Genomic DNA, 230686 nt, shown 5'->3' on the forward strand with positions numbered 1-230686 from the left:
GCGATGACATGCTTTACTCGGTCGCGTTTACCTTTTTCGGTTCCCGCGCGCGCGCCAGCATGGGCGTGGGCATCGGCTGCATCCAGGGTCCGCACGGCGCGGAAGGCTTGCGCCGCGTGCGCGAGGCAACGCGCGACCTGCATGGCATGCGCCCCAAGGCCCTGATGGTGCGCCTGGTGCGCCAGTTGGGACATGAACATGGCTGCCGCACCATGGTGCTTGTAGGCAACGCCAACCGCGCCGTGCATCACGCCGCAAAAAAGAGCCGTCTGTTCGCCGACTACAATTCCCTTTGGCAAGAACTGGGCGCCCAGGCACGCCAGGATGGCGACTTCGAATTGCCATGCGAAAATCTGCCCTTGCCTGCCCTGGAAGAAATTCCTTCAAAGAAACGTTCGGAAGCCCGCAAGCGCCACGAACTGACATTGGCCATGATCAGCAGCCTGCGTAGCGGTCTCGACGCCCATCGCAGCCCCGTGCAGGTCGCCACGGCAGGCGCTGCCGCAGCTGCCAACCAGGTGGGGCTATCGGCCGATCTCGACGACGACTACGCTTCCGCTGCCGCCTGAACGTCCCCGGCCACCGCACGGCGCCCGCCCTCGCGTCGTTGCTCGCCGTCACTTCCGCATCGCCGTTCCTGTCGCACGCGCTTCAACCCGTGCGCGGCACAATCCTGTTACGCTAGCGTTATCGGCATGCACTGCGGTGCGCCGGTTTCCCCAACGCTTACTAGGAGGCATTCATGCGCGTAGACATCTACCGCCGGGCCGAGCACGACGGCATTTTTTCCTATCTCGCCGTGCCGGAAGGAAAGCTCATTCCGGAAGAAGTGACCAATACCGACTGGCAACTGGAAGTACGCGCCAGCGAAGTGGCCGACGATGCCCAGGTCTTGCCCGACTACCATATCGAACAGCCGCACCAGCAAATCGCTGCCAAGGGTTATGCGATCACGGGCCTGAAAGACATGTAAACGAAAAAAGCCAAACCTGCATGCCTGCGGTTTGGCTTTGCTGTACGCGCCGGGCAGTGCCGGTCAGTATTCGACCGCCACCTCTTGCGCGCCCAGCATTTGCTCCAGCGCCATCTGCAATTCATCCGATGGCGCCACTTTCCACTCGTCGCCAAACTGCAGCACGCAGCTGACGCCTTGCGGGCTGACCTTGGCTGCGATCGGCAAGCCATCCACAGCCCGGTGCGGCATGATCACGTCGCTGATGCGTTTCATGTCCAGCGTCGTGGGCAAAGTCAAACCTAGCTGGCGGCCATACTGCACGCGCGCGGCGATGATGTCGAAGGCGCTCTCGGCCGTGATACGCAAGCCGCCCGAAAAACGGTCTTCCGACACCTTGCCCACGACGGCAAGGAATTCATCTTCCTTGAAGATTTTCCGGTTGGAATCGAACAATTCGCCGTACACCGTCACCTCGACGGTACCGCTCTTGTCGTCCAGGGTGACGATGAGGATCTTGCCGCGCTGCGTCATCTGCGTGCGCAAGCCCGTGATGACGCCGGCCATCATGCGCGGCTCGCGCGACGGTGACAGTTCGGACAATTTCGTGCGTGCAAAACGGCGCGCCTCGGGCGCATACGAATCGAACAGGTGGCCGGACAGGTAAAAGCCCAGCGCGATCTTTTCTTCCGTCAGACGCTGTTTATCGCTCCACACGGGCACCTTGACGTACTCGGGCGGCGCCACCATGTCGCTGTCGTCGCCGCCGAACAGGCTCACCTGGTTCGCCGCCTTGGCGGCCTGGTCGGCGCACTCCATGGCGAAGGCCACGGATGCGAGCAGGATGGCGCGGTCGACCTTCAGGCAATCGAAGGCGCCGCTGCGGATCAGCGACTCGATGGTGCGGCGGTTGATTTGCTTTTTATCAACACGCTTGCAGAAATCGAACAGGCTCGTGAAAGGTCCACCGGCCTCGCGCGCGGCGATGATGGCTTCGATGGCGTTCTGGCCCGAGCCCTTCACGGCACCCAGGCCGTAACGGATCTGCGTGACTTTCTTACCGCTCACGGACGGCGCCGCGCCGCTCGGCATGAAGCGGTAATCGGATTCGTTGATGTCTGGCGGCAACAAGGTCAGCTTGCAGATTTCCAGCGAGTCTTCCACCAGAATCTTGATCTTGTCCGTGTCGTCCATGGCCAGCGACAAGTTGGCGGCCATGAAGGCGGCCGTGTGGTGCGCCTTTAAATACGCCGTGTGGTACGACAGCAGGGCGTAAGCGGCGGCGTGCGATTTGTTGAAACCGTAGCCGGCGAACTTTTCCATCAAGTCGAAGATCTCGTCGGCCTTTCCGCCGTCAAGCCATCTTTCGCCGCACCGGCGCGGAAGATCTCGCGGTGCTCGGCCATCTCTTCGGCCTTCTTTTTACCCATGGCGCGGCGCAGCATGTCGGCGCCGCCCAGCGAGTAGCCGCCGACGATCTGCGCCATCTGCATCACCTGCTCCTGATACACCATGATGCCGTAGGTTTCGGACAGAATCGATTCCGTGCGCGGATCGGGATAATCGAAGCGTTCGCCGTGCTTGCGCTTGCAGAAATCGGGAATCAGGTCCATCGGGCCCGGACGGTACAGCGCCACCAGCGCGATAATGTCTTCGAAACGGTCGGGACGCGCATCTTTCAGCATGCCCTGCATGCCGCGCGACTCCAGCTGGAACACGGCCACGGTCTTGGCCTTGGTCAGCAAGTCGTACGACGGCTTGTCGTTCAGCGGCAATGTTGCCAGATCGAAATTAGCTTGCGCGGGATCAAGCTGCTTGATGTAGCGCACGGCGCGGTCGAGAATGGTGAGGGTCGTCAGACCCAAAAAGTCGAACTTCACCAGGCCGACGGCTTCCACGTCATCCTTGTCGTATTGCGACACGACGCCCGAATCGCCGCCCTGCGTGTACAGCGGACAAAAATCCGTCAGCTTGCCCGGGGCGATCAGCACGCCACCCGCGTGCATGCCGATATTGCGCGTGATGCCTTCGACCTGCTGCGCCAGGTCCAGCAGCTGCTTGACCTCTTCCTCGTTTTCCAGGCGTTCCTTGAGCAGCGGTTCTTCCTCGATGGCATCGGCGATCGACACGGGCTTACCGGGCTTGAACGGGATCAGCTTCGAGATGCCGTCGCAGAAGTTGTAGCCGAAGTCCATCACGCGGCCCACGTCGCGGATTGCGCCCTTGGCCGCCATGGTACCGAAAGTGGCGATCTGCGAGACGGCCTCCTTGCCGTACAAATCCTTGACGTGCTGGATGACGCGGTCGCGCCCTTCCTGGCAAAAGTCAATATCGAAGTCGGGCATCGAGACGCGTTCAGGATTCAAAAAGCGCTCGAACAGCAGGTTGTACTGCAATGGATCGAGGTCGGTAATGAGCAGCGAATACGCGACCAGCGAACCGGCGCCCGAACCGCGGCCCGGGCCGACGGGCACGCCGTTTTCCTTGGCCCACTGGATAAACTCGGCCACGATCAAGAAGTAGCCGGGGAACTTCATGTTGCAAATCGTGTCCGTCTCGAATTTCAAACGCGATTCATAGCGCGGGCGCTCCTTTTCGCGGCGCTCGGGATCCGGATACAGCTGCAATAGCCGTTTTTCCAGGCCCGCCTGCGATTCGGCGACGAGGAACTGGTCGATCGTCATGCCGTCCGGCGTGGGGAAGTTTGGCAGTTGCGGCTTGCCCAGGGTCAAGGTCAGGTTGCAGCGCTTGGCGATTTCCACGGAATTGGCCAGCGCGGCCGGCAAGTCGGCAAACAATTCCGCCATGTCGGCCTGCGACAGGAAGCGCTGGCTGTCATTGAAGCGCTTTACCCGCTTGGCGTTGGCCAGCATTTCGCCTTCGGCGATACAGGTGCGGGCTTCGTGGGCAATAAATTCTTCAGGGGAAATAAATTGCACGGGATGCGTGGCCACCACGGGCAAGCCCAGCTTGGCCGCCAGGGCCACCGCATGGCGCACCTGCGCTTCCTGGTTGGCCTGGCCGCCGCGCTGGATTTCGATATAGAAATGTCCAGGGAAAATCTCGGCCCAGCGCTGCGCATTGCGCTCGGCCAGGGCCAGGTTGCCATTCTCGATGGCGATGCCGACGTCGCCGAAATGCGCGCCGGACAACACGATCAAGCCATTCGCCGCGCTCTCGCCCGGGTACAGGTCGTAGGTATTCGTCGCCAGCGCCTGCAGCCACTCGATGCGCAGTTCGGCGCGCCCCTTGTACTGGTTCGTCAGCCATGCCGTCGACAGCAGTTCGCACAGCTGCAGATAGCCCATGCGGTTCTTCGCCAGCAACAGCAGGCGCGACGGTTTTTCGCGGTTGTCGTCATTCGTGATCCACACGTCGACGCCGACGATGGGCTTGATGCCCTTGCCGCGCGCTTCCTTGTAGAACTTGACCATGCCAAACAGGTTCGACAGATCGGTGACGGCCAGCGCCACCTGCTTGTCCTTCGCCGCCGCCTTGACCACGTCGTCGATGCGCACCAGGCCGTCGACGATCGAATACTCCGAGTGCACGCGCAAGTGGACAAATGCGGGCCCTTGCGGGGCTTGCGGTGAACCTGCCGGAGCGCCGGCCTCTTGCATTACCATTTCCATCCTGTGTACCGTTTCGTGCAAAATTCAATGGGGTCTATTCTACCGCGTCGCGCGTACGGACCGGGTATCCTGCCTGGCCTGTCGGGCTTATAATATCGGCTGTTCAGTCTAAGCCGATCGCCATCATGCAAGCCATCACCCCAGCAACACCCGCCGTTTCCGCCACCGTCTGCCCGCCGGCCGCCACGTTTGTCAATATCGCCGCGTATAAATTCATTACGCTGGCCGATACGGAAGCCATGCGTCCCTTGTACCAGGAGCAATGCCTGGCGCTGGGACTGAAGGGCACGATCCTGCTGACACCGGAGGGTATCAACATGTTCCTGTCGGGCACGCGCGAGCATATCGACAGCTTCCTCGCCTGGGTGCGCAGCGACGACCGTCTGGCCGATCTGGAATGGAAGGAAAGCTTGTCGAACGAGCAATCGCACAAGCGCATGCTGGTCAAGCTGAAAAAAGAAATCATCACCATGCGCATGCCGCTGATCAAGCCGGAACTGGGCCGCGCCCCGTCCGTCGACGCGCATACGCTCAAGCGCTGGCTCGATGCCGGCGTCGATGACGCGGGTAAACCGGTGGTCATGATGGAAACGCGCAACGCCTTTGAAGTGGACGTGGGCACGTTCAACAACACGCTCGATTACCGTATTGACAAGTTTACGGAATTCCCGGCCGTGGCCGCCGCCCACAAGGACGAACTGGAAGGCAAGACCGTCGTCACCTTCTGCACGGGCGGCATCCGCTGCGAAAAGGCCGCCATCCACATGAAGGAAATCGGCTACAACAGCGTGTACCAGCTCGACGGCGGCATTTTGAAATATTTCGAGGAAGTGGGCGGCGAGCACTACACGGGCGACTGCTTCGTCTTCGACTACCGCACGGCCCTGAACCCGAAACTGGAACCGACGGAAACCGTGCAATGTTTTGTGTGCCGCGCCGTCGTCACGCCGCGCCAGCAACTGGCGCCTGAATATGTCTACGAGGTATCTTGCCCGCATTGCTACAACAGTGACGAAAAATGAGAAGCGGCTCCCCGCGCCTGCAGTAAACTGAAATGCCCATCCTGGCCGTTGCCTGCCAGGATGGGCATTTCCATTCCGCCAGCACATGGCGGTCATTGTGACGACAGTTAGTCAGCCAACTTCAACCGGTTTGCCCGCCACCAGCTACGGCCGAACACCAACAACGAGAAGAACGCCAGACCGGTCAGAAAAACCCGCCAGCAAGCTATTCGACAAGCGGCTGGTGCGGCTTTCTGGCAAGGTGGGTCCCGCAATAAAGCGGCTCTTTTCCAGATAGACGGCCGTGGCTTTCTGATTATCGACCGTAATCGTATTGAACACCTCCTTGACTGACTCATCATTCAAGTCCCTCTTCTTGAAGACATTTTCCTTGATCGATTCGAGCGAACGCAAGACCGCCTCGCCGGACTTATTGCTATCGAGCACAACCTTGGCGCCATCATAGTATTCGCGCAATATGAGATTTTGCTTTTGTTCACGCAGCGCCTTGAGAATTGCTTCGTTTGCCATCAAGGCATCTACCTCGGTTGACATCAACTGCGTCGATGGCGACAGATAACGCGCATTGTCCTCGGTCACGCTGACCACCTGGCGGCTTCCCTGCCCCGCAGCATCAGGATAGCGCGAAACAATTTTTCTCAAGGTATCGCCTTTACGGGCAAAACTTTCCAGCTTCTCTTTGTTGCTGATAATCTCATTATCAAGCTTGGTAATCTTGCTCGTCAAATCCAGGTGTTTGGAACGCAAGAAGTCGGAATATACCAGGTAAATCACACTATCCATCGTATAACGGCCCAGCAGGGCAACCATACGTTGCCCATCCTGAGGCGTCGTCGCCTCGTAACTGATACGCAAACCGATAACATTATTGCTGATATCCTTGGCTGTATCCATCAACTCCTTGGCATCGAGCTTGGTCATCGGATAAATCGGCTCCAGAAATTTGGAAAAATTGTTGCGCACGATCAGCGTATGGCGTAACTCTTGCACCGTAGGGTCATTGTTCAGCTTAACTTGTTGCATATAGTCGTCAAAGCGACCACTACTGCTTAATGCCGCCACATAGCGCTTATAGTCGCCCAGCGCGATACCTGGAGGTGGCTCCTTTTCTTTTTCTTTTTCTTTCTCTTTATCCTTGTCTCTTTCACCATTGACCTGTTCTTTCAGTACCGGAATTGCACCGCCAAACTGGAAAAGCCCTCGCTTTTGTACGTTGCCGTATACAAGGTAAATAATACGCACAATATCATCACGACCACCGTACCGCCCACGATCAATTTACGGCCTTTCCATAAAACGATCAGTACCTCCGTCAAGGAAAATTCAGGCGCACCTTGCTGCTCTGGCGCTTGTTTCATTTCTACCAATTTGTCCATGATTCTTCTTTAAGTAATAAGTACATCAAAAATAAAAGCAATTATCTGACCATCAGTCTGCATTGGCCTGGCGCGCCATCACGACGACCGGGCTATTGGATTGCGCAGTCCGCTGGGCATTCCAGACCCAGTCCTCGATACCGCACTGCGGTTCATATTCGGTAACGATTTCCAGCAACAACGTTCGTACGGCGGCCTGGTCAAACTGATCGCATGCCATCGTCAATGCGCTCAGCATACCTTCCAGCTTTGCCCAGGGGATTTCAACCTCGCGCGCACGCATGATCAACGGATGATCCGTACCTTCAACATTGTCTCCAATCAACAATTCCTCATACAGCTTTTCGCCTGGACGCAAACCAACATGATGAATTTCGATGGTGCCATCGGGCGCCTGTTCACTTTTGACTTCCAGTCCACTCAAATGCACCATGCGCTTGGCCAGGTCGACGATCTTGACAGGGTCACCCATATCCAGAACAAAAACATCTCCCCCCTGTCCCATGGCACCCGCCTGCAATACCAGCTGCGCGGCCTCGGGAATTGTCATGAAATAACGCGTGATTTCCGGATGCGTGATCGTAATCGGCCCGCCCGCCATAATCTGTTTGCGGAACAAGGGCACAACCGAGCCAGACGATCCCAGTACATTGCCAAAACGAACCATACAAAACCGCGTCTTGTCCTGTTTACGGGCAAATGCCTGCAAAATCAGCTCTGCCAGCCGTTTGGTGGAGCCCATCACATTGGTTGGACGAACGGCCTTGTCTGTAGAAATGAGTACAAAACGCTTCACCTGGGCATCGATCGCAGCACGCGCCATGCTCAGCGTTCCCAATGCATTGTTACGTATACCTTCGATTGGATTGTGCTCCACCAAGGGAACATGTTTATACGCAGCGGCATGATACAAAGTTTCAACACGGAAAGTTCGTAGTATTCTTTCGCACTTGGCTGTTTCCAGCACGGATCCCAGGAACGGCAGCAACTCCACCTCGACCCGCAGGATTTTTTTCAATCCTTGCAATTCTTGTTCGATGGAATACAAGGCAAATTCCGACATTTCATACAGAATCAGACAAGCTGGCCGCTGACGCAATATCTGGCGGCACAATTCGGAGCCGATCGAACCACCTGCGCCAGTCACCATGACTGTCTTGCCAGAAATGCACATAGCCATCAAGTCCTGATCCGGCTCCACCGCGTCGCGCCCCAGCAAATCCTCGATTTCGATTTCGCGCAAATCCTGCACCTGCGTACTGGCGCGTATCAAGCTCTTGATCGGCGAAGTCACCAAGGTCTTGATTTTCAGCGGTTCCAGCTTTTCCAGAATACGGCGTTGCTGCGCCTTGCTCAGGGACGGCATGGCAAGCAGCACCTTGCTGATGTCCTTGCTTGCCACCAAATCAGACAAAGCTTCGGGTGCATATACCCGTATGCCGCCGATACTGGCGCCATGCAGTTCTTTCTTGTCGTCAATCAGAGCGACTACCTTGTACTCGCCAGCATGGTTCAGGGCCTGGGCCAGTTGATTGCCGGAAGCGCCAGCGCCATAAACGACCACGCGTATGCCATCCGCACGCCGGTTAGCGTACAAAAAATACGCGCGCGCCAGGAAACGGCTGGCCGCCACATACATGATGGCGCACACCCAGAAAATACCGAAAACGCCGCGCGACAAACCATTCATGCCATTCAAAAACACGGCCATGGCCAGCAATACGGCCACGGACAAACTGACGCCAAGAAAAACCACATAAACGATCTTGTAGTCGATAAAGCGGATCACTGCGCGGTACAAGCCCAATTTGATAAAAATAGGCAATGAGACGAGCGGCGCCGCCAGGATCAGCCAAATGTAGGGGGAAAACTGGGCATTTGCCAAGCCATCGAAACGCAATGCAATCGCAATGCAAAAAGTCAGCGGCAAGAAAAACAGATCAGCAAACGCCGCCACAATTTGCTTGTGAAAACGCGAAAAATTGAATATCGGCTTCATTCAAAGGTTCCTTTTTCTACAGCGGCTGGCGCCAATGCCAGGCAGCACCTGGCCTGCGCCATGAGCGATACGCGATTGCCAGGCACAATCTCTGGCAAACCGGACGAGATATTCATCAATGGGTCACTCCATCCCGGCGCACCACCTTCAGGAACGTCAGGAACAGAATGCGCAGATCCAGTGCCAGTGAACGGCGCTGCAAGTACTCGGCATCCAGTTTGACCTTCTCCACGATAGGCAATTCATCGCGCCCATTGATTTGCGCCCATCCCGTCAAGCCAGGCAAGATGCCATCGACACCATGGCGGCTGCGCAATTCGATCAGATCGATCGTACTGGTTGAACAAGGCCGGACGTGGCCCCACAAAGCTCATGTCGCCCTTCAATATGCTCCACAATTGCGGCAATTCGTCGAGGCTGGACTTACGCAAAAAGGAACCCACCGGGGTCAGGAATTGCTTGGGGTCCGGAAGCAAATGCGTCGCCACAGCGGGAGTATCGACACGCATGGTGCGAAACTTCGGCATCTTGAATATCTTGTTTTGCCGCCCCACACGATCAGACCAATAAACAATGGGCCCCGCGGACGTCAGCCGCACCATCAGGGCGACCAGGCCAACCGGAATCAGCAGCAACAACGACGCGATCAACGCCAATACCAAATCAAATACTCGTTTCATTCATCTTCCCTGATATGTATTCCCGTCCCGCGCGCTCGAGTGCTGCGCTACTATTGTATGGCGCGCGCCAACCAAGAATGGACTTTGCTTTAGTTGTATCTACCAGCAATTGTGCGGTCAATTTCGCATACATCTGCCGCTTCCCGCAGAGCGTCGCCACGGCCCGTACCACGGCCGCAGGAATGGGCCATATATGTTGCTTTTTTCCCATGCCCGTCCCTATGTGCCGGAAAATATCTCCCAGCGTCAAACTTTGCTCATCGGACACAAGAAATGTTTCTCCGGCAGCGGCCGGATGCATGGCGCACACATGCAGAAAATCCACCAGATTCCAGATGCTTAACAAACTGCGCCGGGCGGCGATTCTACCAAAGGGCAATGGCAGGGACTTTGCTGCCAGCTTGAGCAACAAGGCAAAATTGCCCGGTGCATCAGGGCCGAAAACCAGCGTCGGACGCACAATGACAAATTGCATTTCGGATGCTGGAATCAGCTCCCCTATCATTTGCTCTGCTTCATACTTGCTGATCGCATACAAGTCATGCGGAGCTGCCGCATCGGCCTCCGTAAATGGATGCGCAGCGCTGGCATTCCCATTCACGCCGATCGAGCTGACAAAGACGAAGCGCTTGACGCCGCAACGCGCCGCATCGGCGATCAGGTGCCGCGTCAGCTCCACATTTACCTTGCGAAACTCCGCCAGCGGATCGGCCACCTGATCGTGCAAGACATGGGCACGCCCGGCAAGGTGGACGACGACATCGCAGCCCTCAAACACCCGGCTGTCCGGCGCCAGCGCAGCCAGATCCTGGACGACTTGCCTTACCTTGACCGGCTGCGCGCCCTGCGCACGCACGATCGCCCGCACCTGGTGCTGCTTATCGCTCAAGTGGACGCATAACTGCCTGCCGATAAAGCCATTTGCACCAGTGACGGCGATGTGTCTGGATTCACCTTGATTATTTTGCACAATATAATTACCTGAAGAAAAACTACGATGCCAGCTCACGCTGGCAAGGGCGAATGGCCATCTATAAATTGCGATACTTTCTGGATGCATTCCAGGCATAGTTCACGAAATACCACGACGAAGCCAGGACGCCCAATTTTTCCAGGTCGCGATAGGCACGCCACACTTTCATGGCCGACTTGCTCTTGTTGCGGGAGAGTGATTGATTCACCACGCGGTAACGCATCAGGTCTTCGCGCAAGCCATGCGCGACCAACCCGCGCTTGAGCACGGTCAGCCACAGGGCAAAATCATCATAATAGGTGCGCGTGATGGCAAATGGCCCCGTCTTTTCGCGATCGATGATGGCCGTGGACGTGGCGATTGCCGTATTGCCCAGCAACTGCCGATACGTGAGGCTCAAGGGGATGGCAATCGGTTCGCCACAGCTATCGCCGTTCTCGGAAATGCGCCGGAAACTGGTGTAGGACAAGGGGGCCGCAGTACTTTCCATGAAAGCCAGCTGGCGCGTGAGCTTTTCCGGCAGCCACACATCATCGCTATCGAGAAACGCGATATAGCGGCCGCTGGCAGCCTTCAAGGCCGTTTCGCGCGCCACTGCCGCGCCACCGTTTTTTTCATGGCGAATCAGGCGAATGCGTGCGTCATCCGCAGCCAGGCGCTCGATGACGACCGCGCAAGTATCATCTTTCGAACAATCATCGACGATCAACATTTCCCAGTGCGGGTAAGACTGGCTTTGCGCCGAACGTATCGTCGCTTCCACAAACCTGGCCGCGTTATAGGCCGGTGTGATGATCGATACCAGTTTATTATTTTCCATGCCACAAATCCCCTGTAGGTAACTTTTCACGCGCACGGTCCAGCCAGCGCAAACCAACGCGACGGCCGATGTCAATTTCCGGACGTACAGGCCTTGCCTCATCGAATACAGCCAGCTGATCCCATTTCTTGTCCAGCATCTTGGCAACCACGCCCATTTCGCTACTGTCGTCGGCGGCCACTTCCGGGTCGTCGGCTTCGAGCATGCCGGAACACAACGCGCGCACGATCCTGTCGGCGTCGGCACCCGCAAAATAGCGGTAGCGCGTGGGCGTCAGCGCTTCGACAAAATCCGTGAATTGAGCAAAGCGGCGCGCCATCGTATAGCCGTAGCGCAAGGTGCGGCGAATCACATCCAGCGGTTCATGCTGTTCCAATGCCTGCAGCTTGTGCAATTCGCTACGCTTGTCCAGATGCACGGCGATACCCGCTTCCTGATACGTGGAATGGCCCAGACAAATAATTTTCTTGCCGCAGGCACCCGCCTCAAACGCCGCGCTGCTGCCATTGACCAGCAAGATGTCGCATTGCTGGATCAAGTCAAAAGTACTGGCTGTTTCGCGTGCGCCGATGCAGCGGATGCCCTGGCCTTTTGCCCAGTCGGCATAATAGCGTTCGGAGCTGGCACCGTCGGCGACGCCAATCTTTTCGCTCCAATTGGGATGACAACGCAGCACTACATTCGCCGCGGGAATACCCAGCGATGCCAGCACCAGTTCAAAGCCCTCCACATAGCTTTCCCAGCCGCTTTCCTGTTCAGGGTGTCCCTGAAATTCATTACGGCTGCTTGGCAGTATCAACACCTTGGGCCCGGCAACGGCATCGGTCGGCCAGTCGGCCTGGGTGGCATTCAGGTTATAGGCACGCCACTCTTTCAGATTCGTGCGCACAAAGCGCGAGGCGATTAACTGGGCCGCCACGCCAGCCTGGCGCGCGGTCAACGGCACGTCGCGGTACTGGATATTCAGACGGTCGACGTCTTTCAAGGATAGACAATTAGCTTGTGGGATGAATTGCAACCCATCACTAAACCATGGCCGTTCCATCGTCAGGTAAGGAATGTCCAGCTGTTCGCACGCATAAGTGATGGCACGCGTGCCATCCATCCTGCCATTAAAGCAAATCACGCCATCCAGCTGATTGCTCTTGATCCATTGCGCGGCATTGCCAAACATCGTTTCGACGGGCTTGTAGAATGTTTCTCTAAGCGCCAGATAATCCGGCAAATGCGTATCGGCCTCCGTTTCGGTACGCAGCAAGGTGCATGCGCTCGATGAGGCCAATAAGTTACGTTCATCTTCGGACAAGTTGACGCGATGCTTGGCGCGGACCGACGTGATTTGCGAAACGGGAACGAACGGATACCGCCTGCCATGCAAGTAGGACATTCCGCCAACTTGGAGGTTCCCTTCAAGGCCCGCCCATAACAATTGTCCAGCGCACCGTCGCATGTCAGGAAGAACAATTCATGGCCGGCCTCCTTCAGCAGTGTCGACACATAATACAAATGTTCGACATGGGGCCGAAACGAATACAGGGAAACTAAACCTAAACGCATTTTTACACCTACTTTATTTTGTAATTCTGAATTTGGAAAACAATACGCCAAACATGATAAATTCAAATACGATGAAGGGGAAGCTCATGATGTCCGGCGCGCGAAAAGCAATGGCGACAAGAAAAGAATTGTATAGACGGAAGAGACGAAACCGACACGCATGAGCGACATCTGCTTTGCCTTGGTGAAAAAATTCGCTACACCAACTAATCCCCCCAATATCAAAGTCCCCACAAACAATAAAACATATCCGCCATCATGAAATAATGCTCCTGGCAAAGACGGAAAACGTCCAGCCAGGAACCAATCGGTACTTTGAGGGCCTATCAGGCCCAGTTTGGCGAAAATCCCACGCATATGATTGAACAGGATAAATGGATCACCCGCATAATCAGTCTGATGCTGCAAGTACTCGGCAAAGATGAAGGCGCTATGACATAAATAAGTGATGATCAACATGCCAAATGCGACCAGGGACCCAAGCGCAGGAAACGATTTTTCCAGAAGCGCCGGCCAGGTCGCAGTTTTCAATTCCATATACTCTTGCATCGCCTCAAGATATTCGGCGCCAGAAACGCCGTCATGGGTAGCACTGGCGCGCGACATGAACACATAGAAAATATACATGATGGCGATCCCACCCAATATCAGCAAACCTATTTTTGTTTTTTTTGAAAAGGTATATGCCCTGCCACCGCGTTCCCGGCGGATAACATAAAACGCCACTGCGAAACATAGTGTCAACAAAATAATCGACCTGCCGCCGATCAAAATCGAATTCAACATTAAAAAGAAGAACAAGCCAAGCAAGGCAATGCCGATCTTTGCCGGACGCAAGAGCCTGGGGCTCAGCATGAGTGGAACGAGCGTCAGGATAAAACAGGTCGAGAGTGCATATCCAATCATGCTATACGGCGATGACACACCTTCGCGTCCCTCGCCCAACTCGCGCCACTCTTCTCGAGCACGCGCCAGCTCACCGCTATAGTCAATATGCTGCACCTGGATTTTATCGAACATCAACGCCAGCAAACCGACCAATGCCAATAACAAAGTGAAGCGAATTAACTTATCCGAAATACCTTGTACCTGTTGCAGATAATAGCCACTATCCACGCGCAGTTTTTTTTCAAGAAAATAATTGGTCAATACCGCCACCAACGACGTCAGCGCCACAAATCCGGCATCCAAAAATACCACCTGATTCATTTCCGACGTCATTGAATATGCCGGTGCAAGTAATACCAGCAAGAAATATAATATCCAGACCCCTACAAATACACGCAAGCTATAAGGCATAAATCCTGCTTTAATAAAATTTCAATTTGACAATTCGCAAGACAATAATGTCACGCTATTGTTCAGGGCTGAGCCAGACAGAATGAACTCATACAGGACTGCGCCTGCGTAACTCTGCCCCGTCGCCTGCGTAACAGGAAAAGACAGCAGGTTGTCACCAGCGACCAAATCCTGCTCATGTTCACCCAGACGCAAACGCCCACCTGCAGCAGCATGCAGCTTCATCCTAAGGCTGGCCGCAACTTCTGACGATAGCGCAATCCTGGTACGTTCACCCATGCGCGCGACCAGCATCTGCGCCTGTAACTGGCAATCGAACCCCTCATATAAATAGGGTATTGCGTCACGCTGTGACGCATCCAGGTTGACCGGCGGTAGCCATATCAGCCGCTGGCCTATCGGCTTGGCGGGCACCCCTGCCACGATACTGTATGGCGCAACAGATTTGCTCACCACGGAGCCGGCGCCCACCACGCAGCCCCGCCCTATCGTCACGCCTGGGAGGATCATCGCGTTGACACCAAGCCAGCAGTCCTCGCCAATCTCCACCGGACGGTCATAATCGCTAGCCAGCCTGGCGCCCGCAGGAGCTGCGACACCTTCGTGAAAAAACTGTTCCTGCCATTGAATCGGCAAGCCTGGCCAACGGTCAAAAATATGCGTACCCGAAGAAATGAAGATATTCGGTGCCAATATGCAGTTCGCACCGATTCTGACATTGCCATTCAAAGTCACACCTTTTTGCAGCGTGGTCCTGCTACCGATCGACAGCACGCCATTGCTGCGTATTTCAATATCACGATAAAACCAGCAATGCGAGCCGATCGCGACCCGAGATGCAGGTCCGATCTCCAGCACAGAAGCAGCGCCAATTTTTGTGGAATGACCAATCCGCAGACGGGCAGCACTACCTTCAATACGGACAGAAGGATGCAACCGGACACGCTGACGCGCCCAGAAAAAACAGCTCCACCAGCGCCAGAACGGTGAAAGCTCGAAAATTCTTTTTATTTTTTTCACGAACCAACCTTATATCCTGCAAAAAATGCAACAACAGCATTCACAATATAGTTTCCCACTGCCAAAAATAAGGCCAGCAAAGTGAAATTATATGGGTCGCTCATCCAATCAGCACCCTGCAAGCCATAACGGCAATACAGGAATGCCGTCAAAATCAAAAAAGATTGCGTGACCAGCAAACTAATGTGCCGATGCACGATGATCAAGTAGCTTGACCAAAAATCCGATACCCTGAAGGCAGCGGCCAACAGTAAAGGCAGGAACAAAGGCAACGCCTCAGTATATTGCCCATACCATTTCGGAATAATCCAGGCAATCAGGTAGTTCGCCAAAAATGCTGCCGCAAATGAAAACAGCAATAAACCAATTGAAACCATGGCTGTGACGCGCAGCGCCTTGCTGTCCGATCCGGCAACCCGCCGCTGCGCAATGAGTGGAAACAAGCCGGCATTCAACAAGCTCTGTATCGACATGGCAGCCACCAAGGGTATCCACGAAAATGAATACAAACCGAATTGTTTGGCACTCAGGGCATCGGCAGCGATCCACCGATCGGCACTGCTGCTCAGGAAAGCCAATGTCGTCCCCAACAACAATATTCCCGCGACAGACCACTCTTTACGCGTAAATCCCTTCTTGCACAAACGTAGGAAAATACCCCACGAAAAATGGGCAGCAGACAATAACTTCTGCATGATCCGGCCAGCCAGGACAAGGGTCACCAATAACTCGCCCAACAAGATGCCGATACCGCCCCCCCCCAGCAATGCGATGACACTAGCCAGTACCATAGAGAAAACTGTTCTCGACAGAATATGCATGGAGTACGGGATCATTTCCAGCCGGCTACGGCTGTCCAATACCAGCAACATAAAATTCTGCAAAGCCCAACCATGTAGGACTGCAATCAAAAAAACCAGCGCACTGACTTGCAGCGGAACAAAACGCAACAACGGCAGAAAACACAGCAACAATGCCGCCATCGATGTAATCATGCCGGCCTTGCCCAATATCACCAGGCCATGGCGATAGCGGTGATGCGCAAATACAGTCGGTAAATCGCGCTGCGCCAGTATTTGAAAACCAAAGCTGCCAGCCACACAGAAGAATCCGGATATCAACAGCGCCTTGGACAGCAGTCCAAACTCAGCAACGTCCAGCAGTTTGGCGTAAATACCTATCCGCACCAGGCCGAGCATGGCTGCAAAACCAAGTATGGGTGTATATTTCAGGTGCGCAATGATGCGCGCCGTCATTGATCTGGTGCGAGCAGCTATATTCAACAATTCACATCCGCAATCTGTTTCAGCCTGTTCGGCGCGACATTGTCGTGCTGAACGCCGTAATCGAACAAGGCGAACTGCATCTGCAGCAGCAATCGTGGCTGATGCATGGGCGTACTGCCTTTATGCATGCAATACGTATCCTCCGCAAATCCGGTACCGGCCTTGCCGTTAATGCTCAAGATATTCTCTTCACCATAAAACTGTTCAATTTCCTGATCGCGCCAGCGTCGAACCAGGAAATGGTCACGTAAGCTCAAACGTGGCGGACGCGTATGCGATCCTGGCACGCAGACATGCGCCCCATCATTTTCAACGTCGCTCAGATAGAAAAAGAACTTGAAGAAACTGAAATCATCCAGGTCGCTATGAAATACATGCGCATGGCGCACCCTATCCTCCGCAGAGGCATCTACAGGGAAGGTCCACCAGCAATTTGTTCCGACGTGCGTCGGTATGCTTCCCAAATACTCGGCGGCAACTAACAACAGGAATGGATCATTACGCAACTGTTCTATCGCCGGGCAATTTTTTTCTGTGTTCAGGTATTGCGCCACCAATACCGGCTTGCCCAGGTGCGCTTCCGCATCACCCCGTTGCTGCGCCATAAAGCCTTTTTCAGGTTCACGGTCCGCATAACATGACGCTTGATCGGTATACGCGCAAATCTCCGCCAGCAAGGCCGGCGGCAAGGCCAGGCCAAAAGCGACACCATCGCGCCGCAACTCTGCTACAAAAGCATCCGGATCACAATTGGCAAAAACGCTATTGGGCAGAGCGGCGCGCAACTGTTGCTTGTATTCCTCCCAAGCATTTTTTTGCGCATAGTGCCGTCCGGCCTTCACCGCATGCCGTACCAGTCTGAAACGAGCAATACTACGCATCGCCACATATCCTGGATTTTTCTTGAATGATCCAGCCAATTGCATCAATTTTGCTACCGCCATTTATGCTCCCAAAGGCATGCATCAGAAAAAATTACCGAGGTCGCCAGGAAGGCTTGCCATTACGCCCCCTCCCTGGAATTCCTGGTTATAAACTTAATTCCTTCTTGAAATACTCGATAGTGCGCGTCAAGCCGTCTTCCAGGCTGACCTTCGGTTCCCAGCCCAGCTTTTCCTTGGCCAGCGCAATGTTTGGCTGACGCTGTTTCGGATCGTCCGATGGCAGGGGCTTGAAGACCAGTTTGCTGGTCGAACCCGTCAGCTTCAAGACCATTTCGGCCAGTTCCAGCATCGTGTATTCACAAGGGTTGCCGATATTCACCGGGCCGGTGAAATCGTCGGGCGAATTCATCATGCGCACCATTACATTGATCAAGTCATCGACATAGCAGAAGCTGCGAGTCTGCTGGCCTTCGCCATAGATGGTGATGTCTTCGCCGCGAATTGCCTGCACGATAAAATTGCTGACGACGCGGCCATCGTTCGGATGCATGCGCGGGCCATAGGTATTGAAGATGCGCACCACTTTGATCAGCAAAGCGTGCTGACGCCAGTAATCGAAGAACAAGGTTTCAGCACAGCGCTTGCCTTCGTCGTAGCAACTACGGATGCCCACCGGGTTCACGCGGCCCCAGTACTCTTCCGGTTGCGGATGCACTTCCGGATCGCCATACACTTCCGACGTCGATGCTTGCAGGATGCGCGCTTGCAAGCGCTTTGCCAATCCCAGCATGTTAATGGCGCCATGCACGCTGGTCTTCGTCGTTTGCACGGGATCGAACTGGTAGTGCACGGGCGAGGCCGGGCATGCCAGATTGTAGATTTGCTCAACTTCTACATACAAAGGAAAGGTGACGTCGTGGCGCATCACTTCGAAATACGGATTGGTCATCAAATGCGCGATGTTGCGCTTGCTGCCCGTAAAGAAATTATCGACGCACAAGACATCATTTCCAGTCCTGATCAATTCCTCACACAAATGTGAGCCAAGGAAACCGGCGCCGCCGCTTACTAGAATTTTTTTCATCGCAATATACTTTTAAAAGTTTGCCTATTCGGCAGGTTTGGCGGTCAAGCGCCCATATCAATATGCGGCGGTGCGGCAGCCAGCACGGAGCCGGCACGCTTCGCCTGAGCCGCTGCTATGCCCGGCGGCCAATCGGGAAATACTCAAAGCCATGCGCAAGCACCGTCGCCGGGTCGTAAATATTCCGTCCGTCGAAAATCACCGGTGTTTTCAATTTTTCTTTAATCACTGCAAAATCAGGGCTGCGGAATTCTTTCCACTCAGTCACGATTACCAAGGCGTCGGCGCCATCCAGGGCGTCCTGATGCGATTCCGCAAAAGTAATTCCATCTTGCCCAGCATAAATTCGCTTGGCCTCATGCAAGGACACGGGATCGTATGCGCTCACCACGGCACCTGCCGCCAGCAAATCGGCGATCAGTTCACGGCTTGGCGCTTCACGCATGTCATCCGTATTCGGCTTGAAGGCCAGGCCCCAGATGGCGAAACGCATGCCCTTCAGGGTGGCGCCAAAACGGGCCTTGATCTTCTTTGTCAGCACATGCTTTTGGGCATTGTTGACCGACTCCACGGCATTCAATATCTGCAGATCCTGCTGATGTTCCTTGGCTGTGCCGATGAGCGCCTTCACATCTTTGGGGAAACAAGAACCGCCGTAGCCGCAACCGGGATACAGGAAGTGATAACCGATGCGGGGATCGGAGCCCATGCCCAGGCGCACCGACTCGATATCGGCGCCGAGGCGCTCGGACAAATCGGCCAGCTCGTTCATAAAGGAAATACGCGTCGCCAGCATCGCGTTCGCTGCATACTTGGTCAGTTCGGCCGACTTCACATCCATGATGATCAGGCGCTCATGGTTGCGCTGGAACGGCGCATACAACTCGCGCATCAGGTGGATAGCCTGTTCATCATCGGCGCCGACGACGATACGGTCGGGACGCATGAAATCGTCGATGGCAGCGCCTTCCTTCAGGAATTCCGGATTGGACACTACGCTGTAGCCGATATCGGCGGAACGCAATGCCAATTCTTCTGCCACAACGGCTGCCACCTTGCTGGCCGTGCCTACCGGCACCGTCGATTTGTCGACAATCACCTTGTAACCCTGCATGTGCTGACCGATGCTGCGCGCTGCCGCGAGCACATACTTCAGATCGGCCGAGCCATCTTCATCTGGCGGCGTGCCGACAGCAATAAATTGCACCGAAGCATGATCATGATCAACAGCCTTGTTGACGTCGGTGGTGAACTGCAGGCGGCCGGCGGCGATATTGCGCTGTACCATTTCCAGCAGATGCGGCTCAAAAATTGGGATGCCGCCTTCATTCAGGATACGGATCTTCTCCGCGTCCAGGTCCAGGCACAGCACATTGTTGCCGACTTCCGCAAAACAGGTACCGCTGACCAAGCCAACATACCCCGTGCCAATGACAGTCACATTCATAATCTTACTCTTTTAAAAATCTTCTACTTTATCGATGGATAACGGCTATCCTGCCTGATGCTGGCAACAGAAGCAGGCATCAGGCATCAGGCCCATACGGGCATGGCGAACGCGATGCTTAACCGATCAGGTCCCAGGACAGGGGCGTACCGCGCGGCACATCGCTGGTCACGCACTTGCCCAGGAAAACGTCCATGAACTTGGTCGGCAGCCCCAAGCCAGGACGGATTGCACGCAGATTTTCCTTCGTTAACATCTCGCCCGCCTTGATATCTTGCGAAACATACAGCGAACGACGGAATTGCAGCGATTTCATCTCGGCTGCGGTCGGACCGTAAGCAACGTGACCCAGCGCTTGCCAGGCACGCTCGGTCTCTACCACCAGTTGCGCCATTTCAGCCGGTTCCATCGAGAACGTGCTATCGACGCCGCCGTCGGCACGGCTCAAGGTGAAGTGTTTTTCCACCACGCTGGCGCCCAGCGCCACGCTGGCCACCGACACGCCCACACCCATGGTGTGATCGGACAGGCCGACTTCACAGCCGAATAATTCACGCAAATGCGGAATCGTCAGGATATTCGTATTCGCGGCCGTGGCAGGATAAGTGCTGGTGCATTTGAGCAGGATCAAATCGCGGCAACCGGCCTCGCGCGCTGCGCGCACAGTTTCGTCTAGCTCGGCAACGGTTGCCATGCCCGTGGAAATAATCACTGGCTTGCCAGTGGCTGCCACGCGGCGTATCAACGGCAAGTCGGTGTTTTCAAACGAGGCAATCTTGTAGCAGCAGTCCATGTCCAGCGTTTCCAGGAAGTCGACTGCCGTGTCGTCAAACGGTGTGCTGAACGGGATCATGCCCAGTTCACGCGCGCGCTGGAAGATCGGTGCGTGCCATTCCCAAGGCGTGTACGCTTCACCGTACAGCTTGTACAACGACGTGCCGGCCCACAGGCTCTTGGGATCGCTGATGTGAAATTCCCGCTCATCCAGATCCAGCGTCATGGTATCTGGCGTATAGGTCTGAATTTTCAGCGCATGCGCACCTGTCCTGGCCGCAGCCTCAACAATTTCCAGCGCGCGTTCCAGCGATTGATTGTGATTGCCGGACATTTCCGCGATCACGAATGGCGGATGGTTTTTGCCGATCAGGCGATTGCCGATTTTTATCGAATCAGTCATATTTTTAGTTCACCTTCTTAAAATAGCATGTGGAATCCCTGACATACGATGCAGCCAGGAACAGGCGGTGCGAAGGCTGGTTATCGCCCAGCACCTCGGCCCTTATTATCTTGATATCAGAACGCGCTGTTCGCAGCCATTGCTCGGCACTTGCCAGCAACTCTGCACCCAAGCCCCGTTGCTTCGTGCCGGGAACCAGGTAAATCGATACTTCGGCGCTATCGTCACGCACATCAAACCGCACCACGCCTGCAGCGTGGCCATCGGCGTGGTGTCCAATCAGCAAAATGCGCTGCGCATCGCTTAACACAGCATCAAACCAGCGTTGATGACTCTCCGCCGTGATCGGCGCCGTATTGCGCGACACAGCACGGATTGCATCATCGTTACGCCAGGCCATCAAGGCCGCCGAATCCCCGGCAGTGGCAAGGCGCAATGCGATGGCATTGCTCCCCATCAAGCGGGCCACGCGCGCAGCACCACGGCCATCGACAATCTCGAGACTGCGGCGCGACAGGAAATTACGCAAACCCGGATTATCCAGCAATGCCAGATAATGGCGCAAGAAGGTCTCTTCCAAGGTATCGCCAAGCTCGATGCGCGGAGCATAAATGAAGCCGGCGTGCGCCGCGTCATTGACCAGTTGCCGCTGATTTTCCGCGACGCAAACGGTCAAAGCTGGCAAACCAAGACAGCAACGTTCCCAGGTAGCAGTACCGCCTGCTCCCATCGCCAAATCGGCTTGCGCCATCAATTCGGCCATGCGCGAGGTTTGCACGTGGCATTCATAGCCATGTTGCATGCAGCTGGCTTCGATCGCCGCACGCGCCGGATGTTGCGCACCAATCACGACATCGACCTGCACTTCCGGCCTGGCGGCACGCGCCAGTGCGGCAATGGCGGGCGCCGTGTAGTTGTCGGCATCTATGCCGCCAAAGAACACCAGGACGCGCTGCACAGCGGCGTCTCGCGGCCTGACGTGGGATTGCTGCACCACGAACTCCTGGCGCAGCAAGGCATACGCTGGACCCAGGAGCTTCTTGCACGACAAAGGCAACAAATGATCGTAGCGCTGCTGCATGCCCAGATAAAAATTCTGGTCCAACAAAATATCGCAGTCATGCCGGCGATCAGCAAGATCATCGACGACCATGATCGTGTTTGCGAATGACCTCGCCACGCGTTCCCACTGCTCATCAAGCGCGTAATGATCGACAATCAGGCAGTCATGCAGCGGCCTATGTGACAAAGCCTCGCACACATCCGCAATTTCTTGCTCCAGAGACACACCCAGCCAGGAAAAATGCCCAACCTGACTGGCCGTGACCACCTTGTCATCCACAGGCGCGGGCAATGCAATCACCTCGAAGTCATTCGACACCAGCCAGTTGATATAGTTACCGGGCAGTTTTCGGCAAATAAAGGTGACGGATGCGCCACGCGACCGGAGCTCTTTCGCCAAGGTTGTACAGCGCATGACGTGACCGCTCCCCATCTGTACGGAAGCATCGACGCGAATGACAACGGAGCTACTCATCGCACCTTGAATAGTGGTTCCAAGGGTTTGCAGCGCAGCAAACCTTCCAGCGTTCCATCCTTGACGGCCTAACCAGCATCGGCACGACTTCTTCATAAGCCGAAAACAGCTTCTCGAGATCGCTGTCGCTATGGCTGTAGTTGACGTTATGGGTACCGAACGTCAGAATGCCGCGCGCCAACATTTCTTGCATGAACAAGGTCTTGATATGCCATTGCGTGTACGGAGCAGCATCCTTGATCAGCACGAAACTCCAGCTCGGATGGCCAGCAACGCTCATGATGTGCTGCGCCGCATTCGTCTCGATGATGGCATTGAGGCGGTCAATAATTTTCTGCCCCTGCTTCTTGATCGTCGCCACGACAGGTTCGCGCTGTAATTTCTCCATCGTGGCCAAGGCCGCTGCCAGCGACAGCGTTTCGCCACCGAAGGTGAACGAGAAGAAGATTTCTTCCATGAGCTTCATGACATCGGCGCGGCCGGCGATGGCAGATACCGGGTAGCCATTTGCCAGGCCCTTGCCGAACGTGGCAAGGTCGGGCGTGACGCCAAACAGCTCTTGCGCACCACCATTGGCGTAGCGGAAGCCGGTGATGGTTTCATCAAAGATCAGCAGCGCGCCGTGCTTGTGTGCCAGTGCCTTGACGCCCTCGAGGAATCCTTCCTTAGGTGCGTACACATTCATCGGTTCGAGGATCACGGCCGATATCTGCTCGGGGAAGTCGGCAAACAGCTTTTCCAGCGATGCCAGGTCATTGTACGCAAAGGTATGCGTGAGTTCGCGCGTGGCAACGGGAACGCCGCGGTTGCGCGCGGTCGAACCGATGTACCAGTCCTGCCAGCCATGGTAGCCGCACACGGCCACATGTTCGCGGTTAGTGTAAGCACGCGCCACACGGATGGCGCCAGAGGTGGCATCGGAACCATTCTTGCCGAAACGCACCATCTCGGCGCAAGGCACGATTTCGCAAATTTTCTCCGCGACCTGCATTTCAATCTGATGCGGCAGGCTGAAAATGACGCCCTCGTCCAACTGCGCCTTGACCGCATTGGTCACGTCTCTCGTCGTTGTAGCCGAGCGTGATCGACGCCAGACTGCTGATGAAGTCGATGTATTCATTTCCATCCACATCCCATACATGGCTACCCTTGCCGCGTTGAATAAAGTACGGCGAAACACCCAATGGAAACTGGGTTTTGCTCTTGCTGAAAGTCTGCGAGCCGAGCGGGATCGTTTTAAGGGCGCGTTCCAATAACTCTTCAGAGCGTTGATAGCGTGTAGACATATTAGTTCTCTATGGTGGGGGGGGTAGTCGGTACGGCATCGGCGTCGAGCGATTTCTGATATCCCTCGTTACGTCCATGTATGGTGTTCCAATTTACTAATTCGGGGCGCTGCTCCAGCAGGGACAGGACATCCTGCATTGAAAACCGCGTGTTTTTCCGATACAGCGCGTCATAAATCATGGAAACCAGCTCGAAATCCTTCGGCTCATCCACCGTCCAGCGCAAGTGCGACAAATCCGTGGCGTGACGGTACACACCCACCTTATAGCGCCCGGTTTGCTGATGAATGAACGGCGTAACATGCTCGCGCTGCGACGGCAGACGCGCTTCGCGCCACGCCTCATCCAGGCAAGAGGCGCGGAAAATTTCCACATCAAGGCCATCGGGGTAGCTGGCCTCGACACAATTACTGACGTAGTCGTAGCCGCCGGCCAGATAAAACGCGATAACCTCGTCGATCAACGCGGGGTCAGTCAGCGGACAATCGGCCGTCAAACGCACGATATGCTCGGGTGCAAACGTTTGCGCCGCCTGGTGAAAACGCTCCAGCACGTCGTTCAGATCGCCCCTGAAGCAAGCGATGCCGTTAGCCACGCACAATGCTTCAATGGCATCATCCGACGCTTCGCGGCTCGTTGCCACCAGCAATTGATCGATCTGGCGCACGTCGCGCAAACGCTCGATCTGGCGCAGCAGCATCGGCTCGCCCAGCAAGGGCTTGAGCACCTTGCCTGGCAGCCGCGACGATGAAACACGGGCCTGCAGTATTGCCAATATCATGATTTTCCCTTTGCCTGCTGCCACAAGGCCGGATTGACGATCGCTTCGTCGCAGATCGCAAACGCGTCATAGCCGGCGCGCGCGGCGCCTGCGGCCGTGTGTCCGGCCGCCGCGCATATTTCCTGTAGTTGCACACTGGAATTGACGCCACATACCACCTGGTCGATCTCCTCCAGCCAGGTCACAAAGCCCAGCGCGGCTTGCAGCGGCGTCAGACCTTGTCCGGCAATAAAACGGTGATAGGCGGCCAAATGCTCGCGCACACCGTCAAAATGGGCCGGCAAGTCATGGGGCGCCATCAGCAGCAAGCCTTGCAGGAACGCGGAGCGGGCATGTATCTCGACGCCAGCCTGTTTCAATTTGCGCAAATGTCCGCTATGCAGCAGACGCTGGTCCAGCACGTTGATCGGCAGCTGAATCAGGTCGATCGGGAAGCGCGCCAGTACGGCATCAATCTGCTGCCCAGTATAGACGGACACGCCAATCTTGCTGACCAGACCCCGTTGCTTCAACAGTGCCATGCGCGCCATCAGCGCTTCTCCGCCCGGCAACAATAAATCGTCGACGCGGTGGATCAGCAGGCCATAGACGCTGGGGCGCTGCAGCTTGCGCAGCGAGGCGTGCAGGCTGTCTTCCAGTTGCTGCGCCTCCACTTCGGTCACGGCCGCCCCGGAAAACTGCGGCGTCTTGGTCACGATATCGAAAGGCGCGGCAGGCGACATCACACGGCCAAGCACCGCCTCGCTGTCGCCATACAGTGCCGCCGTATCGATCAATGTCAATTGCAACCGGGCCGCAGCGGCCAGAATCGCCGCCACTTCCCCTTCGCTGACCTTGCCTGCCGTATTGGCGATACCATAATCGAGCCCGAACTGAACTGCGCCCAAGCCTATTTTCATTTCAGCGCTTTCCGCAAGGCCTCGATAACGCGGTCTTGCTGCTCGTCCGTGAAGGTGGCATACATGGGCAGGCTGATGGCTTGCGAATAATAATGTTCGCTTCCGGGAAATCGCCCGGTTTGAAACCTTTTGCCTCATAGTAAGGCTGGGTATGCACGGGAATATAGTGCAGATTGACGCCGATCGATTGCGCGCGCAGGGCGTCGAAGACGTCGCGGTGCGTCTGCGTCAAGCGCTCGGTCTGCAGGCGGATCACATACAGATGCAAGCCTGAATAGCCGTCAGGATGCTGCCATGGCGTGATGACAGGGAAATCAGCCAGCAAGGCATCATAGCGGCGCGCCATGACATGGCGATGTGCCACGAACTCATCGAGGCGCACCATCTGGCTCAGGCCAAGCGCCGCCTGCATGTCGGTCATGCGGTAGTTGTAGCCGAGCGTGACCTGCTGGTAATACCATGCGCCATCGGGCGCATGTGTCATCAGCTCAGGATCGCGCGTAATGCCATGGCTGCGCAGTTGCTGCAGGCTGGTCGCCAACTGTGCATCTTGCGTGGTAGCCATGCCGCCTTCGGCACTGGTAATAATCTTCACAGGGTGAAAGCTGAAGACGGTAATGTCGCTGTAGCGGCAATTGCCTATGGCTTCGCCACGATACTTGCCGCCGATGGCATGCGAAGCATCTTCGATAATCTTGAAACCGTATTCCTGGCCCAATGCATGGATGGCAAGCATGTCGCAAGGCTGCCCCGTCAAATGCACGGGGATGACAACCTTCGGCAGACGCCCAGCCAGCTTCGCCTGTGCCAGCTTGTGCGCCAACGCCTCCACGCTCAGATTGTAGGTGCGCGCATCGATATCGACAAAGTCGACATCGGCGCCACAATACAAGGCGCAATTAGCACTGGCAACGAAGGTATTTGGACTGGTCCAGACCAGATCCCCCGGGCCGACGCCCAGTGCCAGGCATGCTATATGCAAGGCACTCGTGGCGCTATTGACTGCAATCGCGTGGGATACGCCGCAATATGTCGCCAGCGCTTGCTCGAACGCCGGCACCGCCGGCCCCTGCGTCAGAAAGTCGGAGCGCAAGACATCGACGACGGCCTGAATATCGGCCTCGGAAATATCCTGTCGACCGTAAGGAATCATCGTCATGTTTTACGCGGTATGGGTAGGGTCAACGTGAGCCTGGATCAACTCGCGCAATTGTTCCTTGCTCAGGAAATCGGTATTGCTGCCACTGTCATAGCAGAAACCTGGCGGCACCAATTTGGCGCCCATCTTGTCGCAATACTCTTGCGTCGAATACTTGGCGCTCATCGGCAGGATGGCGTAATACTTGCCCATATCAACGGTATTGAAACTGTCGCTGGAAGTGATCATTTCCTCATGAATCTTTTCGCCTGGACGCACGCCGACAACAGGGAAGCTGCATTCAGGACCAATGGCTTCAGCCACATCGGTGATGCGGTAGGAAGGAATCTTCGGCACCAGTACTTCGCCGCCCCAGGCGTTCTCGAGCGACCACAGCACCATGTCCACGCCTTCTTGCAGACTGATGTTGAAACGAGTCATGGCCGTATCGGTGATCGGCAGGACCCCCGTCGCGCGCGCGGCGCTCGAGGAAGAATGGAATCACCGACCCGCGGCTGCCCATTACGTTACCGTAACGAACGACGCTGAAACGCAGATCGCGATGACCAACGATATTATTGGCTGCAACGAACAGCTTGTCCGAGCACAGCTTGGTAGCGCCGTACAGATTGATCGGCGCGGCAGCCTTGTCTGTCGACAAGGCAACTACACGTTGCACTTTGGTATCCAGGCAAGCCTCGATCAGGTTTTGCGCACCCAATACGTTGGTCTTGATGCATTCGAACGGGTTATATTCCGCTGCGGGCACTTGTTTCAACGCAGCAGCATGAATCACGATATCAATCCCTTCCAGCGCACGGCGCAGGCGGGCTTCATCGCGGATGTCGCCGATGAAATAACGGATACCGGCATACTTTTCATCCGAAAACTCATGCGCCATTTCAAACTGCTTCAATTCATCGCGCGAAAATACCACGAGGCGCTTGATGGTCGGATAACGATAACGCTCCAGCACGGTTTTGACAAAGGCCTTGCCGAACGAACCCGTTCCGCCGGTAATGAGAATAGACTTATCTGATAACATTTTTATATTATTAATTAAATGAGAATAACGAATTAAATAAACGCAACATGCTCAGCAGATACCGATATCGTTAACAAATCGGCATCATATCCGTCGGGGCGACTCGGTAGCACATTGCACTAACCAGGAGAAGGAGAGGATAGATATTGCCCGAGACTCAGCCGGACATACATTTACCCTAGCCTGGTCAGCGCAACAAATTGACGTGCCTCAAAACGGGAACCGTAACAAGCTCAAAGTAATCGAGAGCCCGAGCAACACAGCCAGCCACTTTGACAACCGACTAATCGATGAATCATCCCACATCAAAGATGACATGAATCCAAGAAGATCAGAATGCGCTGAATGATGTGACGCAAGATATTTCTAATTGCTTTTTAAAAATACAGTCGCACCATTTTAACATTATTGTCTTGCTAAAAATACGAAATTCTCGCCTAAAAACCACATCCCGCCATGCAACCACAGCTCCATTTCTTCGCAACAACGATAGACAGAAAGCATATTGTCTGCATAAATATACTGCAGCAGATGCAGAAAATATTTTCAATTAAGCAAGCAATGACGCAATGACTGATAATGCAATTAACGGCCTGCTCCGGCACTCCGCATCACACGGCAGAGCACCCCAGCTGCAACGCCATCCATCCCTCCGGCATGCCAGCGACGGCACGCCGCCAACAGTCAACACTTTTCGACATTTCCAGATGCTGCCTTCCAAACCTGCATGATATATGCACAGCCTCCTATTTTCTAACCATCTTGTACGGTTTTACACCTTGTCACAATTCCGCAGCAACATAGCCACCGCCACCACCTATAATATTTTCCCTGCATGCCAGATTCTGCCGCACATGCTTTAAAGCAAGCCAATCCTCAACAATTCCCACCTGCTGCGGCCATGACAGCAAGCCAGGTCGTCTATGCGCCCATACCCGTCAAAGAGAAATACCACGCTATCAAATCTTTAAAGAAAGCCCGCAGGCTTCACGCGGGAAAGTTGCTAGAGCAATAATTTCAGCAGACAACAAGACAGTCACGCCGCCTGCGGCATCGACCCCGAGGCAACAACACGCAAAAAAAAAAAAAAAACGCTGGGGACAATGCCCCAGCGTCTGCGCCATCCAGAATACAGACTGATAAACGTTATTACTTCAACAAACCACCCAGCAACGCCGCCACCTTCTGCTTCGGCTTGACCGGCACCGGCGTCGTGCTGCTGGCAACCGGGGCTGCTGCCTTGGCCGGCTCATATGGCTTCAGGAACCAGGGATCGGCCTTTTCGCGGCGGGCGCCAGGACCGAAGGCGGGACGCGTGCCGCGTTCGGCAGAGCGGCTGTCGCGGCTCTCGCCGACATGGCGGCTCTCGGAGGCGCGCGCGGGACGCGCCTCGCCACCTTCGCTGCGGCGCGGCGGACGGCGCTCGCTGTCGCTGCTGCTGCGGGCCGGAGCCGGGTTGAAGCCCGTCAATTCTCCGCGCTTGATGCTTTGCTTGATGAGCTTCTCGATATCGGCCAGCAAGCGCTCGTCTTTATCCGAGTAGATCGAAATGGCGTCGCCCGAGGCGCCGGCGCGGCCCGTGCGGCCAATGCGGTGCACATAGTCTTCCGCGTTGTACGGCAAGTCGAAGTTGATGACGCAAGGCAAGTCGGAAATGTCCAGGCCGCGCGCCGCCACATCGGTGGCCACCAGCACGTCGATCTCGCCCTTCTTGAACGCTTCCAGCGCCGCCATGCGCTCTTGCTGGCTCTTGTCGCCGTGAATCGCCGTGGCGCTCATGCCTTCCTGCTCCAGCACGCGGGCCAGGCGCGAGGCGCCGATCTTGGTGTTCGAAAACACGATGACCTGTTTCAGGTCGCGCTGGCGCAGCAGATGGGCGACCAGGGCATGCTTCTGGTCTTCCGTCACCTTGTAGACCACTTGCGTGACCTTACGGCCGTCTGGTTGCTGCGCGCCACTTCGATCGTCAGCGGATCGTTGAGGAAGGTCGCGGCCAGTTTCTTGATTTCTGGCGAGAACGTGGCCGAGAACATCAGGTTCTGGCGTTGCTTCGGCAACAAGTTGATGATGCGCTGCAAGTCCGGCAGGAAACCCATGTCCAGCATGCGGTCCGCTTCATCCATGACCAGCATCTGCACCTGGCTCAGGCTGATGTTCTTTTGCTCGATATGGTCGAGCAGGCGGCCCGGCGTGGCGATCACGATTTCGACGCCGCCGCGCAGGATGACGGTTTGCGGCTTCATGTCCATGCCGCCGAAGACGACGGTCGAACGCAGCGGCGTGTGCTTGGCGTAAGCCTTGACGTTTTCCGCCACCTGCACCGCCAGTTCGCGGGTCGGCGTCAGGATCAGCGCGCGCACCGGGTGGCGTGCCGGCGACATGCTGCTGCTGGCATGCGCCATCAGCAACTGGATGATCGGCAAGGAAAAACCGGCCGTCTTGCCGGTACCCGTTTGCGCGGCGCCCATCACATCGCGGCCTTGCAATACCACGGGAATCGCTTGTTCCTGGATCGGTGTCGGATGGGTGTAGCCCTGGTCGGTCAGGGCGCGCTGGATTTCGGGCGCAAGGCCAAAGTCGGCAAAAGTCAGGCTGGGAGCAGCGGATGCGGCAGGTGCAGGTGCAGCGGCGGGCGCCGCGTCAGGGGCAATCGCCGGGCTGGGCGTAGGAGTCGATTCGGTTTCAGACATAAATTTTCTGGTGTGCCTCCGCACTGCGGAAGCCATGCTTTCTCAATAAACAACATTTCGGGGCACAGGCAGCTCCGTCTTGCAAGCCATGGATCATCGTTCTTGCGGCACCTCCGTGCTCCGGGACATGCTGTAGGGCGTATGCGGGAGCGTCGAAGAGGTGTGCTGCGATGGCGGCGGAGATCGCGCCGGCGGAACATCGCGCGCAGAAGATACAATATCAGTGCTGTAAACGATACCCTAATTCACCGCAACTGTACACGGAAACCGTGATTTTTGAGCAAAAAGCGTTCCAGCAACGACGCGCCGGGATGCCGTATCATGCTAGGTCCTATGCCAGCTCCTATGCCTGCTCCGATGCCTGCTCCGCCGTCCCCTGCCCTCATCATGCCTACCCCGCCTTTCCCCCACGATCCGCCACCGCAAGCGCCCAGCAAACCGGGCAATGACGAGTGCTGCCACAGCGGTTGTACCTTTTGCGTGCTGGAAATGTACCAGGAAGACCTGGCCACCTACGAAGCAGCCCTGAGGGCGTGGCAACAGCGCCAGCAAGCCGCTGCAGCCCCCGTCCCCAAAGGCGTCAGGAAACCGCGCAAGCGCGCTTAATTAAAAGCTTTCCCACTCATCCACTGGCGCCGCGCGGCGCGCCGTGCCGGCCAGTTGACGTGGCGCAACTGCCGGCGTCACGGCTGCCGGCGCCTTGACGCTGACGGGCGCGCGCGGTCGGCTCGCGGCAGCGCCGGTCGCATTGAGCTTGAAGATGCTGACCACTTCGCTCAGGCTGGCAGCCTGTTCCTGCATCGATTCAGCCGCCGCGGCCGCCTCCTCCACCAGGGCCGCATTTTGCTGCGTCACCTGGTCCATCTGGGCGATGGCCTGGTTGACCTGCTCGATACCGGCGCTCTGCTCGCTGCTGGCGGCCGTGATCTCGCTCATGATGTCCGTCACGCGCGTGATGCTGGCAACGATGTCATCCATCGTGCGGCCCGCCTGGTCCACCAGTTTCGAGCCCGCCTCGACCTTCTCGACGGAATCGCCGATCAGCACCTTGATATCCTTGGCCGCCGCGGCCGAGCGTTGCGCCAGGTTGCGCACTTCCGTGGCGACGACGGCAAAGCCGCGCCCCTGCTCGCCTGCGCGCGCCGCCTCGACGGCCGCATTCAGGGCCAGGATATTGGTCTGGAAGGCAATGCCGTCGATGACGGCGATGATGTCGACGATCTTGCGCGACGACGCGTTGATCGACGCCATCGTGCCCACCACTTCGCTGACCACCTTGCCGCCCTCGATGGCGATGCTCGACGAGGTCAGCGCCATGGTGTTGGCCTGGCGCGCATTGTCCGCATTCTGCTTCACGGTCGAGGTCAGTTCTTCCATCGACGAGGCCGTTTCTTCCAGCGAACTGGCCTGCTCTTCCGTGCGCGACGACAGATCCTGGTTGCCGGCGGCGATCTGGCTCGACGCCGTGGCGATGGTATCGGTGCCGCTGCGTACCTGGCCCACCAGGCTTTGCAGGCTGGCATTCATGTCTTTCAGAGCTTGCATCAATTGCCCCGTTTCGTCTTGCGATTGCACAACAATATGCGCCGTCAAGTCGCCGGCCGCCACCTGGCGCGCCACGCCGACGGCCTCGATCAGCGGACGCGCCACGCTGCGCGCCACCCACAGCGCCAGCAGCATGCCGATGACGACGATGCCTACCAGCAAGCCGATCAGGCTGGCGCGCGACGCCGCATAGGTGGCGTCGGCACTGGCGCTCGAACGCACGCCGCCGTCCGTGTTAATGGCCACCAGCTTATCGAGCGCCACCATCATGTCCGCCATGACCTTGGCGGATGGCCCCACGGCCAGCGCGCGCGCCTCTTCCTTCTTCATCTCGCGCGACAGGCTCAGCATGGTCGCGTGCAGGCGCATGAATTCATCGTTGAGCGTCAGGAAACGCTCGAATACTTCTTTCTCGCCCGGTTCCGAAATCAGGCGGCGGTAGTTGTCGCCGTCCGTCTTCAGCTTTGCCTGCGTTTCCGTCATGCGCGTTTCATTCTGCGCCATGTCGGCATCCTGGGCGGCCAGCATGTGCGCCAGTTCCCAGCGGCGGAAATCACTGACATCGCTGCGCATGGACATGGCCGCCAGCACGCTGGGCATCCAGTTGGCGGACAGATCCGTCGACGCGGTATTGATGCGCGCCATGGACAGGATCGCCGACACGCCCAGCGCGGCCGTCAACAGCAGCACGGCGCCAAAACGACAAGATAAGCTTGGTGGCAATTTTCAGATCAAAAAACCATTTCATGCGTTGCTTTCCTTCATTAAACGGATAAACGGGACTAGACAGGCGCGCGCGCCATCGCGGCGCAGGCCATGAGACGGCTCATTCCGACACGCCGGCAAAATTTCCGCAATGCAACATTTTATCACCATCGTCATGCAGCGCAGACTGCTTTGATCGCGGCACGCGGCCAAAGTTCAGGTGTCGCGGGCAAGGTGCAGCATTTTTTTGTCCAGGCACTGTTGTTTCCACACGGAAAAATCAAGCGGCAGGCGTAGGAGTCGGATGACACGAGGCAATGTTCCTAGCCTACATAAGCGCGTCGGCTCATCCGATGCCCGCCGCCGGCCCCTGGTTCTATAGTGGATACAAGATTCAGCACAACGCTAGCAAGCCAGAAAAGCAGCGCCATCCAACAAAATCAGAAGACGAGGCCCTACCATGTACAAAGCTTATAGCAACCTGACCCCAACGAATAACCACGCCGCTGCCCAGCATAACTGGCAAGCCGCTCCCGCCACGCCCATGATCAGCATCACCGGCGCGCAACAGAACGAATTGCTGCGCGCCTTGTCGCGCAGCGATCTGGAGCGCCTGTTTTGCCAGCTGGAATTGGTCGCTTTGCCTGCCGGCAAGCACCTGTTCGATTGTGGCGGCAAGATTGACTACACGTACTTCCCCACCAACGCCATCGTTTCCCTGTTATATGTGATGGAAGACGGCGCCACCACCGAGATCGCCGTCATCGGCCGCGAAGGCGTGGCCGGCGTGGTGCTGTACGAAGCCGAGCGCGCCACCTGCACCGCCATCGTGCAGACGGCTGGCTACGGCTACCGCCTGAAAACGGCCTTCCTGCGGGAAGTGTTCAATGAAGGCGGCGCCCTGGCGCAATTGCTGATGCGCTACACCAGCGCCATGTTTGCGCAAATGGCGCAAAATGTGGTGGGCGGCCGCCATTGCAGCATCGAGCAAAAGCTGTGCCGCTGGCTGCTGGACCGCCTCGACCGTTCCCTGTCGAACGAGCTGAAGGTCACGCAAGACACCATGGCCAACATGCTGGGCGTGCGCCGCGAAAGCGTCACCGTCACGGCCCGCAAGCTGCAGGACGAAGGATTGATCCAGTACCGCCGTGGCACGGTCGAAGTGCTCGACCGCGAAGGCCTGGAAGCAGCCGCCGGCAATTGCTACAAGGCAGCGCGCGCCGGTTTCGAACAATTCCGCAGCGGTATCAGCGCGCACAATTAAACGGCGCTGGCAAACGGCCAGGCAAGCGGGTATCGTAGGCATTCCCCGACTACCCCGGAGACTGGCCATGAAACTGATCGGTATGCTCGACTCGCCCTATGTGCGCAGGGTCGCCATTTGTTTGCAACTGCAGGGCATTAGCTACGAGCACTTGTCGCTGTCCGTGTTCCGCAACATGGATGCCGTGCGCGAGATCAACCCCGTCATCAAGGTGCCGACCCTGGTCCTGGACGATGGGCAAGTGCTGATGGACTCCACCTTGATCCTGCAGTATCTATCGCTGCTGCGCCCGGACACGTCCGCCCCTCCCCTCGCCGACAGCGTGCGGGCGCTGCGCCTGACGGGCCTGGCCTTGGCCGCCTATGAAAAAGCCGTGCAAATCGTCTACGAACGCAAGCTGCGTCCGCTCGACAAGCAACACGCGCCGTGGCTGGAGCGAGTCAGCATGCAACTGCATGCCGCCTGGAATGCGCTGGAGCAGGAATGCGCGCAGCTGCCCTTGCCTGGCGAGACGGGCCGTATCGACGAGGCGGGCGTGACCATTGCCGTCGGCTGGAGCTTCGCCCAGCTGGAAACGCCCGACATCGTCAAGCCGGCCGACTATCCTGCCGTGCACGCCTACACGCGCTCGGCGGAAACCCTGCCCGCCTTCCTGGCCACGCCGCCAGTCTGACGCGCCCGGCTAACTGCCTGCGACAGGCGCCATGGCGGCCGGATCAAAATGCCACCAGCCCGGCCTGACATCGTCAAACGCGTGGTATGCGGGCGCAAAGGCGGCCTGGGCTGGGTCGTCAAAACTACCCACCAGCAAGGCCACCGTCGGCGCGTCGTCGATGGCGCCGATGGAACTGCCGCACGCGGCGCAAAAGGCCCGGCTGGAATAATCGGAAGAGCGGTAGGTGGCCGGAGCGCCAGCCGTGCCCGTCCAGCGCACTTGATCGCGCGCAAACTCCACCCACGCCACCGTCGGCGCGCCCGTATGCTGCTGGCAATTGCGGCAGGAACAGCTGTGCGCATTGCTACCCTCGCCGCTTACTTCAAAGCGCACCGCGCCACATAGACAGCCGCCTGTTTGCACCGCATTCTCCATTGTTTCTCCTCGTTTGCACCGTTGCGTGCTCTGCCAACAGATACGTACCCGGTACAATATTGCCACAACCCTCTATCTGGCGCGCCTGGCAGCACATGGCGCCGGCACTATGAAAGAATAAATGGAAGACATCAATTGCGAAGGCTTGCCGCACATCCGCGTATTGGCAGGCGAAAACACCAGCGGCCCCGTGTATGAAACCCTGCCGGCGCGCCAGATCGACGAGCACGTCTACGAACTGCTGGCCTCGCCCGGCCTGACCCTGAACCTGGCACGCGGCGACATCGTCAACATCGCCAACCCGCTCGCCCCCGCCGAAGTCTTAAAGCGCGGCGGCAACTTCTGCATCCATATCTACGATGCCGACGACGTGTCGCAAGAGGCAGTGGATCTGCTCGAGCGCGACGTGCAAAGCCAGCTGGGCGGCACCCTGGATGGCCAGTACAAGGGCAACCTCACCTTCAGCGTGCCGGGACACCACGGCATCTACAACGTCAACGGTCCCTTTGACGCCTTCCGAGAAGCAACGGGCGTGGAATGGTACTTCGCCAATATCTACGTCAACCTCGATGACGACGATGATGAAACCTTGCTTAACTGGTGGGTGGATATGTAAGGTTGCTGACGTGACACACGGGGACCTGACCTACGTCAATGCTCCGTATTGCTCTAGCCCACATCAAGATGCTGACCCACGCCTTGCGTACGCTCTCTCTATCGTCGGCCACAGAGAGAAACGCTATGCCTTACAAAAAGGCGGTATCGCGAAAGGCACAGTGATTGCCACCTTCGTCAACGGCCGCTATCAGAATCTGCGGCAGGGCAATCATGCGGCGCTGTTCATTCGCCAGGTGCCTGGCGGCATTGAGTTTCGAGCAGTGGCGCAACCACACGCCCGCGTGATCTACTTCGGCCGTTCGGCGGCCGGGGCATCGAATCGTCCCGAACTCTATTCGGTAGTGGAATGAAGCCGCTCGCACTGTTGGCATTGGCCATCGCTGCCGCGGCGATGCGGCCAGCTGCCGCAGCCCCCATTGCATCCGTGCGTTGCCCGCAAGTAGCTCCGTCCACCTGGAACCTGCCAGCCGCCAGGCTCGACAGCGTACGCGTGCTGTCCTATCCGGCGCATCAGCCGCCAGCAGATGGCGAAGCGTTGCCTATCCTGGCCCCGGACAAGGAATGGACACGCAACGGCACCTTGCATCAACGCTGGGACATCAATTTTGATGCGCCCGAGTATCTGTTTCAGGTGGACTGCCTGTATGCAGGTACCGAACGCTACCTGCGCATGGCTTTGCCAGGCTTCAGACAGTGCGTCGCAACCATTGCACAGCGAACGAAAATGGTCAGTTTTCAGTGCAAATAGTGCGCTCAATACCACTCCTCAAGCCACTCCCCGCAGTTGCGTCAAACATGCAAAAATCCATTCAGAAATGACTGGTAAGCAAGGTCAGCAAGCGGCAAGCGCGTTCGATGTGCGGCAGCCCTACGATTGACATATCTCAAGGTAGCGTCCCAGCACCGTGTCCATGCCCTGCTCGATACACTCGACCACCAGCGCGTGGCCGATCGACACTTCCAGGATGCCGGGAATGTCCAGGAAGCGCGCCAGGTTGTGCAAATCGAGGTCGTCCCCCGCATTCACGCCCAGGCCCAGCGCCTGTGCCCGCCGCGCCGCCTGCCGATACGTGTCAAACACGGCATCGGCCTGCGCGCCGCCATAACTCTCGGCAAACCGTTCCGTGTACAGCTCGACCCGCGCCGCGCCCACCTCGCGCGCCCATTCCAGCGCCGGGTAGTCGGCATCGACGAACAGGCTGACGCGGATGCCCAGGTCGTTCAATTCCCCAATGACGGGACGCAACAGCGCCGCATGCCGTTCGATGTCCCAGCCGTGATCGGACGTCAGCTGGCCCGGCATGTCGGGCACCAAGGTGCATTGCGCCGGGCGCGCGCTTTTCACCACTTCCAGAAAATCCGCCGCCGGATAACCCTCCACATTCAGCTCGCGCCCCCGTTCCGCACACAGGCGCTGCAACGGGGCGACATCATCGTAGCGCGCATGGCGCTGGTCCGGGCGCGGGTGCAAGGTGATGCCGGCGGCACCCAGGTCGAGAAAGCGCGCGGAAAACGCGAGCAGGTCCGGGAAATTGCGGCCGCGCGAATTGCGCAGCAGGGCGATTTTATTGACGTTGACGGAGAGCTGGGTCATGGGAGGAATGAAGTGAAAGTGACGGGTCTGGCAGCGATTGTAGCGGATCGCCCGCGCAGGGCATGGTCAACCGAACTCGGCACTACGTGCTACGATGCAAGACAAGTTCCACGTTTTCAACAACATGCCATGAAATACAAATTATTCCTGTTTGACCTCGACGATACCCTGCTCGATTTCCGGGCGTCCGAAAAACGCTCGTTCCTGCACACCATGCATGAACTGGGCTTGCGCGATGGCATCGACGCGCTGTTTTCCCAGTACCAGGCGATCAACGTCGACCTGTGGAAACGTTTCGAAACAGGCGAGGTGAGCAAGGATTTTCTGAAAGTGGAGCGCTTCCGCAAGACGTTTGCGCTGAACGGCATCGCCATCGACCCGGAACTGGCCAGCCGTTTGTATCTGGAATCGCTGCCGGACACGGTCGTGCTCATCGATGGCGCCAAACAAGTATGCGAAACGCTGTCGCGCATCGGCGAAGTGGGCATCATCACCAACGGCGTCGAATCCATCCAGAACCGCCGCATCGCCGCCTCCGGCCTGAGCGACTACATTTCCTTCGTGGCTACCTCCGAAGCGTGCGGCCACGCCAAGCCGGACGTGCGCTTCTTCGAATACGCGGCCAACATGGCGCGCGCATTCAGCAAGGAAACAACCATCATCATCGGCGACCGCCTGGACGCCGACATCCTGGGCGCCAACCGCTACGGCATAGCCAGCTGCTGGTTCAATCCGGACGGCATGGCCAATACCTCGGCCGCCATCCCTACCTTTGAAGTGACCAGCCTGCACGACATCGTGCCAGTGCTGGACGTGATGCAGGTCAACTTGAAACAGGCTTGATCTTCCACAAGCGCACCACCTGAAATACGCTGGCAGGGGCACGAAAACACGCCGCTGTTCGCGTACCATCAGGACTCGTCCATTCTGGTGCCAGCCCATGCCTTCCTACACCGTCCTGCTCGCCATCGCGGCAGTGATCCTGTTCCTTGCCATGCTGGCCGTGCGCGGGAACGCGAAGTCCCGTGCGCCGCTGCGTCTGCAAAGAAAACCCGTCATGACGGCGCGCGAGCAGCAGATGTACCACCTGCTGCAGACAGCCTTGCCAGAATGCACGGTGCTGGCGCAAGTGGCGTTTTCCGCACTGGTGACGGCGCAGGGACGGGCAAACAGAAACCGTTTCGACCGCAAGGTGGCCGATTTTGTCCTGTGCAGCCAGCAACTGAACGTCATCGCCGTGATCGAACTCGACGACCGCAGCCACGCCGGCCGCGAACGCCAGGACAAGGAACGCGACGCCATGCTCAGGCTGGCCGGTTACGTGACCTTGCGCTATGCCAACTTCCCCACGCAACAGGCGCTGCGCGCCGACATCGAACAACTGCTCACGCAAAAAGCCGGAGTGAAGGCAAGCGCCCTGCCCGCCTGATTGCGCGTCAAGCGATCAATCGCGCGTCAGCACTTCCAGCAACTCGATCTCAAAGATCAAATTGGAATTCGGCGGTATCAAACCCACCTGCCGCTCGCCATACCCCAGCGCCGCCGGCACCCACAGCTTGCGCGTGCCGCCGACCTGCATGCCGTTCAATCCCACAATCCAGCCCTGGATGACCTTGTTATTGCTCAACACACAGCGAAACGGCTCGCCCCGCTTGTGCGACGAGTCAAACTCCGTCCCATCCTCCAGCCAGCCCCGGTAATGCGCCGTGACCAGCGCACGCGCGCGCCGCCTTGCCTTGCCGTTGCCTACCACGATATCGTCAATCTTCACTTCAGCAGTCATCTCGCTTCATCCTTCGTCAATCGCTATGCCGCGATTGTACGACAGCACGAAAAAAGCCCCGGCAGTTACCTGTCGGGGCATGTTCTATTATTGCTAAATTCTGGTGGGCCTCCCGTGAGTCGAACACGGCACCAACGGATTATGAGACACATGATCTATCTAGCCAATACGCAAAAAACAGCTATCGAACAGTGGATTCGTTCCAGTTTTTTATCTAGTCGTTCTACGCTGGACAACAGTTTCGTTCAAGATGCGATTATTAATTTTTTCTTTCCAAGATTTCTGCGCAACACTTAAATTTCTCTTCCTAGCAGTTTGCTTAAGGAAAGCTAATTCCTTCTCAAAAAGAAAACCCTTACTGTCCGCATACTCAATAACAGCTAAATTTGCATTTCCAGTAGGGTTAGCCTTAATTTTCTTAAGGCCAGAAAATAACGTACCCGTATCTATTTCCATGAAACGATTGACGCACACGTTTCCTACATACGTCTGATTACCCGTAACGGTATTTCTGATATAGCAATGCTCCTTGATCTCCTTGCCACACGGGCATGAATCGAACTCATCACTAACCTCAACTGAATCGAGCTTCCACTCCAATCGCGCTTGTTCGAATACCTTGGAGTGTGAGAGCGGTAAGATATGATCTCGCAAACGTTCAAAATTATGAGTCATTTTTTTCCTTAGAACAAAAGTGCATTAAAGGCAAATCATCACAACCAGAAAATTAAAAATGTTACCTAAAAACAAATTACCACAACCAATAAGACACATCAAGTAGCAATGATAAGCACCGGCAAATTTGCGGCATGTGCCGCCAAATGTCCAGCTGAGAAATGCGCATAGCGTCGAACCATTTGCGCCGATTGCCAACCTCCCAACTCCCAATGGCAGGGTCACAATGGCAGCAATGGCAGGGTCAGGTCCATCATTCAGACACAAACCCAACCATAGCCACATTGAACAACGAGGATGATCTGCGGCGTACTCAATTGCGACTACATGATTGGACGCAGAGCAGTTCCTGCGCGACTTATTGGCGGACGGGCAATTACCAACGCGCCCAATCAAAGCTGATGCGGACGGTGCCGGTTATTCTTGGGCGACAGTGCGGCGGACACAAAAGGCCCTTGGCGTGGCGGCAATCAAGGGAGGCATGAAAGAGGGCTGGACCTGGCGGCTGTGAGCGGCGAATTTCCGAAGGTGCTCAAAAAACTATGTGAGCATCTTCGGTGGAAGTGAGCGCCTACGTGGATTGCCAGTTGCTGGCGCTGGTCGGCAGTGACTGCGGCGACCTGCTCAGTTTTGAGCGGGTTTCAAACAGCGCCAGCGCACAGGGCTAACTGCCGGCCAGGCTGATACCGGAAATCCTGTATCGCTTTCACGCGCCACTGGCCTATGGTTGCGCCTCACCCGAAGATAGTCCCAAATCAGCGGATGTTAGCCTTCACGCGCCATTTGACGAAGGGCTGCGGAACTTCCCTTTTTCGTTACACCGCATGCAGTTGTCGCGTAAGCACATTTAATGCGGCGTGTATTCGACTCAGGCCGCTGCGCATAAATCGTTACGGATGACCTTGGCTCCAGTCGTCTGGGCCATTTGCCGTCGTCGCCTAAAATTGGCGTGACAATTGCGCCCCGATTCCCTGCCTTCCGATAGAGCACGCCGACCTCGTTGATAGTGACAGCGAATGCGCTGAGATTCGTTACTGTAATACTCATGCCGATGTGTTGGGGTGCTCCACCATAAGGAATTGCGTGAGCCGGCCTGACACGGAGTTTTATTCTTGATTTGTCCACACTCGCCCAAGTGTTCACCACACCCAGCACCGCGCCGACAGTGGCAATCGAAATCGTAATTACTTGAAGCAATGTCACTCCAGCTAACGGCGTGTTGAAGTCTAAAGTCACAGCACCCTCTTCGTTCTCAAAAAAGCAAGTATAGCTTAAGCGAGAGGGTGTTAGAAAACGAACGATTTCTAACACCTACAAATATCAACACAAATCAATGTTGGAAATATAGGGCTTTCCATTTCTAACAGGTAGATATATTCTAACAGTGTTTTCCAACAGTCTTAACCGGAGAAATACCATGGCAACCTTCGCATACGGCCGCGTCAGCACCAAAGAGCAAACCGCAGACAGACAACCAGAAGATGGAAATTGAAGCGGCCGGCCACCAGGTCGATTACTGGTATGCGGATACCATCAGTGGCAAGACCAGCGCCAGCGAGCGCCCGGAGTTTGCCGCGCTGCTGGCCCAGATTCGCAATGGCGAAACTCTGGTGGTGGCGAAGCTGGACCGCCTCGGCCGCGACGCGCAGGACGTCGGCGCCACCGTCAAGCTGCTGGCCGCCCGCAAGATTGCCGTCATCGTGCTGCAGCTGGGCAAGCTGGACCTGACTTCCCCAGCAGGCAAGATGATGATGACCATGTTGGCAGCTGTGGCCGAGATGGAGCGCGATTTGCTGGTGGAGCGCACGCAAGCTGGCCTGGCCCGCGCCAAGAGCGAAGGCAAGACGCTGGGCCGGCCATCTAAGACCACAGCCGAGCAGCGCGCAGACATAATTGGCAAGTACGCTACCGGCGAAAGCGTTAGTGCATTGGCTCGGCTGTATGGAGTATCGCGGGCCAATATTTGGGCGTAGTAAAACCTTGATTGAAAATTAGCCGAGCAGAATCCCGTCCAGCGTGTTTGTAAGGCTTTTCCATTCCTGCGGAATTCCATCGACAGGAAGAAAATCACGCTCTTTACTCAGGGGCGAAAACTCGCAAGGAACCTTTGCGGTAACAGAACATAGCAGTCGCATATTTGACGGCGCATCCAAGTTCACACACTTCACAGTGACTTGAAGGTCACATTCTGGATTACTAAGAAGCGAGCCCAAATCTTGGGCGTAATATTTCGGGCAATATCCCAAGAACCACGACGGTGTACCGGTCCGCATGGCGACCGCCTGCGCATCAAAGTTATTTTGCGGGTCAGTCATGAGATAAATACGCTCGCCCTTCTCCAGCAACCGGATACGGTCTATTGCAGCTTGAGGTAAGTGGGACAAGCTCCGTGCAAAAAACTCTAGATGATATTGCCCTTGTTCAGATACTTCAGGTGGCTGGAACAGTTCAATGGAATCGGTGCCTCTAATGCCTCCAGTGAGGGCTAGAATTGCCATAGGCTTCTCATCCATATCGGATAAGCCTAACCACCTTAAATAATCCTTGAACTCTGGCCGAGACTTACTAATCAGCCTGTTTGCAAACAATGGGAATAATCGAGGTGACTCATAAACAGCCTCCACATTTTGCATGCCGCTAAACTGGCGGAAGTCCTTAGCGCGGAAAATGCCCTGCGTGTACGAAAATGCATACGTGCTACCGTTGTGCTCTAGCTTAGCGACCGGAATCCACTCCCTGGAATCGGGTTGCTGCCACGCGACAAAAAGAGTGCTCATGATTCTACCTAACAATTAACCTATTGATATTTATTCTCAGCAATTTGGCTGTAAATTCCCTTGCAACGTCGGTCATCAACTGACCGGGAACTTGATTGATTATGTCCGCTATATCTGCATCAGCGATGCTTGCCAGACGCTCTATCCACATATCACCTGCCCGCTCATCCTCTTTATGTGAAAGTTGAAAAAGGACATGAGTGAAATACGCTTTCACCTTAGCGTCGCCCGCAGCGTGCGGGTAGAATGCCGAGCGAGCTCTGTTCGCGTAGGCTTCTAGTGACGCCCCTTTGTCCTTAGTGCTGAGCATAATCTTGCGCCGTTCATCTGTTTCGTTTCGCGCCAGACCTGAGCCGTGATCATAGGAGGCGGACAGGAAGAGTTGGCCTCCGCTGCTTACCACCCCCCAGTTTTCGGAATGCCGGTCCTGATTTGCGATCCAAGCATCAAAAAGTAGGTACCCTACAAACACGCCTAGAGCTGAGTCTACGCCATTTCCAGGCAAATAACCCTGTGGGGGTGCAATAATGTCAGCATTCTTTTTTAGCAACTGGAATGCCCGACTAGCGATGTGACTTCGCTGTTCATAGTATCGTAAATTCTCGTCGCCGCGCGCCACGGTTACCTTACCTTCGATCAACTCATTCCCATGAATTAAGCGGTCACCCTTCTTAACAAGGGAGGGCGAAATAATACCATTACGTCCATTCCATTCTGCAAGATCATAGTGGGCATGCGGAATACCCAAAAGCTCGGCCAACTCAGCGGCAATCTTTTCCGCCCAATTTTCGCCGGTACCTGGACGCCCTTCTTTGAAAAGGGTACGTCGCCGCTGGGCGTCCAGGTACCAAAACTTGAATTTTGTACCCATTTGCTCGGATAACTCCGCCGCATCAGGGGGCACACTTACGATAGGAAACATTTTGGCAGCCTCGGACATAAAGAACCACAGACTTATAGGGAAAACCTACACAGTGCCTACATAGAAAATTAAGCCAAGAAAAAAGGACTTAGATTTTCACCTAAGTCCTTGTTTTTATTGGTGGGCCTCCCGTGAGTCGAACACGGCACCAACGGATTATGAGTCCGCTGCTCTAACCAAGCATGAGCTAGAGGCCCAGGGGGACTGCGGCGTGGCGGCGCTGTTGATACCCGCCTCGCGCGGCCGTTTTGGAAACGGACACGCGAGGATAGGGGTATCAGGGGCGTACGTCAAGCCCTATTGGCTTCTAGTTGCCTTCCAAGAAGCTTTTCAGCTTGTCGGAGCGCGATGGGTGGCGCAGCTTGCGCAGCGCCTTGGCTTCGATCTGGCGGATGCGCTCGCGCGTCACGTCAAATTGCTTGCCCACTTCTTCCAGCGTGTGGTCGGTGGACATCTCGATGCCGAAACGCATGCGCAGCACTTTCGCTTCGCGTGGCGTCAGGGAGTCGAGCACATCCTTGACCACGCCCCGCATGGACGCGTGCAGCGCTGCGTCGGCCGGGGCCAGGGTGTTGTTGTCCTCGATGAAGTCGCCCAGGTGCGAATCGTCGTCGTCGCCGATCGGCGTTTCCATCGAGATCGGTTCCTTGGCGATTTTCATGATCTTGCGGATCTTGTCCTCGGGCATCTCCATCTTGATCGCCAGGGTGGCCGGATCGGGCTCCGCGCCTGTTTCCTGCAGGATCTGGCGGGAAATCCGGTTCATCTTGTTGATCGTCTCGATCATGTGCACGGGAATGCGGATCGTGCGCGCCTGGTCGGCGATCGAGCGGGTAATCGCCTGGCGGATCCACCAGGTCGCATACGTCGAGAACTTGTAGCCGCGGCGGTACTCGAACTTGTCGACGGCCTTCATCAGGCCGATATTGCCTTCCTGGATCAAATCGAGGAATTGCAGGCCCCGGTTCGTGTATTTCTTGGCGATCGAAATGACCAGGCGCAAGTTGGCCTCCGTCATTTCGCGCTTGGCCTTGCGCGCCTTCATTTCACCGGCCGCCATCTGGCGGTTGATATTGCGCAAGTCCGGCAGCGGCAGCACGACTCTAGCCTGCAGATCGATCAGGCGCTGCTGCAGTTCCTTGACGGTCGGAATGTTGCGGCCCAGGATGGCGCTGTACGCGTGTCCCGCGTTGACTTCGCCATCGACCCAGTCCAGGTTGGTTTCATTGCCCGGGAAGACCTTGATGAAGTGGGCGCGCGGCATGCCGCAGCGGTTCACGGCCACGTCGAGAATCTGCTTCTCGATATGGCGCACTTCATCGACCTGGCCGCGCAGGGTGTCGCACAGCTTTTCCACGACCTTGGCCGTGAAGCGGATGCCCAGCAACTCTTGCGAAATGGCTTCCTGCGCCTTGGCGTACGGTTTCGAGTTGTAGCCTTCTTTCTCGAAAGCACGGCGCATCTTGTCGAATTGCTGCGAAATGACGGCAAATTTTTCCAATGCCGTGCGTTTCAGCGTTTCCAGCTGTTCGGCGGAGAAGCCGGCGGCGCCCGAAGCGCTCGCTTCTTCTTCCTCTTCTTCTTCCTCTTCTTCCGCTTCGCCCTCTTCCTCGTCTTCTTCGACGGGAGCGGCCACGACAGGAGCGGCCGCGACCGGTTCGTTCTCATCGACGAGGCCGTCGACGATTTCGTCGATCTTGATCTCTTCGTTGGCGATGCGGTCGGCGGCGGCGATGATTTCGGCGATCGTCACGGGACAGGCGGAAATGGCCTGGATCATGTCTTTCAAGCCATCTTCGATGCGCTTGGCAATCTCGATCTCGCCTTCGCGCGTCAGCAGCTCGACCGAGCCCATTTCGCGCATGTACATGCGCACGGGGTCGGTGGTGCGGCCGAAATCGGAGTCGACGGTCGACAATGCGGCCTCGGCCGCCGCTTCCGCCTCGTCATCGCTGGTGACGACGGCAACGTTATCGGACAACAACAAGGTTTCCGCATCGGGCGCGTGTTCGTAGACGGCGATGCCCATGTCATTGAAGGTGCCGATGATGCCTTCGATGGCTTCCGGATCGACGATGTTTTTTCGGGCAAGTGATCGTTGATTTCCGCATACGTGAGGAAACCGCGCTCCTTGCCGAACTTGATCAGGGTCTTGAGTTTCTGGCGCCGGCGCTCGAGTTCTTCCTCGCTCGCTTCCGTATCGGACGAGAACGCATCCTTCAGCAGCGCGCGCTCTTTCGCCTTGCGGTCCTTGGCCTTGGCCTTGTCGACGGCCTTCAGCTCGGCCCGCTCGACGGCGTTCAGCGCGGCGACTTCATCATTTTCTGGCTGGAATTCTTTGGGCTTGCGGCCGCGGCGGCCTGGCACTTTTACCGACGGCAAGACATAACCGGACGTATCGATGGCCGCCAGGGTGGCGGCGTCGGTGGTCTGGCTGACCACAGGCGGCGCGCTGGTCACGCGCGCTTCTGGCCGGTCGAGCGCCTTTTCGGCTTTCGTGGTAACTTTAGTGGGCTTTGCAGCCGCTTTGGATTCGGGTTTCTTGATTGGCACAGGCGCTTTCGATTACACAACGACTTGCTTTACGGTGGATTAGGATAAAGTTTGCTGCCAGTTCCCTGTCTACCTGCGGGAACCACCATCTTCGAACCTGCCGACTACGCAAATTCGACACTGTTACGTTACTTACACCTCATCGGCCACGATCCGCGGGAAGCGCAGCAATTCCTGTCCACCGGCTGTTGCCAGCCGCCTCGGCAAAAATTCCTGCATCGACCGCGTTGGGAGCGAGAGCCTGGCGCGGCTTGCCAGCGTCTGCGAGCCTTGCCCGCAACGCCGAAACCGCCAGTTGGCCCTGGCTGCCGACACGATCCACCGCGCCGATCAAGAGCCTAACTTACTGAAAACAAATACTATTTACGAAACAGAACTAGCTTGCCAAAGCACACAATACTTAGCATTTAATTATAGCACGCGAAAAATGTTTTTCCAGTGCGCGACATACCCTCAGAGCAAGGTTAGCGATTCACCAACTCGGCATCGCGCTCGCGTTCCAGCTCGCCTTGCTCCTGCATGATTTCGCGGTAGCGTACACCAATTTTCTCCGATGGCAAACCCGACGCAAACAATTGCTGCAATTCCGCCTTCAAGGCATTCAATTTGATCTCGCGGATGGTGCTCACCAGCCACGACAATTCGCTGTCGTAATCGGATTCCGTACCGGCCGCGATCTCGCCGATGATCTCGTCGTATTCGCTGCCCAGCTCCTTCAATTGCTGCGCCAGCGCGGCAAAGCTGCCGTGCTCGCCCAGCGCCTGGCCCACGGCCACCAGCTGCCCCAGGCTGTGCGCCGCGTCCGGCCCCAGGTGCTGGAAGGCCGTCAGCGCCGCTTCGTCGATGCGCAAGGTCAACGGCGGATGCGCCACCAGCATGCGCATGATCTTCAATTCCAGGCCCACGGGCACGGGACGGCCCGATTTCGGCGGCGCGCGGTGCGCCACGGCAACGGGTTTCGCCAGTTCGAACAGGGCTTCGATCTCGGCCGGCGTGGACTGCGTCAGCTGCGCCAGGCCGCGCACGATCTGCAGGCGCAGGGACGACGGCGCCATCAGCTGCAGCAGCGGTTTGGCGTCGAACTGCACGCGGGCGCGCCCTTCCGGTTCCGACAAATCATGCTCGCCCGACACTTCTTTCAGCAAGAATTGCGACAGCGGCATCGCTTCATGCACTTGCTGCTCAAAACCCTCGGCGCCGAATTCCCGGATATAGCTGTCCGGATCGTGTTCCGACGGCAAGAACAGGAATTTGATCGTTTTATTGTCCGATACGTGGGCCAGGCTCGCTTCCAGCGCGCGCGGCGCGCGGCGCGGCGGCCGGCCTTGTCGCCGTCGAAGCTGAAAATCACGTTATCGGTCTGGCGCAGCAGTTTTTGCACGTGGGTGGGCGTGCACGCCGTACCCAGGGTCGCCACCGCTTGCGGGAAACCCATCTGCGCCAGCGCCACCACGTCCATGTAACCCTCCGTCACCAGCACGTAGCCGGCGTCGCGGATGGCCTGGCGCGCCTCGAACAGCCCATATAGTTCGAAACCCTTGGAAAACAAGGGGGTTTCCGGCGAGTTCAGGTATTTCGGTTCGCCATGGTCGAGCACGCGGCCGCCAAAGGCGATGACCTGGCCCTTGGTATTGCGAATCGGAAACATGATGCGTTCGCGGAAACGGTCGTAGCGCTTGCGGTTGTTGCCTTCTTCATCGACCTTGTCGATCACGAGACCGGCCTCGGCCAGGGCCACCACGTCGTAATCGGGGAACACGGAACGCAGATTATCCCAGCCGCCGGGCGCGAAACCCATGCCGAAGCGAGCGGCCACTTCGCCCGTCAAGCCCCGGTTTTTGAGGTAGGCGATGGCTTCCGGCGCGTGGCGCAATTGTCCGCGGTAATAATCGCACGCCTGCGTCATGGCGTCGGACAGGGCCAGGCTTTGCGCCTGGATCTGCGCGCGCTGGGCCGGCGGGATCTTGTCGTCCGCTTCCGGCACGACCATGCCGACGTTTTGCGCCAGGTCCTTGACGGCATCGACAAAGCCCATGCCCGAGTATTCGATCAGGAAGCCGATCGAGGTGCCATGCGCGCCGCAGCCGAAGCAGTGATAGAACTGCTTGGTGGGACTGACGGTAAAGCTGGGCGACTTTTCACTGTGGAACGGGCACAAGCCCATGAAATTGGCGCCGCCTTTTTTCAGCTGCACATAGCGGCCCACGACATCGACGATATCGACGCGGTTGAGCAAATCGGAAATGAAGGATTGAGGTATCACTGGCGAGGGCGGGTCTTGTTATAGGTCAGACTATACTACCGCACGTGGCCGGAGGTTGAGCCAGGTCAACGTGTGGGCTGTTAACAGGCTGCCAGCGCGACGGCTGGCAGCCCTTGCTACTATTGTTGCTTACGCGGCCGGCGTCAAGGCTTTCTTGACCAGCGCGGACACCACCGTCATGTCGGCGCGGCCAGCCAGCTTCGGCTTGACGATGGCCATGACCTTGCCCATGTCTTGCGGACCGGCGGCGCCCGAGGCGGCCACGGCGGCAGCCACTTCGGCCGCCACTTCCTCGTCCGACAGGCCGGCAGGCATGTAGCCGATCAGGTGCACCAGTTCGGCTTTTTCGATGTCGGCCAGGTCGGCGCGGCCACCGGCTTCGAACTGGGTGATCGAATCCTTGCGCTGCTTGATCATCTTTTCCACGATGGCCGTCACGTGGGCATCCGTCAATTCGATGCGCTCGTCGACTTCCTTGCGCTTGATTTCCGCCAGCAACAGGCGAATCGTGCCCAGCTTGCCCGTTTCCTTGGCGCGCATGGCGTTTTTCATGTCTTCGGTAATTTGTTCTTTCAAGCTCATGGCAATCCTCGTTGGTCAGTATGGGAACGGTGCTCGTGCGCGGCCAGAAACAAGTACGGGCCACAAAAGCGAAAACCCGCTGCGGCGAACCGGAGCGGGTATGCGACTCATCTGAAGTATCACTCCAGGCGAATCAAAACAAAACCCGTGGCGAACAATGCGCCGAACTACCCGGGTTGGTTCTGACTGAACAGTCTTAGAATAATTTTTTCGGCAGTTGTTGGCTGCGGATGCGTTTGTAATGACGCTTGACAGCAGCTGCCAGCTTGCGCTTGCGCTCAGCTGTTGGCTTTTCGTAGAATTCGCGTGCGCGCAATTCGGTCAGCAGACCCGTTTTTTCGATGGTGCGTTTGAAGCGACGCATTGCGACTTCGAACGGCTCGTTTTCTTTAAGGCGAATAGTGGTCATGTAAAATTCAAACCGTTGAGGTGGTGTATAGGAAGAGATAGATAGTAGCAGCTTTTATTGCGAAAGGGAAGCCCCTCCCCACTTGCGTGCGGCATGCAGCCTGCAGTCACTGGCGGAATGTGGCGTAAACCACGCACCGGGGGCGGCGCACCGGGCGCCAGAACCCCATCCTACAGACTTGCTTACTGCAAGGCAATACCTGCCGCCACGCCGGAAGCCCAGGCCCACTGGAAGTTGTAGCCGCCCAGCCAGCCCGTCACGTCGACCGATTCGCCGATGAAATACAGGCCCGGCACCTTATTGGCCATCATAGTCTGCTGCGACAGCTCGCGCGTGTCGATGCCGCCGCGCGTCACTTCCGCCTTGCGGTAGCCTTCGGAACCGTTCGGCACGATGGACCAGGCATTGATGGCCTGGCCCAGCTTGCGCAGCTGCGCGTCGGGCATGTCGGCGATGCGCGCGTCCGGCGCCAGGCCGTTCGTGGCCAGCAGGCAGTCGGCCAGGCGCTGCGGCAGCCATTGGGCGACGATATTGCCCAGCTGCTTCTTCAGGGTGCCCTTGCCTTCGATCAAGGTCTGCGCCACGTCCACTTCCGGCAGCAGGTTGATGACGATGGGTTCGCCCGGCAGCCAGTAGCTGGAAATCTGCAAAATCGCCGGGCCCGACAGGCCGCGATGCGTGAACAGCAAATCTTCGCGGAAACGCGCGCCCGTTGCCTTGCGGCCTTTCAGGCTGCCCGTTTCCACATCGACTTCCAGCGCGATGCCGGACAATTCCGCGAACGGCGCCCAGTTGGCCGGGTCAAACGTCAGCGGCACCAGGGCCGGACGCGGTTCGACCATCGCCAGGTCGAATTGTTTGGCGATGCGGTAGGCAAAGTCGGTGGCGCCGATCTTCGGGATCGACAGGCCGCCCGTGGCGATGACGATGCTGGCCGTCTCGATGTCGCCGCTGTCCGTCTGCAGCACGAAGCCGCCGTCCGCTTGCTGGACAACATTGTCGATCTTGCATGGCATGCGCCAGTGCACGCCGCCGGCGGCGCACTCGTCCTTGAGCATGTCGATGATCTGCTCGGCCGATTCATTGCAGAATTGCTGGCCCTTGTGCTTTTCGTGGTAGCCGATCCGGTATTTTTTCACCAGCGCGAGGAAATCCTGCGGCGTGTAGCGCGACAGCGCGCTCTTGCAGAAATGCGGGTTTTCCGAGAGGAAATTTTGCGGGGTGGCGTTGACATTAGTGAAATTGCAACGTCCGCCACCCGAGATGCGGATCTTTTCGGCCAGCTTGGCCGCGTGATCGATCAACACCACGCGCTTGCCTTGCTGGGCGGCAACAGCCGCACACATCATGCCGGCCGCGCCTGCGCCGATCACTGCCACATCAAATTGTTTTGCCATAAGAATTCCGGTCACCGCTGATTACAAAGACGCCATTGTAAACTGCGGCGGCGCGGCTAGCGCGGCCGTGCTGCAATCTGCCGCGATGCCATCAGGCATTGCTCCACCTGTCCGGCGATCGACGGCGGCACGGCCACCTCGCCGCGCAGCACGGCGGCGATCCAGGCCGCCGTGGTGGCCGCATCGCGTTCGGCCGGCAGATGCGGCAGTTCTTCCACCAGCAATTGCTTTTCCACCAATACCGTGCGCTCGCCGCCGTGAAACCAGTCGATCTGCTGCGCCTTGTTGGCGTTGGCCACCGTTTCGCCCTCCGTGCCGCGCATCAGGAAAGCGTCGCCGCGCGCGGGATCACAGGCAGTCAGGAAATACTCACCGAGCATTTCCAGGTATTCCGGGTGCGTGTACGACACCAGGCGCAGGGCGGGCCCGGCGAACGGCTGCATGATTTTCACGAGGGTATGCGTGGAATTGCGCACGCCCAGCACGCGCCGCAGCGACAGCATGTGCGCCAGGCGCGGCGCCAGCGCCTCGATGGGCAGGAAGGCCGCTTCGCCGCGCGCCATGGCGGCCTCGGCTTGTGCATGGTCGAGCGAGGCGGGCACGCCCAGCGCGGCCAGCACTTCGGCCGTCGTGATGCGGCCCGGGTCGCTGGTCACGCCATGCACGAGCACGGGTGCGCCCGCGCGCGCCAGCAGCAGCGCCAGCAAGGCCGTCAGATTCGCCATCTTGCGCGCGCCGTTGTAGCTGGGGATGATGATCGGGGCAAATTCACCGGCCGGCGCGGCCAGCGGGGCGAACGACGCCTCTGCCGCGTCGAGGAAGCCGGCGATCTCGTCCACGGACTCGCCCTTGATGCGCATCGACAACAAAATGCCGCCCAGTTCCAGGTCCGACACGCGGCCCTCGAGCATGGCGCGGTACAGGGCGCGGGCGTCGTCGCGCGTCATGCTGCGCGCGCCGTTCTTGCCGCGTCCTATTTCTTTGATGAAACGCGCGGCGGGAAATGGCTCACCGGCCACATCGGTATGGGGGATGGATACAGTCGTCATGGCGCCAGCTTACACGGATTTTTCCCCGTGCAGAGGGGCTGGAAGACGCCATAGGCGCCGATGCAACAGTCTTTTCAACATATTTCTTTGAGGAATGTACAGCGCGACTGCATCCAAACGCGCCGCTGCTGCGTATAAGACTGCACAGGGGGGGGGAACTCATCATGGCACACGCGATCAAACAGGAAACTGCCTTCGTCGGCATCGAAACGGGCAAGCTGCTGCTGAAAGCCGTGCTGCTCTCGGGCGGCGAGGTGCTGTGCAAGGTGCTGGAAAACGACCTGGCCGGCTACCGCTGGCTGCGCAGCTGGCTGCAACGGAACGACGTGCCCGTCATGGGCTTGCGCGTCTGTCTGCGCCTCAATATGCCGTACAGCGAGGCGCCAGCCCGCGCGCTGGCCGAGATGGGCATGCTGGTCTGCGATGCCGAGCCGGGTCCGCTGGAAGCATATGCGCGCGGCTGCGGCTTGCCCGACAGCGCGGCGCGCGGCGCCGTGGTGCTGGCCCAGTATTGCGCGGCGGCACGCCCCGCCCCCTGGACGCCGCCCTCGCCCGCCTACGTGGAGCTGCGCCTGTGGCTGCGCCGCCTGCAAGCCGTGCGGCAGCTGCGCAAGCAGGAGATGGCATGCCTGGAAGGCCATCTCCACGCTGGCCAGATTGCGCTGCATCAATTACTGCGCCAGCAAATCGCCTGCATGGACGCGCAGATACGCCAGTACGAAGCCGCCATCCTCGATCACAGCACGTGCGGCGCCAGCCTGGCCGGCGGCGAGCCGGGCCTGCCATAAAAACAACTCATCCATTCCCGTTTTGGCCCCATCCCCGCCGCCAGGCCGCATTTCCGCTACACTATTGCCTCTTAAAGAACGCAATAGCGAAAGCCGAGCCAGAATCATGAATACGCCAGACATCGAAAATATCAACGTCACCTCCTTCGCACCCATGCCGACGCCAGCCGAACTGCACGCCAGGCTGCCGCTGTCGGAGAGCGCGTTCGACACCGTCAGCCGCGGCCGCGAAGCGCTGCGCAACATCATCGACCGCAAGGACCAGCGCCTGTTCGTCGTCGTCGGCCCTTGCTCGATCCACGACCCGGTCGCCGGCCTCGATTACGCGCGCCGCCTGAAAGCGCTGCAAGAGGAAGTCAAGGACACGATGCTGCTGGTGATGCGCGTGTATTTCGAAAAACCGCGTACCACCACGGGCTGGAAGGGCTATATCAACGACCCGTACATGGACGATTCGTTCAAGGTCAACGAAGGCATGGAGAAGGCGCGCCAGTTCCTGCTCGACGTGTGCGAACTGGGCTTGCCCACCGCCACCGAAGCGCTGGACCCGATTTCGCCGCAATACCTGGGCGATCTGATCGCCTGGACCGCCATCGGCGCGCGCACGACGGAATCGCAGACGCACCGCGAAATGTCGTCGGGCCTGTCGACACCGGTCGGCTTCAAGAACGGCACCGATGGCGACATCAGCATCGCCGTCAACGCGATCCTGTCGTCGCGCACCCGCACTCCTTCCTCGGCATTAACGCCGAAGGCAACGTCGCCATCGTGCGCACGCGCGGCAACGCCTACGGCCACGTGGTGCTGCGCGGCGGCGACGGCCGTCCGAACTACGATTCGGTCTCGATCGCCATCGCCGAACAGGCGCTGGCCAAGGCCAAGCTGCCCGCCAACCTGGTGGTCGACTGCTCGCATGCGAACAGCTATAAAAAACCGGAACTGCAGCCGCTGGTGATGGGCGACGTGGTCAACCAGATCCGCCAGGGCAACCGCTCGCTGGTGGGCGTGATGATCGAATCGAACATCGTCGGCGGCAACCAGAAGATCCCGCAAGATCTGTCGCAACTGACCTACGGCTGCTCCGTCACGGACGGCTGCATCGACTGGGACACGACGGCCACCATGCTGCGCGATGCGCATGCGCACCTCGTCAATCGTCCGAAATAAACGGCCGGGGTCAGACCCCCGCTTGCGTTGGTGCCGAACCTGACGTTAGCGGCATCGAAGGTCTGACCCCATACCGCCCGTTCCCTCATCACGCCATCTGCACATGCGGCAGCACGGCGAACGAACCGGCCAGCGCCTGCTCCGCCTTGCTGGCCGGGATATTGAGCTCGTTGAAGTCCAGGTAGATGCGCCCGTCCAGGATGCGCACGGCGTACATGCGCGCCATGCCCTGCACGGGCGCCACCAGGCGGCCAGAATCGAGCTCGATGATCCAGCCGTTCTTCGGCCCCATCAGGTTTTTCTCCATCAGCACCCCATGCGCCAGCGGGCCGCCCAGGCAAGGCACCGTGTCGAGCAGCGCGTAAACCGTGTCGTCCGACGCGCGGAACAGCGCCACGCCCGGCAAGTCCTGCCACGCCAGCCCCCGCTGCACCATGCGCGCGCCCGCCAGCGGCATGTCCTTCAGGCGGCAAATCATTTTCCATTGTTCCGGCATTGCTAGCTCCCTCGAGAAAGGCACACGCTTGACTAAGCAAGAGCGGTGCCAGTGCCGGCGGCACAAGCGCAAAGCAGCCGGAATCGCGGGCAAAACCGGCCCGCGCCGCACTGCGCAAGTGCACACTGCCGCCGAAATGGTGCGCCGGCCGCACGGTGGACTGCCCGGCTTTCCTTTACAATGGCGGATTACTCCTCCCTATTCAGTACCTTCATGATTGTTCTTGGCGTCGAATCCTCCTGTGACGAAACCGGCCTGGCCTTGTACGACACGCAACGCGGCCTGCTGTCGCACGCCCTCTACTCGCAAGTAGCCATGCACGAGCAATATGGCGGCGTGGTGCCGGAACTGGCGTCGCGCGACCATATCCGCCGCGCCATCCCGCTGCTCGAAGAGACCCTGACAAAGGCCGGCATCGGTCTGTCCGAAATCGACGCCATCGCCTACACGCAAGGGCCGGGCCTCGCCGGCGCGCTGCTGGTGGGTTCCTCGGTTGCCTGCAGCCTGGGCCTGGCCATCAACAAGCCGGTGCTGGGCATCCACCACCTGGAAGGCCATTTGCTGTCGCCGCTGCTGGCGTCCGATCCGCCGCAATTCCCGTTCATCGCGCTGCTGGTGTCGGGCGGCCACACGCAGCTGATGCGCGTCGACGGCGTGGGCCAATACACGATGCTGGGCGAAACCCTGGACGATGCGGCCGGCGAGGCGTTCGACAAGTCGGCCAAGCTGCTGGGCCTTGGCTATCCGGGCGGCCCCGCCATCTCGCGCCTGGCCGAATTCGGCGACCCGCTGGCGTATAAACTGCCACGCCCCATGCTGCATTCGAAGGATTTCAATTTCAGTTTCTCCGGTTTGAAGACGGCCGTACTGACGGTGGTCAAGAACCATGAAGAAAAGGTCATCGCCAATATCTGCGAACAGGACAAGGCGAACATCGCGCGCGGCTTCGTCGACGCCATCGTCGACGTGCTGACGGCCAAATGCGTGTCTGCCCTCAAGCACACGGGCTTGAAGCGCCTGGTGATCGCCGGCGGCGTGGGCGCCAACGCGCAGCTGCGCGCCTCGCTCAACGCGGCGGCCGCCAAGAAGCGTTTCAAGGTGTATTACCCGGAGCTGGAATTCTGCACCGATAACGGCGCCATGATCGCCTTTGCCGGCGCCATGCGCCTGCAGATCAATCCGGACGCAGCCAAGCACGATTACTCGTTCAACGTGCGCCCGCGCTGGCCGCTGGACGAAATCCGCGAAGTCTGATCACGCCAGCAGGAAGTTGCGCGCGCCCGCCAGGGCTGCGCCCTCTGCCACCGTTTCATCCTTCAATTCCACGCCCGACAACTGCCTGGTAAATGCCTGCGACAGCAAATAGTGCAGCCGGTAGGCGGCCGGCGCATACGCCAGCCCCTCGGGGCGCACGTTCGAGATGCAGTTGCGGCGCTCGTCCAGCAAGCCTGCTTTCGGCGCCCACGTCAGGTACAGGCCCAGGCTGTCCGGGGAACTGAGGCCCGGCCGCTCGCCGATCAGCACCAGCACGGCCCGCGCTTTTATCAATTCCCCCACCTCGTCGCCGATGGCCACCCGGCCCTGCGCCACGATGTGCAGCGGCGACAGCGTCCACGCTTCCGGCGCCAGCCGTGCGCGCAAGGCGGCCAGGAAGGGCGCCGCGTGGCGTTGTATCGCCAGCGCCGACAGGCCGTCGGCCGCCACCAGGGCCAGGTCCACGCCCTTGCCACCTCCGGCCAGCCGCGCCCGTGAAACATCGTCGAGCCGGCGTCCCAGGTCGGGGCGTTGCAGATAGTCGGCGCGCGTGGCGGCCGCGCTGTGCAGCGGCACGCAGTCTTGCCCTTGCGTGGCCAGGGCGCTTGCCAGGGCCGCGCCATCGAGTTCCAGGTGCACGGCGTCGCGCGCCTGCGCGTGCGCCAGCTGGAACGCCAGCTGCGCGCGGGTCGGCACGCTCACGCCGCTGCGTCCCAGCGCGATGCGCGCCGCCGTATGCGCGCGCAGCGCCTGCCACAGATGGTTTTCGTCCATGCATACCCCCTAAGCGTCCAGGCCAGCAGGGCAGCCTGGAAGGCGGGCGCCAGCGCCGTGTTCAGGTTCCCCTGCGCATCCGTGATCCGCATGCGCGCCAGCCAGGCGTCGAATTCCGGTGCGGGACGCAGGCCCAGCACGCGGCGCGCATACAGGGCGTCGTGGAACGAGGTGCTCTGGTAGCCCAGCATGATGTCGTCCGCGCCCGGCACGCCCATGATGAAATTGCAGCCGGCCACGCCCAGCATGGTCAGCAAGGCGTCCATGTCGTCCTGGTCCGCTTCCGCATGGTTGGTGTAGCACACGTCACAGCCCATGGGCAGGCCCAGCAGCTTGGCGCAGAAATGGTCTTCCAGCCCCGCGCGCATGATCTGCTTGCCGTCGTACAGGTATTCCGGGCCGATGAAGCCCACGACGGAATTGACCAGCAGCGGCTGATATGCGCGCGCCACCGCATACGCGCGCGCCTCGCACGTCTGCTGGTCCATGCCGTGGTGGGCGCCGGCCGACAGGGCGCTGCCCTGCCCGTCTCGAAATACATGACGTTCTGACCCACCGTGCCGCGTCCCAGCGACAGGGCCGCCGCCTGCCCCTCGGCCAGCAGAGACAAGTCGATGCCGAAGCTGCGGTTGGCCACCTGCGTGCCCGCCACCGACTGGAATACCAGGTCGACGGGCGCGCCGCGGCGTATCGCCTCGAGCGTATTGGTGATGTGCGTGAGCACGCAGGACTGCGTGGGAATCTGATACTGAGCTATGACGGCGTCGAGCAGGTGCAGCAGCGACACCACCTGCGCCACATTGTCGGTGGCGGGATTGATGCCGATCACGGCGTCGCCGCTGCCCAGCATCAAGCCATCGAGCATCGACGCGGCAATCCCCGTGGCGTCATCCGTCGGATGATTCGGCTGCAAGCGCGTGGACAGGCGCCCTTCCAGGCCCAGGGTATCGCGGAAAGCCGTGACGACACGGCACTTGCGGGCCACCAGCACCAGGTCCTGCAGGCGCATGATTTTCGAGACGGCGGCCGCCATTTCCGGCGTGATGCCGGCGGCGACGCGTGCCAGCGTGGCCGTATCCGTCGCGTCATCGAGCAGCCAGTCGCGGAAATCGCCCACGCACAGATGGGAAATGGGCGCGAACGCGGCGCGCGCGTGGGTATCGACGATCAGGCGCGTGACTTCATCGTCTTCATACGGCACCAGCGCTTCATTGAGGAATGTCAACAACGGCACCTCGGCCAGCGCCAGCTGCGCCGCCCCCGCTCGCGCGCGCTGGCGGCCGCCACACCGGCCAGCAGGTCGCCCGAACGGGGCGGCGTGGCTTTCGCCAGCAGCTCCTTCAGGCTGGCGAACTGGTAAACATGGCTGTCTATCGTATGGCTGAAGCGGGGCATGGTTCGGTTCCTCCAAGGCCCCCATCTTACGCCAACTTATAAACTGCGCAGCGCCCCTTCCAGCTGCGGATAGCGGAAGCTGAATCCCTCTTCCAGCAGGCGGCGCGGGGCCACCCTCTGGCCTTCCACCAGCAAGTCGGCCTGCTCGCCCAGCAAGGCGCGCATGACGAAGGCGGGCGTCGGCATGAAGGAAGGCCGGTGCAGCACTTTGCCCGCCACCTGGGCGAAATGGCGCTGCTCAATGGCTTGCGGCGCGCAGAAGTTATACGCGCCATTCACGGCACCCTCTTCGCTGCGGCGCGCCACATGGGCGATGGCGCGGATGACGTCGCGCACGTGCACCCACGTGACCCACTGTCTGCCGCTGCCCAGCGGGCCGCCCGCGCCGAAGCGGACTGGCAGCAGCATCTGCGGCAGCGAACCCTGGTGGCCGAAGACGAGGCCGAAGCGCATGCAGCCCACCTGCACGCCATAGCGTTCCGCCTGGCGCGCGGCCGCTTCCCATTCCTGGCACAGCTGCGACATGAAGATGGCTTGCGGCGCGCTCTCCTCCGTCAATTCCGTGGCGTCGCCCTGCGGCTGCACGCCGTAATAGCCGATGGCGGACGCCGACAGCAGCACCCTCGGCTTGTGCTGCGCGCGGGCGATCCACGCCACCAAGTCCTGCGTCAGCGCCACGCGGCTGCGGCGCAGGGCCGCCTTGCGCGCGTCCGTCCAGCGCTTGCCGACGATGCGCGCGCCGGCCAGGTTGACCACCATGTCGATGCGCTGCGCATCCGATAATTCGCCAAACGACCGGATGCAGCGCACCTGGCCGTCGAAGGTCCACGCGGCCTGCTTCGGCTGGCGCGTCAGCACCGTCACCGCATGGCCGTCGGCCAGCAAGGCGCTAACCAGCTGCTGGCCGATAAAACCCGTGGCGCCCGTCACCAGCACGGACTGCGGCGCGGCGGCAAAGCGCAGGTGCTCCTCTTGCTCTGCCGTCTCCTGCACCTTGCGCCGTCCCAGCTGCCATACGGCATACGCGTCGCGCAGACCGGACAGGCCCACGCCCACGCCGCACAGGGCGAGGAAGACGCTGAGCCAGCCATACGGCTGCCATACGAGGGCCGTCGGCAAGGTCGCCCACTCGCTGCTGTTCAGGGCCAGCAGCGCGATGAAGGCACCCGCATTGATCGCCAGCACCGTGTGCGTGACCCGCTCCGTGGCGGGCAAGAGGCGGGTTTGATCTTCCACAACAAAATCCCACAGGGTCAGCACGATTTCCACGCCAAACACGATCACCAGCACCCAGGCCCAGGCGCCATGCCACTCCCAGGCCGCCAGGCCCACGAACAGCAGGCTGTAGATCAGCGCGCGCGTGGCATGGATGGTCAGTTCCAGGCGCGCCGACGCCTTTTGCGGCAGCGCTTCCGTGATTTCATGGTGGTAGATGGTGTCGAAGGCGCCCAGGCAGCCTTGCGCCGCCATCAGTTGCAGGGCCAGCAGATGCGTATTCATGGTGTCTCCTTGTGAATTTCCGGCGCGGTGGATTCGCGGAACACGCCGGCCTGGGTAAACGTGGTGCCGAACAGCGCGTGGCGGATCTCGATGCGGATGTTGAACTGCTGCGGCGTGTCGTTGCGGTGGCACAGATAGGTCTTGCCGGGCGTGAGCACGCCGGGCAGCGGCATGCGCCAGCCGAAAAGATCCCAAAAATAGCCGTCGCTGGTGAAATGCAGATTGCCATCCTCGACGTGCAGGACGAGCTTCATGCCCAGTCCCATGCCCACGTATTCGAGCACTTCGCCTTTTTCGCTTTCGGCCATGTAGGACGTGAAGCGGATCGGCGCGCGGCCATGCAGGCGGTAGGTGCGCTGCTTGAAGATGAAGGGGCAGCCGGGGCGCGAATACACTTCGATATCGACGGGGAAGTCGTGGTCGTCGTACGGAATCAAGGCGCCGTCGATGAAGGGGCGCGTCAGCCAGCCCAGCACCTTGCCCAGGCGCGAACTGGTGAGTTCACTGAGCTCGCCCCGGTAATACAGGGGCTGGCCCGGCGCGGGATTTTTCTCGAAGCGGCGCCGGATGTCAGGGTGCAGGGTCAGCCACCGCTCGCCCATGACCTTCTTGAACAATTCTCCCTCCGAGGGGCCGTTCATGCTTTTCCCGGCTTGCCCGGCTTGTCGTCCGGGCTGAGGAACTTGGCCACCTTGCCGCCCATCGACAGCATGCGCTGCAGGGTCGCCGGCGGCAGGTTTTTGTAGTCGCTATAGGTGGAGCTGAGCATTTCCAGGAAGGCCAGCACTTCGCCCATGCGCGCCAGCGTCTCCGGCGGTATCGCCGCATCCTGTTCGCCCTCGATCGCGCACTCGCGCAGCACCGTCAGCGTGGGGTCGATCTCGCGCCGCTTGCGCTCTTCCATGATGACGCGGAAGATTTCCCACACATCCTGCAGGGCGACGAAGTGGTCGCGCCGGTCCCCCATCACATGCGTGATGCGCGCCAGGCCCCAGCTTTGCAATTCCTTCAGGCTGTTGCTGACGTTCGAGCGGGCCACGTTCAGGCTGGCCGCGATGTCTTCCGCCGTCAGCGGTGCATTCGCCAGGAACAGCAGCGCGTGAATCTGCGCCACCGTGCGGTTGACGCCCCAGCGGGTGCCCATCTCGCCCCAATGGAGAATGTATTTCTGCGTCGTCGGACTCAATTCCATGATTTTCTCTTATTTCTGTCGTTACAGAAATGTAAGACGAAACAGAAAAACAGTCAAGCGCGATTCGTCAGGACTGGGCGGGCGGCTGGCCCATGGCGCGCAGGAAGGCTTGCTGCGAGGCGTGCAACTGGCCGTAACCGAGTTCGCGGTACACAAGGCCGTGGCGCGGCGCCAGTTCGGCCAGGATGCGCGCCAGCGCCGGATAGTGGCGGTGGCTCCAGGTGGGGAACAAATGGTGCGTCAGGTGCAGATTCAGGCCGCCGAGCCAGTAACCGAGCCAGCGCAAGGCGCGCGGCTTCGGCGTCCAGTCGCAGGCCGTATAAAACGTGTGCTGGTACCAGTCGTGCGGCAGCGTGCCGTCTTGCCCCGGCTGGAAAAACTCCACTTCGGCCCAGTGCGTGCCGAGGATCAGCGCCACCAGCGCGCACGAGGCGAGCATCTGGCCCACGAAATACGCGCCCAGCACCACGCCCCAGCCGATGCCATGCTGCTGCAGCACCCACATGGGCAGCGCCAGCACCAGCGCCACGTGGCCCAGCTTCCAGCCCAGGAAAGACAGCCAGCCGCGCCAGCCCTGCAAGCGGCTGTGCGCGGCCACGGGCGTCTTGCCGAAGCGGTCCAGCCAGTCGCCATACCAGTTCAGGTAAGGCAGCGACAGGGCCGCCACCACGGGCCAGTACAGGTATTGATAGCGGTACTGGGGCGACCAGCGTTGGAACGGCGTCTGGCGCAGGAAGGGGTTCGGTTCCGTGAGGTCATAGCCTTCCACGTTCGCATACGTGTGATGGAAATGCACGTGGCGGATGGTCCAGAAATCCGTGTCCACGCCCACGGGCAAGCCCACCAGGCGGATCAGGATGCGATTCAGGCGTCCCTGGCGGAAGACGGCGCTGTGGGCCGCGTCGTGCAGGGTATTCATGGCCAGCGCCAGCGCCGGCCGCCACCAGGCAGGCGACATAGCTGGCGACAAAGCCCAGGCTGCTGCCGGCGCTCAAGGCCAGCGCGTACAGCCCCGCCGTCAGCGCGGCCAGGAAGACGCTTTTCGCATGCATGCGCAGGTCGGCAAAGCGGTGCCTGCCCTCGCTGGCAAGGTAGGCGTCGGCGCGCGCGCGCAGTTCGCGGCGGAAGGCGGAATCGCGGGCAGGCTGGAAGCGCAGCGGCGGCAGGGAGGGTACCGGCGGCGTCACGCGCGCGTCCCCGCCGTAGCCGGCCACCACAGGCGGCGCGCGCCGTCGAGGCCATGCGCCAGCAGCGCGGCCAGGAACACCATACCCCACGCATCGCGCGGGCCATACCAGCCCAGATACAGGGCAGGCATGGCCAGCGCGATGGCGACCCAGGCGATGGCGCCCCAGCGCCGCGCGTCCGACAAGCCGCCCAGCGCCAGGGTGCCGCCAAAGATCAGTGCGAACAGGATGGCTTGCTGCGCGCCGGCCAGCGCCGCTTCGTGGTTGACGTAATAAATCACGAGGCCAAACAGGATCACCCCGCCGATGCCGATGAACAGCTCGGGCACTTCGAAAGTGCCGCGCGACTGCCAGTGGGGAAAGCGCGCGCGCAGCCACTTGAACAACTTGCTGTTGCTGGCCAGGAGCGGATTGTGGGTTTGTGTCATGCCCTTCACGCCATAGCGCATTTCCACGCCATCGAGTTCCGGCTGGAAGCTGCCGAAGAGTTTGTCCCAGATCAACAAGGTGCCGCCGAAATTGCGGTTGATGTAGCGTTTATCCGTGCCATGGTGCACGCGGTGGTGCGAGGGCGTGACCATGAAGCTATCCAGAATGCCGGACTTGTTCACCAGCGCATTGTGGTTATACAACTGCACCGTGTAATGCAGCGACGAGACGACGAGGAAGATTTCCAGCGGTACGCCCAGCACGGCCAGGATGGCGATGAAGGGGAAATTCGTCAGCGATGAATACCAGGAATTGCGCACGCCCAGCGACAGGTTGAAATGCTCGCCCTGGTGGTGCACCACGTGCACGGCCCACAGCAAGGGGATCTTATGGTGCAGCCGGTGCATCCAGTAAAAGCACAGATCCCAGGCAAAGAAAGCGAATACCCACTGCGCCGCCACGGGCCACTGGTCGACGATGTGCAGGTTCACATGGCGCAGCAGCAGGGCAAACGCCGCCACTTCCACGCCGCGGAACACCCACATCAGGATATGGCCGGAATTGAGGTTGAAGATCACGTCCTTCCACGGCACGGGCGTCTTGCGTACCCATTTGAGGATCAGCAGTTCGGCCAGCACGAAGGCCAGCATGACAAGGAAAGAGAGGGCAAAGGGATTCATCATGATGCGGTTTCAGTGGAAATGGCGCGGCGAGCTGTCCAGAATACCTGCATTTTCGCCAACATGCCGCCCGCCACGCCCACGGCCAGGCCGGCGGCCAGGTCGATGCTCACGTGCCGGCGCAGCGCGATGATGGCGTAGCAGATCGCCACGCCCAGCACCAGCGCCAGCGCGGAGCGCAGCAGATGGCGCTTGTCGCACAAGGCCCACACGCACAGCAGGGTCAGGGCGCCATGCAGCGAGGGCAGGCAGTTTTGCGCGGAATCCGCCGCCTGCAGCAGGCGCAGCGCCTGCGTGCTCCAGGCATGACCGTCGCCCACGGGCGGATATGCGAGCGTGGTCGGATACAGCAGGAAGACCACGCCGCAGGCCAGCGCGGAAAGCGCCATGGCGCGCGCCAGCCAGCGCACGCGGGCCGCATCGGCCGCCAGGTAGGCGTAGGGGATCAGGATGAAAAACGACAGGTACAGCCAGATGGCGGCATCCGTGTAGGGAATGGCGCGGTCCAGCGCCGTTTCCGGCAGGAGTACCCCCTGCCCTTGCAGCACATCGCTGGAAAAATACACGAGGCCGACGCTGCCCCAGCCGGCCAGCAAATGCAGCAGGCGGCCGCGCACGGTCATGGAAGAAGGGTTCATGCGGTCGCAAGGCGCCGGATGCGGCGCCGTTTCATGGTGGGGTCAAAGGGAGGCAGTTCGCTGCCCGTCGTCCAGGCCAGGGCGTCGACGGCCACGCCCAGGCCGCGCAGCACCGCCGCCAGGTGTTCGCGCAAGGCGGCCAGGCCCGCGTCGTCGAGGGCCGCATGCAGCTGCAGGGCAGCATCGCCCGACTGCAGCAGGCGGTAGTCGGCGTCGGCCGGCAAGGCTTGCGCGAACGCGCGCGTCAAGACGTCGGCAAACACGGCGACGGGGGCGCCGCCGCGTGCAGAGGGAAGCAGCAGCATGTCGTCGCAGCGCCCTTCGATGCCGTCGATGGCGCGCGTGGCGCGGCCGCACGGGCATGGCGTGGCGCGCGCGATCAGGATGTCGTCCAGGCGGTAGCGCACGATGGGCTGCGTGATGCGCGTGAAGTCGGTAATCACGGGCACAAAACGACGTTCTTCAGCGTCGAGCCATTGCGGCTCGACGTGCACATATTCTTCGTTCAAATGCAGCACGCCGTGTTCGCAGCTGCTGGCAAGGAAACCTTCCGTGGCCTGGTAGATTTCATGCACGGCGCCGAACGCCTGCGCGATCAGGGCGCGGTCCTGCGCTTCGAGCACTTCGGCCACCGAGATGACTTTTTTCGGCGCCAGCGCCAGGCTGCCGTCGATGACGAGCAGCGCCAGCTGGCGCAGCACCTGGGCCGGCGCGACGATGACGGTGGGTTGATATTGCGCAAGCTGCGCGCACAGGCTGTCGAACGGTGCGAACAGGTCGTAGAAGGCAAACGTCAGCCACGGCGAACGCACGGCCGTGTACAGATTGCTGTTCGCGCGCAGGAACAGCGCCACTTTTTCGCCGGAAAACAGGCCGTCGGGCAGCGCCTTGGCCAGCATCACGCCCGCCCATTGCGCCTTTTCGCGGGGGCTGACGGTAAACACGGCGCGTCGCGACGAGGTGCCCGACGACAGGCCCACGGTGATGTCGCCCACGGCCGGCGTGAAGTCGCGGCTATGTTCGGCCGCCATGGCCGCGTCCATCGCCTGCGCCAAAGTCACCCCTTCGGTGTTCATGGCATCGAAATGTTCGAGCATCAGCGCCTTGTTCATGGTCGGCCACTGCGCCAGCGGCAGCTTGCGGTACGGCGCAAAATACGTGCTGCGCGCGCACAGCACCTCGATGAAACGCGCCAGTTGCCGCTGCTGATAGGCGTCCAGCTGCGCGCGGCTTGTGAAACGCAGGCGGCGCGTGCGCCAGTACGACAGCAACAGCCAGACAATACGCTTCACGGGCGGCCCGCCACTGGCAAATAATCGTTGGTATCTTCATGCGTGATGCGGATCCGCGCATTGCCCGACCGGTGCAGCTGGTGCAGGCGGTTCAGGGTGGCGTAGTACGGCGCGCGCTTGTGCTGGATGAGGAACGACAGTTCCGATGGTCCGCGCAGCTGCTGGAAGCTTTCCGGCACCCACGCCGCGTCCGACGCCAGCAAGGTCCAGCCTTCGTCCTGCAGCACGAAGGCGCCCAGATGGCCGATGGCGTGGCCGGGCAGGTCGACGATGTAGATTTCGCCCGTGCCGCTGACGTCGCGCCCGTGCGTAAACGGCAGCAGGGCCGCCGGCAAGGCCGTCTCGGGCACGCTTTCGACGAAATCGAGGCGGTCGGCTATGTCGTTTGGCAGCAGCTCGGGCACGAAGGCCTGGCGCACGGCGGCCACGCCGGACAGTCCCCGCACGGCGTCCCAGCCCGTTTTCGAGGCCATCAGCCGCGCGCCGGGAAAGTCGCGCAGGCCGGCGATATGGTCGGCGTGGAAGTGCGACAGCAGCAGGGTATTGATGTCGCCGGGCGATACGCCCTGCGCGCGCAGCTGGCCGTGCAGCGACTCGCTCTCGTCGAACGAGATGGGCGTGACCCACGCGTACATGCGGTACACGCCTTTCGACGTGGCGGCGCGGAAGTGTTCGGCATACCCCGTGTCCCACAGGTACAGGCCAGCGCGCGTTTCGATCAGGTAGGCGCGCGAAGGGAAGCAGCGGCTGGCCAGCCCGCTGCCTTTCAGGACCATGCACGAAGGATGGGTGCAGTGGCCGACGCGAAACGCGGTGATGCTAGCCATTGCGCTCCTTGCCCACCTTGTGCGCCGCCGCTTCCTGGCGCATCCATTGCGCCGTGCGGGCGATGCCGTCCTGCAGGCTGACGACGGGACGATAGCCGAGCACCTTGCGCGCCTTGGCGCCGTCGAGCGTCATGTCGAAACTGAGCGCGCCGATGCTGTAGGGCGTGAGCGACGGTTCGCGCCGCGTAAAGCGCGAGGCGAACTGCATCAGGCGCGCAACCACCGCCAGCACGCGGTACGGCACGCTGACGATTTCGAACGGCTGCTGCAGGTGCTCGCAGAACAAGGTGCGCAAGATGTCGCACAGGCGCGCCGGTTCGCCATTCGTGATGTTGAAGGCGGCGCCGGAAGCGATGGTCTTGTGCACGGTGGCCAGCCACATCGCATGCACGACGTTATCCACATAGGTGACGTCGATGGTGGCCGCGCCGCCGTTGGGCAGGGGCAGCTTGCCGCCGCGCTGCTGCAGCACGCGCGCCAGGCGCGGGATCAGCACCTGGTCGTGCGGGCCGAAGATGGCGCGCGGGCGCAGGATCACGCACGTCATGCCGCGGTGGCGGTCGACGCAATCCTGCACCAGCTTTTCCGCCATCGCCTTGGAACGCGCGTACGCGTTGACGAAGGCGTCGGGGCGGAAGGTTTCCGGCACCTCGTAGCGGTTGCGGTAGTCGAAATAGATGGCCGGGGTAGAGATGTGCACGAAGCGCGCCACGTGCAGGCTGGCGGCCGCGCGCAGCAGCTGGCCCGTGGCCGTGACGTTGGCGGCGATGAAATCGCGCTCCGCGCCCCACGGCGAGGACAGCGCGGCGCAGTGCCAGACGGTGTCCATGCCGCGTACCAGCTCATCGACCTGGCGCGGCGTGGCTTGCGCCAGGTCAAGCGCGACGAATTGCGCGCCCATGCGTTCCAGTTCGCGGCCCACGGCGGCATTGCGACCCGTGGCGCGCACTTCCACGCCCTGCGCAAGCAAGGTGCGCACGGCATTGCGCCCCAAGCCGCCCGTCGCTCCCGTGACCAGTATCCGCCTCATCGCACCACCTTCACAGGTCAAGAATCATGCCGCCGATGGTCAGGCCCGCAGCCGTGCCCATCATCAGCAAACGCTGGCCTGCCACGGCCCGCCCCGTCATTACCGCCTCGTGCAGGGCGGTGGGCAGGGACGCGGCCACCTGGTTGCCATGCGTTTCAAAGATCTTGATGATTTTAGCATCGGGAACGTCAAGGATGCGCGCCGCATGCGCGAGCCCCAGCGGGCTGGCCTGGTGCGGCACGACCACGTCGACTTTTTCCAGTCCCGCGCCCGATTCGGCCATTAGTTCCGCGAGGAAATCCGGCATCACCTTGACGGCCAGGCGGAACACGGCCTTGCCATCCATGCGGAACAGGTAATCGCCCGGTTCGCAGCCGTTGCGCGGGTTGCGCTCGGTGCCGCCGCCGCGGATTTCGCAGTAGCGCCGCCCTTCCGGATACGTGCCCATCTTGTAGGCGCGGATGCCGGCGCTGCCGTCGCCCCGCTCGACGATGACGGCTGCGGCGCCGTCGCCAAAGATCATCGACGCTTCCGGCTCGCTCCAGTCGACCCCGCGCGAAGCGAGGTCGGACGAGACGATGGCGATGCGCCGGTAGGCGCCGCCGGCCAGCATCGAGGCGGCCACGCGGAAGGCGGCCATGAAGCTGAGGCAGCTGGCATTGACGTCGAAGCTTTGCGTGCCTGGCGGCAAGCCCGCGTGTTCGGCCACGAAGCAGGCCGTGTTCGGCAACGCTTGCTCGGGCACGCCGTTGGCGCAGATCAGCAAATCGATGTCGGCCGGACGCAGGCTGGCATTCTTCAGCGCGTCGAGCAGGGCGGCGGCGCCCAGCTGGCTTTGCGATTCATCGGGCGCGGCGACAAACGAAAGCGCGACAGCACGCCGCTTTTGCGCAGGGTATAGCCGGCCGGGTGGCCCAAAGTCAGGTCCAGGCTGGCGGACGTCACGCTCAGCGACGGCACGGCCTTGCCCGTCGCGATCAGGCGAACTGGAATCATGTTGGCCTTAACAAAGTAAAGTAAATATGGTTATGAATTAATCGCGTGCCAGCGGCGGCAATGCGACACCGCAGTTCTTGCAGAAATTGGCATCGTCATCGAGCCCTTCTTTCAGGCACGTGGGACAGGTACGCGTGGTGACCAGCTTGGAACTGCGCTGTACCGTCATTTCGGCGCTGATAATGCCGGTAGGCACTGCCAGGATGCCCCAGCCGAGCAGCATCATCAGCGAAGCGATGGTGCGCCCGATATCGGTGCGCGGCGTGATATCGCCGAAACCGACCGTGGTCATGGTGCTGATGGCCCAGTAAATCGACGTGGGGATACTGCTGTAACCGTTTTCCGGCCCTTCCACGACATACATCACAGTACCCAACAGAAAGACCACCATCATGACAAAAGACAAGAAAATGAGGATCTTGCGCCGGCTGGCCAGCAAGGCCCGCCCCAGCACCGTGTATTCATGCACATACGACGTGAGCTTGAGGATACGGAACATGCGCAGCAGGCGCAAAATCCGCACGTCGATCAGCACGTGCGCGCCCGGCAGCAGCAAGCCGATGTAGGTCGGCACGATGGCCAGCAAGTCGATAATGCCGAAAAAACTCTTGGCGTAGCGCACCGGATGCTGCAGGCACGCCAGGCGGGCGAAATATTCGATGGTAAATAAAATGGTGAAAAACCATTCGAGCGCCGTCAGCCAGCTGCCATAGCGCTCAGCCACGGAGGCGACACTGCTGAGCACGACCACCGTCACGCTGATCAGGATGGCGGCGATCAGCAGCAGGTCGAAGGCGCGGCCCGTGCGCGTTTCCGCCTCGAAAATGACGGTGTACACCTGCTCGCGCCAGCCCCGCTCGGGCTTGCCATATTTCTGTTGCGTTTCCTGCGCGGCAATTTGCTGCGGCGTCAACGGGGCCGCCCCGCTCTTCGTCGCGGCTTTCATGTGGGTAATGTGCTCATATACTATTATTGTATAGATAATTTACAAAGCACGGCCACACGCACTGTTGCGTTACGACAGCTTCTTCGCCAGCAGCACGGCATTGCGCCGGTCGCGCTCGGCCTGCACGATGTCCGTCGTGCGCGCTTCCGACAGGCCCACCGTGTGCAGCACGGTGGCCGTCAGCTGCAGCGCCGATTCCAGCGCCTCGGGCACGACGAGGGTGGCGCCTGCCTGTATCAGGGCCACCGCATGCGCCTCGTCGCGAGCCCGCGCATACACGGGCAGCAGCGGATATTCGCGGCGGATCGATTTCACGGCGTGCAGCACGGACGCCGCATGGTCCATCGTCAGCACCACGGCCGCGGCCCGGTCCGCATTGACCTTTTGCAACAATTCCGCGCGCGACGCATCGCCGAAATACACGGGAAAGCCGCGCGGATGCAGGGTCGTCACCAGCCGTGCATCGTTTTCAATCGCCACATACGCGATATCCTGCTCCGTCAGCACCTTGGCCAGCAACTGCCCCACCCGGCCGAAACCGGCGATGATGACGGTGCTGCCCTGCGGCGGCGGCGCGCCGTGCGCCAGGTCGGCCAGTTGATGATGGTGGCGCTTTTCCCACCAGTTGCCGAAGGCACGCGCCGCCTTGGCCAGCGCCGGCGTGGCAAACAGGCTCAGGCCCACCACCAGCATGACGAACTGCGCCACCTGCGGGCCGATCAATTTCGTGCCCAGCGCATATGCGACGACGATGAAGGCGAATTCGCCGCCCTGCCCCAGCAGCACGCCCGTTTCCACGGCGCGCCCCCAGTGAAAGCCGCCGAGGCGGAAAATCACGCTGATGACCAGGGTTTTTACCGCAAACAGGCTCAGCACGGCCAAGGGAATCAAAATTGGCGACTTGAGGATTTCGCGCACGTCGATCTGCATGCCCACCGACATGAAGAACAAGCCCATCAGCAAGCCCTTGAACGGCTCGATCGTCACTTCCACTTCATGGCGAAATTCCGTTTCCGCCAGCAGCAAGCCCGCCAGCAAGGCCCCCAGCGCCATCGACAGGCCCGCCAGGTACGTCAATCCCGCGATGCCCAGGGTGCTGAGCAGGGTCAAGGCCATGAACACGTCGGGCTGGCGTTTCTTGACGAAAAACTGGAACAGGGGACGAATCACGCGGCGCCCCAGCAGATAGATCAGCAGGATGGCGCCCGCCGATTTCACGGCCGCAAAGCTGAGCAGGTAGGCCAGGTCGTCGCTGCGCCCGCTGGCGAACACGTCGATCAGGATAAACAGCGGCACCACCATCAGATCCTGGAACATCAGGATGGAAAAGCCCGCCTGGCCGGCCGGCGTCTGCAGGGAGCGCTGGTCCGTCAGCAACTGCATCACGACGGCCGTGGACGACAGCGACAGCACCAGGCCAGCACGATGGACGCTTCCAGCGACAGACCAAAGTAATACGCGACGCCGCCGATCAGGCAGGCGCTGACGGCCACCTGCCCCACGCCCGCGCCGAATACCCAGCGCCGCAGCGCCCACAGCCGTTCCGTCGACAGTTCCAGGCCGATCATGAACATCAAAAACATCACGCCCAGCTCGGCCAGGCCGCTGACCTGCTCGGCGCGCACGAACGAGAAATACGTCAGCCACGTGAAGTCGCCCGCCCACAGGCCGAAGCCGAACGGGCCGAACAGGCAGCCGACGGCGAGGAAGCCGAGCACCTGATTGACCTTCAGGCGTTGCAATAGCGGAATAAAAATCCCGGCCAGGGCGAGAAACAGCAGGGTTTCCCGCAAATACGGTAAGGCGTGTTGCTCTTCCAAGATAATCCTAACTTAATGACATCTATGTCGAATTGATAATTGTCGCATGCACTGCCGCAGCGAAGTCAGTGCACACCCGATATTTTTGCCGCAAGGCAATATATTCGCTCCCGGCACCCTATTTCGGCGGCGCCAGCATGTCCGCGCGGGGGCGGTCCCAGCCCGGCACGTAGGCGGGACACGGGCGGCTGCGGAACTGCTGCAGTTCCACGGTCGTGAAATTGGGCAGCATGCCGGGATTGAAGCGCACGTCCGTCAGCTTGTCCGCATTCAATCTGGGCATGCGGGCAAAGCGGAACCAGGCGTCCACATAGCAATTGTCTTCCTGCAAGGCGCGCAAGGCGGCCAGGCTGCCGGCCGCCTGTGCCGACACGGCGATGCCGGGCGCCAGTTGCTGCCCTTGCTTGCCCGTTTCCGCCAGGCCGGCCGGGCAGGCGGCGGGCGCCAGCGAGGCGGGCAGCAGGCTCAGGGTGCCGCGCCGCAGGGTGTACACGTCCGTCTTGCTGTCGAGCGAAACGTAAATCCAGCACAGCGGGTTGCTGGGAAACGCCGTCATCGCCACGTCCCACACGCGCGTGCCCGGGTCCAGCCGCTGCACGGCGGCCGCCTCGATGCGGCTGCGGCCGATGGCCGACGCCACGCCCTGCGTGCCGATGAACGTGGCCGCCAGCGCAAAGGCCAGCAGCAGCGGTCCGCGCCCCCGCTCGCCGGCCCGTCCTTGCAGCACGGCCAGCACCACGCCCAGCCCCAGCAAGACGGCCAGCGAAGCGGGCGCCAGATAGGTTTTATAGGTGAAGAAGCACAGGGCCGCCGCCAGCCCTGCCAGCAGCACGCTTTTGACGATGCCGTAGCGCAAGGACATGATCACGGGCACGCCCAGCAGCACCCAGAACATGGGCTCGACGATGAAGACCATGTCGCCATACAGCCAGCGGCTATTGAACGGGTAAAACGGGTGCAATCCATAGGAATTGAGGAAATCCATGCCCATGTGCAAGCAGAATCCCAGCAGCAGACAAGCCGCCAGGCCGATGCGGGCGGGCACGCTTTCCTTCAGCAAGCGCCGTGCGCCGGGCCACAGCAGCCACAGCAGGGCCAGCAAGCAGCAGCGCCTGCGGCAAGGCCAGCAGCAAGGTATGCGTGTGGCCCCGGTGGTGCAGCATGTAGCCGAAGGGGCGCGGCAGCAGCCTGGTCAGCACCAGGTCCAGGTCGGGCGCGTTGCTGGCGAACCAGGCCGTAAACAGAAACAGCGCACGCCGGGTGCGCTGGGCGGGGGCTTGCGGCTCGGGCGGCAGGCTGCGGTGTACCAGTTCGCCGACCCCGAGGCCGATGACCGAATGCGTAATATTATCCATCGGGCAATTTTACAGGATGCCCGCCCAGGAGTGGTTCCGCGCTACAGCTTCTCCAGCTCCGGGCCACGCATGCCCACCAGCAAGGCGCGGCCATCGGGCAGCACGCGGAACTCGCCGTAACGGGCCTTTTCCCAGCGCGCCGCCTCGCCTTCCTTGAAGAACCAGGCATCGCTGACCAGCACCCAGTTGCCATCCTTCGGCGTCAGCTCGAGCAGGAATTCGCCGGGCGCCAGCGCCTCCTTGGTGTACGGACGCAGCAGTTCGGCCACGCCCCGTGCATCGCGCCTGGCCACGACGAGGGGCCGGCCTGGCGCCCGCTCCACGCTGGCCAAAGTGGACAGGACGCCCAGGTTGACGAAATTGAGGCGCATGTAGTCGCCCTGCATCAGCGAGCGGGGATCGACGGGTTCCAGCGCCACGAAGATCGCTTGCCCCTTGGCGATCAGCTGCTCTTTTTGCCAAATGCCGCCATTGGCGACCAGCAACACCAGCAGCATGCCTCCCAGCACGCCCAGGCGGACATGGCGGCCTTGCGCAACCACGCCCGCCGGTTTGCTTTCCACCAGGTGCAGCACGGCGCCGCGCATGGCCAGCCACGACAGGGCGCACAGCAGCGCGCCGGCCACGGCCAGCAGCGCCGCCTTGCTGGCCAGCGGCCAGGCCAGCTGGTAATAAAAGCTGCCGATGATCCACGCCGCCGCCAGCGCGGCCGCCACGGCCACGCGCGAGCGCCCGCTCGTCACGCATACGCGAGGATCAGCAGCACGGGGCCCAGCGCCGGCATGAACCACGCCAGCACGACCAGCACCAGCGCCACGCCGATGGCAGGCAGCTGGCGCAGCGCCGGCCAGCGCCAGCCCGTCCAGGCGGCCCCCGCCGTGGCCAGCACGAGCGAGACGCCATTCAATGCTTGCGCATACCAGGCGCCGGCCTGGTGCCGGGCCACTTCGCGCGCCACGTCGCCCGTGAAGCCGCCGCCCAAGGCACCGCCCAGCATGAAGGTCATGCCGGACCAGAAGACCAGCCCCAGCAAGATGGCCAGAACCCACCCCGTCGACAGCGATTCCAGGAAGGCGGCGACGGGTGCGCCGCGGCCATCGTTGAAGGCCTGCTTTTGCAGCCAGTGGACGCCCAGCCAGCAAGCCAGGGCCAGCATCCAGGCCAGATACAGCTGCGTCGGATCGTTGTCGAATATCCAGTCGCGCGTGCTGTCGATGATGCCCAACCCCAGCAAGCCGCAAGCGACCAGCCCCAGCAGCACGCGCAGCCAGTCGCGCGGCAAGGCGGCGGCCACCACCAGGGTTGCCAGGCACAGCAGCAGCGACGCCGTCTGCGTGGAATAGTCGCGGTACAAGGCGTAGCCGAGCAAACCGCCGCCCACCAGCAGGCAGGGCACGGCCAGCTGTTCGAGAAACAGCGCCACGCCGCGCGTGCGGATCAGCAGCACGGCCACCACCAGCACGATGGCGGCCACGACATACGCGCCGGGGCCGTGGCGCACGACGCTTTCCAGGCCCACGCCCAGCGCAATCATCAGGGGAATGGCGGCCAGCCAGGCGCCGAAGGCCGTCATCAGCACCAGCGGCCACGGCCGGACATCCTGCACGGGACGGGCGGCGTCGGGCGGCAGCAGGCCGGCGCGCGTGGCGTCATCGATCAGGGTGGCGAGCGCATCGGCTCGTTGGCTATTGATATTGCTCATGCCGCCTCCTGGCGCGTGCGCCACAAAATGCCTTGCACGTCAGCGCCAGCAGCACGGCAGCCAGCAAGCCCAGCATGACCAGCTTGCCGACACCATCGCCCCCCCCGCTAAGCAAGGCACGCGCCAGGCCGCCCACCAGCAGGGCGTTGATGCCCAGCGCCACGGCACTCAGGCCAAATACGTCAAAGTAGCGGCGCGTGGCCAGCAGGACGCCAGCGACGGCCAGCAAGCCCAGACCCGCCCAGTACGGCGAACCGACCTCGCTGCCGAACAGGCCGGTAACAGCCGTGCCAGCGATAAGGTGGGTGGCGAGTACCAGCCCCAGGCGCAAGGACCAGACACCGGCGCCCGTCCAGCGCGCCAGCAAAGGCGACACGAACGCACACGCGGCCAGCATGGCCAGCCAGCCGCCGACGAAAATGGACAGATCGCTTGAATCGATGCGCCAGCTGTGGCGCGCATGCGCCTGCATCCACAGGGGGACGGCCGTCGAAAAGATCAGCATCCATGGCGTCCACAGCACGTCGCTGCGCGCGACTAAACACAGGGGCAAGGCCAGCACGGCCCACAGGGCGAACAGCTGCCACGGATCGGCGCCCGTCTGGTAGGTCTGGCCGAAATACGCGAACAGGCCGCCGATGGCCAGCAAGGCCAGCAGCAGCAAGGGGACTCTCGCCTTGGGCACGGCAAACGCGCCCATGCAGGCGGCAGCCAGCACGCCTTGCAGCAGGGCAAAGCGGCCCATGCGGCCCAGGTCTTCCCAATTGGCGGCGACCCAGAAAATCAGGCCCATGCCCAGCAGCGCGGCGCCCAGCACGGCCACGCCGCGCGGCAGCCAGTAGGCCAGGCGCGCCGGTTCGCGCTGGAAGCCGGCCACTTCCTGCAACTGCCGGGTTTGTTGGGCATCGAGCGCATGGGCCGAGGCGAGCTGATACACGGCGAGGCGTAGATCCATCGTCTGCTTTCTGTGGGAATGGTGGGGAAATCGGGGAGTCGGGTCAGCGCTCGACGCTGACGCCGCGCCAGAAGGCGACGTGGCCGGCAATTTGCTTGGCGGCATCCTTGGGCTGGGGGTAAAACCAGGCCGCGTTGGCATTCGTCTGGCCATCGACGACGAGGTCGTAATAGCTGGCCGTGCCCTTCCATGGGCAAATGCTGGTGTGGCTGCTGGGACGCAGATAGGCCTGCGTCACCGCCGACAAAGGAAAATATACATTGTTTTCAACGACTTGCACCTGCGCATCGGTGGCTTGCGCGATGACGGCGCCATTCCAGCTGGCTGTTGGCATTTGACTATCCTCCTTCTGCGCCGAGTGTAGCGCAAAAAGTCCGCCATGGCGCGCGCCATTGGCGCCCGACCTAAGCGCCGCTGATGATCTGGCGCAAGGCTTGCTCAAACACTTCGGGCGGCTGGCCGCCGGAAATCAGGTGGCGCTCGTTGATGATGACGGCGGGCACGGAATTGATGCCGTTCTGCTGGTAGAAGCGCTCCTGCGCGCGCACCTCGTCCGCATACGCATCGGAGGCCAGCACCTCGGCCGCTTTTTCGCGGTATCGAGGCCCACGTCGCCCGCGACTTTCAGCAGCATCTCGTGCGAAGACGGGTTCTGGCCTTGCGTGAAATAGGCATCGAACAGCGCCATTTTCAATGCTTTCTGGCGCCCTTCGATTCCGGCCCAGTGCAGCAATCGGTGCGCATCAAACGTGTTGTAGATGCGGCCGCGCTTGTCCATGGCAAACGTAAAGCCCAGCTGCTCGCCGCGCGCGCGGATCGCTTCGCGCGACTGCGCCATCTGTTCCGGGGTGGAACCGTATTTGCGGGCGATGTGTTCGCCGATATCCTCGCCTTCGGGCGGCATGTTCGCGTTCAGCTCGAAGGGCTGGAAGTGAATCTCGGCCTGGACGGTGCCGTCCAGCTTGTCCAGCGCCTGCTCCAGCGATTTCAGGCCGATCACGCACCAGGGGCAGGAAACGTCGGAAACGAAATCGATACGGAGGGGAATGGGGGTGGCGGGAGTGGAACTCATGGTGGGCAGCCTTTGCGCGTCGGGTCGGGCGGCGCCGCGCGCGCGCGCCGCAAGCACAGCATATGCGTGCGGGCCGCGGGAAATCAAGCGCTTACTTTTTCTTGACGGGCGCCTTGGCCCCATCCTTCTTGCCGCCGATTTTGCTTTCCTTGCCAGAGAGCAAGTTCGCGATATTCTGGCTGTGGCGATACGCCAGCAGCACGCTCATGACGATGACGGCCAGCAAGATGGGATCGACGCCGAACAGCAAGCCATAGTAAAACGGCGCGAACAGGGCCGCCACCAGGGCTGCCAGCGAGGAATAGCGGAACGCATAGGCAATGATCAGCCAGGTAGCCAGGGTCGCCAGACCCAGCCAGGGATTGATGCCCAGCAACACACCGAGGGCCGTGGCCACGCCCTTGCCGCCGACGAAGCGGAAAAACACGGGCCACAGATGGCCGAGGAAGACGGCGATGGCGACCAGGGCCACGGCCGTGTCGCCCACGCCCAGCGCGCTGGCAAAATGGTCGGCCAGGAACACGGCCAGCCAGCCCTTGGCGCCATCGCCGAGCAGCGTCATGATGGCAGCGCCCTTGTTGCCGCTGCGCAGCACGTTGGTGGCGCCCGGATTCTTCGAGCCATAGGTGCGCGGATCGGCAATGCCGTAGACCTTGCTCATCACCACGGCAAACGATATCGAGCCGAGCAAGTAAGCGGCCACTGTCATTGCCACGGTTGTGATTACTGGATTCATTTCTTCCCTTTATTGTGTTTATTGCACCAGCATCGGGGCTGGCGCAGCAGAATATACACCAGCGTCCAGCCTACGGACAGGGTGGCGTCTGGTTTTCTTAATCCTGCAGCGCGCACTGCACCGGCTTGGCCTTGAGCAAGTCGAGCAAGACCTGCGGCGCCAGCGAGACGAGGAAACCGCGCCGTCCGCCATTGATGTAGATGCGCGGCAATTCCAGGACCGACGCTTCCACGTAGACGGGCATGGCCTTCTTCGTGCCGAACGGCGACGTGCCGCCGATCATGTAGCCGGAATGGCGCTGCGCCACTTCGGGCTTGCACGGTTCGACGGATTTGCAGCCGATGCCGCGCGCCAGGTTCTTGGTCGATACCTTGCAATCGCCATGCATGAGCACGATCAGCGGCTTGGCCGCCTCGTCCTGCATCACCAGGGTCTTGATCACCGAATGTTCCGGCACCCCCAGCTCGCGCGCCGAGACGCTGGTGCCGCCGTGTTCTTCATACGGATACGGGTGTTCTTCGAAGGAAACTTGATGCTTGCGCAGCAGCTGCGTCGCCTGGGTTTCGGAAATATGCTCTTTTTTAGCCATGCGTGATACGCTGATCGTTCAGTGAGGAGTCCTAATTATGCAGCAAGAAATCCGCTTTGCCACCTTCAATGTCTGCAACCTTGCCCCCGCCGGGGCAAAATTGTATGACAACCTGGAACCGTTGAGCCCCGCGCAATACGCAGCCAAGGCGGAATGGACGGCGCGGCAGATCGACCTGCTCGACGCGGACGTGATCGCTTTCCAGGAAATTTTCTCGCAAGCGGCCCTGCGCGACGTGCTGTCGCGCACGCGACATTACCGCGAAGCCACCCTGGCCGGCTACGATGCGACGGATATTGCTGGACGCATGCTGCCCACGGTGGCGCTCGTGTCGCGTTTGCCGCTGGCGGGCGCCGGTGTTGCCTGGACGGATTTTCCGGCCGGCGTGAGCGCGTCCGCCGACGACAATGCCTGCCGCTTCGCCCGCGCACCGCTGCACGTGCAGCTGCTCTTGCCGGGAGGACAACTCACCGACGTGGTCGTCGTGCATCTGAAATCGCGCCGGCCCGACTACCGCCATGGCGACGGCAACGACGCCATCGCCTACGCGCTGGCCAACCTGCGCTCGCTGCAGCGGCGCGGCGCGGAAGCGGTGGCCCTGCGCGTGCTGGCAAGCGAACTGGGCCACAGCGGCCGTCCCCGCATCGTGCTGGGCGACTTCAACGACATCGCCAATGCCGTCACCACGTCCATCGTCATGGGCGCGGGCGCGCCGTGCGAACCGGGCATGGAAATGCGCGCGCGCCTGTACGACGCCAACGCCATCGCCCTGCGCCAGGATGCGGCGCGCCATGCGGGCTACACGAATATCCACGACAGCGCCTACATGACGATCGACCACATCCTCGTGTCCGAGCATTTCCACCCCGCCTCGCCGCGCGCCATCGGCGCCGTGCTCGATGTGAACTACCTGAACGACCATTTGCTGCTGGGCCTGCCGCATGCCTCCGACCATGGCCAGGTCTTGATGCGCATCAAGCTGCTGGGAAACATTAACTAATTCAATAACTTCGCCAGAACACTGCCCGCCACTTGCGCGCTGGCAAAGCGCCCCTGGTATTGCTGGCAACCCTGCGCCCGCAGATACGCGAGCTGCTGCGCCGTTTCCACGCCTTCCGCGATCACCGTCAATTGCAGCTCGCGCGCCATGGCGATGATGGTGGCGGCGACGGCCGTGTCGGACTCGCCTGCCCGCGGGGGCAGGAAGGATGGGTCGATCTTGAGTTTATCCACCGGGTAATGGCGCAGATTGGCCAGGCGCGAATAGCCGGTGCCGAAGTCGTCGATGGCCAGCCTGGCGCCCAGCGCGCGCAGCTGCGCCAGCACGCCGGCCAGGCGCGCGCCACCCTTCATCAGCAAGGACTCCGTCACTTCCAGTTCCAGGCAGCCGGCAGGCAAGCCCGACATGGCCAGCGCCTCTTGCACGCTGAGCAATAAGTTGTTGTGCAGGCATTGCGCCGGCGACAGGTTCACGGCCACCCTCCAGGCATGGCCCGCATCGTGCCAGGCGCGTGCGCGCAGGCAGGCGTGGCGCAGTACCCAGTTGCCAATCGACACCATCAAGCCGCACTCCTCGGCCACGGCGATGAAGCGCTCGGGCGGCAAGAGTCCCAGTTGCGGGTGGCGCCAGCGCAACAAGGCTTCGGCGCCGACGATTTGCCCGCTGGCAACGTCCAGCGCGGCTGGAACTCGAGCACGAATTCATCGCGCCCCAGCGCTTCGCGCAAGCCGTGCTCCAGGCTGGCCCGCTCGACGATTTGCGCATTCATTTCGGCATTGAAAAACTGGAAATTGTTACGCCCGCTTTCCTTGGCGTGGTACATGGCGATGTCGGCGTTGTGCACGAGACTCTCGATATTATCTCCATCGCTGGGAAAGATGGCCACGCCGATCGACGCCGACACCTGCAGCTCGTAGCCGCCCAGCTGGTACACCTGCGTGACGGCATGCAGCAGGCTGGCCGCCACATGGGCCGCCTGGTCGATGCCGCCCACCTCGGCCAGGATGATGACGAACTCGTCGCCCCCATGCCGGCTGACCGTGTCGACGCCGCGCACGCAGCGCACCAGGCGCCGCGCCACCTCCTTGAGCAGCAAGTCGCCCACGTGGTGGCCCATGCTGTCATTGATGTGCTTGAAGTGATCGAGATCCAGGTACAGAATGGCCAGCATGCTCAGCTTGCGCCGCGCCGCCGCCAGCGCCAGCGACAGCCGGTCCAGCAGCAGCACCCGGTTCGGCAAGTCGGTGAGGAAATCGTGCTCGGCCAGGTGGCGCGTGTGCTCCTCGTTCTTCTTGCGCTCGCTGATATCGCTGAGGATGGCCAGGTAATTGCTCAATTGCCCCTGCGGGTCGCGGATGGCCGTCAGCGACAGCCAGGCCGGATAACGCCCGCCCGCCTTGCGCTGGCCCACGATATCGCCTTGCCAATAGCCATTCGCATCGACTTCATCCCACACGGGGTCGAAAAATGCCGGCGTGTCCGGCTCCATGCCGTGCAGGATGAAGTGCTTGCCCAGCATGTCGTCCAGGCTGTAGCCGCTGATCTCGCTGTACGCGGGATTCATGCTGACGACGCGCTGCTGCGGGTCCAGCACGACGATGGCCTCGCGTGCGTGCTCCACCACCTGCGCCGACAGGTGCCACGCCTGCTCCGCCAATTTACGGGAAGAAATATCGCGGATCACGGCGTAAAACAGATAGGTATGGTCGAGCGTGACGGAGGTGAGCAGCACTTCGCCCCAGAACAGTTCCCCCAGGCACGTCTGGTAGCGCCAGTCATAGCGGCAATTGCCGTCCGCGTGCGCCTGCGCCGCCATCTGCGTGCCGCGCAACGAGGACAATTGGCCATCGGGCTGGCGCAACGGTGAAAAATCGCTGAGGCGGCGCCCCAGCAGCCGCGGCCGGTCTTCGCATTGAAACAGGGCAATGGCGGCCGGATTCGCCTCGGCGATATGCTCGTCACGCAGCAGCACGATGGCGTCGGCGGACTTGTCGTACAACTGGCGGAAATTGTCGCCCATCAGCAACAAGGCGCCCTGCGCGGCGCCATCCTGGCCGCTGGCCGTGATGTCGACATCGATGCAGACCACTTGCCGCACGCTGCCGGACTGCATGACAGGAAACACGGTGGAACAGATGCAGCGCGGCGCGGCGCCGTCGGCATCGAGCTTCCACAGGCGCATGCCGCGCGCCTTGCCGCTGTCCCACACGGCCGCCAGTTCCGCGTGGCCGTCGTCGAACCCGCCCTGGCCTTGCGGCAAGGCGGCGGCCACGCCGGCCCAGGCCTGGCCCAGGGCCAGTTCGGCCGGCACGCCATACAGGCGCGCCGCGCCAAAGCTCCAGTAGCGCACGATGCCGTCGCGGTCGATGCCGCGCACGGCCAGGCCAGGCGCCTGTTCGACGGCAGCGACGATGATGGACAGCAAGTCGAGCGCCCTGGCGGCCGGTCCTGCATCCGGCGCGGCGGCAAGCAAACGGCCCGGCGACGGGGCGGCTGCGGCAATCCGGTCTGACATCAGGCCCCCCGTGGCGCGGCCACACCGCAACCGGCGACCGAGCGGCCCGTCCGGTGGCGCAACCATCACTGCCATTCTTGCGCGCCGGCGAATCGGCTCATTGAGGATGCTCAACCATCGTTGCATGCCGTATCGGTCTTCAGTCGCCGTTTTCTGCATTCCAGCCCCGATTTTGTGCAATCTGTCGCACGGCGATGGCGGCCGGACTTGAATCTTCCTAAAGTGGCAACATGCGCATCGCCGTGAACGGCCGCAGCGGCAGGCGTGCTGTCTGCGGCCGCCACGGTGATGCGCTACCCGAATTCCTCCCGGCCCGCCGCAGGCCGGCCACACCGAGACCTGGCGCCGAAACCCTGCGCCGCTCCTGAAAAAACCTATGAAAAACGAGACCCTGCCCCCCGCCTCCCCTCTTGCCGCCACGCGCCGCCGGCGCTGGCGCATGCCCGTCCTGATCCTCGTCGTGCTGGGCCTGGCCGGCGGCGGCTGGACCGTGATGCAGTCGAAGCAACAAGCAGCCAAGGCTGCCGAACAGCAAGCCAGCAAGAAGAAAGAGCAGGAAAAGACGCCCGTGCATGAACTGGCGCAGGGCGACGTGGCCGCCATCGATGCGCGCGCGCTGGCAATCAGCCTGCCCTTGTCCGGCTCCTTGGCGCCCGTGCCCCGTGACCCAGGCCACCATCAAGGCCAAGGTTTCCGGCGTGATCCAGGAAACGACCTTGCAGGAAGGCCAGCAAGTGGCCAACGGGCAAATCCTCGTGCGCCTCGACGCGGCAGACCAGCGCGCCCGCCTGACGCAGCAGCAAGCCATGCTCGACGAAGCGCAGGCGCGCCTGTCCATGGCGGCCAAGAACGAGGCGAACAGCCAGGCGCTGCTCAAGCAAAAATACATTTCGCAAACGGCCTACGACACGACACAGAATTCCGTCGACCTGGCGCGCGCCAGCGTCAAGTCCGCCGCCGCCATGGTCGACATCGCCCGCATCGCGCTGGCCGACACGGTGATCCGCGCGCCGATGGCCGGCATCGTCAGCAAGCGCCATCTGCAGGCGGGCGAAAAAGTCGCGCCCGACATGCCCGTCTACACCATCGTCAACCTGGCCCAGCTGACCCTGGAAGCACCCGTGCCCAGCGCGGAAATCCCCCGCATCAAGCTGGGCCAGGACGTGCACTTCAAGGTCGACGGCTTCGGCGCGCGCGACTTTGCCGGCAAGGTCACGCGCATCAACCCCACCACCGAGAGCGGCTCGCGCGCCATGCTCGTCTACATCGCCGTCGACAATGGCGATGGCGCGCTGCGCGGCGGCATGTTCGCCAAGGGCAGCATCGTCACCGAGCGATCAATCGTCGCGCCGCTGGTGCCGCTGACGGCCGTGCGCAACGAAAAGCAGGGCCCCGTCGTGTATGCGCTGGTGGGCAACAAGGTGGTCGCCCAGCCCGTCACCCTGGGCTTGCGCAACGAGGATGAAGGCTATGCCGAGGTCAAGTCCGGCCTGGTGCCGGGCGCGAAAGTCATCATCGCCAGACTCGATGGCGTGAAACCGGGCCACGGCGTGACCTTCGCCGCGCAATCAGCGACACCCGCCGCGCCGGCGGCCGTGCTGGCACGGAAGGATTAAGCCATGTGGATGACCAAAGTCAGTATTCAAAACCCCGTCTTCGCCACCATGGTCATGGTGGCGCTGGTGGTGCTGGGCATCTTCTCCTACCGGGGCCTGGGCGTGGAGAGCATGCCCAGCGTGCAATTTCCGTTCGCCGCCATCGAAGTGAACTACCCGGGCGCCTCGCCCGAAGCCGTGGAAAACGACATCACGCGCCCCATCGAGGACGCCGTCAATACCGTCAGCGGCATCAAGACCATCCGCGCCAACTCGTGGGAAGGACGCGCCGGCGTCTACCTGGAATTCGAGCTGTCGACCAACATGGACAAGGCCATGCAGGACTTGCGCGACAAGGTGGCCCTGGTGCGCCCGCGCTTCCCGAAGGAAGCCAAGGACCCGTTCATCGCCCGTGCCGAGGGCGACAACGAGCGCCCCATCGCCACCATCGTGCTGACCTCGACCGGGCATGACCTGCGCTCGCTGTCGACCATGACGGAGCAGATCATCAGCAAGCGTTTCCAGGGCGTGGCCGGCGTGGGGCAAGTCAAGCTGCGCGGCCTGCGCGCGCGCCAGATCCTCATCAGCATGAAACCGATCGAACTCAATGCCCAGGGCATCGGCGTCGATGAAGTGATCCGCGCCATCCAGGCGACGAATACCAATCTGCCGGCCGGCTCCATCAGCCATGGCGCGGCCGAACAGCTGGTGCGCGTGGAAGGCAAGATCAAGGATGCGCGCGAATTCGGCAAGATCATCGTCGCGCGCCGCGCCGTCGGCCCCGTCTACCTGGACCAGGTGGCCACCGTCGTCGACGGCGAGCAGGAAGAACTGTCGATTTCGCGCATGAACGGCCAGCAAGCCGTGACCATGGAAATCACCAAGGTGCAGGACGCCAACGTGGTCGAAGTGGGCACCGGCATCCTGAAAGTGGCGGCGGACCTGCAAAAGAGCCTGCCGCCCGATATCACCCTGCGCGTGCTCGATGACGAGTCGGAACGCGTGCAAAGCCAGCTCAATAACGTCAAGCGCACCATCATCGAAGGCGCCGTGCTGACCATGGTGATCGTCTTCCTGTTCCTCCTGCACTCGTGGCGCTCGACCATCATCACGGGCTTGACCTTGCCGATCTCCGTGCTGGCCAGCTTCATCGCCATGAAGGCCTTCGGCTTCACCCTGAACTTTTTGACCCTGATGGCGCTGTCGCTGTGCATCGGCCTGTTGATCGACGACGCCATCGTGGTGCGCGAAAACATCGTGCGTCACCTGGGCATGGGCAAGAACCACTACAAGGCGGCCAACGACGGCACCAATGAAATCGGCCTGGCCGTGATGGCCACCACGTTCGCCATCGTCGCCGTGTTCGTGCCCGTCGCCTTCATGGACGGCATCATCGGCCGCTTCTTCCTGCAGTTCGGCATCACCGTGGCCGTCGCCGTGCTGGTATCGCTGTTCGTCAGCTTCACGCTCGACCCCATGCTGTCGTCCGTCTGGCGCGATCCCGTCAAGAACCGCTTCAAGTACGCGCCGTGGCTGGGCCGCTTCATGGCCTGGATCGAGACGGGCATCGACCGCCTGCACGTATGGTACGGCAAGGTGCTGGCTGTCGCCTTGCGCTGGCGCAAGACCACGCTGGCCACGGCCGTGGCCCTGTTCGCGGGCAGCCTGATGCTCGTGCCGATGATCGGCGGCGAGATGTTCCCGGAAACGGACCAGGGCTGGGTCAACCTGCGCTTCAAGACGCCCGTCGGCTCCAGCCTCGAATACACGGATTCCAAGGTGCGCCAGATCGAAACGGCGCTGAAGGAATTTCCCGAGATCGACAGCCTGGTGGCCAACGTGGGCACCCAGGATGGACGCAATGCGGCCGACGTGAACCTGAAGCTGACGGACATCAAGACGCACAAGCGCCGCTCGCAGCAGGAACTGGAAAAGCTGATCCGCGAACGCCTGGCGCCGATTGCCGGCATCACCCTGTCCGTCGGCCAGCGCCCCATCTTCATCGCCATCCTCGGTACGGACGAAGGCAAGCTCGATGCCGTGGCGCACACCCTGATGGACAAGATGCGCAACATCAAGGGCCTGGCCGACATGGAATACAGCCAGGAAGGCGCCAATCCGTCGACCACCGTGAAGATCAACAACGAGCTGGCCAGCGACCTGGGACTGTCGGTGCAGCAGATCGGCAATGCCCTGCGGCCGTTCGTGGCGGGCGACACGGTCAGCCACTGGCTGGCGTCCGACGGGCAAAACTACGACGTCAACGTGCAGCTGCCGAAATCGGGCCGCCAGAAAGTGGCCGACCTGGCCGACCTGTCGCTGGCGTCCAGCAAGCTTGACGCAAACGGCAAGCCCGTCATGATTCCGCTGCGCCAGGTGGTCGACTTCGTACCGTCATCGAGCCCGCAGGTGCTCAAACGCCAGGCCTTGCAGCGCCGGGTCGCCATCTATGCAGGCACGCAGGGCCGCCCTGCCGGCGACGTCGACGCCGACGTGCAGAAGGCCATCAAGTCCATCGACCTGCCGCCCGGCGTGCGCTTCGACGTGGCCGGCAATGCGCAGCAGATGGCCGAAACCATGGGCGGCGCGATGATGGCGCTGGGGATCGCCGTGATCTTCATCTACCTGGTGCTGGCATCGCAGTTCGGCAGCTTCTTGCAGCCGATCGCCATCATGGTGTCGCTGCCGCTGTCCCTGATCGGCGTGCTGCTGGCCCTCCTGATCACGGGCAGTACCCTGAACATCTTCTCCGTGATCGGCTTCATCATGCTCATGGGCCTGGTCACCAAGAATGCGATCCTGCTGGTCGACTTCACCAACCAGCGCCAGCGCGAAGGCCTGGGGCAGTTCGAGGCGCTGATGGAAGCGGGGCAAGTACGCTTGCGCCCCATCCTGATGACGACCCTGGCGATGGTCTTCGGCATGCTGCCGATGGCCATCGGCATGGGCGACGGCGGCGAATCGCAGGCGCCGATGGGCCGCGCCGTCATCGGCGGCGTGATCACCTCGACCTTGCTCACCCTGGTGGTGGTGCCCGTCGCCTACACCTACCTCGACAGCCTGGGCAAGCGCGCCGCGCGTTTCTTTGGCGGCGGCGAGCATGCGCATGCCGAATCCACCGACGACGGCAAAGCACACGCCCACTGATTGACCGGTCGCCTTCACCGTCCCCGCATTGGCGGGGACGACGCGGCGGCTTCCTGAAGAGAGCTTCAGTTGACCAAAGCGGCCCCACTGGCTAGACTGTCCCCGTTATCAATGATATGGAGTGACTCGTGGGTGCTTGTTCCAGTGACAGTAGTCGATTGACCATCGGCGATCAGCCTTAGGCAAGACGCGCGCATTCCGCCCGCCCTGCCCTCGGCAAGGTGCGGTTTTACCAGCGGCAGTACTCTCTCGCCGCCACTTCCCCCTCATCGTTCCACCGTGATCGTCTGCTGCCCCCTTGCGGGCGGATTGTCTTCGCCCTTGCACTCGCCTGTTCCTCCCCAGCCGGGAGAAACTGATGGTGGTATTTGATTTTGCGCTGCGCGTTGCCGCAGCATTGACCCTGGGCGCCATGATCGGCGCCGAACGCCAGCTGCGCCAGCGCATGGCGGGCCTGCGCACGAACGCGCTGGTGTCCGTCGGCGCCTCGCTGTTCGTGATGGTTTCCGTGCTCGAAGGCGATGCCTCTGGCCATATGCGCATCGCCGCGCAGGTGGTGTCGGGCATCGGTTTTCTCGGTGCCGGCGTCATCATGCGAGAAGGCATGACGGTGCGCGGCCTGAACACGGCCGCCACCCTGTGGTGCTCGGCCGCCATCGGCATCCTGTGCGGCCTGGGGTTTGCGCTGGAAGCGGCCATCGGCACAGGGTTCGTGCTGATCGCCAACCTGGTGCTGCGCCACCTGGCGCAACGCATCAACGCCCACGGCAGCGAAGCGGGCATCGAGACGGAAAGCATCTACCGCGTGACGGCCGTGTGCGAGGCGGAGCAGGAAGTCCAGGTGCGCAAGCTGATGCTGCGCCTGATCAGCGGCATGCCGGCCCTGATGCTGCAATCCTTGCACAGCGAGGATGCGGCGCACGCCGGGCGCATCGAAGTGCGGGCCGACCTGCTCACGCCCTTGTCCAGCCTGGGATTGCTGGAGCAGATCGTCAGCCAGGTCAGCCTGGAAGGCAGCGTTTCGGCCGTGCGCTGGGCGCTCGTGAACAACGCGGAATTTGTCGCCGAACGGGGAGTATGATGATGAAAAAATTCTTCCATTGGTTTGCCCGGCGCGGCCCCGTCGTGGCCACCTACCGCCTGACCGTCACCTGCCCGGCGGCGCAAGCCGACCACGTGGTGCGCCTGCTGCTGGCCGAACTGCAAGGCGCGGGCCTGGCGCCGTCGCAGATGCTGCGCAGCTGGGACGCGGCTAGGCAAGTGGTGCGGCTGATCGCCACGGTGCTGTGCCAGGCCGTGCAGCGCGCCGTGCTGGTGCGCTTCGTCAACCGCGCTGGCGCCTGGCCGCAAGTGCGGCAGGTGCGCTGGGAAGGCGTCGCCCCTTCACTCTGAGGCCGGCAGGCGCATGGTGAACAGCGCGCCGCCTTGCGGGCGGTTGCATGCCTCGATGCGCCCGCCATACGCGTGCACGATGGCCTGCGACAGGGCCAGGCCTAGGCCGAAACCGGGCGCCTCGCCCGCGCGCGCCTGGGCGCCCCGGTAAAAACGCTCGAACAGATGCGGCAAGTCTTCCACGCCGATGCCCGGCCCCGCGTCCGCCACGCCGACCAGGGCATGTTCGCCCTCGCGCGCCACGTGCACGGTGATGCTGCTTCCGGGCGGCGAAAACTTCACGGCGTTATCGAGCAGATTGGCCAGCACCAGGTCCACGGGGCCGGCCGCCACCTTGGCCTGCACGGCCACGCTGTCATCGAAGACGATGCGGATGCCGCGCTGCGCCGCCGTCTTTTCCAGCCGCTGCGCGGCCGCCCGCACGAGCGGGTTGAGCGCGATGGTTTCCACGGCATTGCGCTCCTGCCCCACGTCCAGGCGCGTGAGCATCAGCAATTCTTCCACCAGGGTCGTCAGGCGCTGCACTTCATCGAGGCAGGACGCCAGCGCATCGACATACTCGGGCGCTTCGCGCGGACGGCGCAGGGTGATTTCGATTTCCGTGCGCAGGCGCGACAGGGGCGAGCGCAATTCATGCGAGGCGTCGGCCGTGAAGCGGCGCTGCGCATCGTAGCCGTGTTCCAGGCGGTCCAGCATGGCGTTCAGGGTATCGACCAGGCGGCCGATTTCATCCTGCGTGCCGGGATGGGGCAGGCGCTGGTGCAGGCTGGCCTCGCCGATCGAATGCGCCTGGTCCACCACGTCGTCGATGGCGCCCAGCACGCGGCGCGTGAGCATTTCGCCGGCCAGCCCCACGGCCGCCAGCAAGGCCAGCGCCATGGCGCCAAACAGCACGGTGGCCGCGGCCAGCACGTGATTCGTGTCGTCGAGCGAACCGGCCACCTGCACCGCCAGGCGCGAACCGGACGAGGGCACGGGAATCGAGACCATGCGCAGCGGCTCCTCGCCGAACTTGGGCAGGGTCTCGAAGACGGTCTCGCCAGCCGCCAGGCGCGCCAGCAGGGCTGCCGGCGCCGGCAGCTGCGCCGCCTCCAGGTTGCGGCTGCGCGCCAGCACGCGCCCCTCGCCATCGATGATCTGCACCAGGCGGTCCAGCCGCGTCAACGACGGTGGCGCCAGGCCCGGCGCCACCTCGTGCACCTGCACGGGCTGGCGCGGCGCGGCCGGCAGCATGGCCATTTCCGTCTCGGCCAGCGCCAGCAGCGCCGCATCGAGCTGGCCATGCACGGCGCGCGACAAGCCCCAGTAGCCGGCCAGCGCCGTGCAGGCGACGATGGCGAGGATGACGGCCAGGTGCACCAGCAGCAATCGCTTGCGAAAGCTAGCCATCATGGTTTTCCGCCAGGCGGAAGCCGCGTCCGCGCACCGTGTGGATCAACGGCGGCAAGCCCGGCGCATCGACCTTGCCCCGCAGGTTGCGCACGTGGACGTCGATCAGGTTGTCGATGCCGATCAGGTCCGCCTGCCAGATCTGCTCGGCCAGGCGCGCGCGGCTGACCACTTCGCCCGCCTGGCGCAGCAGGATCAACAGAATCGCGTATTCCTTGGGTGTCAGCACCAGCGGCGCGCCGGCACGCGTCGCCTGGTGGCTGACGGGATCGAGCGTCAGGTCGGCCAGCGCCAGGACCAGCGGGCGGCTGATGTCGGAGCGGCGCAGCAAGGCGCGGATGCGCGCCAGCAGTTCCTCGAATTCGAACGGTTTGGTCAGGTAATCGTCGGCGCCCGTGTTCAGGCCCGCCACCCGGTCGGCCGTGGCGTCGCGCGCCGTGAGCATCAGCACGGGCGTCTGGATGCCGCGCGCGCGCAAATCGCGGCAAAAATCGATGCCCTGCTTGCCCGGCAACATCCAGTCCAGCACGATCACGTCGTAGTCGACGGCGTAGCTTTCGTCCTCGCCCTCTTCCGCGCTGTGCGCCACGTCGACGACAAAGCCCTCTTCCTGCAAGCCACGCGCCAGCAGGCGCGCCGCCTTGCGGTCGTCTTCCACCAGGAGGATTCTCATGCCTGCCTTTCGCCTCGCGCCTTGTTTTCCATGCTGGCATTTTACCGCGCCGCACCGTGCGCACACCGAACCTGAAGAATGATTCAGGCGTTCTTGGGCGCTTCTTCAGGAGCACATTGCTATGCTTTTCCGGCGCTGTCATACCGCTGCCCGCGCTCCCCTCTGACCGCCCGCCTGGGCACGGCATCCACGCATGCCCCATCACCATCAATAACAAGGAAACACGGGATGAACACGACCACCCGCAACGCCCTGGGCGCCAGCTGCGCCCTCGCTCTCGCCTGCTCGGCCCTGGCCGGCTGCGCCAAACCGACGGCGGCAGCCATGCCGCCCGTCCAATCGATGCATCTGGACGACGGCAGCATCGCCGTCGACAAGATGTCGCCGCTGCGCCGGCGCCTGCAGATCGCCGCCGTGCAGGAACACAAGATCGCCACGCAGACGGAGGCGCCGGGCAGCATCGTAGCCATGCCGGAAAAACTGGTGAAGATCACGCCGCCCCTGGCCGGGCGCATCACGCGTTTGCAGCGCGCGCTGGGCGACAGCGTGAAGGCGGGCGACCCGCTGTTCACGCTCGACTCGGCGGAGCTGAGTGCCGCCTACGCGGACGACAGCAAGGCGAAATCCGCCCTGCTGCAGGCGCGCCAGGAACTGGAGCGCCAAAAAACGCTGTTCGAGGCGGAAATCGCCGCCCGCAAGGAGTACGAAGCGGCCCAGGCGGCCTTTGCGCAGGCGGGCAGTGACGCCCAGGCCAGCGCCGACAAGCTGGCCCAGTACGGCGCGGGCGCACGCGGCACACGCGGCACACGCCGCGACTACGTGCTGCGCTCGCCCATCGCCGGCACCGTGATCGCCATGGAAGGCGCCCAGGGCGGCTACTGGAACGATATCAACGCGCCCGTCATGACGGTGGCGGATCTCTCCACCGTGTGGCTGTCGGCGAATGTCGCCGAAAGGGACCTGGCCCAGGTGGCAGTGGGCCAAAAGACCCGCATCAAGGTCGATGCCTGGCCCGGCAAGGATTTTGAAGGCAAGGTCGCGTATGTGGGCGCCGTGCTCGATCCCGAGACGCGCACGGTGCAAGTACGCGTGGCCATCGACAACCGCGCCGGCGCCTTCAAGCCGGGGATGTTCGCTCATGCGGGATTCGCCGGCGCCAGCCGCCGCGCCCTCCTCGTGCCCGCGTCCGCCGTGCTGCAAAGCGGGCTATCGACCCGCGTGATGGTCGAGCGCAGCCCGCTGGTATTCACGCCGCGCACGGTGCAGGTGGGCGCCAGCCATGGAGAACAGGTGGAAATCCTCGCTGGCCTGAAAGCGGGCGAACGCATCGTCGTCAAGGAAGGAGTGCTGCTCAATGATTGACCGTTTCATCGCCACTTGCTGCCAGCGGCGCGGCATCGTCTGGCTGGTGCTGCTGTTCGTCGCCGCCTACGGCGTCTACTGCTGGAAACAGCTGCCCATCGAAGCCTATCCCGACGACATCGCCGACGTCACTTCGCAAATCGTCACGCAGGTGCCGGGCCTGGGCGCCGAGGAAATCGAGCAGCAGATCACCATCCCGCTCGAGCGGGCCCTGCTCGGTACGCCAGGCATGCACGTGCTGCGCACGCGCAGCCTGTTCGCCCTGTCGCTGATCACCGTGGTGTTCGAAGATGGCAGCGACGGCTACTTCACGCGCGAACGGCTGCAGGAGCGCCTCGCCAGCGTCAACCTGCCGTACGACGCCAAGCCGGGCCTCGATCCCTACACCTCGCCCACGGGCGAGATCTACCGCTACACGCTGGAGTCGAAAACGCGCTCCCTGCGCGAACTGTCCGAGCTGCAGTTCTGGACCGTGATCCCGCGCCTGCAGCAGGTGCGCGGCGTGGCCGACGTCAGCAATTTCGGCGGCCTGACGACGCAGTTCATGCTGGAACTCGACCCCGCAAAACTGGACAGCTACGGCTTTTCGCTGGCGCAGGTGAAGGATGCCATCAACGCCAACAACGTCAGCGGCGGCGGCAGCGTCATCGACCGCGGCCAGCAATCGTACGTCGTGCGCGGCGTGGGCCTGCTGCATTCGCTCGACGACATGGGCAACGTCGTCGTCAGCAGCAAGGACGGCGTGCCCGTGCTGGTGAAGGATCTGGGCAAGCTCGCTTACGGCAACGTCGAGCGGCGCGGTATCCTCGGCAAGGATGACAACCCGGACACCATTGAAGGCATCACCCTGCTGCTGAAGGATTTCAATCCGTCCGAGGCGCTGGCCGGCATCCATGCGGCCGTCGACGATTTGAATGCGAATGTGCTGCCGAAGGACGTCAAGGTCGTGCCCTACCTGGACCGCAGCTCGCTGATCGACGCCACCCTGCACACGGTGGGATTTACCCTGGGCGAAGGCATGCTGCTGGTCGCCCTCGTGCTGCTGCTGTATCTGGGCAGCCCGCGCGCGGCCGCCATCGTCGCGCTGACGATCCCGCTGGCCCTGCTGATCGCTTTCATCTTCATGCACCACTTTAAGATTCCCGCCAATTTGCTGTCGCTGGGGGCGATCGACTTCGGCATCCTCGTCGACGGCTCCGTGGTGGTGCTGGAAAACATGCTGCGCCGCCGCGAACGGGAGCAGGACCGTCCCCTGACCCTGCAGGACGCCATCGACGCGACCCTGCAGGTGGCGCGGCCCATCATGTTCGGCATGGCCGTCATCATCGCCGCCTACCTGCCCCTGTTCGCCTTCCAGCGCATCGAATACAAGCTGTTTTCGCCCATGGCGTATGCGGTGGGCGCAGCGCTGGCGGGCGCGCTGGTGGTGGCGCTGGTGCTGATCCCTGGCCTGGCCTGGCTGGCCCTGCGCAAGCCGCGCCGCACCTTCCATAACCGCACGCTGGACAAGCTGGCGTCCGCGTATGGCCGCTTCCTCGAGCGTACGGTGGGCAAGAAGCGCTGGGTGGCGATGGTGTGCGCAGGATCGCTCGCAGCGCTTGCCATGCTGGGCGGCAGCATCGGCCGCGATTTTTTACCCTACCTCGATGAGGGTTCGCTGTGGCTGCAGGTGCAGATGCCGCCCGGGATCACCCTGGACAAAGCGTCGGAGATGGCCAGCGAACTGCGGCGCGCCACGCTGGAGTTCCCGGAAGTGTCGACCATCGTCACGCAGACGGGGCGCAACGACGACGGCACCGATTACTGGACGCCGTCGCACATCGAAGCGAGCGTGGGCCTGCATCCGTACAAAAGCTGGAAGTCGGGCATGAGCAAGCAGCAGCTGATCGCGAAAATGAACGCGCGCTTCGCCCGCATGCCCGGCATCACGGTCGCCTTCATGCAACCGATGATCGACGGCGTGCAGGATAAATTGTCGGGCGCGCACAGCGACCTGACGGTGAAAATCTTCGGCAACGACCTCGATGAAGTGCGCGCGATCGCCGGCAAGGTGGCCAACGTCCTGAAAACCGTCCCCGGTGCCTCCGACGTGGCCGTGGACGTGGAGAGCCGCCGCTGCCCAACCTGAAGGTGGAACTGGACAGGGCAAAAGCGGCACGCTACGGCATCAACGCGGCCGACGTGGCCGACCTGATTGCCACCAGCATCGGCGGCGCGCCCATCGGCCAGCTGTACGTGGGCGAAAAAAGCTATGACATCGCCGTGCGCTTCCCGCCCGCCACGCGTTCCAGCCCGGACGCCATCGCCAGCCTGAAGCTCACGGCCGCCAACGGTGCCAGGGTGCCACTGGCGCAGGTCGCCACCATCAGCACCACCTCGGGCGAGAGCGTGATCGTGCGCGAAATGGGACGGCGCCACATCATCGTGCGCCTGAATGCCCGCGGGCGCGACCTGGCCAGCTTCCTGGCCGAAGCGCGCCCGCTGGTGGCGCAAGCCGTGGCGGGCGAGCACCAGCGCATCAGCGTCGAATGGGGCGGCCAGTTCGAAAACCTGCAGCGCGCGCAAAGCCGATTGGCCCTGATCCTGCCGATGACCCTGGGCGCCATGTTCCTGCTGCTGTTTGGCCAGTTCCGCAACCTGCGCCAGCCCGCGCTGGTCTTGCTGGCCGTGCCGCTGGCCATGCTGGGCGGCCTGGCCGCGCTGCACCTGCGCGGCATGACCCTGAATGTGTCGAGCGCCGTCGGTTTCATCGCCCTGTTCGGCGTGGCCGTGCTCAATGCCGTGCTGATGCTGGCGCAGATCAACCGCTTGCGTGCGGACGAAGGCATGAGCTTGCGCGACGCCGTGCTGGAAGGCGCGCGCGACCGCATGCGCCCCGTGCTGATGACGGCTACCGTGGCCGGCCTGGGGCTGACACCGGCCATGCTGGCCACGGGCCTGGGCAGCGACGTGCAGCGCCCGCTGTCCACCGTCGTGGTGGGCGGCCTGTTGACGGCGACGGCACTGACCCTGCTGCTGTTGCCGGCCCTGTATTACCTGATCGAGGCGTATGTACAGCAACGCCGGATCGATACCGAAGGAGTGAACCATGACACGTTTTAATGTAATGCTGGCGGCCTGGCTGATCGCCCCCTGCGCCAGCGCCGCCCCGTTGTCCTTCGAGACCTATTTGTCCGCCGTGGAAAGCCACAGCCTGGAACTGCAGGCGCAGCAGGAAGACATCGTCTCGGCCAAGGCCGGCATCGGCATCGCCGGCCTGCGTCCCGATCCCGAATTTACCCTGGGCGCCACGCGCGAGACCGTGCGCAGCGTCGAACACCGTCCCATCACGTGGAATCCCGCCATCAGCATGGCCATCGAGACGGGCGGCAAGCGCGCGGCGCGCTTAAAATCCGCACAGAGCCATGTCGCGCTGGCCGAGGAGACGGTGGCTGGCTTCAGAAGTGAACTGTATGGCACGGCCGCCGCCGCGTTCACGGAAGCGTGCCGCACGCGCGAGGTCCTCGCGCGCAAGGAGCAGACCATGGCGGCCCTGTCGAAAGTCGTCGAAGCGAATGCCGTGCGGCGCAAGGCGGGCGACGTGGGCGGCATCGAGCTGCTGCAGTCGCGCGTGGAACGCGACCAGTTCCAGGCCGACCTGGCGCAGGCGCGCAGCGAGGCCGATAGCGCCATGCTGAATTTGTCGCCGCCCTTGGGCCGCCAGTTCGACAGCCTGTTCCCGGACGCGCAGCTGGCGTGCGACTTCGCCGCGTACGAGAACCAGGATGCCAGCGTGCTGGTGCCGCAGGCGCTCGGCGCGCGCAGCGACGTGCGCATCGCCCGCGCCACCCTGGACTATCTGCGCGACGGCGCGGCGCTCGTGCGCGCCAACCGCGCCGTCGACCCGACCGTCACCGTGGGCCTGGCCGCCGCGCGCGGCTACCATGACAGTTTTGACGCCGGCGGCAATCCCGTCGACGGGTCGCCGCGCTCACGCGCATTGAGCCTCTCGCTGGCCATTCCGATCCCCCTGTCGCGGCGCGACAAGGGCGACGTGGTGCAGGCGGAAGCGGGCGTCACGCAGGCCATGCTGGCCCTGCGCCAGGCGGAACTGACAGCGGAAACGCAGGTGCGCACGGCACAGCGGCAGCTGCGTGCGGCGCAGGACAGGCTGGCGCGCTACCGCGACGGCGTGCTGGTCGATGCGCAAAAGGTGGTCGACGGCATGCGCCTGTCCTACGTCAAAGGCAATGCCTCGCTGCTGGAATGGCTGGCGGCGCAGCGTTCGGCCGATGAGGCGTATCAGGGCTATGTGCAGGCGCGCGCCGATGCGGCCATCGCCAGCACGCAGCTGCAACTGGCCATCGGCCAGCGGCCGAGCTTGTAGCGGAGGAAGGGGAAACGCGGGGAGACCGGCGCGGCGATGCCGCACCGGTCGTCAGGAACGGGGAATTACTGCGGCTGGGCGGGAGCGTCGGTGTCGTCCGCTTCAGGCTCTTCACCCTCGGCGCCCTCTTCACCGTCGGCCGGCTTCGGATTGTTCTTCGCTTCCAGCTTGCGTCTGGCTTTTTCCTCGGCTTTCTTCTTCTTTTCCAGCTCTTTTTGCCGTTTTTCGTATTGGAAATTTGTCTTGGCCATTTACTACTACCTCTTTAGTTTTTTATTGTTACAGATAAGCACATAGGGCACATTATGACGTAATTGGACCAAACACCAAATGTTTAGCCGCGCGGATGATGCTGCGCATGCAGCAGTTTCAGCCGTTCGCGGGCCACATGCGTGTAAATTTGCGTGGTGGAAATATCAGAGTGCCCCAGTAACAATTGCACAACACGCAAGTCCGCGCCATGGTTGAGCAGATGCGTGGCGAACGCATGGCGCAGCGTGTGCGGCGACAGCGGCGCCGTGATGCCGGCGCTCAGCGCGTGTTTCTTGATGATGACCCAGAACATTTGCCGCGTCATGGCGCCGCCGCGCCGTGTGACGAACAGCGCGTCATCCATCTGACCGTCGAGGATGATGCCGCGCGCTTCCTTCAGGTAGCGCTCGATCCACAGCCGCGCCTGTTCGCCGAACGGCACCAGGCGCGTCTTGCTGCCCTTGCCCGTGATGCGCAGCACGCCATCGTTCAGGCTCAGTTCCACCGATTGCAAGTCCACCAGTTCCGACACGCGCAAGCCGCTCGCATACATGAGTTCGAGCATGGTGCGCTCGCGCAAGCCCAGCGGCGTGCTCACGTCGGGCGCCGCCAGCAAGGCTTCCACCTGCGCTTCGCTCAGGGTGTGCACGAAGCGCGCCGGCTGCTTGGCCGAGACCATCTTCAGGCACGGGTCGGCGGCGATATGCTTGTGCCGCAGCGCCAGCTGGTAAAAGCGCTTGAGCACGGACAGGCGCCGGTTCGACGACGTCGCCTTGCTCTCGTCGTGGCGGGCGGCGAAATACGCCTCGATGTCGGCCGTGGACACCTCGTACAGCCCCTCGCGCCCGGGCCGCGCCACTTCCAGCCAGCGGGCGAACAGCCGCATGTCGCGCCGGTAGGCATCGAGCGAGTTTTTCGACAGGCCGTCTTCCAGCCACAGGCTGTCGCAGAATTCGTCGATCAGGGTGGCGTTGTCGGGCGCCAGCAGGCTGTTCATCATCGGTACGCTTCCACGCCTTCATGCGCCAGCAGCCAGCGCTTGACGCCCAGGTGGAATCCCGTCGCATCGTCGTGATGGGCAAAGCCGCCCAGGCCGCCGGCGGCCGTCACGCGGTGGCAGGGAATCACCACGGGAAACCAGTTGGCGCCGCAGGCCTGGCCCACGGCGCGCGGGGCCGAGCCGATCAGGCGCGCCACGTCGCCATACGTGCGCACCTGGCCGCGCGGAATCCCGGCGATCGCCGCCCATACGCGTTGCTGGTAGGCGCTGCCCGCGTCTGCCAGCGGCAGGTCGAAGACATAATCGGGATCAAGGAAATAGCGCGCCAGTTGCTGGCACGCCCGCTCGGAGACGGCATCCTGCGGCGCTTTCTCGTCGAAGTGCGGCGGCAAATACACCAGTTCGCGCAACTGGCCATCCTGCGCGCGCACGCCCATGGCGCCGAACGGCGCGGCCACGATGGCGCTGAACAGTTCACTGCCCTGTTGTTTTTTCATCTGCTGATCATTATTCAAGTGTGGCATATATGCAACCTGCCGGCGCGGAAACGGCGCCACGGGAATTATGCACCGACTTTGGGCGTGCCGGCGGACGTTTCCTGCGCACGAAAAAAAAGCGCACCAGCCGGTGCGCTTCAAATATTGCTTCACGTTCCCGGTCGTTTGGGTCCGCCGGTGCCGGCTTGTGGCCGCAGACAGCTATGACTCAACAACTTCTGTGAAACGTGTGTCTCCTCAATATATCCCCGGTATCAATACCGTTTTTATAGACCACTCCCCCACTAACCTTGTTGCCAATTCTGTATTTCAGCCTTGCTACCGGGGCGTATATGCATATACGTGTTTCCCCTTAAGGCTGCCCATCATAGCGCATTTATTCGGCCGGATCGACTTTTTTTGCACCATGACGGGGACAACTGTTTTAGTTGTAAATTAAATTTGGCAGCCACAGCGAGATTTGTGGTACGTAGGTAATCAAGCCCAGGAAGGCGAGCATCGTCAGCAGCCACGGCATCACGGCTACGGTCAGCTCCGAGATGCCCATCTTGGTGATGCCGGACGCCACGTACAGGTTCAGGCCCACGGGCGGATGGCACATGCCGACTTCCATATTGACCACGATCAAGATGCCGAAGTGCACGGGGTCGATGCCCAGCTTCATGGCGACGGGGAACAGGATCGGCGCCATGATCAGCACGATGGACGACGGCTCCATGACGTTACCAGCCAACAACAGCAGCACGTTGACCACCAGCAGGAAGCTGATCACGCCCAGGCCCTTGCCCGTGATCCATTCGGCCATCGCCTGCGGGATGTTTTCGCTGGTCATCAGGAACGAGAACAGCACGGCATTCGTGATGATGTACAACAGCATCGCCGACATGGCGGCCGAATCGAGCAAGACCTTGCCCACTTGCTTGATTTTCAAGTCCTTGTAGACGAAGACGGCGATGATGAAGGCGTACACGGCAGCCATGGCGGCCGCTTCCGTCGGCGTGAAGGCGCCTGAATAGATGCCGCCCATGACGATGACGATCAGCAGCAGGCCCCAGGCGCTTTTCTTGAACGTCACGAAACGCTCGCCCCAGCTGGCCTTTTTCATGCGCGGATAGTTGTGCTTGCGCGCCAAAAACCACGTCGTCAGACCCAGCAGCATGGCCAGCATCATGCCGGGAATCACGCCCGCCATGAACAGCTTGCCAACAGAGGTATTCGTGCTGACGGAATACATCACCATCACGATCGATGGCGGAATCAGAATGCCCAGCGCGCCCGAGGTGGTGATGACGCCGGCGCCGAAACCGCGCGGATAGCCCTGCTTGACCATGGCCGGCAAGATGATGGAGCCGATCGCCACCACGGTGGCGGGGCTGGAGCCGGAGACGGCCGCAAACAGCGCGCACGCCATCACGCCGGCCAGCGCCAGGCCTCCGTGCCAGTGTCCCACCATGGAGCTGGCGAAGTTGATCATGCGCCGCGCCACTCCGCCATGCGTGAGGAAGTTACCCGCCAAAATGAAGAACGGGATGGCCATGATTTCGAATTTTTCAATGCCCGTGAAGATCTTCAGGGCCACCGATTCGATGGGCACGCTGGTCATGGTGAACAGGAACGTCAGTACCGTCAGGCCCAGCGAGATGGAGATCGGCATGCCGGTCAGCATCAGCGCCAGCAGCAGCACAAAAATAATCAGCGCGTTCATGCCTTGGCTCCTTTTTCTTCCGCCGTCAGTTCGTCTTCCAGGCCCTCGACATGCGAGTGGTCGTGTTTTGGCAGGGCGCCCGTCTTGATGAAATGCACCATTACCTGCAGGAAACGGAAGCACATCAGGTAGGAACCGAGCGGCACGGCCAGGTAGACCAGCCACATCGGTACTTCCATGTCGGCCGAAGTCTGGTCCGTGTGGCCGATAGACCACACGAAGCTGGCGCCCAGGGTGCCCACGATGCCCGTAAACAAGGCGCCGGCGGCCAGGCCGAAGACGATGAAACGGTCGCGCAGCGGGGGTTCATGCGGTTGATCAGGACGTCGACGCCCACGTGGATGCCCGTGCGCACGCCATACGCGGCGCCGAACTTGGCCATCCAGACGAACATGTAGATGCACAGTTCCTGGGCCCAGCTGGTGTTGATTTGAATCAGGAAGTCTTGCAGGCCGGGAATCGGCAAGCCTGCCAGGTAGCGGTGCACGACCGCCACGAAGATGATGAAGGTGGCTGCGCCCATCAGGGACGCGATCAGCCACTCTTCCAGGTGATCCAGAAATTTCATGGTGGACTTTCAAAGAATGCGGGTACGCTGGCACCCGCGCAGGACGCGCAGGTGCCGTTGCTGCAGAAAGACAGGGATGTCCCTGAAAGCCGCGCCCGGTGGCGCGGCCAGCGCGGCTTACTTCGCGCTTTCCTTGTTGATGGCCGAGATCAGATCCTTGCCGATGCGCCCTTCCATGGCCTTCTGCACGGGCGCCAGCGCCTTGCGCCACTCGGCCTGTTCCTGCACCGTCAGCGTGTAGATCTGCGTCTTGCCCGCTTTCTTGATGGCGTCGAGGGCCTGGTCGTTGTCGCGCTGGGCGATGGCTTTTTCAAACGTGGTCGCCTCGCGCATGGCTTTTTCCAGCTGTCCGCGGATATCGGGCGGCAAGCCATCCCAGAATTTCTTGTTGACGATGACGGCATAGCCCAGGTAACCGTGGTTCGATACGGTCACGTGCTTTTGCACTTCATGCATCTTTTGCGTGTACATATTCGATGGCGGATTTTCCGTGCCGTCGACCACGCCCGTCTGCAGCGCCTGATACACTTCCGAGAAGGCCAGCACCTGCGGATTGGCGCCCAGCGCGCGCATCTGCGCGTCGAGCACCTTCGACGACTGGATGCGCATTTTCAGGCCCTTGAAATCGGCCGGCGTGTGCAGCGGCTTGTTGGCCGACATCACCTTGAAGCCATTGTCCCAGTAGGCCAGGCCCGTGATACCCTTGGGTTCCAGCTTTTTCAGCAGGCTCTTGCCGATTTCACCTTCCGTGACGTTGTACAGCGCCGTCTTGGTAGGGAAGATGTAGGGCAGATCGAAGGCTTCGAATTCCTTCACGCCCAGCGGGCCGAACTTGGCCAGCGACGGCGCCAGCATCTGCACGGCGCCCAGCTGCAGCGCTTCGAGTTCTTCCTTGTCCTTGTACAGCTGGCTGTTCGGGTAGAGTTCGACCTTGACCTTGCCATTCGTGGCTTTTTCGGCCAGTTGCTTGAAACGTTCGGCGGCCTGGCCTTTCGGCGTGTCGGTGGCCACGACGTGGCTGAACTTGATGACGATGGGCGCTTGCGCATAGGCATGGACGCCGGCGGTGGCGCCGATGGCCGCGCACAGTGCGACGAACAGGGTTTTCATTGGTGGCAGTTGCATTTTTGTCTCCTGAGTGGTTTTTAGAAAAACTTTATTATTTGTCTATTTGAATATTGTGCCAAAGAAACTGCCTCGGCTATTGTGGTTAACCACAATAGCCGCTTCCCGATAAGCCGCTACCCTGCCAGCCATGCCGACTCCCCCCACCCTTGCGCGCCGCTTCAAGCTATCGAGTCCGATGCGCTGGCTGCTGCCCGTCATCCTGCTGCTGCTGTTCCTCTCCGTCCTGTTCTGGCTGCCCTGGCAGGCGCGCCAGATGGAAAGCAACGAGCGCCAGGAGCAATTGATCGCCGACACGCTGTGGGTCGAGCAAACCATCCGTTTCCAGCTGGCGCGCAACGAGGAAAGCCTGTTCAACCTGGGCGTGGACATCGCCAGCGGCTCCCTGTCGGCGGAAAAAGTGCACGAACGGCTGCAGCAGATGCTGCGCAATGGCCGCGAACTGCAGCGCGTGCTGTGGCTCGACACGAGCGGCAAGGTGCTGGCCACCAGCGACAGCAATCCGCCGCACGCCCTGGCGTTTTCTCCCGCCTCGCTGACGGCGGCCGACAATGCGCGCCGCCTGCACCGGGGCCAGTACGCCCAGCCCTCGCAGCAGACGGGCTTTCCCGACGCGCCACCGGGTGCCATGCTGATGGATTACCACCAGCCCCTGTTCGATGGTCAACGCTATGTCGGCAGCCTGGTGGCCACCTATCAGATCAGCAGCCTGCTCGATGAAATGGTGCCGTGGTGGTTCGCGCAGGATAACCAGATTTCGCTGATCGACCGCGACGACAAGGTGCTGGCGCGGCGCGCCGCCGCCGGTCCCGGCCACGGCGTGTACACGCACAAGCGCGCCCTCGACGTGCCCGGCGCCAGCATCACGCTGTTTACCGACAGCGTGAAAAGCCAGCCCAAGCTGCTGCCCAATCTGCTGGTCGGCTCCGTCATCGCCCTGTCGCTGGGTTTATTATGGAGCTTGCTGGCCCTGTGGCGCCACATCTCGCGCCGCCTGGTGGCCGAGGGCGCGCTGCGCCAGCAGATGCTGTTTCGCACGGCGATGGAAAACTCGCTGGTGACGGGCATGCGCGCGCGCGACCTGGAAGGAAGAGTCACCTACGTGAATCCCGCGTTTTGCCAGATCGTCGGCTATCCGCCCGAGGAAATCCTCGGGCGTTTGCCGCCCATGCCCTACTGGGTGCCGGAGGCGCTGGAGGAATACCAGCAGCGCTTCGTCAAGGCCCTGGCCGGCAATCCCACGCCGCAGTTCGAAACCTATTTCCAGCGCCCGGACGGCACGCGCGTGGCCGTGCTGATCTTCGAGGCGCCGCTGGTGGACAAGAACGGCCAGCAGACGGGATGGATGGGTTCCGTGCTCGACATCTCGGATCGCAAGCGCGTCGAGGAACTGAATCGCCAGCAGCAGGAAAAGCTGCAAACGAGCTCGCGCCTGGCCACCATGGGCGAGCTGGCGTCGATGCTGGCGCATGAACTGAACCAGCCGCTGGCGGCCATTTCCAGCTACACGACAGGGGCCTTGAATTTGATCCGCCGCGCCATCGACAGCGGTACCCCCGTCGAGCCGAATACATTGAAACCGGCGCTGGAGCAGGCCAGCGCGCAGGCGCAGCGGGCCGGCCAGATCATCCGCAGCGTGCACGATTTCGTGCGCAAGAGCGAGCCGCAGCGCCAGGATATCGCCATCCGCACCCTGATCGACGGCATCCGCGCACTGATCGACCTGCAGGCGCGCAAATACTATGTCACCATCCAGGAAGAGCTGCCGCCCGATCTGCCGCTGCTGCGCGCCGACCCCGTGATGATCGAGCAAGTGCTGCTGAACCTGACGCGCAACGCCATCGAGGCCATGCAGGATGCGGCGCCCGGACGGCGTATCATGCGTCTGCGGGCCAGCCACGACGCGCAGCAAGGCATGGTGACGGTGGACGTGATCGACCATGGCCACGGCATCCCGGTGGACGTGGCCGAGCGGCTGTTTTCGCCGTTTTTCTCGACCAAGTCCGAAGGCATGGGCATGGGCCTGAACATCTGCCGCACCGCCATCGAATTTCACGGCGGCGCGCTGACCTTCGGCGCCAATCCCGCTGGCGGCACCATCTTTACCTTCAGCGTGCCGGCCGCGCCGCACGCCGCACCAGGCAATAACGCATAACGAATAACGAAACGACAAGCCGGAGACACCATGCTACACATTATCGACGACGAAGAGGTCGTACGCGACTCCCTGTCCTGGCTGGCCGCCTCGCGCAGCATCGAGGCGCGCAGCTACGCCAGCGCCCAGCAATTCCTCGATAGCCTCGACGGCGGCTTCGACGCCGCCGGCGACTGCGTGCTGCTCGACGTGCGCATGCCCGACATGAACGGCATCGCCATGTTCGACCAGCTGGTCAAGCGCGACCTGACGGCGCGCCTGCCCGTGATTTTCCTCACCGGCCACGGCGACGTGCCGATGGCCGTCGACAGCCTGAAACGGGGCGCCTTCGACTTCTTTGAAAAGCCGTTCAACGACAACGACCTGATGGACCGCGTGCAGCAGGGCCTGGCCAACTCGCGCCAGGCCGGCGAACTGGCCGCCGTGCACGCGCGCCTGGCCACCCTGTCGACGCGCGAACGCGAAGTGCTGGACCTGATTTTGGCGGGCAAGATGAACAAGGTGGTGGCCGACAAGCTGGGCATCAGCATGCGCACCGTGGAAGTCCACCGCGCGCATATCTTCGACAAGATGCAGGTCAAGACGGCGGTGGAGCTGGCGGGGTTGTTGAAGTAGTTGCGGTAATAATTGCAGTGATGTTGGATTACGCGGCGCTTGCGCGCCGCTAATCCAACCTACGCCGTATATTGCAACGTAGGTCGGCGTAGGTCGGGTTAGCGCAAAGCGCGTAACCCGACACCACTACCATCACGCATCGTGATGCTCATGGTGCTCCGCCGCCCCATGCTTCCAGTAACTGGCCACGTGCAGATGCTGCTTCGGCACCCCGGCGTCGATGAAATGCCCGCGCAAACCCTGCACCTGCGCATGCTCGCACGCCACCCACACGTAGCCATCTCCCTCTGACGGTAGCGCGATCTGGCGCAAGGCGTCGAGCAGCAGCGGTCCCTTGCGGCCATTGCGCGCCACCCAACGCACATCCAACTGCGCCGCGCACTCGAGCGCGATCTGCTCGCCGTCTTCGACGATCTCGATCACGGCGATAGCCAGCGCAGTGGCCGGCAGCTGCTCCAGGCGGCGGGCGATGGCCGGCAAGGCCGTCTGGTCGCCCACCAGCACATACCAGTCGAAGTCGAGCGGCACCAGCATGGAGCCGCGCGGGCCGCCCACGCCCAGGGTCTGGCCGGGCGCCGCTTGCGCCGCCCACAGCGATGCAGGCCCGTCGCCATGCAGCACGAAGTCGATTTCCAGCTCGCGCCGTGCGGCGTCGTAGCGGCGCGGCGTGTAGTTGCGGGCGATGGGGCGCGGCCCTTCCGCGTACTGGATCGGGTTGGCGCCGTTACCCAGCACGGGAAACACGGGCGTGGCCTGGCCCGGCGCGGGGAAGAACAGTTTCACGTGATCGTCATGCGCGGGCGAGACAAAGCCGTCCAGGTCATCGCCCGCCAGTGTGATGCGGCGCATGTGCGGCGTCAGCTGCTCGGTGCGCACGACGGTGAGCACGCGCAATTTCAAATCGTGGCGCACGCGCTCGATGGCGTGCGGGCGGGGTGCTGTTTGTGGTGCAGTGGTCATGTGCTTGTCCTTGTAAAGTGGGCTCAGTGGCCGTCGACGATGGCGTTCGCCGCCTGTTCCAGCACGGCGGAGACACGCTCGGCTTCCGCCTCGCTCCAGCTGGTCTTGTTCAGCAACAGCGCATGCTTGAGGGTGTGCATGGCCTGGCGCACGCGCTCGGGCAAGGCATTGCGCGCCTGGACGCGGGCAAACATGTCGAGGCGGGCCAGGATGCCGTCCACCTGGGCGCGGTTCTCGTCGAGATACGCACGGCCCAGGTCCGTGATCGTGTAAAGCTTCTTGCCGCTGGCGCTTTCGGAGGACGTCACATGGTCCTGCTCTTCCAGCAAGGTCAATGTCGGATACACGGCCCCGGGGCTGGGGGCGTAGGCGCCGCCGCAACGCTCTTCGATGGCCTTGATGATTTCATAGCCGTGGCGGGGGCTGATTTCGATCAGCGCCAGCACGATCAGCGGCAAGTCGCCGCGGCCGAAAACGCGCTCGGCACGTTCGCCGCGGCCGCCCCGCCCGCCAGGACCGCCGCCCATGCCGCCCATGCCATCACCGCGCTCGTCGAAGCCGCGCGGGCCGCGGCCATGCATGTAGTATTCGTGGCGATGTTCGCCATGGTGGTGGTGGTGCTGGCCGCAATGGCCGTGATGATGATGGCCGCCGTGGCCGTGTTCTGCGTGGTGTGAGTTTCTCATGTTTTCTCTTTAAAGATATATCGTTAGTAGGTATCGACATTTTATAACGATATATCGATAAGTCAAGGAGAAATTTGTTATGCTCGTCTTTTCCCAACCGACACGCCCATGCCATGCCTGAAAAAACCGTTGCTGAAAAAATGTATGTGAAAAATGCCAAGGCCCTGGCCGTGCTCAATGACTGCGGCGAGCATGCCGCCCTGCTGGCGCAGTTGCCTGCCGAGCGGCGAGCGAGTGAGGGAGAGCGCGCCGACTGGCTACTGCTGTTCGCGCGCAGCCGCACGGAACTGGAGCAGTTCCTGCCGGCGGCGCAAGCGCGCCTGGCGCCCGGCGGCACGGTCTGGGTGGCCTACCGCAAGGGTGGCATAAAAGCGGGCAGCGACATCCACCGCGACGCTATCCGCGACTTTGCGCAATCCGTGGGACTCGACAGCGTGGCGATGGTCGCCATCGACAGCGAGTGGTCGGCGCTGCGCCTGAAGCAGGTTTAATGTAGACGAAGGTCAAGCGATGCCGTGCAAGGCCAGCGCCCATTCGACGTGTTCGCGCACGATGGCCGACGGGTGCGCGCGGCGCGACAGCAGGGCCGCGACGATGTCGGGCTGACCACGGGCCTTGGTGGCCGCGTTGCCCATGCCGACGGCCAGGTTGCGCAGCCAGCGTTCGTGGCCGATGCGGCGGATCGCGCTGCCTTCCATGCGGCGGTTGAATTCCTCTTCCGTCCAGGCGAACAGCTCCACCATGCCGGCGCTGCCCAGGCTGTGGCGCTCGTCGAAGTCGGGCACGACGGCGCGCTGGGCGAACTTGTTCCATGGGCAGACGGTCTGGCAATCGTCGCAGCCGTACACCTTGTTGCCGATCAGGGGGCGCATCTCGACGGGAATCGCGCCCTTCAGCTCAATCGTCAGGTAGGAGATACAGCGGCGCGCGTCAAGCTGGTACGGCCCCAGGATGGCTTGCGTCGGGCACACCGTGATGCACGCCGAGCACTGGCCGCAGCGCGGGGGCTCCGGCGGGTCGACGGGCAGCGGCACGTCGATGAGGATCTCGCCGAGGAAAAAGAAGGAACCGCCCTGGCGGTTGATCAGCAAGGTGTGCTTGCCGCGCCAGCCCAAGCCGCCCTTTTGCGCCAGCTCGACTTCCATCACGGGCGCCGAGTCGCTGAAGACGCGGTAGCCGAAGTCGCCGATCTCGCCCTTGATGCGCTCGGCCAGCTGCTGCAGGCGCGAGCGCATCACCTTGTGATAGTCGCGGCCCCGCGCATACACGGAAATCACGGCCGCCGACGGATCGGCGTCGCGCGCCGCCTCGTGCGCGCGCCAGTCGGGCCCCAGCGCCGGCGGCAGGTAATTCATGCGAGCGCTGATGGCGCGCACCGTGCCCGGCACCAGTTCGGCCGGGCGCGCGCGCTTCATGCCGTGGCTGGCCATGTAATCCATTTCGCCGTGATACCCTGCATCGAGCCACGCCTGCAAGGGCGCTTCCATGTGCGACAGATCCACGTCGGCGATGCGCACCTCGGCAAAACCCAGCTCGCGCCCCCATTCCTTGATGGTGCGCGCCAGGACGGCGAGATCGGTGGTGGTGGCGGACATAGGGGACTTTACGGAAAACGGCAGGCGCGCGGGCGGTTACAATGACAGCAGCCTCCATTTTATGCGATACGGAAGATAATGACCGAACACTTCAAAGCCCACCTCCACGACGAAGCCGGCACCGCCGCGCTGGGTGCCGCGCTGGCGCGCGCGCTGGCGCCGGGCCTGGCGATCTACCTGCACGGCGACCTGGGCGCCGGCAAGACGGCCCTCACGCGCGCCCTGCTGCACGCGGCCGGCCATGCGGGCCACGTCAAAAGCCCCACCTACACCTTGTCCGAACCGTACACGGTGCAAGTCGACGGCCAGAGCGTCAACGTCATCCACTTCGACCTGTACCGCATGGGCAGCGCCGAGGAATTTCTCGACGCGGGCTTTCGCGAAGACTTCGACGGCCGCAATATCTGCATCGTCGAATGGCCGGAGAAAGCCGAACCGGTGCTGCCGCCGGCCGACCTGAATGTTTATTTGAGCGTTGCGGGTACAGGACGTGATGTAGAATTGCAAGCGTCTTCTGAATTGGGTCTGTCATGCCTTCACCGTCTCAAATTCGCCCCGAACCTTTGATCTCCTCGCCCATCACCCGGCGCACGGTACTCAAGGCCGGCGGCACCCTGCTGTTGTCCGTGTTCGCGCCCATGTCGGCGATGGCGGCGCAAATCCTCGCCGTGCGCGTCTGGCCGGCCGAGGACTACACGCGCGTCACCCTGGAAAACGACAGCATCCTCAAGGCGACCCACTTCATCGTCAAGGACCCGGAACGGCTGGTGGTCGACATCGAAGGGCTGGAACTCAATCCCACCTTGAAGGGCCTGGTGGCAAAGATCCAGTCGAACGACCCTTACATCAAGCAGGTGCGCGTGGGCCAGAACCGGCCAAACGTCGTGCGCCTGGTCTTCGACCTGAAAGAGGAAGTCACGCCGCAGCTGTTTACCCTGCCGCCGGCCGGCTCCTACAATCACCGTTTGATCTTCGACCTGTATCCCGTGCGCGAGCCGGACCTGATCGCGCAAATGATCGAAAAAGGCGACTGGTCGAGCGACCCCGCCAAGCCGCCCATGGCCGGCACGCATACGCCGCCGCCCGCGCTGCCCCTGCCCGACAGCGGCAAGCCGCCCGTGGCCGCCGTGGCGCCGCCGGTAGCACCCATCGTGCCGCCCGTGCCCGATATCCGCCCGGAACAGCGCCCGGAAGCGCGGCCCCTGCCGGGCCAGAAAGTGGTGCGCATGATTACCATCGCGCTCGATCCCGGCCACGGCGGCGAAGACCCGGGCGCCATGGGCAGCCGGGGCAGCCGCGAAAAAGACGTGGTGCTGGCCATCGCCAAGCGCCTCAAGACCAAGCTGGAACTGCAACCGAACATGCGCGTCATGCTCACGCGCGACGCCGATTTCTTCGTCCCGCTGGGCATGCGCGTGGAAAAGGCGCGCAAAGTGCAGGCCGACCTGTTCGTCTCGATCCACGCCGACGCCTTCATCCAGCCGACGGCGCGCGGCTCGTCCGTCTTTGTGCTGTCCGAAAAAGGCGCCACCTCGACGGCCGCACGCTGGCTGGCCAACAAGGAAAACCAGGCCGACCTGATCGGTGGCGGAACGTGAAGAACCACGACAAGCAGCTGGCCAGTGTGCTGCTCGACCTGTCGACGACGGCGCAGATCAATGACAGCATGAAGCTGGGCAAGGCCGTGCTGCGCGAAATCGGCGGCATCAACCGCCTGCACAAGGGTTCCGTCGAGCAGGCCGGCTTCGCCGTGCTGAAAGCGCCCGACATCCCTTCCATCCTGATCGAAACGGCCTTCATCTCGAATCCGGAAGAAGAAGCCAAGCTGACCGACAACGGCTACCAGGACCAGATGGCCGACGCCATCGTCACGGGCATCAAGAATTACTTTGCGAAGAATCCGCCGCTGGCGAAAAGCCGTTTGACCTGACATGAAAGCCTAGCATGAGCAACAGCACCTTTGGCCAGCTGCCGGCCGTGACCATCCGCGCCGCCGACGGCGCGCAGGCGACCGTCACCCTGTACGGCGGCCACCTGGTGTCGTGGCAAACCAGCGATGGCCAGGAGCGCCTGTTCTGCAGCCGCGATTCCGCCCTCGACGGCAGCCGCGCCATCCGGGGCGGCGTACCCGTGATCTTCCCCCAGTTCGGCGCGCGCGGCACGGGCATGCGCCACGGCTTTGCGCGCGTGTCGACGTGGCAGCTGGAATCGAGCGGCGACAACGATGGCGCCGCATGGGCGCAATTTGCCCTGACCGCGGCTGACTTGCCGGAAGCGATCGCCGCAAGCTGGCCCTACGCGTTCACGTTGCGCCTGCGCGTGGCCGTCAAGGCGCAGTCGCTGGAGCTGCACCTGTCCGTGCACAACACGGGCGAACAGGCATTTCCGTTCTCGGCTGCCCTGCACAGCTATTTTGCGATCGATCAGTTGAGCGAGGCGCGCGTCAAAGGCCTGCAGCGCGTGCGCTATTCGGACGAGACGCCGCAAGATGCCTTGCAGGCGGAAGAGGAGCTGCAATTTTCGGACAAGCTGGACCGCATCTACTACCAGCTGCCGGGCGCCCTGACCCTGCAGGCGGGCACCGCCACCCTGCGCCTAGAGCAGCAGGGCTTTACGGACGCCGTCGTATGGAACCCGGGCGCGCAAGACGCTGCCGCCCTGCCCGACCTGGCCGACGACGAATACCAGCATTTCATCTGCATCGAACCTGCCCTGATCCAGCCCGATACGCTGGCCGCCGGCGCCGCATGGAGCGGCCGCCAGCGCCTTGAATTCGTTTAATTCGATTCCTTGATGATGCGTCCATTACCGGGTTGCACCGGGCGCGCATTCAAGGGATACAAACGGCTGAACAGCGCCATCTGCGCCGGCGATGCCTGCACCGGCTGCTTCATCACCAGCCACAGCACGCCCTCGCTGCACGGCGGCGAAGTCAGCGATCCCATATACGTGTAGTAGTCGCGCCGCGCCGGCAGCATCTCGGCCGGATCGAGCAAAATGGTCGGCTGCATGGTCTCGAATTTTTCCAGAGGCAGGTTGTTCCACACGGTCTGGATGGTCGCTTGCGGCGCGCCCCGCTCCAGCAGCAGGGCCAGCACGGCCAGCCGGCCTTCCGCGTCGCGGTGCACCAGGTGCACCACCATCTCGAACGCCTTGCCATTGATGCGCTCTTCGGACGGGCGGTGGAAATGGAATTGCTGCAGCTCGAACATGCGGTTCTGCACCGTGATGTAATTGCCGCCGCTCACGCCCACCTGCACCGTGTGGCCATTGTCGACTACGCTGAACGACGAGGGGTGGTAGTCAAAGCTGATCTGTTCGAGCTCGACCTTCATGCCGTCGCGGATGTCGATCGGCGACTGGCGGCTGCCATTGCCGCATTTGGCCCAGTCGACATTGATCTTGCTCCAGTTGGCGGGGCCACTTTCCCCCTCGTACGACCAGTGCGTGCCACGCGGCACGGGCGGTGGTGGCGGCGGCGCAGCCTTCACCACGGCGGCGCGCTTGGCGCGGGCAGCGGCGCGGGCCGCCTGCGTGGCGCGCATTTCCGCCAGGCGCGCCGCGATGCGTTCGGACAGGTCGACTTCGGGCGCTTCTTCCTTCTCGCGCGCCGTGGGCGCGACGACGACAGGCGCCTTGGCCTCCTTGCCCTTGACCGATTCCGTCAGGGTTTTCATGGCGGCCGCGCGCGCCGACGCCGACATGGGCGCGGATGCGGCGGCGCTCGCCGAGGCGGGGGCATCTTTGGCGCTTGCCATGGCCGCCATCGCGGCAAGGCTGCAAGCTAACAGGGCGCTCAAATGTCGCATGGAAATCCAGAAAGTGAGAATACCCTCTGGTTTACGGCTGGAAAGCAACAAAACTTGAATCAGCGCGGGAGTAAAACAGAAACAACCTGGAGAAAAACGGGATCCGGGGCCGGCTGCGGACTGAGCCGCAGCGCGCTTGCCCTGGATTCATGCGGCCTTACGCCGACTTGCCGACCATGCGCTTGTAGAGTTTCCACATGCCGCCCAGTACTACCGGCACGACGGCGGCACCGACACCGATCAGCACGATCAAGGTCAGGTGGTCGCGGATCCATGGGATATTTGCCGAAGAAGTAGCCCGCCGTCACCAGACCGACCACCCACAACAGGGCGCCCGTCACGTTGTACATCTGGAAGCGCGCGTGCGTCATGTCGGAAATGCCGGCCACGAAGGGGGCGAAAGTGCGCACCACCGGCACGAAACGGGCCAGGATGATGGTCTTGCCGCCGTGCTTTTCAAAGAATTCATGCGTGCGGCGCATGGCATCCTTGTTGATCCAGCGGTAATCGTGGGTAAACACCCTTTGCCCGATGGCCTCGCCTATCCAGTAATTGAGCGTGTTGCCCGTGACGGCGGCCGTCACCAGCAAGGCGATCAGCAAGCCCAGGTGCATTTGCCCCGTCGCGCAAAACGCGCCGGCGATAAACAACAAGGTATCCCCAGGGAAGAAAAACAGTACCACGAGGCCTGTCTCGCAAAAAATAATGGCAAACAGCACTGCATACACGAGGGTACCGTACTGCTCGATCAAGAGACCCAGCGTCTTGTCGACATGCACGATCATGTCGAGGAATTGCACAAAATCCATATATTTTTCCCTAAAGGTAGCGGCGGAATCATACACCACCCGGCCAGCGCAACGGCAGTCCCCGGCCCGATATTTCAGGATTAATTATGCGTCGCCCTTGCGCGTGTGGCAATTTAAGTAAAGGTTAAGGAAACGCCGTCGCGGCAGGCAACTGCCAGGATTACCATCCGCAATGTTTTTACAACGAAACATTGCCATTCCGGTATACACTTTCTGGCCGGCGCAACCCGCGTCCACCAGGAGAAAACATGTATCGACACCCATTGAGCGGCCTGACCATGGCCACCGTACTGGGCCTTGCACATCTGGCCGCCCACGCGGCGCCCGTCCAGATCAAGGCGCCCGCCGAACTGCCCGCCAAGGCGACCTTGGCCGACGTGATCAAGGCCTCGAAGCCATCCGACTGGCGTGTGCTGGACCCGGACAACACCTTGTACATGGACATTCCCGCCGGCCGCGTGGTGATTGAACTGGCGCCGGACTTCGCGCCAAAGCACGTGGCCAACATCAAGGCCCTGGTGGCGGAACAGTATTACGACGGCCTGGCCATCACGCGCGCGCAGGATAACTGGGTGGCGCAGTGGGGCGATCCGAACGAGAAAAATCCCAAGCCGATCCAGCACGCCCAGCGCACCCTGCCTGGCGAATTCACCGTGCCATTGACAAACATCAAGAGCTTCACGCGCCTGCCGGACGTCGATGGCTATGCGCCGCAAGTGGGCCATTCGAACGGTTTTCCGTCCGCGCGCGATCCGAAAACCGGCACGGCCTGGCTCACGCATTGCTATGCCACCGTAGGCGTGGGCCGCGACAGCGCCAGCGACAGCGGCGGCGGCACCGAGCTGTACGCCGTCATCGGCCAGTCGCCGCGCCACCTGGACCGCGACATCACGGTCGTCGGCAGGGTCGTCTCGGGCATGCCATTGCTGTCGACGCTGCCACGGGGCACGGCCCCCATGGGCTTTTATGACAGCCCCGAGAAAAACGTGCCGATCAAGTCCATCCGCCTGGCCGCCAGCGTGCCTCTGGCACAGCGCAGCCACCTGGAAGTGATGCGCACCGACAGTGCCGCCTACCAGGCCGTGCTGGAAGCCCAGCGCCACCGCGGCGGCCCCTGGAGCAAGGTCACGGCCGGCCACGTCGACCTGTGCAATGCGCCGATACCGGTGCGGGAGGTGGGGAAGTAAATATGGACCAAGGCTGGGGTCAGACCCCCGGGTACGTTGGCGCCAAATTTTGTGTTAACGGTGTTGAGGGTCTGCCCCCAAGAACGTTGGCGCTACGCTTTGCGTTCGCGGCGTTGCAGGTCTGACCCCGGTATAATTACCGCATGAACGCTCCCATCACGCCCCACCGCCCGATCCAGGCCCTGCCTGACCAGTTGATTTCGCAAATCGCCGCCGGCGAGGTGGTCGAGCGGCCATCGGCCGTGGTCAAGGAACTGCTGGAAAACGCGCTCGACTCGGGCGCCACGCAGATCACCGTGCGGCTGGAAGAAGGGGGCGTGAAACGCATCGCGATTACCGACAACGGGCGCGGCATTGATAAAGATCAGTTGCCGCTGGCCTTGGCGCGCCACGCCACCTCGAAGATCGCTTCCCTGCACGACCTGGAAAACGTGGGCACCCTGGGATTCCGGGGCGAGGCGCTGGCCTCCATCGCCTCGGTCGCCGCCGTCACCGTGACCTCGCGCACGGCGGACGCGGCTCACGCCTGGGAAATCGTCGGCTCGCACAACGGCAGCGTTTCGCCGTCGTCGGGCGCGCACGGCACCACGGTCGACGTGCAGGACCTGTATTTCAACACGCCCGCGCGGCGTAAATTCCTCAAATCCGAGCAGACGGAGTACGGCCACTGCGCCGAAGTCGTGCGCCGCATCGCCCTGGCGCGGCCCGATGTGTCGTTCTCGCTGTCGCACAACGGCCGCACCATCGACCAGTGGAATATCAGCGAACTGGCCAAGCGCAGCGCCCACATCCTGGGCAACGACTTCGCCGAGGCGCGCCTGGCGCTGGACGAATCGGCCGGCACCTTGCGCATTCACGGCTTTGCCGGCTTGCCGACGGCATCGAAGGCGCGCGCCGACGGCCAGTTCTTTTATGTCAACGGGCGCTTCGTGCGCGACAAGCTGCTCGTGCACGCCGTGCGCATGGCGTATCAAGACGTGCTGCATGGCGACCGTTTTCCATCGTACGTGCTGGCGCTCGACCTCGATCCGGCGCTGGTCGACGTCAACGTGCACCCGTCGAAGATCGAAGTGCGCTTCCGCGACAGCCGTTCAGTGCACCAGTTCGTCTTCCACGCGGTGCAGCGCGCGCTGGCGCAAACGTCGGCCACGGCCTTCGGCAGCGTGCCGGCACCGCTGCCGGCAGCCTCCAGCCTCGGCGGTGATACCGCAGGCGCGGGTTTGGGCGGCCCCGGCATCTGGCGCCGCGAACAGACGCAGACCTCGTTCGGCGCGCAATTCACGAATACCTTTGCACCGGCCTCGCCCGGCGCGGCCCGCCCCTTCTTTGCCGACGCGCCAGGCGTGGGACAAGACACGGCGGCCTACGGCGCCCTGTTCGGCGGCGGCGCAGGTGCCGCCAACTCGCCGGTCACGCAGGCGGAGCCCTACATCGCCTCGCCCGAAGCGATGGCGCGCGAAGAATATCCGCTGGGCTTTGCCCTGGCCCAGCTGCACGGCATCTACATCCTGGCGCAGAATACCAAGGGCCTGGTGCTGGTCGACATGCACGCGGCGCACGAGCGCATCCTGTACGAGCAGCTGAAGAACGCGCTGCAGGCGCAGGTGTCGGGCCAGGACATGCAGGTGCAATCCTTGCTGATACCCGTGACGTTTTATGCGGACGCCATCGAAGTGTCGACGGCGAATGAAAACCAGGAGACGTTAAAAGCGCTGGGCTTCGACATCGCCGCCCTGTCGCCCACCACCCTGGCCGTGCGCTCCGTGCCGACCCTGCTGAAGAACGCCGACGCGCAAACGCTGGCGCGCGACGTGCTGCGGGACGTGCGCGAATACGGCGGCTCGCGCGTGCTGATCGAGCGCCAGAACGAATTGCTGGGCACCCTCGCCTGCCACACGGCCGTGCGCGCCAACCGGATTTTATCAGTGCAGGAAATGAACGCCCTGCTGCGCCAGATGGAGAGCACGGAACGCGCCGACCAGTGCAACCATGGCCGGCCCACGTGGGTGCAGGTCGAGATCAATGCGCTGGACAAGCTGTTCCTGCGCGGCCAGTAAAAGAGCCTGAAAAACGTCCATGGCGGCGTTGCACTGCCTCGCCGTGCTAGCCGTACTGTCTTCGGCAATGCGCCTTGCCCTGAACGTTTTGCCAGTCTCTTTTGCACCACATCATACAAAACCAACATGCAAAACACCCCACACCTCCCCCTGGCCGTCGCCATCATGGGCCCCACGGCCAGCGGCAAGACGGCCAGTGCGCTGGCCATCGCGCAAGCCATCCCGTCCGAGATCATTTCCGTCGATTCCGCCCTCGTTTACCGGGGCATGGATATCGGCACGGCCAAGCCCTCGCAAGAGGAGCTGGCCCAGGTTCCGCATCATTTGATCGACATCATCGACCCGCTCGATGCCTATTCCGTGGCGCAGTTCCGCAACGATACCCTGCGCCTGGTGGCGGAGATCTCGGCGCGCGGCAAGCTGCCGCTGCTCGTCGGCGGCACCATGCTGTACTTCAAGGGCCTGGCCGATGGCCTCGACGACTTGCCCGGCGCCGACCCTGCCCTGCGCGCCCAACTGGAAGAGGATGCGGCCGCCATAGGCTGGCCCGCCATGCATGCGCGTCTGGCCGAGCAAGACCCGGTCACGGCGGCGCGCCTGGCGCCGCAGGACGCGCAGCGCATCGGCCGCGCGCTGGAAATCATCGCCCTGTCGGGCCAACCCATGTCGGCCCTGCTGGACCGGCGCGAAAAGACCGTACTGCCATTCCGGCTGCAATCGTTCGCGCTGGAGCCGTCCGACCGCGCCGTGCTGCATGCGCGCATCGCCTCGCGCTTCGACCTCATGCTGAAAAACGACGCCCTGCTCGATGAAGTGGAGCAGCTGCGCCGGCGCGGCGACCTGCACCCGGGCCTGCCATCGATGCGCTGCGTCGGCTACCGCCAGGCCTGGGAATACCTCGATGGCCGCATCGACCGCGCCGCCCTGCGCGAGACGGGCATCATCGCCACGCGCCAACTGGCCAAACGGCAGCTCACCTGGCTACGCTCGATGCCGGAGCGCATCGTCATCGATTGCCTGGGACGTGAGCCGGCCGCGGCCATGCTGACGCAGATCCAAGCGTTGCTGAAATAGTCACGACAACAATCCACCACGAAAAATCCACACATTTTTTTGCGCCGGCATTGACAAGGAAATGGGAAGACTGGATAATGCTCGGCTGTTGGGTGATATAGCTCAGTTGGTTAGAGCACAGCATTCATAATGCTGGGGTCGGTGGTTCAAGTCCACCTATCACCACCAAAGAACATCGATCAGGTTTCCCCTGATCACAACCAGCATCCGGTCTGACCGGTCTGTTTGGTGATATAGCTCAGTTGGTTAGAGCACAGCATTCATAATGCTGGGGTCGGTGGTTCAAGTCCACCTATCACCACCAAGAATTTGCAGCACTGATAAACCCGCCTCTGCCCCGTGCAGCGGCGGGTTTTTTCATTTCCGGCACCGCCGCACATGCGGCCTGCGCGCAACACCTGCCCCAGCCGCATGCAATCGGGGATTGTGGCGAGACGCCGCTCGCGCTTACAATGAGAATAATTCTCATTTATAATATTCATCATCCATGTCCACCATCCAGCCCAGCCTGCAACAGCAAGTGCAGTCGCTCTACAGCGAGCATCACGGCTGGCTGGTCGGCTGGCTGCGCAAAAAACTCAGCTGCCCGCATGGCGCGGCCGATGTGGCGCAAGACACCTTTGTGCGCATCATCGCCTCGCGCGACGCGCTGTTCGGCATGCGCGAGCCGCGCGCCTACCTGTCCACCACGGCAAAGCGCTTGCTGCTCGACCGCGCGCGCCGGCAGGTACTCGAGCGCAGCTACCTGGCGGAACTGGCCCTGCTGGCCGACAGCCTGCCCGGCGCGCCCTCGCCGGACGAGATCCTGATGGCCGTGCAGGCGCTCGGGCAGATCGCCACGGCGCTGGCCGGCTTGTCCGCCAAAGCGCGCGATGCCTTTTTGCTGCACTACCTGGAAGAACAACCGCAGGCCGCCGTCGCCGCGCAGCTGAACGTCTCCACGCGCATGGTGCAAAAATACCTGGTGCAAGCCTTGCTGGCCTGCCGCCACGCCTGCCCGGGCATGGCGGCATGAATCGCCCCCGCACGGATATCGCCGCCGAACAGGCCGCCCGCTGGATCGTGCGCCTGAGCGCCGACGACCCGGCCGAGCGCGAACAGGCACGCTCCGGCTTCGCCGCATGGAAGGCGGCCGACCCGCGGCACGCCAACGCAGCGGCCGGCATGGAAAACCTGCTGCGTCAATTGCACGCCGTGCGCGAGCCGGCCGGCGGCGACCATCGGCCCGCGCGCGCCGCCCTGGCCGCCATCGCCCCCGATCGTCCCCGCCAGCGTCTGCGCCAATTGGCCGCCGCCAGCGCCGTTGCCGTACTCGCGCTGACCGGTGCGCTGGTCATCAGCGAGCGCCCCGCCTACCTGCTGGCCGACCTGCGCAGCCCAACGGGACAATGGCACACGCACACCCTGGCCGATGGCAGCCGCCTGACCCTGGGCAGCGACAGCGCCGTCAACGTGCATTTCAATGCGGGCGAGCGGCATGTGGAGCTGGTGCGCGGCGACATCCTCGTCGACGTGGCCAAGGATGCGCAGCGCCCCTTCATCGTCGACAGCGGCCAGGCGGCGATTCGCGCGCTGGGCACGCGTTTCAGCGTGCGCAGGGATGGCGCCGCCACCACCCTGAGCATGCTAGAGTCCAAAGTGTCGGCGCAGGTGCCGCGGCATCCGGCCATCGTGGTGCAGGCGGGCCAGCGCACGCGCATCACGGACGATGGCGTAGGCCCCATCACGGCCATCGATGCGGCCGGCGTGCAGGACGCCTGGCGCGCACACCAGCTGGTGGTCGATGACCAGCCGCTGGCCGAGGTGCTTGACGAGCTGGCGCGCCACCGCCCCGGCCAGCTGCATTACGACCACGCGCAAATCGCCGGCATCCGCGTGGCGGCCGTGCTGCCGCTGGACGACACGGACAAGGCGCTGCAGCTGTTGATCGACAATTTCCCGCAACTGCGCATCCGCATGCTGACGCGCTACCTGGTGATGGTCGACGCGCCAAGCACTGGCACCGCAAAAAAATAATTTGCCACGCTGGTTCGTGTTGGCGCATCTCGTGCGTCAAGGCAGCTGAGATCATTCAAAAAAGGCTGTCACCATGTACGCTCAAGTCGTTGCCGTTTCCTCCCCGAACACCCTGCGCACGCGTCTGCGCCCGCTGGCCCTGGCGGCCATGCTGCTCGCTGGCGCCGGCCTGCACGCCCAGGCTACCGCCCAGACCACCCCGGCTGTCGCCAGCTACGCCATCCCCGCCGGCCCGCTGGCCGGCGCCCTGAACCGCTATGCGCAGCAGGCGGGCGTCTCCATCGTCATCGATGCATCCCGGGTGCAGGGCTTGACCAGTGCAGGCCTGCAAGGCAGCTACGCCATCGATGACGGTTTCGCCGTGCTGCTGCGCGGCAGCGGCTACGCCATCGGCAAGACGTCCACCGGCTATGTGCTGGTGGCCGCGCCGGCGCCCACGCCCACGGCGGCGATCGGCACTGCTTCAGCGGCCGAACGCACCATGCCCTCGATTACCATCGTTGGCCAGGCCGAGCAAGGCGCCACCACGGAAGGCAGCGGCTCCTACACGGCGCGCAAGCTCACCATCGGCAAGGGCGAGCAAGCGATGAAGGACATCCCCCAATCCGTGAGCGTGCTGACGCGCCAGCGCCTGGAGACCAGGGCATCACGGATCTGCGCGAAGCCGTCAACAACGTCACCGGCGTGGTGGGCGTGCATGGCGTGGGACCGGGCGTGGTGATCACGGCCCGCGGCTTCCAGATCGATCAATGGCAGTACGATGGCGTGCCCATCGACCGCAACACCTATGCACTGGGTAACTGGGGCCAGGAAAACATGGTCATCTACGACCGCCTGGAAGTGCTGCGCGGCGCCTCGGGCATGCTGGTCGGCACGGGCAGTCCCGGCGGCTCCGTCAGCCTGGTGCGCAAGCGCCCGACCGCCGCGCGCAGTGTCAGCATGACGGCGCGCGCCGGCTCGTGGGACCATTACGGCGCACAGCTCGACGTCAGCATGCCCCTGAATGCGGACGGCAGCCTGCGCGGACGCGCCATCGTCGATGAAGACGATACCCATTCCTTCGTCGACCAGGTATGGAGCCAGAACCGCACCCTGTACGCGGCGCTCGACTACGACCTGGGACCGGCCACCACCCTGGGCCTGGCCATCAGCAACGTCAACGACCATGGCCGCCCCACCTTTATCGGCCTGCCCCGCTACGCGGACGGCAGCGCGCTGAACCTGCCCCGCTCCACCTTCACGGGCGCCGACTGGAACCGCAGCGAGGCCAAACAAACCAACGTGTATCTCGATCTGGAACACCATTTCAACAGCCAGTGGAGCCTGAAGGCATCCGCCGTGAACATGAAGGAAAACACCGGCTCCGTGCACCAGCGCGTGGCCTTGCCCATTAATCCCGACGGCAGCGGTGCGAGCTATGCCGACTTTGGCATGGATTTCGACAACCGCAAGCGCGGCATCGATACCTACGTGCGCGGCAAATTCGACGGCCTGGGCATCGCGCAGGAAGTCCTCGTGGGCGCCAGCTACGTCACGATGGCGTCGGACGACGTCTACGCCCGCGTTTGGGAATCCGGTGCGGACGTCTTCAACATCAGGCACAACCGCCCATGGCAAGACCTCGACAGCATCGCCGCGCGCCCGAAGGGCGTGCGTCCCGTCAGCACCTATGAAATACGCCAGAAAGGCCTGTATGGCAGCTGGAACGGCCAGTTGACCAGCAAGCTGAAAGCCGTGCTGGGTGGACGCTTCAGCTGGTACGACTTCGTGTATGCGACGCCCAAAGGTCCTGAAGAACAGCTCAACGCCACCGCCAAGTTCACGCCATCGGTAGGCCTGATCTACGCGCTCGATCCGCAATGGTCGGCCTACGCCAGCTATGCCGACATCTTCACGCCACAAAGCATCCGCGATGCGCAAGACAAGGTCCTCAAACCCATCACGGGCAGCAACTACGAGGCGGGCATCAAGGGTGAGCTGATGGATGGCAAGGTCAACACCTCGCTGGCCGTGTTCCGCTATGACCACAAGAACCGTGCCGTCACCGACTATGCTGCGGGCATGGTGTGCGCCGACGGGTACTGCTCGCGCGCCTCGGGCAAGGTGCGCAGCCAGGGCCTGGAAGCGGAAGTGTCGGGCGAAGTGGCGCGCGGCTTGCAGCTGTCGGCCGGCTACGCCTATACGACGACGACCTATCTGAACGACCCGGACAGCCAGGGCAAGGTCTTTTCCACCTGGACGCCGAAACACATGCTGCGCGTGTGGTCCAGCTACACCCTGCCGGGCGCATGGGACAAGTTCAGCGTGGGCGCCGGCGTCAACACGCAAAGCCATACGCTCGATACCAATAGTACCTTCAAGGTTGCAGGCGTCTCGATCTGGAATGCACGCATGGCCTGGCAAGCCACGCCCCAAGTGGCCCTGTCGCTCAATGTCAACAACGTCTTCGACAAGAGCTACATCATCCCGGCCTACAACACCACCGGGTCGAATAACTACTATGGCGACCCGCGCAACGTGCAGTTCACCTTGAAATACACGCCGAAGTGGTAAAACGATTGAAAAGCTGAAGGCCGGCACGCTGGCCGCGCCGCGTGACTGATAGTGCAACCGGCATTCAGTTCGCGCCGCGGCCGGGATTTTCGGCTAAGATGATGGCGCGGCATTGCGCCGCACCGCATCGTGCATCGGCCTCTCAATCATCTACACCGTCAATGGAACAAAAAGACAAGTCCTGGGTCACTTCGGTGGACGTCGCCAAACGGGCCGGCGTCTCGCGCTCCGCCGTCTCGCGCACGTTCACGCCCGGCGCCAGCGTGGCGCCCGAAACGCGGGCCCGCGTGATGGAAGCGGCGCAGTCGCTGGGCTACCAGGTCAACATCCTGGCGCGCAGCATGAACCAGGGCCAGAGCAATCTGGTGGGCGTCGTCATCACGGGCTTCACGGACCCGTTCCGCGTGGCCCTGTTGGGCGAAGTCACGCGCAGCCTGAGCGAACATGCGCTGGTGCCGCTGCTGATGAATGCGGAAGATCCCGAGCGCCTCAGCGAACTGCTGCGCATCCTCCTCAGCTACAAGATTTCCGGCGTCATCATGACGTCCGGCTCGCCGCCGTCCGCCGTCGCCACGGAATACCTGCAGCGGCAAGTGCCGGTGGCCATGATCAACCGCGCGCGCGACCTGAAAGGCGTGGACGTGGTCAACAGCGACAACCGCCATGGCGGCGAACTGGCGGCCAGCACCCTGCTCGACAGCGGCGCCAAACGGCTGGCCTTCGTCAACACGCGCGCCAGCAGTTTCAGCGGTATCGCGCGCGGCAAGGCCTTCCTCGACCACCTGGCGCCGGCCGTGGCGAAGAAGCGCTGCACGGCCGGCGAATACCTGGCCGAGGCCATCGGCTACCAGGCGGGCCAGGAAGCGGCCGACGCCCTGCTCGCATCAAGCAAGCTGCCCGACGGCGTCTTTTGCGCCACCGACCTGATCGCCTGCGGCTTCATCGATGCGGCGCGCAGCAAGTACGGCATCGACGTGCCCGCGCAATTGCAGGTGATCGGCTTCGACGACATTCCCATGGCGGCGCTGGACGCCTACCAGCTGACCACCATCCGCCAGGATGCGGGCGAACTGGCGCGCCGCGCCGTCAAGAGCCTGGTCGAGCGCATGGAAAAATTCGCCATGCCGGGCCGCCTGAAGGAAGTCCCCGTCACGCTGGTGCGGCGCGGCACGACGCGCTAAGCGATCCAATACGGCAGATGGCGCAACGCCGTCTGCCCGCGCCCGCCGTTCCCCGTTTTCCACACTTTTTCGTCCCCCGCCCGTACTTGTTGACATCAAAAAAAATCCGGGTTACTGTTTGCACACGTGTACTGCACACGTGTGCAATTTCTTCAAAAAGCCTGTTCTGGCCACACCACTAAAAAAAGCGCCCCGTCCGCGGAGGCGTATCAAGGAGACCGTTATGTTGAACCACGTTCTAAGAATCGCCCTGTTCGGCGCCGGGGCCATCGGCCTGGCGGCCTGCACCACGCCCGCTGGCATGCAGCACAATACGGCTGCCACAGCCGCCGCCGATCCGAAGCTGGCGAAGATCGGCCAGATCATCGTCGTGTACATGGAAAACCGCAGCTTCGACCACCTGTTCGGCACCTTCCCTGGCGCCGACGGCATCGCCAATGGCCGCTCGCCCGACACCACCACGCAGACCGGTCCCGACGGCAAGCCGTATGCGATGCTGCCCGCCGTGGCGCTCGACAAGGGCGGCCTGGACCAGCGCTTCAAGGGCGACATCGCCAACGCGCCCTTCCACATGGAGCCAAGCGTGTCGCTGGGCGACAAGACGGCCAGTCCCGTGCACGCATTCTGGACGCACAAACGCCAGATCAACGACGGCAAGAACGACCGCTTCGTCGTCGAGGGCAATACGGGCGCCCTGCCGATGGGCTATTTCGACGGCAGCAAGCTCAAACTGTGGGCGCTGGCGCAGCGCTACACCCTGGCCGACCGCTTCTTCCAGTCCGCCTACGGCGGCTCCTTCCTCAACCACATGTGGCTGACCTGCGCCTGCACGCCCGTGTTCCCGAACGCGCCCAAGTCCATCGTCGCCCAGGATGAGCGCGGCACGGGCCACAAGAAGGGTGAGGAAGCGGAAGTGACGCAGGACGGCTACGCCGTCAACACCATGCAGGGCCCGCTGCTGTTCGACCCGACCAAGAAGCAGACCTTCCTGCCGCCGCAAACCATGCCGACCATCGGTGACCGCCTGACGGACAAGGGTATCTCATGGGTCTATTATGCGGACGGCTACGACATCGCCGTCGCCTCGACCAAGTCGGGCAAGAAGGCCGACGATTTCTCGTATCACCACCAGCCGTTCACCTACTTCAAGCGCTTCATCGACAGCCCGCAGCAGCGCGCCACGCACCTGAAGGACCGCTCCGACATGCTCGCCGACGTCCAGGCGGGCAAGCTGCCGCCCGTCTCGTTCTACAAACCGATGGGCAAGAAGAACATGCATCCGGGGATGGACAAATCGAGCGTGGCGGCCGGCGATGACGAGGGTGTGGCCATCATCAACGCCATCATGGAAGGCCCGCAATGGAAGGACACCGTCATCATCGTCACCACCGATGAAAACGGCGGTTTCTGGGACCACGTGGCGCCACCGAAAGGCGACCGCTTCGGCCCGGCCACGCGCATCCCCGCCCTCGTCATCTCGCCGTTCAGCGAAGGCGGGCATATCGACCATACCGAGTATGAAACCGTGTCGATCCTGAAATTCATCGAGGAACGCCATGGCCTGGCGCCATTGAGCGAGCGTGATGCGCGCGCCAACAGCCTGGCCAAAGCCCTCAAGCTCTAAATTCCACTCCCCTGCCTGTCTACCCTGGGTGCGCCGTCCTGCGCGGCGCGCCCGGGCAACTCACATCCAAAGGAAACGCCATGCTGCACGCACGCCATCTTCCCCTGTCCATCCTGATGCTCTCCCTGGCCGCCTGTGGCGGCGGCGAGACAACGCCGCCGGTAACGCCCGCTGTCACGCCGCCGGTGATGCCGCCTGTGACGCCGCCCCCCGCCACCTACTACCAGACCAAGACGCCGTACACGCCGCAGCAGGAGGCGGCCACGTATGAAGCCGCGCCGGCCGGCTACGCGCCCGTGTTCACCGAACTGGTGGCGCGCCACGGTTCGCGCGGCCTGTCGAGCATGAAGTACGACGCCGCCTTATACAACGTCTGGCAAAGGGCCGCCGCCGACGATGCGCTCACGCCGCTGGGGCAAAAGCTGGGCGCCGACATCCTGAAACTGATGAAGGCCAACGCGCTGCTCGGCTACGGCGTGGACGGCATCACGGCGCCCGGCTACGGCAACCTGTCGCAAACGGGCATCAATGAGCACAAGCAGCTGGCCGTGCGCATGCTGGCGCGCCTGCCCGCCCTGTTCACGCAGTTGGGCGCAAGTGCCGCCAGCGCGCCGCGCCAGATCGTCACCATCAGTTCCGGCGTGGACCGCGCCAAGGACAGTGCTGCGTATTTTGCGCAATCGCTGGCCGCCACGGCACCAAACGTCGCGGCGCTGATTACCCTGCCGCCCGCGCCGGCCGGCTACCCGGCCGGCAAGCCCGTGGCGCAACCCGCTGGCACCAACCGCTTCCTGCTGTATGCGCACAAGCTGGTGCCGAAGACGGACCTGGTCACCGATGCCCTCGACGGCTACTACCAGACCTACCAGGACAGCCAGGCTTACCAGACCTACCTGAAAAGCCCCGACTTCCTGGCCAAGTACACGGCCATCGACACGGACGCCAAGGCGCGCACACTGGGACGCGAAGTGCTGGAGCGGCTGTTTACCAAGGCCTTTGTCGACAAGATCGACAACGGCACCTACAGCTTCGCCAATACGGGCACCTACAGTTTCACCAGCGACGACGGCAAATTCACCAACACCGTGACGGGCGACGGCGAGACCACCATCAAGGGCCTGGCCGATGCAGCTTCCGTGCTGTACAACCTGTACGCCATCATGGCTGGCATGACGAACGAGGTCAAAGCCGACTTCGTGCAGTACATGCCGTCGGACGCGGCCAAGTACCAGGCCTTCGTGCAGGATTACCAGGATTTCTACAACAAGGGCCCGGCACCACCGAGAGCGCCGGCGTGACCTGGAACTACGTGCGCGCGCTGCGCGACGACTTCTTTACGGAAGTCGACGCCATCGCGCGCGGCGACCTGTCGCACGGCGCCAAGCTGCGCTTCACGCATGCGGAAGCCATCATCCCGCTGGCCACGGCCATGGGCCTGAAGACCGTTGTCGGCGCGCTGCCGGCGGCGCAGACCTACAGCTATGACAACAGCAGCTGGCGCGGCCTGTACGTGGCACCGATGGCGGCCAACATGCAGTGGGACGTGTACCGCGATGCCAGCGGCAATGTGCTGGTAAAAATGCTGTACAACGAAAAGGAAACCGACTTCCAGGCCGCCTGCGATGGCGCCCGCTATGCGGCCGGCAGCCATTTCTATGTATATGCGAAGCTGAAGACCTGCTACGGCCACGTGGCGCCGTAATCACGGAGTGCAGGCGGGCAGCCGTGCCCGCCTGTTTGGCGTTTGATGCTAGGCTTGCACCCAGGAACTCATCACGTCACGGACTCCCATGCCTCCATCGCTTCCCCTGGCCAGCATCCCGCTGGCCCTGGCCTTCGCCATGTGCGCCGGCCCCACGCTGGCCGCCGAAGGCCATTACCAGACCAAGACGCCGTATGCGCCGCAGCAGGATCCGGCGACCTATGCCGCGCCGCCGGACGGCTTCCAGCCCATCTTCACGCAGCTGGTAGCGCGCCACGGCTCGCGCGGGCTCACCAGCATGAAGAACGACGCGGCCCTGTATGCGATGTGGCAGCAGGCCGCTGCGCAGGATGCGCTCACGCCCCTGGGCCGCGAACTCGGCCCCGACATCCTGTCCCTGATGCGGGCCAATGCCTTGCTCGGTTATGGCGTGGCCGGCATCGAGCGGCCCGGCTACGGCAATCTGTCGCAGACGGGCATCGAGGAACACCGGCAACTGGCCGTACGCATGCTGGCGCGCCTGCCCGCCCTGTTCGCGCAGGTCGGCCAGGACGCCGCGACGGCGCCGCGCCAGCTCGTCACCATCCATTCCGGCGTGGACCGCGCGCGCGACAGTTCGCGCTTCTTCATGCAGTCGCTGCTCGAGCACGCGCCCGCGCTGGCGCCCTTGGTATATCTGCCGCCCGCGCCGGCGCCGTATCCGCAAGGACGCAAGCCCGCGGTGCAGCCGATATTGCAGCCCGATGGCGTCAACCGCTTCCTGCTGTACGCGCACAAGCTGGCGCCGCAGACGGACCGCGTCACCGATCCGGCCAATCCGCATTACGCCACCTATGCCGCCAGCCAGGCCTACCAGTACTATGAAAGAACCAAGCAGCTACATGCGCTGATGGACGCCCCAGCCAGGCTGCCTGCTGCGACCGCGCATGCGCGCCACGTGCTCGAACGGCTGTTTTCTCCCGCCTTCCTCGACCAGTTTGAAGGCGGCCGCGCCAGCTATGCGGACACGGGCAGCTACACCTTCACCAGCGACGACGGCAAGCTCACGCGCACCATGACGGGCAGCAGCGGCAAGACCGTCATCCGCAGCCTGAATGCGGCCGCGACGAAACTGTATGAGCTGTATGCGATCGCCGCCGGCATGCGGCATGAAGTGCCGGCCGATTTCAGCCGCTACATGCCAGCAGAAGACGCGCGCTACTACGCGTATATCGCCGACCACGAGGATTTTTACCAGAAGGGACCGGCCACCACGGAAAGCAGCGGCGTGACCTGGCGCTTTGCGCTGGCCTTGCGCGACGATTTTTTCAATGAAGTCGATGCGCTGGCCAGGGGAGACGTGCGCCACGCGGCCAAGCTGCGCTTCACGCACGCCGAGATGATCATTCCGTTCACGTCGGCCATGGGCTTGCAGCAGGCGCTGGCACCGTTGCCAGCATCGGCCAGCTACAGTTATGAAAATAGTCCATGGCGCGGACAGAGCGTCTCGCCGCTGGCGGCCAATATGCAGTGGGATGTATACCGCAACGGCACAGGGCAGCTCATCGTGCGCCTGCTGTACAACGAAAAGGAAACGGACTTCCAGGCCGCTTGCGACGGCGCCCGCATCGCGCCGGGCAGCGTCTTCTACGACTATGCGAAACTGAAAACCTGCTACGGACACGTGGCGGCGCGCTAAGGCACCGCCACTGGCCTGATTACTTCAAGGTCGGCATGGCAAACTCCGCGCCGGCAGCCGTCGAGGCCGGCCAGCGCTGGGTCACCGCCTTCTGTTTCGTGTAGAAACGCACGGATTCCGGGCCGTGCGCATGGTGGTCACCGAACAGGCTGCGCTTCCAGCCGCCGAAGCTGTGGAAGGCCATCGGCACGGGGATCGGCACATTGACGCCCACCATCCCCACCTGCACCCGGTGCGTGTATTCGCGCGCCGTGTTGCCGTCGCGCGTGTAGATGGCCGTGCCGTTGCCGTATTCATGCGCGTTGACCAGGTCCAGCGCGGTGGCAAAATCGGGCACGCGCACGATGCACAGCACGGGGCCGAAGATTTCCTCTTGATAAATCGTCATCTCCGGCGTGACGTGGTCGAACAGGCTGCCGCCCAGGAAAAAGCCTTTCTCGTGACCTGCCAGTACGAAACCGCGTCCGTCACTGACCAGCTTGGCGCCTTCTTTTACTCCTGTGGCGATATAGCCGGCGATCTTGTCCTTGTGCACCTGCGTCACCACGGGGCCCATCTCGGCCGACAGATCCATGCCCTGCATGATCTTTAACGCCGCGATGCGCGGCACCAGGGCTTCCACCAGCTGGTCCGCGACATTGCCGACCGCCACGACGACGGAAATGGCCATGCAGCGCTCGCCGGCCGAACCGAACGCGGCGCCCATCAGGGCGTCCACCGTCTGGGGAATGTCCGCGTCGGGCATGACGACCATGTGGTTTTTCGCGCCCCCGAGCGCCTGCACGCGCTTGCCCTGGGCGCAGCCCGTCGCATAGATATACTCGGCGATCGGCGTGGAACCGACGAAACTGACGGCGCGCACGTCCGGGTGGTGCAATAACCCATCCACGGCCTCTTTATCTCCCTGCACCACGTTGAAGACGCCGTCGGGCAAGCCCGCGTCCGTCAGCAACTGCGCCAGCAGCAGGCTGGCCGACGGGTCGCGCTCCGACGGTTTGAGTACGAAGGTATTGCCGCAGGCAATGGCCATCGGGAACATCCACATCGGCACCATCACGGGAAAGTTGAACGGCGTAATGCCGACACAGACACCGAGCGCCTGGCGGATCGACCAGGCGTCGATGCCGCCGGCCACCTGTTCCGAATACTCTCCCTTCATCATTTGCGGGATGCCGCAGGCAAATTCCACCACTTCGATGCCGCGCGTCACTTCCCCTTTCGCATCCGTAAACACTTTGCCGTGCTCGGCCGTGATCAGGGCGGCCAACTGGTCCGAGTGCTCTTCCAGCAACTCCTTGAACTTGAACATGACGCGGGCGCGGCGCAGGGGCGAGGTCTGCGACCAGGCGGGAAACGCCGCGTGGGCGGCGGCCACGGCCGCGTTCAGCTCGGCCAGGCGTGGCCAGGGAAACCTTCGCCGTCACCGCGCCCGTGGCGGGATTGAAGACGTCGCTCGTGCGCTCGGAGCGCGAAGCCATGGGGTTGCCACCAATAAAGTGGCCGATCTGTTGCGTTGTCATAGCGGATTCCTTGATTATTTGGTATGCATCAGCCACTCATGGGCCGGGTCGTTTTTAAAGTGCCACACGCGTTTCGGGCCGGCCATCACGTTCAGGTAATAGCCGTCATAGCCATACGGCACGGTGACGGGGTGGTAGCCCCTGGGCACCATCACCACGTCGTGGTTTTCCACGGCCATGGCTTCGTCGATGGAACGGTCATCCGTGTAGACGCGCTGGTAGGCAAAACCCTGCTCGGGATTGAGGCGGTGGTAATAGGTTTCCTCCAGAGAACTTTCGGTTGGAATATTGTCGCTGTCGTGCTTGTGCGGCGGATAGCTCGACGAATGGCCGGACGGCGTGACGACTTCCACCACCAGCAAGCCGTCTGCTTCCTCCGTCTGCGGCAGGATGTCGCACACGTAGCGGGTATTCGCGCCCTGGCCCCGCACGGAGCGCGTCATGCTCGATGGCTCGATCAGGCGCGCCGGACGGTGGGTCGTGGCGGGTGCGCTGCACAGGGCGACCTCGGCAGCGCTCACGGCCGTGATACGGACCTGTGTTTCCAGCGGCACATACACGGCATAGGGCGAGACGTCTTCAAAAACGCTGGCGCGCTTGCCGATGGCTTCCCAGCTCTGCTCGCCCGCCTGCACGGTGACCGTGCCCGTCAGCACGACGAGGCACAGCTCGCGGCTGCCCGTCTCCAGGCTGATGTGTTCGCCGGCCTGCAACCTGTGCGCGGCAAAGCCCACGTGCGTCCAGCCGGCCGACGCCGGTGTCACCTCGACGATGGTCTGTCCCTGCCCCGCTTTCACCAGCAGCGGGCTCATGCCGCCTCCCGGCCCAGGCGCGGAATCGCGTCGACCAATTGCGCCAGGTAATCGTGGCCCATCTTCGCGTATTCGTAGCTGGGCGCCACGGCCGGGTCTTGCTCCGCTTCCACCACCAGCCAGCCTTCATAGCCGTGCAGATACAAGCGCGTCAGGATGGCCGGGAAGTCGATGCAGCCGTCGCCGGGCACGCTGAAGGCGCCATTGATGACGGCCTGCAGGAAACTCCAGTGGCCATTTCTCGCCAGTTTCACCACATTGGGGCGCACGTCCTTGCAATGCACGTGGCAGATGCGTTCGATGTGTTTATTCAGCACCGCCAGCGCGTCGCCGCCGGCAAAGGTGATATGACCCGTATCAAACAACAAGCCGACTTCCGGCCCCGTCAGGGCCATCAGTTGATCCACGTCAGCGGGCGTTTCCACGTAAGCGCCCATGTGATGGTGGTAGGCAAGCCGCACGCCGTGCGCCAGCAGGTGGGCGGCAAAGGCCGTGAGCTTATCGGCGTAGTCCTGCCACTGCTGCTGCGTCTGGAAGCGGGGGCGTTTGTACAGCGGACGGGCTTCGCCCTGGATGGCGTCGGCCACTTCGCCGTAGACCATGACAGTGGCGCCGCTGTCGGCCAGCAGCCGCAAATGCGATGCCACGGAGGCGATCTCTTCTTCCACCGAGCGGTGCGCCAACCGGCCCGAATACCAGCCGGAGACACACGCCAGGCCATACTTGCCCAGCACGGCGTTCAGGGACGGAGCATCTTTCGGAAACTTGTTGCCCAGCTCAAAACCCACGTAGCCGATCTCGGCGCCTTCCTTCAGTGCCGTTTCCAGGGGCGTTTCGCCGCCCAGGCTCGGCAAGTCGTCGTTCATCCACGAGATCGGGTTGATGCCGATCTTCACATTCCATGTAGTCATTTCAATTCCTTTGTTTCAGGCGATCGTTTTCATAACGGGCACGGGCAGCTTGCACGCCGGCTTGCGTGGAGACCTCGGGCACGGCCACTTCCCACCAGCAACCACCCTCCTCGGTCGTGCGCGTGTCGTCCGTATTGATGCAGATCAGATACGTGCGGCTAGCTTCGCGGGCGCGCAGCATGGCCTGTTCCAGTTCGCCAATGTCGGCAACGTGTTCGGACAGCGCGCCCAGGGATTGCGCATGCAGGGCGAAGTCGATGCGGGGTGCGCTGTCGGGCAACATATTGTTGAACGAGGCATTGCCGCACGCCTGCTGCAATCGGTTGATGCAGCCGTAACCGCGGTTGTCGAGCACGACGATGATGAGTTTTTTGTCCAGCATGACGGAAGTGGCGATTTCCGAATTCATCATCAGATAGCTGCCGTCGCCCACCATGACGATCACCTCGGCATCGGGTTTGGCCATCTTGACGCCGAGGCCGCCGGCGATTTCATAGCCCATGCACGAATAGCCGTATTCCATGTGGTAGCCGCCCGGCGTTTCCGTCCGCCACAGCTTGTGCAGTTCGGCCGGCAAGGTACCGGCCGCGCAGACGACGATGTCGCGGGTGGTGGAGTCAAGTGAAGAGCGCTGCACGGCACCGATGACTTCGCCGTCATACGGCAAGCCGGCGACTTCCCGTTTGCCGGTGATCGCCAGCACGGTGGCGCGCCAGGCCTTGCCTGCCTGCTGCGCCCGCTCCAGCCACTGGCCCGCGCTGTTCCAGTTGCCCAGCAGGCGCGACAGGCCCTGCAAACCCAGGGTCGCGTCCGCCTGCAGGCCCAGGCCACGGCGTTTCAGCGCATCAAAACGGTTGACGTTCAGGCTGACCAGTTGCGCCTGCGCAAACAGGGAGTTGGAACCGGTCGTGAAATCCTGCAGGCGCGTGCCGATGGCCAGCACCACGTCCGCGTCCGCCGCCAGCGCATTCGCGGCAGGCGAACCGGTGACGCCGATGGCGCCCAGCTGCAACGGGTGGTCCCACGGCAAGCTGCTCTTGCCGGCCTGGGTTTCCGCCACGGGAATGCCGTGCCGCTCGGCAAACGCCTGCAAGGCGGCGCTGGCCTTGCCGTACAACACGCCGCCGCCGGCCACGATCAGCGGCTGTTTCGCGTTTTTCAGCAACGCTGCCGCTTCTTCCAGTTCCTGTTCGATGGGCGGCACGGCGCGGAAACGCACGACTCTCGGTTCGAAAAAGTCGACCGGATAGTCATACGCCATCGTCTGCACGTCCTGCGGCAGGGACAAGGTCACGGGACCGCAAGCGGCCGGGTCCGTCAAGGCGGCAATCGCGCGCGGCAAGGCGGTCAGCAATTGCTCCGGATACACGATGCGGTCGAAATAGCGCGATAAGGGTTTAAAAGCATCGTTGACCGAGACGCTGCCATCGCTGGCGTCTTCCAGTTGCTGCAAGACGGGGTCCGGCGCGCGCGAGACGAAGACGTCGCCGGGCAACAGCAAGACCGGCAGGCGGTTGACGTGCGCCAGCGCGGCGGCCGTCAGCAGATTCGTGGCGCCGGGACCGATGGAACTGGTCACCGCCATCATGCGCCGGCGCATGTGGGCTTTCGCATAGGCGATGGCCGAGTGCGCCATCGCCTGTTCATTGTGGGCACGGTAGGTTGGAAATTGCTCGCGGTACTGGTACAGCGCCTCGCCCAGGCCCGCCACGTTGCCGTGGCCAAAGATGGCGAAAGCGCCGCCGAATAGCGGTTGGCCATCCTCGGTGCGCAGCACGGACAGGTAGCGGACTAAAGCCTGCGCCATGGTCAAGCGGATGGTTTTATGGATGGTCGCGCTCATGCGGCACGCTCCAGGCGGTTGCGCGTGCGCTGCCACAAGCTGATCAGCTGTTCGAAGTTGGCGCGCACTGCGGCGATCAGGCCCGCATCGTCGAGTTCTCCGGCCAGCCAGCGGCGGCTCGGTTCCTGGAAGATGGTGCGGCCCACCATGAAGCCGCGGCACGTCGTGCTGGCACTGGCCTGTTCAAAACTGGCGGCCAGTTTGTCGATGGGCGCATTCAGGCCCAGCAAGACGACGCCACGGCAATACGGATCGCGCTCATGCACCAGGGCATCGATGGCTTGCCATTGCTTGGCCGACATGCTTTCCAGCTTCCACCATTCCGGGTAGATGCCGAGGTTGTACAGGCGCTTGACGGCGCGCAAGACTGTGTCGTCGCCGTGCGGCAAGGCGTCCGACGGTATGACTTCCAGCAACAGTTCGTGACCGCTCACTTGCGCCGCGTCATACAGGGCCTTGATCTGCGCTTCCTGTTCCAGCCGGTTTTCCACAGCGTCGTCCGGATGCAGTTGCACCAGGCACTTGATCACGTGTTCCTTTGGCCAGCTGAGCAGATGCGAGCCGATGGAGCGGCCCCAGTCGAACTGCAGCGGATTGGAACCGGGCAATTCCACGGGACGGCCTATCCACCAGCCGCGTCCCGTCGCATCGTTGAGGGCATCGACGCCATAGCGGCCATCGATCAGCACGCCCGTCTTGCCGGCCAGTTGCAAGGCCGTTTCCGTCTGCGCCACGGCTTGCACCATCAATTGCTTCAAGGCGCAGATACGCGATTCGGACTCGCCCGCTTGTTGCGCCAGCTCAAAGAATTGCGTGCGGTGGTCAAAGGCGAACACGCACAGCTCATTCCACTCCTTGCGCGCCACCGTCGTGCGGTGCAGGCGCGACAAGGTGGCATCCTGGTCCGGCTGCGTCAGTTTGGCCGCGTTGGCGAGGAAATAATCGAGCTCGACAGGCGACGGCATGGCCGGCGCGCAACCATGGCGCGACACGACGAGGGCGCCGCAGCCGTTCGCGTAGCGGCAGCACGCCTCGTAATCCTCGCCGCGCAGCCAGCCTTTCAGGAAACCGGAAAGAAAAGCGTCGCCCGCGCCAAGCACGTTCAGCACTTCCACGCGCACGCCGCGGTAGTTATACGCGTCATCGAGACTGGCCGGCACCACATTGTCGATGACGGCGCTGCCCAGCGGGCCACGCTTGACGACCAGGGTGGCCAGGGTGGCGGCCCGCACGGCACGCAAGGACGCCATGATGTCGGCACCGCCGCCGGCGATCATGAATTCCTCTTCCGTGCCGACGATCAGGTCGAACTGCGGCAAGATCGCCTGCAAGTGCTTGGTGACGCCGTCGTTCGAGACGAAACGCGTTTCGCCATCGGCCTTGCCGGACAAGCCCCACAGCACGGGCCGGTAATCGATGTCGAGCACGGTGCGCACGTTATTCGCGCGGGCCAATTTCAAGGCTTGCGTGCTGACGGCGTGCATGGCGGCGGTCGAAAAATGCGTGCCGGTGATTAATAACGCTTTGCTCGACGCAATGAAAGCCGCATCCACCAAGGATGCGTCGATGGCCATGTCGGCGCAATTTTCACGGTAGAAAATCAGGGGAAAGGTGTTCTTGTCCTTGATGCCCAGCATCACCAGGGCAGTGAGCCGCTCGCGGTCGATGCCCACGTGGCTGACGTCGCAGCCCTCCTGCGCCAAAGTATCCGTCAAGAAACGCCCCATGTGGTCGTCGCCCACTTTCGACAGCATGGCGGACTTCAGGCCCAGCCTGGCCGTGCCGAAGGCGATATTGGCGGACGAGCCGCCCAGGTATTTGGCAAAGCTCGTCGCGTCTTCCAGGGTGCTGCCGATCTGCTGGGCGTACAGGTCCACGGCCAGGCGGCCCAGGCAGATCACGTCGAGCGCGCGGCCCTGGGCAAATTCAGTCGTATTCTTCATGGCATTGTTTCCTTATGACAGTTGCACGATGCGCTGCTCGCGCCACGACACGGTGGCCGCTTCGGCCAGTTCCAGGGCTTTCAAGCCATCGTGGACGGTGGTGCGCAGCGCTGCGCCATGGGCAAAGGCGTCGAAAAAGTGCCCCATTTCGCTGGCGTAGGCGGCGCGGTAGCGCTCCAGGAAAAAGTCTTCCGGCTTGTCCACGCTGACGTTGACGGCACCATAGGCCGTCACTTCCGTCGGCTTGTGGTTGCCTGCCTGCAGCATGCCAGCGCTGCCCAGCACTTCGAAACGCTGGTCGTAGCCGTAGGCGGCGCGGCGCGTCGTGTTGATCTGGCACAAGCGTCCCTTCGCCGTGCGGAGGGTGACGGCCGTGCAATCGAGATCGCCCGCCGCGCCGATGGCCGGATCGACGAGGCAGCTGCCCGTGGCGTGCACGCTGATGGCTTCGTCGTCGAGTATCCAGCGGAAGATGTCGAAATCGTGGATCAGCATATCCTTGAAGATGCCGCCCGAGACCTTGATGTAGCTCACGGGCGGCGGGCCCGGGTCGCGGCTGGTGACGATGAGCATCTCCGGCGTGCCGATCTCGCCCGCCACGATGCGCTGCTTGACGGCGGCAAACGTGGGGTCGTAGCGGCGCTGGAAGCCGATCATGCACAGCACGCCCGCGTCCTGGACGGCAGCGGCGGCGGCGCGCGCGCGCTCCAGGGTCAGGTCGACGGGCTTTTCGCAAAAGATGGCCTTGCCGGCGGCGGCCGCGCGCACGATCAGGTCCGCGTGCGTATCCGTGCTCGAGGCGATCAGCACGGCCTTGACTGCCGGGTCGGCCAGCACAGTGTCCACGCTGGCGACGCTGGCGCCATGCAGGGCCGCCACTTCCGCCGCCGCGCCCGCATGCACGTCGACCACGTATTTCAGGCGCACGCCGGGCTGGCGTACCAGATTGCCGGCGTGAATGCGGCCGATGCGCCCGGCGCCGAACAATGCCACTTGAATCATTTCCATCTCCTTGATAGTCGGTATCGTTTGGCCCGGAAATGCACACGTGTGCAAATCCGGGCGAAAAAAGTTAAAACAGGTGGATGACGCCCAGCATTACGCCGCTGAGCTTGGCCCCCTTCTTGGTGGCGGCGAAGGCATTGCCGCCAAACGTGTAGTTGGCGTTCTTGTCGTTATTGGTTTGCGTGTAGTAGGCGTAGACGGTGCTGCGCTTGGACAAGTAATACTCGTAGCCCAAAGTCGCCTGCTTGGCGCCGCTGTCGTCGCCGCGCACCAGGGTGGTCGCCTTGATGGTCACGCTGCTGCCGTTGGGCGCGCTGCCCGACACGTCGCCTGCCACGCCGAAACGGCCGATGAAGGGCACCGCCGCCCGCCTTGTAGGCGCCCGTGATGGTGAAGTAATCGCGCTGCAAGTCGCCGCCCGCCACGTCATACACCATGCGGTTCCAGGCCACGCCCACGTCGCCGCCGCCGAAGTTGTAATTGCCCACGGCGCGGAACATCTTTTCGCTGAAGCCGGGACGCAAGTCCTTGTGCTTTTCATAACCGACGGCGCCCTTGATAGGTCCGTTCACGTATTGCACGATGCCCGAATAGATGCGGTCGCCGTTCGATGCCTCGTTTTCGCTGGCGCGGTAAATCGTGGCGCTGAAGCCTTGCACCACGGGCGTGCGATAGCTGACGGCGTTCGAACTGCGGCGGTTGAAGCCTTCGCCGCCCAGCTGCGAAATGTTGGCGTCATCCTGGATGCCTTCGCCCACGAAACGGTTGGTATAGCCGTTGATCTGGCGGATCGGCGTGGCAAAGCGCCCCAGCGCGATGCGGCCATAGGCGGGGTTTTCCAGCCCGACAAAGGTATCCTTGCTATTAATGGCGCCCGTGCCATCGTCGAGCTTGGCATTGCCCTCGATCTGGAAGAAGGCCGTGTTGCCATTGCCCAAGTCTTCTCTTCCCCGGAAGCCGATCTTCGAGGAATTGTCCGATACGCGCGACACCGACTCGCCATTCGGCGCCGTGGCCGAGCTCGACGTTTCGATGCGGTCGAAGCCCGCGTGGATGCGGCCGTACACGACGACGCTCGATTCGGCCAGCACGCAGCCTGGTGCGACCAGCAACAATACGGCGGCGATCTTGTTCAACTGCATGGTGTTCATCCCGTTTTTCATTTTGTCTCCTGCTTGTTTTTATGGTGGTGGATTACTCATGATGCTCGACAGCGTGTTGCCACTACATGCGCCCCTCGCCGGACGCCTGCCCTCCCTTTCCAGTCAATGTGTTCAGGTACAGCGCGGCAAGGCCAGCGCCGCCAGTTGCGGATACAAGCGGGGGCCGCCCACCAGGATGGGGTTGCCCTTTTCCAGACCGTTATCGGCCAGGAAATCATTGCAGCGCCCGCCCGCTTCGTTGACGAGCACGATGCCCGCCAGGCAATCCCAGGAATTGATGTGCGGCTCGAAATAGCCGATCAGGCGCCCGGCCGCCACGTAGGCGATCATCAGCGCGCCGGAACCGTTGCGGATGAACATGCCGCCCTCTTCCAGCACGTCGAGCAGGAAGGGCAAAAAGGTATCGGTGCCCACGCGGTGCGAAAAGCCCACGCCCAGCACGCCGCCCTGCAGGCTGGCCACGTCGTTGATGCGCAGCCGCGTTTCGCCCGCCTTCGCCGTCACATGCGCGCCCTGCCCCAGGCAGGCGTGGAACAACTCGTCCGCATTCGGGTCGTACACGGCGCCGATGGCGGGCTGGCCGTCGACCAGCACGCCAATCGACACGCACCAGGCCAGCATGCCGTTGACGAAACAGGCCGTGCCGTCGATGGGATCGATGACCCACACGCAGCGCGCGTCCGACGCCCCCCGCCGCCCCGCTCCTCGCCCACCACGGCGTCGTCAGGAAAACGCGCGGCGATTTGCGCACGCACATAGTCTTCCACCATGCGATCGGCGATACTGACCATGTCCTGCAAGCCTTTTTCCTCGATCACCAGTTCCGTGCGGCGGTGAAACATGCCCAGCGCAATCTCGCCCGCCTGGCGGATGATGTGCCGGGCGTAGGCATAGCGCTCCAGGGTCGCCGCGTCGGCCAGTACCGCTGCCTGTGTCATATCTGTCATGCTTGTCCTCCAATGATGGCTGCGCCATGTTCGTGTACGGTCATGGCGACCGATGTGCCTTGCGTGAAAACCTGGCTCAAGTCGTGCGAGACGGCAAACAATTCGCCGACGGGCGTGTCGAGCGTGTATTGCATTTCGCGCCCCAGGTAGGTGGCGCGCGCCACGCGCACCACCATGGCGCTGTCGGGCTGCGCGGGCGACAGCAGGATCGCTTCCGGACGCACGGCGAAACTCGCTTCGCCGCTGCGCTGGCTGCGGCATGGCAGGCGCAGCCGCAGCTTGCCCATGACGCAGACGGCCTTGCCGTCGGCCACCGATTCGATCACGCCATCGACGATGTTCGCGTTGCAGATGAAATCGGCGACAAACTTGTCGGCCGGCGACTCGAACAGCTCGTGCGGCGTGCCCTTTTGCGCGATCACCTGGCGGTTCATGACGATAATCTGGTCGGAAATGGCCAGCGCCTCCTCCTGGTCATGCGTGACGTACACGGCCGTCAGGCCCAGCTTGACCTGGATGTCGCGGATCTCGTCGCGCACGCGGCGGCGCAGTTTCGTGTCGAGGTTCGACAATGGCTCGTCCAACAGCAAGACCTTGGGCTGCAGCACCAGCGAACGGGCCACGGCTACCCTTTGCTGCTGGCCGCCCGACAACTCGTTCGGGAAGCGCGCGGCAAAGTCAGCCAGACCCACCAGGCGCAGGCTTTCCTGCGCCCGTTCGATGGCGCGCGGCTTGGTCTCGCCCGAGACGGTCAAGCCGTAGCACACGTTGTCGAGCACCGTCATGTGCGGGAACAGCGCATACGACTGGAACACCATGCTGACGTCGCGCTCGGCGGCGGAGGTCAGGGTGACGTCCTCGCCGGCCAGCAGGATGCGCCCGGCGCTGACGCGTTCCAGGCCCGCGATCAGGCGCAGGGTGGACGTCTTGCCGCAGCCGCTGGGCCCCAGCAGGGTGACCATGGTGCGCGGGGCGATCGTGAACGACACATCGTTCACGGCCAGGGCCTTGCCGTAGCGCTTGGTAACGCCATCGAATTCCAGCGCGGCAAGCTCTGTTGCTTGGGTAGTAAAGTGGTTCATGCGTAGCTCTTTTCCAGGTTGGGAACGGCGGCCGGCAGCGTTTTTTCGGCGCTGACGCGGCGAAGGCGGCGCTTGCCGACCAGCAAATGGATCAATTGGATGCACAGCAGGATGATGACGATCAGCACCGTGGCATAGGCGATCGCCGTGCCGTAGTTGCCGTTTCGACACCAGGCCGATGATGTAGGACGTGGCCATGTCGTAATCGGCGCTGACGAGGAAGACGACGGCCGAGATCGACGTGATCGAACGCACGAAGCCATACACGAGGGCCGAGGCGATGGCCGGGCGCAGCAGCGGCAGGATGACCTTGCGCATGGTGGTCCAGCTGCTGGCGCCCAGGGTGATCGACGCCTCATCCAGGCTGCCGTCGAGCTGGCGCATGGCGGCGATGCCCGTGCGCAAGCCCATCGGCATGTTGCGGAAGACAAAGCACAGGATCAGAATCGTGGCCGTGCCCGTCAACTCGATCGGCGCCGAGTTGAACGCCAGGATGTAGCTGATGCCGATGACGGTGCCGGGAATGGCAAAGCTGAGCATGGTGCCGAACTCGAACGCGCTCTTCAGGGCGAATTGCTGGCGCACCAGCAGCCAGGCCGACAGGATGCCGACAAAGGCCGTCAAGGGCGCGGCGATGGCCGAAATCGTCAGGGTGGTAAACAGCGACGACGGCCAGGCCTGGCCCGTCCAGTGCCAGCCGGCAGCGCCCGCCGTGATGCCGAAGGCGTCGATGTAATGGCGCAAGGTGAAGGCATTGTCCTGGCCCCAGTTGTTCACGAAGCCGCCCGCCACCACGGTGCCGTAGATCAGGGCCGTGAAGGCGAACCATGGCAGGGCGATGGTCCACAGGGTGGTTTTCAGGCGCGGGTTGAGCGAGGCGTGGCCGCCGTGGTCGGCCTTGCCCGTCACCGTCACATACGATTTCTTGCCCAGCCACAGGTTCTGGATGAAGAAGGCACCCACGGCAAACGTCAGCAGCACGATGGCCAAAGTCGCCGCGCGGCCCTGATCGTTCGAGGCGCCCACCACGGAAAAGAAGATTTCCGTCGACAGCACGTGGAAGTTGCCGCCCAAGACCATCGGGTTGCCGAAGTCGGCCATGCTTTCGATAAAGCACAGCAAGAAGGCATTGGCGATGCCGGGACGCATCAGCGGCAGCGAGACCTTGACGAAGGTTTGCCAGCTGCTGGCGCCCAGGGTGCCCGACGCTTCTTCCAGCGAGGGGCTGACGCCTTCCACCACGCCAATCAACGTCATGAAGGCGATCGGCGCAAAGGCCAGCATCTGCGACAGCCACACGCCCGTCATGCCGTACAGCCAGCGGCTTTGCTCGATGCCAAACAGGTCGCCGACGAGGCCCGTGATGGCGCCGTTGCGACCGAAGAGCAGAATCAGGGCCAGGCCCAGCACGAACGGCGGCGTGACGATCGGCAAGATGGTGATGGCGCGCATGGGGCGTACCCAACGGCCGTTGGTGCGCGTCACCAGGAGGGCGAACACGAGACCGAGGAAGGTGGCCGACACGCCCGTCAGCAAGGCCAGCGCCAGGGTGTTCCACGCCACGCCGCAGCGGCCGGGACCGGCCACGCAATTGAGGCTCCAGATGCCGGGGTCGGCCAGGCGGCGCGCCAGGGCGGCGGCGCCCGTGCCGCCATCGTCCAGGGGCTGGCCGGCGCTGACGAGGATCAGCGCGACGGGGAACAGCACGAACAGGGAAATGAGGCAGATGATGAGGCCGATGGCGCCGGCCACGAAGGCGTCGCCGCGGCACACGCCGCAGGCGGCGGCGCCCGAGGTCAGCAGGAACAGCAGGCACAGCGCCAGCAGCAGCGCGCCGAAACCGAGGCCGGTGCCGGCGGCCAGCGGCCCCCAGCCCAGCCATGCCAGCCACAGCAGGCCCGCGCCGCCGAGGGCGATCTGGCCCAGGCCCAGGGTCTTGCGGTGGGGATTGCCGGCCACCAGCGCGGCGCTGGCGGCGATCAGGGCAAAGAACACGCCCAGCGGCCAGGCGCCGAACGACAGCACGTGCAGCACGGCCGGTGCGCCACGTTCACTGAAGAACTGGCCGTCGCGCAGCCACTCGCCGGCGAACAGGCCCGCTTCCTGCTGCTGCCAGGGCAACAGGCACAACGCTGCCAAAGCGGCCAGCAGCCAGCCGTAAAATATCTTTTTCATGAGGTCTCTATCCAGCTAAGTAGGCCTGCCGACATGGCCGTTGCGGCATGCGGCAGGCTCGGTACGATGACAGTCTTTGCGCCTTAATTGCCGGCAGAATATATCTGTGTCGTCCAGCGTTGTAATAAGCGCTTGCGCGTGTCCGACGCGCCATACTTGGCGAAGTCGTAGTTGATGGTCTTGATGTTTTCCAGGCGCGGCGAGGCGGCAGGAATGGTGGCGGCCGCGTTGGACGGGATCTGGAAGGCCAGCGCCTTGACGGCTTCGCTCTGCACGTCGGGACGCAGGGCGAATTCATAGAATTTCTTTGCCTGCTCCATGTTTTTCGCGCCCTTGACGATGCTCATCGAGCCGATCTCATAGCCCGTGCCTTCGCAGGGCGGCAAGACCTTCACGGGAAAGCCGGCCACGGTGAGTTTCATCAGGTCATGCATGAAGCCGATGGCCACGCCCGCTTCGCCGCGGCCCACGTCCTCGCCCGGCGCCACGCCCGCGTTCGGATACTTGCTGACGTTCTGGCCCATTTTCGCCAGGAAATCGAAGGCTTCCTCTTCGCCGAACAGCTGCACCACGGTGGCCAGCGCATTGTAGGCGGCGCCCGAGGAGTTCGGGTTAGCCATCTCGATCTCGCCCTTGTAGGCGGGCTTGACGAGGTCTTTCCAGCATTGGGGCGGCGGCAGGTTTTTCTTCTTCAGCACGTTTTCGTTGTAGGCCAGGCCCAGGATGCCGATATAGATGCCGACGGTGCGGTATTTGGCCGTCTCGGCCTGCTTGAGCGCCCACGGCTGCAGCTTGGGCAGGGTGGGCGACTTGTATTCTTCCGTATAGCCTTCGGCGGCGGCTTGCAGGTGCAGGTGCGGGTCGCCCGTGCCGCCCCACCAGATGTCCGATTTCGGGTTCGACGCTTCGGCGCGGATCTTCGCGTAGGCTTCCCCGGCGCTCTTCCTGATCATCGACACCTTGATCTTGCTTTCCGCCTCGAAGCGGTTCTTATCAGCTGGCACCATTCCATATCGGCCGAGCACAGCACGGACAGGCGTTCCTCGGCGGCCATGGCCGTCATCGGCAGGGCCAGGCTTATAGCAATCGCAACATTGCGCATCTTCATCGTCTCACTCCAAGTTCGTTATCGTTGTGGTACTTCAGACCGCACCGCTATCTTGCGGTGTCACTGTCCCGGGATGTGCTTTCTAAGGCCTTGCACTGTATTGCACACGTGTGCACACCTTACCACCAGCCGATTTTGACTGTCAACAAGAATCTCGGCAGGCGTGCGGCGTGGCGTTTTACCGACAAAAAAAGCCGCCAGCTGGTTGCAGCTGGCGGCTTTCGGGACCGGTGGGGTCAGAGGGGTGTTACTGCCAGGCTTCCTTGCCCGCGCGTGGCTTGCCCACCATCAACAAGGCACCCAGGGTCAGCACGGCCGCCAGCGACAGGTAATAGCCCACGTACTGCAAGCCATAGTTCGTGGCCAGCCAGGTGGCGATGTACGGCGCCAGCGAGGCGCCCAGGATGCCGGCCAGGTTGAACGTCAGCGAGGCGCCCGTGTAGCGCACTTCGGGCGGGAACAGTTCGGACAACATCGTGCCCAGCGGTCCGTAGGTCATGCCCATCAAGCCCAGGCCGACGGCCATGAAAACGGTCACTTCCCACGTCACGCCCGAGCCGAACATGGGCGCGAGCACCAGGCCGAAGATGGCGATGGCGACGGAAACCCAGATCAGGGTGGCGCGGCGGCCGCGGCGGTCGGCCAGCACGGCCGAAAACGGAATCGTCAGGGCGAAGAACAGTACGGCAAACAGTTGCACGACGAGGAATTCCTTGCGCGTGAAGCCCAGCTTGGTCGTACCCCAGCTCAGTGCGAACACCGTCATCAGGTAGAACAGCACGAAGGTGGCCAGGGCGATGATGGTGCCCAGGAACAACATGCGGCCATGCTGGCGGAACACGGTGGCCACGGGCAGCTTGACGACTTCGTTCTTATCGATGACTTTCTGGAAGTCCGGCGTTTCCGTGATCTTCAGGCGCACGTACAGGCCGACGATGACCAGCAGCGCGCTGGCGAGGAACGGGATGCGCCAGCCGTAGCTGAAGAACTGTTCATCGGTCATGGTTTCGCTCAGCAGCAGGAAGATGCCGCCCGACAGGAAGAAGCCGATCGGCGCGCCCAGCTGCGGGAACATGCCGTACCAGGCGCGTTTGCCCGGTGGCGCATTCTCGGTTGCCAGCAGCACCGCGCCGCCCCACTCGCCGCCCAGGCCCAGGCCTTGGCCGAAACGGCACAGCGCCAGCAGCAGCGGCGCCAGGGTGCCGATGGCGGCATACGTCGGCAGCAAGCCGATGATGACGGTGGAGATACCCATGGTCAGCAAGGCCGCCACCAGGGTCGCCTTGCGGCCGATGCGGTCGCCGAAGTGGCCGAACACGGCCGAGCCGATGGGGCGGGCGAAGAAGGCGATGGCGAACGTGGCCAGCGATTGCAGCACGGCGGCCGACGGGTCGCCGGCGGGGAAGAACAGTTTCGGGAACACCAGCACGGCGGCGGTGGCGTAGATATAAAAGTCAAAGAACTCGATGGTGGTGCCGATCAGGCTGGCGAACAGCACCGTGCCGGGGGAATTTTTCTTGGGGGGGGTGCTCATTTACTGCGCTCCTTGGGGAGGGTGTCTAAAGGCCATTCTCTGGATGTTTTTTCAGGCAGCAGCACAGCACGTTGTCTAGGCGCGCGGTTCACATATCATAGCTGTGCGCGGGCGTATTTGCTGCGAAATTGCTATTAAATTCGCAAACAAATTCCACGCCGCAACACGCCGTTGTTAACGGCAGACAACGGTGTACCAACGCGCGCTATCGCGCCGTGATCAGTGCTGATTTAGAGAAACAACGGTCGTGCGCCATCCGGTTACCCGGGGCACGGCAGGAAAGGCGTCAGGGGATGGGCGACGTGTATCAGGCCCGGCGTATCGCCAGGCATTCCGTACCAGACCCGCGCGTCGGCATCGCGGCATCGGTCATTTGTGGTGAATCCTTGCCTGCGGCCCCTCCGGGTGGAGCGGGCCGGCGATGATCGCGCTGCATCACGAAGGATGCGGTTGATCTTGCTGTAAGCGGCTTATCATACGCGCAGTGCTGCGGTGCGGCAAGAAATGATGCAAACCGCCTACACCTCGATCAGGGCGAACGCCTTGCCGATCTCCGCGCTGTCGAGCGGGCGCACAAGGCGCGCCACTTCCTGGCCATCTTTCAGGAAAATCAGGGTCGGCCACAGTTTCACCTTGAATGAGCGCCCCAGCGCGCGGCCGGGGCCGTCTTCCACGCGCAGATGCGGCACCCCGGGATATTGCGCCAACGCGGCGGCCAGCGGCGCCTGAGTGGCGCGGCAGTGGCCGCACCAGCCCGTGCCGAACTCCAGCAGGGCCGGCCCCGCCAGCGCGTCGATCTCGGCGCGCGTCGGTTGCGCTACAGAATAGCTGTCGCTCATCATGCCGCTCTCCTTGTCCACTCAGACCACTTTCACGCGCAATTCGCCCAGGCCATCGATGGCGCCCACCAGTTCGTCGCCGCGCTGCACGGCCGCCACGCCGGCCGGCGTGCCCGTGTAGATCAGGTCGCCCGGCTGCAAGGTGAAATAGGTCGACAGGTCGGCGATGGTTTCGGCCACGTTCCAGATCAGCATATCGATGCTGCTGCTTTGACGCAGATCATCATTCACGCGCAGGGTGATGGCAGCATGGCTGATATCGCCCGCCTGCGCGGCCGGCGTGATGGGACCGATGGGCGCCGAGTGTTCGAAGGCCTTGCCCGTCTCCCACGGACGGCCCTGCTTTTTCGCCGCGCCCTGCACGTCGCGGCGCGTCATGTCCAGGCCGATCGCATAGCCCCACACGTGGTTCAATGCATCGGCCACGCCGATATCGCTGCCGCCCTTGCCGATGGCCACCACCAGTTCCATCTCGTGCTGGAAGTCCTGCGTCTGCGCCGGGTACGGCAATTCTCCCGTCGTGCCGGCTGGCACGGGCAGCACGGCGTCGGCGGGCTTCATGAAGAAAAACGGCGCCTCGCGGCCCGTGTGGCCCATTTCCTTGGCGTGGTCGACATAGTTGCGGCCCACGCAATAGATGCGGTGGACGGGGAAAGTATCAACGCTGCCGGTGACGGGAACGCTGGGCTGGATCGGTGCGGGAATGACATACGACATGCAAACTCCTGATCGGCACGATAAAAAGGCGGTGATGAAAAAGGGACACCGCAGTGTCCCCCTATTTTACGACAACGTTACTTCAGCAGTCCCGAGCGGCTCGGGTCCGGCATGCGGATGGCGACGATGAAGGAAATCAGGCACATGACGGTGACGTACCAATAGAAATACTCTTCCACGTGCCAGGCCTTAAACTGCAGCGCCACGTATTCGGCCGAACCGCCGAACATGGCGTTGGCGACCGCATACGACAGGCCCACGCCCAGCGCGCGCACTTCGACGGGGAACATTTCCGCCTTGATCAAGCCGCTGATCGAGGTGTAGAAGCTGATGATGGCCAGCGCGATGATGATCAGGCCAAACGCCGCGTACGGGCTGGAAATATCCTTCAAGGCATGCATGATCGGCAACACGCACAGGGTGGCCAGGCCGCCGAAGAACAGCATCGAGGTGCGGCGGCCGATGCGGTCGGACAAGGCGCCGAACACCGGCTGCAGAATCATGTAGACGAGCAAGGCGCACGTCATGACGGCGCTGGCCGTCTTGGTATCCATGCCGGCCGTGTTGACCAGGTATTTCTGCATGTAGGTGGTAAACGTGTAGAACACGAGCGAGCCGCCAGCCGTAAAGCCCAGCACGGTAATAAACGCGCGCTTGTGCTTGAGCAAGCCGCGCAGGCTGCCCGCGTCCTTGTCCTTGCGCTCGCTGGCGGTGGTCGTTTCCGTCAGGGATTTACGCAGATTCAGCGAGACGAGGGCCGCCAGGGCGCCAAAGACGAACGGGATGCGCCAGCCCCAGGCGCGCAGCTCTTCCAAGGTCAGCAGTTGCTGCAAGACCACCAGCACCAGCAAGGCCAGCAACTGGCCGCCGATCAGGGTCACGTACTGGAACGAGGCGAAGAAACCGCGCTTGCCCGATTCCGACACTTCACTCATGTAGGTGGCGCTGGTACCGTATTCACCGCCCACGGACAGGCCCTGGAACAGACGCGCCACCAGCAGCAGGAACGGCGCGAAGGCGCCGATGGTGTCATAGGTGGGCATGACGGCGATCATCAGAGAACCGCCGCACATCATCAGCACGGAAATCATCATCGACTGGCGGCGGCCGTATTTGTCGGCGATGCGGCCGAACAGCCAGCCGCCCACCGGGCGCATGAGGAAGCCGGCGGCAAAGATGCCGGCCGTCTGCAGCAGCTGGGTCGTCGGATTACCGGATGGGAAAAAGGCGTGCGAGAAATACAGCGCGCAGAACGAGTAAATGTAGAAGTCGAACCATTCGACCAGGTTACCGGAAGAAGCGCCAATGATGGCCTTGATGCGCTGCTGGGAAGTCAGCTGCGCAACGTCATGCGGAGTATCGTGGGATGTCATATCAATCTTCTTGTTCGTGTAAAAAAGCCAGCGCCAGCCAGATTGCCCGGGCTGGTTTTGCATCATACGCCCTTGATCAAGGTCAAAAAGCCGCCCGGCATACGGGTTAATACGTATCGCCGGCAACTTTTTTTCGCTTGCAGGCGCGTGGAATCAGACCCGTTCCAGCACCAGCGCGATGCCCTGCCCCACGCCGATGCACATCGTGCAGAGCGCATAGCGCCCGCCCGTGCGGTGCAGCTGGTTGACGGCCGTCATGGCCAGGCGCGCACCGGAGGCGCCCAGCGGATGGCCGAGGGCGATGGCGCCGCCGTTCGGGTTGACGCGCGGATCGTCGTCGCGCAAGCCCAACTGGCGCAGCACGGCCAGGCCCTGGGCGGCAAACGCTTCGTTCAGTTCGATGACGTCGAAGTCGGCCAGGGTCAAACCCGTCATGGCCAGCACTTTCAGGGTGGCGGGCGCGGGGCCGATGCCCATGATGCGCGGCGCCACGCCGGCCGTCGCCATGGCCACGACGCGGGCGCGCGGCGTCAGACCGAAACGGGCCGCGTTCGCCTCGTCGGCCAGCAGCAGCGCCGCCGCGCCATCGTTGACGCCGGACGCGTTGCCGGCCGTAATCGTGCCGTCTGCGCGCACGACGGGCTTGAGTTTCGTCAATGTTTCCAGGGTGGTGGCGCGCGGATGCTCGTCGCGGCTGACAACGATGGGCTCGCCCTTCTTCTGTGCAATGCTGACGGGACAGATTTCGCTGTCGAACACGCCCGCCTGCTGCGCCGCCAGCGCTTTCACCTGGCTGGCCAGGGCGAACGCGTCCTGATCAAAGCGGCTGATGCCGAAGTCGCTGGCCACGTTTTCCGCCGTTTCCGGCATCGAGTCGACGCCGTACTGCGCCTTCATCAAGGGGTTGATGAAGCGCCAGCCGCGATGGTCGTGTCTTCCATTTTCATGCCACGCGAAAAGGCGCTGTCCGCCTTGCCCATGACAAACGGTGCGCGGCTCATGCTTTCCACGCCGCCAGCGATCAGCAAGCCCGCTTCGCCGCTCTTGATGAAGCGGGCGGCGCTGCCGATGGCATCCAGGCCCGAGCCGCACAGGCGGTTCAGGGTGGCGCCCGGCACGCTGTCGGGCAAGCCCGCCAGCAGGGCGGCCATGCGCGCCACGTTGCGGTTGTCCTCGCCCGCCTGGTTGGCGCAGCCGTACAGCACGTCGGTGACGGCCGTCCAATCCACATTGGGGTTGCGCGCCATCAAGGCACGGATGGGCACGGCGCCCAGGTCGTCGGCGCGCACGCCGGCAAGTCCGCCGCCGTAGCGGCCGAAGGGCGTACGCTGCGCGTCGCAGATATAAGCGTGGGTCATGTTCTTTCCTCCAAGAAAGTGATTGAATTAACGTCCGTCCGTCAGCGGCACGGCCGTCAAGGCTTGCAGCTGCGCAAAACTCAAGCCATCGGCCAGCTCGACGACGGTGGCGCCGGCGGGTCCCAGGTCGAGCACGGCCAGGTCGCTGTAGATACGGCTGACGCAGCCGATGCCCGTCAGCGGATAGGTGCAGGCCTGCACCAGCTTGCTTTCACCGCCCTTGGTCAGCAATTCCATCATGACCCAGGTTTTTTTCGCGCCGATGGCCAGGTCCATGGCCCCGCCCACGGCGGGGATGGCGTCGGGCGCGCCCGTGTGCCAGTTGGCCAGGTCGCCCGTGGCGGACACTTGAAACGCGCCCAGCACGCAGATATCCAGGTGGCCGCCGCGCATCATGGCAAAGCTGTCGGCATGGTGGAAATAGCTGCCGCCCGCCAGCAGGGTGACGGGCTGCTTGCCCGCGTTGATCAGGTCGTAGTCTTCCTCGCCCGGCGCGGGCGCGGGACCCATGCCGATCACGCCGTTTTCGCTGTGCAGAATGATCTCCGCGCCGGCCGGCAAGTGATTCGCCACCAGGGTCGGCAAGCCGATGCCCAGGTTGACGACCGCACCCTCATGGATGTCGGCCGCCACGCGGGCTGCCATTTGATCTCGATTCCATTTATGCATTTGATACTCCTCAGGCAGCTTTGAAGCCGGCGGGGCCGGTGGCCGTGCGCGGCACTTGCACGATGCGCTGCACGAACAGGCCCGGCGTGATGACGTGTTCGGGGTCGATGCTGCCCAGTTCAGCAACTTCATGCACGGAGGCAATGCTGACCTTGGCGGCCATGGCCATGATGGGGCCGAAGTTGCGCGCCGTCTTGCGGTAGGTCAGGTTGCCCCAGCGGTCGCCCTGCTCCGCCTTGATCAGCGCGAAGTCGGCGTGGATGGGCGACTCGAACACATACATGCGCCCGTCGATCTCGCGCGTTTCCTTGCCCTTGGCCAAGTCCGTGCCATAGCCCGTGGGCGTGAAAAAGCCGCCGATGCCGGCGCCGGCGGCGCGGATGCGCTCGGCCAGATTGCCCTGCGGCACCAGCTCCAGCTCCAGCTTGCCCGCGCGGTACAGGGCGTCGAAGACGTGGGAATCGGCCTGGCGCGGGAACGAGCAGATGATCTTGCGCACCTGCCCGTTTTTCAGCAGGGCGGCCAGGCCAGTGTCGCCGTTGCCCGCATTGTTGTTGACGATGACGAGGTCGCGCGCGCCCTGGGCGATCAGGCCGTCGATCAGCTCGGCCGGCTGGCCCGCGCCGCCGAAGCCGCCAATCATGACGGTGGCGCCATCGTGGATATCGGCCAGCGCATCAAGCACGCTGGAACGCAGTTTGTCGATCATTGCCTGTCTCCTCCCAATCAAACTCACAATCCATTTGTTCGTATATCGAACAAATATTCGTATTTAGAACTTATTCGTGAGAATATGCCTGATCGGGGCGCTTGTCAATTTGCCGTTTTCGCTGGCGCCATGGCTATAATTGCCACCTTGACCAATTGGAATTGCCATGACCGCACCCCGCAGCACGCCCCCCTTTCCGCCGAAGACAGCCTTGACGCCGACGGCGCGCCCCGTCCCGGCGACAGCTATGTGCAATCGTTCGCGCGGGGCCTGGCCGTCTTGCGCAGCTTTGGCGCGGAGGCGCCGCAACAGACCCTGAGCGAAGTGGCGGAACGGGCGCAGCTGACGCGCGCGGGCGCGCGGCGCATCCTGCACACCCTGCTGCATCTCGGTTATGTGGAAGCGGACGGACGGCTGTTCCGCCTGACGCCCAAGGTGCTCGACCTCGGCTACGCGTATCTGTCGTCCTTGCCCGTGTGGACGCAGGCACAGCCGTTGCTGGAAGAATTGATGCAGACCTTGCGCCAGTCGTGCTCGGCCACCGTGCTCGACGGCGACGACATCGTGTATGTCGTGCGCCTGTCCGCGCACCGCACCATGTCGATCAACCTGGGCATCGGCAGCCGCCTGCCCGCCTACTGCACCTCGATGGGCAGAGTATTGCTGTCGGGCCTGGCGCCCGAGGTGCTGCGCGAACGGCTGTCGAAGATGGCGCTGCTGAAAATCACGCCGGCGACCAAGGTCGACATCGACGTCTTGATGGAAGAGATTGCGCAAGTGCGGCGCCAGGGCTGGTGCCTGGTGCAGGAAGAGCTGGAACAGGGCTTGATCGCCCTGGCCGCGCCCGTGTTCGACCGGGCCGGCAAGGTGGTGGCGGCGATCAACGTCAGCGGCCAGACGGCGGGGCCGTCCGTGGCGCATCTGCTGGAGCACAGCCTGCCGAAACTGCTCGATACGGCCAGCCGGGTCAGCGCCCTGGTGCGGGTGCAGCAGTAGGAGTTACTTCTTGAACCTTACTGTTTAAACTTCGCGCACGGGTCCGGGCGCGGCTGCGCCGGCATCGTTTGCGTCAGGTCAAACGTGCCCTTGTAGCCGGTGCTACCCTGCTCCAGGTAGCCGATGCTGCGCAGGTTCAGCTGCGGGTCGGCCAGCTTCAGCCAGCGGGGCACGCCGATATCCTTGCGCACGTGGTCGTTGCCGGCGATCAGCACCACGTCGCGCGGCGCCTGGTCGCGGATCAGCTTGGCCATCCAGATATCGCGCGCCACCTGGGCGTTGACGACACCGCTCACCATCATATCGGGCAACATGTTGCAGCGGGCCGCCTGGACTTCCTTCTGTTGCCCTTCCAAAATGTCGGCCGGCACGGGCGCAGCCAGGTAAGTGGCCGCCATGGCGGGCGGCATGGACCACTGGATGCCGTCGCGCACGATGCGCGAGGCGTCGGCCGGCGACAGGTTGCCGGCGACCAGGCTCAGCTGGTAGCTGATGACGAGGTCGAGCACGGGCCGGTACAAGCTCCAGTCCCAGCGCGGCTGCTCCATCACGCGGATGATGCAGTCGGGGTCGGCGCAATCGCGCGCGGCGCGCGTCAGCAAGGCCTGGTTTTCACGGTCGAATTGCTCCATGACGATCACGGGACGCCAGCCGGCCGCCAGGCGGCGCTGCAATTCCGCGACGCGCAGGCGCTGGCCTTGCGCATTGTCATGCACTTCGCCCAGCAGCAGCACTTGCGGATTGGGCAAGGCGTCGGCCACGGGCGCGGGAGGGGGCGGCGCTTCCTTTTTCAGCAAGCTGCCGCAGGCGGCCAGCGCCAGCACGCCGCACAGCAGGGCGGCGCGCGCGCCGGCGCGGAAAATCACGGTCTTCATGTAAGCAGTATCCAGAGTGGCGATGCGCCAGATTGTACCGTCTCAGGCCGGCGCGGGTGCCTTGCGGCGCTCCAGCACTTCAAAAATGGCCATGCCAGCCAGCATGGCAAGCACAAAAATCCACGCCTTCGGCTGTCCCGCCAACAACGACACGAGAGCGGGACCGGGACAAAAACCGGCGATGCCCCAGCCCGCGCCAAAGGCCAGGCTGCCCAGCAGCAAGCGCCGGTCGAGGCGCCGCGACGCCGGCAATTGCATGGGGTCGCCCAGCAGCGCCGTGCTGCGCCGCCGCGCCAGCCAGAACGCGGGCAAGGCACGCCGATGGCGCCGCCCATCACCAGCGCCAGCGACGGATCCCAGGCGCCGGCCAGGTCGAGGAAACCGAGCACCTTGGCCGGGTTGCTCATGCCGGAAACGATCAGGCCCAGGCCAAACACGAGGCCGCTCAACAGGGAAAGGATCAGCTTGCTCATAAGCTTGCTCACAGATGGCGCAACAGATACACGGTGAGGAAACCGGCCGCCATGAAGGCACACGTGGCCGCCAGCGAACGGGGAGACAGGCGCGACAGGCCGCATACGCCGTGGCCGCTGGTGCAGCCGGCGCCATAGCGCACGCCCACGCCCACCAGCAGGCCCGCCACGATCAGGGCAGGCGTGTGCCCGCGTCGATCTGCACGGGCGGCAAGGCTTGCCACAACCGCCACAGCAGGGGCGTGCCGGCCAGGCCGGCAAGAAAGACGATGCGCCAGCCCAGGTCGCCACTGCGCGGGCGCAGCAAGCCGCCGACAATGCCGCTGATGCCGGCGATGGGCCATTGAACAGGATCAATAGCGCCGCCGCCAGGCCGATCAGCATGCCGCCGGCCAGCGAGGCCCATGGCGTGAAGTGTTGCCAGGCTATCGTCATGGCAAGCTCAGTCGGCTTCGTCGTTGAACGGGGGACGCGGCGCGCAAAATTGCGCGTACAGCACTTGCAGCACAGCCAGCACGGGCGCGCTGGCGACGCGGTAATAGATCTGCTTGCCGTCGCGCCGCGTGGCCACCAGCATCTCTTCACGCAGCACGCCCAGCTGCTGCGACAGGGTCGGCTGGCCGATGCCCACTTTTTGCTCGAGGTCGCTGACGCAATGCTCGCCCTGCGATAGCTGGCACAGCAGCATCAACCGGTCGGCATTGCCCATGGCCTTGAGCAGCGAGCTGGCCTTGTAGGCCGAGCCACGCATGGCGTCGAGGTTGTATTCGGCGTGTTGTGTTGCGACTGTCTCCATCTTGCCCTCCCACAGGCGGTCATATTGATCATCATGCGATAAAACACAATATACTAATCAATATATTGTTTTCCTGCTGGCGATTCGCACAAAAAAACAACAGTGTTTTTCGGCGATAGCGTGCTCATGCAAAGTGTGCGGCAACGATAGCGCTCGCGCTATCAAAATGATAAATATTCGTAATTTAAAGCAAATATACGTAGCAAAATTGCCACGATTTGTGCTGTAATAAGACCTCATCAGAAAAATCGTGATACGCCCCCGTACAGGCGCATTGTCCGTCCAGGCGCAGGCCGGTTTCGGCCACGCCGCACGGTGAACCAGGGAGTCAAAGATGAAGATACTTCAGCCGCTATGCATGGCCTTGCTGGCACTGTCCATCAGTGCAGGTGCGGCGGCAACCGGCGCCGGCACGCCGGGCGAGCCGCGCGCAGCAAGCGATCAGATCGTCAGCGACGAGAGTCTCGGCGTCAACAACATCAGCAACAATCCCGGCTGGGAAACACCGGACCTGCCGTATGCGCGCCTGCTGACGCAGGGCAACACGCTCAACGCGGCCCCGCGCTGGCGCAACGCCGGCGCACACCAGCGCGCACTGCCCCCGTCCGCAGCCACCCCTGCGGTACAGCAGACGAACGTGCCGCCGCCCGTGCCCGAAGCGAGCATGGTCTCGATGCTGCTGGTGGGCTTGGGTTTGCTGGCCTTTAGCATGCACGGTGAAAAACAGGAAAAATTCGATAGCTGACCCCACTCCGGCGGCCGATGCCGTTGCGTTAAAAAAATTCCGCCTTGCGCGGAATTTTTTTGGCGGCCTTGCGGGTAAATGCTCACTTATCCAGCAAGCGGCACACCCGTTCGATATTCCCCACAGGAATGCCTGACTTCAGGGCACGCGCGATGCAGGCGGCCTTGTCCGTGCCCGAGGCGGAAATGAGCACGAAGGCCGTGCCCAGGGCGCTGACGGCGACCAGCAGGATCAATATGCCCTTGACGATATCCCAGTTCATTGCGCCTCAGCAATGTCATACGTGAAATCATAATAATGCTTGCCCTCTTCGATGCGGATGGCCAGGCTGCCCGACAGCCCTTGCAACTGGCCCGTCCCCGTATCGGGCACCACCGTCACCGACAGACTGGGCGCACCGCGCGTCATCGTGCCGCTGTGCTGCAAATAAAAACTGCCGTGACGCCCGTCCAGGCTGCCTTCCACCCGTTCCAGCGCCACATAGCCTGCCGAACCGGTCACGCTGGCACGCGCACTGAGCATCTCGCCCTGCGCGCTGGCGTCGAGGGCGCCGTGGTAGCGCTTGGCTAGCGACAAGCGTCCCAGCCCCGACTGCGCGGCCGTGTCCGACAAGGTTTCGGGGGTGATGGTGACGTCGAAGGTACCTGTAATGGCAGGCATCAGTACTCCTTGGTGAGTGAGGATGGGGCTGCCGCCTCCGGCCCGTTCAGCAGCGCATGTAACTTTTGCATGGTGGCCCAGTTGCGCGACGTGACGCCATCGCCCAGCAGCACGCCCAGCGCCGCCACCACCTTGCTGGCCAGCACGCCATCGGGACACCAGGCATACGCGGCCCATTGCCCCAGCGCCAGCGCTTCCGGCTGCCACGCCTGCTGCAAGAGCGGCGCCAGACGCTGCACATCGGCCGGAATGTTCAGCACCAAGGTCAGCAAACGGGCCGCATCGGCCGCCGGCGCCAGCGTGTTTTGTTCGATCAGTTCGGCAAACTGCTGGGCCGACAGCACGGTCACCCTGGCCGCCACGCCCAGTTTCAATACCAGCGCTTCCTCGATGCGGGCTGCGGCCTCGGCCGGCGCGACCTTGCCGCCGTCATACACGACGTTGCCGCTGTTGAGTACGGTGCGCACCTGCGCAAAACCCAGGTCGCCCAGCAACTTGCGCAGGTCGGCCATGGCCACGCGCTTGGCGCGGCCCACATTGATCCCGCGCAAAAGCGCCACTTGCTGACTGTTTTCAAGCTGTACCATGTGCTTCCCTTTGCCTATGCCTATGCCTATGCCTGGCCGGCAGGAACGCTGGCTGCGCCTTCCGGCAACGGCGTCACCTTGGGCAGGCGCAGCAGGAACGTCGCGCCCTGCCCCAGCGTGCTGCTGACCGTGATGGTGCCGCCAAACTGCTTGGCAATCAAGTTGAATACGATATTCAAGCCCAGGCCCGTGCCGCCCTGTCCGCGCCGCGTGGTGACAAACGGGTCGAACACGCGGTCGAGCATGTCGGGCGCGATGCCGCGGCCATTGTCGCGCACCTGCATGGCGATCCAGTCATTGTCGCCGTGCACGCCGATATGGATATGGCCGTCCGTGTCCGCATCGAAGGCGTGCTCGACGCAGTTCAGGACCAGGTTGGTGAGCACCTGCGCCAGCGCGCCCGGATAGCTGTCGAGCATGATGCCTGGCGGACAATCGATATCGATGCGGATGCGCGTCTTTTTCAGGGTCGGCTGCAGGCTCGAGATCACTTCACCGATATAGTCGCGCAATTCGAACAGCCGGCGCGCCTCGCTGACCTGGTCGACGGCGATCTGCTTGAAGCTGTGGATCAGGTGCGCGGCGCGGTAGGCATTGTTCATGATCAGGCGCGCACTTTCGCCGGCCGTTTCCAGGTAGCGCACGATATCGGTCTTCTTGACGCTGCCGCCGGCCACCGCTGCGCTGATGTGATCGGTGGCTTCCTTCAGCACCGAGGCGCTGGTCAGGGCGATGCCGACCGGCGTATTGATTTCATGCGCCACGCCGGCCACCAGGCTGCCCAGCGAGGCCAGGCGTTCCGACTGCAGCAACGATTCCTGCGCGCGGCGCAGCTCGTCCATGGCCTGCGCCGTCTCCTGCTGCGAACGGCGCGCCATGTCTTCCGCCTCGCGGCTGCCCTCGATGATGGACTTGAGCTTGCGCTGCACGGCATTGAAGCCGCGGATCACGTCGCCCAGTTCGTCGCGCCGGTTTTCCGGCAACTCTTCAACGTCATCGCTGCCGCGCGTGGCCAGGTCGAACAAGCCGTCGCGCAACTGTTTCAACGGTTCGGAAGACGATGCGCAGGCTGAGCGCCAGGGCGCCCACCAAAATGATGTCAAGTAGCAACACTTCCAGCACCTTGCGCCGCACTTCGCCGCGCAAGGCCGCATCGATCTGCGCGCGGCTGAAATTGACGATGACCTTGCCGACGATCACCGGCTTGCCGCCCGTGGCCGCCGCCACAGCGTCGCGGAACACCAGCGGCGCCTCGACGGGCGTGCCGCCCATGGCCACGTCGTCCGTCAGCGGCACCAGGGTGCCGGACGCGTCGCGCACTTCGCCGGCGAACAGGCCGACCGAGGCGTCATAGACGCGGATGCCGACCAGTTCCGGCGGCAGCATTTCTGCCGCAACGATGCTGTCGACCTTGGATTTATCGAGGTCCCACAGGGCCGAAGGCAAGCTGGTCTGCAAGCGCGTGAGCACGCCGCTGCGCAGGCGCGCGCTGCCCGATTCAAGTTCCTGGCTCAGGGTATATTGGGTATAGCTGCCCGAAATGCCCAGCACCAGGGTGACGATCACGACAAAAAGCAAGGTCAGCCGGACTTGAATACTCACCATCGATCAACACTCCCCGGGCCAAGCCGGCCCGCGGCGCGGGCGCAGAGACGTCAGCGGACAACAGCCTGAATCAAATGTACGGTATGACATGCTTATTGGCAAGATTTACAGCATCCCCACTTTCGATAGGGACTTTGATGCAGGTTGAGACATTGCGTGATGGCAATGGTAATATCCCGCAATCATCTAAGGAGTCGTCATGGCGGTCACGCATCAACATCTACCCCTGGAACAAGTTCGTCCCGGCATGGTCTTGTCGGATGTCTTGCTCGATGCGCATGGACAAGTGCTGTTGCCGCAAGGCGCGGTATTGACGGAAAACATGCTGGCCCTGATGCCGCGTCACAACATCGACATGCTGCCGATCCAGGCACCGCCCCCGTCGCCGGAAGAAATCGCCGCGCAGCAGGCGGCCGACAGCGAACGGCTGGCTTACCTGTTCCGCAAGCTGGACCCGGAAAATCCCGAGGATGCGGCCACCGCCTTGCTGCGCAGCTATGTCACGGCTTACCGCCTGGGCACGGGAGAAGCAGCATGAGCACCCAGCTGACGCTCGACGATATCGTCGCCCACCTCGATGACTTGCCTTCGCTGCCCGCCGTCGTCATGGAATTACTCAACAGCATAGACCAGGAAGACGTGGATATTTCCGTGCTGGCGAAAAAAGTCTCGTACGACCAGGCGCTGACGGCGAAGACCCTGCGCCTGGCCAATTCGTCGCAATACGGCCTGCAAGTGAAGGCCACCACCATCCAGCAGGCGATTACTTACCTGGGCTTCCAGACCACGCGCAGCCTGATCACCTCGGCCGCCATCACGGGCTGCTTCCCGGAAGGACGCTGCCCCGGCTTCGACGACAAGGCCTTCTGGCGCCATTCGGTGGCGACGGCCGCCTGCGCCAAGGTGCTGGCGCGGCAGATCCGCTTCAACCAGGATTACGCATTCACGGCCGGCTTGCTGCACAACATCGGCCGCCTGGTGCTGGTCAGCAGTTTTCCCGCGCAGTATGCGCAAGTCATCGCGCACCAGGCGGCGCACGATTGCAGCCTGCTCGCAGCGGAGCAAACGGTGCTGGGCGTGGACCACGTGCAGGCGGGCGTGGCACTGGCCGAACACTGGAATTTTTCCGATACCATGCGCCTGGCGCTGGCCAACTACCTGCAGCCGGAAACGCCGGGGGCGGGCTTCCTGGCATCGCTGATCCACGTGGCCAATGCCGTCGTCTGCGCGCTCGACCTGGCGCAGGCGGGCGACGACATGGTGCCGCGCGTCTCGCCCGTCGCCTGGGATGCGCTGGGCCTGGGCGAAGATGCGTATCTGCAACTGTTCCGCGAAACGGAGCTGCGCTACGACGAAATCACCACGGCCTTGTTAAGCTGACTCGGCAGGCAAAGCCGCAAACGCAAACGGCCCTCGCCTGGGGGCGAAAGCCGTTATGGGTACTGCCTCATTCCACCTTGCCCGGTCCACGCCAGCCTGTTGCCGCCAGCAGCTACGCAAGCGGCACAGTCAGCGTACAACCGCCACCTCAGTGCGCGTAATTCGATTCTTGCGCATCGCCGCGGTCTTCCGCTTTTGGACGGCCCTGGGCGTCGGACAGACGATACTTGGTGCGGCGGTCGCCCATCAGGTCGCGCAGGTCGCGGATGCTCATGCCCGTCACTTCGTGCATGCGGATCAGCAGCGAGGCGCCGACCGGCAAGCGGTGGTGACGGATCTTGCTGATGACGGGTGGCGCCACTTCGAGCAGGCGCGACAGGGCTGCGTCGTTTTTCAGCTGCATCTTGCTCAGCAGAATATCCAGCAGGTGATTCGGGTTGTAACTCTCTTGCGATGCTAATGCATGATGTGCCATGATTTTTCCTCGTCTGGTGAATGTAGAAAATAATGCCGATACGAACTTAAGGCTGGCTTAGAGTGTTTAAATAAACGTCTTCCATCAGTGTCAGCCTCCCCTCCGCCGTCCCTCCTTGTCGCACTGCCTGCACAGGACTCGCACTGCCACGCCCAGCCAACATGCACAGCTTGCCGCGTGAGTAAAAGCACGTGCAATCCGTTGAAATGAATTGCATATAAGACAATATACTAGTCCAAACACGCAGCATCTGCGCCTCGCGCAAACTTCCTGATTGTTAAATATCAATCAAACTGCTGGTTGGCTTGGCAACGATGCTATTTCAACACATTAGGATGCCAGCGGGCGCACACAAGGCTTTGCAGCAACTTGTTACAAATCAATGGTGTCGTACGGCAATAAATGCTTTGCAGCATCGTCGTTCCGGGCGCCTTGTTCACACCGCAACCTTGTCGGCAAGGTCAGCACGACATGGCCCGTCCCGGCGATTTACGCTAAACTATGGCCTGAACTTGCAGCGAGCCTGCCACCGGGCAGCCAGAGGCGCCCGGCCGGTCATCCACCGTCTCCCGCCCCGAGCGGCGCACGGCGCAAGCCCCCTGCCCAGCTGATTTGCCGCCACACTTAGTTGTCCCACTTATTTGCCGCCACATTTACCGATAAGCATCCGACTCCATGCAGAAAAAAGTATTCATTAAAACCTTCGGCTGCCAGATGAACGAGTACGACTCGGACAAGATGGCCGACGTGCTGGGCGCCTCCGATGGCCTGGTGCGCACCGACACGCCGGAAGATGCCGATGTGATCCTGCTCAACACTTGCTCCGTGCGCGAAAAGGCGCAGGAAAAAGTGTTTTCCGACCTGGGCCGTCTGCGCGAGCTGAAACTGGCCAAGCCGCACCTCTTGATCGGCGTCGGCGGCTGCGTGGCCTCGCAGGAAGGCGACGCCATCGTCAAGCGCGCGCCGTATGTCGACATGGTCTTCGGCCCGCAAACGCTGCACCGCCTGCCGCAGATGATCGAGCTGCGCCGCGCCAGCGGCGATGCGCAAGTGGACATCAGCTTCCCGGAAATCGAAAAGTTCGACCACATGCCGCCAGCCAAGGTGGAAGGCGCTTCGGCGTTTGTTTCCATCATGGAAGGCTGCAGCAAATATTGCAGCTACTGCGTCGTACCCTACACGCGCGGCGAGGAAGTGTCGCGCCGCTTCGAGGACGTGCTGACGGAAGTGGCAGGCCTGGCCGCCCAGGGCGTCAAGGAAATCACCCTGCTGGGCCAGAACGTGAACGCCTACCGGGGCGCGATGGAAGGCGGCGAGATCGCCGACTTCGCCCTGCTGCTCGAATACGTGGCCGACATTCCCGGCATCGAGCGCATGCGCTTCGTCACCAGCCACCCGAAGGAATTCACGCAGCGCCTGATCGACGCCTACGCCAAGATTCCGCAACTGGTCGACCACCTGTACCTGCCGGCGCAGCACGGTTCCGACAAGGTGCTCGGCGCCATGAAGCGCGGCTACACGGGCCTCGAATACAAGTCCATCATCCGCCGCATCCGCGCCGTGCGCCCGAACATGGCCATTTCCTCGGACTTCATCGTCGGTTTCCCCGGCGAAACCCAGGCCGACTTCGATGCCATGATGAAACTGATCGCGGACGTCGGCTTCGACAACAGCTACAGCTTCATCTTCAGCAAGCGCCCCGGCACGCCGGCCGCCAGCCTGGAAGACGACACGCCGCATGACGTCAAGCTGGCCCGGCTGCAGCAACTGCAGGCGGCCATCGACGCCAATACGCGCAAATACAGCCTGGCCATGGTCGGCAGCGTGCAAACCATCCTCGTCGAAGGCCGCTCGAAGAAGGACACGATTGACCGCGAACTGCAAGGCCGCACGGAAAACAACCGCGTGGTCAATTTCGACGCCGGCCCGGACGGTTTGCACCTGGTCGGCCAGCTGGTCGACGTGCGCATCACCGAAAGCCATTCCTACACCCTGCGCGGCGAACTCGTCGCCAGCGCCCCCGCATTGAAAAGAGCCAGTTGAAAACCAAAGCCCCGATACAGCCGCATTACTTCATCCCCGAGCCGCTCGACAACACGCGCCTGGCGCATCTGTGCGGACCGCTCGATGAAAACCTGCGCCAGATTTCCGCCGCCCTCGACGTGACGATCTTCCGCCGCGGCGAGAAATTCATCGTTGGCGGCAGCAATGCCGAACGGGCCGTGGAAATCCTCGAGCAGTTCTACGCCATCGCCAACAAGGTCGTGCCGCTGGAAGAAGTGCAGCTGGCCCTGGTGGAACAGCGCGCGGGCCTGTCCGCCGCCTCGGAACACCACGCCAATACGCCCATCAGCACCTTCGTCGAGCCGGACATCGCCAGCCCCGTGCTGAAAACGCGGCGCGCCGACCTGCGCGGGCGCACGCCGCACCAGATCGCCTACTTGCGCGACATTCTCGAGCACGACATCAGCTTCGGCGTGGGACCGGCCGGTACGGGTAAAACCTATCTGGCCGTCGCCTGCGCCGTCGATGCGCTCGAACGCGACGCCGTCAAGCGCATCATCCTGACGCGCCCCGCCGTCGAAGCGGGCGAACGCCTGGGCTTCCTGCCGGGCGACCTGGCGCAAAAGGTTGACCCCTACCTGCGTCCCCTCTACGATGCGCTGTATGATTTGCTGGGCTTTGACCGCACGCAAAAACTGTTTGAAAAACAGGTGATCGAGATCGCCCCGCTGGCCTACATGCGCGGGCGCACCCTGAACCACGCGTTTGTCATCCTCGACGAGGCGCAAAACACCACCGTCGAACAGATGAAGATGTTTTTGACGCGCATCGGCTTTGGCAGCAAGGCCGTGGTGACGGGCGACGTCACGCAAGTCGACCTGCACAAGAGCCAGACGAGCGGCCTGATCGACGCCGTGCACGTGCTCAAGGATGTGCGCGGCATCGGCTTCACGCAATTTAACAGCACCGACGTGGTACGCCATCCGCTCGTCGCGCGCATCGTCGACGCCTACGAAACGGCGCAGGCGGCCAATGCCGACGCCGCCCAGTTACTTCCCTTATTGAAACCAGCTGCCGCCAAAAATGTCGAAAAAAAAATAAACTGTCCTTGTCCGTGCAATACCCGGATACCCGCCTGGCAACCCTGATCACGCGCCCGAACGTGCGCCGCTGGGTCAAGGCGGCCCTGTTCGCCCCGGCCGAATTCACCATCCGCTTCGTCGACGCGGAGGAAGGCCGTACCTTGAACCGCGATTACCGCGAAAAGGATTACGCCACCAACGTGCTGACGTTCGCCTACAACGAAGGCGAAGAGCTGGCCGAGCACGAGCCGACGCGCGCCGACATCATCCTGTGCACGGACGTGCTGGAAAAGGAAGCAGCCGAGCAAAAGAAAAGCGTGGAAGAACACACGGCCCACCTGATCGTCCATGGCGTGCTGCATGCGCAGGGCTACGACCACATGGACGACGAGGAAGCGGCCGAGATGGAGGGCCTGGAAACGGAGATCCTCGCCAAACTCGGCATTACCGATCCGTACAAGGAGTAAGGACATGGGCACCTGGGCACTTGACGCCTTCGGCAACGACTACGCCATGGACTGGGCGCAGGACTTGCACGAATATAAAACCCTGGAACTGGTCGAGACCACGCTCGACAACGTCATCGACAGCCAGGAAGCGGAGCTCGAAGCGCCGTTCGCCGCCGAGGCACTGGCCGCGCTGGAAGTCATCGCGCGCCTGCTGGGCAAGCCGGGCGAGGACGACCCGGCCACGGCCGAGGTGGATGAATGGGTGGCCGCCTGCAGGAAGAAAGTCACGCCGCCGCTGCTGGAAAAGGCGCGCCTGGCCTTCGACAAGATCACCGCCGAGACCTCGGAACTGCGCCAGCTGTGGCAGGACAGCGAGCATTTCGCCGACTGGCAAGCCGACGTGGCGCACTTGCGCGCGCGCGTGCTGGGCCCGGAAGCGGCGTAAAAGATCGCGCAACGGCGCACTTCAACGTATTAAATTTGCATCAAAAGCGGGGAAATCCGGTATTCCCCCACTTTTGGTGTATCCTATATCCCTTCGCAACAACGGCTCACACGCCTCCTATGCCCGAGCACCCTAGTGGCGTCAGAACTGACGTCAAGCCCCACCGGTCACTGTTTGAACGCCTGACCGCACTCATTTCCCCCGAGCCAGAGAACCGTGCAGAATTGCTCGAAGTTCTACACGATGCGCATGAACGCAAGCTGATCGACGCCGACGCCCTGTCGATGATCGAAGGCGTGTTCCAGGTGTCGGATCTCTGTGCGCGCGACATCATGATTCCCCGTTCGCAAATGGATGTCATCGACATCAGCAAGCCGATCGAGGAATGGATGCCGGAAGTCCTGTCCACCGCCCACTCGCGCTTCCCCGCGATCGAAGGCGAGCGCGACAAGGTCATCGGCATCCTGCTGGCGAAAGACTTGCTGCGTTATTACGCAGAAGAAACTTTCGACGTGCGCGACATGCTGCGCCCCGCCATCTTCATCCCCGAATCGAAACGCCTGAATGTGCTGCTGCGCGATTTCCGCGCCAACCACAATCACATGGCCATCGTCGTCGATGAATACAGCGGCGTCGCCGGCCTGATCACCATCGAAGACGTGCTGGAACAGATCGTCGGCGACATCGAGGACGAATACGACTTCGACGAAGCCGAGGACAATATCCTCTCGCTCAAGGAAGGCCAGTTCGGCCCCCGCTGGAGAGTCAAGGCGCTGACCGAGATCGAACAGTTCAACGAAGAAGTGGGCAGCCACCTGGTGGACGACGACGTCGACACCATCGGCGGCCTGGTCTCGAAGTACCTGGGCCGCATGGCGCACAAGGGCGACATCTTCGACCTGGGCAATTTGCGCTTCGAGGTGCTGCGCGCCGATGCGCGCCAGGTGCACGTGCTGCTCGTCGAGCGCCTGCCCAATGTGCCGGAACTGGAACTCTGACATGCGCGTGCTGTAAATGCGTTTCAGACGCTTAGATCCCAACGCCCCCGCCAAACCGCCCCGCAGCACGTGGGCGCGCATGCTGACTGCCTTTGTTGCCGGCGCCGTCGCCGTGCTGGCGTTCGCCCCTTTCGGCTACTGGCCTTTGCAAATCCTCAGCCTGGGCGTGCTGTTCTACCAGGTACTGCGCGCAGCGAACGTCAAGGCCGGCGCGCTGATCGGCTGGGCCTATGGCTTTGGCTGGTGCGCGGCCGGTACGCACTGGCTGTACATCTCCATGCACCGCTACGGCGACATGGCCGCGCCGATCGCCGCCATCGCCGTGGCCCTGCTGGCCCTCTTGATGGCCATCTACGTGGCCCTGGCCATGGGCGCGGCCGCCTGGCTGCGCCAGCGCTGGGTGCTGTCCCTGCCCGCCATGACCTTGCTGGTGCTGCCTGCCACGTGGACGCTGTTCGAATGGACGCGCGGCTGGCTGTTTACGGGTTTCCCGTGGCTGGCCACCGGTTACGCCCACAATGCCAGCCCGCTGGGCGGCTTTGCCCCCATCGTCGGTTCGTATGGCCTGGGCTGGCTGGCGGCGCTGTCGGCCGGCGCCCTGCTGCTGCTAGTTCACCCCTGCACCGCACGCGCTGGTTTGCGCTGGGCGGCGTCGTCGCGCTGTATGCGGCCGGCGTTGGCCTGCAATATGTGAACTGGACCCATCCGGTCGGGCGCCCCATCACGGTGCGCCTGTTGCAGGGGAACGTGCCGCAACAGCAGAAATTCGACCCCGGCTTCGTGCTGGGCGCCCTGCAGATGTACCAGAGCGCCATCACCAGCGCGCCGGCCGACCTGATCGCCACGCCGGAAACGGCCGTCACCGTGCTGCCGCACCAGCTGCCGCCCGGCTATCTGGACAGCCTGGCGACGTATTCGCAGCAGACGGGCAGCACGATTTTGCTCGGCATGCCCGTGCTCGACGAACAGCAGCGCTTCTACAATGCGGCCCTGGGGATTTCCCCCAACGGCACGGGCGGTCCCTACTACCAGTACCGCAAGCACCATCTGGTGCCGTTCGGCGAATTCGTGCCGCCCGGCCTGCACTGGTTCGTCGCCATGATGGCCATCCCGCTGGGCGACATGGGCCGCGGCGCCGAGGTGCAGGCCCCGCTGCAGGTACGCGACCAGCTGGTGCTGCCGAATATCTGCTACGAAGATCTGTTTGGCGAAGAAATCGCAGGACAGCTGGCCAGCGCCCACCGCCAAGGCAAGCAGTCGGCCTCGGTGCTGCTCAATATCTCGAACCTGGCCTGGTTTGGCGATTCGATCGCCATTCCGCAGCATCTGCAGATTTCGCAGATGCGCAGCCTGGAAACGGGCCGCCCCATGCTGCGTTCGACGAACACGGGCGCCACGGCCGTCATCGACGGCAAGGGCGTGGTGCAAAGCCTGCTGCAGCCGGAAAAGCAAGCCACGCTGGCGGCCAAGGTGCAAGGCATGGGCGGCATGACGCCATACATTCTGTACGGCAACAAACTGGTGCTGGCCCTGGCCGCGCTGGCCCTGATGACGGCTTTCCTGCTGTCGCGCGCCGCCCGCCGTGGCCGCGCCGCGCAGCAATAAGCGGCCGATATTGCCCGAAGAGTCACAGTGGGCGCATAAAAACCGCTAAAATTAGCAAAACCCCGGCCCGGACGCGCTTGTTAGCAGCGTGCGGGCTTCAAGCAAACCTTAACAAAGCGCAGCCTCCCGCGCGGCGAACTCATACGATGCTCACATTTCAACAAATTATCCTGACCTTGCAAACCTATTGGGACAAGCAAGGTTGCGCCCTGCTCCAGCCTTACGACATGGAAGTCGGCGCCGGCACCTTCCACACCGGCACCTTCCTGCGCGCGATCGGCCCGGAACCGTGGCGCGCCGCGTATGTGCAGCCGTCGCGCCGCCCGAAAGATGGCCGCTATGGCGAAAACCCGAACCGCATGCAGCACTACTACCAGTACCAGGTGGTCTTGAAGCCGGCGCCGGAAAACATCCTCGACCTGTATCTGGGTTCGCTGGCCGCGCTGGGCCTGGACCTGAAGCAGAATGACGTGCGCTTCGTCGAAGACGACTGGGAAAGCCCGACCCTGGGTGCCTGGGGCCTGGGCTGGGAAGTCTGGCTGAACGGCATGGAAGTGACCCAATTTACCTACTTCCAGCAAGTGGGCGGCCTCGATTGCAAGCCCGTGCTGGGCGAGATCACCTACGGCATCGAACGCCTGGCCATGTATCTGCAGGGCGTGGAAAACGTGTATGACCTGGTGTGGACCGAGTGGGAAGAAAATGGAGTCACGAAAAAACTGACCTACGGCGACGTCTTCCACCAGAATGAGGTGGAGCAATCGACCTACAACTTCGAGCACGCGAATACGGACCTGCTGTTCGAACAGTTCGGCAACTACGAAGCGGAAGCGAAGCGTTTGATCGAGCTGCAACTGACCCTGCCCGCCTACGAAAAGATCATGAAGGCCTCGCACAGCTTCAATATGCTCGATGCGCGTGGCGCCATCTCGGTGACGGAACGCGCCGCCTACATCGGCCGCGTGCGCACCCTGTCGCGCCTGGTGGCGCAAGCGTATTACGACTCGCGCGAGCGCCTCGGTTTCCCGATGCTGCCCGCCGCAGACCAAGCCGCCGCCTAATTCGAGCCTCTACACCGCCGTACCTGACAAGAACACCATGAACCAAACACTGCTCATCGAACTGCTGACCGAAGAACTGCCGCCGAAAGCGCTGGCCAAACTGGGCGCCGCCTTCACGGCCGGCATCGTCAACGGCCTGAAATCGCGCGACTTCCTGGAAGCCGACAGCGTCGCCACCAGCTACGCCTCGCCGCGCCGCCTGGCCGTCTCCATCACCAACGTACGCGAAGTCTCGCCCGATAAATCGATCCGCGAAAAAGTCTTGCCCGTCTCCGTGGCGCTGGACGCGAACGGCAACGGCACGCCGCCGCTGGCCAAGAAACTGGCCGTGCTGGGCTTTCCCGATCTGACGGTGGCCGAGCTGGAACGCGCCGCCGACGGCAAGGCGGAAAGCTTCTTCTACACCTACACGGCGCCGGGCAGCCAGCTTGCCGCCGGCGCGCAAGCCGCCTTGACCGAGTCCTGCGCCAAGCTGCCGATTCCAAAACTGATGAGCTACCAGCGCCCGGACGGCACCACCGTGCAATTCGTGCGCCCGGCCCACAGCCTGATCGCTCTGCATGGCATCAATATCCTGCCGTTGACCTTGCTGGGCTTGACGGCCGGCCGCACCACGCTGGGCCACCGCTTCCTCACCGACGGCGAACCGATCACCATCGCGCACGCGGAGAACTATGCGCCGTCGCTGATTCTCAACGCCAGCGTCATTGCCAGCAACGAGGAACGCAAGGAACGCATCCGCGCCCAGCTGCTGGACAAGGCCGGCGCCGACCAGGTACTGATGCCAGAGGCGCTGCTCGATGAAGTCACGGCCCTGGTCGAATGGCCGGTCGTGTATGAATGCCATTTCGAGGAAGAATTCCTGGCCGTGCCGCAGGAATGCCTGATCCTCACGATGCAGACGAACCAGAAATACTTCGCCCTGACCGACAGCGAAGGCAAGCTGCGCTCGCTTTTTGATCGTCTCGAACATCGAGACGGACACGCCCGAGCACATCATCGGCGGCAACGAGCGCGTCGTGCGCCCGCGCCTGTCCGACGCCAAGTTCTTCTTCGAGCAAGACAAGAAGAAGACCCTGGCATCGCGTCTGCCGCTGCTGGCCAACGTCGTCTACCACAACAAGCTGGGCACGCAAGCGGCCCGCACAGAGCGCGTCAAGTCGCTGGCCGGCGCCATCGCCGCCAAGCTTCAATATGACGTGGCGCTGGCCGAACGCGGCGCCCTGCTGGCCAAGGCCGATCTGCTGACCGACATGGTGGGCGAATTCCCCGAGCTGCAAGGCATCATGGGCACGTATTACGCGCGCCATGACGGCGAGCCGGAAGAAGTGGCGCTGGCCGCCTCCGAGCACTACCAGCCGCGCTTTGCCGGCGACAGCCTGCCGTCGACCGCCACCGGCACCGCCGTGGCTCTGGCCGACAAGCTCGAAACCCTGGTCGGCATCTGGGCCATCATCGGCCTGGCGCCCACGGGCGACAAGGACCCGTTCGCGCTGCGTCGCCACGCCCTGGGCGTACTGCGCATGCTGCTGGAAAAACGCCTGCCATTGTCGATCCAGGGCTTGCTGGCCGATGCGGCCGCGCAGTTCGCAGCGGTGCCCGGCTTCAAGGACCCGGTCGCGGATGTGACCACCTTCATGCTGGACCGCCTGCGCGGCATCCTGCGCGAGCGCGGTTTCTCGCCGAATGAAATCGAAGCCGTCGTGGCGCAGAACCCGGACCGCCTGGACGACATCGTGCAGCGCTTGGAAGCCGTGCAGGCGTTTGCCGCTCTGCCGGAAAGCGCCTCGCTCGCCAGCGCCAACAAGCGCATCACGAACATCCTGAAAAAGAACGAGGAAGCCGTGAGCCTGGTCGCCGCCGGCGGTGTCAACGTGGCGCTGCTGCAGGACGACGCGGAGAAAAAACTCGCCGCCGCCGTCTCGCGCGTGCAGCCGGAAGTCGACGCGCTTCGCCAAGGGCGATTTCACCAGCACCCTGCAAACCCTGGCGCAGCTGCGCGATGACGTCGATGGCTTCTTCAACGACGTGATGGTGATGGCCGAGGATGTCGCCCTGCGCAACAACCGCCTGGCACTGCTGTCGTCCCTGCACGGCATGATGAACCGCGTGGCCGACATTTCCAAGCTGGCGGCATAATGGGGACTCCGGCGCTGAAACTGATTATTCTCGACCGCGACGGCGTCATTAATCATGACTCGCCGGACTTCATCAAGTCGCCGGCCGAATGGCTGCCGATCCCCGGCTCGCTCGAAGCGATCGCCCGCCTGAACCAGGCCGGCTATCGCGTGGTCGTCGCCTCGAACCAGTCGGGCATCGCGCGCGAATACTTCGACATGACGGTGCTCAACGCGATCCACCAGAAGATGCACACCCTGGCGCAGCAGGTGGGCGCCGATATCGACGCCATCTTCTTTTGCCCGCACGCGGGCGCGGACAATTGCGACTGCCGCAAGCCGAAACCGGGCATGTTCCATGAAATCTCGCAGCGCTACAACACCAGCCTGAAAGGCGTGCCCACGGTCGGCGATTCGCTGCGCGACCTGCAGGCCGGTTTCATCAGCGGCTGCGCGCCCTACCTGGTCCTGACGGGCAAGGGCGAGAAAACCAACGAAACGGGTGGCCTGCCGCCTGGCACCCAAGTCTTCCCCGACCTGGCCGCCGTCGTCGGCCACCTGCTCAAGGCGCCAGCCGCACCGGCGCCCACAGTGGCATTCAGTATCTAATCTTCGGAGAACCGCATTGCGTAATATTTCCCTGTTCCTGCGATCCCTGCTGTTCATGATCATCATGATCGTGGCCACCATCGTCTGGGCCTGCGTGTGCTTTTTTGCCGCGCCATTGAGCTACAACAAGCGCTATTGGGTCACTTCGCGCTGGAACGTGTTTATCCTGTGGTGTGCCAAGGTCATTTGCGGCATCCGCTATGAAGTCAAGGGGGCCGAGAACTTCCCCGATGCGCCGGCCATCGTGCTGTCGAAGCACCAGTCGGCCTGGGAAACCATCTTCTTGCTTCCCAGCCTGCCACGCCCGCTCGTGTACGTGTTCAAGAAGGAGATTTTGTACATCCCGTTCTTCGGCTGGGCCATGGCGCTGCTGCGCATGATCCCCATCGACCGCAAACAGGGCAAACATGCGTTCAAGAGCGTGGTCGCGCATGGCAAGCGCCGCCTGGCCGACGGCCAATGGATTATCATGTTCCCTGAAGGCACCCGCATTCCCGTGGGCCAGGCGGGCAAGTACAAGAGCGGCGGCACGCGTCTGGCCATCGCGACGGGCGCCGTGGTGGTGCCGATTGCGCATAATTCAGGCGAGTGCTGGCCCAAGCAGTCATTCCTCAAACGCCCGGGACTGATCACCGTCTCGATAGGCAAACCGATTTCGCCGGAAGGGCAAACCCCGGACAGCATGATGCAACAGGTGGAAAATTGGATAGAATCAGAAATGCGCGTCATTTCGCCTCACGCCTACAACGCTGGCTAGACGGCATCAGCGCGGTCATCCAGGAGCCGACCCTGCGCCAGCAGATGAAGACCATCAAGGTCGGCGACCAGCAACTGGATTTGTTCGCGCATGACGTCTCGACCAGCACGCCCCCGGCGGTGCGCCCCACGGCACCGCCAGCGCCGCCCGTGGCGCCACCGGTAGTGGCGCCCGCGCCCCCCATCGTTCGCCCTGCCCCGCCCCCCCTGCCTTCCCCGCCACGCACCGCCGATGGCCCGCCGCTGCGCCAGCTGCAACTGGGCAGCCACCTCGTCGAATTCGCCCTGCGCCGTTCCACGCGCCGCTCCATCGGCTTCATGATCGACGATAACGGCTTGCGCGTGACGGCGCCCAAGCGCGTCACCCTGGCCGAAATCGACAACGCCATCCGCGCCAAGCAAGGCTGGATCGTCTCGAAACTGCAGGAACGGGGCGAACGCAAGGTGCAGCGCCAGCAGCGCCCGCCCGTGGCCTGGATCGACGGCGCCGTGCTGCCGTATCTGGGCGGAGAGATCACCTTGCGATTGCACCAGGCGCCGCGCCACCGCGCCAGCTTCCAGCGCGAGACGAATGAGCTGCACGTGTGGGTCACGCCCACGGGCAGCGAGCAGCAGTTGAAGGAAAAAGTGAAGGGCTGGTTCCAGCACGAGGCGCGCCAGCTGTTTGAGGCGCGCCTGGATCTGTATGCGGACAAGCTGGGCGTAAGCTACGATTCGCTGTCGCTGTCGTCGGCCGGCACGCGCTGGGGCAGCTGCACCATCGAGCGCAAGATCCGCCTGAACTGGCGCCTGATCCACTTCGCCCTGCCGCTGATCGACTACGTGGTGGCGCACGAGCTGTCGCACCTGCTGGAAATGAACCACAGCCCCCGCTTTTGGGCCACCGTGGAATCGATCTATCCCGATTACGACGGGGCCAAGCAGGCATTAAGGAAGCGCTCGCAAGAACTGCCGGTGTTGTTTTAACGGTACTCCCACCAAACGGCGCAAAGCTGGGGTCTGACCCCGGAATTAAACCAACAATAAAGGTTGGATGGCCGCGATGGTGCGCGGCGTGGCACCCCGGTGCTGGTTGGCAAACGCCAGCGCCCGCTCTCCCATGGAAGATAAACGCGCCGGATCCTGCAGCAAGGCCGCCGCCTGCGCCATCAGCGCGTCGGCATCCGCCACCAGCGCGGCGCCGCCGGCGGCAATCGCCTGCTCGGTCACCAGGGCAAAATTGAAGGTGTGCGGGCCGATCAGCACGGGCTTGCCCAGAGCCGCCGGTTCGATCAGGTTCTGTCCGCCCAGTGGCAGCAGGCTGCCGCCGACGAAGGCGCAATCGCAGGCCGCGTAGTACGCAAACATCTCGCCCATGGTATCGCCCAGCAGCACCTGCGTGCCCGCCGCCACAACATCGTCCTGCGCCAGGCCGGACCTGCGCTGCACGGCCAGGCCCTGCGCCGCGATCAGCTTTTCCACCTCGTCAAAGCGCTGCGGGTGGCGCGGCACGATCAGCAGCAGCGCATCATCTGGCAAGCTGGCGCGGGTATACGCATCGAGGATCAGCTGCTCTTCTCCTTCGCGCGTGCTGGCGCACAGCAGGACGGGGCGCCGGCCGATGGCGCCGCGCAGCCAGGCGCCTGTCGCCAGCGCCGCCTCGGGCACGACGACGTCGAACTTGATGCTGCCCGTGACGACCACGTCCCGCACGCCCAGCTGGCGCACGCGATCGGCATCGTCCTGCGTCTGCGCCGCCACCAGGCTGATGCCGCGCGCCGCGTCGGCAATGAGTTGGCCCAGGCGCTGCGCCTTGCCCAGCGAACGCTGCGACAGGCGCGCGTTGGCCAGCACCACGGGCACTTTGTAGCGATTGCATTGGTGGATCAGATTCGGCCACACTTCCGTCTCCATCAGGATGCAGATGCGCGGCGCAAAATGGCGGATGAAACGGGCCGGCATGGCGCCCGTGTCATACGGCAGATAGCTTTGCACCAGGCGCGCGCCGTGCTTGGCGAACAGCGCCTTGCCCGTGGCGCGCCCCGTCGGCGTCATGTGCGTGAGGACGATGCGGCATGCGGGCCAGGCCGCCAGCAGCGCATCGATCAGCGGCTCGGCCGCGCGCGTCTCGCCGACGGAGACGGCGTGCAGCCAGATGGTGTCCGCAGCGGGTTCCGGCTGGCGGCCGTAAAACCCCAGGCGCTCGCCCCAGTGCTGGCGGTAGCCAGGTTCCTGGCGTCCGCGCAGCCACAGCCGCGCCAGCACCAGGGGCAAGGCCAGCCACCAGGCAAGGGTATAAAGAAGTCGCATGATTGTTTGATGTTGAAGTCAGGCGGGAGGATAGTCGGCCAGCAGGCGCTGCGCCGCGGCCAGCACTTCCGGCACGCCGGGCGGCGCGCCCTTGTCGCCCAGGTTGATGATTTTCGGCGACCAGTTGCCTTCCGTTTTCCACAGCGGCGAATCGGCATAGATTTCCACCGTCGGACGCACAAAAGGCGGCCGCGATATGCGTCAGGCCCGTGTCGACGCCGATCACCAGCGCCGCGTGGCGCGCCAGCAAGGTGGCGTCGCCCATCGACAGTTTCGGCAGCACGCGGGCGTTCGGCAGGCCGGCCGCCAGTTGTTCGGCTTCCGCCTTTTCCTTGGGCGAACCCCACGGCAGCAAAATCGGCATGGGCGCGAGCGCATAGCCCAGGGCGATCCAGTTCTGCGGTGCCCATTTCTTGGCGTCGCGCGCGGTGCCGTGGAAATACACGCAGTAGGGCGCCGCACCCATCCAGTCCGGGCGCGGCTCGCTGCCGGAGACTTCCGGCAAGCCGAAATCGGCCGGCGTGTCGACCGCGTAGCCAAGTGCTGCGGCAGCCACCAGGCGGCCGCGCGCTACCGCATGCGTGCGCGGGTCGAGCGGAATGCTTTTGGTGTGGAACAGGCGCGAAATGCCTTCGTAGCCGGAGCCTTCGCTGCCGTTGGCCAGGCCGACCTTCTGTCCGCCCCGGCGCCAGGCGCGCGGCGCCCATGATGATGCCCGTCTTCAGCAAGCCCTGGGTATCGAATACATAATCGTAGCGCGTCTGGCGCAGGCTGCGGAAGAAGGCGGCGATTTCCGCGCGCGTCTCCTTCTTGCCCAGGCTCTTGCGCCAGCGCCGCAGCGCGAACGGGAAGATGGTGTTCACGCGCGGGTTCAGGCGCACCAGGCTGGTGTAGCCTTCCTCAACCACCCAGTCGATGGTCGCGTTCGGGAAATGGCGGGCGATGTCCGCCACCATCGGCAGGTTATGCAGCACGTCGCCCAGCGAAGATACCCGCACCAGCAGGATTTTCAAGGGCGCCTGTGCGCCAGGTTGACCGGCCATGCTGTCAGAACGGCAGGACGGCGTCAGGCTTGGCGGCCAGGATCACGCTCTTGAACTGTCCCTGGATGCGCGCCAGGGCTGCCGGCGTTTCCGCTTCGAAGCGCATGACGATCACCGGCGTGGTGTTCGACGAACGGGCCAGGCCGAAACCGTCCGCGTATTCCACGCGCAGGCCGTCGATGGTGATGATCTGTTCATTGCCGGGGAAGACGGCGTCGCGGCGCAGCATGTCCATCAGCGCGACGTTCTCGCCTTCCTTCAATTCCAGGTGCAGTTCCGGCGTGCTGTCGGACTGCGGCAGGGAGTTCAGCAAGGCTGAAGGATCGGCTTCGCGCGTGAGGATTTCCAGCAGGCGCGCGGCCGAGTACAGGCCGTCGTCGAAACCGTACCAGCGGTCCTTGAAGAAGATATGGCCGCTCATTTCGCCGCCCAGCGGCGCACCCGTCTCGCGCAGCTTGGCTTTCACCAGCGAGTGGGCCCGTCTTGTACATCAGGGGCACGCCGCCATGCTTGCTGATCCACGGCGCCAGGTGGCGCGTGCACTTCACGTCGTACAGGATTTGCGCGCCAGGATGGCGGGTCAGCACGTCGGCTGCGAACAGCATCATCTGGCGGTCAGGGTAGATGATCTGGCCATCCTTGGTGACCACGCCCAGGCGGTCGCCGTCGCCGTCGAAGGCGATGCCGATTTCGGCATCCGTTTCGGCCAGGCAGCGGATCAGGTCTTGCAGGTTTTCCGGATGCGCAGGGTCCGGATGGTGGTTCGGGAAATTGCCATCGACGTCGCAGAACAATTCGATGACTTCGCAGCCCATGCCGCGGAACAGGTCGCCCGCGAAGTCGCCGGCCACGCCATTGCCGCAATCGACGGCGATCTTGATCGGGCGCGCCAGCTTGACGTCGCCCAGGATGCGCTGCAGGTAGGCGGTGCGGATATCATGCGTGGCGTAGCTGCCCTGCTTGGCGCTGGCACTGCCGTCGTGCGCGACGATGCTGTGGTACAGCGCCTGGATCGCTTCGCCATGAATGGCTTCACCGGCCAGCACCATCTTGAAGCCGTTGTAGTCGGGCGGATTGTGGCTGCCCGTGACCATGATGCCGGAGCGCGTGTCGAGCACATTCGTGCCGAAGTAGACCATCGGCGTGGCCACCACGCCCAGGTCGATCACGTCGACGCCTGCCGCTTGCAATCCCTGCGCCAGCGCCGCCGTCAATTCAGGTCCCGACAAGCGGCCATCGCGGCCGATCACGACCCGTTGCTCGCCCTTGGCCAGAGCGGCCTGGCCGAAGGCCTGACCGATCTTGTGGGCCACGCTGGCATCGAGGGTTTTAGCGATGATGCCGCGAATATCGTAGGCCTTGAAGATCGTTCTGGACAATGGAAGCATGGTGTGGGCGATATATAAGAAGAAATAGGGGCTAAATAAGGTGCCTGGCAAGGTGCAGCGCGCGGCGGACCGCTTGCCACTGCGCCAAGAGTATACCGAATTATACGCGCAGCAGATCGATGGACTTGCCCGATTCCACCCATTGCCTGACCCACAGCGGCTGGCGGCCACGGCCTGTCCATTGCTCGGCCGCATTGTCAGGATGGCGGTAGCGCACCGCGACCTTGCCCGTGCGCGGGTGCAAACCATCGAGTATCAGTTGTTTCAGCGGAATGCCCGCCTGCTGCGCGATGGCCATGATCTGTTCGCGCGCCTTGTTCAAATCTTCACGTTCGCGGCTGTTCAACTCCTGTTTGACATTATCTTCCAGCTTGCGCAATTCCTGCATCGTCATCGTCGACAGATCCATTGGTACATCCTTTATATTAATTTAAATAATAAAATCACGTGGAATATACTACATTGCATAAACATTTGCGCACCGCTGCATAATCCGTCGCCAATTGAATCACGGCCCACTGATTATTTAGCGGGCCAACATTAAGATGAAATGAAGAATATGCCGGAAGCGCGCAGGGAAAATGCATGAACATCGATGAAATGGCATGCCAGGGCGGCAGGCGGGCGGATTATGTATCGATATATGGCAGAGGGAGAAGTCCAATTAAATTCCCATGCAGCATAATCGGCATCCGCTTTTCCTTCCCGCTGGCAAAAGCCTAATCAGGCACCTGCCAGGAATACCCCCGACGCCAAAGGGCAGGCATGCTTATAATGCATGCGCGTAGTTCACTTTACCCGGCACATATGAAAACTTATTTTATCGGCGATCTGCAAGGCTGCCATGCACAAACCGTCGAATTGATCGAACGGATACAGGCGGCGGCGAAAGGCCCGTACCGCCTGCTGTTCGCGGGCGACTTGATCAACCGCGGCCCGGCCTCGCTGGCCACCCTGCGCCACGTGCACGCGCTGGCCCGGCAGGGCCTGGCCGACAGTGTTCTGGGCAACCACGACTTGCATTTTCTGGCCGTGGCCAACGGCATCCGGCCCGAGCACGCGTCCGACACCCTCGCCGAAATCCTCGACGCGCCCGACCGCGATGAGTTGCTCGACTGGCTGCGCCGGCGGCCACTGGCACTGGAACACGATGGCCATGTGCTCGTACATGCGGGCTTGCTGCCGCAATGGAGCGCGGCCCAGGCCCTATCCCTGAGCGGGGAAGTGTCCGCCATGCTGCGCAGCGATGGCTGGGTGGCGTTCCTGCGCACTATGTACGGCAACGAACCGGCCGCCTGGCGCGACGACCTGCAGGGCGCCGACCGGCTGCGCTGCATCGTCAACGCCATGACGCGACTGCGCTTTTGCACGCCGGACGGCGTGATGGACTTCAAGATGAAGGAAAGCGGCAGCCCGCCGCCAGGCTCCGGCCTGCTGCCATGGTTCGACGTGCCGGGCCGGCGCAGCGCCGGCGACACCATCGTCTTCGGCCACTGGTCGGCGCTGGGATTGCAGTTGCGCGAGCACTTGATCGGCCTCGATAGCGGCTGCGTGTGGGGCGGAAAACTGTCGGCCGTGTGCCTGGAAGACCGCTCGCTGCTGCAAGTCGACTGTCCCGCCTTCCAGCAGCATGGCGGCAAGCGGTAAGCCGCATCGCGCATATGCTTAGTCGAAATCGGTCGTTGGTCTTGCCGCGCGTGGCCCGTATGATGGCGCTTTTGCCATTGCGATCCCATGCATCCTGATACCGACAGACTGGCGCGCTGGCTGCTCGGCAGCCTGGAACTCGACACCGCCGTCCTGCATGTGGGCCAGTACTGCGGCCGCTGGCGCGCTTCCACGGCGGGCCGGGAACTGGGCAGCTTCCACCTGGTGCTCGATGGCCACTGCTATTTGCACCTCGACGGGGCTGCGCCGATTGCGCTCGGCCCGCGCGATGGCGTCTTCCTGCTGCGCGACTTGCCGCACTTCCTCAGTCCCCACAGCGATCCGCTGCAGGCGGTGAGCGCGCAAGCCATGCTGCCGCTGCAGGCGTCCACGGACAGCCCGGCGACGGCGCTGGCCTGCGGCTTCTTTCAATTTCGCGGCGCCCTCTCCGCGCTGATCGTCGACTCGTTTCCGCCGTATCTGCTGATACGCGGCGACGCGCCCGCCTTCAGCGCCGCCGCCGCGCTGTTCGACCTGATCCTGGCGGAGGCGGGCGGCGACCCGGAACAACCATCGCCATTGATCGCGCGCCTGGTCGAGCTGCTGTTCTTTTACCTGATCCGCCACGTGGCGCAGGGCGAGCAGGTGGCGGCCGGCCTGCTGTCGCTGCTGCACCAGCCCGCATTTTCGCCGCTGCTCGAACGCATGCTCGACGCCCCTGCCGACGACTGGTCGATCGAGAACATGGCCAAGGCGGCCTGCATGTCGCGCGCCAGCTTCTGCAAGCATTTCGCCAGCGCCAGCGGCCACTCGCCGGCCCAGTTCCTGCTCCTGCTGCGCATGAAGATCGCGGCGCGCCGGCTGCACGACGGCGTCTCCGTCGAACGCGCCGCCGAACTGGTGGGCTACCGCTCGCACGCCGCGTTTACACGCGCCTTCAAGCGGGTCACGGGCGAGCAGCCGGGCGCCTACCGGCGCGACCAGCGCCAGCGTCAACTGGCCAGCTAAAATCAAGAATCACACAATCACAGACGAACGAGCACAAAAGGACGACGCTGACGTCTGTTGCGTGCACGGCATGGCCGATATAATGCCCGGGGACTTACTAACTTAGCAAGGTACCCCATGTCCCGTCTGACGCTGCACACTCTCGATACCGCCCCGGCCGACAGCCGCCCCTTCGTGGAAAAGGCCATCGCCAACAACGGCTTCCTGCCCAACCTGATCGGCGTGCTGGCCAATGCCCCGCTGGCACTGGAAACCTATCTGACCGTCTCCGGCATCAATGCGCGCGCCAGCCTGACGTTGATGGAACGCGAAGTGGTGCAAATCACGGCTGCGCGCATCCATGGCTGCGATTTCTGCATCGCCGGCCATAGCGCCATTTCGCTGAAAAAAGCGGGCCAGACGCCCGACACGGTGCGCGCCCTGCAGTACGGCCAGCCCACAGGGGATGCGAAGCTCGATGCCGTCGCCGCCTTCGCCACGGCCGTCATCGCCACGCGCGGCGCCGTCAGCGACGCCGAATATCAAACCTTCCTGGCCGCCGGCTACAAGGAACAGCAGGCGCTGGAAGTGGTACTGGGCATCAGCCTGGCCACCTTGTGCAATTTCTCCAACAGCCTGGCCGGCACGCCCGTCAATCCGCAACTGACGCCCTACCTGCCTGGCGCCGTCTGATATGGCGCATCTCAATCACTGGCTGCACATGCATGCCGACCAGCTCGACCAATCATCGGACCTGGCTGAAACCGTATTACCGGCGCTGGCCGGCGACCAGCTGCTGGGCATCGGCGTGCCGCAGGAGCACGGCGGCGCGGGCGGTGACGTGCGCGATGCCATCGACGCCATCGCCAAGGTAGCCGAACAATCGGTGACGGCGGCCTTTGTCTTCTGGGGCCAGCGCTGCTTCATCGAATTCCTGCTGCAAAGCGAAAACCGCGCGCTGGCCGAGCGCCGCTTGCCCGGCCTGCTGGCAGGCACGCAGGCGGGCGCCAGCGGCCTGTCGAACGCCATGAAATTCTTGTCCGGCATCGAGCAGCTGCAAATCACGGGCGCGCGCCACGGCGACGGCTTGCTGGTCGACGGCGGCCTGGCCTGGTGACGAACTTGCGCAAGGCGGGCTTTGTCGCGGCAGCCGCCGTGGCGCCCAACGACGGCGCGCCACCCGTCATCGTCGCCTTCGACAGCGGCACGGCGGGCGTCAAGCGCAGCGACGACCTGGACCTGATCGCCCTGCGCGGCAGCAATACGGCCTCCGTCAAACTGGCGCAGGTGCACATCTCCGCCGCGGACATCATCAGCGACAATGCGCCGGCCTGGCTGCCGCAGGTACGCCCTTCCTTCCTCGGCATGCAGTGCGGCCTGTCGATCGGCCTGGCGCGCGCCAGCCTGGCCAAAGCGGCGCAGATTTCGGCCGGTTCGCGCAACGCGCTCACGCCGCGCATCGAAGCGCTGCAAGCGACTCTGGAAAGCGCCGTCGCCACCTTGCTGGCCGGCGTGCACGATGGCCGTTTCAAGAAAGAGGCACCGGCCATGTTCCGCCTGCGCATACAGCTGGCCGACGTGCTGCAGCAGGCGCTGATGCTGGAACTGCAAGCCATGGGCGGGCGCGCCTACCTGAACGCCGAACAGCAGGGCTTTGCCCGCCGCTGGCGCGAATCGTCGTTCATCCCCATCGTCACCCCCAGCCTGACCCAATTGCAGGCAGCCTTGCAGCTGTTTGACAGCCAGCAGGCGGCAGCGGGAGCGCCGGCATGACGGCAGCGACGCAAGACTGGGCGCTGCAGGCGCAGGACCTCAGCTACGCCTATCCGGGCACGGCGCCCGTGTTCCAGCACGTCTCGCTGGGCGTGCGCAAGCGCGAAATCGTCTGCCTGCTGGGCGGCAGCGGCTGCGGCAAGTCAAGCCTGCTGCGCGTGCTGGCCGGCTTGCAGCCGCCATCGACGGGTGCAATTCAATTCCTCGATGCGCCCATGCGCGAACCGGACCCGCGCAGCGCCCTCGTGTTCCAGCAGGCGAGCCTGTTGCCGTGGCTAAACGTCACGGGCAACGCCGGCTTCGGCCTGGACTTCAAGCACCAGCCGCAGCTGACACGTGAAGCGCACCAGACGCGCGTGGCGCAGGCCATCGAAGCGGTGGGACTGAAGGGCCGCGAGAAGCTGTATCCATCCGCGCTGTCGGGCGGCATGGCGCAGCGCGTGGCGCTGGCCCGTGCGCTGGCACGCGAACCGGAACTGCTGTTCGCCGACGAACCGTTTTCGGCCCTCGACGCCATCACGCGCGCCGAAATGCAGTCGCTGCTGGTCGACGTGGTGCACCGCTGGCACACGGCCGTGCTGCTCGTCACGCACGATATCGATGAAGCGATCCTGGTGGCCGACCGCATCCTGCTTATGGGCGGCAAGCCCGGCAACATCGTGCGCGAATGGCCCGTCGCCATCGCCCAGCCGCGCATCGGCCACAGCGCCGACGTCATCGCCCTCAAGATGGATATCCTCGACGCCCTGCAGGCGCTGCAAAAGCAGGATCAAACGCCCGCCTTTGCTCCCAATTAATCGACCGGAACTTTCCCATGACATTCGAAGACCAAAACAAACCCCTGCACATCTGCGCCTCGTCCGATTGCGACTGCGGCCTGACGCGGCGCGACTTCCTGCGCATGTCGGCCCTGGCCACGGCCAGCGTCGCCTCGCCCCTGTTGTTCGCCGGCGACGCCATGGCCCAGCAAGGCCCGAAAGGCGACGACCAGCCCGTCAAGATCGGCTACCTGCCCATCACGGACGCCACCCCCCTGCTCGTCGCCCACGCCCGCAAGCTGTTCGAAGCGGAAGGCTTGCAGGCGGAAACGCCGCGCCTGTTCCGCAGCTGGGCGCAAATCATCGAAGCCTTCGTCGCCGGCCAGGTCAACGTTATCCACCTGCTGTCGCCGGCTACCCTGTGGGTGCGCTACGGCGCCAAGTTCCCGGCCAAGGTCGTCGCCTGGAACCACGTCAACGGCTCCGCGCTGACGGTGGCCAACGAGATCAACAAGGTTTCCGACCTGGGCGGGCGCACGGTCGCCATCCCGTTCTGGTACTCGATCCACAACATCCTGCTGCAGCAAATCCTGTCCTCGAATGGCCTGACGCCCGTCACGCGCGCGCGCAACGCGGCCATCAAACCGAATGAAGTCAACCTGATCGTGCTGGCGCCGGCTGAAATGGTGTCCGCGCTGGCCAGCAAGTCCATCGCCGGCTATATCGTGGCCGAACCGTTCAATGCGGCGGCGGAAAACGCCGGCATCGGCAAGATCCTGCGCTTCTCGGGCGACGTGTGGAAAAACCATGCCTGCTGCGTCACCTTCCTGTCAGAGCGCGACATCAACACGCGTCCCGAATGGGCACAAAAGGTCACCAACGCCATCGTCAAGGCGCAACTGTGGACGCGTTCGAACCAGGTCGACACGGCCAAGCTGCTGTCGAACGTGGGCGAGCACCGCTACACGCCGCATCCGCTGCAAGTGCTGACCAAGGTGCTGGCCACCACCGATTACGCCGGCTATGAAAAGCAGGGCCTGATCGTGCACAAGAACTGGCAACAGCGCCGCATCGACTTCCAGCCGTACCCGTTCGCCTCGTACACGGAAGAACTGGTGCGCGCCATCGGCCGCACCAAGGTCGAAGGCGATACGCGCTTCCTGGCCAACCTTGATCCGAAGTTCGCCGCGCGCGACCTGGTCGATGACCGCTTCGTGCGCAAGGCCATCACGGCAGTCGGCGGCCCGGCCGCCTTCGGCTTGCCGGCCAACCTGCTGCGCAGCGAAACCGTGGCGGTCTGACGATGGCAAGCAAGTTGTTGACGAAGTTCGGCCTGCCCCTGGTGGGGCTGGCCTGTGCCTTGCTATTGTGGTCCGTGGGCGTGACGGCGCTGGAGAAATCCACGCCGATCGCCACCGCCTTTGCGCCCTTGCCCACGGCGCTGGCGTTCCAGGAGATGCTGAGCGGTTCGGATATCTGGCTGCACGTGGTATTGAGCCTGCAAAGGGTGGCCGTGGGCCTGGGGCTGGCGATCGTCATCGGCGTGCCGCTGGGCGTGCTGGTGGCCATGTCGAAGAGTTTTCCGGCGCGGCCATGCCGCTGTTCCAGCTGCTGCGCATGATTTCGCCGCTGTCGTGGATGCCGATCGCCGTGATGGTGCTCGGCGTCGGTGATGCGCCCGTGTACTTCCTGCTGGCGTTTGCGGCCGTCTGGCCGATTTTGCTCAATACGGCGGCCGGCGTGGCGCGGCTCGATCCGAACTGGCTGCTGCTGGCGCGCAGCCTGTCGGCCACGCGCAGCGAGATCGTGTTTAAAGTGATTTTGCCGGGCATCACGGCCGATATCCTGACGGGCGTGCGCCTGGCCATTGGCATCATCTGGATCGTGCTGGTGCCAGCGGAAATGCTGGGCGTATCGGCAGGCCTCGGCTACTTCATCCTCGACACGCGCGACCGCCTCGCGTATTCGGAACTGATGGCCGCCATCGTGCTGATCGGGATGTTAGGTTTCATCCTCGACTACCTGGCCCGCGCCGCACATGCGCGCTGGCTGCACGTGAAGAACTAAGCCGCCTTGTCAGCGGCAGCGTGGCGGCGATAGTCGCCTGCGTTGCCGCTGCCAGTTCACGGCGGTGCGCGTCGAGCGTCGCCACTGGCGCCAGGCAGGTCAGGCGCGCCGTGATCGGCGGACCGCTCAAGATCGCCACCATGCTTTGGGCAAAACTCATCTCGCCTATGAAATCGACGGCGTGATGCAATGCTCCCTTGTCATCCACATACACGAGCGCGAACGGCTGCACCGGCACTTGCGCATCGATGGCCGCCTCGAACAGGTTGGCGTGAAACGGCAGGATCTGCCCTTGCGCGGCGGTCGTGCCTTCGGGAAAGAACGCGATGCGCTCGCCCGCCGTCAATTTATCCACCAGACCCTGGAAAATCAGGCGCAGGTCGCGCTTGCTGCCGCGCGAAATGAAGATGGTGCCGGCGCGTCCCGCCAGCCAGCCCAGGATCGGCCAGGCGCGGATTTCCGCCTTGGCGACGAAACGGCAGGGGTGGACGGCGTTGATGACGAAGATGTCGAGCCACGACACGTGGTTCGCCACCACCATCGCGTGGTCAAGGGCCGGCAAGCTGTCTGCCGGCTGCGCCACATGCACGCCGCAGATGTCGAGCAGCTGCGTCGACCAGCGGCGGATGCGCCGGTTACGCCCCTCCAGGTCCAGCCAGGGAAAAAGCACGGCGCTCTTGGCCATGCCGCAGCCCAGGTGAATGGCGATGCGCGCAAGGCGGTAGGTAAGCAGAAGTTTCAAATCACACCAACAAATAAACCAGAGCCGAAATCCGGGAGCAGACAAGGGATGCCGGGGCAGTGTGCCCCGGTCCACGGATCTGATTTTTAACGCTGAAACGCCACCTGTCCAGCCACGATGGTCGCCTTGACAATGCCGCTCAGCTCATAGCCGAGGAAAGGCGTGTGCTTGCCCTGGCTGGCCAGCGAGGCCGACGACACGGTCCAGCGCGCGGCGGGATCGAAGACGCAGATGTCGGCCGCTTCGCCCACGGCCAGGCTGCGGCGGGATGCCGGCGACACGGGCCGCATCGGAAGTGACCTTGGCCACGGCGCGCGCCAGCGGACGCTCGCCCGCTTGCGGCTGGCCCAGCGCATAGTCGTCGGCCCATTTCAGGGCCAAAGACAGCAGCAGTTCCAGGCCCGTGGCACCTGGCGACGCTTCGCCGAACGGCAGCAGTTTTTCATCGTCGTCGACGGGCGTGTGGTCCGAGCACATGGCGTCGACCGTGCCATCGAGCAGGCCGGCGCGGATCGCGTCGCGGTCGCGCTGGCTGCGGAACGGCGGCGTAACGCGCGCGTTCGGGTCGAAGAAGCCGATGTCGGCGTCCGTCAGGTGCACATGGTGCACGCCCACGTCGCAGGTGACGGGCAAGCCTTCGGCCTTGGCCGCGCGGATCAGTTCCAGGCCTGCCGCCGACGAGATGCGGCACAGGTGCACGCGCGCGCGGCTGGCGCGCATCAATTCAAAGATCGTGTGCAGGGCGATGGTTTCGGACATCACGGGTACGCCGGACAAGCCCAGGCGCGAGGCCAGCGGACCGCTGTGGGCGATGCCGCCACGGCCGATGTGCGGGTCTTGCGGGCGCAGCCAGACGGTGTAACCGAAGGTGTTCGCATACTGCATGGCGCGCAGCAGCACGGTGGTGTCCTCGATCGGCTCTTCGGCTTGCGCAAAGCCGATGCAGCCAGCTTCCGTCAGTTCCGCCATTTCCGTCAGCGACTTGCCCTTCAAGCCCATGGTCAGCGCGCCCAGCGGATGCACGTGCGCCTTGTTCTGCGTCTTGGCGCGGTATTTCAGCATTTCTACCAGGCCCGGCTCATCGAGCACGGGATCGGTGTCGGGCGGACACACCAGGCTCGTGACGCCGCCTTGCAGCGCCGCCTGCAGTTCCGATTCCAGGGTTGCCTTGTATTCGTAGCCCGGCTCGCGCAGGCGCGCGGACAGGTCGACCAGGCCGGGGGAAACCACCAGGCCGGCCGCGTCAAAGGTGGTGTCGGCCTTGAAGCCGGCCGCCGGGGCGCTGCCCACGGCCAGCACCTTGCCGTCGGCGATAAACAGGTCTTGCAAGCCATCGATGCCGTTGGCAGGGTCGATCAGGTGGCCGTTCTTGATATGTAGTGTCGTCATGCTCGCTTACTCGTCCTTGGGCTATCAGCCCTGATTACCAGCCAAAATACTCATCACCGCCATGCGCACGGCGATACCGAACGTCACCTGCGGCAGGATCACCGCCTGCGGACCGTCGGCCACGGCCGAATCGATTTCCACGCCGCGGTTCATCGGGCCCGGATGCATGACAATGGCGTCCGGTTTCGCCAGCGCCAGGCGCTCGGGCGTGAGACCGTAGCTCTTGAAATATTCCTGCGCCGACGGCAGCAGCGCGCCGCTCATGCGTTCATTCTGCAGGCGCAGCATGATGATCACGTCCACGCCCTTGAGGCCTTCATCCATGTTGGTGAAGGTGCGCACGCCCATCTGCTCCAGGCCGCCCGGCAGCAGGGTGTGCGGGCCGATGGCGCGCACTTCCGGCACGCCCAGGGTGGTCAGCGCGTGGATGTCGGAACGGGCCACGCGGCTGTGCAGGATGTCGCCCACGATGGCCACCGTCAGGTTCGTGAAATCCTTCTTGTAGTGGCGGATCGTGTACATGTCGAGCAAGCCCTGGGTCGGGTGCGCATGGCGTCCGTCGCCCGCGTTGACCACGTGGACGTGCGGCTGCCTGGTGTCGATCAGGTGCTTGGCGATCAGGTAAGGCGCACCCGACTGCGCGTGGCGCACGACGAACATGTCGGCATGCATGGCCGACAGGTTGTCGATGGTGTCGAGCAGGGACTCGCCCTTGCTGGCCGACGAGGCCTGGATGTTCAGGTTGATGACATCGGCCGACAGCCTTTTTGACGCGATCTCGAAGGTGGTGCGGGTGCGCGTGGAGTTTTCAAAGAACAGGTTGAAAACGCTCTTGCCGCGCATCAGCGGCACCTTTTTCACGTCGCGGTCGGAGATGCCGACGAACGAGGAAGCCGTGTCGAGGATGTGGTTGACGATAGACTTCGGCAAGCCTTCGATCGTCAACAGATGTTGCAGTTCGCCGTGTTTATTCAGTTGCGGATTAAGCATGGTGGGTATCTATGGTGAGCGTGAATTTTCCATCGTCGGCTTGCTTCAGAACCAGGGCCTGGCCCGCCGGCACGGCAGTGAAGGCGGCCACGAAATCGGCGGCCACCGGCAGCTGGCGTTCGCCGCGGTCGACCAGGGCCGCCAGCATGATCTTGGCCGGGCGGCCATAGTCGAACAATTCGTTGATGGCCGCGCGCGTGGTGCGGCCCGTGTACAGCACGTCGTCGACCAGCAGGATGGTGGCGCCGGCCACGTCGAAGCTGATTTGCGTCGGCTTGACGTCGGCATGCAGGCCCTTCTGGGCGAAGTCGTCGCGGTAGAACGAGACGTCGAGCACGCCCAGGCGGTCGAGCAGGTTCAGGTCGCGCGCCAGGCGTTCCGCCAGCCCAGGCACCGCCCGAATGGATGCCGACGATGGCGACGTTGGGGATGCCCGCCAGGCCGCTCCGCACCTGCTGCAACAAATCTGCATACAGGGCCTCGGCGTCGAGTTGGGAAGGATTCGCAGGATGCGGCATAGAGTTCTTAATCATTCAGGGAGGGAGTCTAAGGTCAGATTAATAATTCGCGTCGAAATACTGTTGCAGGATAATGGCGGCGGCGCGGTCGTCGATGACTTCACCGCGCCTGGCGGCGATGACGGCCGAGGAATAGCGCTCGTCAACCAGTTCCACCGGCAGGTTGAAACGGCCATGCACCTGGTTGGCGAAACGCCGGCAGCGCGCGCTCATCTCGTGTTCCGTGCCGTCCGGGTGGCTGGGCAAGCCCACCACGATGCGGCTGGCGCCCCACTCCTTGATCAGGCTGGAGATGGCGGCGAACTTCGGCTCGTTCGCCGTCTCCGTGATCACGCTGAGCGGCTTGGCCTGGCAAATCATGCTATTGCCGATGGCCACGCCAATGCGTTTCAAGCCAAAATCGAAGGCGAGGATGGTGTCGATGGCGTCACCGCTCATGCGTGGCCAGCCTCGCTCGCCAGCATGAGGGGATCGATGCCCAGCAACTTGATAGCCGCCACGTAACGCTGCTCGATGGGGAAATCGAACAGGATGTCGGCCGAGGCGCCCACCGTCAGCCAGCCGTTACGGCCGATCTCGTCTTCCAGCTGGCCCGGGCTCCAGCCCGAGTAGCCGATCGAGACGAGCATGCGCTCGGGACCATCGCCCTTGGCGACGGCTTCGAGCACGTCGATCGAGGTGGTAAATGCCACTTCATCGGTCACCGTCAGCGACGAGGAATAGCGCGCGCCCGGCGTATGCAGCACGAAACCGCGGTCGTCCTGCACCGGGCCGCCGAACATGATCGGCTCGTTGATGATGGGCGTGTCGCTGCCGGCCGCCAGTTTCAGGTCGATGCGGTCGAACAGCACTTCCATGGTCATGTCGGTGGGTTTGTTGATGACGACGCCCAGCACGCCGTTTTCATTGTGTTCGCACACGTACACAACCGTGCCGCCGAAGATCGGATCTTGCATGGCCGGCATCGCAATCAGGAAATGGTTGGCCAGATTCAGGGTGGAGGAACCGGTTGCGGCCGGTTCTCCCATCCCCTGCATCAGACGATGTCCTGGTAGAGTCTGGTCGATTTTACTCTTTTTCATACGCGATGCTCTCTCTGTGGGCTTGCTGGCAAGTCTCGCTTACCCCGCTATCGTACGCCTGGCGCAAGCGACCGCACATCCTGGGCGGCGCGCACCGTGTTGCCAAGCGTTATTCTTGTTATGTTGTAAATTAATGGTCAATTCGCCATGCCTGCGGGTGCGTTTCAATGCCAATTGTAAAATTGATTGCAAAACCGCTGTCGCACATAAAGCACCACGAACATACCCGGTAGTTTACACTGAATTGCCACCGCAGCGACGCCAAAGGCACGACGCGAGCGGCCATAAAGCCCTGTTGGCGGCAAAAAATCGCCTATCTTTGACCCTGAACACGCGAAATAATGACAATCAAGACTTCCCTGGTGTGGTTCCGGCGCGATCTGCGCGCGTTTGACCATGCTGCACTGCATCACGCCCTGCGCCAGAGCCAGGCCGTGCATTGCGTCTTCGTGTACGACACCGCCATCCTGGCAACGCTGCCGCGCCGCGACCGGCGTGTCGACTTCATCCATGCCAGCGTGGCCGAGCTGGCCGCCGAGCTGCGCCAGCTGGGCGGCGACCTGATCGTGCTGCACGCGGACGCGGCCGAGGCGATTCCGCGCCTGGCCGCCGAATTGAACGCCGACGCCGTCTTTGCCAACCATGACTACGAGCCGCAAGCGATCGCCCGCGACGCCACGGTGGCCGCCGCGCTCACGCGCGACGCGCGCCTGTGGTTCAGCTTCAAGGACCAGGTGATCTTTGAAAAGGACGAGGTGCTGACCCTCTCGCAAAAACCCTACACCGTCTACACGCCGTACAAGAATGCCTGGCTGAAGAAAATGCGCGCCGAACCCGGCTGCCTGGCGCCGTTCGATATCGAACCGCATGCGGCCAGCCTGGCGCCGCCGCGCGCCGGCACGCCGGCGCCCCTGCCCAGCTTGGGTGAGCTGGGGTTCGAGGCCAGCAACCTGGCCGCACTGGCCATTCCCACCGGCATGTCGGGCGCCAGCACGCTGTTCGAGGATTTTTTGCCGCGCGTGGCCCGCTATGACGTGGCGCGCGATTTTCCCGCCTTGAAGGGGCCGTCGTATCTGTCCATGCATCTGCGTTTCGGCACCGTGTCGCTGCGCTATCTGGTGCGCACCGTGGTCGACCTGATGGACCGGGGCGGCGGCGGCGATGGCGCGCCCGTGTGGCTGGCCGAACTGATCTGGCGCGATTTCTACGCCATGATCCTGTACCAGAACCCGCACGTGGCAGGCGGCGCCTTCAAACCGGCCTACGACGCCATCGCCTGGGAAACGGGAGCCGAGGCCGATGCCGCCTTTGCCGCCTGGTGCGAAGGGCGCACCGGCTATCCGCTGGTGGACGCGGCCATGGCGCAGCTGAACCAGACGGGCTATATGCACAACCGCCTGCGCATGATCACGGCCTGCTTCCTGATCAAGGATCTGGGCATCGACTGGCGCCGCGGCGAAGCGTATTTCGCGCTGCACCTGAACGACTTCGACCTGGCGTCGAACAACGGCGGCTGGCAGTGGGCTTCGTCGTCCGGCTGCGATGCCCAGCCCTACTTCCGCATCTTCAATCCCATCACGCAATCGGAAAAATTCGATGCGGGCGGGCGCTTCATCCGCCGCTACCTGCCGCAGCTCAAGGCGCTGGGCGACAAGGAAATCCACGCGCCCTGGCTGGTGCCGCGCATGCTGCTCGAGCAAAAAAACATCGTGCTGGGGCGCGACTATCCGGAGCCGCTGGTGCAGCACGACGAGGCGCGCAAGGAGACGCTGGAACGCTATGCTAGTCAAGGCGGTAGCGTAGATCAGGCGCCCGCCAGCAAGCGCCCCACCTCCGCCAGCAATTCCTCTTCCTGGAACGGCTTGCCGAAATACGCATTCACGCCCAGTTCAAAGGCATGCGCGCGGTGCTTGTCGGCGCTGCGCGAGGTGATCATGATGACGGGGATGGTGCGCGTCTTGTCGTCGCTGCGCACATTGCGCGTCAAATCAAAACCGTCCATGCGCGGCATTTCCACGTCGACCAGCAGCAGGGCCGGCATGGCAGCCGCTTCCAGCGCGTACAGTTGTTCCAGCGCGTCGAGACCATCCTTGGCCAGCAGCACCTGGTAGCCTTCGCGCTCGAACAAACGCTGCATCACGCGGCGCACCGTCAGCGAATCGTCGACCACCATCACGCGCACGGCAGGCGCGGCCAGCGCACTGGTGGCCGCATGCTGCTCGCTGCTGGCCAGCGCATACTGCGACAGCAGTTCCGGATTGTGTTCCAGGTGCTGCGCCAGCGCCACGGGGTTCAGGATCAGCACGATGTCGCCCGTGCCAAGCACCGTGGCGCCAGCGATGCCCGGCATGCGCGCCAGCTGCGGACCCACATGCTTGACCACGACCTCGCGATTGCCCACCACGTCATCGACCTGCAAGGCCAGCCTGTCATTGCCATTCCTGAGCAGCAGCACGGGAGCATGACGCTGCGTGGCCTGCTCCGCTGGCGTCTCGCCCAGCATGGCCGACAGGTGGTGCAGCGCCAGCGACTGCCCGTGCGACTCGACGTGCCCGGCCGCCCGCACCTGCTCCAGCTGTTCGCCTTTCAGATGCAGCACCTGCTCGACCAGCACCGATGGCAAGGCATACGTCTTGCCGCTGGCCGCCAGCAGCACCACTTGCGTGACGGCCAGGGTCAGCGGCAGGTGGATGGTGAAGCGCATGCCCAGGCCCGCCTGCGTCAGCGTTTCCACGCGCCCGCCCAGGGCCAGCGCCTCGGAGCGCACGATGTCCATGCCAACACCACACGTCCGGCCAGTTCCGTCAGGCTGTCGGCGGTGGAAAAACCGGACGTAAAAATCAGTTCGGCCGCCTGCGCGTCGGACAATGGCGCGTCCGTCGCCACCAGACCGGCGCCGTGCGCCTTGGCGCGGATGCGTTCCAGGTCCAGCCCCGCGCCATCGTCGGAAAAGGCGATCGCCACTTCATTGCCCTGCTGGCTGACCTGCACCAGCAGCTCGCCCGTCTCGCTCTTGCCGGCGGCCAGGCGCGTATCGCGCGGCTCGACGCCGTGCACGATGGCGTTGCGCAGCAGGTGTTCGAAGGGCGCCGCCATGCGTTCGAGCACGCTGCGGTCGATTTCCACGCCGCCGCCGCGGATGTCGAGGTTGACGCGCTTGTCGACTTCCTTGGCGCTTTGCCGCGCCACGCGGAACAGGCGTTCGGCGATGCTGGCAAACGGCACCATGCGGATCTGCATCAGGTCGCGCTGCAGCTCGCGCGTCAGCCGCGCCTGCAGCACCAGGTCGTCCGTCACCGCATCGACGCTGTGGCTGAGGTTTTCGTGGAACGAGGCCACGTCGTTGACGCTTTCAGCCATCATGCGCGTAAGTTCCTGCAGGCGCGTAAAACGGTCGAATTCGAGCGGGTCGAATTCGCGCTCGCTGCTGACGGCCATGCGCGAGGCGATCTGCGATTCGGCCTGCATTTCTACTTCGCGCAGCTGGCGCCGCAGGCGCGCCAGGTTGTCGGAAAATTCAGACAGCGAAGCGCCCAGCACGCCGACTTCATTTTCCATCTTCGAGCGCGTGATCGACACTTCGCCGGCCTGGTTCACCAGACGGTCGAGGATATCGGCGCGCACGCGCACCAGCGCCGCCTTCGGTTCGGCCACCGGCGTGTCTTCCATGCCCGGCAAGGGCAGCAACGGTTGCTGCAGCTGCTCGAACAGGTGCAGCGCATGGTCGTAATGGGCCAGCAATTCCTCGAAAGCTTGCGGCGTGGCGGTGCCCGCGTGCAGCATGTTTTCGATATGCGTCTCGATTTCATGCGCATGCTGGCCCAGGCGCATGGCGCCGGCCATGCGCGCGCTGCCCTTGACGGTGTGCAGGGTACGCAGCAGCATCTGCGCCTGGCCGCTGTCGTGCGGCTGCTGCTGCCAGCTGCGCAGCGCTTCGCCGATCTGCGGCAGCAGATCGGCGCCCTCCTCCAGGAAGACGGACAATAAATCGAGGTCGAGTTCATCGCTGATACCGGCGCTCGCGGCCAGCAGCGCGGCTGCATCGGCCGGCATGATGGCGGGCGCCGGCGCTTCCGGCGCCGCGTGCTCCAATGGCGGCGCGTGCTCGAAGCCGGCATCGAACAGGTCGTCGCTGGCGCCGGCATCAGCTGCCGGCAAGGCGGCAGCCTCCTGCTGCTGCAGCGCGTCGGCGACTATGCTTGCATACGTCGCCTCGAACAGGGTTTCGAGCTGCGGCACAGGGAGCTCGGAGAGCAATTCGGACGGCTGCGCGGGCGCGCCGACGATGCTGGCGTAAGCGGCCGCAAACAGGGCGTCGAGCCGCTCTTCCCGGCTCTCGCCGGGCGGCGCCGTCAAGGTGCGCCACAGGGTGTTGAGCGCTTCGATCATGTCCGGCTGCGTTGGCGCCAGGTCGCCCAGCGCGAACGCCTGCAGCATTTGTCCAATGCGCTGCGTGGCCTGCTCCAGCACATCGTGCTGTTCAGCGCGCAGGCCGGCCAGCGGCGGCACCACCGTTTCGATCACCGTTTCCAGCGCGTGCGCCAGGTCGCGCAGGGACTGGAAGCCGACCGTGCCCGACGTCCCCGCCAGGGTGTGCACGGCTTGCAGCGCCTCCGCGCTGACGGCGCGCTGTTCATGGCGCCATTCGCCGAAGTCGCGCGTGAGCACGCGCAGCAATTCATCCGTCTCGGCCAGGTAGATGTTGTACAAGGGAAGGCTGATGCGCAGTTCGCCCACGTGCTTGAGGTGATCGTCAGGCGCTTCGTGCAGCGCGGGCGCCGTGACCAAAAGGAAGTCCGATCACATTGCCATTGCCGGCCAGCGGCGTGGCCGGACGCGGCTTGCGCAGTTCGAACGGCCCGCCTTCGCGCACGCGCTCCGCCGCCGCCAGCAGCATGCCGGCCTCGCGCTCGCGCCCCGCGCCGCCTTCCAGTTCGGCCACCCATTCGCTGAGCTGGTACCAGCCGTAATTGAGCAAGGTAAACAGATCGTCGCTGACGGGGCGCGCTTCGGCCAGCCAGGTATTCATGACGCGCTCGATGGCGCCGGCCGCTTCGGCAAACTGCGCCAAGCCGATCATGCGGCCGCTGCCTTTCAGGGTGTGGAACGAGCGGCGCAGCATGGCCAGATGGTCGCCGCTGGCGGCCTGCTCGCGCGGCAAGGCCAAGGTGGTGTCGACAAAGGCCAGCACTTCGCGCGCTTCGGAGATGAAGATGTCGAGCATTTCCGCGTCGACGTCGGTCACTGCCGGCACGGCATCCATGCCGGCGGGTGCGGCGGGCGCCAGGGCCTGGTCGAGCAAGGGCACAGGCACGGCGCCGGCAGCGGCGACTTTTTCAAAGGGCAGGGCACGGAAAGTAGCGGCGGCCGCATCGAAATGAAAACGCCCGCTGGCCGCTTGCTTGTTGCGGCCCAGCATATCGACAAAAAAGCCCAGCGCACTGACATTCTGCGCGATCTCGTCGAGCGCCTCGGCGTGTGATTCCGCCTTGGCGTCTGCATTGGCATCGCCACCGGCCAGCTGCCGCACGGCCGCATCGACCTGCAGCACGGCGGCGCGCGCGTCGTCCTGTCCCAGCCCGGCCAGCTGCCGCTGCAACTGCTCCAGCACGGGCGCGACGCCATCGAGTGCCCCCGCCCTCCCCGCACCCGCTGCATCCGCGTAATAGGCGTTGAGCACCTTTTCCACCTGGCGCAGTCCCGTCTTCATGTCCTCGGCCAGCGCGGCCACGGTCTGCCCCTGCTCGATCTGGCGCGACAGCTCGCCCGCCGTGACGGGCGGCGGCGCATCATCACCAGCCAGCAGCGCCTGCAGGCGCGCGGCGATGGTTTCCGCATTGCCGGCGAAATCGTCGGGCAGGCGGCGCAGCTGCTCCAGGCCCGTGTCGGCAAACAGCAGCGCCATGCCGATTTCATTTTCCAGGGCCGCGCTGCGCCCGCTGGCAACGGCTTGCCGCGCCACGGCCGCGCATTCGCGCAACAGGCTGGCCAGGGCCGGCTGCTTCAGGGTCTCCACGTGTGCCGCCACCGCTTGCAGCGATGCGTCAAACTCCGTGCCCAGGACTGGATCGAGGTCGGCTTGCGCCAGGCGGCTCCAGCTGGTGCGCGCCCGCGCCAGGGCCGTGCGCGCGCCTTGCAAGGCATCCTGGTCAACCTGGCCGTAGCGCCGCGTTTCCACGTCGGCGGGCAGCATGCCGTCCAGCGCGAAGGCGGCGCGCAGCTGGCATGCCTCCGGCGTCGGCTCGCGTGCGGCGGCGATGAAGAACAGGGCGTCGCGCAGCATCGCTTCGGGCAGGCCGGCCGTCCCCTGCGCCAGGCGGCGCAATTGCAGGTTGATCAGGCCGAACAGTTGCTTGACGTTGAGCGTGCCCATGCCCTCTCCGCTGGCCGCCAGCCCCGCGAACGCCTGCATGGCGAACCAGAAGGTGCGCGCCGGCCCTTCCTGCTGCGCGTCGGCCACCAGGGTCAAGGTGGCGTGCAGCTCGCCCGCGTGCTGGCGCCGCGCCGCATCATCCTGCGCCTTCAGGAAAGGCAGCAGGGATTTTTCAAAGCGTCCGCGCCAGGCAGGATAGTCCGCCACGGGCGGCGTGTCGGCCAGCGCGATGGCCTGCCCTTCCAGCATGGCGGAGGGCGGGAAAAACAGGTCGGCCGGGTGGATGCGCTCGGCGCCCAGCAGGATTTGCAGGTCACGGTAATAGGGGAACAAGCGCGTCGGCTGCGGCGGCGTGCCGGCCACCAGGTCTTCCAGGTATTCGGTCAATGCCTGATACAGCCCGGCGACGATCTGTGTATGGTCCAGCGTGTATTCCAGGCTGCCGTCGCGAAAGCGCGCCAGCGCCTGTTCCGCGCCGTCCGTCAGCAGGCTGGCGCCGGCCACGTCCACCATCACCAGCGCGCCATGCGCCTGGTGCAGGTGCGAGCGCGCGTGCTGCAGGGCCGTGGCGCGTTCCTCGCGCTCGCGGCCGCCTGCCTCGAACAGGGCTGTTTTGGAGCGGCCCAGGGCTTCGCGGATTTCCACCATCACCCACGACAAAGGTTCACTGTCGAACGGCTTGGACTGCTGTGGACTATCAGGTGTGCTCATGCATGCCTCGGTAAGGAAATCGCCCTGGACTGGCGCGGCGTTCAGGCGGCGACGCGGAAGCGCGACACCGAATTTTTCAGTTCCTGCGCCAGCATCGACAGTTTATGGATCGATTGCGCCGTTTGCTGCGTGCCATCCTGGGTCTGCTCCGTCACGCTCAGGATATGCTGGATATTCAAGGCCACGGCGCTGGCCGAACCGGCCCGGCGCGTGCCGGTGGCGAACGAGATGCCCTGGATCAGTTCGGCCAGGTGTTTCGACACCTGGCTGATGTCGTTCAAGGCCGCACCGGCCGCATCGGACAGGTGCGCACCCTCGACCACGCCCTGCGTGGACTTTTCCATCGCGCGGGTGGCGTCCTGGGTATCGGCCTGGATGGTGCGCACCAGCGCGCCGATCTGCTTGGCGGCGGCGGCCGAACGTTCGGCCAGGCGCTGCACTTCCTCGGCGACGACGGAAAAGCCGCGCCCCGCCTCGCCGGCCGATGCGGCCTGGATGGCGGCGTTCAGCGCCAGCACGTTGGTCTGCTCGGTGATGTCGGAAATAAGCTCGGTGATTTCGCCGATTTCCTGCGACGATTCGCCCAGGCGCTTGATGCGCTTGGACGTATCCTGGATCTGCTCGCGGATTTCATGCATACCCTTAATGGCGTTTTCCACCGCCGTCGAGCCCTGCTGCGCCGCCGCCACCGACTGGCGCGCCACGTCGGCCGAAACGCTGGCCGACTTCGACACGTCGGTAATCGCATTGGCCATCTTGACGACGGTAGCGCTGACGCCCTGGATTTCGCGCGACTGCTGCTGCGATGCGATCAGCAGCTTGCTGGAGATGCTTTGCGCCTGCGTCGAGGCGCGGTTGACCTGTTCGGCCGTCGCCGTCACCCTCCCCACCAGGCCGCGCAACTCCTCGACCGTGTAGTTGACGGAATCGGCGATGGCGCCCGTGATGTCTTCCGACACGGTTGCCTGCACCGTCAGGTCGCCGTCAGCGACCTTCTGCAATTCGTTCATCAGGCGCAGGATGGCCGCCTGGTTCTGCTCATTCTTGGCCTTGGCCTGCTCCTCCTTTTCCTGCGACAGCAGGCGCTGGATTTCCGCTTCCTGGCGCCGCCGCTCGGCGTCGCGCGTGCGGTTGACGGAGTCCTGCAGCAGCACGCGGCCGATGCCGGCCGCCGCGATCAGGGTCAGCAAGACGCCGCCGACCATCACCAGAAGGCGAAGCCCAGGGTTTCCTGGTTCACGTGGTACATCTGCTGCAGCAGGGTCAAGCGCTGGCGCAGGTCTTCGTTCTCGTTGAAGATCAGCTGTTCGGCACTTTTCGCCGAACTGAACTTGTCGAGCCGGTCGAGTATCGACGACACCAGCTTCTGGTAACTATCAAAAGTGGCTTTCAGCGCCACCAGCCGGTCACGCAGTTCGGCGTCGCGCGTGGGCGCCAGTTGCAGCGACACGCTGCCATTCAACAGGCCTTCGACGGCGGTGCGGAAATACGTCGTGTCGCGCCCCAGCGAAAACGCCGTTTCCGAGCTGATGCTGCCTGACGACAGGAATTCGCTGGCGCTGCGGCTCATGCGCTGGCTCAGCATCATCAGTCGGCCGATGACGGCCAGGTCGCGCGCATTGCCGCCGCGCTGCACCTTCAGCGCCGCGATTTCCTCGGTCTGCGCCAGCAGCGCCGGCGACAACGCGTTCAACTGCTGCAAGGTTCAACTGCTGCAAGGTTGTCGAATTCGCCCAGCTCCGTTTTCAGGCGCAGGATGGTGCTGGCCGCGCGGTCGCTGCTGGCCCACTTCTTGCGCGCGTCGGCCACGGCCGCCAGCAGGGCGGAACGCGACTCGCCGATATCGCGCCCGTGATACGTCCCGCCGCGCAGCATCAGGCGGAAATCCTGATTCAGTTCATTGCGGCTTTCCTCGAGCTGGCGGAACGCTTCCGGATTGCCTTGCACGGCGTTCGGCGCGGCCTTGCCGAGGCGCTGCGAATGCATCAGCGCATCGCTGGCCAGCTGCGTCTGCGCCGAGGCGATATTGCCGCTGCGCGTATTGAGGCCGACGAACAGCAGACTGGCGGCCAGGCTCAGGGCCATCACCGTCGACAGGATGCTCAGCTGCTTTTGCAGTGGAAAATGGCCGATCAGCGGCAGCTTCCAGTCCCCGGCCGGCGCGCTGGCCAGCGACTTGCGCCGTCCCAGCGCGTCGCGCAGGCGCAGCGGCAGGTCGGTGCTGCCGATGCCGGCTCGCCGGGCGGGTGCTGCGCTTCGGGCATGCCGGCCGCCAGGATAGGAGAATGGGCGCCCATCAGCAAATGTCCTTGTGGAGGGCCGGGCCGCCAAAGCCGGCATCGAGGAAGCGTTCCGCTTGCGCCAGCTGCGCCAAGTCCAGGCGCAGCCACTGCTGTCCTTCGCTGTCGCGCAGGGCCTGCGCCGCCCACGACGGCGGTGCATCCGGCAAGGAGACGGACTGCATCGCGCGCAGCTGGCGCAAGCCCAGCACGCGCTCGACCAGCAATGCGCAGTTCAGACCCAGGCGTGGAGAAAACGTGATGATGCGGCAGTGATTGCCTGGCGCGCAAGCCGGTTCGCCCATGTAGCGGGCCAGGTCGACGACCCCCGTCAGGCGTCCGCGCATGGCCGCCAGGCCCAGGTACCAGTCCTGTGCCAGCGGCACGCCCTGGATCTGCACGCCGGCGGCAATGACGATTTCACCGAGCTGCGTCAGGTCGAGCAGGCAGGGGGGCGGCCGCCGAGCATCACGCCCAGTTCCTTGCGCGCCGCCAGCGCGCCGCTGCGCGCTGCCTGTATCCGCTCGATCAATTGCAGCTGATACTGGCGCAAGCGCCCCTGCCGCACGCCCGTTTCGAAGGATGGCATGGCGGCAGCGGCAGGTGGAAAGGCCGCTGTGGACACGCCGTGACCTGGCATCGTGTGCATTCTCAGGAGAGCGCGGCGATCTTGGCCAGCAGCTCGGCTTCCACCACCGGCTTGACCAGGTAATCGCGCGCGCCCTGGCGCAAGCCCCAGATGCGGTCCGTTTCCTGGCTCTTGCTGGAGCAGATAATCACCGGCACGTCCTGCAGTTCGGGATCGCGCGCGATGGCGCGCGTGATCTGGAAGCCATTCGCACCGGGCATCACCACGTCCATCAGGATCAGGTCGGGCCTGGCCTCTTTGAGTTGCGCCAGCGCGTCGGCGCCGTCCTGCGCCGTGAGGACGGCATAACCAGCGCGCACCAGCATCTCTCGCTCAGGTAGTAGCGTTCTGTCGGCGAGTCATCGACGATCAGAATTGTGTATATGGCCATCTGCTTCCTTGCTGCGTTGTCAATCAATAAAAACACTTACTCAAAATGCCCTGCCAGGTGCAGCCGCACGGCCGCCAGCAGCGCCTCGCGCGCCAGCGGCTTGGCCAGGCAGGCGCTGGCGCCCGCCATGGCGCCGCGCGCGCGGTCGAACAAGCCTTCCTTCGACGACAGCATCAGCACCGGCGTGGCGTGATATGCCGCGCTGGCCTTGATCAGGGCACAGGTGCGGTAGCCGTCCAGGCGCGGCATCACGATGTCGCACACGATCAGCGCCGGCTGGCAGTCGGCGATCTTGGCCAGGGCCTCGAAGCCGTTTTCCGCCACCACCACGCAATAACCGGCCTCGCGCAGTATCTTCGCGGCCGCGCTGCGTATCGTCGCACTGTCGTCGATGACGAGTATCGTGGCGCTGGCGCACACGGCATCGGACCGCGCCTCGGGCGGGAAAGGTCGCGTCATGTGATTATTCGACAATCTTTCATACCATAGCACAGGCGGCCGCGATACCAGCGTGCGGCAGCGGCATCCGGTGGATCGGATTGATTACAGCGCCACCATCTCGAAATCATCCTTGCGCGCACCGCATTCAGGACAGGTCCAGTTCATCGGAACATCGGCCCAACGCGTGCCCGGAGCGATGTCTTCGTCGGGCAGGCCGGCCGCTTCATCATAAACCCAGCCGCAAATAAGACACATCCACGTTTGGAATTGCTGCGTTGTTTCGTTGCTACTCACGTTCTGCCACCCTTCAATCAAGTAAAATGCTGAATTAGGTATCTTAATCTACCCGCCGTGCAAAACCAAACTTCTCCCCTCATATTAAGCTTCGGCGTGTCCGATCCGGTCGGCGCGATCGGCATCCAGGCCGACCTGGCCACATTTTCAGCCTTCGGCTGCCATGGCCTGTCCGTCACCACGGGCCTGCTGATCAGCGATACGGCGCGCGTGGAAGACGTGCAGGCGGTCGACCCGGACTGGGTCTCCGACCAGGCGCGCGTGCTGCTGGAAGATATGTCCGTCGCCGCCATCAAGATCGGCGCGCTGGGCAGCGTGGAAAACGTCACGGCCATCGCCGAAATCGTCTCCGACTATCCGAACGTGCCGCTGATCCTCGATCCCTTCATCTCGGCGCTGCCGGAACAGGGCATGGACGACGAGGACATCCTCACCGCCGTGCGCCAGCTGCTGATCCCGCAAACGACACTGCTGGTGCTCTCGCCGGTGGAGCTGGAGCGCCTGGCCGAGACCTGGCGCGACGCCGATCCGGACGACACCCTGCAAAACGACGTCGACTACCTGGTGGCGCTGGGCTGCGAATACGTGCTCGTCACCGGCATGCCGGCCGACGCCAGCAAGTCCGGCACGGGCGAAGGCAAGTTGCGCGCCAATACCCTGTTCGGCGAGGATGGCGTGGTGCGCCACGACGAATGGCAGCACCTGCCGGGCATCTTCAACGGCGCCGGCAGCACCCTGTCGGCGGCGGCCACAGCCCTGCTGGCCCTGGCGGAAAACGAAGACGATGTGCCGCAGGTGGTCGTGGCGGCGCAGGAATTTACTACCGGTGCGCTGGCCCACGCGCAGCGCCACGGCATGGGCAAGCTGGTGCCGAACCGGCTGTTCCGGCAGCAGCGCCAGCGCGGCGCCCAATAATCCCGTCCAGACAAACACAGACGACACAGACAACGATCCACTTTCAAGGCACGATTATCATGACGACGACTTCCCAGAACGACATCCTGTTTGCCCGCGCACAAAAAACCACGCCAGGCGGCGTCAATTCGCCCGTGCGCGCCTTCCGCTCAGTGGGCGGCACGCCGCGCTTCATCACGCGCGCCGAAGGCCCGTATTTCTGGGATGCGGACGGCAAGCGCTATATCGACTACATCGGCTCCTGGGGCCCGGCCATCGTCGGCCACGCCCACCCGGAAGTGGTGAAAAAGCGGTGCAGGATGCGGCCGCGCTGGGCCTGTCGTTCGGCGCGCCGACCGAAGGCGAAGTGCTGATGGCCGAGGAAATCACGCGCCTGGTGCCGTCGATCGAGCAGGTGCGCCTGGTGTCGTCGGGCACGGAAGCGACCATGAGCGCCCTGCGCCTGGCGCGCGGCGCCACGGGACGCGACAAAATCGTCAAGTTCGAAGGCTGCTACCACGGCCACGCCGATTCGCTGCTGGTGAAAGCGGGCAGCGGCCTGCTCACCTTCGGCAACCCGACCTCGGCCGGCGTGCCGGAAGATTTCGTGAAGCACACCCTGGTGCTCGACTATAACAATGTGGAGCAGCTGAAGGACGCCTTCGACAGCTTCGGCGCGGAAATCGCCTGCGTCATCGTCGAACCGGTGGCCGGCAACATGAACCTGGTGAAAGCCACGCCGGCATTCCTGCAGGCGATGCGCGAGCTGTGCACGCAACACGGCGCCCTGCTCATTTTCGATGAAGTCATGTGCGGCTTGCGCGTGGCCCTAGGCGGCGCGCAGGCGCTGTACGGCATCCAGCCCGACCTCACCGCGCTGGGCAAGGTGATCGGCGGCGGCATGCCGGTGGCGGCCTTCGGCGGCAGCGCGGCGCTGATGCACCATATGGCGCCGCTGGGCGCCGTCTACCAGGCCGGCACCTTGTCGGGCAACCCGGTCGCCGTGGCGGCCGGCATGGCCACCTTGAAACTGATCCAGCAGCCCGGCTTCTATGAGCAGCTGGGCGCCACGGCCAAGCGCCTGGCCGAAGGCTTGACCGCCGCCGCCAAGGAGGCGGGCGTGGTCTTCTGCGCCGACTACATCGGCGGCATGTTCGGCATCTACTTCAGCGCAACGCCGCCGACCAGCTACGCGGAAATGATGGCGGGCGACCGCAGCAAGTTCAACGCCTTCTTCCACGCCATGCTGGACGAAGGCGTGTACTTCGCGCCAGCCGCTTTCGAGGCGGGCTTCGTCTCGGCGCAGCACGACGATGCCGTCATCGACGCCACCATCGCTGCCGCGCGCAAGGTGTTCGCCACCCTCGCTTAAACGTTTTACACTGCCGCGGTGTCCATCACCGCGGCCACCAGCGCCGGCAAACTGGCCATGTCGTTGAACACGACATGCGCGCCGGCCGCTTTCAACCTATCTTCCTGGCCGGCGGCGATATGCCCGCCGCCGATGAATCCCAATACCGTCATGCCCGCCGCCACGGCGGCCGTCACGCCCGTGACGCTGTCTTCCAGCACCAGGCACTGGCTTGGCGGCACGCCAAACGCGCTTGCTGCCGCCAGGTAGACGCCCGGATGCGGCTTGGCGTGGCCCACCAGATCCGGCGTAAACACGCGCTTGTCGAATAGCGGCGCCATGCCAGTGCGCTCAAGCGCCGACAGCACGCGCGCGCTGACGCTGTTCGAGGCCACGGCCTTGGGCAGCGGAATGGCGGCCAGCGCCTGCGCCACGCCGGGCACGGCGCGCAATTGCGCGTCGCAAGCCGCATCGACGGCGTTGCCAATGGCCATGATCTCGTCAGCCGGCAATTGCGGCAAGCCCAGTTCCTTGTAGATATCCTGCATCAGCGGCACCAGTCGCTGCCCCAGGCGCGGCTCGATCAAGCCTTGCACGGTGACGCCCTCGGGCAGGTTCGGCAGGCGCGGCCCCAGCAATTCCAGCAGCGCTTGCAGGGCCACGGCTTCGCTGTCGATCAGTACGCCATCGCAGTCGCTGATCAAATGGGTAAAGCGCGGTGGGGCGGTAGCGGTATCAGGCATGGATTCTCCAGAAGAACAACGGTGGCAGGAAATGCGGCGGCCAGCCGGCAAGGCTGGCATCGCAACGATCATAGGTGGAACAGGCGGACGCTGCCACGCAGAAAACGTCTGAATGACGATACTATTCTGCAAAAGGCAGACTACGGGGAAAAGAATCGGGCGCCAGGCAAGCGCCTAAGCGCAAATACCAATTCAATACCACGCAATACCAATGATTATCGCTGATTTTTGAAATTGCTGCGCTCGCCTTGAAACCGGGACGCAGGAGCGCCCCGGCGAGACCGTTTATTTCAGCCAGCCGCGGTGGCGGAAATACAGGAAGGGCGCGATGGCGCTGGTGATCATCAGGCCCCAGGCCCATGGATAGCCGAATGACCATTCCAGCTCCGGCATCAGCTTGAAGTTCATGCCGTACACGCTGGCGATCAGGGTGGGCGGCAGGAAGGCCACGCTGGCCACCGAGAAGATCTTGATGATCTTGTTCTGGTTGATGTTGATGAAACCGACGGTGGCATCCATCAGGAAGTTGATCTTATCAAACAGGAAAGACGTGTGACCATCCAGCGATTCGATGTCGCGCAAGATCTGCCGCGCTTCCTCGAACTGCTCGGAATTGAGCAAGCGGCCGCGCATCAGGAAACTCACGGCGCGGCGCGTATCCATCATGTTGCGGCGGATACGGCCATTCAAATCTTCCTCGTGGGCAATGGCGTTCAGCGCTTCGGCCGCGTGCGCATCGGTAAATTCCTTTTGCAGCACGCGCGTGCTGACTTCTTCCAGGTTCTGGTAGATGCCTTCGAGCACGTCGGCCGAATATTCGGCATCGGTGGCGTACAGGTCGAGCAGCACGTCCATGTAGTCGGCAATCGAGCCTGGCCGCGAGCGGGCGCGCATGCGCACCAGGCGGAACACGGGCAAGTCGTCCGTATGCATGGAAAACAAAATCTTGCGGGCCAGGATGAAGGCTACCGTGATGACGCGCGACGGGCCGTCGTCTTCTTCGCGCAGGAAATCCGTGCGCAGGTGCAAGTCGCCGTTTTCCGCTTCGTAATAGCGGGCCGACGCTTCAATATCCTTGACTTCGTCTTCGCCCGGCAGGGTGACGTTGTAGATGGCCTTGACCCAGGCCCGTTCATCATCGGTGGGGTCGGTCAGGTCGACCCACACCGGTTCGGCATTTTCGAGGTCTGCGCGGCTGTCGATCGGCACCCTGGTTGAGCCGGCCATTCTGTAATACAAAGACATTGATCATGCGCGCTCTCAGCCGGATGTTGGGTTATCGTGATGTACTGGCGCTGGCGCCAAAAATGAAAACAGCGCAAGTGTACCCGCAAAGGCCTTTTCACGACCACCCCCGGCACGGCTTTTTCACGGAAAAAGTGCGGCGTTGCACCAACCGGGGCCGATTAAGATGCTGCGCCGCAATAGTGCCAATCAAACAGCTTTAATGTTATGCAAAGAAAGCCCGTTGCCATCAAGGCAGTTCCGCCGCTCCCATGCGGCGCAGGATGACGCCCGTGCGCCGGTTCAGGTAACCCGTATCGCGGTGGCGGTCGTAAAAGCGGGGATTCGGCAGCATCACGGCCAGTTTCGCCGCCTGTCCCGCGCTCAGGCCCGCCGCGCTGACCTTGTAATAGTGGCGCGCGGCCGCTTCGGCGCCAAAGGTGCCCGTGCCAAATTCCACCACGTTCAGATAAATCTCGAAAATGCGCTGCTTTTCCATCAGGTTTTCCAGCATATACGTGATGATCAGTTCCTGGCCCTTGCGCACATAGCTGCGCGAACCGGACAGGAACAGGTTCTTCGCCAACTGCTGGGTGATGGTGGAGCCGCCCGCCACGACTTTCTGCTTCTTGCTGTTCTTTTCATATGCCTTTTGCAAGGCTTCCCAGTCCACGCCTTCGTGCTCGGAAAAATTCGCGTCTTCCGAGGCGATGATGGCCCGTTTCAGGTTGTTCGAGATGCGGTTGTACGGCACCCACGTCTGCTTGATCGTGGCATTCGGATTCTTTTCCTGCAAGACAGACAACTGTTCGCGCATGAAAGCCGTGCTGGACGGGTTATGGTCGACCCACCACCAGATTTGCAGGAAAAAATACAGCTGCACGACGATAAAGGCCAGCACGGGCACGATGAACAGCCACTTGATCCAGCCGTAGCGGCTGCCGCTCTTGCGGGCCCCCTTCTTGCCGCCGCTCACAGGGCACCGCGCAATTGCGCCAGCAAGTCTTGCGTCTGCGGCCGCACGCCGCGCCACACGTAAAACGCTTCGGCTGCCTGCTCCACCAGCATGCCCAGGCCGTCGCGCACCTGCGCGCCGTGCTGGGCAGCAAAGTCCATGAAGACGGTGGGCTGGGCGCCATACATCATGTCCAGCGCCAGCGTGTGGCTGCCGAAGATACCCGGCGGCACGGGCGGCAAGTCGCCCGCCAGGCTGGCTGAGGTGGCATTGATGACGATATCGAAAACGCCATCGGGCTGCGTGAAGCCGCCGGCGCGCAGCTGCTCCGGGTGACTCAGCGCATCGGCAAACTGCGCCACCAGTGCCTCGGCCGTGGCCACGGTACGGTTGGCAATAAAAACTTCCTGCGGTCCCTGTTCCAGCAAGGGCAGCACGACGCCGCGCGCCGCCCCGCCCGCGCCCAGCAGCAGGACGCGCTTGCCGGCGATGGCCACGCCCGCGTTGCGCATGATGTCGGCCACCAGGCCCGCGCCATCGGTATTGTCGCCAAGAATGGTGTCTCCATCAAAACGCAGGGTATTGACGGCGCCGGCGGCCCTGGCCCGCGGTGTCAGGACGGTGGCCAGCGCGCACGCGTCGAGCTTGAAAGGCACCGTCACGTTCGCGCCCTTGCCACCCTCGGCGGAAAACGTGCGGGCCGCCAGGGCAAAACCGTCGAGCGGCGCCAGCCGGCGCTCATAGACGATGGGCTCGCCCGTCTGCTGGGCAAACGCGGCGTGGATCAGGGGGGACTTGCTGTGGGCGATGGGATTGCCGAAGACGCAATATTGATCAGGATTCATCTCTTGCTTGTTCAATTGCTGCCGCCAGTCAGGTTAGCTTCCATTTTTTCTTCGCGGGTAAATTTGAAACGGGTGATGACGACCCACAGGTCATCTTTGTCGCTCGACAACATATTCGGTGGGAATCGGCCGAACGGCGCCGCGCGGCGCACGATGGCCAGGGCCGCCGCATCCAGCGCGGGATTGCCCGAGCTTTTTTCCACGCGGGCGCCGCCCTCTTTCTGGTAAATCGTGCCGTCCTGGAAGATGGGGATGTACACGACCAGCTCGCCATACATCTTGCGGCCATTCTTTTGCGGGAAATTCAGGGTGCCGATTTCCTCGATGCGCTTTTGCAGGGTCTTGTAATACATGGCATAGCCGACCTCCTGCGTGCTGGGCGTAATAAAAGTCTTGCGCGGACGTTTATTCTGGTCTTCCACGGTCTGGCTGATCTCGGCCGCCATGCGCGCGATGGCCTTGCTGCTTTCCATCAAGTCCGAACCGGAAGCGAGGGGATTCGGTTTGTCCTTTTCCGTAACGGGCGCGGCGCTGTAGGGCGTCGCCCTGGCCGCCTGCGTCAGCAATTCCTGCTGCTTCTGCTCCAGCTCGGCGATGCGCCGGGCGCTGGCCTTGACGCTGTCGCCCTCTTCCACCTTGCGCATGTCGGGCAAGGGCGACTTGGCGCGGCCCTTGTCGGCCTGGCCACCGCCATCGAGGTTGGCTTGCGCCAGGGCATCGGCCTTCAGCGGCTTGTTCGCATGCTTGGTGTTGACCAGTATCACTTCCAGGCCGGGATCCGTGGCCACGGCCCGCTGCGGGGCCGGGGCGACAAAATGCATCGCCAGCAAGGCGCCATGCGCCAGCAGCGATACCGCCACGGCAATCATCAGAAAACGATTCTCTCGGAAAGACTTCACGCGCAACCCAGTTCCTTACAACACAAGATACAAGATGGCTGAATTCTACGTCAAAGGGCGGCGCGGAAAACAGTTTTAGTCCCGTTTTTCACGCCGCCCCGCGGCCTTACTTGACCTCGGGTTCGCTGACCACGTCTTCGCTGGCCAGTTCCGCCACTTCCGCATCGGCGTCGCTGACCTGGTTCGCCGCTTCCGGCGAGGTTTCCGGCGCCACTTCGCCCTCTTCCGCGCCTTCGTCGCCCGATTCTTCCTCGTAGTCCAGCTCGGCACCGGCCGCCGCGTCGGGGCACGGCGGCGATTTCCAGCAGGCGCGCTTCGATGCTCAGGTCGACTTCATCCCAGCGCAAGAGATCCAGCTTGACCTGCGCACCGCGCGCCACCGATGGCATGCCCGGCAGCTTGATGACCAGCGGAATGTCGACCAGGCGCAGGATTTCGTCTTTCAGCACCACGGCATCGACCTGGCGCGCGTTTTCCTGGTGCAGCCAGCGCAAGCACCAGTAGCGTTCCATGTTCGACTGGAAATCGCCATACGCGGCATACGCGGCGTCGAATGCCGAAACGATGGCGAACAGATTCGCGTCGCGCGGCTTGAACGGTGCCACCAGCGGCGCCGTCACGCCATGCTCGGCGCAGGCGATGATTTGCCACTGGTTCACCAGGTCCGTGTAGCGGCGCAGGGGCGAAGTGCTCCACGCGTATTGATCCACGCCAAGACCCTGGTGCGGCGCCGCATGGGTGACCATGCGCACCTGCATCTTTGCCGCCCAGCTATTGCCGCTGCCGCCGCCCTGGCTGCGGTAGATGCCGGGCACGCCATGGTCGTGCAGCATCTTGCCCCAGGTACTGTTGGCGAAAATCATCAATTCAGCGACGATCTTGTCCAGCGGCGCACCGCGCTTGCGGCGCGCCACGGTGACGATGTCGTTTTCTACATAGAAGTTGAAATCAACGCGGTTGTTCTGTTCCGGCTTCAGACCAAACGCTTCGCGCTTCTTCATGCGGCCCTGTTCCAGCTGCTGCGCCCATTGCCACAGCACAGCGAAATCGGCCTTGTGCGGGTATTCTCCCTCGCCGCTGGCCAGGGTTTCTTCGTTGACCACGTCGTCGAGCTGGTTATGGCGCAAATTGCTGGCGATCGGCACCAGCTCGGCGCGCGTCTGCGTGCTGACAACGGCCCAGTCCGCTTTCGGGTCCAGCGTGGCATACAGCGACAGGGCCGGGCACGTCGTGCCTTCCGCGAGCGTGAACGCATTCACGATTTCGTCGGGCAGCATGGTGATCTTGTCGCCCGGCATGTAGACGGTGGACATGCGCTGGCGCGCCATCTTGTCGATCACGTCTTCCGGGCGGATGCCCAGGCCCGGCGCGGCGATGTGAATGCCCACTTTCACGGTGCCATCCGGCAACGGTTGCACGGAGAAGGCATCGTCGATCTCGGTCGTGGTCACGTCGTCGATCGAGAAGGCGGCCACGTCGGCCAGCGGCAGCTTGGCCGTCACGGCGGGCACGGGCACGTTGGGGAAACCGGCGCCTTTGGGGAAATTCTCGAAAAGAAACTTCGACAGGTGCAAATCTTTCGGCGAAGCAATGCCGCCGACCGCCAGCATCAAACGCGGCGGCGTCGTGTGCAATTCCGTGCACGCCGCTTCCAGCGCCTTGTATTCGATGGTGTTCTTGTCCGGCTTGAACAGCAGTTGCAGCACCATGGGCTGCATCGAGGCAGGCAAACGGTTCTGTTTCAGCTCTTCCACATAGCCTGCCTGCACCAGCGCCTGCTGCTTTTTCTTTTCGATGCCGGCCAGGGCCGCCTTCAAGGACGCTTCCGGCGCCGCCTTATAGCGGCCACGGCCCTTCTTGTAGAAATACACGGGCGCCGAATGCAGGGCCAGGATCAGGCCGGCCGCTTCCGGCGGCAATGGAGCATGGCCGAAATACTCGGCGCCCAGCTCGGCAAAGCCGAACTCGTCTTCGCCCGCCACTTCCCACAGGAAATCGAGATCGATCTCGGCAGCAACGGCCTTGGCTTGTTCCAGCAGCTCGGCCGGGGCCGGCTTTTCATATTGCAGCAGCACGTCCTTGACCTTGACCTTGGTGCGCTTGCCGCTGGCCATTTCGACCTGGTACGCTTCACCCGCTTGCGACAGGACCGTGCCGACCTTGAAATCGCCGGATTCTTCAAAAAATAGATTCATTGTTATGCTTTATTTATTAATGTGTCGGTTGCAACGGTGCGAGTGACGGACGTCAACTCCAGCACCGCCGGCAAAAATACTTCTGTTACCAGCAGCAAGCCCCTGGTGACGCTGATACAGGCAACGGCGGGCAAAAAACAGCGACTTGGCGTCAAAGCGCCGCCCTTCCAATGCCAGCGCCGCCTGCGCCCGCTGCACCAGCGGGTGCCCGGCGCGCAAGCGGGCAAATTCCAGTTCACCGCGACGCACCATGCGGTCGCCAAACAGGGTCGTGCCCAGCGAGCGCTCGCCCAGCGCGGAAAACAGGGGCCAGTCCGTGGCCGTCGCCTGCATGGGCACGACGGTATGGCCAAACACGGCCGGTCTGTTATCACAACGCAACAGCACTTCGCGTTCCCATACCCGCCCCGCGCGGTGCAAACCAATGACCGCGGCCTCGTCGCTCAAGCAGCGTGCCGTTTCCTGATGCAAACATTGCACGCGGAACGCCTGACTATGCGCTTTCAGCTTGGCCGTCAGCGAACCGCCACCCGTCAGCCAGTGGCGCAAGGCCGGCGGCGCATTGACGGCGTTGACGTGCGCATGCCATTGCGCCTGCCGCAGCGAACCCGGCCTCACTGGGCCGCGTCCGTCGGGATGCCGCAAAATGCCAGCACGGGCGCCAGGTAGGCGGCAAATTCGCTGATGCCATGGTCGCTGCCGTCGATGACGCACTGCTGCGCCCCCTGATAATGCGCCACCATGTCGCGGTAGTCGAGCACTTCATCGCCGGTGGCGGCAATCAGGAAATAGCGTTGCGGCTCAGTAATTTTCTTTACGGCAAACGTGCGCAGCTCATCGATGTATTCGCGCTTGAACTCGAATGGCTTGTCAGAATGGAACTCCGTCGTCACGCCCACATGTTGCTCCAGGTCAATCAGGGGAACAATCGCAGGATTGAGCAGCACGGCGCGGCAGCCGAGCCACTCGGCCAGCCAGGTGGCGTAATAGCCGCCCAGTGAGGAGCCGATGATGGTCAGGTCGGCCGGCGCCACGTCCTTGACCAAGGACAAGGCCAGTTCGATGGCCAGCTTGGGCGAGGCTGGCAATTGCGGGCATAGCCACTCTGCCTCGCGGCCCAGCGCCTGCATCTGCGCGGCCAGCAGGCGCGACTTCATCGACAGGGGCGACGAGCGGAATCCATGCAGGTACAGAATCATCGAGCTAGCGCCTCCAGCAATTTCTGGTGCACGCCGCCAAAGCCGCCGTTGCTCATGACCACGATCTGGTCGCCGGGACGGGCGCTGGCGGCCACGGCGGCCACCAGGGTATCGATGTCTTCGTAGGCGCTGGCAATCTTGCCCAGCGGTGCCAGCGCGTCGCCCAGGCTCCAGCCCAGCGCGGCATGGCTGCCGAAACCGAAGACCAGGTCGGCATCCTTCAGGCTGCCCGGCAGCGCATCTTTCATGGCGCCCAGCTTCATGGTGTTCGAACGCGGTTCCAGCACGGCCAGGATGCGGCCGCTGTTGCCAATCTTCTGGCGCAAGCCGCCCACGGTGGTGGCAATGGCCGTCGGGTGATGCGCGAAATCGTCGTACACGGTAATGTTGTTGACCATGCCGCGCACTTCCATGCGGCGCTTGACGCTCTCGAAGGTGGCCAGCGACGCGCACGCCTGGGCAATGGGCACGCCCACGTGGCGCGCGGCGGCGATGGCGGCCAGCGCATTGCTGCGGTTGTGCTTGCCCGTGAGCGCCCACGCCACGTGGCCTTCCTGCTGGCCATTGAAATACACGTCGAAGCTGCCGTCGGCCTGCTCTTGCAGTTGCCAGTTGGCATCTTGACCAAAACTTTCCTGTTCACTCCAGCAACCACGCGCCAGCACGCGCTGCAGCGACGCCTCGTCGCCGTTGTACACGAGGCGGCCGATACCGGGCACGGTGCGCACCAGGTGGTGGAATTGCGTCTCAATCGCGTGCAGATCGGGGAAGATGTCGGCGTGATCGTATTCCAGGTTATTCATGACGGCCGTCTTCGCGTGGTAATGCACGAACTTGCTGCGCTTGTCGAAGAAGGCCGTATCGTATTCATCGGCTTCGATGACGAAGGTCGGACTCGGCGCTCTTGCCGTCGATCTTGCCGCTGAGGCGAGCCGAAATGCCAAAGTTCATCGGCACGCCGCCGATCAGGAAGCCCGGCGCGTAGCCCGCGTCTTCGAGTATCCAGGCCAGCATGGCTGATGTTGTCGTCTTGCCATGCGTCCCGGCCACGGCCAGCACCCACCGATTGCGCAAGATGTGTTCGCCGATCCACTGCGGGCCGGACACGTACGGCAGGCTGCGGTTGAGGATTTCTTCCACCAGCGGGTTGCCGCGCGAGACCACATTGCCAATCACATACAAATCCGGGTTCAACTTGGTTTGTTCCGGATCAAAGCCTTGAATCAGTTCGATTCCCTGCGATTCCAGCTGGGTGCTCATCGGCGGATAGACATTGGCATCGCAACCGGTGACTTTATGGCCGGCTTCCTTGGCCAGGACAGCCAGGCCGCCCATGAAGGTACCGCAAATGCCGAGAATATGAATATGCATGTGATCAGTGCGAAAGGTGCACGCTTAAGTAAGTAAGGCGGTGAGATAAAAAACAGCAAGTGCAGGATTTTACCTGACGCCATGACTTTTTCCGCTTCGGAGTATCATCTCGCTCATGACGAACGATGCATTTGACGATAGCGCGCAGTTGCGCCTGGAAATCGCCGCCGCTGCCGCGCGCCTCGTGGCGCAGGATGGCGCCGACTATGGCAGCGCCAAGCGCAAGGCGGCGCGGCAAGTCCTGGGCGACGCGCCGAACCTGCCGAATATACTTCCCGACAACGAGATGATCGAGGAACAGGTGCGGCAATACAATGCCCTGTTCCTGGCCGACAGCCAGCCGGCACGATTGTTCCAGCTGCGCACGATTGCGCTGCAGGTCATGGAAGCGTTGCAACAATTTCATCCCCTGCTCAGCGGCCCCGTGCTCAACGGCACGGCCGGCCCCCATGACGAGATCTATCTGCAACTGTTTGCCGAGAGCGCCAAGGAAATCCACATCTTCCTGCTGAATAAAAATGTCGTGCTCGACATGTCGGAAAGCCCGCATTTCAAGGGAGCGCGTTATGATGCGGTCGAGACAGCCAGTTTCCTGTGGAAAAATGAAGGCGTGCACGCAGCCATGTATGAGCTCGACGATATGCGCGGCGCGCTGAAAGCCAAGGCCGACGGCAAGGTGCTGCGCACCGATATCGCCGGGCTGCGCAGCCTGCTGGCCGCCAGCCTCGCCGATGGCGTGCCGGCGGCCGACTAACATTGATATAGATAAAGTTATGACAAAAAAGAATTGGATCGCCTGCGCCATCGTCGCGCTGATGTTTGGCGGCATGGGCGCCTACGTCGGTTTGAGCAAGGAAAAAGCGAAAGCAGCGGGACCGCAGACGACCGTCATCGCGCCAGGCGCGACGGGGCCGGTGAATGAACTGTATGCGCTGTCCCTGCCGGACGCGGCGGGCGCCACGCAAGCCTTGTCGCAATGGAAAGACAAGAATTTGCTGGTCAATTTCTGGGCGCCGTGGTGCCCGCCTTGCGTGGAAGAAATGCCGGAGTTATCCGAAGTACAAGGCCACTACGGGGCGAAAAACCTGCAGGTGATCGGCATCGGCATCGATTCGGCCAGCAATATTGCCACTTTTGCCAGCAAGGTCAAGATCGCCTATCCCGTGTACGTGTCCGGCATGAGCGGTACCGATCTGTCGCGTCATTTTGGCAATGCCACGGGCGGTTTGCCCTTTACGGTGCTGATCGGCGCCGATGGCGAAGTCAAAAAGACCTATCTGGGCCGCTTGAAATTTGATCAGTTGCGCGCCGATCTGGATAAATTGTAAATTCGGAGCGTGCTTTTTTCTCTTGCCAATGCGTATCTTTGGCGGCAAAATGCGGAACTTTCGCTAAAACGGTCTTCCATACATGGCAAAAAACCTCCTTCTGCTCAACGGTCCCAACCTGAATTTGCTGGGAACGCGCGAGCCTGAGGTCTACGGCGCCAGCACCTTGGCCGATATCGAGCAGGCAGCAATGGCGCAAGCCATGGCGGCCGGTGCCGACCTGGTCTGCTTTCAAAGCAACCACGAAGGCGCGCTGATCGACCGTATCCATGCCGCGCGAGCGGAAGGGATCGATGCCATCGTCATCAATCCGGGCGGCCTGACCCATACCAGCGTTGCCTTGCGCGATGCGCTGGCCGGGGTCGCCATTCCGTTCGTGGAAGTCCATATCTCGAATATTTATCAACGCGAAACGTTTCGACATCACTCATTTCTCAGCGCGATCGCGCAGGGGACGATCTGCGGGCTAGGTATCGATGGATATCGGTTTGCCATCGACTTTGCGCTTAAAAAACGTTAATCTACGCGATCTGCACGCATTTAGCGCGGCGATAGGTTCTTGGACATCACCGCATCACTCATAAAACAAACTACATTCCTAGGGGTTTTACATGGATCTACGAAAACTCAAGACCTTGATCGACCTGGTCGCCGAATCGGATATCGCAGAGCTGGAAGTTACCGAAGGCGAAAGCAAGGTTCGCATCGTCAAATCGTCGGCCATGCCGCAAAACCAGATGGTCATGATGCAGCCGCAAGGCATGCCCGCCCAATACCAGCCAGCCGCGCCAGCCGCCGCCCCCGCTGCGGCACCTGCCGTCGTGGTCGCCGCCGAGCCAACGGGCTATGTGGTCAAGTCGCCGATGGTCGGCACCTTCTACCGTTCCTCCGCTCCTGGCAGCGCCGCTTATGTTGAAGTGGGCTCGACCGTCAAGGAAGGTGATACCCTGTGCATCATCGAAGCGATGAAGCTCCTGAATGAAATCGACTCCGATAAAGCCGGTGTCGTGACCCAGATCCTGGTCGAAAACGGCCAACCGGTCGAATTCGGTCAACCCTTGTTTGTGATCGGCTAAAACCCAGTCCACACGGCCGGCAACGGCCGTTTGCAGTTTTAGCCCCTCACACTTGTTGTTTCGCCGGCTCGCCGGCTCTCACAGACATACGCGAACCTACCATGTTTGAAAAAATCCTGATTGCCAACCGTGGTGAAATTGCCCTCCGTATTCAGCGCGCCTGCCGCGAAATGGGCATTAAAACGGTTGTAGTCCACTCCGAAGCCGACAAGGACGCGAAATACGTCAAGCTGGCCGACGAATCCGTTTGTATCGGCCCGGCACAGTCGACCCTGAGCTACCTGAACATGCCCGCCATTATCAGCGCCGCTGAAGTGACGGATGCGCAAGCGATTCACCCAGGCTATGGCTTCTTGTCGGAAAATGCCGACTTTGCCGAACGCGTCGAGAAATCGGGCTTCGTCTTCATCGGCCCCCGTTCCGAATCGATCCGTTTGATGGGCGATAAAGTATCGGCCAAGCAAACCATGATCAAGGCTGGCGTACCGTGCGTACCGGGCTCGGAAGGCGCGTTGCCGGACGATCCGAAAGCGATCGTGCAAATTGCCCGCAAGATCGGCTACCCGGTCATCATCAAGGCCGCCGGCGGCGGTGGCGGACGCGGCATGCGCGTGGTGCACACGGAAGCGGCCCTGATCAACGCCGTGGCGATGACCAAGACGGAAGCGGGCACCGCATTCGGCAACCCTGAAGTGTACATGGAGAAGTATCTGGAAAATCCGCGCCACGTGGAAATCCAGATCCTCGCCGACGAACACAAGAACGCCGTCTGGCTGGGCGAGCGCGACTGCTCCATGCAGCGCCGCCACCAGAAAGTGATCGAAGAAGCACCAGCGCCGGGCATCCCGCGCAAACTTATCGAGAAAATCGGCGACCGTTGCGCTGAAGCGTGCCGCAAGATCGGCTACCGCGGCGCCGGCACGTTTGAATTCCTGTACGAAAACGGCGAGTTTTATTTCATTGAAATGAATACCCGCGTGCAGGTGGAGCATCCCGTCACCGAGATGATCACCGGCATCGACATCGTGCAAGAACAGATCCGCATCGCCGCCGGCGAAAAACTGCGTTTCCGCCAGCGCGACGTCTTGCTGTCGGGCCACGCCGTCGAGTGCCGCATCAATGCGGAAGACCCGTTCAAGTTCACGCCATCGCCAGGCAAGATCGTCTCCTGGCATGCACCGGGCGGCCCTGGCATCCGCGTCGACTCGCATGCCTATGCCGGCTACTACGTGCCACCGCACTACGACTCGATGATCGGCAAAGTGATCGCTTACGGCGCCACGCGCGAGCAAGCGATCCGCCGCATGCAGATCGCCCTGTCCGAAATGGTGGTCGAAGGGATCAACACGAATATCGCCCTGCACCGCGAGCTGATGATCGATGCGCGCTTCATCGAAGGCGGCACCAACATTCACTATCTGGAACAGAAGCTGGCCGACATGCCGGACCTGGGCAAGAACCTCAATAGCGGCAGCCCCAGCATCGCCAAGAAATCCGAAATCAAGGCGGGCGCATGAGCTGGACGGAAATCGTCATTGAAATCGCCCGCGACAACGCCGAGGCCATGTCCGACGCGCTGATGGAAGCGGGCGCCCTGTCGGTGTCGGTGGAAGACGCCGACGAAGGCACGGAAGCCGAGCAGCCGCTGTTTGGCGAGCCGGGCATGGAACCGAAGGAAGCGGCGTGGGAACGCAGCCGCGTGGTGGCGCTGACGGACGTCGACGCCGACCAGGCCGCCATCGTGGCCGCTGCCGCGCAAGCGGTGGGCATGGCGGAAGCGCCCGCCTTTACCGTGCGCCCCGTGGAAGAGCAGGACTGGGTGCGCCTGACCCAGTCGCAATTCGCACCGATTCACATCGGCAAGAACATCTGGGTCGTGCCCAGCTGGCACGAGGCACCGGACCCAAGCGGCCTGATCCTGGAACTGGACCCGGGCCTGGCCTTCGGCACGGGCAGCCATCCGACCACGCGTTTATGCATGGAATGGCTGGAAGCCCATCCGGCCCCAGGCAAGACCGTGCTCGACTACGGTTGCGGTTCCGGCATCCTGGCCATGGTTGCCAAGAAACTCGGCGCGCAAACGGTGGCTGGCGTCGATATCGACCCGCAAGCGATCGAATCGGCGCGCGACAATGCCGAGCGCAACCAGTGCGACATCGAATATTTCTTGCCAGACACGTTTGCCACTTCGGCACACGCCACGGCCAAGTTTGACATCGTCGTTGCGAATATCCTGTCGAGCCCGTTGAAACTGATGGCGCCGATGCTGTCGGGCCGCGTTGCCGACGGCGGCGCCCTGATCCTGTCCGGCGTGCTGGCACGCCAGGCGGAAGAAGTGGCTGCTGCCTACGCGCCCTTCATCCAGCTGGGTGTGTGGGCCGAGCAAGATGGCTGGGTAGCCCTGCATGGCCGCCTGGGCACCACGCAAGCGCCTGCGCCTCGCGCGGAAGGTGCATAAGCACAGCAATGGCCCTCGCCACCAAATGCCCCCATTGCAACACGATATTTCGGGTCGCTGCTGACCAGTTGAAGTTACGTGGGGGCATCGTGCGCTGTGGCACGTGCAGGGAAGTATTTGACGGCAATGCCGCGCTGGTCGATCCAGCCGCGGCATCGCCGTTTTTAACATCCGCCCCCGGCACGGCCGCCCCGCCGTCGGCCAGTTACCTAGCCGACAACAGTCTGGCGTCCGCCATGGACGACGAACCCATTTATTCCCTCGACTTCGACACCTCGTTCGACCCGTTCGGCATCTTGCCGGAAACGGCGCAGCTCAAGGATGACGCAGACGATGGCGAACACATCGAGCTGGACCTCGACGTGGTCTTGCCCGACGAGGCGCTGGCCGACGTGCCGGCCGCCGCACCGCTCGACATACCTGAACCTGAAGCAACACCGGCAGAAACACTGCCAGAACCGCCAGAACCACCGTTGCCCCATCCGATGGCGCCCTTCAAGCGCCGCCAGGTGGATGACGCGCCCGCCTTCGCCACGTATTTGCGCGATAGCCGCCGCGAACCGAATCTGGAAGCTGGCGCCGCACCGGTGCTGCCTGCGGCCGAAAAAGTCAGCCTGGACAAGCCTGCGACCGCGCGCCGGGAACCCACGCTGGCAGACCACTCGTTCGAAGCGCTGCCCGCCGCCCCCGTTGCACCGGCGCCAGCCGAAGAGCAGGAAGAATCCGTCCTGCCGCCGGCCGACGAGGAACCGGCCTTCGTCACCCAGGGCCGGCGCCGCGAACAGAGCGGCAAAGCCTTGCGCGTGGCCATGGCCGCCGGCTCCGTGGTGCTGCTACTTTTGTTATTCCTACAAGTAATGACCACCTTCCGCAATCCGCTGGCGGCACAATTTCCGCAATGGAAGCCGACCCTGGTCGCGCTGTGCAAGCTCAGCGGCTGCCAGGTCGACTTGCCGGCGCAGATCGAGGCGCTGTCCATCGAGCAGGGCGAGCTGCAGACCTTGAAGGAACAGACCTTTTCATATGTGTCGCTGCTGCGCAACCAGAGCCGCAGCGTGCAAGCCTGGCCCAGCATCGAACTGACCCTCAACGACGCCAACGACAAGCCGGTCTTGCGCCGCGTCATCGCGCCGCGCGACTACCTGCCAGCCGCTATCGACGTGCGCCAGGGTTTTGCGCCGCGTTCGGAACAAACCATCAAACTGTACTTTGCATTAGACCAGCTCACGGCGTCTGGCTATCATATCGCCATCTTTTACCCCTAACAGACACTATCATGACCAAAACATCGCTGATCTGCGGCTCGCTTGCCACCGACACCATCATGCAATTCCCCGGCCGCTTCGGCGAATCCCTGCTGGCCGACCAGTTGCACAAGGTGAACGTCTCCTTCCTCGTACCTACCATGCGCACGGAGTTTGGCGGCTGCTCGGGTAACATCGCCTACAGTCTGAAAATGCTGGGCGGTGACCCGCGCATCGTCGGCGTGATGGGGCAAGATAGCGCCGCCTATCTGGAACGCCTGCAAAAGCTGGGCATTTCCACCGCCAACATCCTGATCAAGGCCGACAGCTACAACGCGCAGTGCTTCGTCACGGCCGATGCGGACAATAACCAGATCAATGCCTTCCACCCTGGCGCCATGTCGTTCGCGCATGAAAACCCCATCGCCAATGCCGGCCCGGCCAAGGTCGCCATCATTTCGCCGGACGGCGACCAGGGCATGCTCAAGCACGCTGCCGACCTGGCCGAACTGGGCATCCCCTTCATGTTTGACCCGGGCCAGCAGTTACCACGTTTCAATGGCGAACAGTTGATCGACTTCATCAACAAAGCCACGTATGTGTCGGCCAACGATTATGAGATGGAAATGTTGATGGAACGCACGGGCTTGACCCTGCCGGACATCGCCAGCCGCCTGGAAGCGCTGATCGTCACGCGCGGTGAAAAGGGTTCGGAAATCTATACGGACGGCAAGCGCATCGACATTCCTGTCGTGACCGCCAAGGAAGTGCTGGATCCGACCGGCTGCGGCGACGCCTACCGTGCCGGCTTGCTGTTCGGCATCACCAACGACCTGGGCTGGGAAACCAGCGGCCGCCTGGCCAGCCTGCTGGGCGCCATCAAGATCGCCACCCAAGGTGCGCAAAACAAAACCACGTGTTTACGCCAGAGAGCATTGCCGAGCAGTTCGAAGCGGCGTTCGGTTACCGCTATTAATATGTAGGTCGGGTTAGCGCGGTAAAACCGCGCGTAATCCGACAACATCGCTGGCATGGCAAGTGGGGATGTCGGCTTACGCTACGCTAAGCCGACCTAGCCCTCACATCACCATCATCGCAGCACAATAATCATCCCCACCAGCACCTGCGCGATCTGCAGCAGGATCAACGCCACCAGCAGCGACAAATCCAGACTGCCCACCAGCGGCACCACCTTGCGGATCGGACGCAGCAGCGGCTCGTTCAGGGCCCGTACGAACGGCGCCAGCGGCGCATGCGGGTTGACCCAGCTGAAGATGGCTTCGATGATCAGCAAGGCCATGAAACCGTAGAGTATCCATTGCAGGAAGCGTTGCAGCGACTTGAGCAGCACCACCTCGACGGGAGCCCCGGAAATAAACAGCACCGAGCTGGCCAGCAGCACGATCAGGAAGGCGCCGATCAGGCTGGCCCAGTCATACCCGCCCACGCCCGGCACCACGCGGCGCAGGGGGCGCACCAGCCAGTCGGACAATTGAAACGTGAACTGCGCCACCGACGAGGGCGGCCGCACGCGCACCGCCTGCATCCAGAAGCGCAGCAGCAACACGCCGCCCAGCAAGGTGGCGATGGTATCAACGATCAATGTAAGGATAACGATCAGCACGACTAATTCTCAAAAAAAAAAAAACCGCTGTGTGATTGAGTCACACAGCGGCGTGTTGCCTCATCCAGGCACCCGTATCGCAGGAATTACGATGGGCGGGTGCTGGTTGGGAATGGCCAGGCTGCAGCCGGTGCCAACACGGTTTTTGCTACAGGTGCGATAGGCGCCGATGGCTTGGCGACAGGCGCTGCCTTCTTCGGTGCGGCTTTTTTAGGCGCGGCCTTCTTGGCGGCTGGCTTGGCGGCCACGGCGGCTGGTGCCGCTGGAGCTGCTGCCGGCGCTGCTGCCACGACTGGCGCGGCGGCTGGCTTGGCGGCAGGTTTCGCTGCTGCTTTCGCTGCCGGCTTGGCCGCTGGCTTGGCTGCAGCTTTTGCTGCCGGCTTCGCTGCTACCTTGGCCGCTGGCTTGGCTGCCACTTTCGCTGCTGGCTTCGCTGCAACTTTGGCAGCAGGTTTCGCTGCTGCTTTGGCTGCCGGCTTGGCGGCTACCTTGGCTGCTGGCTTGGCTGCCGGCTTCGCTGCCACCTTGGCCGCTGGCTTGGCTGCGGCCTTGGCTGCTGGCTTCGCTGCTACCTTGGCTGCTGGCTTCGCTGCTACCTTGGCCGCTGGCTTCGCTGCAGCTTTTGCTGCTGGCTTGGCTGCTGCTTTGGCGGCCGGCGGCTTCGCTGCTGCCTTGGCGACGACTTTTTTCGCTGCTGGCTTGGCTGCCGCTTTGGCGGCCGGCTTGGCTGCTGCCTTGGCTGCAGGTTTCGCTGCGGCTTTTTTCGCTACCGGCTTCGCTGCTACCTTGGCTGCTGGCTTGGCTGCAGCTTTGGCTGCTGGCTTTGCGGCTGCTTTGGCGGCTGGCTTGGCGGCTGCCTTGGCGACGACTTTTTTCGCTGCTGGCTTGGCTGCTGCCTTGGCTGCAGGTTTCGCTGCGGCTTTTTTCACTGCTGGCTTGGCGGCTGCCTTGGCGGCAGGTTTCGCTGCGGCTTTTGCCGCCGGCTTGGCAACGGCTTTTTTCGCCGCTGGCTTGGCGGCTGCCTTGGCGACAGGTTTCGCTGCCACTTTCGCTGCCGGCTTGGCGGCTGCCTTGGCTGCCGGCTTAGCTGCCGGCTTGGCGGCTGCCTTGGCTGCCGGCTTAGCTGCCGGCTTGGCTGCCGGTTTTGCTGCTGCCTTGGCCGCTGGTTTCGCTGCGGCTTTCGCTACTGGCTTGGCAGCCACTTTTGCTGCAGGCTTGGCTGCGGCTTTGGCGGCTGGTTTTGCTGCTGGTTTCGCTGCGGCTTTGGCAGCTGGTTTAGCGACAACCGTCTTCGCTGCGGCTGCCGGCTTCTTCGCGGCAGGAGCAGCCTTGGCGGCTGGTTTCTTTACTTCTGATTTCTTAGCGGCTGTTGCCATTTGTCTCTCCTTCATCTGAGATGAGAAATTTAAGCTACAAGATTTAAACCCGTCCGGCCCACCACTGGGATAGGCCAGGCGAATTATTCATCGGCACAAACGGTCGTTTGCGCTAATGAATTCGGCACCAGCTGAACTGCTGCAACTCCTCACGTTTGCAGCACTTCAGCCATCGTCGGTGCCACCCTGCTTTATCTCGCAGCTGGTGGCAAAGTCTGAATTCGGTCATTCGTTTTCGATGCCGTGCGTTTTTTCGCTCCTCGCATCGCGCTCGCCACAACACCCATGCGTCAAATAAAAAACCGCCATGCCTGAAAAAATTCGGGCACGGCGGCAGACGAAAACGGTGTGGTTTTGTGCATATCCGTGTAAATCTGTATCCCTGTTTTGCGAGGTTTTTTCGCTACCGCGCTGTAAAAAAAAACCCCGCATTCTAACGCTCGCATTTGCAATCTCATAAAGTACACGAAAACCTTGTCAATGCGCAACCGGCACGACACGTTTTCGCCCGCTTTTTTGCACGTTACGCGTGCTATCGCACAATCGCGCGGCAAATGCCGCCGCCAGCGTCTCCGGAAATGCTTTTTCGGGTGTGCGATGCGGCCATGCGCGGCATCCGGAAATCCTGGCGCAGGCCTCGTCGCATGCACCGATGATGCGCGCATTTTTCCGCCGCCACACACGCAAAAAAAAAAGCGCCGTCACGATGACGGCGCTTGTTGGCGTAGCCTGAAAAAGAATTACTCCCAGTTCAGCGCACCGCCCGTTTGGTACTCGGTCACGCGGGTTTCGAAGAAGTTGCGTTCCTTCTTCATGTCGATCATTTCGCTCATCCACGGGAATGGATTTTCTTCCTGCGCGAACAGCGGCTCGATGCCGATCTGCTGCGCGCGGCGATTGGCGATGAAGCGCAAATAGCCCTTGAACATCGGCGCGTTCAGACCCAGCACGCCGCGCGGCATGGTGTCTTCCGCGTACGCGTATTCCAGTTCCACGGCCTTCATGAACAGATCCTTGATCTCTTCGCGGAAGGCGGCCGTCCACAACTGCGGATTTTCCATCTTGATCGTGTTGATCAAGTCGATGCCGAAGTTGCAGTGCATCGATTCGTCGCGCAGGATGTACTGGTACTGCTCGGCCGCACCCATCATCTTGTTCTGGCGGCCCAGCGCCAGGATCTGCGTGAAGCCGACGTAGAAGAACAAACCTTCCATCAGGCAGGCGAAGACGATCAGGGACTTCAGCAGCTTCTGGTCGTTTTCCACCGTGCCGGTGACGAAGGCCGGGTCGGTCAGGGTGTTGATGAACGGGATCAGGAATTCATCCTTGTCGCGGATCGACTTGACTTCGTTGTAGGCGTTGAAGATCTCGCCTTCGTCCAGGCCCAGCGATTCGACGATGTACTGGTAGGCGTGCGTGTGGATCGCTTCCTCGAACGCCTGGCGCAGCAGGTACTGGCGGCACTCGGGCGCCGTGATGTGGCGGTAGGTGCCCAACACGATGTTGTTGGCGGCCAGCGAGTCGGCGGTAACAAAGAAGCCCAGGTTGCGCTTGACCAGGCGGCGCTCGTCGTCCGTCAGGCCGTTCGGGTTTTTCCACAGCTCGATATCGCGCTGCATGTTCACTTCCTGCGGCATCCAGTGGTTGGCGCAGCCGGCCAGGTATTTGTCCCACGCCCACTTGTACTTGAACGGCACCAGCTGGTTGACGTCCGTCTTGCCGTTGATGATGCGCTTGTCGTCAGCATTCACGCGGCGCGCCACTTGCTCGGCGTTCGCTTCGGACGGCTCGGCGCCGGCCGGCAGGTTCAATTCGGTATTTCCCAGTGGCGCTTGCTGCGCCGGACGCGGCACAGCTGCCGACGTGGTTTCATCATCCCAAGACAACGACATATTCTTCTTCCTTTCCATGCCGGCGAGCCGGCGATCCGCAACAGGCCCGTTGAATCGGACAATGCGGACATTGACAACATTGAATCAGCCCAGAAGTTCTGGGCTGACAACTAAAATCTTACTGGCAGGCTTCGCACTCTTCAAAGCCGTCATCACCGGGACGCAGGTAGCAGGCTTCGCCATCGGCGTCATCCGCTGCCGCTGCCACTACCGGCGCCACGGCCACTGCTGCCGCCACGACGGCTGCCTGGGCGCTCTGTGCGCTGGCCGACATGCCGCCGTCGACGGCCACGGCGTTCAGCGCGCCCGTCTTGGAGGTCGATTTCTCCATGTGGGTAGCGGCGATGGTACGCAGGTAGTAGGTGGTTTTCAGGCCACGCAGCCATGCCAGCTTGTAGGTCTCGTCCAGTTTCTTGCCCGAGGCGCCAGCCATGTAGATGTTCAGCGACTGTGCCTGGTCGATCCACTTCTGGCGACGCGAAGCCGCTTCCACCAGCCAGCTTGGCGACACTTCAAAGGCCGTGGCGTAGATATCGCGCAGGTCTTGCGGGATGCGGTCGATCTTCACCAGCGAGCCGTCGAAGTACTTCAGGTCGGAGATCATGACTTCATCCCACAGGTCGCGCGCCTTCAGGTCGCGCACCAGGTAGCCGTTGATCTCGGTGAATTCACCCGACAGGTTCGATTTCACGTACAGGTTCTGGAACGTCGGCTCGATACAGGCCGAGACGCCGATGATGTTCGAAATCGTCGCCGTCGGGGCGATCGCCACGCAGTTCGAATTGCGCATGCCGAACTTGGCGATGCGTTCGCGCACCGGGGTCCAGTCCATGGCCGACGAGGAATCGACTTCCAGGTAGCCGCCGCGCTCCTCAAGCAGCAGTTTGACCGAGTCCTGCGGCAGGATGCCGCGGTCCCACAGCGAACCGGCGTACGATTCATAGCGGCCGCGCTCTTCGGCCAGTTCCGTCGACGCCAGGTAGGCGTAGTAGCAGACGGCTTCCATCGAGGTGTCGGCAAACGACACGGCGGCGTCCGAGGCGAACGGCACGCGCATCATGTGCAGGCAGTCCTGGAAGCCCATGATGCCCATGCCGACCGGACGGTGGCGCATGTTCGAGTTGCGCGCCTTGTCGACGGCGTAGTAGTTGATGTCGATGACGTTGTCGAGCATGCGCATGGCGGTGCGGATGGTCTTGGCCAGCTTGACGTGATCGAGCTTGCCTTCCTTCATGTGCGCCGGCATGTTGACGGAACCGAGGTTGCAGACGGCGATTTCGTCAGGGCCCGTGTTCAGCGTGATTTCCGTGCACAGGTTCGAGCTGTGGACGACGCCGACGTGCGACTGCGGGCTGCGGATGTTGCACGGATCCTTGAACGTGATCCATGGATGGCCCGTTTCAAACAGCATCGACAGCATCTTGCGCCACAGATCCAGTGCCGCGATCTTCTTGAAGACGCGGATTTCGCCGGCGGCGGCCTTGGCTTCGTAGCCCAGGTAAGCCTGCTCAAAAGCCTTGCCGACCTTGTCGTGCAGGTCTGGCGTGTCCGATGGCGAGAACAGGGTCCAATCGCCTTTTTCCATGACGCGCTTCATGAACATGTCGGGAATCCAGTTCGCCGTGTTCATGTCGTGCGTACGGCGGCGGTCGTCGCCCGTGTTCTTGCGCAGGTCGAGGAATTCCTCGATGTCCATGTGCCAGGTTTCCAGGTAGGCGCAGACGGCGCCCTTGCGCTTGCCGCCCTGGTTGACTGCCACGGCCGTGTCGTTGACCACTTTCAGGAACGGCACCACGCCTTGCGACTTGCCGTTGGTACCCTTGATGTGGGCGCCCAGGGCGCGTACCGGCGTCCAGTCGTTACCCAGGCCGCCGGCGAACTTGGCCAGCAGCGCGTTGTCCTTGATGGCGTCGTAGATGCCTTCCAGGTCATCCGAGACGGTGCTCAGGTAGCACGACGACAGCTGCGAGCGCAGGGTGCCCGAATTGAACAGGGTCGGGGTCGAGCTCATGAAGTCGAACGAGGACAGCAGGCTGTAGAACTCGATGGCGCGCGCTTCGCGGTCCGCCTCGTTCAGCGCCAGGCCCATGGCCACGCGCATGTAGAACGCCTGCGGCATTTCGATGCGTACGTCCTGGATGTGCAGGAAGTAGCGGTCGTACAGGGTTTGCAGGCCGATGTAGCCGAATTGCAAGTCGCGGTCGGCCACGATGGCTTTCGCCAGGCGCTCCAGGTCGAAACTGGCGAGTACCGGGTTCAGCAGCTCGGCGGCGATACCCTTGGCGATGTATTGCGGGAAATACGTCAGGTATTCGGCGGCAGCGGCCGCTTGCGGCACTTCCTTGCCGAACACTTCCTTGCGCACCGTGTGCAGCAGGATGCGGGCCGTGACCTGGCTGTAGGCCGGGTCTTTTTCCATCAGCGCGCGCGCCGCCAGGATGGCCGACTTGTGCAGCTCTTCGACGGGCACGCCGTCGTACAGGTTTTTTACCGTTTCAGCCAGGATGGCGTCGGCATCGACGTGCTTTTCCAGGCCGGCGCAGGCGGCGTTGATCAGGTCGCGCACTTCCTGCATATCCAGCAGGCGGCGCACGCCGTTATCCAGCACGTTCAATTGTGGTGCGGAAACTTGCGCGGACGCGCCCAGCGCTTCCTTCTGCAGGCGGCGCTCTTCCATGTGCTTGGCACGGTACAGCACGTAGGCACGCGCCACGTCGTGTTCGCCCGAACGCATCAGCGACAGTTCCACCTGGTCTTGCACGTCTTCGATATGGAAGGTGCCGCCGCCCGGATGGCGGCGCACCAGCGCGGCGACGACGCCGTCCGTCAATTGTTCCACCAGTTCGCGGATGCGTGCCGAGGCTGCGCCCTGGCCGCCGTTAACGGCCAAAAACGCCTTGGTCATGGCGATGGCGATCTTCGAAGGCTCAAATGCCACCACCGCGCCGTTGCGGCGGATGATGCGATAGTCGCCCAATGCCGCGCCCGTGCTCGCCACGCTGTTGGCCGCGCCTGGCGCTGGCGATACTGGCGTTGGATGGATGGAAATATCTTGTGGTGATTGCATTGAAGCTCCCGTTGTCAGCTAAAGTCAGCCTGCAGTTTTGCTGCCGCGTGTGTTGTTGAATAGAACGCCCGATGGTCAGGGTTTCTTCAGGTATTTGTTGCTAAATAGTAAATTAATGATGCATAAAACAGGGTCAGAATCCATATCGCCACACCGCACTGCCCGGCTGGCGCGAAACACGATCGAGGGTGATAAACCGCCAGTTCCAGTGCTTTATCAGCAATCCGGGTAGCTTTGACAATAATTCTGAAAACGTCTGTGATGGCACTACATATAGTCTTTACATCCAACTTCTGCACTAATTGTAGTGCCCATCGAAGGGCGATGCAATAGTTTTCCGGCATCCGTCGGCGTAATTTTTTGTATTTTCATATACGATTTCGGTTGACTTTTCAGGGCATGGATGGAAAGCCCAATCCCCGCGAAGTAAGCGCTAACGCAGGCTGCCCGCACAGAGTTTCCAGCCAGCCAGCATACTTGGTAAAAATGCCAGTCAAAAAACGGCCCCGGATCCGTCTTCCTCCCCGGTGCGATATGCTCGTGGCCACGCACCTGGGACAGCCCGTAGCGCGCCACCAGCGCCGCCGTCAGCGCCGCCAGCACGCGGTATTGCTGCGGCTGAAAGGGGACAGAGTCCGAACCTTCCATTTCAATACCGATGGAATAGCCGTTGCATTGCGGGCGCCCTGCGAACATGGACGCGCCGGCATGCCAGGCACGTTGATCAGCAGAAACATATTGCAACAGCGCACCATCGCGCCGCACAAAAAAGTGCGCCGACACCTGCAAGCCACGCAGGTCGGCGAAAGAAGGATCGGCATTATAATCTACCCGGCCCGTAAACAAGTCCGACACATGCGGCCCGCCAAAGTGGCCGCCCGGCAAGCTGATGTTATGGATCACCAGCAAGTCGACTTGCGCACCATCCGGGCGCGCATCGTGGTAGGGGGAGTCATAGCGCAGCGCGCCATCGCACCAGCCGTCTTCATCTATCGTCCATGCGCTCATCAAGTAGGGCTTCCTGTATCGTCAATTTCTGCATGCGGTAACGCAACTGGCGCACGCTCAGCCCCAGCTGGCGCGCGCGCGCGCGCGCGGTGGTAGCGCGCCTGCACCAGCGCCTGCATGATCATGTCGCGCTCGGCCTGGCGCAAATACACGTCCAGCGGCAGGACCGGGCCCACGCCATATGCCGCCATGCCGGGCAGGCACAGTTGCCGTTCCGGCAAGTCCGACAATGCCGGCGGCGCCCGCAACGGCATGCTGCCCGGCGCGGACGGCAAGACCAGCCCGTCGAGCGCGATCACGCCGCCGTCGGCAAAGGCCAGCGCCCGCTCCAGCACGTTTTCCAGTTCCCGCACGTTGCCGGGAAACGCATATGCGGCCAGGGCCGCCAGCACGGGCGGCGCCAGGCTCACGGCCCGGCGTGGCGACAGGCGCGCGAGGATCACCTCGCATAATATGCAGATCGCCGCGCCGTTCGCGCAGCGGCGGCAGCGCCAGCTCGATCACATTCAGCCGGTAAAACAGATCCTGGCGGAACGTGCCGGCGGCCACGCCGCGCGCCAGGCCCTGCTGGCTGGCACACATAATGCGCACGTCGATCGCCTCGTCAGTACTGCCGCCCAGCTTGCGCACGCGGCGTTCCTGCAGCACGCGCAGCAGTTTTACCTGCATGGCCAGCGGCAGGTCATCGACTTCATCGAGCAGCAAACTGCCGCCATGGGCCGCCTGGAACAATCCCTGGCGCTCGTGCAGCGCGCCCGTATAGGCGCCCGGGCGGCAGCCGAAGAATTCGGCTTCCATCAACGCTTCGGGAATGGCACCGCAGTTGACGGCAATAAACGGGAAGCCGGCGCGCCCACCCTGCGCATGGATGGCGCGCGCCGCCAATTCCTTGCCCGTGCCCGATTCGCCGCGGATGGCCACCGGCGCGTCACAGCGGGCGATGCGGCCGATCTGCGCGCGCGCAGCGCCTGCATGGGCAGCGAGTTGCCGCTCAGTTGCGGCGCCCCCGGCTTGCCAGTGGTGGTGGTATGCGGGCTGAAGCTGGGATGGGACATGGCACGCGCCTTTCTGCAATGGCGGTGGCGAACCGCCTGCTGCAGATGCTACGCCGGACGGATGCCGGAGGCCGTTACGATACGGATGAGCAACGGGGTGCAGGCCGGCCCTTACAAGGTGGCGTGCGCGTGGCTGCAGTAATCGTGACCCTTGGCTTGCACGTTTTCCGAGGCCGGGTAATACACGCCGCAATGGGCACAGCACAGCATCAGCTCGGCATCGGGCAATTCCTGCGGCCGCACCGGCGGCGCATACGGGTTCGGCTGCTGCTGTGCGCGGGCGCGCTGCTGCATGCCCCGGATCTTGCTGCGGATAGCAAACAGCACCAGGAACACCAGCGCCAGCCAGAATAAAACACGTGTCATGCGAATCCCCGGTGTAAAACCACTTCCAGTACAAACGGCTGCCGACATAGGCCAGCAGCAAGGTGGCGAAACCGGCCAGCGTAAAACTCAGGGCCGTCTTGCCGCGCCAGCCGCGGAAGCGGCGGCCTGCCAGCAGCGAGGCAAACAATAGCCACGACAGCATGGTAAAGACGGATTTGTGATCCCAGTTGAGCGGCTTGCCAAATAATTGCTCGGAAAACACGATGCCAGACAGCACGGTCAGGCTGAGCAGGATAAAGCCCAGGCCGATCATGCGGAACAGCAGCTTTTCCATCGTCAGCAGGGCGGGCAGCTGGTCCAGCGCGCTGCCGATGAAGCCGCGGCTTTCGCTACGCGTATGCAGGCGCGATTCCTGCAGCGCCATGAGCACGGCGTGGAAGGCGGCAATCGTCAAGGTGCTGTAGGCGAGCACGGCCACGGCAATATGCCAGCCGAAGACAGCCGACTTGCCTTCCAAGCTGACCTGGCTGCCGGGAAAGGCCCAGGCCAGGCCGATGGCAATGACGGCGCTGGGCATGACCATGCGGCGCAGTCCGTCCAGGCTGAAATTGCGGTTCTCTATCCAGTAGGCGCCCACCGAGACCCACAGCGCGGCCGACAACATGGCGGAAAAGCCGAAGCGCAAGGTGCCCGGCGCCATCAGGTCGAACCACAGGGTGGCGGCGTGCGCCAGCCAGGCGACGCCGGTCAGGCCGGCAATAAGCCGGGCACGGGACGAGGGAAGCACCGCGCACGCCGCGTACAACAGGGCGGCGATGAAAAAGAAATAAGTCTGCATAGTTTAAGTTTACACCATAGCCGGCAAGCGCGATTCAAGCGACAGTATGGGCTGGAGGCAATTGGCCGCCAGCCCATACCGCAAGCCTGCCATGATATCGCGCCTCGGCCGCGACGGGGTGGCGCACCCTCAAGATTTCGGCAATCTTTCCTCCGATGCACTGCCGGCGCGCCGCAGGCACGTTGCCATCCTGATTAGCCAGTCCTATAATTATGTCCACAAAGCATATATTTATCCAACCTGACGCCACCGCCCTCCACCATGTCTTTTCGAAAAATTTCCTGGACCTGCCTCCTGCTGGCCGCCTGCACCATATTAAGCGGCTGCATGAAAAACGCGCCTTCCCAATCCACGTACGAGGAATACTTCCGTACGTCCATCCAGAGCTATGACCTGTACAAGGACTACTTCGACATCGCGAAGCTGGAAAAGCTGAATGGCTGGAAAGAAAACGAACAGTACGAAATCAAGGGCTCGGCCGTCCTGCGCGCCAAGGTCGGCTACCTGGAATTGCTGGCCGACGTGGCCGACAAGCTCGAGGCACAGGCGAAGACGGACAGCTCCGTGGGCATGAGCATGGGCCTGGGCCTGATGGCGCGCGGCATGGGCGGCGAAAACAAGGTTTTTCGCGATTTCTGGGTACAGCAGCAGGAAAAGAAGGCGATCCCCGCGCCGCTGCTGGCCCGCCAGGCGGCGATGACGGCCGAGCGTTTCGAAAACCTGCTGCAATGGTCGGACCAGATCGTGCAAGACAATTACGGCGCCATCATCAGCCGCCAGCTCAAGAAAGGCGATGAGCTGACCCGCATCTACACGCTGAGCTTCCGCCAGACGGAGAAGGGCTGGATGGGTTTTAACGCCCGCTAAGGCCATCTCCCCATCAAAAAACCTCCGCACCATTGCTGGCACGGAGGTTTTTTGAATGGTTTCCTGATTTACTTCACGTTCAAGCTCTTTTTCGCCTGCTCCAGCAAGTCCGTCTTGACCCAGTCCTTGGCCACGGGCGGCTTCGTCATGCGGCCCACGCCCGTTTTCACCATCACATCGGTGGTCACCTGGATGTGCTCGGGCGAGATGTCAAACGAATACGGCGAATTGCTGATCGCGTCGTCGAAGTCATCCTTCGTGATCTGGCCGCGGAACACGACTTCGCGCACATACTTTTCCGCCGTCCCCTTGTTGTCGATAAAGGTTTTCGTCGCTTCGACGAAGCAGCGCATGAATTTTTCCGCCACGGGACGGCGTTCCTTGTAGAACTTTTCCGTCATCACCATGGTCCGCACGGGCTCGCCGATCGGCGTATCGTACGGTTTGATGACTTCGGTGCCGAAGCCCTTGTTGATCGCCTGCGACGATTGCGGCTCCGACTGCATCATGGCATCGATATTCTTGCCCATCAGCGCCTGGTTCAAGTCGGCGTAGGCGAGGAACACCAACTGCACATCCTTGCCCTTGGTTTCGGAATACGTCAGGCCCGCCTGCGACAGTTCGGCCAGCAACAGCACTTCCTGGATGCCGCCGCGCGTCACGCCCACGCGCTTGCCCTTGAGTTCCTTGACGCTGGCGATCTTTTGCCCGGCGCCCGCCACCAGGCGCGCGCCGCCCTTGGCAAAGCCGGCCACCACGTAGATGGGCGCACCGCCGGCGCGGCCGGAAATGGCTGCTTCGGACGCCGTCGCGCCCACGTCCAGCTCACCGGCGATAATCGCCTGCATCACGTCGAGGCCCTTGGCGAAGACATGCTCCTCGACCTTGATGCCGCACTTGGGTGCGATTTCCTTGATGTACGACACGGCGCCGTAATGGGCGAATTTCAAGTTACCCAGGCGCACGACTTCCTGCGCCTGGGCAGCGCCCATGCCGAAGGCCAGCACGAGGGCGGCGGCGATACCGGTCTTCAAGGTTGATTTTTGCTGCATCGGGTTCTCCTGTGGTGGTTGGTATGTGCCCGCAAGGGCATAAAACACGAAACACTGCTCTTATTATGGGGAGATAGTACCGTGTGTTGAGTCAGGAGCAATCTTTTTTATGGAAAGCCTGCCTTGGCGCTGTTGCAGCAGCGCAAAGACAGGCGAATCCGGGAGCAGCAAGCCCGGCTGCGTGAAGTGTTACTGTCCCGCCAGCGCCACCACCGGATCGAGTCCCGACGCCTTGCGCGCCGGCATGAAGCCAAACACCAGCCCCGTCACCACGGCGCAGGCAAACGCACCGGCGATGGCGCTCAGGGAAAAGATCACCGGCACGTCCCATACCAGCAGCAGGCCGGCCACCGTCACGCCGACCACGATGCCGGCCACGCCGCCCACTACCGACACCAGCACGGCTTCGGTGAGGAACTGGCGCAGGATGTCGCGCCGGCGCGCGCCCGTCGCCATGCGGATGCCGATTTCGCGCGTGCGCTCGCGCACCGTCATCAGCATCACGTTCATGACGCCGATGCCGCCCACCACCAGCGAGACGGCGGCGATCAGGCTGAGCATCATGGTCATGTTGTCCTGCGTCTTGGCTTCGGCGGCGATCGACGCGGCCGCATTGCTGATGCCGTAGTCGCGGATGCGGTGGCGCTCGAACATGGTGGCGTCGACCGCCGCCTCCACCTCGGTCACGCGCTTGACGTCGTCCACCGCCATTACCGTGTACGTCGGCTCGCGCTGGCCAAAGACGCGGATGCCGGCCGTGGAAAACGGCAGCAGCAGCACGTCGTCTTCATCCTTCTCGCCCGTCAGCGCGCCCTTCGCGCTCATCACGCCGATCACCTGGAACGGCACGTTGCCGATCAGGATGCTCTGCCCCACGGGGTTGGCCACGTCGGGCATCAGCTTTTCGGCCAGGTGCGCGCCCAGCACGGCCACGGTGGCCATTTCGCGCTCGTCTTCCTCGGTAAAGAAACCGCCCTTGGCCACGGGCCAGGTCTGGATCTGCGGCAGGGCCGGCCCCGTGCCGCGCACATACGTCTGCACGTCGAGGTTGCCGTGGCGTATCACCTTGTTGCCCGTGACATTCGGCAGCACGTGGGAAATGCCCGGCACGTCCTTGAGCGCGTCGAGGTCGGCCAGGGTGATGCTGCGCCCGGGGATGCGCGAGCTTTCGCCGCGCGACGCCATGTACAACAGATTCGAGCCGAACGCGCCTAATTGGGCCATCACCTGCTGGCGCGTGCCCAGGCCGATGGCCAGCATGACGATCACGGAAGCGACGCCGATGACGATGCCGAGCAGGGTCAAGCCCGTGCGAAAGCGGTTGATCCACAGCACGCGCCAGGCGGCGCGCGCCGCGTCGAGCAATTCCGTGCCCAGCGACGCGCCCGTGTCGTGGGCGGCGCGCGACATGTCCAGCGGCGGCAGGGCCGCCGACGTGGCGGGAATGGCGATGGCGCCCGAGTCTGCGACGATTTCGCCATCGCTGATCTCGATCACGCGGCGCGCCTGGGCCGCCACCTTGCGGTCATGCGTGATGAGGATGATGGTGTGGCCCGCGTCGGCCAGTTCGCCCAAGAGGGCCATGACTTCGGCGCCGCTGCTGCTATCTAACGCCCCCGTCGGCTCATCGGCGAGGATGATGCGCCCGCCATTCATCAGGGCGCGCGCGATCGACACGCGCTGCTGCTGCCCGCCGGACAACTGGTTCGGCCGGTGGTCGAGCCGCTCGCCCAGGCCCAGGCGCTTGAGCAGCGCTTCGGAACGCGCATGGCGGGCCGCGGCCGGCATGCCCGCGTACAGGGCCGGCACTTCCACTTTTCGCGCGCCGATTCCGTGGCGATCAGGTGATAGCCCTGGAAGACGAAGCCGAACGCTTCGCGCCGCAGCCACGCCAGTTCATCGGGATTCAGGCTGGCCACGTCCTGGCCGGCGAAGCGGTAGCTGCCATCGCTGGGCCGGTCCAGACAGCCGAGCAAATGCATCAGGGTCGATTTGCCGGAACCGGACGCGCCCACGATGGCGACGAATTCGCCGGCGCCGATCGACAGGGTCAAACCGCGCAGCACTTCCACGGCCGGCGCGCCGTCATGGCCGCCGTAGCGCTTGCGGATGCCGGCAAGCTCGATCAGGGGCGCCGGCTGGCCGCCTTCTCCGGCTTGTCCCAGAGAAGCGGCCTCGCTCATCGCGCTCACAGCTGGAACCTGCTGGCGCCGCTGCCGGCCGGCTGCTCGCCCGTGACCAGCAATTCACCTTCGCGCAAGCCTTGCAGCACTTCCGCGCTGAGGCGGTTGCGCACGCCCACGGTGACGGTGCGCGTATCGACCTTGCCGTCCGCATCCATCACGCGGGCCGTGAACTGCCCCGGCTTGGCGCCTTCTTCCGTCGATGGTTTCAGGGCCGGCAAGGGCACGGCCAGCACATTGTTTGCTGCGGCCGTGACAAACACCACCTGCGCCGTCATCTGCGGCATCAATTCGCCATCGGCGTTATCGACGTCGAACAGCACGGTATACAAGATCACCTTGCTGGTCGACGGCGCCAGGGCCGTGCCGGCGGCGGAACCACCGGGCACTGGCGGCGCCGGCAGCACCTGCCGCACCTTGCCGCTCCAGCGCCGCTGGTCGCCGCCCAGGGTGGTGAAGTACACGGGCATGTCCGGGCGCACGCGGCGCACGTCCGCTTCCGACACTTCCGTCCATACCGTCATGGCCGACAGGTCGGCAATGCGCAGGATGTTCGGCGTCTGGTACGTGGCGTTCAGGGTTTGCCCTTCCTTGGCATCCAGGCCCACCACCTTGCCGGCCATGGGCGCGTAGATGCGCGTATAGCCAAGGCGCGCCTCGTCCGCCTTCAGGCTGGCCTGCGTCTGGTCGATCTGCGCCTTCAGGTGGTCGATCTTGGCGCCGGCCGAGGCCAAGGTGGCTTCGGCCGTTTCCAGGTCAGCCAAGGGAGTCGAGTCAAACTTGGCCATCTGCTTCTGGCGCACGTGCTGCTGGCCCGCCAGGCGGTGCTGCGCCTGCTGGTCGGCCAGCTGCGCGCGCAAGCCCGCCAGGGCGGCACGGCCCGCGTCGACCGTGGCCTGCTGCACGCTGGGGTCGATCTCGGCCAGCAGCTGGCCTTTTTCCACGGCGCTGCCCGGCTGCACGTGCAGGCGCGTGATCTGGCCCGACACCTGCGCGCCCACGTCAACATAGGTTTGCGGCTGCAGGGTGCCGATGGCCGTGACGCTGGCCTCGATATTGCCGCGCTTGACGGGCGCCGTGTCGAACACGGTGGCCGGGCCGCGCGTGGCCCACAGGGCACCGGCGCAAACAGCGCCAGCAAGCCAGCAAGACCACGCCGCCGAGGATGCGGGCGCGGCGGGAAGGCAGGCGGGCCGCCATCAGGAAGCCGCCTTCAATACATTCAAAACATCAATCGGTGTCGCCAAACGTGAAAAATACATCGGTCTATCCTTGAAAATGGCGGTGAACATCACCGCAGAAACGTCACAAGACCTGCCAGCGCGGCGACGGCTGCCAGCAGGGAACTACGTAACAGCAAGCGGGGGGCATACGGCAGCAGCAGGGCCACCAGCAGCGCTCCCGCCCCGATGAATCCCAGCCAGGCGACCACGCCGACGGTGGCACTCCAGCCGGCCACGCAGGGCCAGATGGCCAGCGCCAGCAGGATGGCGCCCGCCAGTTGCAGCGCGCGCCGCACGTTCGGCGCCGCGTCCCTGCCCCAGACCTGGCCATGGTGGCGGTCCATCGCCAAGGAGAGGCTGGCCATGCCCGCATACGACAGGCCCAGCGCACACAGGATGGTGTTAATCATGACTGTCCCTCCGCATTGACTTGCAGGCTGGCCGAGGGTATTTCCTTGGCTACCGCCTTTTTGAGCGGTTGTTCCTTGCGCTTGTGGACTTTCCACGCGCCCCAGGCGGCCAGCAGGCCGAAGGCCATGCTGCCCAGTTCCACGCCGGCGCTTTCCCAGTCACCGCGCGCGATTTGCGCCATCAGATTGTCGCCCGTGCTCAGGACGTTGAGCACCGGCAGCAGCAGGCACAGGGCGGCCAGCAAGCCCAATTGCTCGATCCACGCGCGCTTTTCCGCACGCACGCAGGCATGCACCAGCATCAGGAACCAGACGCCGAAGAAGGCGCGCACTTCCCAGCCGGCACGGTGCTCGATGCCAACGGGGATCAAACGGTTCGCCCACAGGAAGCCCGCGCAGGCGATGGACAGGCCGGCAATCGCCGCCACGTTCAGGCAGGCGATGACGCGGTACACGCGCTGCGTATAGGCGCCGAACTCGCCGCCGGACTTCTGACGCCGCTTGACCATGAACAAAATGGCGCCCGTGCCCATCATGGCCGTGCCGGCCAGGCCGCAGAAGAAGTACAGCCAGCGCATGGGCGTGCCGCCGAAACCCACCATGTGCAGGTTCGACATGACGGAGCGCGTCAGGCCCGCGCCGCCCGTGTCGGACGCGCCGGGCAGGCGCAATGCGGTCTGCTCGCCCGTGGCCAGCGCATAGCAAGCCCTGCCCGTATTGGCGCTGAGGCGTTCCATCGTGTCCGTCTCTTCATTCCAGCCGTACATGCAGACACGCATGGAGGCGTCGTTCGGATTGTCCAGCACCACGGCGCGGATTTCCTGGCCGATGGCCTGCTCGGCGCGCAGCGCGAACGATTCCAGCGCGGGAATGGCCAGCGGCTGGCCCGTTTTCACGGGTTTTCCCGCATCGTTCCAGTCGGCCAGGAAGGCCTTCTTGGGATTGTCCATGCCGTATTGCGCCGCCACGGGGGCCGGCACATAGTCATCGCTGAAGAATGCCAGGCCCGTGTAGGCGATCATGAACTGGAACGGCAAGGTGAGCACGGCCACCGCGTTGTGCGCGTCAAGCCACGAACGCTGGCCCTTGGCCGGGCGGAAGGTGAAAAAATCCTTGAAGATCCGCTTGTGCGTGATGACGCCGCTCACCAGCGCCACCAGCATGATCATGGTGGTGATGGCGACGATCCATACGCCGATGCGTCCCGCGTGCAGCTCATAGTGGAAATCGACGAAATGGTGGCCGCCGATGGTTTCGCGCTCCGTTGCCTCGCGCGCATGCTCGATGACGGCACCCGTCAGCGGATCGAGATCCGCCGAGCCATAGCCGCCGCTGGGCTGGAACCAGTAGGCGGACAGGCCGTGGCCGGGACGCTGCACGGGCCAGATTTCCCACATGTCCGCCTTCGGGTGTTCCTTCGCCATGAAGTCGAGCGCCAGTTCCAGGCGGTGGCCACGGTCCGTGACCTTCGGCAGCGGCGGATCGTTCGCATGCGCCGCCTCTTCCAAGGCGTGTTCGGGCGTCATCCAGTGGCCGATCGGATCGTCGAAGACGGCCAGGGTGCCGGTCAGGAAGATGGCGAACAGCAGCCAGGAAATCCACAGGCCGCTCCACGTATGCAGCCAGGCCATGGCCTGGCGCAAGCCGCCCTGCTGCGGCGTCTTGACCACTTTGTCTACCTTGACGGCGTTCATGCCACACCTCGCGACAGCAGCAGGCCGATACCGCCGCAGGCGATGGCCGGCAGCAGCATGCCGAGCCAGGCGCGGCGCAGGTCCTGCACGGCAAAGACCCAGATCACGGCACAAGTGTAGGTGACAAAGGCGCTCAGGGTGGCCGTCAGCACGGC

184 protein-coding genes, 3 tRNA genes and 43 pseudogenes (2 of these 230 only partly in view) are annotated in these 230686 nt (G+C 62.7%); 80 read left to right on the plus strand and 150 right to left on the minus strand.

The features are described 5' to 3' along the window. A protein-coding gene (locus ACQVLG_RS02235; RefSeq protein ID WP_230539880.1) for a VirK/YbjX family protein crosses the window boundary here: on the plus strand, positions 1-569 show its 3' portion. It extends 427 nt beyond the left edge of the window; the window shows 569 of its 996 coding nt (coding positions 428-996); its start codon lies off the left edge, out of view; it ends in the stop codon at positions 567-569. 173 nt (positions 570-742) lie between these two features. Beyond that, a complete protein-coding gene (locus ACQVLG_RS02240; RefSeq protein WP_230539881.1) occupies positions 743-973 on the plus strand; it encodes a DUF6139 family protein in 231 nt (76 codons plus the stop codon). 63 nt (positions 974-1036) lie between these two features. Here ACQVLG_RS02240 and dnaE read toward each other — a convergent pair. Next, a pseudogene (gene dnaE, locus ACQVLG_RS02245) lies at positions 1037-4584 on the minus strand (DNA polymerase III subunit alpha). 125 nt (positions 4585-4709) lie between these two features. Here dnaE and ACQVLG_RS02250 point away from each other — a divergent pair. Continuing rightward, positions 4710-5606, plus strand: coding sequence for a sulfurtransferase (locus ACQVLG_RS02250; protein ID WP_474292655.1), 897 nt, complete (start codon positions 4710-4712; stop codon positions 5604-5606). A gap of 144 nt (positions 5607-5750) precedes the next feature. Here ACQVLG_RS02250 and ACQVLG_RS02255 read toward each other — a convergent pair whose 3' ends face one another. The 22 genes and pseudogenes from ACQVLG_RS02255 to ACQVLG_RS02360 form a co-directional block, all read right to left on the minus strand. Then, a complete protein-coding gene (locus ACQVLG_RS02255; RefSeq protein WP_474292656.1) occupies positions 5751-6848 on the minus strand; it encodes a lipopolysaccharide biosynthesis protein in 1098 nt (365 codons plus the stop codon). Positions 6849-7034: 186 nt separating this feature from the next. Next, positions 7035-8981 (minus strand): polysaccharide biosynthesis protein, encoded by a 1947-nt coding sequence (locus ACQVLG_RS02260; RefSeq protein WP_474292658.1) that lies wholly within the window; start codon positions 8979-8981, stop codon positions 7035-7037. 115 nt (positions 8982-9096) lie between these two features. After that, positions 9097-9661, minus strand: a pseudogene (locus ACQVLG_RS02265) (sugar transferase). Beyond that, on the minus strand, positions 9645-10670 hold the full coding sequence (locus ACQVLG_RS02270) for an NAD-dependent epimerase/dehydratase family protein (protein ID WP_474292660.1): 1026 nt from the start codon (positions 10668-10670) through the stop codon (positions 9645-9647). The pseudogene ACQVLG_RS02265 and the gene ACQVLG_RS02270 overlap by 17 nt, the downstream one beginning before the upstream one ends. Positions 10671-10692: 22 nt before the next feature. Beyond that, positions 10693-11490, minus strand: a complete 798-nt coding sequence (locus ACQVLG_RS02275) for a glycosyltransferase family 2 protein (RefSeq protein ID WP_474292662.1) — start codon at positions 11488-11490, stop codon at positions 10693-10695. Next, entirely contained in the window at positions 11444-12841 is a 1398-nt protein-coding gene (locus ACQVLG_RS02280; protein WP_474292664.1) for a capsular polysaccharide export protein, LipB/KpsS family, read from the minus strand. The genes ACQVLG_RS02275 and ACQVLG_RS02280 overlap by 47 nt, the downstream gene beginning before the upstream one ends. A gap of 254 nt (positions 12842-13095) precedes the next feature. Then, positions 13096-14310: an oligosaccharide repeat unit polymerase gene (locus ACQVLG_RS02285; protein WP_474292665.1), complete on the minus strand. Its 1215-nt coding sequence runs from the start codon at positions 14308-14310 to the stop codon at positions 13096-13098. Positions 14311-14331: 21 nt separating this feature from the next. Beyond that, positions 14332-15330: an acyltransferase gene (locus ACQVLG_RS02290; protein WP_474292667.1), complete on the minus strand. Its 999-nt coding sequence runs from the start codon at positions 15328-15330 to the stop codon at positions 14332-14334. Continuing rightward, positions 15327-16586: a polysaccharide biosynthesis protein gene (locus ACQVLG_RS02295; protein ID WP_474292668.1), complete on the minus strand. Its 1260-nt coding sequence runs from the start codon at positions 16584-16586 to the stop codon at positions 15327-15329. Before ACQVLG_RS02295 ends, ACQVLG_RS02290 begins: the two co-directional genes overlap by 4 nt. Positions 16587-16609: 23 nt before the next feature. Then, positions 16610-17560: a phytanoyl-CoA dioxygenase family protein gene (locus ACQVLG_RS02300; RefSeq protein WP_474292669.1), complete on the minus strand. Its 951-nt coding sequence runs from the start codon at positions 17558-17560 to the stop codon at positions 16610-16612. 85 nt (positions 17561-17645) lie between these two features. Continuing rightward, on the minus strand, positions 17646-18584 hold the full coding sequence (locus tag ACQVLG_RS02305; RefSeq protein ID WP_230539894.1) for a UDP-glucuronic acid decarboxylase family protein: 939 nt from the start codon (positions 18582-18584) through the stop codon (positions 17646-17648). A 115-nt stretch (positions 18585-18699) separates the two neighbouring features. Next, positions 18700-20031 (minus strand): UDP-glucose dehydrogenase family protein, encoded by a 1332-nt coding sequence (locus ACQVLG_RS02310; protein WP_474292671.1) that lies wholly within the window; start codon positions 20029-20031, stop codon positions 18700-18702. 118 nt (positions 20032-20149) lie between these two features. After that, positions 20150-21139, minus strand: a complete 990-nt coding sequence (pseI, locus tag ACQVLG_RS02315; RefSeq protein WP_474292672.1) for a pseudaminic acid synthase — start codon at positions 21137-21139, stop codon at positions 20150-20152. A 73-nt stretch (positions 21140-21212) separates the two neighbouring features. Continuing rightward, positions 21213-22745, minus strand: coding sequence for a UDP-2,4-diacetamido-2,4,6-trideoxy-beta-L-altropyranose hydrolase (pseG, locus tag ACQVLG_RS02320; RefSeq protein WP_474292674.1), 1533 nt, complete (start codon positions 22743-22745; stop codon positions 21213-21215). Beyond that, positions 22738-23802, minus strand: a complete 1065-nt coding sequence (locus ACQVLG_RS02325) for an aminotransferase class III-fold pyridoxal phosphate-dependent enzyme (RefSeq protein ID WP_474292675.1) — start codon at positions 23800-23802, stop codon at positions 22738-22740. The genes pseG and ACQVLG_RS02325 overlap by 8 nt, the downstream gene beginning before the upstream one ends. After that, positions 23738-24031: an aminotransferase class III-fold pyridoxal phosphate-dependent enzyme gene (locus tag ACQVLG_RS02330; protein WP_474292677.1), complete on the minus strand. Its 294-nt coding sequence runs from the start codon at positions 24029-24031 to the stop codon at positions 23738-23740. Before ACQVLG_RS02330 ends, ACQVLG_RS02325 begins: the two co-directional genes overlap by 65 nt. Position 24032: 1 nt before the next feature. Beyond that, entirely contained in the window at positions 24033-24812 is a 780-nt protein-coding gene (locus ACQVLG_RS02335) for a cytidylyltransferase domain-containing protein (protein ID WP_230539899.1), read from the minus strand. Next, complete coding sequence (locus ACQVLG_RS02340) at positions 24809-25711, minus strand: aldo/keto reductase (RefSeq protein WP_474292679.1); 903 nt, start codon at positions 25709-25711, stop codon at positions 24809-24811. The genes ACQVLG_RS02335 and ACQVLG_RS02340 overlap by 4 nt, the downstream gene beginning before the upstream one ends. Position 25712: 1 nt before the next feature. Further along, entirely contained in the window at positions 25713-26870 is a 1158-nt protein-coding gene (gene pseC, locus ACQVLG_RS02345; RefSeq protein WP_474292681.1) for a UDP-4-amino-4,6-dideoxy-N-acetyl-beta-L-altrosamine transaminase, read from the minus strand. A gap of 3 nt (positions 26871-26873) precedes the next feature. Next, a complete protein-coding gene (locus ACQVLG_RS02350) occupies positions 26874-27275 on the minus strand; it encodes a polysaccharide biosynthesis protein (RefSeq protein ID WP_474295503.1) in 402 nt (133 codons plus the stop codon). Beyond that, positions 27166-27894, minus strand: a complete 729-nt coding sequence (locus ACQVLG_RS02355) for an SDR family NAD(P)-dependent oxidoreductase (RefSeq protein ID WP_474292682.1) — start codon at positions 27892-27894, stop codon at positions 27166-27168. The genes ACQVLG_RS02350 and ACQVLG_RS02355 overlap by 110 nt, the downstream gene beginning before the upstream one ends. Positions 27895-29043: 1149 nt before the next feature. Continuing rightward, positions 29044-30584: pseudogene (locus ACQVLG_RS02360) on the minus strand (DEAD/DEAH box helicase). Positions 30585-30971: 387 nt separating this feature from the next. On the opposite strand from ACQVLG_RS02360, the gene ACQVLG_RS02365 reads away from it, so the two are divergent. Beyond that, positions 30972-31190, plus strand: a complete 219-nt coding sequence (locus tag ACQVLG_RS02365) for an oxidoreductase-like domain-containing protein (RefSeq protein WP_230539903.1) — start codon at positions 30972-30974, stop codon at positions 31188-31190. Here ACQVLG_RS02365 and ACQVLG_RS02370 read toward each other — a convergent pair. Then, positions 31191-32877, minus strand: a pseudogene (locus tag ACQVLG_RS02370) (methyl-accepting chemotaxis protein). It lies immediately after the preceding gene. Positions 32878-32945: 68 nt separating this feature from the next. On the opposite strand from ACQVLG_RS02370, the gene ACQVLG_RS02375 reads away from it, so the two are divergent. The 3 genes from ACQVLG_RS02375 to ACQVLG_RS02385 all read left to right on the plus strand — a co-directional run bounded on the left by ACQVLG_RS02375 (position 32946) and on the right by ACQVLG_RS02385 (position 34771). Beyond that, a complete protein-coding gene (locus ACQVLG_RS02375) occupies positions 32946-33131 on the plus strand; it encodes a hypothetical protein (RefSeq protein WP_474292684.1) in 186 nt (61 codons plus the stop codon). Positions 33132-33378: 247 nt separating this feature from the next. Then, positions 33379-34098, plus strand: coding sequence for a Crp/Fnr family transcriptional regulator (locus ACQVLG_RS02380; protein ID WP_474295505.1), 720 nt, complete (start codon positions 33379-33381; stop codon positions 34096-34098). Between the two features lie 67 nt (positions 34099-34165). After that, positions 34166-34771: a glutathione S-transferase gene (locus ACQVLG_RS02385; RefSeq protein WP_474292686.1), complete on the plus strand. Its 606-nt coding sequence runs from the start codon at positions 34166-34168 to the stop codon at positions 34769-34771. A gap of 9 nt (positions 34772-34780) precedes the next feature. Here ACQVLG_RS02385 and ACQVLG_RS02390 read toward each other — a convergent pair whose 3' ends face one another. After that, on the minus strand, positions 34781-35188 hold the full coding sequence (locus ACQVLG_RS02390) for a GFA family protein (RefSeq protein ID WP_474292688.1): 408 nt from the start codon (positions 35186-35188) through the stop codon (positions 34781-34783). A gap of 121 nt (positions 35189-35309) precedes the next feature. On the opposite strand from ACQVLG_RS02390, the gene ACQVLG_RS02395 reads away from it, so the two are divergent. The 3 genes from ACQVLG_RS02395 to ACQVLG_RS02405 are packed head-to-tail and all read left to right on the plus strand — an operon-like array spanning position 35310 to position 36554. Next, complete coding sequence (locus ACQVLG_RS02395; protein ID WP_230539908.1) at positions 35310-35804, plus strand: DUF4265 domain-containing protein; 495 nt, start codon at positions 35310-35312, stop codon at positions 35802-35804. Positions 35805-35814: 10 nt separating this feature from the next. Next, positions 35815-36156: a BPSL0067 family protein gene (locus ACQVLG_RS02400; RefSeq protein ID WP_474292690.1), complete on the plus strand. Its 342-nt coding sequence runs from the start codon at positions 35815-35817 to the stop codon at positions 36154-36156. Next, positions 36153-36554 carry an STY0301 family protein gene (locus ACQVLG_RS02405; RefSeq protein ID WP_474292691.1) on the plus strand — a complete coding sequence of 134 codons (402 nt, stop codon included), beginning with the start codon at positions 36153-36155 and terminating at the stop codon, positions 36552-36554. The genes ACQVLG_RS02400 and ACQVLG_RS02405 overlap by 4 nt, the downstream gene beginning before the upstream one ends. 120 nt (positions 36555-36674) lie before the next feature. Here ACQVLG_RS02405 and ACQVLG_RS02410 read toward each other — a convergent pair whose 3' ends face one another. After that, a complete protein-coding gene (locus ACQVLG_RS02410) occupies positions 36675-37400 on the minus strand; it encodes a pyridoxine 5'-phosphate synthase (protein ID WP_474292693.1) in 726 nt (241 codons plus the stop codon). Between the two features lie 129 nt (positions 37401-37529). Here ACQVLG_RS02410 and ACQVLG_RS02415 point away from each other — a divergent pair, with 129 nt between their 5' ends. Beyond that, positions 37530-38243, plus strand: a complete 714-nt coding sequence (locus tag ACQVLG_RS02415; protein WP_474292695.1) for a YjjG family noncanonical pyrimidine nucleotidase — start codon at positions 37530-37532, stop codon at positions 38241-38243. 97 nt (positions 38244-38340) lie between these two features. Beyond that, positions 38341-38829 carry a DUF2726 domain-containing protein gene (locus ACQVLG_RS02420; protein ID WP_474292697.1) on the plus strand — a complete coding sequence of 163 codons (489 nt, stop codon included), beginning with the start codon at positions 38341-38343 and terminating at the stop codon, positions 38827-38829. A 15-nt stretch (positions 38830-38844) separates the two neighbouring features. Here ACQVLG_RS02420 and ACQVLG_RS02425 read toward each other — a convergent pair whose 3' ends face one another. The 3 genes from ACQVLG_RS02425 to ACQVLG_RS02435 all read right to left on the minus strand — a co-directional run bounded on the left by ACQVLG_RS02425 (position 38845) and on the right by ACQVLG_RS02435 (position 41169). Next, a complete protein-coding gene (locus ACQVLG_RS02425) occupies positions 38845-39183 on the minus strand; it encodes an FKBP-type peptidyl-prolyl cis-trans isomerase (protein WP_474292699.1) in 339 nt (112 codons plus the stop codon). A 210-nt stretch (positions 39184-39393) separates the two neighbouring features. Beyond that, the gene (locus ACQVLG_RS02430) at positions 39394-39858 is read right to left on the minus strand and encodes a hypothetical protein (protein WP_474292701.1); all 465 of its coding nucleotides are present in this window, start codon (positions 39856-39858) and stop codon (positions 39394-39396) included. Positions 39859-40623: 765 nt separating this feature from the next. Then, positions 40624-41169, minus strand: a complete 546-nt coding sequence (locus ACQVLG_RS02435) for a hypothetical protein (RefSeq protein ID WP_150131043.1) — start codon at positions 41167-41169, stop codon at positions 40624-40626. Positions 41170-41275: 106 nt separating this feature from the next. On the opposite strand from ACQVLG_RS02435, the pseudogene ACQVLG_RS02440 reads away from it, so the two are divergent. Further along, a pseudogene (locus ACQVLG_RS02440) lies at positions 41276-41831 on the plus strand (recombinase family protein). Between the two features lie 18 nt (positions 41832-41849). Here the strand turns inward: ACQVLG_RS02440 and ACQVLG_RS02445 are convergent. The 9 genes and pseudogenes from ACQVLG_RS02445 to ybiB all read right to left on the minus strand — a co-directional run bounded on the left by ACQVLG_RS02445 (position 41850) and on the right by ybiB (position 51810). Next, entirely contained in the window at positions 41850-42635 is a 786-nt protein-coding gene (locus ACQVLG_RS02445) for an HIRAN domain-containing protein (protein ID WP_077408310.1), read from the minus strand. A 4-nt stretch (positions 42636-42639) separates the two neighbouring features. Next, a complete protein-coding gene (locus tag ACQVLG_RS02450; protein WP_150131044.1) occupies positions 42640-43557 on the minus strand; it encodes a HipA domain-containing protein in 918 nt (305 codons plus the stop codon). Between the two features lie 118 nt (positions 43558-43675). Continuing rightward, a tRNA-Ile gene (locus ACQVLG_RS02455) sits at positions 43676-43754 on the minus strand. 110 nt (positions 43755-43864) lie between these two features. Next, positions 43865-46110, minus strand: a pseudogene (gene rpoD, locus ACQVLG_RS02460) (RNA polymerase sigma factor RpoD). A gap of 464 nt (positions 46111-46574) precedes the next feature. Beyond that, positions 46575-48373: pseudogene (gene dnaG, locus ACQVLG_RS02465) on the minus strand (DNA primase). 129 nt (positions 48374-48502) lie between these two features. Next, entirely contained in the window at positions 48503-48955 is a 453-nt protein-coding gene (locus tag ACQVLG_RS02470; protein WP_070223119.1) for a GatB/YqeY domain-containing protein, read from the minus strand. Between the two features lie 196 nt (positions 48956-49151). Further along, on the minus strand, positions 49152-49364 hold the full coding sequence (rpsU, locus tag ACQVLG_RS02475) for a 30S ribosomal protein S21 (RefSeq protein WP_008451879.1): 213 nt from the start codon (positions 49362-49364) through the stop codon (positions 49152-49154). A 182-nt stretch (positions 49365-49546) separates the two neighbouring features. Then, positions 49547-50761: a BaiN/RdsA family NAD(P)/FAD-dependent oxidoreductase gene (locus ACQVLG_RS02480; protein WP_474292702.1), complete on the minus strand. Its 1215-nt coding sequence runs from the start codon at positions 50759-50761 to the stop codon at positions 49547-49549. A 56-nt stretch (positions 50762-50817) separates the two neighbouring features. Then, positions 50818-51810 carry a DNA-binding protein YbiB gene (gene ybiB / locus ACQVLG_RS02485; protein ID WP_474292704.1) on the minus strand — a complete coding sequence of 331 codons (993 nt, stop codon included), beginning with the start codon at positions 51808-51810 and terminating at the stop codon, positions 50818-50820. A 164-nt stretch (positions 51811-51974) separates the two neighbouring features. Here ybiB and ACQVLG_RS02490 point away from each other — a divergent pair, with 164 nt between their 5' ends. Beyond that, positions 51975-52598, plus strand: coding sequence for a hypothetical protein (locus ACQVLG_RS02490; RefSeq protein WP_474292706.1), 624 nt, complete (start codon positions 51975-51977; stop codon positions 52596-52598). A gap of 106 nt (positions 52599-52704) precedes the next feature. After that, positions 52705-53765 (plus strand): annotated as a pseudogene (locus tag ACQVLG_RS02495) (3-deoxy-7-phosphoheptulonate synthase). An 88-nt stretch (positions 53766-53853) separates the two neighbouring features. Here ACQVLG_RS02495 and ACQVLG_RS02500 read toward each other — a convergent pair. Next, positions 53854-54261 carry a nitrite reductase (NAD(P)H) small subunit gene (locus ACQVLG_RS02500; RefSeq protein WP_474292708.1) on the minus strand — a complete coding sequence of 136 codons (408 nt, stop codon included), beginning with the start codon at positions 54259-54261 and terminating at the stop codon, positions 53854-53856. 213 nt (positions 54262-54474) lie between these two features. Here ACQVLG_RS02500 and tsaD point away from each other — a divergent pair, with 213 nt between their 5' ends. Continuing rightward, on the plus strand, positions 54475-55515 hold the full coding sequence (gene tsaD / locus ACQVLG_RS02505) for a tRNA (adenosine(37)-N6)-threonylcarbamoyltransferase complex transferase subunit TsaD (protein WP_474292709.1): 1041 nt from the start codon (positions 54475-54477) through the stop codon (positions 55513-55515). Here the strand turns inward: tsaD and eutC are convergent, their stop codons facing one another. From eutC to ybaK, 25 genes and pseudogenes are all read right to left on the minus strand, one after another. Next, positions 55516-56289, minus strand: coding sequence for an ethanolamine ammonia-lyase subunit EutC (gene eutC / locus ACQVLG_RS02510; RefSeq protein WP_474292711.1), 774 nt, complete (start codon positions 56287-56289; stop codon positions 55516-55518). A 47-nt stretch (positions 56290-56336) separates the two neighbouring features. Continuing rightward, positions 56337-57684, minus strand: a pseudogene (locus tag ACQVLG_RS02515) (ethanolamine ammonia-lyase subunit EutB); the annotation flags it as partial. Positions 57685-57720: 36 nt separating this feature from the next. After that, positions 57721-59184 carry a TIGR01777 family oxidoreductase gene (locus ACQVLG_RS02520; protein ID WP_474292713.1) on the minus strand — a complete coding sequence of 488 codons (1464 nt, stop codon included), beginning with the start codon at positions 59182-59184 and terminating at the stop codon, positions 57721-57723. Then, positions 59181-59825, minus strand: a complete 645-nt coding sequence (locus ACQVLG_RS02525) for a DUF4166 domain-containing protein (RefSeq protein WP_474292715.1) — start codon at positions 59823-59825, stop codon at positions 59181-59183. Before ACQVLG_RS02525 ends, ACQVLG_RS02520 begins: the two co-directional genes overlap by 4 nt. Beyond that, a complete protein-coding gene (locus ACQVLG_RS02530; RefSeq protein WP_474292716.1) occupies positions 59822-60376 on the minus strand; it encodes a GbsR/MarR family transcriptional regulator in 555 nt (184 codons plus the stop codon). The genes ACQVLG_RS02525 and ACQVLG_RS02530 overlap by 4 nt, the downstream gene beginning before the upstream one ends. Positions 60377-60443: 67 nt before the next feature. Beyond that, a complete protein-coding gene (locus ACQVLG_RS02535) occupies positions 60444-61295 on the minus strand; it encodes a fatty acid desaturase family protein (RefSeq protein WP_474292718.1) in 852 nt (283 codons plus the stop codon). A 264-nt stretch (positions 61296-61559) separates the two neighbouring features. Next, entirely contained in the window at positions 61560-62675 is a 1116-nt protein-coding gene (locus ACQVLG_RS02540) for a sterol desaturase family protein (RefSeq protein WP_474292719.1), read from the minus strand. After that, complete coding sequence (locus ACQVLG_RS02545; protein WP_474292720.1) at positions 62672-63310, minus strand: phosphatase PAP2 family protein; 639 nt, start codon at positions 63308-63310, stop codon at positions 62672-62674. The genes ACQVLG_RS02540 and ACQVLG_RS02545 overlap by 4 nt, the downstream gene beginning before the upstream one ends. Beyond that, a complete protein-coding gene (locus tag ACQVLG_RS02550) occupies positions 63307-64602 on the minus strand; it encodes a F390 synthetase-related protein (protein ID WP_474292721.1) in 1296 nt (431 codons plus the stop codon). The genes ACQVLG_RS02545 and ACQVLG_RS02550 overlap by 4 nt, the downstream gene beginning before the upstream one ends. Further along, complete coding sequence (locus tag ACQVLG_RS02555) at positions 64599-65429, minus strand: MBL fold metallo-hydrolase (protein WP_474292723.1); 831 nt, start codon at positions 65427-65429, stop codon at positions 64599-64601. The genes ACQVLG_RS02550 and ACQVLG_RS02555 overlap by 4 nt, the downstream gene beginning before the upstream one ends. Further along, on the minus strand, positions 65422-66459 hold the full coding sequence (locus ACQVLG_RS02560; RefSeq protein ID WP_474292725.1) for an NAD-dependent epimerase/dehydratase family protein: 1038 nt from the start codon (positions 66457-66459) through the stop codon (positions 65422-65424). The genes ACQVLG_RS02555 and ACQVLG_RS02560 overlap by 8 nt, the downstream gene beginning before the upstream one ends. Before the next feature lie 10 nt (positions 66460-66469). Further along, positions 66470-67288, minus strand: a complete 819-nt coding sequence (locus ACQVLG_RS02565; RefSeq protein ID WP_474295507.1) for a 3-oxoacyl-[acyl-carrier-protein] synthase III C-terminal domain-containing protein — start codon at positions 67286-67288, stop codon at positions 66470-66472. Then, positions 67258-67455: a hypothetical protein gene (locus tag ACQVLG_RS02570; RefSeq protein WP_474292726.1), complete on the minus strand. Its 198-nt coding sequence runs from the start codon at positions 67453-67455 to the stop codon at positions 67258-67260. Before ACQVLG_RS02570 ends, ACQVLG_RS02565 begins: the two co-directional genes overlap by 31 nt. A 37-nt stretch (positions 67456-67492) precedes the next feature. After that, positions 67493-68401: an ion transporter gene (locus ACQVLG_RS02575; protein WP_474292727.1), complete on the minus strand. Its 909-nt coding sequence runs from the start codon at positions 68399-68401 to the stop codon at positions 67493-67495. A 69-nt stretch (positions 68402-68470) separates the two neighbouring features. Then, positions 68471-69094 (minus strand): NAD-binding protein, encoded by a 624-nt coding sequence (locus ACQVLG_RS02580; protein ID WP_474295509.1) that lies wholly within the window; start codon positions 69092-69094, stop codon positions 68471-68473. A gap of 18 nt (positions 69095-69112) precedes the next feature. Beyond that, a pseudogene (locus ACQVLG_RS02585) lies at positions 69113-70119 on the minus strand (cation:proton antiporter domain-containing protein); the annotation flags it as partial. 220 nt (positions 70120-70339) lie between these two features. Further along, positions 70340-71266, minus strand: coding sequence for a metal-dependent hydrolase (locus ACQVLG_RS02590; RefSeq protein ID WP_474292729.1), 927 nt, complete (start codon positions 71264-71266; stop codon positions 70340-70342). Beyond that, complete coding sequence (locus ACQVLG_RS02595) at positions 71157-71576, minus strand: metal-dependent hydrolase (RefSeq protein ID WP_474292731.1); 420 nt, start codon at positions 71574-71576, stop codon at positions 71157-71159. The genes ACQVLG_RS02590 and ACQVLG_RS02595 overlap by 110 nt, the downstream gene beginning before the upstream one ends. A 41-nt stretch (positions 71577-71617) precedes the next feature. Next, entirely contained in the window at positions 71618-72163 is a 546-nt protein-coding gene (locus ACQVLG_RS02600) for a GDYXXLXY domain-containing protein (RefSeq protein WP_474295510.1), read from the minus strand. 57 nt (positions 72164-72220) lie between these two features. After that, positions 72221-73278, minus strand: a pseudogene (locus ACQVLG_RS02605) (DUF4401 domain-containing protein); the annotation flags it as partial. Next, complete coding sequence (locus ACQVLG_RS02610) at positions 73262-74233, minus strand: DUF2157 domain-containing protein (protein WP_474292733.1); 972 nt, start codon at positions 74231-74233, stop codon at positions 73262-73264. The pseudogene ACQVLG_RS02605 and the gene ACQVLG_RS02610, both read right to left, overlap by 17 nt. A gap of 43 nt (positions 74234-74276) precedes the next feature. After that, entirely contained in the window at positions 74277-74567 is a 291-nt protein-coding gene (locus ACQVLG_RS02615; RefSeq protein WP_230539940.1) for a DUF427 domain-containing protein, read from the minus strand. Between the two features lie 70 nt (positions 74568-74637). Beyond that, positions 74638-75305 (minus strand): annotated as a pseudogene (locus tag ACQVLG_RS02620) (DsbA family oxidoreductase). 91 nt (positions 75306-75396) lie between these two features. After that, complete coding sequence (gene plsY / locus ACQVLG_RS02625) at positions 75397-76041, minus strand: glycerol-3-phosphate 1-O-acyltransferase PlsY (RefSeq protein WP_289945846.1); 645 nt, start codon at positions 76039-76041, stop codon at positions 75397-75399. Between the two features lie 97 nt (positions 76042-76138). Then, positions 76139-76630, minus strand: coding sequence for a Cys-tRNA(Pro) deacylase (gene ybaK, locus ACQVLG_RS02630; protein WP_474292735.1), 492 nt, complete (start codon positions 76628-76630; stop codon positions 76139-76141). A 37-nt stretch (positions 76631-76667) separates the two neighbouring features. Here ybaK and ACQVLG_RS02635 point away from each other — a divergent pair, with 37 nt between their 5' ends. After that, positions 76668-77630, plus strand: coding sequence for an endonuclease/exonuclease/phosphatase family protein (locus ACQVLG_RS02635; protein ID WP_474292737.1), 963 nt, complete (start codon positions 76668-76670; stop codon positions 77628-77630). Here ACQVLG_RS02635 and ACQVLG_RS02640 read toward each other — a convergent pair. The 3 genes from ACQVLG_RS02640 to ACQVLG_RS02650 form a co-directional block, all read right to left on the minus strand. Then, the gene (locus tag ACQVLG_RS02640; RefSeq protein WP_474292738.1) at positions 77627-78268 is read right to left on the minus strand and encodes an EAL domain-containing protein; all 642 of its coding nucleotides are present in this window, start codon (positions 78266-78268) and stop codon (positions 77627-77629) included. The two genes, ACQVLG_RS02635 and ACQVLG_RS02640, sit on opposite strands and share 4 nt — an antisense overlap. Next, positions 78190-80145, minus strand: a complete 1956-nt coding sequence (locus ACQVLG_RS02645; protein ID WP_474292739.1) for a sensor domain-containing protein — start codon at positions 80143-80145, stop codon at positions 78190-78192. Before ACQVLG_RS02645 ends, ACQVLG_RS02640 begins: the two co-directional genes overlap by 79 nt. A gap of 217 nt (positions 80146-80362) precedes the next feature. Beyond that, positions 80363-80827, minus strand: a complete 465-nt coding sequence (locus ACQVLG_RS02650) for a hypothetical protein (protein ID WP_474292740.1) — start codon at positions 80825-80827, stop codon at positions 80363-80365. Here ACQVLG_RS02650 and ACQVLG_RS02655 point away from each other — a divergent pair. From ACQVLG_RS02655 to ACQVLG_RS02670, 4 genes are all read left to right on the plus strand, one after another. After that, positions 80808-81761: an efflux RND transporter periplasmic adaptor subunit gene (locus ACQVLG_RS02655; RefSeq protein WP_474292742.1), complete on the plus strand. Its 954-nt coding sequence runs from the start codon at positions 80808-80810 to the stop codon at positions 81759-81761. The genes ACQVLG_RS02650 and ACQVLG_RS02655 overlap by 20 nt on opposite strands. Before the next feature lie 3 nt (positions 81762-81764). Continuing rightward, entirely contained in the window at positions 81765-84887 is a 3123-nt protein-coding gene (locus ACQVLG_RS02660; protein WP_474292744.1) for an efflux RND transporter permease subunit, read from the plus strand. A gap of 361 nt (positions 84888-85248) precedes the next feature. After that, positions 85249-85968 (plus strand): MgtC/SapB family protein, encoded by a 720-nt coding sequence (locus ACQVLG_RS02665; protein ID WP_205412515.1) that lies wholly within the window; start codon positions 85249-85251, stop codon positions 85966-85968. A 2-nt stretch (positions 85969-85970) separates the two neighbouring features. Further along, a complete protein-coding gene (locus ACQVLG_RS02670) occupies positions 85971-86279 on the plus strand; it encodes a hypothetical protein (protein WP_230539947.1) in 309 nt (102 codons plus the stop codon). On the opposite strand, the gene ACQVLG_RS02675 is transcribed toward ACQVLG_RS02670, so the two are convergent. Next, on the minus strand, positions 86271-87668 hold the full coding sequence (locus ACQVLG_RS02675; protein WP_474295512.1) for a sensor histidine kinase: 1398 nt from the start codon (positions 87666-87668) through the stop codon (positions 86271-86273). The genes ACQVLG_RS02670 and ACQVLG_RS02675 overlap by 9 nt on opposite strands. Continuing rightward, positions 87661-88341, minus strand: a complete 681-nt coding sequence (locus ACQVLG_RS02680; protein WP_474292745.1) for a response regulator transcription factor — start codon at positions 88339-88341, stop codon at positions 87661-87663. Before ACQVLG_RS02680 ends, ACQVLG_RS02675 begins: the two co-directional genes overlap by 8 nt. Before the next feature lie 228 nt (positions 88342-88569). Between ACQVLG_RS02680 and ACQVLG_RS02685 the strand changes: the two genes are divergently transcribed. The 3 genes and pseudogenes from ACQVLG_RS02685 (at position 88570) to ACQVLG_RS02695 (ending at position 94069) form a co-directional block, all read left to right on the plus strand. Then, positions 88570-89703 (plus strand): efflux RND transporter periplasmic adaptor subunit, encoded by a 1134-nt coding sequence (locus tag ACQVLG_RS02685; RefSeq protein ID WP_474292747.1) that lies wholly within the window; start codon positions 88570-88572, stop codon positions 89701-89703. Continuing rightward, a pseudogene (locus ACQVLG_RS02690) lies at positions 89696-92805 on the plus strand (efflux RND transporter permease subunit). The gene ACQVLG_RS02685 and the pseudogene ACQVLG_RS02690 overlap by 8 nt, the downstream one beginning before the upstream one ends. Then, entirely contained in the window at positions 92792-94069 is a 1278-nt protein-coding gene (locus ACQVLG_RS02695; protein ID WP_474292749.1) for a TolC family protein, read from the plus strand. Before ACQVLG_RS02690 ends, ACQVLG_RS02695 begins: the two are co-directional and overlap by 14 nt. 65 nt (positions 94070-94134) lie before the next feature. Here the strand turns inward: ACQVLG_RS02695 and ACQVLG_RS02700 are convergent, their stop codons facing one another. From ACQVLG_RS02700 to ACQVLG_RS02725, 6 genes and pseudogenes are all read right to left on the minus strand, one after another. Beyond that, positions 94135-94320 carry a hypothetical protein gene (locus ACQVLG_RS02700; RefSeq protein WP_076567759.1) on the minus strand — a complete coding sequence of 62 codons (186 nt, stop codon included), beginning with the start codon at positions 94318-94320 and terminating at the stop codon, positions 94135-94137. An 83-nt stretch (positions 94321-94403) separates the two neighbouring features. Beyond that, positions 94404-95321, minus strand: coding sequence for a site-specific tyrosine recombinase XerD (gene xerD / locus ACQVLG_RS02705; protein ID WP_442906700.1), 918 nt, complete (start codon positions 95319-95321; stop codon positions 94404-94406). After that, a complete protein-coding gene (locus tag ACQVLG_RS02710; protein ID WP_474292751.1) occupies positions 95318-95818 on the minus strand; it encodes a methylated-DNA--[protein]-cysteine S-methyltransferase in 501 nt (166 codons plus the stop codon). Before ACQVLG_RS02710 ends, xerD begins: the two co-directional genes overlap by 4 nt. Before the next feature lie 424 nt (positions 95819-96242). Then, positions 96243-97523 (minus strand): TRAP transporter large permease, encoded by a 1281-nt coding sequence (locus ACQVLG_RS02715; protein ID WP_034746868.1) that lies wholly within the window; start codon positions 97521-97523, stop codon positions 96243-96245. After that, positions 97520-98091 (minus strand): annotated as a pseudogene (locus tag ACQVLG_RS02720) (TRAP transporter small permease). The gene ACQVLG_RS02715 and the pseudogene ACQVLG_RS02720 overlap by 4 nt, the downstream one beginning before the upstream one ends. Before the next feature lie 117 nt (positions 98092-98208). Further along, a complete protein-coding gene (locus ACQVLG_RS02725) occupies positions 98209-99201 on the minus strand; it encodes a TRAP transporter substrate-binding protein (protein WP_230539988.1) in 993 nt (330 codons plus the stop codon). Positions 99202-99346: 145 nt separating this feature from the next. On the opposite strand from ACQVLG_RS02725, the gene ACQVLG_RS02730 reads away from it, so the two are divergent. Then, positions 99347-101371, plus strand: a complete 2025-nt coding sequence (locus ACQVLG_RS02730; protein ID WP_474292753.1) for a PAS domain S-box protein — start codon at positions 99347-99349, stop codon at positions 101369-101371. Positions 101372-101401: 30 nt separating this feature from the next. Further along, positions 101402-101986, plus strand: coding sequence for a response regulator transcription factor (locus ACQVLG_RS02735; RefSeq protein ID WP_230539955.1), 585 nt, complete (start codon positions 101402-101404; stop codon positions 101984-101986). Positions 101987-102118: 132 nt separating this feature from the next. On the opposite strand, the gene ACQVLG_RS02740 is transcribed toward ACQVLG_RS02735, so the two are convergent. Next, positions 102119-102946, minus strand: coding sequence for a siderophore-interacting protein (locus ACQVLG_RS02740; RefSeq protein ID WP_230539956.1), 828 nt, complete (start codon positions 102944-102946; stop codon positions 102119-102121). Between the two features lie 23 nt (positions 102947-102969). Continuing rightward, positions 102970-103527 carry a PadR family transcriptional regulator gene (locus tag ACQVLG_RS02745; protein ID WP_474292755.1) on the minus strand — a complete coding sequence of 186 codons (558 nt, stop codon included), beginning with the start codon at positions 103525-103527 and terminating at the stop codon, positions 102970-102972. A 218-nt stretch (positions 103528-103745) separates the two neighbouring features. On the opposite strand from ACQVLG_RS02745, the gene ACQVLG_RS02750 reads away from it, so the two are divergent. Beyond that, entirely contained in the window at positions 103746-104123 is a 378-nt protein-coding gene (locus ACQVLG_RS02750) for a DUF3052 family protein (protein ID WP_230539958.1), read from the plus strand. A 12-nt stretch (positions 104124-104135) separates the two neighbouring features. On the opposite strand, the gene queG is transcribed toward ACQVLG_RS02750, so the two are convergent. Continuing rightward, positions 104136-105227 (minus strand): tRNA epoxyqueuosine(34) reductase QueG, encoded by a 1092-nt coding sequence (gene queG / locus ACQVLG_RS02755; RefSeq protein ID WP_474292757.1) that lies wholly within the window; start codon positions 105225-105227, stop codon positions 104136-104138. Positions 105228-105305: 78 nt separating this feature from the next. On the opposite strand from queG, the gene tsaE reads away from it, so the two are divergent. The 3 genes and pseudogenes from tsaE to ACQVLG_RS02770 all read left to right on the plus strand — a co-directional run bounded on the left by tsaE (position 105306) and on the right by ACQVLG_RS02770 (position 108008). Next, a complete protein-coding gene (gene tsaE / locus ACQVLG_RS02760; RefSeq protein WP_474292758.1) occupies positions 105306-105794 on the plus strand; it encodes a tRNA (adenosine(37)-N6)-threonylcarbamoyltransferase complex ATPase subunit type 1 TsaE in 489 nt (162 codons plus the stop codon). Next, positions 105758-107157 (plus strand): annotated as a pseudogene (locus ACQVLG_RS02765) (N-acetylmuramoyl-L-alanine amidase). Before tsaE ends, ACQVLG_RS02765 begins: the two are co-directional and overlap by 37 nt. Positions 107158-107171: 14 nt before the next feature. After that, positions 107172-108008, plus strand: a complete 837-nt coding sequence (locus ACQVLG_RS02770; RefSeq protein ID WP_474292760.1) for a D-hexose-6-phosphate mutarotase — start codon at positions 107172-107174, stop codon at positions 108006-108008. On the opposite strand, the gene ACQVLG_RS02775 is transcribed toward ACQVLG_RS02770, so the two are convergent. Together ACQVLG_RS02775 and ACQVLG_RS02780 are read right to left on the minus strand one after the other, a co-directional pair. Beyond that, on the minus strand, positions 108005-108985 hold the full coding sequence (locus tag ACQVLG_RS02775) for a carbonic anhydrase (protein ID WP_474292762.1): 981 nt from the start codon (positions 108983-108985) through the stop codon (positions 108005-108007). The genes ACQVLG_RS02770 and ACQVLG_RS02775 overlap by 4 nt on opposite strands. 208 nt (positions 108986-109193) lie before the next feature. Then, positions 109194-109845: pseudogene (locus ACQVLG_RS02780) on the minus strand (VTT domain-containing protein). Positions 109846-110093: 248 nt separating this feature from the next. Between ACQVLG_RS02780 and ACQVLG_RS02785 the strand changes: the two are divergent. From ACQVLG_RS02785 to ACQVLG_RS02845, 13 genes and pseudogenes are all read left to right on the plus strand, one after another. Next, a complete protein-coding gene (locus ACQVLG_RS02785) occupies positions 110094-111032 on the plus strand; it encodes a peptidylprolyl isomerase (RefSeq protein ID WP_474292764.1) in 939 nt (312 codons plus the stop codon). Positions 111033-111175: 143 nt separating this feature from the next. Next, positions 111176-113089, plus strand: coding sequence for a DNA mismatch repair endonuclease MutL (gene mutL, locus ACQVLG_RS02790; protein ID WP_474292766.1), 1914 nt, complete (start codon positions 111176-111178; stop codon positions 113087-113089). A gap of 126 nt (positions 113090-113215) precedes the next feature. After that, complete coding sequence (gene miaA / locus ACQVLG_RS02795) at positions 113216-114163, plus strand: tRNA (adenosine(37)-N6)-dimethylallyltransferase MiaA (RefSeq protein ID WP_474292768.1); 948 nt, start codon at positions 113216-113218, stop codon at positions 114161-114163. 91 nt (positions 114164-114254) lie between these two features. Continuing rightward, positions 114255-114331 (plus strand) — tRNA-Met (locus tag ACQVLG_RS02800). Between the two features lie 59 nt (positions 114332-114390). Then, positions 114391-114467: transfer RNA gene (locus ACQVLG_RS02805), tRNA-Met, on the plus strand. 183 nt (positions 114468-114650) lie between these two features. Next, positions 114651-115178 (plus strand): sigma-70 family RNA polymerase sigma factor, encoded by a 528-nt coding sequence (locus ACQVLG_RS02810; RefSeq protein ID WP_230539967.1) that lies wholly within the window; start codon positions 114651-114653, stop codon positions 115176-115178. Continuing rightward, positions 115175-116179 carry a FecR family protein gene (locus ACQVLG_RS02815; protein ID WP_474292770.1) on the plus strand — a complete coding sequence of 335 codons (1005 nt, stop codon included), beginning with the start codon at positions 115175-115177 and terminating at the stop codon, positions 116177-116179. Before ACQVLG_RS02810 ends, ACQVLG_RS02815 begins: the two co-directional genes overlap by 4 nt. Before the next feature lie 73 nt (positions 116180-116252). Next, the gene (locus tag ACQVLG_RS02820; protein WP_474292772.1) at positions 116253-116900 is read left to right on the plus strand and encodes an STN domain-containing protein; all 648 of its coding nucleotides are present in this window, start codon (positions 116253-116255) and stop codon (positions 116898-116900) included. Next, positions 116864-118732 carry a TonB-dependent siderophore receptor gene (locus tag ACQVLG_RS02825; RefSeq protein WP_474292773.1) on the plus strand — a complete coding sequence of 623 codons (1869 nt, stop codon included), beginning with the start codon at positions 116864-116866 and terminating at the stop codon, positions 118730-118732. Before ACQVLG_RS02820 ends, ACQVLG_RS02825 begins: the two co-directional genes overlap by 37 nt. A gap of 161 nt (positions 118733-118893) precedes the next feature. Next, positions 118894-119913 (plus strand): LacI family DNA-binding transcriptional regulator, encoded by a 1020-nt coding sequence (locus ACQVLG_RS02830; RefSeq protein WP_230539970.1) that lies wholly within the window; start codon positions 118894-118896, stop codon positions 119911-119913. Positions 119914-120136: 223 nt separating this feature from the next. Then, complete coding sequence (locus ACQVLG_RS02835) at positions 120137-121537, plus strand: alkaline phosphatase family protein (RefSeq protein ID WP_474292774.1); 1401 nt, start codon at positions 120137-120139, stop codon at positions 121535-121537. A gap of 80 nt (positions 121538-121617) precedes the next feature. Further along, positions 121618-123239: pseudogene (locus tag ACQVLG_RS02840) on the plus strand (histidine-type phosphatase). A gap of 88 nt (positions 123240-123327) precedes the next feature. Beyond that, positions 123328-124917, plus strand: coding sequence for a histidine-type phosphatase (locus ACQVLG_RS02845; protein ID WP_474292775.1), 1590 nt, complete (start codon positions 123328-123330; stop codon positions 124915-124917). Between the two features lie 19 nt (positions 124918-124936). On the opposite strand, the pseudogene ACQVLG_RS02850 reads toward ACQVLG_RS02845, so the two are convergent. The 19 genes and pseudogenes from ACQVLG_RS02850 to ACQVLG_RS02940 form a co-directional block, all read right to left on the minus strand. Next, positions 124937-126437, minus strand: a pseudogene (locus ACQVLG_RS02850) (CoA-acylating methylmalonate-semialdehyde dehydrogenase). 14 nt (positions 126438-126451) lie between these two features. Next, complete coding sequence (iolB, locus tag ACQVLG_RS02855) at positions 126452-127249, minus strand: 5-deoxy-glucuronate isomerase (protein WP_474292776.1); 798 nt, start codon at positions 127247-127249, stop codon at positions 126452-126454. Beyond that, positions 127246-128160 (minus strand): myo-inosose-2 dehydratase, encoded by a 915-nt coding sequence (gene iolE / locus ACQVLG_RS02860; RefSeq protein ID WP_474292777.1) that lies wholly within the window; start codon positions 128158-128160, stop codon positions 127246-127248. Before iolE ends, iolB begins: the two co-directional genes overlap by 4 nt. 1 nt (position 128161) lies before the next feature. Beyond that, complete coding sequence (gene iolD, locus ACQVLG_RS02865; RefSeq protein WP_474292779.1) at positions 128162-130003, minus strand: 3D-(3,5/4)-trihydroxycyclohexane-1,2-dione acylhydrolase (decyclizing); 1842 nt, start codon at positions 130001-130003, stop codon at positions 128162-128164. Beyond that, positions 130000-131946 (minus strand): bifunctional 5-dehydro-2-deoxygluconokinase/5-dehydro-2-deoxyphosphogluconate aldolase, encoded by a 1947-nt coding sequence (locus ACQVLG_RS02870; RefSeq protein WP_474292781.1) that lies wholly within the window; start codon positions 131944-131946, stop codon positions 130000-130002. The genes iolD and ACQVLG_RS02870 overlap by 4 nt, the downstream gene beginning before the upstream one ends. Before the next feature lie 12 nt (positions 131947-131958). Then, on the minus strand, positions 131959-132948 hold the full coding sequence (gene iolG / locus ACQVLG_RS02875; RefSeq protein WP_474292783.1) for an inositol 2-dehydrogenase: 990 nt from the start codon (positions 132946-132948) through the stop codon (positions 131959-131961). A 70-nt stretch (positions 132949-133018) separates the two neighbouring features. After that, positions 133019-133168 (minus strand): hypothetical protein, encoded by a 150-nt coding sequence (locus ACQVLG_RS02880; protein WP_474292784.1) that lies wholly within the window; start codon positions 133166-133168, stop codon positions 133019-133021. Then, a complete protein-coding gene (locus ACQVLG_RS02885; RefSeq protein WP_474292786.1) occupies positions 133122-134114 on the minus strand; it encodes a porin in 993 nt (330 codons plus the stop codon). Before ACQVLG_RS02885 ends, ACQVLG_RS02880 begins: the two co-directional genes overlap by 47 nt. A 111-nt stretch (positions 134115-134225) precedes the next feature. After that, positions 134226-135061: pseudogene (locus ACQVLG_RS02890) on the minus strand (inositol monophosphatase family protein). Further along, positions 135058-138318 carry an ATP-binding cassette domain-containing protein gene (locus ACQVLG_RS02895; RefSeq protein WP_474292788.1) on the minus strand — a complete coding sequence of 1087 codons (3261 nt, stop codon included), beginning with the start codon at positions 138316-138318 and terminating at the stop codon, positions 135058-135060. The pseudogene ACQVLG_RS02890 and the gene ACQVLG_RS02895 overlap by 4 nt, the downstream one beginning before the upstream one ends. An 83-nt stretch (positions 138319-138401) precedes the next feature. Further along, positions 138402-139325: an ABC transporter substrate-binding protein gene (locus ACQVLG_RS02900; protein WP_474292790.1), complete on the minus strand. Its 924-nt coding sequence runs from the start codon at positions 139323-139325 to the stop codon at positions 138402-138404. Then, positions 139268-139426, minus strand: coding sequence for a hypothetical protein (locus ACQVLG_RS02905; RefSeq protein ID WP_474292792.1), 159 nt, complete (start codon positions 139424-139426; stop codon positions 139268-139270). The genes ACQVLG_RS02900 and ACQVLG_RS02905 overlap by 58 nt, the downstream gene beginning before the upstream one ends. A gap of 247 nt (positions 139427-139673) precedes the next feature. Continuing rightward, positions 139674-140960 (minus strand): MFS transporter, encoded by a 1287-nt coding sequence (locus ACQVLG_RS02910; protein ID WP_070290424.1) that lies wholly within the window; start codon positions 140958-140960, stop codon positions 139674-139676. Positions 140961-141478: 518 nt separating this feature from the next. Further along, positions 141479-141799, minus strand: a complete 321-nt coding sequence (locus ACQVLG_RS02915; protein WP_474295514.1) for a thioredoxin family protein — start codon at positions 141797-141799, stop codon at positions 141479-141481. Positions 141800-141820: 21 nt separating this feature from the next. Beyond that, complete coding sequence (locus ACQVLG_RS02920) at positions 141821-142516, minus strand: fumarylacetoacetate hydrolase family protein (protein ID WP_474292794.1); 696 nt, start codon at positions 142514-142516, stop codon at positions 141821-141823. Positions 142517-142593: 77 nt separating this feature from the next. Beyond that, positions 142594-143889 (minus strand): MFS family transporter, encoded by a 1296-nt coding sequence (locus tag ACQVLG_RS02925; RefSeq protein WP_058048361.1) that lies wholly within the window; start codon positions 143887-143889, stop codon positions 142594-142596. A gap of 153 nt (positions 143890-144042) precedes the next feature. After that, positions 144043-145247, minus strand: a pseudogene (pcaF, locus tag ACQVLG_RS02930) (3-oxoadipyl-CoA thiolase). Between the two features lie 27 nt (positions 145248-145274). Next, the gene (locus tag ACQVLG_RS02935; RefSeq protein ID WP_474292795.1) at positions 145275-145916 is read right to left on the minus strand and encodes a 3-oxoacid CoA-transferase subunit B; all 642 of its coding nucleotides are present in this window, start codon (positions 145914-145916) and stop codon (positions 145275-145277) included. Positions 145917-145926: 10 nt separating this feature from the next. Further along, positions 145927-146625 carry a 3-oxoacid CoA-transferase subunit A gene (locus ACQVLG_RS02940; RefSeq protein WP_070281525.1) on the minus strand — a complete coding sequence of 233 codons (699 nt, stop codon included), beginning with the start codon at positions 146623-146625 and terminating at the stop codon, positions 145927-145929. A gap of 129 nt (positions 146626-146754) precedes the next feature. On the opposite strand from ACQVLG_RS02940, the gene ACQVLG_RS02945 reads away from it, so the two are divergent. Next, entirely contained in the window at positions 146755-147621 is an 867-nt protein-coding gene (locus ACQVLG_RS02945) for an IclR family transcriptional regulator domain-containing protein (protein WP_474292797.1), read from the plus strand. Between the two features lie 17 nt (positions 147622-147638). Here ACQVLG_RS02945 and ACQVLG_RS02950 read toward each other — a convergent pair whose 3' ends face one another. The 4 genes and pseudogenes from ACQVLG_RS02950 to ACQVLG_RS02965 all read right to left on the minus strand — a co-directional run bounded on the left by ACQVLG_RS02950 (position 147639) and on the right by ACQVLG_RS02965 (position 149765). Then, the gene (locus tag ACQVLG_RS02950; RefSeq protein ID WP_474292799.1) at positions 147639-148496 is read right to left on the minus strand and encodes a ChaN family lipoprotein; all 858 of its coding nucleotides are present in this window, start codon (positions 148494-148496) and stop codon (positions 147639-147641) included. Between the two features lie 42 nt (positions 148497-148538). Further along, positions 148539-148969 (minus strand): annotated as a pseudogene (locus ACQVLG_RS02955) (DUF6691 family protein). 8 nt (positions 148970-148977) lie between these two features. Beyond that, a pseudogene (locus ACQVLG_RS02960) lies at positions 148978-149404 on the minus strand (YeeE/YedE family protein). A 7-nt stretch (positions 149405-149411) separates the two neighbouring features. Continuing rightward, positions 149412-149765, minus strand: coding sequence for an ArsR/SmtB family transcription factor (locus ACQVLG_RS02965; protein WP_070310209.1), 354 nt, complete (start codon positions 149763-149765; stop codon positions 149412-149414). 334 nt (positions 149766-150099) lie between these two features. Here ACQVLG_RS02965 and ACQVLG_RS02970 point away from each other — a divergent pair, with 334 nt between their 5' ends. Continuing rightward, a complete protein-coding gene (locus ACQVLG_RS02970; RefSeq protein WP_474292801.1) occupies positions 150100-150510 on the plus strand; it encodes a hypothetical protein in 411 nt (136 codons plus the stop codon). An 82-nt stretch (positions 150511-150592) separates the two neighbouring features. Here the strand turns inward: ACQVLG_RS02970 and ACQVLG_RS02975 are convergent, their stop codons facing one another. The 5 genes from ACQVLG_RS02975 to ACQVLG_RS02995 are packed head-to-tail and all read right to left on the minus strand — an operon-like array spanning position 150593 to position 153359. Further along, entirely contained in the window at positions 150593-150772 is a 180-nt protein-coding gene (locus ACQVLG_RS02975; RefSeq protein ID WP_077408453.1) for a hypothetical protein, read from the minus strand. Further along, the gene (locus ACQVLG_RS02980) at positions 150769-151170 is read right to left on the minus strand and encodes a DUF3224 domain-containing protein (protein ID WP_230538846.1); all 402 of its coding nucleotides are present in this window, start codon (positions 151168-151170) and stop codon (positions 150769-150771) included. The genes ACQVLG_RS02975 and ACQVLG_RS02980 overlap by 4 nt, the downstream gene beginning before the upstream one ends. Further along, positions 151170-151757: a DUF1697 domain-containing protein gene (locus ACQVLG_RS02985; RefSeq protein WP_474292804.1), complete on the minus strand. Its 588-nt coding sequence runs from the start codon at positions 151755-151757 to the stop codon at positions 151170-151172. Before ACQVLG_RS02985 ends, ACQVLG_RS02980 begins: the two co-directional genes overlap by 1 nt. Positions 151758-151783: 26 nt before the next feature. Further along, complete coding sequence (locus ACQVLG_RS02990; RefSeq protein WP_474292805.1) at positions 151784-152803, minus strand: sensor histidine kinase; 1020 nt, start codon at positions 152801-152803, stop codon at positions 151784-151786. Further along, a complete protein-coding gene (locus ACQVLG_RS02995) occupies positions 152751-153359 on the minus strand; it encodes a hypothetical protein (RefSeq protein ID WP_474292806.1) in 609 nt (202 codons plus the stop codon). Before ACQVLG_RS02995 ends, ACQVLG_RS02990 begins: the two co-directional genes overlap by 53 nt. 202 nt (positions 153360-153561) lie before the next feature. Here ACQVLG_RS02995 and ACQVLG_RS03000 point away from each other — a divergent pair, with 202 nt between their 5' ends. Together ACQVLG_RS03000 and ACQVLG_RS03005 are read left to right on the plus strand one after the other, a co-directional pair. Continuing rightward, a complete protein-coding gene (locus ACQVLG_RS03000) occupies positions 153562-153900 on the plus strand; it encodes a hypothetical protein (protein WP_474292807.1) in 339 nt (112 codons plus the stop codon). Further along, positions 153897-154742, plus strand: coding sequence for an HDOD domain-containing protein (locus ACQVLG_RS03005; protein WP_474292808.1), 846 nt, complete (start codon positions 153897-153899; stop codon positions 154740-154742). Before ACQVLG_RS03000 ends, ACQVLG_RS03005 begins: the two co-directional genes overlap by 4 nt. Before the next feature lie 148 nt (positions 154743-154890). On the opposite strand, the gene ACQVLG_RS03010 is transcribed toward ACQVLG_RS03005, so the two are convergent. Next, the gene (locus ACQVLG_RS03010; protein WP_034746769.1) at positions 154891-155217 is read right to left on the minus strand and encodes a hypothetical protein; all 327 of its coding nucleotides are present in this window, start codon (positions 155215-155217) and stop codon (positions 154891-154893) included. Positions 155218-155892: 675 nt separating this feature from the next. Here ACQVLG_RS03010 and miaB point away from each other — a divergent pair. From miaB to ACQVLG_RS03070, 12 genes and pseudogenes are all read left to right on the plus strand, one after another. Further along, positions 155893-157260, plus strand: a complete 1368-nt coding sequence (gene miaB / locus ACQVLG_RS03015) for a tRNA (N6-isopentenyl adenosine(37)-C2)-methylthiotransferase MiaB (RefSeq protein ID WP_230538851.1) — start codon at positions 155893-155895, stop codon at positions 157258-157260. Then, positions 157257-158369, plus strand: a complete 1113-nt coding sequence (locus tag ACQVLG_RS03020) for a PhoH family protein (protein ID WP_474292809.1) — start codon at positions 157257-157259, stop codon at positions 158367-158369. Before miaB ends, ACQVLG_RS03020 begins: the two co-directional genes overlap by 4 nt. Further along, positions 158330-158770, plus strand: a complete 441-nt coding sequence (gene ybeY / locus ACQVLG_RS03025) for an rRNA maturation RNase YbeY (RefSeq protein WP_474292810.1) — start codon at positions 158330-158332, stop codon at positions 158768-158770. Before ACQVLG_RS03020 ends, ybeY begins: the two co-directional genes overlap by 40 nt. A 4-nt stretch (positions 158771-158774) precedes the next feature. Beyond that, the gene (locus ACQVLG_RS03030) at positions 158775-159197 is read left to right on the plus strand and encodes a DUF4259 domain-containing protein (protein WP_474292811.1); all 423 of its coding nucleotides are present in this window, start codon (positions 158775-158777) and stop codon (positions 159195-159197) included. A 119-nt stretch (positions 159198-159316) separates the two neighbouring features. Beyond that, entirely contained in the window at positions 159317-160195 is an 879-nt protein-coding gene (locus tag ACQVLG_RS03035) for an HlyC/CorC family transporter (RefSeq protein ID WP_034746750.1), read from the plus strand. 79 nt (positions 160196-160274) lie between these two features. Beyond that, positions 160275-160889: a hypothetical protein gene (locus ACQVLG_RS03040; protein ID WP_474292812.1), complete on the plus strand. Its 615-nt coding sequence runs from the start codon at positions 160275-160277 to the stop codon at positions 160887-160889. After that, the gene (gene lnt, locus ACQVLG_RS03045; RefSeq protein WP_474295516.1) at positions 160877-161800 is read left to right on the plus strand and encodes an apolipoprotein N-acyltransferase; all 924 of its coding nucleotides are present in this window, start codon (positions 160877-160879) and stop codon (positions 161798-161800) included. The genes ACQVLG_RS03040 and lnt overlap by 13 nt, the downstream gene beginning before the upstream one ends. A gap of 146 nt (positions 161801-161946) precedes the next feature. Continuing rightward, the gene (gene glyQ, locus ACQVLG_RS03050) at positions 161947-162861 is read left to right on the plus strand and encodes a glycine--tRNA ligase subunit alpha (RefSeq protein ID WP_152257971.1); all 915 of its coding nucleotides are present in this window, start codon (positions 161947-161949) and stop codon (positions 162859-162861) included. Between the two features lie 37 nt (positions 162862-162898). Beyond that, positions 162899-165000, plus strand: a pseudogene (gene glyS / locus ACQVLG_RS03055) (glycine--tRNA ligase subunit beta). Beyond that, the gene (gene gmhB, locus ACQVLG_RS03060; RefSeq protein WP_230538857.1) at positions 165000-165587 is read left to right on the plus strand and encodes a D-glycero-beta-D-manno-heptose 1,7-bisphosphate 7-phosphatase; all 588 of its coding nucleotides are present in this window, start codon (positions 165000-165002) and stop codon (positions 165585-165587) included. The pseudogene glyS and the gene gmhB overlap by 1 nt, the downstream one beginning before the upstream one ends. 16 nt (positions 165588-165603) lie before the next feature. After that, positions 165604-166344: a lysophospholipid acyltransferase family protein gene (locus ACQVLG_RS03065; RefSeq protein ID WP_034746739.1), complete on the plus strand. Its 741-nt coding sequence runs from the start codon at positions 165604-165606 to the stop codon at positions 166342-166344. Between the two features lie 44 nt (positions 166345-166388). Continuing rightward, complete coding sequence (locus ACQVLG_RS03070) at positions 166389-167309, plus strand: M48 family metallopeptidase (RefSeq protein ID WP_230539253.1); 921 nt, start codon at positions 166389-166391, stop codon at positions 167307-167309. Positions 167310-167354: 45 nt separating this feature from the next. Here the strand turns inward: ACQVLG_RS03070 and waaA are convergent, their stop codons facing one another. The 4 genes and pseudogenes from waaA to ACQVLG_RS03090 form a co-directional block, all read right to left on the minus strand. Beyond that, entirely contained in the window at positions 167355-168632 is a 1278-nt protein-coding gene (gene waaA, locus ACQVLG_RS03075; RefSeq protein WP_474292813.1) for a lipid IV(A) 3-deoxy-D-manno-octulosonic acid transferase, read from the minus strand. A gap of 18 nt (positions 168633-168650) precedes the next feature. Continuing rightward, positions 168651-169675: pseudogene (gene waaC, locus ACQVLG_RS03080) on the minus strand (lipopolysaccharide heptosyltransferase I). Positions 169676-169679: 4 nt separating this feature from the next. After that, a pseudogene (locus ACQVLG_RS03085) lies at positions 169680-171063 on the minus strand (phosphomannomutase/phosphoglucomutase). A 100-nt stretch (positions 171064-171163) separates the two neighbouring features. Further along, a complete protein-coding gene (locus ACQVLG_RS03090; protein WP_230538861.1) occupies positions 171164-171472 on the minus strand; it encodes an H-NS histone family protein in 309 nt (102 codons plus the stop codon). Positions 171473-171870: 398 nt separating this feature from the next. Between ACQVLG_RS03090 and ACQVLG_RS03095 the strand changes: the two genes are divergently transcribed. The 7 genes and pseudogenes from ACQVLG_RS03095 to ACQVLG_RS03125 all read left to right on the plus strand — a co-directional run bounded on the left by ACQVLG_RS03095 (position 171871) and on the right by ACQVLG_RS03125 (position 178295). Then, positions 171871-172710, plus strand: coding sequence for a symmetrical bis(5'-nucleosyl)-tetraphosphatase (locus ACQVLG_RS03095; RefSeq protein WP_474292814.1), 840 nt, complete (start codon positions 171871-171873; stop codon positions 172708-172710). 87 nt (positions 172711-172797) lie between these two features. Further along, positions 172798-173718 carry an AraC family transcriptional regulator gene (locus tag ACQVLG_RS03100; RefSeq protein WP_474292815.1) on the plus strand — a complete coding sequence of 307 codons (921 nt, stop codon included), beginning with the start codon at positions 172798-172800 and terminating at the stop codon, positions 173716-173718. 117 nt (positions 173719-173835) lie between these two features. After that, positions 173836-174390 carry a carboxymuconolactone decarboxylase family protein gene (locus ACQVLG_RS03105; protein WP_230538865.1) on the plus strand — a complete coding sequence of 185 codons (555 nt, stop codon included), beginning with the start codon at positions 173836-173838 and terminating at the stop codon, positions 174388-174390. Between the two features lies 1 nt (position 174391). Continuing rightward, positions 174392-175470 (plus strand): annotated as a pseudogene (locus ACQVLG_RS03110) (acyl-CoA dehydrogenase family protein). Continuing rightward, on the plus strand, positions 175467-176267 hold the full coding sequence (locus tag ACQVLG_RS03115; protein ID WP_474292816.1) for an ABC transporter ATP-binding protein: 801 nt from the start codon (positions 175467-175469) through the stop codon (positions 176265-176267). The pseudogene ACQVLG_RS03110 and the gene ACQVLG_RS03115 overlap by 4 nt, the downstream one beginning before the upstream one ends. A gap of 17 nt (positions 176268-176284) precedes the next feature. Then, complete coding sequence (locus tag ACQVLG_RS03120) at positions 176285-177529, plus strand: ABC transporter substrate-binding protein (RefSeq protein ID WP_230538868.1); 1245 nt, start codon at positions 176285-176287, stop codon at positions 177527-177529. A gap of 2 nt (positions 177530-177531) precedes the next feature. After that, positions 177532-178295, plus strand: a pseudogene (locus tag ACQVLG_RS03125) (ABC transporter permease). Here the strand turns inward: ACQVLG_RS03125 and ACQVLG_RS03130 are convergent. The 6 genes and pseudogenes from ACQVLG_RS03130 to ACQVLG_RS03155 all read right to left on the minus strand — a co-directional run bounded on the left by ACQVLG_RS03130 (position 178237) and on the right by ACQVLG_RS03155 (position 182971). Continuing rightward, on the minus strand, positions 178237-179037 hold the full coding sequence (locus tag ACQVLG_RS03130; RefSeq protein WP_474292817.1) for a lysophospholipid acyltransferase family protein: 801 nt from the start codon (positions 179035-179037) through the stop codon (positions 178237-178239). The pseudogene ACQVLG_RS03125 and the gene ACQVLG_RS03130 sit on opposite strands and share 59 nt — an antisense overlap. An 86-nt stretch (positions 179038-179123) precedes the next feature. Next, positions 179124-180426 (minus strand): annotated as a pseudogene (locus ACQVLG_RS03135) (dihydroorotase). 24 nt (positions 180427-180450) lie between these two features. Then, entirely contained in the window at positions 180451-181416 is a 966-nt protein-coding gene (locus ACQVLG_RS03140) for an aspartate carbamoyltransferase catalytic subunit (protein ID WP_034780223.1), read from the minus strand. Next, positions 181409-181934, minus strand: a pseudogene (gene pyrR / locus ACQVLG_RS03145) (bifunctional pyr operon transcriptional regulator/uracil phosphoribosyltransferase PyrR). Before pyrR ends, ACQVLG_RS03140 begins: the two are co-directional and overlap by 8 nt. 39 nt (positions 181935-181973) lie before the next feature. Further along, positions 181974-182372, minus strand: a complete 399-nt coding sequence (ruvX, locus tag ACQVLG_RS03150) for a Holliday junction resolvase RuvX (RefSeq protein ID WP_474292818.1) — start codon at positions 182370-182372, stop codon at positions 181974-181976. Continuing rightward, complete coding sequence (locus tag ACQVLG_RS03155; protein ID WP_077408478.1) at positions 182369-182971, minus strand: YqgE/AlgH family protein; 603 nt, start codon at positions 182969-182971, stop codon at positions 182369-182371. Before ACQVLG_RS03155 ends, ruvX begins: the two co-directional genes overlap by 4 nt. A 386-nt stretch (positions 182972-183357) precedes the next feature. Between ACQVLG_RS03155 and ACQVLG_RS03160 the strand changes: the two are divergent. After that, positions 183358-184800: pseudogene (locus ACQVLG_RS03160) on the plus strand (cryptochrome/photolyase family protein); the annotation flags it as partial. A 20-nt stretch (positions 184801-184820) separates the two neighbouring features. Here the strand turns inward: ACQVLG_RS03160 and ACQVLG_RS03165 are convergent. The 7 genes and pseudogenes from ACQVLG_RS03165 to ACQVLG_RS03195 form a co-directional block, all read right to left on the minus strand. Next, positions 184821-190100 (minus strand): annotated as a pseudogene (locus tag ACQVLG_RS03165) (Hpt domain-containing protein). A gap of 41 nt (positions 190101-190141) precedes the next feature. Continuing rightward, positions 190142-192364: pseudogene (locus ACQVLG_RS03170) on the minus strand (methyl-accepting chemotaxis protein). A gap of 32 nt (positions 192365-192396) precedes the next feature. Continuing rightward, positions 192397-192780, minus strand: coding sequence for a chemotaxis protein CheW (locus tag ACQVLG_RS03175; protein WP_474292819.1), 384 nt, complete (start codon positions 192778-192780; stop codon positions 192397-192399). A 32-nt stretch (positions 192781-192812) separates the two neighbouring features. Then, positions 192813-192968: a hypothetical protein gene (locus ACQVLG_RS03180; protein ID WP_474292820.1), complete on the minus strand. Its 156-nt coding sequence runs from the start codon at positions 192966-192968 to the stop codon at positions 192813-192815. A 62-nt stretch (positions 192969-193030) separates the two neighbouring features. Next, positions 193031-193398: pseudogene (locus ACQVLG_RS03185) on the minus strand (response regulator). A gap of 36 nt (positions 193399-193434) precedes the next feature. Beyond that, positions 193435-193857 (minus strand): response regulator, encoded by a 423-nt coding sequence (locus ACQVLG_RS03190; protein ID WP_474292821.1) that lies wholly within the window; start codon positions 193855-193857, stop codon positions 193435-193437. Positions 193858-193941: 84 nt separating this feature from the next. After that, positions 193942-194094 (minus strand): rubredoxin, encoded by a 153-nt coding sequence (locus ACQVLG_RS03195; protein WP_010401308.1) that lies wholly within the window; start codon positions 194092-194094, stop codon positions 193942-193944. A gap of 96 nt (positions 194095-194190) precedes the next feature. Between ACQVLG_RS03195 and thiD the strand changes: the two genes are divergently transcribed. Together thiD and hemL are read left to right on the plus strand one after the other, a co-directional pair. After that, entirely contained in the window at positions 194191-195048 is an 858-nt protein-coding gene (thiD, locus tag ACQVLG_RS03200; protein WP_354670243.1) for a bifunctional hydroxymethylpyrimidine kinase/phosphomethylpyrimidine kinase, read from the plus strand. A gap of 59 nt (positions 195049-195107) precedes the next feature. Further along, positions 195108-196399 (plus strand): annotated as a pseudogene (gene hemL / locus ACQVLG_RS03205) (glutamate-1-semialdehyde 2,1-aminomutase). 5 nt (positions 196400-196404) lie between these two features. On the opposite strand, the gene ACQVLG_RS03210 reads toward hemL, so the two are convergent. From ACQVLG_RS03210 to mpl, 9 genes and pseudogenes are all read right to left on the minus strand, one after another. Continuing rightward, positions 196405-197121 (minus strand): HAD family hydrolase, encoded by a 717-nt coding sequence (locus ACQVLG_RS03210; RefSeq protein ID WP_474292822.1) that lies wholly within the window; start codon positions 197119-197121, stop codon positions 196405-196407. Positions 197122-197406: 285 nt separating this feature from the next. Next, a pseudogene (gene corA / locus ACQVLG_RS03215) lies at positions 197407-198373 on the minus strand (magnesium/cobalt transporter CorA). 222 nt (positions 198374-198595) lie between these two features. Further along, positions 198596-199336: a monofunctional biosynthetic peptidoglycan transglycosylase gene (gene mtgA, locus ACQVLG_RS03220; RefSeq protein ID WP_474295519.1), complete on the minus strand. Its 741-nt coding sequence runs from the start codon at positions 199334-199336 to the stop codon at positions 198596-198598. Further along, the gene (gene aroE, locus ACQVLG_RS03225) at positions 199318-200145 is read right to left on the minus strand and encodes a shikimate dehydrogenase (RefSeq protein WP_230538882.1); all 828 of its coding nucleotides are present in this window, start codon (positions 200143-200145) and stop codon (positions 199318-199320) included. The genes mtgA and aroE overlap by 19 nt, the downstream gene beginning before the upstream one ends. Positions 200146-200156: 11 nt before the next feature. Next, positions 200157-201014 carry an energy transducer TonB family protein gene (locus ACQVLG_RS03230; protein WP_474292823.1) on the minus strand — a complete coding sequence of 286 codons (858 nt, stop codon included), beginning with the start codon at positions 201012-201014 and terminating at the stop codon, positions 200157-200159. A 136-nt stretch (positions 201015-201150) separates the two neighbouring features. Next, positions 201151-203239: pseudogene (locus ACQVLG_RS03235) on the minus strand (ribonuclease catalytic domain-containing protein). A gap of 2 nt (positions 203240-203241) precedes the next feature. Beyond that, a pseudogene (locus ACQVLG_RS03240) lies at positions 203242-203857 on the minus strand (chorismate--pyruvate lyase family protein). Continuing rightward, positions 203854-204438, minus strand: coding sequence for a YqiA/YcfP family alpha/beta fold hydrolase (locus ACQVLG_RS03245; protein WP_474292824.1), 585 nt, complete (start codon positions 204436-204438; stop codon positions 203854-203856). Before ACQVLG_RS03245 ends, ACQVLG_RS03240 begins: the two are co-directional and overlap by 4 nt. After that, positions 204435-205809: pseudogene (mpl, locus tag ACQVLG_RS03250) on the minus strand (UDP-N-acetylmuramate:L-alanyl-gamma-D-glutamyl-meso-diaminopimelate ligase). Before mpl ends, ACQVLG_RS03245 begins: the two are co-directional and overlap by 4 nt. A gap of 115 nt (positions 205810-205924) precedes the next feature. On the opposite strand from mpl, the gene ACQVLG_RS03255 reads away from it, so the two are divergent. From ACQVLG_RS03255 to ACQVLG_RS03290, 8 genes and pseudogenes are all read left to right on the plus strand, one after another. Then, entirely contained in the window at positions 205925-206563 is a 639-nt protein-coding gene (locus tag ACQVLG_RS03255) for a hypothetical protein (RefSeq protein ID WP_474292825.1), read from the plus strand. A gap of 19 nt (positions 206564-206582) precedes the next feature. Then, a complete protein-coding gene (locus ACQVLG_RS03260) occupies positions 206583-207137 on the plus strand; it encodes a TlpA family protein disulfide reductase (protein WP_474292826.1) in 555 nt (184 codons plus the stop codon). A gap of 82 nt (positions 207138-207219) precedes the next feature. Then, on the plus strand, positions 207220-207657 hold the full coding sequence (gene aroQ / locus ACQVLG_RS03265) for a type II 3-dehydroquinate dehydratase (protein ID WP_034746628.1): 438 nt from the start codon (positions 207220-207222) through the stop codon (positions 207655-207657). Positions 207658-207748: 91 nt separating this feature from the next. Continuing rightward, positions 207749-208213, plus strand: a complete 465-nt coding sequence (gene accB / locus ACQVLG_RS03270; RefSeq protein WP_474292827.1) for an acetyl-CoA carboxylase biotin carboxyl carrier protein — start codon at positions 207749-207751, stop codon at positions 208211-208213. A gap of 101 nt (positions 208214-208314) precedes the next feature. Continuing rightward, positions 208315-209730 (plus strand): acetyl-CoA carboxylase biotin carboxylase subunit, encoded by a 1416-nt coding sequence (gene accC / locus ACQVLG_RS03275; RefSeq protein WP_230538888.1) that lies wholly within the window; start codon positions 208315-208317, stop codon positions 209728-209730. Beyond that, entirely contained in the window at positions 209727-210671 is a 945-nt protein-coding gene (prmA, locus tag ACQVLG_RS03280; RefSeq protein WP_474292828.1) for a 50S ribosomal protein L11 methyltransferase, read from the plus strand. The genes accC and prmA overlap by 4 nt, the downstream gene beginning before the upstream one ends. Positions 210672-210679: 8 nt before the next feature. Next, entirely contained in the window at positions 210680-211936 is a 1257-nt protein-coding gene (locus ACQVLG_RS03285; RefSeq protein ID WP_474292829.1) for a DUF3426 domain-containing protein, read from the plus strand. Positions 211937-211947: 11 nt separating this feature from the next. Further along, a pseudogene (locus tag ACQVLG_RS03290) lies at positions 211948-212891 on the plus strand (carbohydrate kinase family protein). Between the two features lie 114 nt (positions 212892-213005). Here the strand turns inward: ACQVLG_RS03290 and ACQVLG_RS03295 are convergent. Continuing rightward, on the minus strand, positions 213006-213539 hold the full coding sequence (locus ACQVLG_RS03295; RefSeq protein ID WP_227742044.1) for a YggT family protein: 534 nt from the start codon (positions 213537-213539) through the stop codon (positions 213006-213008). A 256-nt stretch (positions 213540-213795) separates the two neighbouring features. Here ACQVLG_RS03295 and ACQVLG_RS03300 point away from each other — a divergent pair, with 256 nt between their 5' ends. Both ACQVLG_RS03300 and ACQVLG_RS03305 read left to right on the plus strand, forming a co-directional pair. Then, a complete protein-coding gene (locus ACQVLG_RS03300) occupies positions 213796-214626 on the plus strand; it encodes a hypothetical protein (protein WP_474292830.1) in 831 nt (276 codons plus the stop codon). A gap of 20 nt (positions 214627-214646) precedes the next feature. After that, entirely contained in the window at positions 214647-214934 is a 288-nt protein-coding gene (locus ACQVLG_RS03305; protein ID WP_474292831.1) for a hypothetical protein, read from the plus strand. Between the two features lie 458 nt (positions 214935-215392). Here the strand turns inward: ACQVLG_RS03305 and ACQVLG_RS03310 are convergent, their stop codons facing one another. From ACQVLG_RS03310 to ACQVLG_RS03345, 8 genes and pseudogenes are all read right to left on the minus strand, one after another. Then, positions 215393-215620, minus strand: coding sequence for a hypothetical protein (locus tag ACQVLG_RS03310; RefSeq protein WP_474292832.1), 228 nt, complete (start codon positions 215618-215620; stop codon positions 215393-215395). A 35-nt stretch (positions 215621-215655) separates the two neighbouring features. Further along, a complete protein-coding gene (locus ACQVLG_RS03315) occupies positions 215656-216807 on the minus strand; it encodes a ribonucleotide-diphosphate reductase subunit beta (protein WP_034780261.1) in 1152 nt (383 codons plus the stop codon). A gap of 118 nt (positions 216808-216925) precedes the next feature. Then, positions 216926-219874: a ribonucleoside-diphosphate reductase subunit alpha gene (locus ACQVLG_RS03320; protein ID WP_474292833.1), complete on the minus strand. Its 2949-nt coding sequence runs from the start codon at positions 219872-219874 to the stop codon at positions 216926-216928. Positions 219875-220266: 392 nt separating this feature from the next. Continuing rightward, positions 220267-220882 (minus strand): annotated as a pseudogene (gene ampD, locus ACQVLG_RS03325) (1,6-anhydro-N-acetylmuramyl-L-alanine amidase AmpD). Beyond that, a complete protein-coding gene (locus tag ACQVLG_RS03330; protein ID WP_474292834.1) occupies positions 220882-221325 on the minus strand; it encodes an AAA-type ATPase lid domain-containing protein in 444 nt (147 codons plus the stop codon). Before ACQVLG_RS03330 ends, ampD begins: the two are co-directional and overlap by 1 nt. Before the next feature lie 94 nt (positions 221326-221419). Then, a pseudogene (locus tag ACQVLG_RS03335) lies at positions 221420-222142 on the minus strand (sigma-54 factor interaction domain-containing protein); the annotation flags it as partial. Then, a complete protein-coding gene (locus tag ACQVLG_RS03340) occupies positions 222049-222303 on the minus strand; it encodes a PP0621 family protein (RefSeq protein ID WP_474292835.1) in 255 nt (84 codons plus the stop codon). The gene ACQVLG_RS03340 and the pseudogene ACQVLG_RS03335, both read right to left, overlap by 94 nt. Continuing rightward, positions 222300-223102, minus strand: a pseudogene (locus ACQVLG_RS03345) (cytochrome C assembly family protein). The gene ACQVLG_RS03340 and the pseudogene ACQVLG_RS03345 overlap by 4 nt, the downstream one beginning before the upstream one ends. A 261-nt stretch (positions 223103-223363) precedes the next feature. Here ACQVLG_RS03345 and ACQVLG_RS03350 point away from each other — a divergent pair. Then, positions 223364-223969 carry a hypothetical protein gene (locus ACQVLG_RS03350; RefSeq protein WP_474292836.1) on the plus strand — a complete coding sequence of 202 codons (606 nt, stop codon included), beginning with the start codon at positions 223364-223366 and terminating at the stop codon, positions 223967-223969. Between the two features lie 68 nt (positions 223970-224037). Here ACQVLG_RS03350 and ACQVLG_RS03355 read toward each other — a convergent pair whose 3' ends face one another. The 6 genes and pseudogenes from ACQVLG_RS03355 to ACQVLG_RS03380 all read right to left on the minus strand — a co-directional run. Continuing rightward, positions 224038-224961 carry an ABC transporter substrate-binding protein gene (locus ACQVLG_RS03355; RefSeq protein WP_474295520.1) on the minus strand — a complete coding sequence of 308 codons (924 nt, stop codon included), beginning with the start codon at positions 224959-224961 and terminating at the stop codon, positions 224038-224040. 249 nt (positions 224962-225210) lie between these two features. Then, positions 225211-227204 (minus strand): annotated as a pseudogene (locus ACQVLG_RS03360) (MacB family efflux pump subunit). A 5-nt stretch (positions 227205-227209) separates the two neighbouring features. Continuing rightward, on the minus strand, positions 227210-228292 hold the full coding sequence (locus ACQVLG_RS03365; RefSeq protein WP_474292837.1) for an efflux RND transporter periplasmic adaptor subunit: 1083 nt from the start codon (positions 228290-228292) through the stop codon (positions 227210-227212). Positions 228293-228495: 203 nt separating this feature from the next. After that, positions 228496-228837: a DUF3325 domain-containing protein gene (locus ACQVLG_RS03370; RefSeq protein ID WP_071075502.1), complete on the minus strand. Its 342-nt coding sequence runs from the start codon at positions 228835-228837 to the stop codon at positions 228496-228498. Next, positions 228834-230531, minus strand: a complete 1698-nt coding sequence (locus ACQVLG_RS03375; protein WP_474292838.1) for a PepSY-associated TM helix domain-containing protein — start codon at positions 230529-230531, stop codon at positions 228834-228836. The genes ACQVLG_RS03370 and ACQVLG_RS03375 overlap by 4 nt, the downstream gene beginning before the upstream one ends. Continuing rightward, positions 230528-230686 carry the 3' portion of a hypothetical protein gene (locus ACQVLG_RS03380; RefSeq protein ID WP_474292839.1) on the minus strand. 123 nt of this gene lie beyond the right edge of the window, so 159 of the gene's 282 nt are visible here — the last part of the coding sequence; its start codon lies beyond the right edge, outside the window; it ends in the stop codon at positions 230528-230530. Before ACQVLG_RS03380 ends, ACQVLG_RS03375 begins: the two co-directional genes overlap by 4 nt.

This window comes from Janthinobacterium sp. TPC_1, from assembly GCF_056037845.1.

Coding starts and splice junctions, on each gene's coding strand:
- ACQVLG_RS02520 (WP_474292713.1), bottom strand. CDS start 59,184: ATGAATACGCATCTGCTGGCCCTGCAACTGATGGCGGCGCAAGGCTGC.
- glyQ (WP_152257971.1), top strand. CDS start 161,947: ATGCTCACATTTCAACAAATTATCCTGACCTTGCAAACCTATTGGGAC.
- ACQVLG_RS02340 (WP_474292679.1), bottom strand. CDS start 25,711: ATGAAAATAGGCTTGGGCGCAGTTCAGTTCGGGCTCGATTATGGTATC.
- ACQVLG_RS02910 (WP_070290424.1), bottom strand. CDS start 140,960: ATGAGCACCCCCCCCAAGAAAAATTCCCCCGGCACGGTGCTGTTCGCC.
- ACQVLG_RS02330 (WP_474292677.1), bottom strand. CDS start 24,031: ATGTCTACACGCTATCAACGCTCTGAAGAGTTATTGGAACGCGCCCTT.
- ACQVLG_RS02775 (WP_474292762.1), bottom strand. CDS start 108,985: ATGGCAAGCGCCAAAGATGCCCCCGCCTCGGCGAGCGCCGCCGCATCC.
- ACQVLG_RS02740 (WP_230539956.1), bottom strand. CDS start 102,946: ATGACCACTGCACCACAAACAGCACCCCGCCCGCACGCCATCGAGCGC.
- ACQVLG_RS02525 (WP_474292715.1), bottom strand. CDS start 59,825: ATGAACGGCCCCTCGGAGGGAGAATTGTTCAAGAAGGTCATGGGCGAG.
- ACQVLG_RS03030 (WP_474292811.1), top strand. CDS start 158,775: ATGGGCACCTGGGCACTTGACGCCTTCGGCAACGACTACGCCATGGAC.
- ACQVLG_RS02830 (WP_230539970.1), top strand. CDS start 118,894: ATGGAACAAAAAGACAAGTCCTGGGTCACTTCGGTGGACGTCGCCAAA.
- ACQVLG_RS03255 (WP_474292825.1), top strand. CDS start 205,925: ATGACGAACGATGCATTTGACGATAGCGCGCAGTTGCGCCTGGAAATC.
- pseI (WP_474292672.1), bottom strand. CDS start 21,139: ATGTCCGGCAATCACAATCAATCGCTGGAACGCGCGCTGGAAATTGTT.
- ACQVLG_RS03355 (WP_474295520.1), bottom strand. CDS start 224,961: ATGGGCGCTGCCCAGGCGCAGGAAGTCGTGCGCCTGGGTAACTTGAAA.
- gmhB (WP_230538857.1), top strand. CDS start 165,000: ATGGGGACTCCGGCGCTGAAACTGATTATTCTCGACCGCGACGGCGTC.
- iolB (WP_474292776.1), bottom strand. CDS start 127,249: ATGAGCCCGCTGCTGGTGAAAGCGGGGCAGGGACAGACCATCGTCGAG.
- ACQVLG_RS03035 (WP_034746750.1), top strand. CDS start 159,317: ATGCCCGAGCACCCTAGTGGCGTCAGAACTGACGTCAAGCCCCACCGG.
- ACQVLG_RS02450 (WP_150131044.1), bottom strand. CDS start 43,557: ATGTTTCCTATCGTAAGTGTGCCCCCTGATGCGGCGGAGTTATCCGAG.
- ACQVLG_RS02835 (WP_474292774.1), top strand. CDS start 120,137: ATGTTGAACCACGTTCTAAGAATCGCCCTGTTCGGCGCCGGGGCCATC.
- accC (WP_230538888.1), top strand. CDS start 208,315: ATGTTTGAAAAAATCCTGATTGCCAACCGTGGTGAAATTGCCCTCCGT.
- ACQVLG_RS02695 (WP_474292749.1), top strand. CDS start 92,792: ATGACACGTTTTAATGTAATGCTGGCGGCCTGGCTGATCGCCCCCTGC.
- ACQVLG_RS03210 (WP_474292822.1), bottom strand. CDS start 197,121: ATGCCTGATACCGCTACCGCCCCACCGCGCTTTACCCATTTGATCAGC.
- ACQVLG_RS02250 (WP_474292655.1), top strand. CDS start 4,710: ATGCAAGCCATCACCCCAGCAACACCCGCCGTTTCCGCCACCGTCTGC.
- ACQVLG_RS02470 (WP_070223119.1), bottom strand. CDS start 48,955: ATGAGCTTGAAAGAACAAATTACCGAAGACATGAAAAACGCCATGCGC.
- ACQVLG_RS02365 (WP_230539903.1), top strand. CDS start 30,972: ATGCCTACCCCGCCTTTCCCCCACGATCCGCCACCGCAAGCGCCCAGC.
- aroE (WP_230538882.1), bottom strand. CDS start 200,145: ATGAATCCTGATCAATATTGCGTCTTCGGCAATCCCATCGCCCACAGC.
- ACQVLG_RS02735 (WP_230539955.1), top strand. CDS start 101,402: ATGCTACACATTATCGACGACGAAGAGGTCGTACGCGACTCCCTGTCC.
- ACQVLG_RS03370 (WP_071075502.1), bottom strand. CDS start 228,837: ATGATTAACACCATCCTGTGTGCGCTGGGCCTGTCGTATGCGGGCATG.
- ACQVLG_RS03260 (WP_474292826.1), top strand. CDS start 206,583: ATGACAAAAAAGAATTGGATCGCCTGCGCCATCGTCGCGCTGATGTTT.
- ACQVLG_RS02285 (WP_474292665.1), bottom strand. CDS start 14,310: ATGCCTTATAGCTTGCGTGTATTTGTAGGGGTCTGGATATTATATTTC.
- xerD (WP_442906700.1), bottom strand. CDS start 95,321: ATGATGAACAGCCTGCTGGCGCCCGACAACGCCACCCTGATCGACGAA.
- ACQVLG_RS02725 (WP_230539988.1), bottom strand. CDS start 99,201: ATGAAAACCCTGTTCGTCGCACTGTGCGCGGCCATCGGCGCCACCGCC.
- ACQVLG_RS03155 (WP_077408478.1), bottom strand. CDS start 182,971: ATGCAGGGGATGGGAGAACCGGCCGCAACCGGTTCCTCCACCCTGAAT.
- ACQVLG_RS02530 (WP_474292716.1), bottom strand. CDS start 60,376: ATGGAATTGAGTCCGACGACGCAGAAATACATTCTCCATTGGGGCGAG.
- ACQVLG_RS03140 (WP_034780223.1), bottom strand. CDS start 181,416: ATGCTTAATCCGCAACTGAATAAACACGGCGAACTGCAACATCTGTTG.
- ACQVLG_RS02540 (WP_474292719.1), bottom strand. CDS start 62,675: ATGATGAATCCCTTTGCCCTCTCTTTCCTTGTCATGCTGGCCTTCGTG.
- ACQVLG_RS02750 (WP_230539958.1), top strand. CDS start 103,746: ATGCCTGAAAAAACCGTTGCTGAAAAAATGTATGTGAAAAATGCCAAG.
- pseC (WP_474292681.1), bottom strand. CDS start 26,870: ATGACGATGATTCCTTACGGTCGACAGGATATTTCCGAGGCCGATATT.
- ACQVLG_RS03095 (WP_474292814.1), top strand. CDS start 171,871: ATGAAAACTTATTTTATCGGCGATCTGCAAGGCTGCCATGCACAAACC.
- ACQVLG_RS02535 (WP_474292718.1), bottom strand. CDS start 61,295: ATGAATACCCTGCACGACGCGGCCCACAGCGCCGTCTTCCGCCAGGGA.
- ACQVLG_RS03285 (WP_474292829.1), top strand. CDS start 210,680: ATGGCCCTCGCCACCAAATGCCCCCATTGCAACACGATATTTCGGGTC.
- ACQVLG_RS02920 (WP_474292794.1), bottom strand. CDS start 142,516: ATGTCGTATGTCATTCCCGCACCGATCCAGCCCAGCGTTCCCGTCACC.
- ACQVLG_RS02430 (WP_474292701.1), bottom strand. CDS start 39,858: ATGACTCATAATTTTGAACGTTTGCGAGATCATATCTTACCGCTCTCA.
- ACQVLG_RS02905 (WP_474292792.1), bottom strand. CDS start 139,426: ATGAAGATGCGCAATGTTGCGATTGCTATAAGCCTGGCCCTGCCGATG.
- ACQVLG_RS02915 (WP_474295514.1), bottom strand. CDS start 141,799: ATGAGCGACAGCTATTCTGTAGCGCAACCGACGCGCGCCGAGATCGAC.
- ACQVLG_RS03350 (WP_474292836.1), top strand. CDS start 223,364: ATGTCTTTTCGAAAAATTTCCTGGACCTGCCTCCTGCTGGCCGCCTGC.
- ACQVLG_RS03340 (WP_474292835.1), bottom strand. CDS start 222,303: ATGACACGTGTTTTATTCTGGCTGGCGCTGGTGTTCCTGGTGCTGTTT.
- aroQ (WP_034746628.1), top strand. CDS start 207,220: ATGGCAAAAAACCTCCTTCTGCTCAACGGTCCCAACCTGAATTTGCTG.
- ACQVLG_RS03010 (WP_034746769.1), bottom strand. CDS start 155,217: ATGGCACATCATGCATTAGCATCGCAAGAGAGTTACAACCCGAATCAC.
- ACQVLG_RS02545 (WP_474292720.1), bottom strand. CDS start 63,310: ATGAACCCTTCTTCCATGACCGTGCGCGGCCGCCTGCTGCATTTGCTG.
- ACQVLG_RS03000 (WP_474292807.1), top strand. CDS start 153,562: ATGGCGGTCACGCATCAACATCTACCCCTGGAACAAGTTCGTCCCGGC.
- ACQVLG_RS02300 (WP_474292669.1), bottom strand. CDS start 17,560: ATGGCGGTAGCAAAATTGATGCAATTGGCTGGATCATTCAAGAAAAAT.
- ybiB (WP_474292704.1), bottom strand. CDS start 51,810: ATGACGACTGTATCCATCCCCCATACCGATGTGGCCGGTGAGCCATTT.
- ACQVLG_RS03180 (WP_474292820.1), bottom strand. CDS start 192,968: ATGCCATCCTTCGAAACGGGCGTGCGGCAGGGGCGCTTGCGCCAGTAT.
- ACQVLG_RS03315 (WP_034780261.1), bottom strand. CDS start 216,807: ATGTCGTTGTCTTGGGATGATGAAACCACGTCGGCAGCTGTGCCGCGT.
- ACQVLG_RS02410 (WP_474292693.1), bottom strand. CDS start 37,400: ATGACCCAGCTCTCCGTCAACGTCAATAAAATCGCCCTGCTGCGCAAT.
- waaA (WP_474292813.1), bottom strand. CDS start 168,632: ATGCGACTTCTTTATACCCTTGCCTGGTGGCTGGCCTTGCCCCTGGTG.
- ACQVLG_RS02385 (WP_474292686.1), top strand. CDS start 34,166: ATGAAACTGATCGGTATGCTCGACTCGCCCTATGTGCGCAGGGTCGCC.
- ACQVLG_RS02900 (WP_474292790.1), bottom strand. CDS start 139,325: ATGGTGCCAGCTGATAAGAACCGCTTCGAGGCGGAAAGCAAGATCAAG.
- ACQVLG_RS03100 (WP_474292815.1), top strand. CDS start 172,798: ATGCATCCTGATACCGACAGACTGGCGCGCTGGCTGCTCGGCAGCCTG.
- ACQVLG_RS02710 (WP_474292751.1), bottom strand. CDS start 95,818: ATGAAAAAACAACAGGGCAGTGAACTGTTCAGCGCCATCGTGGCCGCG.
- queG (WP_474292757.1), bottom strand. CDS start 105,227: ATGTCCGCCACCACCACCGATCTCGCCGTCCTGGCGCGCACCATCAAG.
- ACQVLG_RS02885 (WP_474292786.1), bottom strand. CDS start 134,114: ATGAAAAACGGGATGAACACCATGCAGTTGAACAAGATCGCCGCCGTA.
- ACQVLG_RS02970 (WP_474292801.1), top strand. CDS start 150,100: ATGAAGATACTTCAGCCGCTATGCATGGCCTTGCTGGCACTGTCCATC.
- tsaD (WP_474292709.1), top strand. CDS start 54,475: ATGATTGTTCTTGGCGTCGAATCCTCCTGTGACGAAACCGGCCTGGCC.
- ACQVLG_RS02390 (WP_474292688.1), bottom strand. CDS start 35,188: ATGGAGAATGCGGTGCAAACAGGCGGCTGTCTATGTGGCGCGGTGCGC.
- ACQVLG_RS02415 (WP_474292695.1), top strand. CDS start 37,530: ATGAAATACAAATTATTCCTGTTTGACCTCGACGATACCCTGCTCGAT.
- pseG (WP_474292674.1), bottom strand. CDS start 22,745: ATGAGTAGCTCCGTTGTCATTCGCGTCGATGCTTCCGTACAGATGGGG.
- ACQVLG_RS02295 (WP_474292668.1), bottom strand. CDS start 16,586: ATGACGGCGCGCATCATTGCGCACCTGAAATATACACCCATACTTGGT.
- ACQVLG_RS03375 (WP_474292838.1), bottom strand. CDS start 230,531: ATGAACGCCGTCAAGGTAGACAAAGTGGTCAAGACGCCGCAGCAGGGC.
- ACQVLG_RS02950 (WP_474292799.1), bottom strand. CDS start 148,496: ATGAAGACCGTGATTTTCCGCGCCGGCGCGCGCGCCGCCCTGCTGTGC.
- ACQVLG_RS02375 (WP_474292684.1), top strand. CDS start 32,946: ATGAGACGGCTCATTCCGACACGCCGGCAAAATTTCCGCAATGCAACA.
- iolE (WP_474292777.1), bottom strand. CDS start 128,160: ATGACTACATGGAATGTGAAGATCGGCATCAACCCGATCTCGTGGATG.
- ACQVLG_RS02600 (WP_474295510.1), bottom strand. CDS start 72,163: ATGCGCGGCGCCGTGCTGCACCTGGTGGAAAGCAAACCGGCGGGCGTG.
- ACQVLG_RS03230 (WP_474292823.1), bottom strand. CDS start 201,014: ATGATTGCCGTGGCGGTATCGCTGCTGGCGCATGGCGCCTTGCTGGCG.
- ACQVLG_RS03245 (WP_474292824.1), bottom strand. CDS start 204,438: ATGATTCTGTACCTGCATGGATTCCGCTCGTCGCCCCTGTCGATGAAG.
- eutC (WP_474292711.1), bottom strand. CDS start 56,289: ATGGACGAAAACCATCTGTGGCAGGCGCTGCGCGCGCATACGGCGGCG.
- ybaK (WP_474292735.1), bottom strand. CDS start 76,630: ATGGCTAAAAAAGAGCATATTTCCGAAACCCAGGCGACGCAGCTGCTG.
- ACQVLG_RS02420 (WP_474292697.1), top strand. CDS start 38,341: ATGCCTTCCTACACCGTCCTGCTCGCCATCGCGGCAGTGATCCTGTTC.
- ACQVLG_RS02675 (WP_474295512.1), bottom strand. CDS start 87,668: ATGGCTAGCTTTCGCAAGCGATTGCTGCTGGTGCACCTGGCCGTCATC.
- ACQVLG_RS02635 (WP_474292737.1), top strand. CDS start 76,668: ATGCAGCAAGAAATCCGCTTTGCCACCTTCAATGTCTGCAACCTTGCC.
- ACQVLG_RS02985 (WP_474292804.1), bottom strand. CDS start 151,757: ATGGTACAGCTTGAAAACAGTCAGCAAGTGGCGCTTTTGCGCGGGATC.
- ACQVLG_RS02645 (WP_474292739.1), bottom strand. CDS start 80,145: ATGTCAGACCGGATTGCCGCAGCCGCCCCGTCGCCGGGCCGTTTGCTT.
- ACQVLG_RS02810 (WP_230539967.1), top strand. CDS start 114,651: ATGTCCACCATCCAGCCCAGCCTGCAACAGCAAGTGCAGTCGCTCTAC.
- ACQVLG_RS02555 (WP_474292723.1), bottom strand. CDS start 65,429: ATGGCTAGCATCACCGCGTTTCGCGTCGGCCACTGCACCCATCCTTCG.
- ACQVLG_RS02925 (WP_058048361.1), bottom strand. CDS start 143,889: ATGACATCCCACGATACTCCGCATGACGTTGCGCAGCTGACTTCCCAG.
- ACQVLG_RS02870 (WP_474292781.1), bottom strand. CDS start 131,946: ATGAAGAATACGACTGAATTTGCCCAGGGCCGCGCGCTCGACGTGATC.
- ACQVLG_RS02935 (WP_474292795.1), bottom strand. CDS start 145,916: ATGCATAAATGGAATCGAGATCAAATGGCAGCCCGCGTGGCGGCCGAC.
- ACQVLG_RS03195 (WP_010401308.1), bottom strand. CDS start 194,094: ATGTGTCTTATTTGCGGCTGGGTTTATGATGAAGCGGCCGGCCTGCCC.
- ACQVLG_RS02305 (WP_230539894.1), bottom strand. CDS start 18,584: ATGAAAAAAATTCTAGTAAGCGGCGGCGCCGGTTTCCTTGGCTCACAT.
- ACQVLG_RS02680 (WP_474292745.1), bottom strand. CDS start 88,341: ATGAGAATCCTCCTGGTGGAAGACGACCGCAAGGCGGCGCGCCTGCTG.
- ACQVLG_RS02700 (WP_076567759.1), bottom strand. CDS start 94,320: ATGGCCAAGACAAATTTCCAATACGAAAAACGGCAAAAAGAGCTGGAA.
- ACQVLG_RS02490 (WP_474292706.1), top strand. CDS start 51,975: ATGGCACACGCGATCAAACAGGAAACTGCCTTCGTCGGCATCGAAACG.
- ACQVLG_RS02845 (WP_474292775.1), top strand. CDS start 123,328: ATGCCTCCATCGCTTCCCCTGGCCAGCATCCCGCTGGCCCTGGCCTTC.
- accB (WP_474292827.1), top strand. CDS start 207,749: ATGGATCTACGAAAACTCAAGACCTTGATCGACCTGGTCGCCGAATCG.
- miaA (WP_474292768.1), top strand. CDS start 113,216: ATGCAAAACACCCCACACCTCCCCCTGGCCGTCGCCATCATGGGCCCC.
- ACQVLG_RS02610 (WP_474292733.1), bottom strand. CDS start 74,233: ATGGATCTACGCCTCGCCGTGTATCAGCTCGCCTCGGCCCATGCGCTC.
- ACQVLG_RS02480 (WP_474292702.1), bottom strand. CDS start 50,761: ATGGCAAAACAATTTGATGTGGCAGTGATCGGCGCAGGCGCGGCCGGC.
- ACQVLG_RS02965 (WP_070310209.1), bottom strand. CDS start 149,765: ATGGAGACAGTCGCAACACAACACGCCGAATACAACCTCGACGCCATG.
- ACQVLG_RS03105 (WP_230538865.1), top strand. CDS start 173,836: ATGTCCCGTCTGACGCTGCACACTCTCGATACCGCCCCGGCCGACAGC.
- ACQVLG_RS02670 (WP_230539947.1), top strand. CDS start 85,971: ATGAAAAAATTCTTCCATTGGTTTGCCCGGCGCGGCCCCGTCGTGGCC.
- ACQVLG_RS03120 (WP_230538868.1), top strand. CDS start 176,285: ATGACATTCGAAGACCAAAACAAACCCCTGCACATCTGCGCCTCGTCC.
- ACQVLG_RS02595 (WP_474292731.1), bottom strand. CDS start 71,576: ATGGATAATATTACGCATTCGGTCATCGGCCTCGGGGTCGGCGAACTG.
- ACQVLG_RS02580 (WP_474295509.1), bottom strand. CDS start 69,094: ATGCTGGTGGTGGGCCTGAGCCTGTTTGCCACGCCGGCGCTGGCCAAG.
- prmA (WP_474292828.1), top strand. CDS start 209,727: ATGAGCTGGACGGAAATCGTCATTGAAATCGCCCGCGACAACGCCGAG.
- ACQVLG_RS02355 (WP_474292682.1), bottom strand. CDS start 27,894: ATGTTATCAGATAAGTCTATTCTCATTACCGGCGGAACGGGTTCGTTC.
- ACQVLG_RS03190 (WP_474292821.1), bottom strand. CDS start 193,857: ATGACGCGACCTTTCCCGCCCGAGGCGCGGTCCGATGCCGTGTGCGCC.
- ACQVLG_RS02380 (WP_474295505.1), top strand. CDS start 33,379: ATGATCAGCATCACCGGCGCGCAACAGAACGAATTGCTGCGCGCCTTG.
- ACQVLG_RS02940 (WP_070281525.1), bottom strand. CDS start 146,625: ATGATCGACAAACTGCGTTCCAGCGTGCTTGATGCGCTGGCCGATATC.
- ACQVLG_RS02975 (WP_077408453.1), bottom strand. CDS start 150,772: ATGAACTGGGATATCGTCAAGGGCATATTGATCCTGCTGGTCGCCGTC.
- ACQVLG_RS02615 (WP_230539940.1), bottom strand. CDS start 74,567: ATGCCAACAGCCAGCTGGAATGGCGCCGTCATCGCGCAAGCCACCGAT.
- iolD (WP_474292779.1), bottom strand. CDS start 130,003: ATGAGCGCGACCATCCATAAAACCATCCGCTTGACCATGGCGCAGGCT.
- tsaE (WP_474292758.1), top strand. CDS start 105,306: ATGACCGAACACTTCAAAGCCCACCTCCACGACGAAGCCGGCACCGCC.
- iolG (WP_474292783.1), bottom strand. CDS start 132,948: ATGATTCAAGTGGCATTGTTCGGCGCCGGGCGCATCGGCCGCATTCAC.
- ACQVLG_RS02980 (WP_230538846.1), bottom strand. CDS start 151,170: ATGCCTGCCATTACAGGTACCTTCGACGTCACCATCACCCCCGAAACC.
- ACQVLG_RS02575 (WP_474292727.1), bottom strand. CDS start 68,401: ATGAAAGCCGCGACGAAGAGCGGGGCGGCCCCGTTGACGCCGCAGCAA.
- ACQVLG_RS02280 (WP_474292664.1), bottom strand. CDS start 12,841: ATGTCCTACTTGCATGGCAGGCGGTATCCGTTCGTTCCCGTTTCGCAA.
- ACQVLG_RS03005 (WP_474292808.1), top strand. CDS start 153,897: ATGAGCACCCAGCTGACGCTCGACGATATCGTCGCCCACCTCGATGAC.
- ACQVLG_RS02335 (WP_230539899.1), bottom strand. CDS start 24,812: ATGATATTGGCAATACTGCAGGCCCGTGTTTCATCGTCGCGGCTGCCA.
- ACQVLG_RS03115 (WP_474292816.1), top strand. CDS start 175,467: ATGACGGCAGCGACGCAAGACTGGGCGCTGCAGGCGCAGGACCTCAGC.
- ACQVLG_RS02240 (WP_230539881.1), top strand. CDS start 743: ATGCGCGTAGACATCTACCGCCGGGCCGAGCACGACGGCATTTTTTCC.
- ACQVLG_RS02770 (WP_474292760.1), top strand. CDS start 107,172: ATGAGCAACAGCACCTTTGGCCAGCTGCCGGCCGTGACCATCCGCGCC.
- ACQVLG_RS02445 (WP_077408310.1), bottom strand. CDS start 42,635: ATGAGCACTCTTTTTGTCGCGTGGCAGCAACCCGATTCCAGGGAGTGG.
- plsY (WP_289945846.1), bottom strand. CDS start 76,041: ATGAATCCAGTAATCACAACCGTGGCAATGACAGTGGCCGCTTACTTG.
- ACQVLG_RS02715 (WP_034746868.1), bottom strand. CDS start 97,523: ATGAACGCGCTGATTATTTTTGTGCTGCTGCTGGCGCTGATGCTGACC.
- ACQVLG_RS03040 (WP_474292812.1), top strand. CDS start 160,275: ATGCTGACTGCCTTTGTTGCCGGCGCCGTCGCCGTGCTGGCGTTCGCC.
- ACQVLG_RS02820 (WP_474292772.1), top strand. CDS start 116,253: ATGTACGCTCAAGTCGTTGCCGTTTCCTCCCCGAACACCCTGCGCACG.
- ACQVLG_RS02815 (WP_474292770.1), top strand. CDS start 115,175: ATGAATCGCCCCCGCACGGATATCGCCGCCGAACAGGCCGCCCGCTGG.
- rpsU (WP_008451879.1), bottom strand. CDS start 49,364: ATGACCACTATTCGCCTTAAAGAAAACGAGCCGTTCGAAGTCGCAATG.
- ruvX (WP_474292818.1), bottom strand. CDS start 182,372: ATGAGCGGTGACGCCATCGACACCATCCTCGCCTTCGATTTTGGCTTG.
- ACQVLG_RS03090 (WP_230538861.1), bottom strand. CDS start 171,472: ATGGATCTGTCGACGATGACGATGCAGGAATTGCGCAAGCTGGAAGAT.
- ACQVLG_RS03320 (WP_474292833.1), bottom strand. CDS start 219,874: ATGCAATCACCACAAGATATTTCCATCCATCCAACGCCAGTATCGCCA.
- ACQVLG_RS02945 (WP_474292797.1), top strand. CDS start 146,755: ATGGCTATAATTGCCACCTTGACCAATTGGAATTGCCATGACCGCACC.
- ACQVLG_RS02310 (WP_474292671.1), bottom strand. CDS start 20,031: ATGAATGTGACTGTCATTGGCACGGGGTATGTTGGCTTGGTCAGCGGT.
- ACQVLG_RS02405 (WP_474292691.1), top strand. CDS start 36,153: ATGAAGCCGCTCGCACTGTTGGCATTGGCCATCGCTGCCGCGGCGATG.
- ACQVLG_RS02570 (WP_474292726.1), bottom strand. CDS start 67,455: ATGATTCCAGTTCGCCTGATCGCGACGGGCAAGGCCGTGCCGTCGCTG.
- miaB (WP_230538851.1), top strand. CDS start 155,893: ATGCAGAAAAAAGTATTCATTAAAACCTTCGGCTGCCAGATGAACGAG.
- mutL (WP_474292766.1), top strand. CDS start 111,176: ATGAACGCTCCCATCACGCCCCACCGCCCGATCCAGGCCCTGCCTGAC.
- ACQVLG_RS02560 (WP_474292725.1), bottom strand. CDS start 66,459: ATGAGGCGGATACTGGTCACGGGAGCGACGGGCGGCTTGGGGCGCAAT.
- ACQVLG_RS02425 (WP_474292699.1), bottom strand. CDS start 39,183: ATGACTGCTGAAGTGAAGATTGACGATATCGTGGTAGGCAACGGCAAG.
- ACQVLG_RS02730 (WP_474292753.1), top strand. CDS start 99,347: ATGCCGACTCCCCCCACCCTTGCGCGCCGCTTCAAGCTATCGAGTCCG.
- ACQVLG_RS02745 (WP_474292755.1), bottom strand. CDS start 103,527: ATGCATGGCCGCGGCCCGCGCGGCTTCGACGAGCGCGGTGATGGCATG.
- ACQVLG_RS02895 (WP_474292788.1), bottom strand. CDS start 138,318: ATGAAAAAGATATTTTACGGCTGGCTGCTGGCCGCTTTGGCAGCGTTG.
- ACQVLG_RS02260 (WP_474292658.1), bottom strand. CDS start 8,981: ATGAAGCCGATATTCAATTTTTCGCGTTTTCACAAGCAAATTGTGGCG.
- ACQVLG_RS02660 (WP_474292744.1), top strand. CDS start 81,765: ATGTGGATGACCAAAGTCAGTATTCAAAACCCCGTCTTCGCCACCATG.
- ACQVLG_RS02685 (WP_474292747.1), top strand. CDS start 88,570: ATGAACACGACCACCCGCAACGCCCTGGGCGCCAGCTGCGCCCTCGCT.
- ACQVLG_RS02395 (WP_230539908.1), top strand. CDS start 35,310: ATGGAAGACATCAATTGCGAAGGCTTGCCGCACATCCGCGTATTGGCA.
- ACQVLG_RS03070 (WP_230539253.1), top strand. CDS start 166,389: ATGAAGACCATCAAGGTCGGCGACCAGCAACTGGATTTGTTCGCGCAT.
- ACQVLG_RS02785 (WP_474292764.1), top strand. CDS start 110,094: ATGTATCGACACCCATTGAGCGGCCTGACCATGGCCACCGTACTGGGC.
- ACQVLG_RS02500 (WP_474292708.1), bottom strand. CDS start 54,261: ATGCCGGAACAATGGAAAATGATTTGCCGCCTGAAGGACATGCCGCTG.